Annotated in this window: 191 protein-coding genes (1 of these 191 cut by a window edge); 87 read left to right on the top strand and 104 right to left on the bottom strand. The window is 43.2% G+C overall.

Features of this window, described 5'->3' with window-relative positions; all coding sequences use genetic code 11:
- The 3 genes from Q0993_RS18865 to Q0993_RS18855 form a co-directional block, all read left to right on the top strand.
- Positions 1–168 carry the end of an acetyl-CoA C-acyltransferase gene (locus Q0993_RS18865; protein WP_299536102.1) on the top strand. 1023 nt of this gene lie to the left of the window's left edge, so only the last 168 of its 1191 coding nucleotides appear in the window; the start codon falls outside the window, past its left edge; it ends in the stop codon at positions 166–168.
- Positions 169–307: 139 nt separating this feature from the next.
- Entirely contained in the window at positions 308–2119 is a 1812-nt protein-coding gene (locus Q0993_RS18860; RefSeq protein ID WP_299536100.1) for an acyl-CoA dehydrogenase family protein, read from the top strand.
- Positions 2120–2595: 476 nt separating this feature from the next.
- The gene (locus Q0993_RS18855) at positions 2596–4023 is read left to right on the top strand and encodes an aminotransferase class V-fold PLP-dependent enzyme (RefSeq protein WP_299536098.1); all 1428 of its coding nucleotides are present in this window, start codon (positions 2596–2598) and stop codon (positions 4021–4023) included.
- Positions 4024–4087: 64 nt separating this feature from the next.
- On the opposite strand, the gene Q0993_RS18850 is transcribed toward Q0993_RS18855, so the two are convergent.
- From Q0993_RS18850 to Q0993_RS18830, 5 genes are all read right to left on the bottom strand, one after another.
- Entirely contained in the window at positions 4088–4939 is an 852-nt protein-coding gene (locus Q0993_RS18850; protein WP_299536096.1) for a hypothetical protein, read from the bottom strand.
- Between the two features lie 62 nt (positions 4940–5001).
- On the bottom strand, positions 5002–6126 hold the full coding sequence (locus Q0993_RS18845) for a hypothetical protein (protein WP_299536094.1): 1125 nt from the start codon (positions 6124–6126) through the stop codon (positions 5002–5004).
- Between the two features lie 89 nt (positions 6127–6215).
- The gene (locus Q0993_RS18840) at positions 6216–6899 is read right to left on the bottom strand and encodes a hypothetical protein (protein WP_299536092.1); all 684 of its coding nucleotides are present in this window, start codon (positions 6897–6899) and stop codon (positions 6216–6218) included.
- Entirely contained in the window at positions 6886–7446 is a 561-nt protein-coding gene (locus Q0993_RS18835) for an RNA polymerase sigma factor (RefSeq protein WP_299536089.1), read from the bottom strand. Before Q0993_RS18835 ends, Q0993_RS18840 begins: the two co-directional genes overlap by 14 nt.
- 365 nt (positions 7447–7811) lie before the next feature.
- Entirely contained in the window at positions 7812–9614 is a 1803-nt protein-coding gene (locus Q0993_RS18830) for a glycoside hydrolase family 15 protein (RefSeq protein WP_299536086.1), read from the bottom strand.
- Positions 9615–9717: 103 nt separating this feature from the next.
- Here Q0993_RS18830 and Q0993_RS18825 point away from each other — a divergent pair, with 103 nt between their 5' ends.
- Both Q0993_RS18825 and Q0993_RS18820 read left to right on the top strand, forming a co-directional pair.
- Positions 9718–11931: a bifunctional alpha,alpha-trehalose-phosphate synthase (UDP-forming)/trehalose-phosphatase gene (locus Q0993_RS18825; protein ID WP_299536084.1), complete on the top strand. Its 2214-nt coding sequence runs from the start codon at positions 9718–9720 to the stop codon at positions 11929–11931.
- Positions 11932–12089: 158 nt separating this feature from the next.
- Positions 12090–13712 (top strand): M1 family metallopeptidase, encoded by a 1623-nt coding sequence (locus Q0993_RS18820; protein WP_299536081.1) that lies wholly within the window; start codon positions 12090–12092, stop codon positions 13710–13712.
- A 59-nt stretch (positions 13713–13771) separates the two neighbouring features.
- Here the strand turns inward: Q0993_RS18820 and Q0993_RS18815 are convergent, their stop codons facing one another.
- A complete protein-coding gene (locus Q0993_RS18815; RefSeq protein WP_299536078.1) occupies positions 13772–17182 on the bottom strand; it encodes a ThuA domain-containing protein in 3411 nt (1136 codons plus the stop codon).
- A gap of 121 nt (positions 17183–17303) precedes the next feature.
- Here Q0993_RS18815 and Q0993_RS18810 point away from each other — a divergent pair, with 121 nt between their 5' ends.
- Both Q0993_RS18810 and Q0993_RS18805 read left to right on the top strand, forming a co-directional pair.
- On the top strand, positions 17304–17885 hold the full coding sequence (locus Q0993_RS18810) for a YdeI family protein (RefSeq protein ID WP_299536076.1): 582 nt from the start codon (positions 17304–17306) through the stop codon (positions 17883–17885).
- A gap of 263 nt (positions 17886–18148) precedes the next feature.
- Positions 18149–21340 carry a DUF1553 domain-containing protein gene (locus tag Q0993_RS18805; RefSeq protein ID WP_299536073.1) on the top strand — a complete coding sequence of 1064 codons (3192 nt, stop codon included), beginning with the start codon at positions 18149–18151 and terminating at the stop codon, positions 21338–21340.
- Between the two features lie 62 nt (positions 21341–21402).
- Here the strand turns inward: Q0993_RS18805 and Q0993_RS18800 are convergent, their stop codons facing one another.
- Positions 21403–21834, bottom strand: a complete 432-nt coding sequence (locus Q0993_RS18800; protein ID WP_299536071.1) for a DUF1569 domain-containing protein — start codon at positions 21832–21834, stop codon at positions 21403–21405.
- 347 nt (positions 21835–22181) lie between these two features.
- Between Q0993_RS18800 and Q0993_RS18795 the strand changes: the two genes are divergently transcribed.
- The 8 genes from Q0993_RS18795 (at position 22182) to Q0993_RS18760 (ending at position 32244) form a co-directional block, all read left to right on the top strand.
- Positions 22182–25337, top strand: a complete 3156-nt coding sequence (locus tag Q0993_RS18795) for a hypothetical protein (RefSeq protein ID WP_299537376.1) — start codon at positions 22182–22184, stop codon at positions 25335–25337.
- A complete protein-coding gene (locus Q0993_RS18790) occupies positions 25338–26024 on the top strand; it encodes a DUF2490 domain-containing protein (RefSeq protein WP_299536068.1) in 687 nt (228 codons plus the stop codon).
- A gap of 157 nt (positions 26025–26181) precedes the next feature.
- Positions 26182–26868, top strand: coding sequence for a DUF2490 domain-containing protein (locus Q0993_RS18785; protein ID WP_299536065.1), 687 nt, complete (start codon positions 26182–26184; stop codon positions 26866–26868).
- 91 nt (positions 26869–26959) lie between these two features.
- Positions 26960–28177 carry a bifunctional alpha/beta hydrolase/OsmC family protein gene (locus tag Q0993_RS18780; RefSeq protein WP_299536062.1) on the top strand — a complete coding sequence of 406 codons (1218 nt, stop codon included), beginning with the start codon at positions 26960–26962 and terminating at the stop codon, positions 28175–28177.
- Positions 28177–28662: a YdeI/OmpD-associated family protein gene (locus Q0993_RS18775; RefSeq protein WP_299536060.1), complete on the top strand. Its 486-nt coding sequence runs from the start codon at positions 28177–28179 to the stop codon at positions 28660–28662. Before Q0993_RS18780 ends, Q0993_RS18775 begins: the two co-directional genes overlap by 1 nt.
- A 95-nt stretch (positions 28663–28757) precedes the next feature.
- Positions 28758–29402 (top strand): hypothetical protein, encoded by a 645-nt coding sequence (locus Q0993_RS18770; protein WP_299536058.1) that lies wholly within the window; start codon positions 28758–28760, stop codon positions 29400–29402.
- A gap of 414 nt (positions 29403–29816) precedes the next feature.
- Positions 29817–30605, top strand: coding sequence for a DUF547 domain-containing protein (locus Q0993_RS18765; protein ID WP_299536055.1), 789 nt, complete (start codon positions 29817–29819; stop codon positions 30603–30605).
- Positions 30606–31053: 448 nt separating this feature from the next.
- The gene (locus Q0993_RS18760; protein ID WP_299536052.1) at positions 31054–32244 is read left to right on the top strand and encodes an LETM1-related biofilm-associated protein; all 1191 of its coding nucleotides are present in this window, start codon (positions 31054–31056) and stop codon (positions 32242–32244) included.
- A 78-nt stretch (positions 32245–32322) separates the two neighbouring features.
- Here the strand turns inward: Q0993_RS18760 and Q0993_RS18755 are convergent, their stop codons facing one another.
- From Q0993_RS18755 to Q0993_RS18725, 7 genes are all read right to left on the bottom strand, one after another.
- Positions 32323–33078, bottom strand: coding sequence for a LytTR family DNA-binding domain-containing protein (locus Q0993_RS18755; protein ID WP_299536051.1), 756 nt, complete (start codon positions 33076–33078; stop codon positions 32323–32325).
- Positions 33079–33108: 30 nt separating this feature from the next.
- Entirely contained in the window at positions 33109–33474 is a 366-nt protein-coding gene (locus Q0993_RS18750; RefSeq protein WP_299536049.1) for a 2TM domain-containing protein, read from the bottom strand.
- 17 nt (positions 33475–33491) lie between these two features.
- Positions 33492–33821, bottom strand: coding sequence for a 2TM domain-containing protein (locus tag Q0993_RS18745; protein WP_299536047.1), 330 nt, complete (start codon positions 33819–33821; stop codon positions 33492–33494).
- 48 nt (positions 33822–33869) lie between these two features.
- Complete coding sequence (locus Q0993_RS18740; RefSeq protein WP_299536045.1) at positions 33870–34172, bottom strand: 2TM domain-containing protein; 303 nt, start codon at positions 34170–34172, stop codon at positions 33870–33872.
- A 174-nt stretch (positions 34173–34346) separates the two neighbouring features.
- Entirely contained in the window at positions 34347–35678 is a 1332-nt protein-coding gene (locus tag Q0993_RS18735; RefSeq protein ID WP_299536043.1) for a 2TM domain-containing protein, read from the bottom strand.
- 27 nt (positions 35679–35705) lie between these two features.
- Positions 35706–36329: a hypothetical protein gene (locus Q0993_RS18730; protein ID WP_299536041.1), complete on the bottom strand. Its 624-nt coding sequence runs from the start codon at positions 36327–36329 to the stop codon at positions 35706–35708.
- 240 nt (positions 36330–36569) lie between these two features.
- Positions 36570–36875, bottom strand: a complete 306-nt coding sequence (locus Q0993_RS18725) for a hypothetical protein (RefSeq protein WP_299536039.1) — start codon at positions 36873–36875, stop codon at positions 36570–36572.
- Positions 36876–37016: 141 nt separating this feature from the next.
- On the opposite strand from Q0993_RS18725, the gene Q0993_RS18720 reads away from it, so the two are divergent.
- A complete protein-coding gene (locus Q0993_RS18720; RefSeq protein WP_299536037.1) occupies positions 37017–38018 on the top strand; it encodes a DUF3500 domain-containing protein in 1002 nt (333 codons plus the stop codon).
- Between the two features lie 53 nt (positions 38019–38071).
- Here Q0993_RS18720 and Q0993_RS18715 read toward each other — a convergent pair whose 3' ends face one another.
- Complete coding sequence (locus Q0993_RS18715; protein WP_299536034.1) at positions 38072–38452, bottom strand: glyoxalase superfamily protein; 381 nt, start codon at positions 38450–38452, stop codon at positions 38072–38074.
- 19 nt (positions 38453–38471) lie between these two features.
- On the opposite strand from Q0993_RS18715, the gene Q0993_RS18710 reads away from it, so the two are divergent.
- From Q0993_RS18710 to Q0993_RS18680, 7 genes are all read left to right on the top strand, one after another.
- Positions 38472–41333 (top strand): trehalase family glycosidase, encoded by a 2862-nt coding sequence (locus Q0993_RS18710; protein WP_299536031.1) that lies wholly within the window; start codon positions 38472–38474, stop codon positions 41331–41333.
- A 5-nt stretch (positions 41334–41338) separates the two neighbouring features.
- Positions 41339–42178: an endonuclease/exonuclease/phosphatase family protein gene (locus Q0993_RS18705; RefSeq protein ID WP_299536029.1), complete on the top strand. Its 840-nt coding sequence runs from the start codon at positions 41339–41341 to the stop codon at positions 42176–42178.
- Entirely contained in the window at positions 42178–42783 is a 606-nt protein-coding gene (locus Q0993_RS18700) for an FMN-binding negative transcriptional regulator (protein WP_299536028.1), read from the top strand. The genes Q0993_RS18705 and Q0993_RS18700 overlap by 1 nt, the downstream gene beginning before the upstream one ends.
- A gap of 62 nt (positions 42784–42845) precedes the next feature.
- On the top strand, positions 42846–43799 hold the full coding sequence (locus Q0993_RS18695) for a TIM barrel protein (RefSeq protein ID WP_299536026.1): 954 nt from the start codon (positions 42846–42848) through the stop codon (positions 43797–43799).
- A 209-nt stretch (positions 43800–44008) separates the two neighbouring features.
- Positions 44009–44356 (top strand): YciI family protein, encoded by a 348-nt coding sequence (locus Q0993_RS18690; RefSeq protein ID WP_299536024.1) that lies wholly within the window; start codon positions 44009–44011, stop codon positions 44354–44356.
- Positions 44357–44483: 127 nt separating this feature from the next.
- A complete protein-coding gene (locus tag Q0993_RS18685; protein ID WP_299536021.1) occupies positions 44484–45728 on the top strand; it encodes a sigma-70 family RNA polymerase sigma factor in 1245 nt (414 codons plus the stop codon).
- Between the two features lie 31 nt (positions 45729–45759).
- Positions 45760–46131 carry a TfoX/Sxy family protein gene (locus Q0993_RS18680; protein ID WP_299536019.1) on the top strand — a complete coding sequence of 124 codons (372 nt, stop codon included), beginning with the start codon at positions 45760–45762 and terminating at the stop codon, positions 46129–46131.
- Here Q0993_RS18680 and Q0993_RS18675 read toward each other — a convergent pair.
- Positions 46118–47245 carry a glycosyl hydrolase gene (locus Q0993_RS18675; RefSeq protein WP_299536017.1) on the bottom strand — a complete coding sequence of 376 codons (1128 nt, stop codon included), beginning with the start codon at positions 47243–47245 and terminating at the stop codon, positions 46118–46120. The genes Q0993_RS18680 and Q0993_RS18675 overlap by 14 nt on opposite strands.
- A 148-nt stretch (positions 47246–47393) precedes the next feature.
- Here Q0993_RS18675 and Q0993_RS18670 point away from each other — a divergent pair, with 148 nt between their 5' ends.
- Positions 47394–47816, top strand: a complete 423-nt coding sequence (locus Q0993_RS18670) for a DoxX family protein (RefSeq protein ID WP_299536015.1) — start codon at positions 47394–47396, stop codon at positions 47814–47816.
- A 23-nt stretch (positions 47817–47839) separates the two neighbouring features.
- Here the strand turns inward: Q0993_RS18670 and Q0993_RS18665 are convergent, their stop codons facing one another.
- Positions 47840–49999 carry a TonB-dependent receptor gene (locus Q0993_RS18665; RefSeq protein WP_299536012.1) on the bottom strand — a complete coding sequence of 720 codons (2160 nt, stop codon included), beginning with the start codon at positions 49997–49999 and terminating at the stop codon, positions 47840–47842.
- 267 nt (positions 50000–50266) lie between these two features.
- On the opposite strand from Q0993_RS18665, the gene Q0993_RS18660 reads away from it, so the two are divergent.
- Positions 50267–53611, top strand: a complete 3345-nt coding sequence (locus Q0993_RS18660; RefSeq protein WP_299536010.1) for a tetratricopeptide repeat protein — start codon at positions 50267–50269, stop codon at positions 53609–53611.
- A 7-nt stretch (positions 53612–53618) separates the two neighbouring features.
- Here the strand turns inward: Q0993_RS18660 and Q0993_RS18655 are convergent, their stop codons facing one another.
- The 4 genes from Q0993_RS18655 to Q0993_RS18640 all read right to left on the bottom strand — a co-directional run bounded on the left by Q0993_RS18655 (position 53619) and on the right by Q0993_RS18640 (position 60348).
- A complete protein-coding gene (locus Q0993_RS18655) occupies positions 53619–57080 on the bottom strand; it encodes a 4Fe-4S binding protein (protein ID WP_299536008.1) in 3462 nt (1153 codons plus the stop codon).
- A 79-nt stretch (positions 57081–57159) separates the two neighbouring features.
- Positions 57160–57711, bottom strand: coding sequence for an OsmC family protein (locus Q0993_RS18650; RefSeq protein ID WP_299536006.1), 552 nt, complete (start codon positions 57709–57711; stop codon positions 57160–57162).
- 177 nt (positions 57712–57888) lie between these two features.
- Complete coding sequence (locus tag Q0993_RS18645) at positions 57889–59736, bottom strand: sigma 54-interacting transcriptional regulator (RefSeq protein WP_299536003.1); 1848 nt, start codon at positions 59734–59736, stop codon at positions 57889–57891.
- Positions 59737–59868: 132 nt separating this feature from the next.
- The gene (locus tag Q0993_RS18640; protein ID WP_299536001.1) at positions 59869–60348 is read right to left on the bottom strand and encodes a DNA starvation/stationary phase protection protein; all 480 of its coding nucleotides are present in this window, start codon (positions 60346–60348) and stop codon (positions 59869–59871) included.
- Positions 60349–60453: 105 nt separating this feature from the next.
- Between Q0993_RS18640 and Q0993_RS18635 the strand changes: the two genes are divergently transcribed.
- The gene (locus tag Q0993_RS18635; protein ID WP_299535998.1) at positions 60454–61392 is read left to right on the top strand and encodes a hydrogen peroxide-inducible genes activator; all 939 of its coding nucleotides are present in this window, start codon (positions 60454–60456) and stop codon (positions 61390–61392) included.
- A gap of 1 nt (position 61393) precedes the next feature.
- Here the strand turns inward: Q0993_RS18635 and Q0993_RS18630 are convergent, their stop codons facing one another.
- Entirely contained in the window at positions 61394–61807 is a 414-nt protein-coding gene (locus Q0993_RS18630; protein WP_299535995.1) for a lipocalin family protein, read from the bottom strand.
- 82 nt (positions 61808–61889) lie between these two features.
- The gene (locus Q0993_RS18625; protein WP_299535993.1) at positions 61890–62087 is read right to left on the bottom strand and encodes a hypothetical protein; all 198 of its coding nucleotides are present in this window, start codon (positions 62085–62087) and stop codon (positions 61890–61892) included.
- A gap of 149 nt (positions 62088–62236) precedes the next feature.
- Here Q0993_RS18625 and Q0993_RS18620 point away from each other — a divergent pair, with 149 nt between their 5' ends.
- Positions 62237–63505, top strand: a complete 1269-nt coding sequence (locus Q0993_RS18620; RefSeq protein WP_299535991.1) for a D-alanyl-D-alanine carboxypeptidase/D-alanyl-D-alanine-endopeptidase — start codon at positions 62237–62239, stop codon at positions 63503–63505.
- On the opposite strand, the gene Q0993_RS18615 is transcribed toward Q0993_RS18620, so the two are convergent.
- Complete coding sequence (locus tag Q0993_RS18615; protein WP_299535988.1) at positions 63502–63996, bottom strand: peptide-methionine (S)-S-oxide reductase; 495 nt, start codon at positions 63994–63996, stop codon at positions 63502–63504. The two genes, Q0993_RS18620 and Q0993_RS18615, sit on opposite strands and share 4 nt — an antisense overlap.
- A gap of 30 nt (positions 63997–64026) precedes the next feature.
- Positions 64027–64611, bottom strand: coding sequence for a GDP-mannose pyrophosphatase NudK (nudK, locus tag Q0993_RS18610; RefSeq protein ID WP_299535985.1), 585 nt, complete (start codon positions 64609–64611; stop codon positions 64027–64029).
- A 225-nt stretch (positions 64612–64836) separates the two neighbouring features.
- Here nudK and Q0993_RS18605 point away from each other — a divergent pair, with 225 nt between their 5' ends.
- The 6 genes from Q0993_RS18605 to Q0993_RS18580 are packed head-to-tail and all read left to right on the top strand — an operon-like array spanning position 64837 to position 72399.
- On the top strand, positions 64837–66225 hold the full coding sequence (locus tag Q0993_RS18605) for a glycoside hydrolase family 140 protein (protein ID WP_299535982.1): 1389 nt from the start codon (positions 64837–64839) through the stop codon (positions 66223–66225).
- A gap of 11 nt (positions 66226–66236) precedes the next feature.
- Entirely contained in the window at positions 66237–67205 is a 969-nt protein-coding gene (locus Q0993_RS18600; RefSeq protein WP_299535979.1) for an ABC transporter permease, read from the top strand.
- Between the two features lies 1 nt (position 67206).
- The gene (locus tag Q0993_RS18595; protein WP_299535976.1) at positions 67207–68718 is read left to right on the top strand and encodes a sugar ABC transporter ATP-binding protein; all 1512 of its coding nucleotides are present in this window, start codon (positions 67207–67209) and stop codon (positions 68716–68718) included.
- A 2-nt stretch (positions 68719–68720) separates the two neighbouring features.
- Positions 68721–69701 carry an ABC transporter permease gene (locus tag Q0993_RS18590; protein WP_299535973.1) on the top strand — a complete coding sequence of 327 codons (981 nt, stop codon included), beginning with the start codon at positions 68721–68723 and terminating at the stop codon, positions 69699–69701.
- Positions 69680–70687 (top strand): sugar ABC transporter substrate-binding protein, encoded by a 1008-nt coding sequence (locus tag Q0993_RS18585; protein WP_299535970.1) that lies wholly within the window; start codon positions 69680–69682, stop codon positions 70685–70687. The genes Q0993_RS18590 and Q0993_RS18585 overlap by 22 nt, the downstream gene beginning before the upstream one ends.
- Positions 70684–72399 carry a hypothetical protein gene (locus tag Q0993_RS18580; RefSeq protein WP_299535967.1) on the top strand — a complete coding sequence of 572 codons (1716 nt, stop codon included), beginning with the start codon at positions 70684–70686 and terminating at the stop codon, positions 72397–72399. Before Q0993_RS18585 ends, Q0993_RS18580 begins: the two co-directional genes overlap by 4 nt.
- A 7-nt stretch (positions 72400–72406) precedes the next feature.
- Here Q0993_RS18580 and Q0993_RS18575 read toward each other — a convergent pair whose 3' ends face one another.
- The 3 genes from Q0993_RS18575 to Q0993_RS18565 are packed head-to-tail and all read right to left on the bottom strand — an operon-like array spanning position 72407 to position 75197.
- A complete protein-coding gene (locus tag Q0993_RS18575; protein ID WP_299535964.1) occupies positions 72407–73423 on the bottom strand; it encodes a Gfo/Idh/MocA family oxidoreductase in 1017 nt (338 codons plus the stop codon).
- Between the two features lie 32 nt (positions 73424–73455).
- Positions 73456–74283: a phosphogluconate dehydrogenase C-terminal domain-containing protein gene (locus Q0993_RS18570; protein ID WP_299535962.1), complete on the bottom strand. Its 828-nt coding sequence runs from the start codon at positions 74281–74283 to the stop codon at positions 73456–73458.
- Complete coding sequence (locus tag Q0993_RS18565) at positions 74271–75197, bottom strand: TIM barrel protein (RefSeq protein WP_299535960.1); 927 nt, start codon at positions 75195–75197, stop codon at positions 74271–74273. The genes Q0993_RS18570 and Q0993_RS18565 overlap by 13 nt, the downstream gene beginning before the upstream one ends.
- Before the next feature lie 21 nt (positions 75198–75218).
- Here Q0993_RS18565 and Q0993_RS18560 point away from each other — a divergent pair, with 21 nt between their 5' ends.
- Positions 75219–76094, top strand: coding sequence for an AraC family transcriptional regulator (locus tag Q0993_RS18560; protein ID WP_299535958.1), 876 nt, complete (start codon positions 75219–75221; stop codon positions 76092–76094).
- A 20-nt stretch (positions 76095–76114) separates the two neighbouring features.
- Here the strand turns inward: Q0993_RS18560 and Q0993_RS18555 are convergent, their stop codons facing one another.
- From Q0993_RS18555 to Q0993_RS18530, 6 genes are all read right to left on the bottom strand, one after another.
- Entirely contained in the window at positions 76115–76768 is a 654-nt protein-coding gene (locus Q0993_RS18555) for a DUF2461 domain-containing protein (protein WP_299535954.1), read from the bottom strand.
- A 388-nt stretch (positions 76769–77156) separates the two neighbouring features.
- Positions 77157–77954 carry a TIGR00266 family protein gene (locus Q0993_RS18550; protein ID WP_299535952.1) on the bottom strand — a complete coding sequence of 266 codons (798 nt, stop codon included), beginning with the start codon at positions 77952–77954 and terminating at the stop codon, positions 77157–77159.
- A 463-nt stretch (positions 77955–78417) separates the two neighbouring features.
- Positions 78418–78759, bottom strand: coding sequence for a hypothetical protein (locus tag Q0993_RS18545; RefSeq protein ID WP_299535950.1), 342 nt, complete (start codon positions 78757–78759; stop codon positions 78418–78420).
- A 158-nt stretch (positions 78760–78917) separates the two neighbouring features.
- Complete coding sequence (locus Q0993_RS18540; RefSeq protein ID WP_299535948.1) at positions 78918–79631, bottom strand: LytTR family DNA-binding domain-containing protein; 714 nt, start codon at positions 79629–79631, stop codon at positions 78918–78920.
- Entirely contained in the window at positions 79632–80732 is a 1101-nt protein-coding gene (locus Q0993_RS18535; protein ID WP_299535945.1) for a sensor histidine kinase, read from the bottom strand.
- Between the two features lie 102 nt (positions 80733–80834).
- Complete coding sequence (locus Q0993_RS18530; protein ID WP_299535943.1) at positions 80835–81290, bottom strand: DUF4442 domain-containing protein; 456 nt, start codon at positions 81288–81290, stop codon at positions 80835–80837.
- Between the two features lie 132 nt (positions 81291–81422).
- On the opposite strand from Q0993_RS18530, the gene Q0993_RS18525 reads away from it, so the two are divergent.
- The 8 genes from Q0993_RS18525 (at position 81423) to Q0993_RS18490 (ending at position 88318) form a co-directional block, all read left to right on the top strand.
- On the top strand, positions 81423–81905 hold the full coding sequence (locus tag Q0993_RS18525; protein WP_299535941.1) for a DUF4870 domain-containing protein: 483 nt from the start codon (positions 81423–81425) through the stop codon (positions 81903–81905).
- A complete protein-coding gene (locus Q0993_RS18520) occupies positions 81902–82423 on the top strand; it encodes a nuclear transport factor 2 family protein (RefSeq protein ID WP_299535939.1) in 522 nt (173 codons plus the stop codon). Before Q0993_RS18525 ends, Q0993_RS18520 begins: the two co-directional genes overlap by 4 nt.
- 155 nt (positions 82424–82578) lie before the next feature.
- A complete protein-coding gene (locus Q0993_RS18515) occupies positions 82579–82914 on the top strand; it encodes a PadR family transcriptional regulator (protein ID WP_299537373.1) in 336 nt (111 codons plus the stop codon).
- Positions 82915–82917: 3 nt separating this feature from the next.
- The gene (locus tag Q0993_RS18510; RefSeq protein ID WP_299535936.1) at positions 82918–84744 is read left to right on the top strand and encodes a PspC domain-containing protein; all 1827 of its coding nucleotides are present in this window, start codon (positions 82918–82920) and stop codon (positions 84742–84744) included.
- A gap of 109 nt (positions 84745–84853) precedes the next feature.
- Complete coding sequence (locus Q0993_RS18505) at positions 84854–85588, top strand: head GIN domain-containing protein (RefSeq protein WP_299535934.1); 735 nt, start codon at positions 84854–84856, stop codon at positions 85586–85588.
- A 98-nt stretch (positions 85589–85686) separates the two neighbouring features.
- The gene (locus Q0993_RS18500) at positions 85687–86697 is read left to right on the top strand and encodes a dipeptide epimerase (RefSeq protein ID WP_299535932.1); all 1011 of its coding nucleotides are present in this window, start codon (positions 85687–85689) and stop codon (positions 86695–86697) included.
- Positions 86697–87752 (top strand): aminotransferase class I/II-fold pyridoxal phosphate-dependent enzyme, encoded by a 1056-nt coding sequence (locus Q0993_RS18495; protein ID WP_299535929.1) that lies wholly within the window; start codon positions 86697–86699, stop codon positions 87750–87752. The genes Q0993_RS18500 and Q0993_RS18495 overlap by 1 nt, the downstream gene beginning before the upstream one ends.
- A 119-nt stretch (positions 87753–87871) precedes the next feature.
- Positions 87872–88318, top strand: coding sequence for a hypothetical protein (locus tag Q0993_RS18490; protein WP_299535927.1), 447 nt, complete (start codon positions 87872–87874; stop codon positions 88316–88318).
- Positions 88319–88397: 79 nt separating this feature from the next.
- On the opposite strand, the gene trxB is transcribed toward Q0993_RS18490, so the two are convergent.
- Positions 88398–89363, bottom strand: a complete 966-nt coding sequence (trxB, locus tag Q0993_RS18485) for a thioredoxin-disulfide reductase (protein WP_299535925.1) — start codon at positions 89361–89363, stop codon at positions 88398–88400.
- Between the two features lie 185 nt (positions 89364–89548).
- Here trxB and cls point away from each other — a divergent pair, with 185 nt between their 5' ends.
- Positions 89549–90985, top strand: a complete 1437-nt coding sequence (gene cls / locus Q0993_RS18480) for a cardiolipin synthase (RefSeq protein WP_299535923.1) — start codon at positions 89549–89551, stop codon at positions 90983–90985.
- Positions 90986–91094: 109 nt separating this feature from the next.
- Here the strand turns inward: cls and Q0993_RS18475 are convergent, their stop codons facing one another.
- The 11 genes from Q0993_RS18475 to Q0993_RS18425 all read right to left on the bottom strand — a co-directional run bounded on the left by Q0993_RS18475 (position 91095) and on the right by Q0993_RS18425 (position 100304).
- Positions 91095–91751: a hypothetical protein gene (locus Q0993_RS18475; RefSeq protein WP_299535921.1), complete on the bottom strand. Its 657-nt coding sequence runs from the start codon at positions 91749–91751 to the stop codon at positions 91095–91097.
- A gap of 12 nt (positions 91752–91763) precedes the next feature.
- The gene (locus Q0993_RS18470; RefSeq protein WP_299535919.1) at positions 91764–92213 is read right to left on the bottom strand and encodes a hypothetical protein; all 450 of its coding nucleotides are present in this window, start codon (positions 92211–92213) and stop codon (positions 91764–91766) included.
- Positions 92214–92420: 207 nt separating this feature from the next.
- On the bottom strand, positions 92421–92861 hold the full coding sequence (locus tag Q0993_RS18465) for a hypothetical protein (protein WP_299535917.1): 441 nt from the start codon (positions 92859–92861) through the stop codon (positions 92421–92423).
- A 17-nt stretch (positions 92862–92878) separates the two neighbouring features.
- Positions 92879–93292 (bottom strand): hypothetical protein, encoded by a 414-nt coding sequence (locus Q0993_RS18460; RefSeq protein ID WP_299535915.1) that lies wholly within the window; start codon positions 93290–93292, stop codon positions 92879–92881.
- A 127-nt stretch (positions 93293–93419) separates the two neighbouring features.
- Positions 93420–94268, bottom strand: coding sequence for a universal stress protein (locus Q0993_RS18455; RefSeq protein WP_299535913.1), 849 nt, complete (start codon positions 94266–94268; stop codon positions 93420–93422).
- 62 nt (positions 94269–94330) lie between these two features.
- Positions 94331–95170, bottom strand: a complete 840-nt coding sequence (locus Q0993_RS18450; RefSeq protein ID WP_299535911.1) for a universal stress protein — start codon at positions 95168–95170, stop codon at positions 94331–94333.
- 1 nt (position 95171) lies between these two features.
- Positions 95172–96020: a universal stress protein gene (locus tag Q0993_RS18445; protein ID WP_299535909.1), complete on the bottom strand. Its 849-nt coding sequence runs from the start codon at positions 96018–96020 to the stop codon at positions 95172–95174.
- 79 nt (positions 96021–96099) lie between these two features.
- Positions 96100–96945 (bottom strand): universal stress protein, encoded by an 846-nt coding sequence (locus Q0993_RS18440; RefSeq protein WP_299535907.1) that lies wholly within the window; start codon positions 96943–96945, stop codon positions 96100–96102.
- Between the two features lie 81 nt (positions 96946–97026).
- On the bottom strand, positions 97027–97866 hold the full coding sequence (locus Q0993_RS18435) for a universal stress protein (RefSeq protein ID WP_299535904.1): 840 nt from the start codon (positions 97864–97866) through the stop codon (positions 97027–97029).
- Positions 97867–97957: 91 nt separating this feature from the next.
- Entirely contained in the window at positions 97958–99013 is a 1056-nt protein-coding gene (locus tag Q0993_RS18430) for a response regulator (RefSeq protein ID WP_299535902.1), read from the bottom strand.
- Between the two features lie 64 nt (positions 99014–99077).
- Complete coding sequence (locus tag Q0993_RS18425) at positions 99078–100304, bottom strand: PAS domain-containing sensor histidine kinase (protein ID WP_299535899.1); 1227 nt, start codon at positions 100302–100304, stop codon at positions 99078–99080.
- A gap of 248 nt (positions 100305–100552) precedes the next feature.
- Here Q0993_RS18425 and Q0993_RS18420 point away from each other — a divergent pair, with 248 nt between their 5' ends.
- A complete protein-coding gene (locus Q0993_RS18420) occupies positions 100553–100951 on the top strand; it encodes a hypothetical protein (protein WP_299535898.1) in 399 nt (132 codons plus the stop codon).
- 13 nt (positions 100952–100964) lie between these two features.
- Here the strand turns inward: Q0993_RS18420 and Q0993_RS18415 are convergent, their stop codons facing one another.
- Both Q0993_RS18415 and Q0993_RS18410 read right to left on the bottom strand, forming a co-directional pair.
- Positions 100965–101405: a DoxX family membrane protein gene (locus Q0993_RS18415; protein ID WP_299535895.1), complete on the bottom strand. Its 441-nt coding sequence runs from the start codon at positions 101403–101405 to the stop codon at positions 100965–100967.
- A 111-nt stretch (positions 101406–101516) separates the two neighbouring features.
- Positions 101517–102629, bottom strand: coding sequence for an adenylate/guanylate cyclase domain-containing protein (locus tag Q0993_RS18410; protein ID WP_299535892.1), 1113 nt, complete (start codon positions 102627–102629; stop codon positions 101517–101519).
- 117 nt (positions 102630–102746) lie between these two features.
- Here Q0993_RS18410 and Q0993_RS18405 point away from each other — a divergent pair, with 117 nt between their 5' ends.
- Positions 102747–103196 carry a hypothetical protein gene (locus Q0993_RS18405; RefSeq protein WP_299535889.1) on the top strand — a complete coding sequence of 150 codons (450 nt, stop codon included), beginning with the start codon at positions 102747–102749 and terminating at the stop codon, positions 103194–103196.
- A 13-nt stretch (positions 103197–103209) separates the two neighbouring features.
- Here Q0993_RS18405 and Q0993_RS18400 read toward each other — a convergent pair whose 3' ends face one another.
- A complete protein-coding gene (locus Q0993_RS18400; RefSeq protein ID WP_299535887.1) occupies positions 103210–104166 on the bottom strand; it encodes an ROK family protein in 957 nt (318 codons plus the stop codon).
- 248 nt (positions 104167–104414) lie between these two features.
- Here Q0993_RS18400 and Q0993_RS18395 point away from each other — a divergent pair, with 248 nt between their 5' ends.
- Positions 104415–104822 carry a hypothetical protein gene (locus Q0993_RS18395; protein ID WP_299535885.1) on the top strand — a complete coding sequence of 136 codons (408 nt, stop codon included), beginning with the start codon at positions 104415–104417 and terminating at the stop codon, positions 104820–104822.
- Between the two features lie 17 nt (positions 104823–104839).
- On the opposite strand, the gene Q0993_RS18390 is transcribed toward Q0993_RS18395, so the two are convergent.
- A complete protein-coding gene (locus Q0993_RS18390) occupies positions 104840–105676 on the bottom strand; it encodes a universal stress protein (protein WP_299535883.1) in 837 nt (278 codons plus the stop codon).
- Between the two features lie 34 nt (positions 105677–105710).
- Positions 105711–106010: a ribosome-associated translation inhibitor RaiA gene (gene raiA / locus Q0993_RS18385; protein ID WP_299535881.1), complete on the bottom strand. Its 300-nt coding sequence runs from the start codon at positions 106008–106010 to the stop codon at positions 105711–105713.
- A 663-nt stretch (positions 106011–106673) separates the two neighbouring features.
- Here raiA and Q0993_RS18380 point away from each other — a divergent pair.
- The gene (locus tag Q0993_RS18380) at positions 106674–107183 is read left to right on the top strand and encodes a ClbS/DfsB family four-helix bundle protein (RefSeq protein WP_299535879.1); all 510 of its coding nucleotides are present in this window, start codon (positions 106674–106676) and stop codon (positions 107181–107183) included.
- A 31-nt stretch (positions 107184–107214) separates the two neighbouring features.
- On the opposite strand, the gene galK is transcribed toward Q0993_RS18380, so the two are convergent.
- The 7 genes from galK to Q0993_RS18345 all read right to left on the bottom strand — a co-directional run bounded on the left by galK (position 107215) and on the right by Q0993_RS18345 (position 116022).
- Positions 107215–108345: a galactokinase gene (gene galK / locus Q0993_RS18375; protein WP_299535877.1), complete on the bottom strand. Its 1131-nt coding sequence runs from the start codon at positions 108343–108345 to the stop codon at positions 107215–107217.
- 14 nt (positions 108346–108359) lie between these two features.
- On the bottom strand, positions 108360–109505 hold the full coding sequence (locus tag Q0993_RS18370) for a formylglycine-generating enzyme family protein (protein ID WP_299535876.1): 1146 nt from the start codon (positions 109503–109505) through the stop codon (positions 108360–108362).
- A gap of 33 nt (positions 109506–109538) precedes the next feature.
- The gene (locus tag Q0993_RS18365) at positions 109539–111134 is read right to left on the bottom strand and encodes an arylsulfatase (RefSeq protein WP_299535874.1); all 1596 of its coding nucleotides are present in this window, start codon (positions 111132–111134) and stop codon (positions 109539–109541) included.
- Positions 111135–111138: 4 nt separating this feature from the next.
- Complete coding sequence (locus tag Q0993_RS18360; protein ID WP_299535872.1) at positions 111139–112491, bottom strand: Gfo/Idh/MocA family oxidoreductase; 1353 nt, start codon at positions 112489–112491, stop codon at positions 111139–111141.
- Between the two features lie 132 nt (positions 112492–112623).
- Complete coding sequence (locus Q0993_RS18355) at positions 112624–113409, bottom strand: SDR family NAD(P)-dependent oxidoreductase (protein WP_299535870.1); 786 nt, start codon at positions 113407–113409, stop codon at positions 112624–112626.
- Between the two features lie 12 nt (positions 113410–113421).
- A complete protein-coding gene (locus tag Q0993_RS18350; protein ID WP_299535868.1) occupies positions 113422–114489 on the bottom strand; it encodes a TIM barrel protein in 1068 nt (355 codons plus the stop codon).
- Between the two features lie 201 nt (positions 114490–114690).
- Positions 114691–116022 (bottom strand): Gfo/Idh/MocA family oxidoreductase, encoded by a 1332-nt coding sequence (locus Q0993_RS18345; protein ID WP_299535866.1) that lies wholly within the window; start codon positions 116020–116022, stop codon positions 114691–114693.
- Between the two features lie 562 nt (positions 116023–116584).
- Between Q0993_RS18345 and Q0993_RS18340 the strand changes: the two genes are divergently transcribed.
- The 13 genes from Q0993_RS18340 to Q0993_RS18280 all read left to right on the top strand — a co-directional run bounded on the left by Q0993_RS18340 (position 116585) and on the right by Q0993_RS18280 (position 135964).
- The gene (locus tag Q0993_RS18340; RefSeq protein WP_299535864.1) at positions 116585–118315 is read left to right on the top strand and encodes an IlvD/Edd family dehydratase; all 1731 of its coding nucleotides are present in this window, start codon (positions 116585–116587) and stop codon (positions 118313–118315) included.
- Positions 118316–118326: 11 nt separating this feature from the next.
- Positions 118327–119664, top strand: coding sequence for a GntP family permease (locus tag Q0993_RS18335; RefSeq protein ID WP_299535861.1), 1338 nt, complete (start codon positions 118327–118329; stop codon positions 119662–119664).
- Positions 119665–119716: 52 nt separating this feature from the next.
- Positions 119717–122227, top strand: a complete 2511-nt coding sequence (locus Q0993_RS18330; RefSeq protein ID WP_299535859.1) for a c-type cytochrome — start codon at positions 119717–119719, stop codon at positions 122225–122227.
- Positions 122228–122236: 9 nt separating this feature from the next.
- On the top strand, positions 122237–126145 hold the full coding sequence (locus tag Q0993_RS18325; protein ID WP_299535857.1) for a PVC-type heme-binding CxxCH protein: 3909 nt from the start codon (positions 122237–122239) through the stop codon (positions 126143–126145).
- Positions 126146–126170: 25 nt separating this feature from the next.
- Positions 126171–127283, top strand: a complete 1113-nt coding sequence (locus Q0993_RS18320; protein WP_299535855.1) for a Gfo/Idh/MocA family oxidoreductase — start codon at positions 126171–126173, stop codon at positions 127281–127283.
- Positions 127284–127293: 10 nt separating this feature from the next.
- Entirely contained in the window at positions 127294–129003 is a 1710-nt protein-coding gene (locus Q0993_RS18315; RefSeq protein WP_299535853.1) for an arylsulfatase, read from the top strand.
- 141 nt (positions 129004–129144) lie between these two features.
- The gene (locus Q0993_RS18310; protein ID WP_299535851.1) at positions 129145–130527 is read left to right on the top strand and encodes a hypothetical protein; all 1383 of its coding nucleotides are present in this window, start codon (positions 129145–129147) and stop codon (positions 130525–130527) included.
- Position 130528: 1 nt separating this feature from the next.
- On the top strand, positions 130529–131977 hold the full coding sequence (locus Q0993_RS18305; RefSeq protein ID WP_299535849.1) for a hypothetical protein: 1449 nt from the start codon (positions 130529–130531) through the stop codon (positions 131975–131977).
- Positions 131974–132747: a 3-ketoacyl-ACP reductase gene (locus Q0993_RS18300; RefSeq protein WP_299535847.1), complete on the top strand. Its 774-nt coding sequence runs from the start codon at positions 131974–131976 to the stop codon at positions 132745–132747. The genes Q0993_RS18305 and Q0993_RS18300 overlap by 4 nt, the downstream gene beginning before the upstream one ends.
- Positions 132744–132965: a hypothetical protein gene (locus tag Q0993_RS18295; protein ID WP_299535845.1), complete on the top strand. Its 222-nt coding sequence runs from the start codon at positions 132744–132746 to the stop codon at positions 132963–132965. The genes Q0993_RS18300 and Q0993_RS18295 overlap by 4 nt, the downstream gene beginning before the upstream one ends.
- The gene (locus Q0993_RS18290; protein WP_299535843.1) at positions 132955–134370 is read left to right on the top strand and encodes a hypothetical protein; all 1416 of its coding nucleotides are present in this window, start codon (positions 132955–132957) and stop codon (positions 134368–134370) included. Before Q0993_RS18295 ends, Q0993_RS18290 begins: the two co-directional genes overlap by 11 nt.
- Positions 134371–134478: 108 nt before the next feature.
- The gene (locus Q0993_RS18285) at positions 134479–135567 is read left to right on the top strand and encodes an amidohydrolase family protein (RefSeq protein ID WP_299535841.1); all 1089 of its coding nucleotides are present in this window, start codon (positions 134479–134481) and stop codon (positions 135565–135567) included.
- Positions 135568–135625: 58 nt separating this feature from the next.
- Entirely contained in the window at positions 135626–135964 is a 339-nt protein-coding gene (locus Q0993_RS18280) for an L-rhamnose mutarotase (RefSeq protein ID WP_299535839.1), read from the top strand.
- A gap of 3 nt (positions 135965–135967) precedes the next feature.
- Here the strand turns inward: Q0993_RS18280 and Q0993_RS18275 are convergent, their stop codons facing one another.
- From Q0993_RS18275 to Q0993_RS18250, 6 genes are all read right to left on the bottom strand, one after another.
- Positions 135968–139156: a PVC-type heme-binding CxxCH protein gene (locus Q0993_RS18275; protein WP_299535837.1), complete on the bottom strand. Its 3189-nt coding sequence runs from the start codon at positions 139154–139156 to the stop codon at positions 135968–135970.
- 27 nt (positions 139157–139183) lie between these two features.
- Complete coding sequence (locus Q0993_RS18270) at positions 139184–140155, bottom strand: Gfo/Idh/MocA family oxidoreductase (RefSeq protein WP_299535835.1); 972 nt, start codon at positions 140153–140155, stop codon at positions 139184–139186.
- On the bottom strand, positions 140152–141168 hold the full coding sequence (locus Q0993_RS18265; RefSeq protein ID WP_299535833.1) for an NAD(P)-dependent oxidoreductase: 1017 nt from the start codon (positions 141166–141168) through the stop codon (positions 140152–140154). Before Q0993_RS18265 ends, Q0993_RS18270 begins: the two co-directional genes overlap by 4 nt.
- Positions 141169–141364: 196 nt before the next feature.
- Positions 141365–142477: an alcohol dehydrogenase catalytic domain-containing protein gene (locus tag Q0993_RS18260; protein WP_299535831.1), complete on the bottom strand. Its 1113-nt coding sequence runs from the start codon at positions 142475–142477 to the stop codon at positions 141365–141367.
- 69 nt (positions 142478–142546) lie between these two features.
- A complete protein-coding gene (locus tag Q0993_RS18255; protein WP_299535829.1) occupies positions 142547–143701 on the bottom strand; it encodes a Gfo/Idh/MocA family oxidoreductase in 1155 nt (384 codons plus the stop codon).
- Positions 143702–143768: 67 nt separating this feature from the next.
- Positions 143769–144815 (bottom strand): TIM barrel protein, encoded by a 1047-nt coding sequence (locus Q0993_RS18250; protein WP_299535827.1) that lies wholly within the window; start codon positions 144813–144815, stop codon positions 143769–143771.
- Positions 144816–145055: 240 nt separating this feature from the next.
- Between Q0993_RS18250 and Q0993_RS18245 the strand changes: the two genes are divergently transcribed.
- The 3 genes from Q0993_RS18245 to Q0993_RS18235 all read left to right on the top strand — a co-directional run bounded on the left by Q0993_RS18245 (position 145056) and on the right by Q0993_RS18235 (position 148484).
- Positions 145056–146303, top strand: coding sequence for a sugar MFS transporter (locus Q0993_RS18245; RefSeq protein ID WP_299535825.1), 1248 nt, complete (start codon positions 145056–145058; stop codon positions 146301–146303).
- A gap of 143 nt (positions 146304–146446) precedes the next feature.
- Positions 146447–147286 carry a sugar phosphate isomerase/epimerase gene (locus Q0993_RS18240; protein ID WP_299535823.1) on the top strand — a complete coding sequence of 280 codons (840 nt, stop codon included), beginning with the start codon at positions 146447–146449 and terminating at the stop codon, positions 147284–147286.
- An 88-nt stretch (positions 147287–147374) separates the two neighbouring features.
- Positions 147375–148484 (top strand): ThuA domain-containing protein, encoded by a 1110-nt coding sequence (locus Q0993_RS18235; RefSeq protein WP_299535820.1) that lies wholly within the window; start codon positions 147375–147377, stop codon positions 148482–148484.
- A 22-nt stretch (positions 148485–148506) separates the two neighbouring features.
- Here Q0993_RS18235 and Q0993_RS18230 read toward each other — a convergent pair whose 3' ends face one another.
- The 11 genes from Q0993_RS18230 to Q0993_RS18180 form a co-directional block, all read right to left on the bottom strand.
- The gene (locus tag Q0993_RS18230; protein WP_299535818.1) at positions 148507–148719 is read right to left on the bottom strand and encodes a helix-turn-helix transcriptional regulator; all 213 of its coding nucleotides are present in this window, start codon (positions 148717–148719) and stop codon (positions 148507–148509) included.
- A gap of 9 nt (positions 148720–148728) precedes the next feature.
- Positions 148729–149373 carry a DUF2975 domain-containing protein gene (locus Q0993_RS18225; protein WP_299535816.1) on the bottom strand — a complete coding sequence of 215 codons (645 nt, stop codon included), beginning with the start codon at positions 149371–149373 and terminating at the stop codon, positions 148729–148731.
- Between the two features lie 168 nt (positions 149374–149541).
- Positions 149542–150555, bottom strand: coding sequence for a TIM barrel protein (locus tag Q0993_RS18220; RefSeq protein WP_299535814.1), 1014 nt, complete (start codon positions 150553–150555; stop codon positions 149542–149544).
- Positions 150556–150561: 6 nt separating this feature from the next.
- Positions 150562–153111, bottom strand: a complete 2550-nt coding sequence (locus tag Q0993_RS18215) for a PVC-type heme-binding CxxCH protein (RefSeq protein ID WP_299535811.1) — start codon at positions 153109–153111, stop codon at positions 150562–150564.
- A 162-nt stretch (positions 153112–153273) separates the two neighbouring features.
- Positions 153274–156339 (bottom strand): DUF6797 domain-containing protein, encoded by a 3066-nt coding sequence (locus tag Q0993_RS18210; RefSeq protein WP_299535808.1) that lies wholly within the window; start codon positions 156337–156339, stop codon positions 153274–153276.
- Between the two features lie 109 nt (positions 156340–156448).
- Positions 156449–157828, bottom strand: coding sequence for an alkaline phosphatase family protein (locus tag Q0993_RS18205; protein ID WP_299535805.1), 1380 nt, complete (start codon positions 157826–157828; stop codon positions 156449–156451).
- Between the two features lie 4 nt (positions 157829–157832).
- Entirely contained in the window at positions 157833–159029 is a 1197-nt protein-coding gene (gene eboE, locus Q0993_RS18200; protein WP_299535803.1) for a metabolite traffic protein EboE, read from the bottom strand.
- A gap of 5 nt (positions 159030–159034) precedes the next feature.
- Entirely contained in the window at positions 159035–160201 is a 1167-nt protein-coding gene (locus Q0993_RS18195) for a 3-dehydroquinate synthase (RefSeq protein WP_299535800.1), read from the bottom strand.
- Between the two features lie 9 nt (positions 160202–160210).
- Positions 160211–161101 carry a UbiA-like protein EboC gene (gene eboC / locus Q0993_RS18190; protein WP_299535798.1) on the bottom strand — a complete coding sequence of 297 codons (891 nt, stop codon included), beginning with the start codon at positions 161099–161101 and terminating at the stop codon, positions 160211–160213.
- On the bottom strand, positions 161102–162010 hold the full coding sequence (locus Q0993_RS18185) for a TatD family hydrolase (protein ID WP_299535796.1): 909 nt from the start codon (positions 162008–162010) through the stop codon (positions 161102–161104).
- Between the two features lie 2 nt (positions 162011–162012).
- The gene (locus Q0993_RS18180; RefSeq protein WP_299535794.1) at positions 162013–162867 is read right to left on the bottom strand and encodes an EboA domain-containing protein; all 855 of its coding nucleotides are present in this window, start codon (positions 162865–162867) and stop codon (positions 162013–162015) included.
- A gap of 271 nt (positions 162868–163138) precedes the next feature.
- Here Q0993_RS18180 and ppdK point away from each other — a divergent pair, with 271 nt between their 5' ends.
- The 6 genes from ppdK to Q0993_RS18150 all read left to right on the top strand — a co-directional run bounded on the left by ppdK (position 163139) and on the right by Q0993_RS18150 (position 172678).
- Positions 163139–165868 carry a pyruvate, phosphate dikinase gene (ppdK, locus tag Q0993_RS18175; RefSeq protein WP_299535792.1) on the top strand — a complete coding sequence of 910 codons (2730 nt, stop codon included), beginning with the start codon at positions 163139–163141 and terminating at the stop codon, positions 165866–165868.
- A 352-nt stretch (positions 165869–166220) separates the two neighbouring features.
- Entirely contained in the window at positions 166221–169799 is a 3579-nt protein-coding gene (locus tag Q0993_RS18170) for a T9SS type B sorting domain-containing protein (protein WP_299535790.1), read from the top strand.
- Positions 169800–170177: 378 nt separating this feature from the next.
- Positions 170178–170579, top strand: a complete 402-nt coding sequence (locus Q0993_RS18165) for a hypothetical protein (protein ID WP_299535788.1) — start codon at positions 170178–170180, stop codon at positions 170577–170579.
- Between the two features lie 450 nt (positions 170580–171029).
- Positions 171030–171602 (top strand): RNA polymerase sigma factor, encoded by a 573-nt coding sequence (locus Q0993_RS18160; RefSeq protein ID WP_299535785.1) that lies wholly within the window; start codon positions 171030–171032, stop codon positions 171600–171602.
- Positions 171603–171791, top strand: coding sequence for a hypothetical protein (locus Q0993_RS18155; protein WP_299535782.1), 189 nt, complete (start codon positions 171603–171605; stop codon positions 171789–171791). It abuts the gene before it with no gap.
- A gap of 35 nt (positions 171792–171826) precedes the next feature.
- Entirely contained in the window at positions 171827–172678 is an 852-nt protein-coding gene (locus Q0993_RS18150; RefSeq protein ID WP_299535779.1) for a mechanosensitive ion channel domain-containing protein, read from the top strand.
- Positions 172679–172804: 126 nt separating this feature from the next.
- Here the strand turns inward: Q0993_RS18150 and Q0993_RS18145 are convergent, their stop codons facing one another.
- Entirely contained in the window at positions 172805–172933 is a 129-nt protein-coding gene (locus Q0993_RS18145; RefSeq protein ID WP_299535776.1) for a hypothetical protein, read from the bottom strand.
- Positions 172934–172954: 21 nt separating this feature from the next.
- Between Q0993_RS18145 and Q0993_RS18140 the strand changes: the two genes are divergently transcribed.
- Genes Q0993_RS18140 through Q0993_RS18125 form a run of 4 tightly spaced genes read left to right on the top strand, consistent with a single transcriptional unit; the run spans position 172955 to position 175768 of the window.
- On the top strand, positions 172955–173383 hold the full coding sequence (locus Q0993_RS18140) for a nuclear transport factor 2 family protein (RefSeq protein WP_299535774.1): 429 nt from the start codon (positions 172955–172957) through the stop codon (positions 173381–173383).
- The gene (locus Q0993_RS18135) at positions 173380–173895 is read left to right on the top strand and encodes a DOMON domain-containing protein (protein ID WP_299535771.1); all 516 of its coding nucleotides are present in this window, start codon (positions 173380–173382) and stop codon (positions 173893–173895) included. Before Q0993_RS18140 ends, Q0993_RS18135 begins: the two co-directional genes overlap by 4 nt.
- Before the next feature lie 27 nt (positions 173896–173922).
- A complete protein-coding gene (locus Q0993_RS18130) occupies positions 173923–174990 on the top strand; it encodes a sensor histidine kinase (RefSeq protein WP_299535768.1) in 1068 nt (355 codons plus the stop codon).
- A 1-nt stretch (position 174991) separates the two neighbouring features.
- Entirely contained in the window at positions 174992–175768 is a 777-nt protein-coding gene (locus Q0993_RS18125; RefSeq protein ID WP_299535765.1) for a LytTR family DNA-binding domain-containing protein, read from the top strand.
- A gap of 46 nt (positions 175769–175814) precedes the next feature.
- Here Q0993_RS18125 and Q0993_RS18120 read toward each other — a convergent pair whose 3' ends face one another.
- The 16 genes from Q0993_RS18120 to Q0993_RS18045 all read right to left on the bottom strand — a co-directional run bounded on the left by Q0993_RS18120 (position 175815) and on the right by Q0993_RS18045 (position 200786).
- Entirely contained in the window at positions 175815–176948 is a 1134-nt protein-coding gene (locus tag Q0993_RS18120) for a type II secretion system F family protein (protein ID WP_299535762.1), read from the bottom strand.
- Positions 176949–176950: 2 nt separating this feature from the next.
- The gene (locus tag Q0993_RS18115) at positions 176951–177421 is read right to left on the bottom strand and encodes a hypothetical protein (protein ID WP_299535760.1); all 471 of its coding nucleotides are present in this window, start codon (positions 177419–177421) and stop codon (positions 176951–176953) included.
- A complete protein-coding gene (locus Q0993_RS18110; protein ID WP_299535758.1) occupies positions 177411–177746 on the bottom strand; it encodes a hypothetical protein in 336 nt (111 codons plus the stop codon). The genes Q0993_RS18115 and Q0993_RS18110 overlap by 11 nt, the downstream gene beginning before the upstream one ends.
- A complete protein-coding gene (locus Q0993_RS18105) occupies positions 177734–179002 on the bottom strand; it encodes a hypothetical protein (RefSeq protein WP_299535756.1) in 1269 nt (422 codons plus the stop codon). The genes Q0993_RS18110 and Q0993_RS18105 overlap by 13 nt, the downstream gene beginning before the upstream one ends.
- Positions 178999–179466 carry a hypothetical protein gene (locus Q0993_RS18100; protein ID WP_299535754.1) on the bottom strand — a complete coding sequence of 156 codons (468 nt, stop codon included), beginning with the start codon at positions 179464–179466 and terminating at the stop codon, positions 178999–179001. Before Q0993_RS18100 ends, Q0993_RS18105 begins: the two co-directional genes overlap by 4 nt.
- 1 nt (position 179467) lies before the next feature.
- Positions 179468–180172, bottom strand: a complete 705-nt coding sequence (locus tag Q0993_RS18095) for a hypothetical protein (RefSeq protein ID WP_299535753.1) — start codon at positions 180170–180172, stop codon at positions 179468–179470.
- Positions 180169–180888, bottom strand: a complete 720-nt coding sequence (locus Q0993_RS18090; protein WP_299535751.1) for a hypothetical protein — start codon at positions 180886–180888, stop codon at positions 180169–180171. Before Q0993_RS18090 ends, Q0993_RS18095 begins: the two co-directional genes overlap by 4 nt.
- Positions 180889–180963: 75 nt before the next feature.
- Positions 180964–184437, bottom strand: a complete 3474-nt coding sequence (locus Q0993_RS18085) for a T9SS type B sorting domain-containing protein (protein WP_299535749.1) — start codon at positions 184435–184437, stop codon at positions 180964–180966.
- 1343 nt (positions 184438–185780) lie between these two features.
- Complete coding sequence (locus Q0993_RS18080) at positions 185781–186218, bottom strand: hypothetical protein (protein WP_299535747.1); 438 nt, start codon at positions 186216–186218, stop codon at positions 185781–185783.
- Positions 186219–186228: 10 nt separating this feature from the next.
- Positions 186229–192174: a DUF6443 domain-containing protein gene (locus Q0993_RS18075; protein ID WP_299535745.1), complete on the bottom strand. Its 5946-nt coding sequence runs from the start codon at positions 192172–192174 to the stop codon at positions 186229–186231.
- Positions 192175–192190: 16 nt separating this feature from the next.
- The gene (locus Q0993_RS18070; protein ID WP_299535743.1) at positions 192191–195517 is read right to left on the bottom strand and encodes an RHS repeat domain-containing protein; all 3327 of its coding nucleotides are present in this window, start codon (positions 195515–195517) and stop codon (positions 192191–192193) included.
- 35 nt (positions 195518–195552) lie between these two features.
- The gene (locus Q0993_RS18065; protein WP_299535741.1) at positions 195553–196641 is read right to left on the bottom strand and encodes a hypothetical protein; all 1089 of its coding nucleotides are present in this window, start codon (positions 196639–196641) and stop codon (positions 195553–195555) included.
- Positions 196642–196646: 5 nt separating this feature from the next.
- Positions 196647–197747: a hypothetical protein gene (locus Q0993_RS18060; protein WP_299535739.1), complete on the bottom strand. Its 1101-nt coding sequence runs from the start codon at positions 197745–197747 to the stop codon at positions 196647–196649.
- A gap of 70 nt (positions 197748–197817) precedes the next feature.
- Complete coding sequence (locus Q0993_RS18055; RefSeq protein WP_299535737.1) at positions 197818–198108, bottom strand: hypothetical protein; 291 nt, start codon at positions 198106–198108, stop codon at positions 197818–197820.
- A gap of 173 nt (positions 198109–198281) precedes the next feature.
- Positions 198282–199361 carry a hypothetical protein gene (locus tag Q0993_RS18050; RefSeq protein WP_299535735.1) on the bottom strand — a complete coding sequence of 360 codons (1080 nt, stop codon included), beginning with the start codon at positions 199359–199361 and terminating at the stop codon, positions 198282–198284.
- A gap of 18 nt (positions 199362–199379) precedes the next feature.
- Complete coding sequence (locus Q0993_RS18045; protein ID WP_299535733.1) at positions 199380–200786, bottom strand: fibronectin type III domain-containing protein; 1407 nt, start codon at positions 200784–200786, stop codon at positions 199380–199382.
- A 602-nt stretch (positions 200787–201388) separates the two neighbouring features.
- Between Q0993_RS18045 and Q0993_RS18040 the strand changes: the two genes are divergently transcribed.
- From Q0993_RS18040 to Q0993_RS18015, 6 genes are read left to right on the top strand one after another with little or no spacing between them, the layout of a single operon-like run.
- Positions 201389–201802, top strand: coding sequence for a type IV pilin-like G/H family protein (locus tag Q0993_RS18040; RefSeq protein ID WP_299535730.1), 414 nt, complete (start codon positions 201389–201391; stop codon positions 201800–201802).
- Complete coding sequence (locus Q0993_RS18035; RefSeq protein WP_299535728.1) at positions 201802–202284, top strand: general secretion pathway protein; 483 nt, start codon at positions 201802–201804, stop codon at positions 202282–202284. The genes Q0993_RS18040 and Q0993_RS18035 overlap by 1 nt, the downstream gene beginning before the upstream one ends.
- Positions 202281–203699, top strand: a complete 1419-nt coding sequence (locus tag Q0993_RS18030; protein WP_299535726.1) for a GspE/PulE family protein — start codon at positions 202281–202283, stop codon at positions 203697–203699. The genes Q0993_RS18035 and Q0993_RS18030 overlap by 4 nt, the downstream gene beginning before the upstream one ends.
- Positions 203696–205864 carry a general secretion pathway protein GspD gene (locus tag Q0993_RS18025; protein ID WP_299535724.1) on the top strand — a complete coding sequence of 723 codons (2169 nt, stop codon included), beginning with the start codon at positions 203696–203698 and terminating at the stop codon, positions 205862–205864. The genes Q0993_RS18030 and Q0993_RS18025 overlap by 4 nt, the downstream gene beginning before the upstream one ends.
- Positions 205865–205887: 23 nt before the next feature.
- Positions 205888–207081, top strand: coding sequence for a PilN domain-containing protein (locus Q0993_RS18020; protein ID WP_299535721.1), 1194 nt, complete (start codon positions 205888–205890; stop codon positions 207079–207081).
- A complete protein-coding gene (locus Q0993_RS18015) occupies positions 207059–207571 on the top strand; it encodes a hypothetical protein (protein WP_299535718.1) in 513 nt (170 codons plus the stop codon). The genes Q0993_RS18020 and Q0993_RS18015 overlap by 23 nt, the downstream gene beginning before the upstream one ends.
- Positions 207572–207624: 53 nt before the next feature.
- On the opposite strand, the gene Q0993_RS18010 is transcribed toward Q0993_RS18015, so the two are convergent.
- The 11 genes from Q0993_RS18010 to Q0993_RS17960 all read right to left on the bottom strand — a co-directional run bounded on the left by Q0993_RS18010 (position 207625) and on the right by Q0993_RS17960 (position 219847).
- Positions 207625–209079: an MFS transporter gene (locus tag Q0993_RS18010; protein WP_299535717.1), complete on the bottom strand. Its 1455-nt coding sequence runs from the start codon at positions 209077–209079 to the stop codon at positions 207625–207627.
- Positions 209080–209236: 157 nt separating this feature from the next.
- A complete protein-coding gene (locus Q0993_RS18005) occupies positions 209237–210307 on the bottom strand; it encodes a transporter substrate-binding domain-containing protein (RefSeq protein WP_299535715.1) in 1071 nt (356 codons plus the stop codon).
- A 10-nt stretch (positions 210308–210317) separates the two neighbouring features.
- Positions 210318–213218 (bottom strand): hypothetical protein, encoded by a 2901-nt coding sequence (locus Q0993_RS18000; RefSeq protein ID WP_299535713.1) that lies wholly within the window; start codon positions 213216–213218, stop codon positions 210318–210320.
- A 454-nt stretch (positions 213219–213672) separates the two neighbouring features.
- Positions 213673–214332, bottom strand: a complete 660-nt coding sequence (locus Q0993_RS17995; RefSeq protein WP_299535710.1) for a hypothetical protein — start codon at positions 214330–214332, stop codon at positions 213673–213675.
- Positions 214333–214352: 20 nt separating this feature from the next.
- Positions 214353–214487 carry a hypothetical protein gene (locus Q0993_RS17990; RefSeq protein ID WP_299535707.1) on the bottom strand — a complete coding sequence of 45 codons (135 nt, stop codon included), beginning with the start codon at positions 214485–214487 and terminating at the stop codon, positions 214353–214355.
- 276 nt (positions 214488–214763) lie between these two features.
- Entirely contained in the window at positions 214764–215498 is a 735-nt protein-coding gene (locus tag Q0993_RS17985) for a hypothetical protein (RefSeq protein ID WP_299535704.1), read from the bottom strand.
- 20 nt (positions 215499–215518) lie between these two features.
- Positions 215519–216139 (bottom strand): DUF6515 family protein, encoded by a 621-nt coding sequence (locus Q0993_RS17980; RefSeq protein ID WP_299535702.1) that lies wholly within the window; start codon positions 216137–216139, stop codon positions 215519–215521.
- 139 nt (positions 216140–216278) lie between these two features.
- A complete protein-coding gene (locus Q0993_RS17975; protein ID WP_299535700.1) occupies positions 216279–217304 on the bottom strand; it encodes a trypsin-like peptidase domain-containing protein in 1026 nt (341 codons plus the stop codon).
- Between the two features lie 221 nt (positions 217305–217525).
- Positions 217526–218287: a LytTR family DNA-binding domain-containing protein gene (locus Q0993_RS17970; protein WP_299535697.1), complete on the bottom strand. Its 762-nt coding sequence runs from the start codon at positions 218285–218287 to the stop codon at positions 217526–217528.
- Positions 218268–219320, bottom strand: a complete 1053-nt coding sequence (locus Q0993_RS17965; protein WP_299535695.1) for a sensor histidine kinase — start codon at positions 219318–219320, stop codon at positions 218268–218270. Before Q0993_RS17965 ends, Q0993_RS17970 begins: the two co-directional genes overlap by 20 nt.
- Positions 219321–219454: 134 nt before the next feature.
- Positions 219455–219847, bottom strand: coding sequence for a hypothetical protein (locus tag Q0993_RS17960; protein ID WP_299535693.1), 393 nt, complete (start codon positions 219845–219847; stop codon positions 219455–219457).
- A 296-nt stretch (positions 219848–220143) separates the two neighbouring features.
- Here Q0993_RS17960 and Q0993_RS17955 point away from each other — a divergent pair, with 296 nt between their 5' ends.
- The 7 genes from Q0993_RS17955 to Q0993_RS17925 all read left to right on the top strand — a co-directional run bounded on the left by Q0993_RS17955 (position 220144) and on the right by Q0993_RS17925 (position 228307).
- On the top strand, positions 220144–221133 hold the full coding sequence (locus Q0993_RS17955; RefSeq protein ID WP_299535692.1) for an AraC family transcriptional regulator: 990 nt from the start codon (positions 220144–220146) through the stop codon (positions 221131–221133).
- Between the two features lie 101 nt (positions 221134–221234).
- Positions 221235–221741 (top strand): DUF1772 domain-containing protein, encoded by a 507-nt coding sequence (locus Q0993_RS17950; RefSeq protein ID WP_299535691.1) that lies wholly within the window; start codon positions 221235–221237, stop codon positions 221739–221741.
- A 32-nt stretch (positions 221742–221773) separates the two neighbouring features.
- Positions 221774–222616 (top strand): NmrA family NAD(P)-binding protein, encoded by an 843-nt coding sequence (locus Q0993_RS17945; protein ID WP_299535689.1) that lies wholly within the window; start codon positions 221774–221776, stop codon positions 222614–222616.
- 302 nt (positions 222617–222918) lie between these two features.
- On the top strand, positions 222919–223746 hold the full coding sequence (locus tag Q0993_RS17940; RefSeq protein ID WP_299535686.1) for a LytTR family DNA-binding domain-containing protein: 828 nt from the start codon (positions 222919–222921) through the stop codon (positions 223744–223746).
- 114 nt (positions 223747–223860) lie between these two features.
- Positions 223861–224535, top strand: coding sequence for a CPBP family intramembrane glutamic endopeptidase (locus Q0993_RS17935; RefSeq protein ID WP_299535685.1), 675 nt, complete (start codon positions 223861–223863; stop codon positions 224533–224535).
- Between the two features lie 620 nt (positions 224536–225155).
- On the top strand, positions 225156–227546 hold the full coding sequence (locus Q0993_RS17930; protein ID WP_299535684.1) for a TonB-dependent receptor: 2391 nt from the start codon (positions 225156–225158) through the stop codon (positions 227544–227546).
- Between the two features lie 128 nt (positions 227547–227674).
- Positions 227675–228307: a GTP cyclohydrolase gene (locus Q0993_RS17925; RefSeq protein WP_299535683.1), complete on the top strand. Its 633-nt coding sequence runs from the start codon at positions 227675–227677 to the stop codon at positions 228305–228307.
- Between the two features lie 669 nt (positions 228308–228976).
- Here Q0993_RS17925 and Q0993_RS17920 read toward each other — a convergent pair.
- Positions 228977–229351 (bottom strand): hypothetical protein, encoded by a 375-nt coding sequence (locus tag Q0993_RS17920; protein WP_299535682.1) that lies wholly within the window; start codon positions 229349–229351, stop codon positions 228977–228979.
- 118 nt (positions 229352–229469) lie between these two features.
- Between Q0993_RS17920 and xerA the strand changes: the two genes are divergently transcribed.
- A complete protein-coding gene (xerA, locus tag Q0993_RS17915) occupies positions 229470–230543 on the top strand; it encodes a site-specific tyrosine recombinase/integron integrase (protein WP_299535681.1) in 1074 nt (357 codons plus the stop codon).
- Positions 230544–230686: the final 143 nt, after the last annotated feature.

Raw genomic sequence — 230686 nt, 5'->3', positions numbered from 1 at the left:
GGCGGGGCCATTGCCTTGGGACATCCTTTAGGGTGCACCGGCGCAAAGCTTTCCGTCCAATTGTTTGACGAAATGCGAAAAAGGGAAATGAAAGGAAAATATGGTATGGTAACCATGTGCGTGGGCACCGGGCAGGGAGCCGCCGGAATCTATGAGTTTTTGAATTAGAACCAAGACAATAAGATAAAAGACCAAAAGGCGGGAAGAACTATTTTTAAAAAGCTAGGTACTTGAGATAAAGAAATACAAACCCTTGATGCGGGCAACAAAATGATTACCGCATTTTCCGATTCCTAAATCCAAAATTATGAGTACAGAAACAATGAACAAAGAAATTTTACGGGGGGGGCAATTCCTGGTAAGGGATACCAAATATGATGACATTTTTACGTTGGAAGATTTGAACGAAGAGCAACAGATGATGCGGGAAAGCACCAAGGAATTTGCAGATCGCGAGCTTTGGGCCCATTGGGAGCGTTTTGAAAAAAAGGATTACGCCTATACGGAGGCATGTATGCGAAAAGCCGGGGAACTGGGATTATTGAGTATAGCTGTTCCCGAAAAATATGAAGGTCTAGGAATGGGATTTGTCTCCACTATGTTGGTCTGCGATTATATTTCCGGAGTAACCGGTTCCTTCAGTACAGCCTTTGGTGCACATACCGGTATCGGAACCATGCCTATCACACTATATGGTACCGAGGAGCAAAAACAAAAATATGTACCCAAACTGGCTTCGGGCGAATGGTTTGGGGCGTATTGCCTCACTGAACCGGGCGCCGGATCGGATGCCAATTCCGGAAAGACGAAGGCAGTATTGTCCGATGATGGAAAATACTATACCATTACCGGTCAAAAAATGTGGATTTCCAATGCGGGCTTCTGTAACCTATTTATTGTTTTCGCTCGGATAGAGGATGACAAATACATTACGGGGTTTATCGTGGAAAATAACCCAAAGAATGGTATTACCCTTGGCGATGAGGAAAAGAAACTGGGTATCCACTCCTCCTCCACCCGACAGGTGTTTTTCAATGAAACCAAGGTCCCTGTGGAGAATATGCTTTCCGAAAGGGGAAATGGATTTAAAATCGCAATGAATGCCCTTAACATTGGACGTATTAAATTGGCGGCAGCCTGTCTGGATGCCCAGCGTAGGGTGGTGACCGAAGCCGCAAAATATGCCAATGAGCGTATTCAATTCAAAACCCCCATAATGAGTTTCGGGGCCATAAAGGCCAAAATAGCACAGATGGCGACAAACGCCTACGCCGGGGAATCTGCATGTTATCGCGCGGCAAAAAACATAGAGGATAGGATCGCATTCCGTGAATCAGATGGCAATTCCCATCAAGAAGCGGAGTTAAAAGGTGTTGAGGAATATGCCATAGAATGTTCCATTTTAAAGGTCGCGGTCTCCGAGGACCTACAGGAAACTACGGATGAAGGTCTCCAAATTTTTGGTGGTATGGGCTTTAGTGCGGACACCCCCATGGAATCGGCTTGGCGCGATGCACGTATCTCTAGAATCTATGAGGGCACCAATGAAATAAATCGGATGTTGGTAGTGGGAATGCTGGTGAAAAAGGCCATGAAGGGTCATGTAGACCTACTTGGTCCGGCGACTGCCGTTGGCGAAGAATTAATGGGAATCCCATCTTTTGAAACACCTGACTTTTCGGAACTTTTATCGGAAGAAAAGAACATAATCTCCCGACTAAAAAAGGTGTTTTTAATGGTCGCCGGAAGTGCCGTCCAAAAATTCGGCCCTGAACTGGAAAAACACCAACAACTGATGCTGGCCGCTGCCGATATCTTAATAGAAATCTATATGGCCGAATCCACAGTTTTGCGAACGGAAAAAAATGCCAAGCGTTCTGGAGAAGAGTCCCAGAAGGCCCAAATTGCCATGTCTAAACTGTATTTGTACAATGCAGTGGAGACCGTTGGCAAAAAAGGTAGGGAGGCGATTATTTCCTTGGCGGAAGGAGATGAACAACGCATGATGCTCATGGGGCTTAAGCGTTTTACAAAATATACCAACTATCCCAATGTAGTGGCCTTACGCACACAAATCGCCGATGTGGTGGCCGAGCAAAATGGATATACCTTTGACTAATTCAGATTTAAATTCTGATGAGACAGGAGGAAAGCCGTCCGTTCATACGGACGGCTTCATTTGTATTTAGGCAGCGCTCCTATTATTCTAAGTTTTTACTCAAAAAGCCAAATCTTTCCGCATAATCCAGCATTTGGTCTTCGAAGCTCTCGGGCTACTTAACCCTTTCGGCATGTGTCCTAGGTATTGGTCAAATACGCCTCAGGGCCAGATGGAACAATAGCCGTTATTCCCTCGGTTCGCTACAAGTATTCATACTCATGACCCAGGAAAAGACCCATTGGCCATTTACTCTATGGTCTTTCCCAATATCAATACTAGGTTCAGCGCGCATAAGTTGCTTAATCAAACCATTTCGGGGTTCAAGTGTAAGAAACCAGTCCAAATAGTTAAGAATTTATGAGTGACTTTCCAAATGAGGTATAATGTTTTTTTTCATTGTTTTGTTTACTTAGATCAAGACTCTATTTTTATGCATGGATAAAAACTTATTGAAAGCAGTTTACTCTCCAGAGGATTTTAGGGAAAGGGGGCATAGACTTATTGACGAACTGGCCAATCATTTGGAAGATAAAATCCAAGAAAAGTCTAACAATGCCATAGATTGGAATATACCCAAAAAAGAGCTGGTCTTTTGGGAAAACTTTCTGTACAACGGAGATACATCACATTTTTTTCGCGAAATTCTAGGCCGAACCACCCAAGTACACCATCCTAAATACATTGGACATCAGGTGAGTCCTACTGCTCCTATAACTGCATTATCAGCAATGGTAAGCGCTTTATTGAACAATGGCATGGCCATTTACGAAATGGGAATGGCCCCCTCCGCCATTGAGCGGGTGGTTATCAACAAACTCTGTGACAAAATCGGATACGATTCGAGTTCCGGAGGATTCTTGACTTCCGGAGGAACCTTGGCCAATTTAACGGCATTACTTTCCGCGAGGAAAGCCAAGGTTTCCCATGATATATGGAACAAAGGACATAAGGAGCAACTTGGAATTATGGTTAGTGAGGAAGCCCATTATTGTATAGACCGCGCGGCCAAAATAATGGGATTGGGAGAAAAAGGAATCATCAAAATTCCGGTTACCCAAAACTTCAAAATGGATACCTCCCTGCTTCAAACTTATTTTGACAAGGCCAAAAAAGAGGGTATAACCGTTTTTGCCATCGTTGGAAGCGCTCCCTCAACAGCCACAGGAGTCTACGATAATCTGAAAGCCATTGGTAAATTTGCCAGGTCCAACAATCTATGGTTCCATGTGGATGGAGCCCATGGAGGGGCGGCCATCTTTTCAGAAAAATACGCGCGCACCGTACAAGGTATAGAGCAGGCAGATTCAGTGGTCATAGACGGTCATAAAATGATGATGATGCCCACTATTACTACGGCCCTACTTCTCAAAGACGACATCAATGCCACAGCCACCTTTAGTCAAAAAGCGGATTACCTTTTGACGCCTACAGACCATGAGGACTGGTATAATTCCGGTAAGCGGACTTTTGAATGTACCAAAACCATGATGAGTGTCCATTGGTATATATTGCTAAACACATATGGGGAGGAGATTTTTGATGAATTTCTTACTAGATTATACGATATGGGGCATCAATTTGGGATAATCCTGCAAAATGACCCACAATTTGAATTGGCAACCCCCCCAGAGTCTAACATCGTGTGCTTTCGTTATACGGATTCACATTTGGATACTTTTGCCCTAAACCAACTTAATGGACATATAAGACAATCTCTTTTGGAGGATGGCGAGTTCTATATTGTCCAGACCAAACTAAGGGGTATCCATTACTTACGCACTACCATAATGAATCCATTTACAACCAAGGAGCATTTGCAGCAATTATTGGAGAAAATCAAAAAATATTCAAAACAGATATAGGAGAGCCCCAGTTTCTAGTTGTTTCATTAAGTTCTTAAAACGCGAACCTCACGGTATTTTAGACCTAATCCGTAAAAACATTTGAGGCAAACAATTGCTCCGCTAGGTATCTCAAAGAAGATTTCCACTTGCCACCGGCCAGTAAATTAGGACCATTTGTAGATTTATTCAAGAATACATTTTCGGAAAAATCCATTTCAAAGGATTCCACCTCACTATCCGCTCCATAAAGACGTATATTTATTATGCGCTCCAGTTGTGTGTTTTTACTAGAAACTTCCTGTGCCATAAGGTCCGATTCGGGATTTCCATTCTTTTCATTCTCCTTAATAGATACAAAAAGAATATACTCTGTTTCCAAGGCGTCCCGTAATTGTTCCGGGGAGGACTGTCTTAATTTTCCATAACTAAATCCGGAATCTACAAGTCTTTCTATGGCTTTTCCCATATCCAAAACTTGGACGCCTTGTGTATTGGACTTTCCTGACATTAAACCTATTACGTATTCTGTGGCCTTGTTGGCCAAGGTCTTATCATATTTTCCATTTCGTTTGAAATCCAAAGGTACCACCGACATGATATTTTCCTCATAACTTGGAACCATAGGGGCTTCTTCCATAAAGGTAGAGGCGTTAGCTGGGCTTTCCTTGGCAACGATTACTTCACCTCCAACGCCACCAAAATCCTGGGTTCTGCCACTGGCAAAAACTATTTTTTCCAATTTAGTAGGGTTAATCTCGTTCACTATGGTTTCCCCAGGGTAGACAAAACTGATGGCTCCGTCGGTAACCTTTGTGACCTTTACCTGGAGCAACTGCCCGTTGGTAGTAAAAATAATATCATTTTTTGATGCGCCCTGCTGGGGGAAAAGATACATGCAGAACAACAAACCCGACACAATAATAACATTTCTCATTTCAATATTTTTAATCATTTAACATCCTTTTTTTTAAGGCCCGAATAAAAGCCTACTTTAACTCAGAGGTCCAGTCGAAGACCAACCGAAACAAATTGTTGATTTTGGCTATCATTATTAAAAATGGTATTCAAATCATATTTTCCATATAGTGAAAACGCCCCAAAACCAATGTAGCCACTCAATCCATAAATCTGTTGATTCACATTATAGTCGCCTCTGGTCTCTGCCCTGTAAAATCGTCTCCTTCGAAATAGAAAGGGATACTCCATCCGCTGTTCTTCGTCCAGGCTAATACCCACATATCCTCCTATGCCGATTTTAAATTGATTGCTTGTTGAATAATACCTCCCTTTACGGTTATGCTTCATTTTTGTTGGACCAAACTCCAAATGAATGGGCAAGACCAAATTGTGGACAACAAAACTGGACTTGTGTAAATAAGACGGGAAATCCTGCAATACCGTTTGGCCATCAACCTCCGCAAAAATTCGATTCCCGCTAGGTTCCAATTCGTTTCGCTGATAGGATACTCCATATTTTAGTCGTAATCCATTCTTTTTCCAAAGTGGTGTCTTTAGCGCAAAACCAATTTCCCAGAATCGCGAGCTATAAAACAAGTAATCCCTTTCATCCTCTATGTCCTGCCAAGTAATGCCATCCCTTACCGCATTGTTTAGACCCATGGCAAATACAATATCCAAGGTGGTTGGGCTCCTTAGCTCCTTTTTTTCCAGTACCGTAGGTCCCTCCAAGGGTGTCTCGGCCAAATTTTCAGGTGTCGTTTTCTCTTTGGGAAGATTTAGTTTTAACCCTTCCTTCTCCTTGGTATAAGAATCAACATCCAAAAAAATCTCGACTTCCTTATTCCCCTTTGAGGTTTCCCCATCGTTCTCCAAGAAAAAAATAGTCTTTAAAAGTACTGCTTGCCGCTCATCAATTTTTTTTGTGCGCTCTTCGGCTGCTTTAAGCTTTAATTTATCGGCCTCGGCCTTATTGATCACTCCGTTATCTAAAAGGCTATTGATATTCTCCACTTGCTCTTTCAGAGCCTTTTTTTCCTCTTGCTCAACAATATCCAACTGTTTGCGAAGCACCTCGATAGCCTCCCTATTAGGAGCTTCTTGAGCTTTGATACCCGCTAAAGGAAGTGTTACTATCAGCATCAGAAGTAGTATATTTTTCATAGCATATGCTTTTGATATTTTTAAGTAAGGTGTTCATGTCCTTAAAGGATCCGGACACCATGGTCCAAACTTCTGGAATGGTATTGGCTTCAATTTGCGATGGCGTCCTTTAGTTTCAACAAACCATGTTTAAGGTTTTGGGACACCCTGTTATGATTGTCCTGATGCTTAATTTCTTGCTCTATCTCGGCAAGTATCTCTATCGCCAAAAATTTTCTCATTGCCTGAGAGGCCTTTCGTTTTTCGATGTTTTGGCGTGCCTTTAGCATCAAATCATCGATTTCCGCTTCGGTCACTTTCATCTTTTCCGACTTTACGGAGACTTTTATGGTTTCCAAGGGTTCCGGAACATCTTGATTTTCGTAATCCTTATCTTGGGCCCTGCATATCCTGTTCTTTGTTCCTGCTCCAATGCCATGCCCAATGAATACGGACTTCATCTTTTCGGATACTTCAGGCAGCGATTCGGTTTTTGTGCGTTTCACCTTTTTTTTGGCTACTTGTGACGCATGATGCCCCTTTCCGATTAAATTGATATTATTATCCGTAAAGGATGTATTTGTAAAACCATCTATCTCCTCGGCTATAAATCCAATACCAATCATGAAGGCCATAAGAAAAGTGACCCCTTTTAAGTAGTGCCTCCGACTCCTACCCCTTTGTTCCTCTTTATATAGTTCTTCCAAAAGCCTTGTCCAGGCCGATTTGTTTGGTGTAAGGGAATACCCTTCCAATTTTTCTTTTGCGTAGATTTCAACATCAAAGTGCTTCATTTTTTTTTCTTTGAAGCTCCAATTTTTTCTGAAGGATTTTGCGTGCTTTTGAAAGTTTCGATTTTGAGGTGTTTTCCGAAATCTTGAGCAATTGGGCTATTTCAGTGTGCTTATATCCTTCGATGGCATGAAGCATAAACACAAACCTATGTCCCTTGGGAAGTTCGTCTATAAGTTTTAGTAGATATTCCGCGTCGGCCTTCATAGCGACTCTAGGGCTTCCCGAGCTTTCTTGATACTGAACATCTCCCTTGAATACCAATCTGCGATTTGTCTTGAGGAAATTGATGCATTCGCGCACCATTATCTGTCTTATCCAACCCTCAAAACTACCATCTCCCTTATATGTATTTAAGCGCATGAAGACCTTTAGAAAGCCCTGTATCATTACGTCCTCTGCATACTGCACATCCCGGACGTACCTTTTACAGACCGCCAACATCTTGGAGGAATACTTTTCATATATTCCAAACTGGGCGGCCTTGTTGGCCAGTAACGCTTTTCGTATAAGCGACTTCTCGTCCTTATATAGGGGGATAACCTTCACTTTTTCTTTCTTAGCAATCGTAAAAGACACAGGGCCCTTTACTAGAATAGACAATTTATTTAGTGAAAAAGTTCCCCTTGAAAAATGCTTTTAGTCAAAATTTAACAACTTTAACATATTCAATAACAAGGTCTTGCAAACCACTATCTGTATCCGCCTTATGGAAACTCAAAATCAAAGATGGTTGGGCACCTTTTGCCCACAACAGCATTTACTGTTTTGGCCAGGGTACGGGAGACCCCGGTTAAAGCATCTAGACCATATAAAGGATATTAGTATGTACCGTTTTTGGAAGATTGATACGTACCAAGGGAACTTTTTTTTATTTAAGGTAAGTAACAAAAATGAAAGACAAACCTTTAAAACTACTCCCTCATGGACTCCAAAATACGCTCTTCGGTATTTTTTCTGGAAAAGTTTACCGCACATTCTATCAAAGCCAAATGTGAATAGGCTTGGGGAAAATTTCCCAAAAGTCTTTTGGTCTTAAAATCTATATCCTCGCTGAATAGACCTAAATGGTTTCCATAAGTCAATGTCTTTTCAAAAAGGGCCATGGCCTTTTCCTCCTCCCCTATTTTGAAGAGGCTATTGATAAACCAAAAGGTGCAAATGGTAAAAGAGGATGACGGGAGTCCAAAATCATCCTTATTCTTATAGCGATATAGTAGGCCATCATTGCTCAATTCCTTTTCAATAGCCTTTACGGTACTCACAAATTTGGGCGACTTGGCATGTATGAACCCATAGGACTCCATAAGTAGTACGGAGGCATCCAGATGTGTGGAACCATAGGATTGGGTAAAAGCGTTTACTTCGTCATTCCACGCATTCTCATGAATGTCATTTTTAATTTCCTGTTCCAATTGGGTCCATTGTTCCAATTTCCGTGTTTTTTTCAGTATACGGGCAACTCGTACGGCTCTGTCTATGGCAACCCAACAAAGAACTTTGGAAAATGTAAAATGTCGGTCTTCGGTACGCAATTCCCAGATTCCCTTATCCGGTTCTTTCCAGTGTCTGGAAACGATCCAAACAATTCCTTTGGTTATGCCCCATAACTCTTCGCCATTCTCGATACCTGTACTGAATTTGGCCAATTGTGCATGGATGACATCCATTAAAATGCCATATATATCGTTTTGCTTTTGCTCATAGGCCGCATTACCCACCCGAACAGGTTTGGAGGCGTGGTAACCGCTCAAATGATCCAGGGTATTTTCCGTCAAGGTTTTCTCCTTGTTAATGCCGTACATGATCTGCAATTTTTCATCCTTGTCCGGAATCAGGTCAATAATGAATTGCAGATATCTACGTGCTACGTTCTTATGTCCCAGATCGGCCATTACCTTGATGACCATGGAAGCATCCCTAATCCAGCAAAAACGATAATCCCAGTTCCGTACCTCACCAATGGTTTCCGGTAGGGAAGTTGTTGCCGCCGCCAGTACGGCACCGGTTCTGTCATAACTTAACAACTTCAATGTAATGGCACTGCGCATAATCTGCTTATTGTACTTGTTGTAGGTGGGCGTCCTGTTGGCCCAATTGAGCCAATACACCTTGGTCCTTTCCAAGTCCAAATAAATTTTTCGGGAAGTGGGATGAAGTATCTTTTCATTATACCCCAACAAAAAAAAGCCGTTTTGCTTTATTTCCAATTCCCTGCCCTCCACTACAGCATTCTTATTGAATGAAGTATACAAAAAGACGGTATCGAATTTTTCGTTCTGCGTTAGGCTTACTACAAAGTTCTTCTTTACATACGTTTTAGTCTCACCAAGGGCGTATTCCAATTTGGGGTTGTATTTCACCCTAAATTTAGGCCTCCCCTTTACATGGCGTACATGTCTGGCCAATTCTGGAGGGGCGTGGTAGCCACCGTTCTCGTTATAGTAGCGAGGCATAAAATCATGTATCTCAAAGGTGTTCTCCCCATCCGAAAACCGGGTAATGAGTACTGCCGTACTTTTTTTGTAACGCTGTTTTATCGTATAATTCTTGGCTACAAGAATCTCAAAACTACCGCCGATTTTGTCATCCAACAACTTGGCGAAAACCGATGAAGAATCAAATTCGGGCAAGCAGCACCAATCGACAGAACCTGTTTTTGAAATTAAGGCGGCACTCCTACAATTTCCTACTATTCCGTAGTCTAAATTATCCATTCAATAAAAATGTTGATGTAATCTGGTTTTGAATTGCTATTGCCATGCAATTTGACGAAATTTAGAGAAATTAAAAGTAAAACAGGCCAAAAACATCGATTTCATGGGCAAAACTATCATAATCTCAAATAGACTACCCGTACAATTACAAATTAGCAATGGTAGCATAACTGCCATCCCAAGTGTTGGGGGGCTGGCCACAGGAATGAAATCCGTACATTCAGGTGGAGACAGCCTTTGGATTGGTTGGAGTGGACTCACCGATGAGGAAATTCCAGATGAACTTGCCCCAAAAATTGATGAGGCGCTCGCTCAGCATGGTTCCTCCAAGGTGAGACTTACCAAAAAAGAGGTGGACGGGTTCTATTTCGGTTTTAGCAACCGAACCATCTGGCCCTTGTTCCATTATTTTTTGGAATATTCCGAATTTGAACTGGACTATTGGAATGTATTCAAGGATGTAAACCAAAAATTCGCAGATACCATACTCAAAAACGCAAGCGATGAGGATACTATTTGGATTCATGATTATCAATTAATGTTGGTGCCTCAAATGGTTAGAAACGAACGTCCCGAGATATCCATAGGTTTCTTTTTACACATTCCTTTTCCGTCCTTTGAAATATTTCGGACCCTGCCCTGGCGGGAGGAAGTTTTGGAAGGCCTTTTAGGTTCTGACCTAATCGGATTCCACACCTATGATTACGAACGCCATTTCCTAAGCTCGGTTAGAAGATTGCTTGGCCTGGAAGTTAGTTTCAATGATATTTACCAAGACAATCGCATCATCAAGGTCGATTCCTTTCCTATGGGCATCGATTATAAAAAATTTAGCCAGGCTGCCGAGGAGCACGGTCAAAAAAAACCTGATGAGCAATCGGACCTACAACAACGATTGGACAAGCACAAAAAATCTACTCCCGATGGAAAGTTTCTTCTCTCCATAGACCGTTTGGATTATTCCAAGGGAATTGCCAAACGTTTAAATGCCTTTGAGTATTTTTTGAATAAGTACCCTCAATACAAGGAGAAGGTGCGTCTTATTATTCTGGCCGTCCCTTCCCGATCCAATGTACCACAATATCAGCTACTCAAAAGGGAAGTAGATGAACTGGTGGGGCGTATTAATGGGGAGTTGGCCACGGTCAATTGGACCCCAATCTGGTATTTTTATCGGTCACTTCCCTTTGACAGTTTAATAGACCTGTATACTTCCTGTGATATTGCCTGGCTCACGCCCTTACGGGATGGAATGAATTTAGTGGCCAAGGAATACATTGCCACACGGACCGATAAAACGGGGGTGCTCATCCTCAGTGAAATGGCAGGATCAGCCAACGAAATGAACGAATCCCTATTGATCAATCCCAACAATTTTGAGCAAATAGCGGATACACTGTATACGGCTATCAATATGCCCAAGGAAGAACAGCAAGCAAGGAACGAGGTACTTCAAAAACGTTTGGAACGTTATAATGTGGAAAAATGGGCCAATAGCTTTATGAGCTCGTTACAAGCTCAAAAAAATCGCGAAGCGGGCAACATTTCCAAAAGGATGACCGACCATCTCCTCAATGGGATTTTAAAGGAGTATAAAACCGCCCAAAAGCGACTTCTGTTTCTGGACTATGATGGAACTTTATCAGGATTTCACAACGATCCCCAAAAGGCAAATCCAGATGAGGAATTGTATCAACTACTGGATAACATCCATCAGCAGGAAGATACCGAAATGTATCTGGTCAGCGGCCGCGACAAGGAAACCTTTACCCGTTGGTTCCTTCACAAAAAATACAACATGATCGTGGAACACGGGGTATGGATTTCCGAAGATGGAGAACCGTTCCGGATGTTGGAAAATGTAAAGAACGACTGGATGGAAAAAATTCGTCCCGTATTGGAATCCTTTGTAGACCGCACACCGGGAAGCTTTATAGAAGAAAAGAACTATTCCCTGGCCTGGCACTATCGAAAAACCGATCCGGATTTTGGAAATCTTAGGGCCACTGAATTAAATACCGTACTTACCAGTCTCATTGCCAATGACGACATTAGCGTCCTAAATGGAAATAAAGTAATGGAGGTCAAAAGCAGTAATGTGAACAAAGGAAGGGCCACTGTTCGGGTCTTGGGTGAAGATAATTATGACTTTGTATTTGCCATCGGAGATGATTGGACGGACGAGTTTATGTTCCAAGAATTGCCCAAAAGTACAATTACCGTAAAAGTGGGGCAACAAAAGACACAGGCCCGTTTTTTTGTGGAGAATACAAAAAAGGTAAGGGAACTTTTAAAAAGGTTTGCAAATAAAAAGTGAACAAAAATTCAAATCCCGTATACGCTAAATTAGCATGGCGCATTCTGTGCCTAAAATCATGAAAAAGGATAGGAAAGGAAACCAGGTTTTCAAAAACAGATGATACGACAAATTCCTATACTTTTGAGGTCTCAATTTTATAACGCTCGAGATACATTATGAAAAATAGACTTTTTCTGGCAGTTCCCATAGCATTGATTTCTATAGTGACCTTTGGCCAAAATTTTACCGAACAAGATACGTTACGTGGTAGTATTACCCCGGAACGAGCCTGGTGGGACCTCAATTATTACCACTTGAATGTTGAGGTACAACCGGAGAACAAATATATTTCGGGCAGCAATACTATTCGGTATAAGGTTTTGGAACCCAAGCAAACCCTACAGGTAGATTTGCAACCTCCGCTCAACATTGAAAAGGTGACCCAGGACGGAAAGGAACTGAATGTAGAATCCAATGGAAATGCTCATTTTGTAAAGCTGGAAAAACCCCAAGAAGAAGGAGCGTTCAATGAAATCGTTGTGTATTACTCCGGACATCCCAAAGAAGCGGTCAACGCCCCTTGGGACGGCGGTTTTTCCTGGAAAACGGATAGTAGGGGAAAGCATTTTATCGCCACATCCAATCAAGGCCTGGGCGCTAGTGTCTGGTGGCCCAATAAAGACCATATGTACGATGAAGTGGACAGTATGGCCATTAGTGTCACCGTACCCAAAAATCTTATGGACGTTTCCAATGGAAGACTTCTGAAAATTGAAGAAAATGAAAACACAAAAACCTATCATTGGTTTGTGGCCAGCCCCATTAACAATTATGGGGTGAACATAAACATTGCCGATTATAAACATTTTGGAACTACATATCAAGGAGCGGCCGGACCTTTGACCATGGATTATTACGTACTCCCGCAAAACTTTGATAAGGCACAGAAACAGTTTCAACAAGCGCTTCAAATGATGAAAGCATTCGAACACTGGTTCGGCCCCTACCCTTTTTATAAGGATGGTTTTAAATTGGTAGAAGTTCCCTATTTGGGCATGGAACATCAAAGTTCGGTCACTTACGGCAATAAGTATTTAAACGGATATTTGGGACAGGACCTTTCGGGTACGGGCTGGGGCCTAAAGTTCGATTTTATTATCATTCACGAAGCAGGGCACGAATGGTTTGCGAACAGCATCACCTACAAGGATATAGCGGACATGTGGATCCATGAGGGCTTTACAGCCTATTCCGAAAATTTGTTCCTGGATTACTATTATGGCAAAAAAGCGGCTGCAGATTATGTAATTGGAACCCGGTCCAAAATTAAAAATGACCGTCCCATTATCGGTAAATACGGTGTGAACCATGCAGGTAGCGGAGATATGTACTACAAGGGAGCCAATATGCTGCACACACTCCGGCAACTTGTAGAAGATGATGATAAATGGCGGAAAATACTTCGTGGACTGAATAGGGACTTTTATCATCAGACCGTCACTACACAACAAGTTGAAGATTATCTTAGTGAGAAAACGGAGAAAGACTTAACCGCTTTTTTTAATCAATACCTCCGCACTACAATGATTCCAAAATTGGAATATACCATAACCGGTAGTACATTGAAGTATAGGTATACCGATATCGTAACCGATTTTGATATGCCGGTCCGGGTTTTCATAGAAGACAAGCCGCTCTGGATATTCCCTGGGGAAAATTGGAAATCGGAGGGTTTTGAGGGAGCCTTGTCCACTTTAAAGATCGATCGTAATTTCTACATAAAATCAGAAAGTAAATAAAATGCTTGGATTCGGTTAGACACCGGATCCAAGCATTTTATGTATCCATTTCCTAAATATTATGGTGCCCCACTTGCAAAAGTAACGTTCATAAGTGCAACCGGTGTAGCGCCTCGATCACCATTGGGTTTATAGATAAAATAGATTTCTTCGGTCTTGCCATCAATGGGCGATGTAAGAGGAATGGGAACCATACCCCCAGGCTGTCCTGCCACCGGTGCGGGCATACTGCCCTTGCCAAGAAGCTTTCCATCCGGAGTGTTTAGTCGCACCTCAAAATCAAGTCCGGATTTTGGCGGTTCTTGCCATCCTGCCATAAGATTGGCCGAACGTACTCCCTTCAAATCAATATCTTCAAGAACGAACCACCCCTCCCCTTCAGGCAAGATCAGCATATCCATCCCATTAAAAGCTATTGGCGTAAAACCATCGGCTTTGATCTTATCTGAAAAAGGAACAGTACTTCCTTGCAGGGCCACAGACTTGACTCCGGTCAATGGAATGGTGCCTTCAGCGCCATTATCCGTGTAGCTCGCGGTTAACACCATCACATTGGCCCCTTGGGTCGGCTCCGGATTTAGGGATCCCGATAAAGGGAGCGATTTCTTTTTGGCCTTACTTTCACCGAGGGACATAATATACGCAGCGATTTGTCGAGCTTCGCCTTTGGTTACGTCGGGATGTGCAGGCATGACTACTTCACCCCAAACACCACCCCCTCCGGCAATGATCTTATTCTGTAAATAGGCCATGGCATTGGGGTCATTTTGGTATTTTTTGGCAACATCCGTGTAATTGGGTCCAATAGAGGCCTCAGCCTCCTTGTGGCATGTCTTGCAATCCATGCCTTGGGTCAAGGATTTCCCTAAAACCGCTGCGGAGACCTGTTGGTGCCCTAAGGACATATTCACCTCGTCCAGACTTTCCAAATAATCGACGGAAACATAGATATTGGACTCGTCAATAGTGTCCTCATCAGAATCCTTGACCGATACTTCATAAGGTATGGGTACCCCTGGAAGAAAAAATGAGGAGTTCCCACCTTTGAGATCAATGGCGACCTCAGGTCTGGAATTCCCGGCCACAACCGATACCACCTGACTCTTGGCAGACTCACCTTGATCATCCTTGACCTCAACGGATACTTTATATTCCCCCGGCTCATCATAGGTGTGTGTTATTTTGGGTTCCTGGGTCTCCATCCGGTCCCCATTGCCCAAATCCCATACATAACTTACTGGATTTTTTTCCCTGTCATGGGCCTCAACAGTGGCATTTATACTCAAAGGAAGTTTGCCAGAAGTATGGTCAACTATGAGATGGTCAATAACGGGTGGCCTATTGCCTCCGTTGTATTCAATATAGCCCAGTGAGGAATCCTCGTTCTGACGGAACCATCCACTGCCATACTCCAGCAAATAGACCCTGCCGTCCGGTCCCATTTCCATATCGATTAGATTGTTCACTTCTATATCGGCGGCAAAAGGTTCCATTTTGTTGAAGGTACCATCCTCAAAGAGCGTTACGGCCTTCATCCAACCACGCATCCACTCGTAAATAATCACCTTACCATCGTAATAGGAAGGAAGTCCGCCCCCATCAGGATATAGATCGCTATAAAACACCGGTCCTGCCATGGCGTTTCTACCCCCTGTACCCACCTGCGGAAAATCTCCGGTCGGAGCATAGGGATAGTAAACATAGGCCGGCTGTGCGGGGGGGAGCTCCCTTAGGCCGGTATTGTTTTTGGAGTCGTTAATTGGTTTTTCAGGATCAAAGGCGACTCCACTTTCCCCGGTTGCATAATCGTAATCTACATAGGGTCTATTGTTTCCCACAAAGAGCGGCCATCCAAAATTTCCGGCTTCCCGGGCCTGATTCATTTCATCGTATCCCATGGACCCCCGTGTTTCCAAACTGTCCGCCCTGGCATCAGGGCCTACATCTCCCCAATACACGTATCCGTTCTTTTTATCGACGGATATGCGATAGGGATTTCTATGGCCCATGGTATAAATTTCCGGTCGTGTTTTTTCCATTCCTACCGGAAAAAGATTGCCCTCTGGAATTTCATAACTGCCATCTTCGTTAACCTTGATCCTTAGAATCTTTCCCCTTAAATCGTTGGTATTGCCCGAGGACCGTCGTGCATCGTACTGTTGTTTGCCCGGAAGGTCGTTTAATGGGGCATAACCGCTATTCACATATTTTGCTCCTTTTTCATTGAAAGGAGTAGAATTGTCCCCAGTAGAGAGATATAACAAACCATTCCCATCAAAAGCAATGGATCCTCCGGTATGACAACATATTTCCCGTTGGCTTCCCACATCCAATATCTGCTGTTCCGAGGTGAGGTCAAAAACACCGTCTTTGAATTTGAAACGGGAAAGCCTGTTGACGGATTCATTACCTGTAGGGGCATAAAAAACATAAATCCAATGATTGTTGGCATAATCCGGATCTTTTTGTAGTCCCATAAGACCTTCCTCGGCATTTACCCCTGGAGTATGCAAGGTTTGATGGTAAACATCCAGTTTGGCAACTTCCTTAAGTTCTTTGGTCGCATCGCTGTACAAAACTATTTCTCCCCTGCGTTGTCCGATAAGGACATCACTATTGGGAAGAACCGTCATTTCGGTGGGTTCAAAAAACTCACCAACTGTTAAAGGAACTTTGGCAAAACGATCGATATCCGGTGGAATCTGTGTGGTGGCCTTACTATAATCCAACTGTAAGTTGTCACCAATCGCATATTGAATACCGCCCAATACATGTTGTATGAATTTTTCTTCGGAATAACTTTCATCGGTATGACCGCCTCCGGTGTAGAATGCTCGCCCACCATCAAAATCATGGTACCAGGCAAAAGGGTGATAATCGCCATTAGTGCCCCCTTCATAAGAAGATTCGTCCAAAGAGATAAGGACATTTACGTCGGGGTTTAATTTTTTGAAGTTATACCATTCGTCCGTTCTGTGCCATATGGAATCCGTTAAATGCTGCGTAGCGATAAAATTTCGATTATTAATGATAATATCGGCTTCCGGCGTCCCAGGCGGATGACTTTGGAAATAAGCGCCGACCAATTTGTTGTACCAGCCCCAATCGTACTCCGTATCGCATGCGGAATGTATGCCCACATAGCCACCCCCCGACTGGATATATCGTTCAAAAGCGGCCTCCTGCTTATGATCCAAAACATTACCTGTGGTATTCAAAAAGACTATCGCCGAGTATTGCTTTAAAATTTCATCCGTAAATAAATCGGCATTTTTGGTGCTGTCCACGGCAAAACCGTTTTCCTCCCCCAATTTTTGAATGGCCGCAATCCCAGCGGGAATAGAAGCGTGCTTAAAGCCCATGGTCTTCGAGAATACAAGGACTTTTGGTTCTCCCTTACGCTTGTTTCCACATCCCACAATCATGAGTCCCATTAATGCCGACACGGCCAAAAAAGTTATTTTCTTCATCGTACTATAATTCGTTCGGTTTTTTACAATTTCTAAAAATACGGATTACCCATTCGATTTACCAAATTGATAATGGATTATATCTTAATTTTAGGAAAAAAGGGTTCCATGCCCAGAAAAAATGAAGGATATTCAACAACTTTATTTTAAGAACGACACGGAATGGCGGAATTGGCTGCAGGAAAATCATTCAAAATCGGATGGTATACATCTGATTTTTTACACTGTGGCTCATGAGAAGGATAGTATGCGATGGGAGGAAGCGGTCCGCGTTGCCCTTTGCTACGGTTGGATAGATAGCACTGTAAAGAGCTTGGGTGACGGTAAACGCCGACAATATTTTTGCCCAAGAAAGCCAAAAAGTGTTTGGAGTAAAATCAACAAGGATCATATAAACGAACTGATAAGTAAGGGTTTAATGCATGGGAGCGGTCTAAAAAAAATCGAAATGGCCAAGGAAGATGGTTCATGGACAGCCTTGGACGATGTAGAAAACGGAGTAGTACCCCCAGATTTGCAAAAGGCTTTTAATAGAAACAGCAAAGCTTTTGATAACTATCAAAACTTTACCCGTGGCCAGCGAAAGAGCTATCTGTATTGGCTTAACCAAGCGAAAAGGGAAGAGACCCGAAAAAAAAGGATAAAGGAAATCATAAGACTTTGCAGGGCCAACATAAAATCAAGAGATCAAAATTCAAGGTAGTGAAGCGCATTAACACAACGATTATTTTAAAATCAATTATTTGAAAAAATTTGAATGTCGTACAGCAAATTTTCTAGGTGGATAGCTCGAGGAAATAAAATTTAGTTGAACAATCCCCAATACTTTTAAATAATAATTCAATCATCGTTTTCAAGTTCCAAAGCCAATTCAAATCAATTCAAGGTCAAGACAGTTAATAAAAAATACCATAATTTTATGAGTAAACGCCAGACTACGTAATAATGCGCCTTCTACTTTTACTTATGGGATTTCTTCTTGCAATTTCGGCGTGCTCGCCGGATATCCCAGAAGAAGTGGAAGCGGCATATGCTGAACTTCCCGAGACCGTTGATTTCAATTTTCACGTAAAACCCATACTCTCGGACCGTTGTTTTGCGTGTCATGGACCAGATGCAAATACTCGCAAGGCCCAATTGCGTTTGGACCTGGAAGAGGAGGCTTTTAGCAAATTGGGCAGCGGCAACAGGGCCTTTGTTGCCGGGAAACCTGGCAAAAGCGAATCCATTATCCGTATGCTCAGTGAAGATCCGGAATTCATGATGCCCCCACCAGAATCACATCTCTTATTAACGGCCAAGGAAAAGGCTATCCTGCTCAAATGGGTGGAGCAAGGAGCCAAATGGAAACCGCATTGGGCCTTTGTGAAGCCGGAAAGACCCGATATACCGCAATCCCCATCCTCCGCATGGACGTATCACAATGAAATCGACTTGTTTATTCAACAACGCCTAACACAAAATGGTCTTGGACCATCCCCTGAAGCTGACAAGGAACGCTTGTTAAGACGGGTGTTTATCGATTTGACCGGATTGCCCCCTACGATTGCGCAAATCGATTCTTTCTTGAACGATAAAAGTCCGACGGCATACGAAAAAGTGGTGGACGAGCTGTTGCGGACCGGTGCCTGTGCCGAACGCTTGGCATTGGATTGGATGGATCTAGCCCGATATGCCGATTCCCATGGAAAACATGCCGATGGTTGGCGGATGATGTGGCCTTGGCGCGATTGGGTCATCAAGGCCTTTAGGGAAAATATGCCCTATGATCAGTTTGTTACCTGGCAATTGGCGGGTGACCTTTTGCCCAATGCTACCCAAGATCAGAAATTGGCAACAGCCTTTAACCGCAACCATCCCATTACCAGTGAGGGCGGAGCTATCGATGAGGAAAACCGCCTGGGCCATGTTTGGGATAGGACCGAAACGGTAGGAACCGCATTTATGGGCCTGACCATGGCCTGTGCCCGATGTCATGACCACAAGTTCGACCCGATTTCACAAAAGGACTACTTCCAAATGACTGCTTTTTTTGATAATATTAAAGAACTGGGGGTCTCAGGTAATGACGTAAATTCGGGTCCCATGTTGCCCCTTGTGGATGCCGGGACCGAAGAATCCCTAAAAAAGCTAAAGACCGGTATTAGCGACAAGGAGAAAGCTCTATTAGTCTCCAAAAAAGAACTTCGAAAACAAAGCGGATACGCAAAACCCTTGCCCCATAATTTTATGGCAAAAGATCTAATGGGACATTATAAGTTCGACATGGTTTCCAACAAAACCAACAAAGAAGGGAGGTATAGCATTGACGGTAATCCTAAGGTGACCATTAAGGCAAAACCCGTTCTGGCGGAGGGAAAGAAAGATAAGTCCTTTGAGTTTACCGGGGAATATGATGAAGTCTATATTGATGATGCACGAAATTTCGAATGGACAGACCCGTTTTCCACCAGTCTTTGGATCAATACCTCTAAACGGGAGGTCGGAAAAACACAGACCTTAGTGGGTACTGTAGGTGGTAAAAATAGCCTTTGGCGAGGTTGGGATTTTTTCTTGGACAGTCTTAACCATCTGAACGCTAGATTGGTAAGTTCGTTACCCCATAATTACATACATGTCCGATCAAAGGACTCAATACGAAAACATACATGGCATCATGTAGCCTTCAGTTATGATGGTTCCGGCAAGGCCAAAGGATTGAAACTATTTATCGATGGTAAAGAAGAATTAGTGGATATTCCGTACGATCGTTTGTATAAAAGTATAAAAACAATCAAGGATAAGGAGCATACCCTATATACCCGTTCCATAAAGGTAGCTCGGAATTATAGTTTTTCTACCGGTGAGAATGGAATTTTCCAAGGAAAAATAGATGATATCCGATTGTATGGTAGAACCCTTACCCCTTTGGAGGTGAAGTACATTTACCAGAAGGATATCGGGTCACTGGAGAAGCTAAAAGAACCTGCAACGGACTATTGGCTAAACCAGTCCAAGAAAATAGTTGCCTTGGAACAGGATCTTAAGAAACTTAGGAACAAGTGGCTATCTTTAATGCTACCCGTACCGGAGGTTATGGTTATGGAGGAAATGCCACAAAAAAGATCGACCTTTGCCTATGATCGTGGCGATTACGAACAGCCTACCTACCAAGTAACTGCAGCTGTTCCCGAAGCCTTACCGGATTTCCCAGAAAATTATCCCAAGAACCGGCTGGGACTGGCCCAATGGTTTTTTGCGGAAGAAAATCCGTTAACGGCCAGGGTAACCGTAAACCGGTATTGGCAGATGCTTTTCGGCAAAGGGTTGGTTAACACCCCCGATGATTTTGGAGTACAGGGTGCGTTGCCCTCGCATCCCCAGTTATTGGATTGGCTATCCCTATTTTTTGTTGAAAACGGCTGGGATGTAAAAAAGCTTTTGAAGACCATGGTCATGTCCCACACCTATCGGCAATCTTCCTTTATGACCCCGGAATTATTGGAAAAAGACCCAAAAAATGACTACTTGGCACGAAGCAACAGCTATCGTCTACCGGCGGAAATAATTCGGGACAACGCATTGGCCGCAAGTGGGCTCTTGATACCGCATATCGGCGGGAAAAGTGTACGGCCTTACCAGCCTGGAAATCTATGGATCGAAAAAAGTAATTTTTCCCATAAGCTATTGCGATATAAGGAGTCCATGGGTGATAGTCTATATAGACGGGGCCTTTATACATTTATACGACGTTCCTCCCCACATCCGGCCATGTTGGCATTCGATGCCCCTTCCCGGGATATCTGCACGGTCAAAAGAGAAAGTACCAATACCCCCTTACAGGCCTTGGTACTATTGAACGATGTTCAATTTGTAGAGGCTTCCAAGATTTTGGCACAACGCATGCAAAAAGAGGGTGGAAATTCCTTGGAAGAACAATTGGTTTATGGGTTTAGGTTAGCGATAAGCCGCTTTCCCAAAAAAACGGAAACCCAAGTCTTAACGGCTTTGTTCCAGGCGCAATTGGAACGTTTTGAATTAAATCCTATTGAGGCTCAAGAACTTTTGGACGTAGGAAGAAAAAAGGTGGATGAATTCCTTGACCCCATTTCTACGGCTGCCCTAACGGTAGTGGCCAACACGATTTTGAACCATGATGATACCTACATGAAAAGGTAAACTTTCCACTTGGAGTTTTACTTTTTAAACACTGTGTAAAATACTTTTTTACAATGGTTTACCTAAACTCCAAACTGTCCTAAATGATGGTTTAAATGGTAGATGGCCAGGCCTGTCCAACGTTTATGGTCCAATGTTCCAAAATAGGGATGTATGGCAAAATTATAGTCTTCCGGAAATCTCGAAAATTCCAGGATGAAGTCCTTCAAAACCTCCTTGTCCCTTTTAAATTCCGTGGGTTTTGTTCCATCGCCCTCCACCTGTCCAAAGCCTTTGGGGGCCGGTGTTGGTTTTCCCGATCTGGCCAACGCCTTTATTTCCTCGGCATCCACCTCTCCATATACTTCAGCTTGTTTTGTTCCCTTCACCATTCGGAAAAAATCAGCACAGTGACAGACCATTTGATGCGCGTTCATTTTCCCGAACAAAGGTTTTTTGTCCGAGTCCAGGCTATCGATTCTTCTAAAAAACAGTAAGCGTTGTTCTTCATTCAATTGTACACGAATACGGTTTATAATACTATCAAAAATAGGAGTATTACCGAATTTACTATCATAAAATAAATCCGTTTTTAAAATTTAGGTAAGCCACGATAACTTTATCCATTGCTTTATGTTTTTGGTATCTTTGGCTCAACAGTTTATTCCAAATAAATACAAGGTCCTGGGAATAGGATGATTTTTTGTTTTGGGAGAACTGCTGGGCTAAATGAAGTATTGTTTCTATTTCTTAATAGCTTTTCCCCAATATCAATAACTTAAAAAAGACAGACTTGAAAAAAACTCTATTACCAATACTCCTATCCTTTCTAACATTTTCCCTTTTCTCCCAGAAGTTTTCCATGGATCTGATTCAAGATCTTAAGCCTAGAAATATTGGGCCTGCCGGAATGAGCGGCCGGGTCACGGCTATTGACGTAGTACATTCCGATCCAGATATTATGTATGTGGGCACAGCGTCTGGGGGGCTGTGGAAATCGAATAGTGGTGGTATCCGATGGGAGCCTATTTTTGATAAGGAAGTAACCGCCTCAATCGGTGCTGTAGCCATTCAGCAATCCAATCCTTCCGTTATTTGGGTAGGCACTGGGGAAGGCAATCCCCGGAACAGCCTTAACGGAGGATATGGGGTTTATAAATCCTTGGACGGCGGAAAAAGTTGGCAAGCCATGGGATTGGAAAAAACACGACATATCCATCGCATCAAAATCGACCCTGCGGATCCCAACATCATTTATGTAGGGGCCATCGGTTCGCCTTGGGGAGAGCATCCGGAACGTGGTGTCTTCAAAACCACCGATGGCGGTAGGACCTGGGAAAACATTCTGTTTGTCAACAACAAGACCGGAGTCGCCGATATGGTCATGGATCCCACAAATCCCAATAAGTTGATCGTGGCCATGTGGGAGCACAAGAGAGACCCATGGTTCTTTAAGTCAGGCGGGGCCGGAAGTGGCCTCTACATGACCCATGATGGAGGCAAGAATTGGAAAAAGATTACAGAAAAGGATGGATTGCCCAAAGGAGAGTTGGGCCGTATTGGTATTGCAATAGCGGCCAACAGACCGAACATAGTTTATGCTTTGGTCGAGTCTAAAAAGAATGCGCTTTACAAATCCGAGGATGGCGGATTCAAATGGAAAAAAATAAATGACAAGTCCGATATTGGAAATCGGCCTTTTTACTATTCTGAAATCTACGTGGACCCACAGAATGAGAATAGGGTGTATTCTGTTTTCACCTATGTAAACGTTTCCGAAGATGGTGGAAAAAGTTTTAAACAATTGATGCCCGCCTATGAAGTGAATAATGGGGTACATCCGGACCATCATGCTTGGTGGATACATCCCGAAAATGGCCAATTTATGTTGGATGGCAATGATGGTGGCGTAAACATTACTAAGGATGGGGGAAAGTCTTGGCGTTTCATCGGCAATCTGCCCCTGGCCCAATTTTATCACATCAGTGTGGACAATGAGTACCCTTACAACGTTTACGGCGGTATGCAGGACAACGGCTCTTGGCGTGGACCGGCCTACACTTGGCGAAGACAGGGCATCCGCAATAGTTACTGGCAGGAAATCGCGTTTGGCGATGGATTTGATGTGGTACCGGACAAGGACGATTCCCGATTCGGCTATGCCATGAGCCAACAAGGTTACGTATCGCGATACGATTGGAAAACGGGAAACAACTACACGGTACGCCCTATCCCACCGGATGCAAAGACAAAATTACGTTTTAATTGGAATGCCGGAATTGGGCAGGATCCCTTTGACAACGGTACCGTCTATTTTGGAAGCCAGTTTGTACATAAAAGCAAGGACAAAGGGCTTACATGGGAAATTATTTCCCCGGACTTGACGACCAATGATCCCGAAAAACAGAAGCAGGATGAAAGTGGTGGGCTGACCATGGACGCCACGGGGGCCGAAAATCATTGTACCATTTTGGTCCTGGAACCTTCTCCACTGGAGCAGAATATGCTTTGGGCGAGTACCGATGATGGCCGGGTACATTATACCCAAAATGGTGGTGAAAGCTGGATAGAGGTAACAGCCAATATCAAAGGACTGCCCTTGGGCAGTTGGATTCCCCAAATAAAAGCCTCTCACAAGAACAAGGGGGAGGCCTTGTTGATTGCCAATGATTACAGACGTTTCAACTACACGCCCTATGTGTATCGTACTAAGGACTATGGCAAAACCTGGGAACGGATCGTGAATGCCAATGACGTGGAGAGCTATACCCTGTCCATTGTAGAGGATATTGAGAACCCTAATCTCTTGTTTCTCGGTACGGACGACGGCCTTTACATCTCTTTGGATGCAGGGGACAACTGGCAAAAATGGACAGAAGGTTACCCGACGGTTTCCACCAAAGATCTGGTCATTCACCCACGGGAGCACGATTTAGTGATAGGAACTTTTGGACGTGCCGCCTGGGTCCTGGACGATATTGGCCCCTTACGCGCCTTGGCTTCGGATAAATCCATACTACAAAAGGATGCCAAATTATTCCAGCCTCCTACGACATATCAAGCTGCCTATCAGCAACCTACGGGAAGCCGATTTGGAGGTGATGCCCTTTACAATGCGGAAAACCGGAAAGAGGGTGCCATGATCACCTATTACTTGAAGGAAGGGAATAAGAAGGATGGAACTAATTCTGATAAAGAAGAGAGTAGTTCGACCGATGAAAATCAAACCGGAAACAACATGAAAATGTCCGGGGTCCAAAAGAAAGATTCCATACAGTTCCAATTCTACGAAGGGGAACGATTGATTCGTACCCTTAAATACAAAACCCCGGAAAAAGCCGGTTTTCACCGTATCTATTGGCAGATGGATGAAAAAGGACCAGATCGCCCTTCACGTCAAATGAAAAAAGACAAGAAGGAATCCGGAGGTGTTGCGGTAAAACCCGGGATATATAGAATCCGAATGAATTATGGGGACGTCTCCGAGGAAACGACCATAACGGTCGAATCAGATCCCAGACTGGAAGTTCCCAAGGAATCCATCGTTGAAGTATATGAATCCTCTAAAGAGCTTGATAAAATGACACAGGTTGCATCAGATGCCGTACAACAGCTCGTAGAAAGCAAAAACATAGCCACACGGTTTGAGAAGGATTTGAAGGAAATGGACAAAGAAAAATACAAAGACGAAATCGAAACCGCCAAGACCATCCAAAAACAAATAGATTCCACCATTGCGCTCTATTTGGGCAAGGTGGACAAGCGACAGGGAATAACCCGAAATCCCGAGATTACCGTAGTACAACGGTTGAACACAGCTAGAAACTACGTGGACAGCCGAAAAACAGGTATCACTGCAACTGAAAGAAAACTTATCCGGTTTGCAAAGGAGGACCTAAAAACTGCACTACAGAAGACCAATGCTTTTTTTACTGACAAATGGGAGACCTTTAAGAACGAAATCCAACAATTGGAAATAACCCCTTTTAAAGAGACCAAAAGTTTTAGTTTGGAATAAATGAAGAAAGTTGCACTCTTGTTCGCTTTTGTTTTTTCTTTCTCCCTTACCGCTCAGGAATCAGGTGAGGATAAATGGGGTTCATGGCACATGTATTTTGGCACGAATAGAATTTCCGAAAAATTAAGCATACACTCCGAGGCACAGGCTCGTTATTATGAACAACTGGATAATTTTAATCAGCTATTATTGCGGACTGGCCTCAATTACCATATTAATCCAATTGCCATGGCTACATTTGGCTATGCCTATATCGTGTCGGATGCTACCTTTGATGAACTTCCAGGGGATAGGGACTCTAAGGAACATCGGATTTTTGAGCAATTTATACTACGAAATGAAGTCGGGAAATTTGCATTTGAACATCGTTATCGCTTGGAGCAGCGTTTTTTGGATTTTGGGGAGCGAACGGATATCCAGCATAGGGCGAGATATCGTCTTCAAGTGACCTTACCGCTGACTCAACTATTTTTTCTTAATTTTTATGATGAGGTATTTATAAACTTACAGGATGAAATCTTTGGGCAAAATAGATTATATGGGGCATTCGGATTTCATATAGCCAAAAATCTGAGTGTACAGGCCGGATATCTGAAAAACCATTTTTCCTCGGCCCATTTTGATCGTCTTCAAATAGCCGTGTTCTATAATCCGGATCTAAGAAAAAAGACCCGAACGGTAGATTGACGGTTTAAAGTGAATTCCAATTTTCCTTAAAACCCCATGTTGAAGCAAGACTATTTCGGATTTGGGGAACAAACTTGAAATTTCTGAAAAAACATGACGGATATCAGTCATTAGAGGTGACACACGGCAGTAATTTTGTCCCAACAAATACTACCGGATGGCAACCCGACTACTTTGCCCGACAATTGTCTTATTCATTAGCTTGAACAGTTTTTCACAAAGGGAGCGGGAAGAAATTCTGGGAACTTGGCTGGTAGCGTCGGGAAGTCATCAAGTTTCGGAAAACATTTCCATACCTACAATCGGCATTCTGCGATATTATGAACCTTTCCATCACTATGAGCTATCGTTTTTTAGGACAGGGATTTGCTATGGTTTTAGCCCTAGGCTTTCCGGTACCTTGGGCTATGGTTACTTAAATTCCGAACCCTTTATCCAAAGTAAGGAAGCTAAAGGCGCCTTTTACCAACATTGGCTCTACTCACAGCTTACTTTCAAGGACAAGATGGGAAGCTTCAACATTTCACATCGATACCGGCTTGAAAACCGATGGATCAATACCACCGAGGGGACCGAGCTAAGACATCGGATGCGCTACAGGTTAAAAGCCTCCTATCCCCTAAGCCTTCGATTTTATTTGTGTGCTTCCAATGAAATCTTTATTGCGCTACAGGAACCGCTATTCAATCAAAATAGACTGTATTTTGGAATAGGGTACAAATTCAATTCCAGTCTGCATTTGGAAACGGGGTTTATGAAGAATCATTTTTCTAACGCCAATTACGAATATTTGAGAATCGAATTCATCTTTAAGACGGACTTTCGCAAAAAGCATAAGGCATAATTGCCTCTCTCCCACCAAAACATTCGGGCCAAACCACTATCTTTAGGAAAGCTATACTTACTAAGGACGACTCAGTCTTAAAACGAACCCGATGAATCTTCAAAAAGTTACATTTCAAAATAAAAAAGGTCAGACCTTGGTAGGAAGATTGGAACTTCCCGCAGATCAACATCCTCATAATTTTGCACTTTTTGCTCATTGTTTTACGTGCAACAAAAATCTTTTGGCTGTAAGGAATATTGGAAAAGCATTGACCTCCAACGGATTTGGCGTCCTACGATTTGATTTTACAGGACTGGGGGAAAGCGCTGGCGATTTTGCGGATACCAATTTCTCGGGCAATGTGGCGGACCTTGTAGCTGCCTCAGATTTTCTTGCAAAGCAATATCAGGCCCCTTCCCTACTCATTGGGCATTCCCTTGGAGGTGCGGCAGTCATTTTTGCGGCAGCGGAAATTGTGTCCGTTAAGGCCATAGCCACCATAGGGGCTCCTTCAAATCCCATCCACGTACAACATCTGCTTAAGAGCAATATAGAGGAAATACAAGATAAGGGAGAGGCTGTGGTTAACCTTAGCGGAAGGGACTTTACCATAAAAAAACAGTTTTTGGATGACCTAAGGACGAAATCATTACCCGAAACCGTTAAAAATCTCCGCAAACCCATATTGCTAATGCATTCTCCCCAAGATGATACCGTGGGGATTCAAAATGCAGAGGAAATTTATGTGGCGGCCCATCACCCCAAAAGTTTTGTTTCATTGGACGGGGCCGACCACCTATTGTCCAACAAAAAGGACTCCTTGTATGTGGGGGGAGTTATTTCAGGATGGGCGCAACGCTATTTGGATATGAAAACCGAAGTAGCGCAACCAAGGACCAAACATGATGTTGTTGCCAGTTTGGATTCCGACGACGGTTTTACCACCCAAATGAAGGTAGGGAACCATTATATGATCGCGGACGAGCCCATAGACGTTGGAGGAAGCGATTTTGGTCCCTCGCCCTATGAACTGGTTTCTGCCGGTCTTTCCGCGTGTACCGCAATGACCATACAAATGTATGTTAGGCGAAAAGACTGGAAGCTGGAAAATGTGGAAGTACACACTTCATATAGCAAAGAACATGCGCTAGACTGTGAAAACTGTGAGTCCGATAGTGCCAAAATAGATACGTTTCAAAGGGAAATACGATTAAAAGGAGACTTGGATGAAAAACAGAAGAACCGCATTATGGAAATTGCGGATAAATGCCCGGTACACCGAACTTTGCACAGCGAAACACAAATAATCACAAAACTATTGGATTAATGCAAAGCAACGTATTTGAAATCGCGATTACAGGAAATCATCATTCCTTGTTGCTGCCTGAAGATATCGTTTTTCCGTTTTTGGAAAAAAACCTGAAAAGGGTACGGGCAAAGGCTACTTTCAATGGAAAGGAATTGACATTTCATGGAGCCATTCAAAAAAGGAACGGAAGGCATTATATGATGTTCGGCAAGCGGTATCAAAAGGAATTAGGTGTCTTTCCCAACGACTATTTTCAGTTGCAGTTCTTTGAGGACACCTCTAAATATGGAGTTGAAATGCCGGAAGAATTGGAAGCTGTATTACAAAGTGATTTCGAGGCCCAAGAAATATTTGAATCCTTTACACCCGGGAAAAAACGAGGGATTATCTATATGATTTTGGGGTATAAAAACCCGCAGACACGGATCGATAAATCCATTTTGGTCTGTGAAAATCTTAAAAGAGGTATCAGAAACAATCCAGATCTCCTAAAATCATTTTAAAGAGGGCTTGAAATGCCTTTCTTTATTGCGTAACTTTAGGCCCATCTACGAACTAATTTTTCGCTTTGCGGAAATAAAAACAAAAAAACACATCTATGAAAACAGTAAAATTGGCCATTCTTGGACTTGTACTTTTAGTATCCTACCAGTGTAAAGAGGCCAAAAAGGAAAGTGAGGAAAACGCCAAAGAGGCAATGGCCGATTCCTCGGAGAAATTCAACTTGGTAAAAGATTCCACAAAAGTGGGTTTCACGGCCTATAAGACTACTGAAAAATTGCCTGTAGGCGGCAAGTTCCTGAAAATAGACATTACTGAAAGTGAACCAGGGAGCACAGCAATGGATGCCATGAACGGTACTGCATTTTCCATTCCGATCAGTAGCTTGTTTACAAACGACGGAACGGGAACCCGTGATCCCAAAATAATCGAATTCTTTTTTGGGGCAATGAAGAACACCTCACTTATTTCAGGTGTTTTTAAGGTATCTGAAGACGGGAAACCTTCGATCGACGTGACCTTGAACGGCGCTACCGAAAATATTCCCTTGGAATCCGAAAAAACATCCGAAAATGCCTATACATTTTCGGGAGTAATGAATCTTGAAAATTGGGATGCATTGGATGCCGTTGCATCCATAAATAAAGCCTGTGAAGCTTTGCATACAGGCAAGGACGGTATTAGCAAGACCTGGAGCGAGGTTGCCGTACAGGCCCAGGTGTTACTGGAAAAAATTGAATAGAAATCAATTGTAGATACCCAAAATAAGGAACCTTAAATTTTCCTATGGGGCATTGGAAAGATTTTAAAAATTATCCCATCTCCCATAACTGTATAAAAGTAGCCTCTGGATTACATATTTTTTAATCCAGGGGCTTTCTTTTTAAACCGCCTCCCCACCCTGCTCCAAGCGGACTTCTTTATAACATGAAGAAAAAGTGTGGATGTTTAGAAGCTTTGATGGTAATTCTATAACCAAGTACGCTCCCTTGATATCTGTAACCTTTGAAAAAGTTGCCATGGCTTAGCAACAGAATGAAAGGCAATAACCAGGTTAAATCAAATTTTTAGGTGCATCGATGAAAGCAACTAGTACATTTTTCGACCTAAAAACCGTTCAGCAAGTAACAGTTTGTTGTGTGTTCAAAGTATACTTATGAGGCAAAAGATTTTCTCACTTTTCTTTTTTGTATTGCTTAGTGGCTGTACGATACACAGGGCCAATTTTGAAAACGCCGTAATAAAAACAACTAATCTCAATATGCTTTCCGAAGATTTTCTCCAGAACGTAAAGGATGGCAGGGACACGAAGATAATACGGGACAGAATTGCGAATCTCACTTTGGAAGAATTGACCAATTCATTGATTACCGACGCACATAGGCTGGCTTTTTGGATAAATGTCTATAACGCCTACATTCTAGTAATACTAAAGGAGGATCCAGAAGCGTACAATGATAAAAGCACCTTTTTCAAAAAAGAACAAATACCTATTGCCGGAGAGCGGTTTTCATTTGAAAAAATAGAACATGGTATCATCCGGAAGTCACAATGGGCCTTGGGTCAAGGACGCATCCGAAGATGGTTCCCGAATACATATGAACGAAAACTTCGAATCAACAAGCGGGATTACCGTGTGCATTTTGCATTGAACTGCGGGGCCAAGGATTGTCCCCCGGTGGCCATTTATCATCCAGAAACACTGGAATCTCAATTGAACACAGGTACTGCGTTGTTCCTAAAACAAAATTCAGAGTATTATCCGGAGAAAAATGAAGTTGCCGTAACCTCTCTTTTTAATTGGTTCCGGGGTGATTTTGGCGGTAAAAACGGCATCAAGAAGATATTGAAGGAATTTGAGGTTATTCCTAACACCCAAGATATCGATATTTCCTACAAGAATTACGACTGGACCTTGGATTTGGATAATTGGACACACCTTTAAGGATTTCCTTCATCCCGTTTGAAGTTGCCAGCAACAGGGATCACCTTAAAATGTTAGGCAAAACTTTCGATAGCCCAAATTACTGTCCTATAAAAAAGTTACTCGTTAGGTTTAAGAATCTTGCGCAATGACTTATGCGCAATCACCATTCTATACACCAAAATAAACATAATTGTAATCCAAACAAAGAAGAGGAGGTATTCCATAACAATCGGATTAAATAGGTTAGTTATCTATGTACATTCTGTACGGCTTGGGGCTTCCAGAAATGCATTTTCTAAAATTTGGAGGATAAACATAGTAAATTCAATCTTAAATTCCTACAAAATGGTTAATAAAATCATAATCACTTAGTAGCCCCTCTGATCCGGAAAACTTGAATCCAAAATGCAATGCATGAAAAAGTCTTATATTTTCCTTTAATTTGGGGGTCTAAAAGTGCCTGTCCATGAACCCATCCGCATCCGGCTGGATACAAAAATTCGGTTATCTCATTGAGGATAGGTATTGGTACCCCGAAGATTTCCATGCCCTTTATCTGGAGATGAAAAAAACTGGGTTTATCTATGGCATCAATGTTAGTACCATACCCTTAGGGAAACTTGAACATATTCTTTCCGAGGATGAAAATGCCAAAATAAACCTTTTGGCCGCACTATACTTTACGTATCATTTAAGGAAACCCAACTCGGATTTCAAGGCCTTTACGGATTGTATTTTTGGTTTTTATAAGGTTTTGGATGTCGGTCGAATATCATTTTTCAATAAAATCGTCACAGGGAAGAAGACATCGTCCCAATTGGAAAAGCTTCTAGATTCCAGAATATATCTTGAGGATAACCTAATCAGCAAGACGTTTAATAGTATAATAACCAATTCCCTCTTGTTCATTGATGTCCTGACCTTTAAACAATATCTGGAAAATAAGGAGGAGATACGGGAATATGCCCAGAACCTGGAGTATATCACCATTAATCTTACCTATCATACCCTTAATTCCAAGGAAAGAAACGCAAAGGATGAAAAATTGGCACAGCTTTTTGCATCATCACTAACTTTTATTGATGAAGAACACCAGAAATTTGATGGATCCTATCGGGAGAAGCTAATGCATCATTTTTCCCGATTCGAAAACCAATATTTTTTGGACGTCGCATGCCTGACGGTTTGGGAAGATCAATCCTTGGATTACAAGGAATCCGATTTCATTTTTGGAATTGGAAAGGACATGGGAATAGAAGAGCATCAGATAAACCAATCTTTAGAGGATGTGGCCCAATTTTTTGATGATAACGCAAAAAAAATACCTGTTCTAAAGGATAACAATTTGGCTGTACAGTTTTATGACAGCATGTCCAAAATTGTAGATAGACTTATTTTACGTAATAGCAAACGGCTTCAAAAAGAACTTTCGGAAAGTAAGGAACTTGTATATCTATTGTCCAAATCCACTACCCGCGAGTTAAGCCCGGAAGAGAAGAAAAAAGTACAAAATCAGTTGTTGGATATTTTTAAGAGCATACCTTCGCTGGCTATTTTTATGTTACCCGGTGGGGCCGTTTTATTACCAATTTTTATTAAACTGATTCCAAAATTATTGCCTTCCTCCTTTGACGAGAACAGAGTAGAAAAAAAGTAATGAATTTCATGGATTTGGTCCTATAAGAAAAATCTATATTTTGTTTTAAAATTCTTATTTTCAAAAATTTAAAACATTTTACTCCAACCATAACTTGAAGTCTTTAACCCTTTCTCTACTTACTATGATTTCCTGTCCTTGATATCGGTTCAATTTGATTTTTAGCCGTGAGTTGGTATAGGAAACAATGTCCTGAATAAATTTTATATTAATGTAGAACTTTCGGCTTACCCGAAAAAAAGTCTGGGGTTCCAATTCCGTTTCCAAGTTTTCCAAGGTAGTCTCCAACAAATAATTCCTACCGTCCGAAGTGGCCGCATAGGTTCCTTTGTTTTCACTATAAAAACACTCCACCTCGTCAGCATTAATAATTTTAAGATGTTGTCCCACCTTCGCTGTAAACCTCTTTTTATACTCCCGTTCCAAAGGGTTCGCCAGTAATTTTTTGATGTCCTCAAAATCCAAGGTCAGTTTTTGCGACTTCGGTTTTAGAGCCCTGAATTTTTTTACCGCCTGCTCCAAATCTTCATCATCAATAGGCTTTAACAAGTAGTCTATACTGTTCAATTTAAATGCCTGTAAGGCGTATTCGTCATAGGCAGTAGTAAAAATAATAGCACTTTGCACCTCAACATGCTCAAAAATCTCGAAAGAAAGCCCATCCGCAAGCTGAATGTCCAAAAAAATCAGATCAGGATGCTCATTGTCCTGAAACCACTGGATGGACTCTTCCACAGAATGTAGCATAATGGATACTCCTACACCCAATTCCTTTAGAAGTCTTGAAAGTCTTCTTGCCGCCGGCTTTTCATCCTCAATAATGATTACTTCCATAGTTTTAATGTTCTTTACTACTCTTTGCGCTTACAGTTCTTCTTTAGAATCACCTTCTGCATTCATATATTTTTGAATCTGGCGCTCTTCCCAGTCTTCTATGAATTTTGGTTTTAAATTCTTCAGGGAGAAGGGAACTGTCCTAAAAGCCAAAAATCCGTGGATAATAAGTCCCAATCCCCACAATACTGGGGTTAAAATAATATTCAACGTAAACCAATCCAAGAAGCCTTGATCTTTGATTCCTTGTGAAATAAGGTAACTAAGGGCGTATCCCTTAAAAATGAACAGTAGTATATTGGCTACGATATAAATACTAAGGTGTTTATAAAAACCCTTTATTTTATCTACTCTCTTTTTTGCCTTGGTAAATCTTTCCGAAGGGTATATTGTCATCGTTTTAACTTTAAGATTCATCTATACTTTTCAGCTTCCTTTTTATCTTCCTCCATATACTTTTGTATTTGTCTTTCCTCCCATTCCTTGCCGAAAAACGGATTATATGAAAATACTTTCATAGCATGGAAAGCCAGTCCAATGCCCCAGAAAAACCAAACTGCGAAAGTGCCAAAATTCCAAAAAGCCTCCAAAAAAGTCTCTCCGTCACCCATGTCACCAATAACCTTTACGGTACTAATAAAAAGATTTACTGCTACATAGGAGGCCAAATGCCAATAAAATCCCTTTAAGTCTTCTATCTTCTTTTTAGCCCTTATTTGTCTATCTAAATATTTTGTGTCCATTCTAATTTGTTAACAGGTTTATATTTGTTTTCCTCAATTAATTTGAGGTTACTCCCAACGTTGTTTATTCTCATCTTCCTTCATAAATTCCTTTATTTTCCGTTCTTCCCAATCTCTTCCAAAAAAGGGATTTAAACCAAAAGTTTTGGCCGCCTGAAAGATAAGTCCTATGCCCCAGCCGAACGCAGCCCATAAAAACCACATATAGCGCCACTGGTCCAAGTAGTAGTTTATGGCGGCCAAAAGGCTGATTACTATGACATAGGAGACTAAACTGGTGTAGAACTTCTTAATTTCCTCTACCTTTTCCTTAGCTTTAAGGTACTTATTCTCTTTGTCCATATTTTCCATACTGGTTTGATTTTTTAGTTGAAACAAATTTCCGGTAATCGCTTTACTTTTCCAGATTTTGTTTTCCGAATTGTATTTTTTTCAGGACGAATTGGGTTTTGCGCTTATCTGGACATCTAAAGATTGAAGATATCACTGGCTTAAATTAAACGGGCATATGGCACGGAACCTAAATTAAAAATTCTCATCCTCCATAAATTTGCGCATCTTTTTCTCCTCCCAGCGTTTCCCCCAAATGGGATTATATCCATACGCCTCCATCCCATGACCAATAACTCCCAATCCCCAAAAGACAAAGGGAAAAACTACCCAAGGAAAATCCGAGGTCCGATAATTGAGATACGCTAAAAAGGGAAGTACTATGCAATACGATATAAGATTGCCATAGAAACCTTTGATAGCATCCACTTTTTCCTTTGCCTTTTTGTATCTCTTGTCCTCAATATAGCCTTTTTGGGTATTCATAACGGAGACCTGTCTGGTCAACATGGGTAGGCTTACGCTAAAGTCAGAAGCCGATTTCTGAATAGCCACTTCCCTATCCGTAAGTATACCGTATCTCTGTTGAATATTGCGCAATCCCACACCGCTGCTCTTTTTCACCACCTGTTTCTCTTGCAAGTTATTGCTAACAACCAGTTTATTATCTTTTTCATGCACCTTTATGTGCAATGGCCTCGAAGCTGTAACTACATTGTGCTTTACGGCATTTTCCAACAATAATTGCAACGATAGGGGTACGATTTTTGCCTCGGGATCATGTGCACTATCCGGAATATCAAAAACAATGCTATCCTCAAAGCGCATTTTTAAGAGCCGTACATAGGTCTTGGCAAATTGCAGCTCTTCATCAATGGAAACCAAATCCTTGTTTTTTTGTTCCAACACATAGCGATAGACCTTGGAAAGGGAAGTAGTGAATTTCTGGGCTTGGTCGGGGTCTTCCTCAATTAAACTGGTCAGTACATTTAAGCTATTGAACAAAAAATGGGGGTCCAATTGGTTCTTTAGTGCATCAAATTTGGCCGATGCCGTCCCTGCAATTACCTTTTGTTCCTTGACTTTCTTTTCCTGTAATGCCTTGTAGAAATAAATGGCATGAAAAAAAACCGAGATTACTATGGTTATCAACAGGGATATTGCATAATAAATGGCCTTTTCCTCTGCAATAAAATCAATCCAATCCTTACCTTCAAAAACAGTAAAAATAAGTACTCTCATTCCGAAAATACCCATCATGGTGAGTACTACACCGCCTGTGGCCCCAATGGCCAATCTATATTTTGCGTACTTTTTCCAAACCACGCGGTAATTTAGATAATCAAAAAAAGCACCGTTTATTAAAGTAAGTACAATCGCAAAGAGCAGGTTGTACCCAACTTCCTTAAAAAGTGTTCGGTCAAAAAAAAGCGGTGTTCCGGCAAGTAGGTCAATTCCTATTTGGATACCTGCCAGAACAATTCCGATTAACAATCCTACCCCTATTAATTTGCTCCAATACTTCATTTGAACCTATCCATGTGGCCAAAAATTCTATTTGCCGCAGTTTTCAAGGACAATTCTTGCCCTATCCTCGCCCCAGTTGGGATGAAAGTCACTCTCTGGTTTAAAGTTAGCAAAAAGTTCCAACGAACGTTCCACATCCGCGCAATAGGGGGCAGTATCCTGCCCAAAATACTTGGCCGAGCCCATATCCCATTCCGCTTTGGAAAATACCACTCTCGGGTTCTTAGGATCTAATTGCAGTGCTTTTTCGTATAGGGCCGCGACTTTTCCGGACAACGTCATACCATAAGTAGCCCCGTCAAAAGCAATCCAGGCAGTGTGTACCATAGCCTCCTGCACCAGTATTTCCGGATTATCGGGAGAAATAGTCTTGGCCAAATCAACATACTCCTGGGCCTTTCCTAATAGTTGGCCTACTTTTTCCTTATCCTTTTCTCCAAAGGCGGCTACCGTATTTACCTGCGCCGTGTAATAATGGGGTAACCAATTGTCGATTTCCACGGAGGCAATGCGTTCAAACATATTGGAGGCTTCCATGGTCTTCTGTTCACCCCAGAGTTGAAATGCCTTTTGCATTCCCCTGCTGTACTGATCTTGTGCCAAAGAGTTTAAGGATGCCATTAGTGTTACGATTACAATTACATTTTTCATGATCTACAATTTTAAAGTTTGATGCTTCAAATTTGGGCTGAACAAGCAATTCTATAAAAAGAGAAGAACCGAATTGTCGGAATAACGGGATGGATTGTAAAAGACACTTATATTCCCTTATTGGGAACTTGGCAGCGAACAAAAATCGTTTGACAAAAAAATAATCCAATCATCCAATACCAGGGAAGTTGAAATGGTGGTAATCAACATAGCGAAAAATAAGAACGCGTGTGGATGTTCTTAATTGGTATAATCTATGTAAATGGCTTTTTCAAGAGCTTCCCAATGTGCATCGGTCATTCTGCCAGGGGTAAAAAGACATATGCCCTTTGCTCCGTTTTCCATTGATTCCCTAATTGCATCGCCCAATTCCTCGGGAAGTAGTCCATCTATTCCTCTTTTTTTCTGTCCCGAAAACATTTCAAGAAGCTCGGAATCCGTGGCTTCCCCAGGTCCTCCCATCCAGGCATATACGGGTATTTTTGATTCCTGGGCCAAACAGGAAAAGGGAATAAGTAGCAGAAACAGGATATAAAAATGCTTCATTCAGCTTTGTTCGTTTTGGCAAGCACCCAAGTTACATAATTTTCCAACCGGGACGAAAACAGTCCATTGTTTAGATTAAAACGTAAAAGAAATCGATTTGAAAAAATGTCCGTACATTTAAAACGCAACAAAACCAATGTTATGAGAAAATGTGTATGGATCATATTAGGTATGCTCCTATTGTATTCCACCCAAAGTACGGCACAGGACCATGTGCTCAACTTTTTAAATTCCTTGGACAAAGAACAATTGGCCAAAGCACAATTGGCCTTTGATGACCCCTTACGCGAAAGCTGGCACTTTTTTCCTGCATCCATGTGGCAACGGGAAGGTGTTTCGCTTAAGGAATTGAACGATTCCCAAAAAACATTACTTCATGCCATGTTGAAGCAGCACCTTAGTGAATCCGGTTATACCAAGGCCATGAAAATAATAGCCTTGGAAGATGTTCTTTTAGAAATGGATGGAAACAGTACCATGCGGGATTCCGAGAAATACTATGCTACTATTTATGGAAATCCTAAAAAGGACAGTCTATGGGGCTGGTCTTTTGAAGGACATCATATATCATTGAACTTTGCCATAACCAAGGCTAAGGTTTCCTTTACACCCCGTTTCTTTGGGGCTTCCCCGGCTATTATCAAACAGGGGAAAAGAAAGGGAGAGCGTACACTGGAAAGGGAACAGGACATAGCCTTGGAACTTATTAATGCATTGGATACTTCGCAGAGGGAAAAAGCTATTTTTAGCGAAACAGCACCGAACGAAATCATCACCTTTGTAGAAACTTCCGTGGAACCTTTGGATCCCGCAGGGATTGCTACAAAAGATCTGGCAAAGGATCAAAAGAAACTGCTCTTGAGTCTTATCTATGAATACCTTTCGGCAATGCCCGAGGAATTGGCCAAGGAACGCATGGCCAAGCTAAAAAATGAACAATTGGACGATATCCATTTTGGATGGGCAGGGGCTACCGTTTTAGGACAACCACACTATTATCGTATTCAAGGAAAGACGTTTTTAATCGAATTTGATAATACCCAAAGTAATGCCAATCACATACACACTGTATGGCGAGACTTTGATGGCGACTTTGGAAGAAATTTGATCAAGGAGCACTATGAGAATTCCAATCACCACTAGTCGATTTTGAACACCTCTTTTTGAAAAAATCAAATGAGTTGGAAACGTCCAGCTCAAATATCCCGGTAAAAAGTCAAACCGTTCTTAAACGGATCGTAAAAAGCAAATTCCTTGGTGCCCCAGGCCGTCTCCCTTAAAAGGGTATGGGCATTAAAAACGTCCTTTTCGGAATATTCCGCATAAAGTTGCTCTATATTTTCTGTAACGATGCGCAACATGGGTCGGTCTACGGCCAACTCCCACTCGGCAGCATCATGCCATTGCAAATGTATTTCAACCGCATCCTTTAAAATTCCCGCGTATTTAGGGTTCTTGGAATCGTCGGCGAACGCAATTTTAAAACCCAATCGATTGACATAGAAGTCCAAAGCTTCCACTACATCCTTCACAGGAAGTACAGGATGGATTTGATGTAAATATCCCTTTAATTTCACGAAATAAATTTAAGGTATTATGACTAACTTACCATTCAATTTTTGGAAACATACTTTGAAAAGACTTTTTATCCTTTTTGTGCTTCTCGGTGGATCTTCGGCCCTTGCCCAGTCCCTTAATCCCAAGTTGGTCTGGATACGTGCCGAAGGGGGGGAACGTAACGAATATGTTTATTTCCGGAGGGAATTTACGCTAAATGAAACGCCAAAAAAATCCGATTTGCATCTGTATGCCGACTCGCGATACGCGCTTTATGTCAATGGAAATTACATTGGTTTTGGCCCCATACGCTCATTTCACACCAATCCCGAATACGATACCTACAACCTATTACCTTATCTTAAACCGGGTAAAAATGTTATTGGCGTAAAGGCACTGTCCAATGGGATGCTCACTTACCAGTTATTTGATTATAAAGGTGGATTTACGGCTTGGGGAAACATCGAGTTGAAGGACGGTGAGATAGATCTTTCCGTGGATACAGATTGGTTATGCAAAAAATCCATAGGCTATGACCAAACCGCACCTCGATTTTCCTTTGCCACTGGGGCTATAGAAAATTGGGATAGTCGCCAAGAATGGGATTGGAATCTACCCCAGACCACAATCAAGGGATGGACCGCCCCCGTTCCGTTAAAGGACCAAGAAATATGGGGAGACTTTACACCAAGACCTATCCCAAAATTGACGAATGCCCCAATAGTTCCTTTGCGACTTATGGCGGCCTACCCCCTTGCCGATGACGAAGATATCCATTCCTTTAGAATATCAACCCCCGACAGTGATATGAAAGAGTACAATACGTCAAATCCCGCCATTGCCTATACCTATATCCACTCCCCTATTGCCCAAAACGTTTCCGTAGGACTTTGGTGGGGAGATCACTATCTAAACGGCCAACTAATAAGGAAAGACAGCATTCAGGACAAAGAAAGCTATCGCAGACAGTATACCCTGAATCTAAAAAAGGGGTGGAACGCCTATGTGGTCCGTTATGGTATTATTTGGGGGTCATGGGATTATTATATGGCCGTACCGAAAAGTGCGGGATTGTCACTTTCTTCCTCCCAAGAGAAGGGTTCGAAGGACCTATTCAACACGTATGGCCCCTTTTATGATGAAAAGGTAAAGCGGGAAATTGAGCAGATCGATGCTACGCTTACCGTTCCGAGGTTACTTCAAAATACGGTTGTGGAAAAATGGCAAACACAACAAAGGGAGAATGATGCCAATCAGCCGGCCCGGGATTTGGCATGGAAAGCCTTGGATACGACGCAGCGTTTTACTCCCAAAACGACTATTGAGGGAAATAGCGTTATTCCGGTATCCAAAAACGGAACCGCACTTTTTTATGAGATGTCGGAAACCCAATTGGGCAGGATTTTCGTTGAGGGGGATTTCCCCACCGGAACACAAATAGATATTGGTTTTAGCGAGGAATTGGACCAAAATGGTTTTCCATGGCTTTACAAACGTTTTCAAGTCGGTGCAGGCCTACGTTTTATTACCTCAGAGGGCCAAAAAAGATATGAAAGCTTTAAGCCCTACGGGTTAAAATATATGCATATCAACATTAGTGGACACGACCGTCCCGTTACGCTTACCAAAGCAGGCGTGGTGCGGCAGGTATATCCTTTCGAAAAAATAGGCCATTTTGAATGTAGCGACCCCATATTCAATAACATATGGGATGCCGGATGGCGCACATTGCAACTTTGCGCCGAAGATACCTATACAGATACCCCCTTTCGGGAACGTGGCCTGTACGCTGGTGACATGTTGCCGCAAACGGCTATTACCATGGCCGCCAGTGGTGATTTGAGTTTGGTGGCCTATTCCCTAAAAGTGTTTCAGGATATGTATCGGGATGAAATGATGACGGGAAAGGAAAATCGCCATAATGATTTTCCGCTATTGACCCAGGTGACCCTAGATTACTATTGCACCTATACAAACGATTGGCGCCTGGCTCAAAAGTATTACGCAAACTATACCTCCCTCTTGCGCAACCATATCCGAAAAAAGGACAAAAACGGATTGATTCCTGCATCACGCGTGTTTTTGGAGTGGACGGATATCAATAGGGAGAATGCGGCAATGACCGCATATCAGGCACTTTTGGCACATGCCATGCAAATTACGGCAAAGTGGGCAGAACGATTTGGGTTTACTGAGGATAAGGACTACTTTGAAAAAGAGGCTGATCAGTTAAAAAAAGACATAAACAGGGTACTCTGGGATTCTGGGAAGAGGGTGTATAGAGATGGGCTTAAATCTGATGTGCTCCTTACTGAAAGTCATCTCACTTCCAATATTTGGCCCCTACTTTATGGTATTGCGGATAGTGCACAAGCGCAATCCATACTGGCACTATTGAAACAGGAACTTATGGATATCGGGGACATCAGCAGAAAACGTAAAATAACCCCTTATTCCTCGTTCTATCTGTTCGCCTTACTTTATCGGAACGGGATGGCCGATTTGGCCGAATACTTTATGAAAAAACACTGGGGGCCCATGGCCTTGCATTCAGCAAAACCAACCGTATGGGAAAATTTTGATATTTCAGGAAACCAAGGCACATCCAGCCATGCGTGGAGTGGTCACCCAACTTACTTCCTTTCTACGGAAGTACTTGGCGTAAATCTAGGTTTTCAGGCCCCTTTTGATCCGAATCACATAGAAATTATGCCGCAATCGGCTACGTTGGAATGGGCCGAGGGCACCGTGGCGCACCCGATGGGACCAGTATACGTAAAATGGAAAGTAGAAGGTGATCTTCTTCGGCTCGGCTATAAGGCCCCCAAGGGGGCATTGGTAAAGGTAGTCCCCAGGGGAAGGTTGGGAAAACTAAAATTGATAACTACTAAATTGGATTAAAATTCATGAAAGCAAAAAAAGGGTTTCTCACGGTTTTTTCGTTGTGTTTGTTTTATGCATCCCTTGGTCAGGACCTTAGGCTAATGACCTATAATATTAAGTATGATAACACTACCGACACGATAAATAATTGGAACTATCGTAAGGAAGCTCTCGTTCAATTGCTAAAACATTATGAGGCCTCTTTTATCGGTGCCCAAGAAGTATTGCACCGACAGTTGACCTATATTGATAGTGCCCTAACGGGTTTTACCTATATAGGGGTAGGACGCGATGACGGTAGACAGAAGGGGGAATATTCTCCTATCCTTTATGATTCGATCCGCTACAAGGTATTGAAGAGCAATACATTTTGGCTTTCGGAAAGCCCTGATAAAATTTCCGTAGGTTGGGACGCGGCCTTGGAACGTATCTGTACCTATGGACTATTTGAGGAAAAAGAAACGAGTAAAAGGCTCTATATCTTCAATACGCATTTTGACCATGTGGGGAAAGTGGCTAGGGAAAAATCGGCCCAACTCCTGGTTCAAAAAATAGAGGAGGTAAACGAGGAAAAGCTTCCGGTGGTTGTTATGGGCGATTTAAACCTTACTCCCGATACGGCGCCGATACAGTATCTTCGAAGTAATTTTTTGGATGGACAAGAGGCGACCCAAAAACCCTTTTATGGCCCTTCCGGAACCTCCAACGGATTTGATCAAAACAGGGTCGTGGATAAACGTATCGACTATATTTTTGTAAGGGACCTTAAAGTTAAGACGTATGTCCACATCGACGATCGCATGGAAAACAACAAACACATTTCAGATCACCTGCCTGTATTAATCTCCTTACATTACCCATAATGTATATCCCCGAACACAACAAAAATGAAAATTGGGAAGAAATCAAGGATTTTATCCGTAAAAACAGTTTTGCTATTTTGGTAAATCGCCATGATGGTAAACCATGGGCTACCCATATTCCTTTGGAGCTTGAGGAAAATGAAAGTGGAAGGGATATCCTTGTAGGCCATATCGCTAAGGCCAATCCCCAATGGAAAGCTTTTTCCGAGGATGAAGAGGTGCTCTGTATCTTCAATGGACCACACGCCTATGTTTCCTCCTCATGGTACCAGAAAGAGGAAGTGCCTACTTGGAACTACATTGCCGTACATGTTTACGGAAAACCAAAAATACTGAACGAAGCAATGGTCATGGCTTCTTTGCACAGACTCGTGGACAAACATGAACAGGGGTCAAAAAATCCGATTTCATTACAAAACATGTCACCCAAAACATTGAGGCAGGTTAAGGGTGTTGTAGGTTTTCAAATTGAGATTTCGGACATACAGGCAAAGTACAAGCTATCCCAAACTCGCGAAAATGATCATGAACGGATTGTTAAGGAGCTTGGGGAAAGACAAGATGCGGGAAGTAAGGCCATTTCCGAGCATATGAAAAAACGATAAGCCAATTATTCTTTTTTAAGCCTAAATTATTGACTACTTTGTAGTAATCAATACCAGCTGAAATGAAAACTCGAAGAACTTTTTTAAAGCAGGCGGCCTTGGGCACCACGGCTATTTCCCTTCCCATGGTATCCGTGTTTGGGAATCTATCACCGTCTAAATTTCTTGAAATGAAAGCACCTAAAATCTCCTTGGCACAATGGTCCTTGCACAGGGCCTTGGAAAAAGGAAACCTCTTGGCCATAGACTTTGCCAGTATCTCAAAGGACACCTACGGCATCCATGCGGTGGAATATGTAAATCAATTTTACATGGATCATGCTACAGATGAAGGTTTTTGGAACACTATGAAAGAAAGGGCCGATGATTCCGGGGTTAAAAGCCTGCTTATTATGGTGGACAACGAAGGAGATCTTGGAAATCCAAAGGACAAGGAGCGGAAGAAGGCAGTAGAAAATCATTATAAATGGATCAATGCCGCCAAAATCTTGGGCTGCCATTCCATTCGTGTAAATGCTTTTGGCCAAGGAACAAAAGCGGAATTAAAACAACCCTTAATATCCGGTTTGGGAACATTGGCGGAATACGGAGCCCAGGAAAAAATGAATGTTCTTATCGAAAACCATGGGCTTCATACCTCGGATGGGAAATACATCACAGACATCATCAAGGCCGTTGCCAATCCCTACCTAGGGACACTACCGGATTTTGGTAATTGGTGTCTTAACAAGGAATGGGGAAGTACCCAGAATAATGCATGTGATCAGGTCTACGATCGGCACCAAGGACTTGCGGATTTTTTACCCTACGCCAAAGGTGTCAGTGCCAAATCCTATGATTTTGATACAAAGGGCAACGAGACCGTCATGGACTATGTGAGATTGCTCCAGATGGTAAAGGATTCTGATTTTGATGGTTACATCGGCATCGAATTCGAGGGCGAGAATATGAACGAACCTGAAGGAATAAGGGCCACCAAGGCCTTAATCGAAAGAGTATGGGCAAATTTGAACTAAAGGAATTTCTCGCTGATTTGGAAACATGGCCTATTAACCAAACCATACTTAACTACACGCTGAACCCCATTAGGCAATGATTGCACTGCGTTTCGGTATTCGTAAAATAAGGGAATCGTGCAGAACCCCCATAAAAAATTTGCAACTTTATGTCCCATTCCAAGAAATTGGATCGTCCTTAAACATATAACTACAAAATTATAGAAATTATGAATGAATTTATGATGATCTTCAGAACTGAAAATTCCGACAACTCCGCCCGTACACCAGAGGAAATGCAGGAAGTGATGCAAATTTGGCAAGACTGGATCGGGGGAATTGCGGCCCAAGGAAAATTTGTGGCCACCAATGCCTTGGGGACGCAAGGAAAGACCGTAACCGCGGACGGTGTTATAACAGATGGGCCTTATGCTGAACTCAAGGAAATAGTGGGCGGATATATCATCGTAAAGGCCAATAGTCTGGAAGAGGCCTTTAAATTGTCTGAAGGATGTCCTATTCTTTCCATTCCTACCGGGAGAGTAGAAGTCCGTGATGTAATGGTTTTTGATATGTAATTTTAAGGCGTCATTGCACAAAAAGCGGTCAAAGATTAGGTCGAAAAGAATAACATCCCCGAAAGTGATAATTACTTGCTGGTCTTTGCGCGAGGGATAGTGTGCAATGACGTTCTATATTAAGTCCATGCCAACCAGAGAACTCATACCCCATTTATTTCGTACCGAATTTAGCAAAATCGTTTCGGTGCTGTGCAAGACCTTTGGTCTTTCAAACATTCAACTTGCCGAGGATTTGGTTAGCGAAACCTTTCTGAAGGCCTCTGAAACATGGGGTATGAAAGGAGTACCCGATAATCCGACCGCGTGGTTATATACAGTAGCCAAGAACAAGGCACGCGACACCTTTAAACGGGAAAAAATATTTCGGGAGAAAATAAAGCCCGAGCTATCACATGGATCTCCTGTTTCCGAGGCCATTGAAATAGACCTATCCGACTCCAACATTCAGGATAGCCAACTTAAAATGATGTTTGCCATATGCAATCCGGTTATTTCTTCCGAAGCCCAAATTGCGCTGGCCCTTCGAATATTATGTGGATTCGGGGTAACGGAAATTGCGGGGGCCTTTTTAAGCAATCCGGAAACCATTAATAAAAGATTATATAGGGCCAAGGAAAAGATTCGCCAACATCAGGTAGATTTGGTAATGCCCGGTTCAAGCCACTTAAAAAACCGATTGCAAAATGTACTTCTGGTGCTATATCTCCTTTTTAATGAAGGCTATTATTCCGTAAGTTCGGAGAAACGTCTGCGCAAGGAACTTTGTTTGGAGGCAATGCGGCTAAATTATATGTTGTTGAATTCCAAGTTGACCAACTTGCCGCAGACCAATGCATTAATGGCCTTGTTCTGTTTTCATGCCTCGAGGTTTGAGGCCCGAATGGATGAGAAGGGAGCACAAATTGTCTATGCGGACCAGGATGAATCCATATGGGACAAGAATCTTGTTAAAAAGGGGGTTTTGTTCCTAAGCCGCTCCAGAAATGGGGACGAAATCACCAAATACCATTTAGAAGCCATTATTGCCTATTGGCATACCCGAAGCCAAATGGATCCCAAGGAAAAATGGGAAAACATTTTACGGATTTATAACCGTTTGTTACAAATTGAGTATTCCCCCATGGCGGCCCTAAACCGGACGTATGCCTTAGCCCGCGCCAGAAGTAAGGAAGAGGCTATCAAAGAGGCCCTAAAAATAGATTTGAAACAGAACCATCTATATCATCTATTGCTTGCCGAACTCTATTCAGGTACCGATAGCGATAAACAAAGGGAACATTTGCAAAAAGCTACGGCCTTGAAAACCACGAAAAGCGAACGGGAATGGATTCTAAAAAAGCTGGAAGATATCCCAGAGGAGTATAGCTAAGAAAATGATGTGATCTAAAATAGAAAATACAATGGCGTATGATGAATTTTTGGCCGATCGTGCCAGGCAGATCTTAAAACAGAAATCGGTTCATTTTGAGGAGAAGAAAATGATGGGAGGCTTGTGTTTTATGGTCGATGGGAAAATGTGTTTTGGTCTGGATACGGATAAAAAAACAACCGAGCCCCGATTGATGTGTCGCATTGGGGATTTAAATTATGAAATGGCATTGCAAAGACCCCATTGTCGCCAAATGGACTTTACGGGCCGTGTTATGAAGGGTTATGTGTATGTTTCCGCAGAAGGTGTGGATACGGATAAGGAATTGGAATATTGGGTCCAACTCTGTTTAGAATTCAATCCCTTGGCCAAAAGCAGTAAAAAAAAGGCTAAAAAGAAATAGGCATCAACTCGTCCCTTGTAATAGCAGCTTCACTGTTCATCATTTCAACAATGTTCCTGTTGTCACGTATGGCCATTTTTGTTTTTCGCCCACTATGCCATTGCAAAAAATAGGCTGCCCTTCCCTTTAAGGTATTGACCAAATCCATCATATCCCAATTTCCATTACCTTGATCTACAGGACCGGATTCGCTCATGACAATGGTTTTGCCCAAAGATTTTAAAGCGTTGTAATCCGGAAAGTCGGGGGCAACCCCATAATAATCCATCCCCACCAAATCCACGTAATCCGAACCTGGGTAGTAGGCCGTAACATCCGCATTCCGGTTGTTATGGGGAATTACGGAATACGTCCATATAAGATTATCCAAACCATACTCATAGGTCAAAGTTTGATAAAGATCAATCCACAAGGCCTTGAAGTCTTCCTCGTTAGTCTGTTGATTGTTGTGCGCATTGATACCCCACCAAAAAAAGTCCCCATTCATAGCATGGAAAGGTCGCCAGATAACAGTCACTCCGGCATCCCGAAGCTTCTGTAAAGCTCCGGCCATCTTATCCAATTCGCCTCTATAGCTAAACCAGATTTCCGTTTTCGGCGCATCTCTTAAAAGTGACCTTGCCTTGATGTTATCCTTGTTTTCCACAGTGTCCCAATACGTGTCATAACCCTCGTTAAAAGGATTGTCCGCATGCCAACTTACGGTAACCAACCCACCCTGCTGCCAATGGTCTATCAAGGTTTTTACCGGGTAGGTGTCGCTGGGAAAAAAGCCAAGATCAGCCCCAATAATACCTACATGCCTCCCGGTAAAATCGGCCAAAACATCTATATAGGTGTTGTAGTAGGATCTGATTTCGTCCGGCCCATTACCGCAATGTTGTCCCACAATAATTTGTTTGTTGGCAATCAACGCATCAAAATAAGCCAATATATCCGCTTTGCTACGTGCAACGGACAAATCGGGCATTCGATGATTTTTATTTGACGATTTATATGGAATCGTGGTTTCTTCCATCTCTTTCTGCTCAATACGGGTATTTTGCAGTGCAACCAGAAATAGCATTGTCAGAAGGGGCAGAATCCAGAATGTACGAAGTATGTCGATGGTCATGTACATCAATTACCAAAAATTGTTCCAGATTTATTCTAAGGTTTTCGGAAAGATGTAACTGAGGCCCTTATTTTTATATCTTATTAAAAATGAGTATCTTATAGTTCTACAATCCTACCTTTTCAAAGGTAGACAACAACTTTTAGCCATGGGAAGAATTAAAACTTTAAACAAATGGGCGAATGCCCATACCTATTATCCACTTGATCTTTTACGTGTAGCCCTGGGAGTTTTCCTTTTTATGAAAGGCGTTGATTTTATGTCCAATCTTCAGCAAATGGAAGAAGTCATCAAGCCCTTTGAAAATATGCCCGGAGGTATGTTAATCTTACATTATGTGGCCCCTGCCCATTTTGTTGGTGGATTTCTTATTGTCGTGGGCCTACTTACCCGGTGGGCGGTCATTGCCCAATTACCTATTTTGATCGGAGCCATATTGGTCAACTTCTTAGGGGAAATGAATGGGACAAACTTGATTATGGCATCGGTCGTCTTTTTGATTTGCCTGTTTTTTGTTTTTTACGGTTCTGGTAAACATTCAGCGGATTATTATTTAAAAATGCAGAAGTAAATGAACTTTACTATCAGTGAGGGTTATAAATTGTCCAGCTGATTGCTTTTTCCATCCGTACTAATGGTCCAAAAGAAACCGACAAAAAAGAAAGTATCCGCAGGTGGACGAATGGTACGTCTATCAAAAATACCATCCATATTCGGTGTATCCGCGTATTGGTATCCATTGACATTATTGAAGCCCAATACATTGTTTACGGAAAAGTAAAGGATTTTTTGCTGTGAGATCAAATAAGCCCAGTTGAAACTAAGATTGTTGAACGCCTTGGTTTTTTCGGCCATGAAGTCTGGCGTGTTGGGATTATCATAAGGACGCCCAGAGGCATGGGTATAGGAAAATCCCACTTGCGAACGCCATTTATCTACCCAATATTTGGTCACCACGGAGAAATTGTGCTTGGCTGCAAAATTCGGGGTTACCCGCTCAGGAAAGTTTTGAAAGTCCCTTTCGGTATCCAAATAGGAGTAAGAAATCCAATAGTCTAAATTCCTTATACTTTTGTTATCCCTCCAAAACATATCCAGGCCTGTAGCATATCCCTCTCCTAGGTTGTTGAAATTGGAATTGAATTGGGCTTGCCGCGTATCAAACTTAACCAAGTTGTCATAATCCTTATAAAAGGCCTCGGCCCTAAACGTCTTTCCATCACCCAAATATTGATAGTTCAAGATATAGTGAGAGGTCTTTTCGGTCAAAAGTTCCTGATCAAATCGTAAGTAATCCGTTATTGGATTTTGATAAAAATCCCCATAGGCCAATGAGAATTGCCCCTTTTCACTGCTCTTGTAGGCCAATGAAATCCTTGGGGCGAGGTTGAAGTCGTTCAATACATCGGAATATTCTGCCCGCGCCCCTAGTTTAAGCGCAAAAGAGTTGGTGAAGAAAACATCGGCCTCCGAGAATAGGGCGGCAAGATTATCCCTATAACCATTGGTAAAAGCTAAGTTGTCCTGCCCAATGAATGTGTCTTCATAGTCGGTCAAAAAATACTCCGTCCCAAAATTCAATTGAAATTTTGGGCTAAAGCTCTTCTTCAGTTTTAGCTTTATGTGAGAGGCTGTTTCCTTGGTATCGATAGCATCTTCAATTATACCGATTGCATTGGTATCCCATGAAATACTGGCTCCTGAGGATAAGGTCCAAGCATTGTCAAAAAAATGTTTGTACGTGGCATTAAAATACAGATTGTTGTTGCGGAGGCGAAAGCGAACAAAATCCTCAAAATTGATATCTTCCTGATCTATATCCAAGTTGGCATGGTTAAATCCGGTATAGAGCTTAAAAATACTGTTTTCGCCTTTACTTCTAAAAACGGCCTCCCCGGACAAGGAGGTATAGGGATTGTTCCACCGAACACCTTGATTGTCAGGAATAAGGGCTTGATAAGGCGATAGATTAATATAGGAGGTATTGATACTCAAGGATTCATTGCCCCAAATTTCGGTGTGGCCCAATCCCCCCCCTACCGACATCACCGCAATATCCGTCTTTTCTTGATCAGGTAAATCGGTGGTATTCAGGAGCAGCACACTGGAAAGTGCCTGACCATATTCCGCAGAATAACCTCCTGTGCTAAATGTTATTCCCTTGAACAAAAACGGTGAAAATCGGCCGCGGGTGGGTACATTATTGGCTGTAGCATTAAACGGTTGAAACACCCGAAGTCCATCTATGAAAACCTGCGTTTCGTTGGCAGAACCTCCCCTTACAAACAAACGGCCGTCCTCATTTACAGTGGATGTTCCCGGCAAGGTTTGCAAGGCTCCTACAAAATCCCCGGCAGCACCAGCGGTCGTAACGATATCCAGGGGTTTTAATACGGATACCTTGGAATTGTCCCCTGCCTCAAAGGTACCAGCGGTAAGGGTAACCCCGGTCAATTGGTTAATGGCCTCCTGCAATGTAATTTTCAAATTCTGAAAGTAGGAGACATCGGCCACTTGTATAAAGGTTTCATAGGCAATCATGGAAATAATAAGGGTCTGGGTCCCGGTCTCGGCCGTCTCAAAACTAAATCCTCCATTTTCATGGGTCGAGGCACCATCATAGGTACCTTCCAAATACACATTGGCCCCGTTTATGGGGTTTCCCTTATTATCCATTACAGTGCCGGAAATTATGGTTTGAGCGGGAAGTAGGGTAGAGAAAATAAATACGGTGCTTAAAATGAGTTGTTTCATCGTTTAGGTTTTGAGGAAACAAAGGTGTACCAGCCTGTGGCGATACACTAATTCAATAAACCGAACTGTTCATTTTGAATTCCGAACTGTAACCCTCATAGGTAGTCCCTTTTGTGTTTATGGTGATAAACATTACATTTATAGAAGGAAAAAAAACAACCGTCCCCCATCTGTACGATGAAAAGGTCTATATGCTTACTTCTTTGGGGATTTTTAATTTGCCACATCTCCAGTGCGCAAAACAGCAGGATAGATAGCCTCAAAAAAGTGGCAGAGGCTGCTGAAACCGATTCTATTAAAATACTGGCCTTACAATATATTTCATGGGAATATTTGGATACCCGATCAAACACGGAATTAGCCAAGAAATTTATAGATAGTGTCTATACATTGAGCAACTCCACCGGATTTAAAAGAGGGATTGCCATGGCCAATTATCAATACGCCGTCCTAGAGCGTCAAAAAGATAACTATGGGAAAGCCCTAGAGTTTATCGAAAAATATCTGGAATATGCAAATATTATTAAGGACAGTATGAAACTGGCCAATGGTCTTTATCAAAAGGCCTACATTCTAAATGAAAAAGGGGAGTTTGAAAAATGTACAGAGATTTATTATGATATTCTTGCCATTTATGAGCAAAGGAACGATCCCTATAGTATAGCCACTGTTCTGAGCTCTTTAGGAGAGCAATATAAAAATGGTAATAAATACGATGAGGCCCTTGAGCATTATTCGAGGGCCCTCGATATTTTTAAGGGATTAAATGACGAGGAAAATATGGCCAATAACTATTTTAATATTGGGGATCTTTTCTATAGGACCGACGAATATGGAAAAGCACTTGAATATTTCAATAAAGCCCTTTCTTTGGATGAAAAAGTGGAAAGTATTTGGGGCATGGCCTATGATTACGAGGCTATTGGCGGGGTCTACATGGTTCAGGAAAAATTTGCCAAGGCCCTTCAAATGCATTTAAAGGCTCTTGAAATTCGACAAGGACTTCCACAAAAAAGGGAATTGGCCGAAAGTCATGTCCATGTCGCCTCGGACTATTTGATGCTCAAGGACTATCCCAAGGCAAAAACAAATTTGGAAAAGGCAATCCTATTGGCAGAGGAAATTGGTTCAAAGACCTCCCTCAAGGAAGCTTATGAAAAAATGTCCATGCTTTATGCCGAAACCGGTGACTACAAAAATGCTTTTTTGTACAAGGACAAGTTCATGATTATTAAGGATAGCCTTTTCAATGATACCAAGTCCAGGCAGTTACAGGAGCTACAGGTCAAATATGATTCGGAAAAGAAACAGGATGCCATAGCGACACTACAAAAAGATGCCAAAATAAAGGACCTATTGTTACAGCGACAACAGGCCATACGCAATGTGGTTATTGGTTTGGCGATAATGTTTTTACTTTTCGGCTACCTCTTGTTCCACCGCTATCGAAGAAAGCAAAAGGAAAAAAGGGAAAGCGAAGAAAAACAACGTCAAATTGATGAGGAACGAAAAAAGACCCAAATTGAAAAGCAACGTGTCAACGAGCTTAAGAAAATAGACAAATTAAAGGACGAGTTCCTAGCCAATACCTCTCATGAGCTACGAACGCCATTGAACGGTATTATCGGTCTTTCCGAATCCCTGAAAGATGGAGCTGCTGGCAAACTTACCCCCAAGGCCATCGAAAATCTCGATATGATATCCAACAGTGGAAAACGCCTGTCCCATCTTGTAAACGACATCCTCGACTTTTCAAAATTGAAGAATCAGGATTTGATACTGGCTAGCAAACCAGTGGATTTACATGCCATCTGTGACGTGGTCCTGAAGCTCTCAAAGCCTCTTGCCCAAGGAAAGAATTTAGAGCTCATCAATACTGTTCCTAAAGACATTCCGCTTGTGGAAGCCGACGAAAACCGTCTTCAGCAAATTTTGCATAACCTTGTTGGCAATGCCATCAAGTTCACCCTTAAGGGACAGGTGGAAGTAAAAGCCGAGGTAATGAAAGACAATCTCAACATACTCAACATATTGGTGTCGGATACGGGAATTGGTATCGCCAAAGAAAAATTTGGCAGTATATTCAATTCCTTCGAACAGGCGGACGGTTCTACGCAACGCGAATATGGGGGTACAGGCCTAGGACTTTCCGTTTCCAGGCAATTGGTAGAACTTCATGGGGGAACCATTAGTGTAAGCTCGGAAATTGGAAAGGGATCTACCTTCTCCTTCACACTTCCATTAAGCAAAAAAAAGCGCAGCGATGTTTTGTTGAACAATTCTTCGGCACAAGAGATTATTCCGCAATTGAAAGCCGAACCGGACCAAAATAGTCCCACTCCCCTCTTAAAGGAACCCCTACTTAAAGGCACGGCACGGGTACTCATCGTTGATGACGAACCGGTTAATAGACGTGTTTTGGAAAACCACTTAACGATTAGCGGATATGAAGTCATTGAGGCGACCAATGGCCAAGAGGCCTTGAACTTACTGGAAAAGGGAGAACGATTTGACATTGTTTTGTTGGATGTTATGATGCCCGGATTAACCGGTTATGAAGTCTGTGAAGTTATTCGAAAGAACTTTTTAGCCAGTGAATTGCCAATTATTTTATTGACCGCAAAAAATAGAATAAACGATCTTGTAGCTGGTTTTGACGCCGGAGCGAACGATTATTTGACCAAACCCTTTTCTAAGAAGGAACTTCTGAGCCGCATTAGAACACACCTCAATTTGAATGGCATACATAAGGCGGCAAGCAAATTTGTGCCAACGGAATTTATTAGGTCGGTCGGACGTGAAGCTATTACCGATGTCCTTCTAGGGGACCATGTACAGAAAAATGTCACCGTTTTGTTTACTGATATCCGGGAGTATACCAAGTTGGCGGAAAGTATGACGCCTAGACAAAACTTCAAGTTTGTGAACTCCTATGTCGGAAAAATGGGACCACAAATACAAAATAACAATGGCTTTGTAAATCAGTATCTCGGAGATGGTATTATGGCACTTTTCCCGCATGGGGCAGAGGATGCCCTACAGGCCGGTATCGATATGCAAAAGGTTATACAGGATTACAATGTTAGGCGCAAGGAAGATGGTTACGTGCCCTTATCAGTTGGAATGGGGCTTCATACAGGCCCTTTGGTCATGGGAATTATTGGTGATTTGAATCGCAACGATACGGCCATAATCGCCGATACAGTAAATACGGCCTCCCGTATGGAAGGGGTGACCAAACATTATGGTGCCCAAATCATCATAAGTGAGGATAGTTATAAAACCATAGAAAACAAAGACCGCTATCATTTTAGATATTTGGGAAAAGTACAGGTAAAGGGCAAAGATAACATTACGGGTATTTACGAATGCTTCGATGGTGATACGCCCAAAGTGGCAAAATTGAAAACTGAAACACTCAAGGATTTCAAAAAAGGACTGGATTATTTTTTCAACAATCAATTCCCAAAAGCTTCCGCCACTTTTGACAAGGTATTAAGTAAAAATCCAGAAGATAGCGTGGCCAAATATTTTATTACAAAGTCTGCGGAGTACATGATATCCGGCGTACCCAAGAACTGGGAAATCGTAAATACCATGAGTGAAAAGTAATTCAACCCTAGGGATACGCCCTTTCCATATCGTACTTTTTATATAATGGCGAATGACCTAAGTAAGAATAATACTCGTAACGCTGGTCTATTTGTCTTTGCAATTCATTCATGATCTGATCAAATACTCCATCATTTTTTTCAAAAAGTCTCGCAAAACGTTTTTCCATCCCTAAATAGTCCTTTATGGGAATGCTCGGTTTATCAGAATCCAACTGTATTGGATTTAGGCATTCTTCCACTCTTCTGGGATCGTTCCTATACAATAGCCATTGCCCGGATGCTACGGCCGCCTTATGATATTGGCTGGGATTTTTCATGTCAATTCCGTGGGCCGGACTATGACAGTACGCAATGATTATGGATGGGCCATCATAACTTTCGGCCTCCATAAAGGCTCTAAGCGTCTGTTCTTGATCTGCCCCGATCGCGATGGAGGCCACATAGACATCTTTGTAGGTCATCGCCAAAAGACCTAGGTCCTTTTTTACTTTTTTCTTGCCAAAATGAGCAAATTTTGAGGATGCACCGTAGGGTGTGGCTTTTGACATTTGACCGCCCGTATTGGAGTACACCTCATTGTCCAGTACCAGAATATTTACATTCTTGCCTGATGCCACTACATGATCTAATCCGCCATAACCGATGTCGTAGGCCCAACCATCGCCCCCTACGATCCATACACTGTGCTTCACTAGACTATCTGCCAAGGTTAATAGACGCTTGGAATCCACAGTGGACAGAGAGGACAAGCATGCTTTCAATTTTTCAATTCTCCCGCGTTGACTTTCTATTTCTGTTTCAGTACGTTGCTTGGATTCCAAAATTTCCATGACCAGTACCGGATCTAACAGATGTACCAGTTTTCTCAGTGAATCCTTTGCCTCAAATTCTTGTCGGTCCAAAGACAATCGATATCCCAAGCCGAATTCAGCATTGTCCTCAAATAGGGAATTGGACCAAGCAGGACCCCTGCCCCATCGGTCCGTTGACCAAGGGGTGGAAGGTAGGGCTCCTCCAAAAATGGAGCTTGCCCCAGTAGCATTAGCCACTAACATTCTATTACCAAATAGCTGCGACAATAACTTTAAGTAAGGAGCTTCCCCACATCCATCTACCCCCATTGAATACTTAAACAAGGGTTCCTGTAACTGTTGTTGACTTACCTTTGTAGTATCCAATCTTGTTCTGTCAAACTCCGGTATACGCTCAAAATGTTTCCAATTGGCCTTTTCCGTATCAAAGTGCAACGCCTTACTTTTTAGTAAAAGGGCTTTTTCAGGACATACATCCAGACAATTATTGCAGCTAGTGCATTGTTCAGGATTTACTTGAAGTGTATAGTTCAACAAATCCACTTGCCAATTCTCCTCGATGGCCTTGACCGACTTAAATCCATTGGGAGCCTTCTCTATAGGGTCATCTTCATACACCTTAATTCGTAACGCTCCTTGGGGGCAGGCCATGCTACAAGCACCGCACTGGGTACACAAGTGGGTATCCCATTCAGGAAGGTAATTTCCTGTATTGCGCACATTCATTTTGGAGGTGTCGGTGGCAAAGGTACCATCCACGGGAAGTGCACTCACAGGAAGTTCATCTCCGCTGCCGGCCATCAATTTTCCCAATAAGGATTGGGTAAACTCAATATCTCTTGTAACGGATTCCGAGTCAAGACCGTTCGTTAAGGAAGTATCTACTTCCGTGATATACGCCTTGAAAAATTCGATTTCCCCATCCACAATCAAATCATTTGCCAAAGCTAAGGCACAGGCATGTAGGTAGGAGGCCATCTTAAAATGTAAAACATCCTTTTTTGAAATTGCATTGCCATTCACAGTAAACAATCGCACTTTTTTAAGCTGGATTGTCTTTTGTTGCCCAGAAGATAAACTTTTCCATAAGCTGTTCGTTGATAATGGTGTGTTGATCAACAAGATACCTGTGGTCTTGATACGCTGCAAAACGTTATCATTTTCAATAAACTCTACGGAATCACAAGTGATGATGTCTGCATCGGCTATCAAATAGGGGGCTTTGATCGGCTCGGCTCCTACACGCAGATTTGCCACATAACGGGATTCCGATTTTTTATAATCAATTTCCGCGTAGCCCTGTACGTAATAGTTCTCGCCAAGGTTCTGCAATATAGTATCAAAGCTATCGACCATAGCCTTGCATTTCGTTCCATAGAACAAAAGCTGGAATGGCCTACTTTCAGATGGAATCGCTTTGGGATAGGGTAAACTTAAATTGGTAACATCATCCGTAATACCAATGGTAAAATTGTGTTGTATGGCACCGGATTTGAGATTTTCAAAAATCGACTGGACCATACCCGGATGTAATTCCTTGGAAGATAACCCGTAGCGACCACCCACTATTTTGGGAAAGGGGGCGTAGGTATTCGCCACAGACGTCAATGCGGCTACGATATCCAGGTATAAAGGCTCACCAAGGCTGCCCGGTTCCTTTGCACGATCCAATACGGCGATAGACTTGCAACTGGCAGGAAGTGCGCTTAACAGATGTTTTGTACTGAAAGGCCGGAACAGGCGGACTTTTATCAGTCCTGTCTTCTCACCTTTGTTGTTCAACGAAATTACGGTCTCTTCAATGGTTTCTGTGGCCGAACCCATAGCGACTACAATATGCTCTGCCTGTGGGTGACCCGTATAATCGAATAAGCGATACGATCTACCGGTCAATTCCGCAAACTTGTCCATTTGATTTTGGACAATTTCCGGGCATTCCCCGTAAAAGGAATTTACGGCTTCACGACTTTGAAAAAACACATCGGGGCCTTGTGAGGTCCCCCGCAATACGGGACGATTCGGATTGAGTCGCCTATTTTGATGTTCAGCTATCAAATGCCGGTCCATCATGGCGTTTATAACATTATCCGGGACCCACTGGATTTTAGAGGTTTCGTGTGAGGTTCGAAATCCATCGAAAAAATGTACAAATGGAATACGTGATTCCAGGGTAGCCGCTTGGGCAATCAAGGCAAAATCATGGGCCTCCTGAACCGAAGCCCCGCCCAAAAAGGCATAGCCACTATTTCTAACCGCCATAATATCACTGTGGTCGCAGAAGACCGAAAGGGCATGGGTAGCAAGGGAGCGGGTAGCCACGTGAATTACATTTGGCGTCAGTTCTCCAGCTATTTTGAACATATTCGGCATCATAAGAAGTAACCCTTGGGAAGCCGTGAAGGTAGTGGTTAACGAGCCGGTCTGTAGAGCGCCATGCATCGTTCCCGCCACTCCGGCTTCGCTCTGCATCTCGAAGACCGACGGAATACCTCCATAAATGTTTTTAAGTCCCCGGGCACTCCATTCCTCAACGTATTCGGACATTTCGGAAGATGGTGTAATTGGATATACGGCACATACCTGGTTCGTCTTGTAGGCAATGTGTGCTACGGCACGGTTTCCGGTGGTAATGCTGTATTGCGTATCGATTTCCATTTTTGTTGGTGGCTGTTGATTAAGACGTTTTTAAAAAAAAATGGACCACCTATGGCTATAAGTGGTCCATTTAAAAAGCTTACTTCTCAAATTCTATGGAAACTGGTGTAGGATTGCTTAACATATCAAAAACAGGTGAGAATTGGGCCAAGTTGCGTAATTGTTCTTCACTGGCATCCGATTTAACCTTGAATTTTACCGTTATCCCATCAAATCCTTTTCGAACCTCGGGATCTAGTCCCAAGAAACCGTGCAAGTCCGCACCACCCTTTAAACTGGCCTCAGCACCTTCTATTTCTATTCCGTTGGCCGCGGCGTGGTATACCATAGCTCCGGTTAGGCAAGAGCCCAATGCGTGCAATACAATTTCAGCTGGGGTCGCTGCCTTGTCCTCTCCTAAAAGGACATTGGGATGGTCCGCCTCCATAGTAAAGGTCTCCTTACGGCTAGTATCCTCTTGACATACGCCGTAAAAACTTTTGGCGCTGGATACACAATGACCCCCGGTTATCCAATTGGTTTTTGTGCGAAACTCAAACTTTGCCAATTCTGGTGTTCCTTGTACCGCCTCAATAGTTTCTACCAACTGATCCACGTTTACTCCATTTTTGATGTTTGCTGCTGTAATCATTTTATTTTGTTTTAAAATTATTCGGCACCATTGCCACCCACTACATAACCACAGCTGTGCCAAACAATATAAATATTTGATTTACAGATTTTTAAATCGAAAATGTGAGATAAAAAAAGTAACGATATTTCGTTACTTTATGAAATTTCGTAATCCAGGATACGAGATTTCGTAAAATCAAATGGGTCTTTCAATACCCATTGCCTTGATTTTTGAAGTCAAGGTGGTAGGTTTCATTTTAAGTAGTTCCGCCGCGCCGTTTTTACCAGAGATCTTCCATCTTGCCTCGCGTAGTGCACGAAGGATATTCTCTTTTTCCAAACTGCCCATTTCCATAGCTGTCATAATTCTTTCTTCTTGGGGTTTGAGCGCAATACGTTCCTCCTCAGGGGCATTGGGGATGAGATGATCCCAATCGATTTTCCCTTCTCGGGCAATGATTACCGCCCTTTCAATAATGTTTTGTAGTTCTCGGACGTTACCTGGCCAAGCGTAACCGGACAACAATGCCTTATCCGATTCCGTAAGCGGACGTATTTTTTTGTTGAGCTTTACCGAAAATTGATCTATGATTTCCTGAGCAATGAATTCAATATCCTTTCCACGGTCCCGAAGTGGCGGTACGATTATTGGGAACACGTTCAGACGATAGAACAAATCCTCCCTAAACTTTCCTTCCTTTGCATACTGCAGTAAATCGCGGTGTGTAGCGGCAATTATCCGTACATCCACTTTTTGGGTTTCCGAACTTCCCACGGGATCAAATTCCCCCTCTTGAATGATTCGCAAAAGCTTGGGTTGCAAATCCAAGGGCATTTCCCCTATTTCATCCAAAAAGATGGTTCCCTTATCCGCCAGTAAAAAACGCCCTTTCCTACTTACGGTCGCTCCCGTGAATGCCCCCTTCTCATGACCGAACAATTCACTTTCAATAAGATTGGCGGGAATGGCTCCGCAGTTAATGCGTATCAAGGGTTTATCATTTCTACGGCTGGCCTGATGAATGGCCCGTGCGACCAACTCCTTGCCCGTGCCTGTTTCCCCGTTGATCAAAACCGTAGCGTCGGTCTGGGCAACCTGTTCAATAAGGTCTAGAACATTGACCATGCCTTTATCTTGGGCAATAATACCGTAGCTACTAGTTAATTCTTTTATCTCTTCAGTTAAATATTCGGTTTGATTGGTCAGTAGACTTATGGTATCCTGGGCAGCGATACGTTCTTCAATGTTCCTTAAAATTAAGGTATAAAACGTATTTTCCTTTTCTCCATAACGGCTCAGGGTACCCTCATTTAAGGTTTCTTTCTCTTCAGAACCGATGACCTTTACCACATTGGGCAAATAATTGTTGACGGCCTTTTCGTCTCCTTCAAGTCCTGATTTCACCAAAGACTCGATCAAGTCCGCACCGGCTTCATCGAAGAAAAACAATACATTACGCTGTATAACATCATTGTTTTGAAGCAAGGAATTGGCAGAGGGGTTGGTTAAAAGTATACGGAATTTCGAGTCGAACAGAATAATGGCATCCATGGCACCATTTATAAGTCCGCTCATTTTACCATTGGCCAGTTCCAATTGACTTTTGATATTTGCCAGTTGTTCCTGAATGCTATCCAGCTCCCTGTGACGTCTGATCAGGACTGATAGAATACCCCTAACAAAGCCTTGATCCTCTTTCATCAAATCCAGAAAATGCCCGCGATCAATTTTAGCTACCTTGGTTTCCTGGGTGGCAGTGACGGAAGCTGATCTTGTTTCGTCATCAATGAGGGCATATTCCCCGAAACAATCCCCTTGAGATAGTTTTCCGAAATCGTGATATCCCTCATGAACCTTTACTTCCCCTTGAAGTATGGCATACATGGCATCGCCTACATCGCCCTTGTTTATAATGACATCATTACGATAAAAGGTCCTAACTTCCAAGTGTTTACAAAGATTGGATAATGAAGATTTGGACACCTCTGAAAAAAACTGTACCTGGGCCAAAAATGCCGGAAGATCGGCTTCCATGTCTAACATAGGGAGAATCCGCTGTTTGTTTCTACTAAATATAAAGATTTATAGACAAATGTTTTACAACTTCACAATCAAAAACTACATAAAAAAGCCCGACTAAAGCGGGCTTTTTATCATCTTCTTCAATAAATACAGTTAGATTTCCTCTGCCAACCAAGCCTTCATCATCCAGACCGTCTTTTCCTGTTCAGTGATGAAATCGCTCATCATCGCGTTTGTACCTTCATCATGTGCCTCATCAGAAGCATCCAAGATCCTTCTCTCAATAATAAGAAGTTCCTTAAGGGAATCCACTATCAGGCGAATGGCATCCTCATCCTTCGTAACGTTCTTGCCTACGGGAACCTTGGAGTTGGCAATATAATCCTCAAAGGTATGCTGTGGAATTCCTCCAAGGGTTAAAACCCGTTCTGCTACCATATCTACCTTTGCATTCGCATCCGTATACAGCTCCTCGAATTTTACATGAAGGTCAAAAAAGCCTTTCCCTTTTACGTTCCAATGTATTCCTCTTAGGTTTTGGTAATATCGCTGAAAATTAGCCAGTAAATTGTTGAGGTCATCACTCAATTCTTTCGATTTATCGGCGTTAAGCCCAATACTATTTAGTTTCATATTCTTAGGTTTTAAAATTTTGTATAAATTTAATGTATGAAAGTGGTGTTTTTACATAGATTTTATCAATAGTTTTTATAATTTTATGCTATTAAACTATACTTTATGACCATTACTCAACTGCAGTATGTACTGGCCGTCGCGGAGTATCAGAATTTCACTTTGGCCGCAGAAAAAAGCTTTGTTACCCAGCCTACATTGAGCATGCAGGTGCAGAAATTGGAGGATGAATTGGATGTATTGATATTCGACCGCAAGAAAAAACCCATCTCCATTACAGAGGTTGGCAAAAAAATCGTAACCCAGGCCAAGAACATTGTAAATGAGGCGGAACGAATCAAGGATATCGTAGATCAGGAAAAGGGGTTTATCGGAGGGGATTTCGTCTTGGGCATCATACCGACTATTATGCCCACACTCTTGCCCATGTTTCTGAAGACTTTCATCAAGAAATACTCCAAAGTGAATCTTATTATCAGGGAGCAAAGTACCGAGCAACTTATACAAAATATCCAAGATGGTCATTTGGACGCAGGGATTGCCGCAACACCGCTCAAAATAGAATCCATAAAAGAGCGCCCGTTATATTATGAGCCTTTTGTAGGCTACATACCCCGAAACCATAGACTGGCCAAAACTAAGCACCTGAATCCCGAAAATCTGGATATTTCGGATATTCTTTTGTTAAGGGATGGCCATTGTTTTAGGGACGGGGTCATTAATCTGTGTAATGCCCCTAAAAGTTTTGCGGACGAACATTTTCAACTGCAAAGTGGTAGTTTTGAGACCTTGATAAATCTATCCAATGAAGGCTTGGGAATGACACTTCTCCCCTATTTGAACACTTTGGAACTGGACGATAAAAAAACGCGGAATCTTAAATACTTTGAAAATCCACCTCCGGCAAGAGAGGTCAGTTTGATCTATCATAAAAACGAACTCAAAATTCAAATTACAGAAGCGCTTCGTGATGTCATCTCTGGAATCGTACGGGGTGCTATAGCCTTTCAGGATGTGAAAATTATCAGTCCCCTGAACAACTAAGTTAATTTATTCTTTTATATCTGTACAAACAAGCTTCTATACAAAACCGGGGGCCTGCTGGGGACAAGACCATCGTATCTTCGGACATTTGAACACTAAAATTCTCCTCCATTTCCTCCCCATCATTAGTATAACTCAGTTCTAATAAACCTTCTTCAAAAACATAGTCTCCTGAACTATTAAAGATATTCTCAAAGGTATTTGTACGCCTATATTTGCCATCATCATCAAATTTAAAAATATCCCCATTGTCCACCGTGTTCCAGTCTATACCACCTCCGCCGGGGTCCAAATAAGTTTCAACCAGTTTCCAGCTGCCGATAAGTCCATTTGTTTCGAGTAGGGTCAATTCTTTGTTGGAATCATCTTCGCAGGATAAAAGCAGGCTAAATACCAGGATAAGGTATCTTTTCACAACTATTCGTTTTTGAGAAAAGATGAGGACAATGCCAGAAGGTTGCTTAGAATTAAAAAAACCACCTTAAGGTGGTTTTGGATTATGCTCTTAGATAAAGAAGCCCTTCTTGGAGTTCGGGCTTATCCGTTACAAATTGTTTTAGCCAGAGTTCTAGTTCCTCAATTTCTTCGGGCAGTAATCTGGCAACTGCCTTTTTCAACTCCTTGAGGAAGAGTTTCGCATCAAAACTAACCTTTCTGAGCACAGTTTTTGTGTACTCAAGCATAGCTCTTGCCATATTCCTAAAAGTTTTAGAGATTAGATTGTATTCTCAAATTTAACAAGAAAAGAGTGGTTTTTATTGCGCTGTCCAGTTAAAAATTAGATAATTTCTTGTTAAAGCGGTAGCAGGTACCAATTTTACATAATATCCTTATCTTGGCGACCATGGGAAAAATACTGTCCATAAGCTTTATTTTGATTTTTTTGTTAGGCTGCGTCAGCTCCAAAGGAATAATTCAAAAAAATGTTCGTCCAGTTCTGGAAGCCCAGCTATTTGAAAATCAATTTACCGGATTCTTTGTTGTAGACCCAGAGAAAAGGGATACCCTATATTCTTACAATAGTGAGAAATACTTTACCCCCGCCAGCAATACAAAAATTTATACGCTATTCACCTCCTTGGAATTATTGCCGGATAGTATCCCTGCATTAAAATACAATCTCCAAAACGATACACTGTTTGTGGAAGGCACAGGTGACCCTTCTTTTCTACATCCTTATTTTAAGGATAGTACGGCATTACATTTTTTAAAAAAACACCGTGTTATTTCGCTTTATGTGGACAATTTTCAGGAAGAACATTTTGGACCAGGTTGGGCCTGGGGAGATTACCAATGGTACTATTCAACAGAACGCAGTGCATTTCCTTTATACGGTAATGTGCTTACCGTTTACGAAAAACAAGGTCTTCAGGTATCCCCAGCCCTCTTTGAGGACAAGGTAATTCCAATTGATTACGTTATGCAACGGGAAGAAAATGAAAACCGGTTCTATTTTGATCCTACACGAAAGGACACGGTAGAAATTCCGTTGAAGCTAGATAGTACCTTGATTCGAACTCTTTTGGAGGATGCATTACAACGAAAGGTTTCGATTACGCCCAATCCACTTGGAGAGGAAAAAAGTATTGTGTATAGTGTACCATCAGATTCCATATATGCCAAAATGATGATGGACAGCGATAATTTTTTGGCGGAACAATTGCTTATTCTGGCTTCCTCTACCCTATCCGATACACTGAACACGGGTAAGGTACGTAACCATGTTTTGGATAGCTTGTTGACCGACTTAAGACAACCCCCTAGATGGGTGGACGGATCGGGACTTTCCCGATACAATCTTTTCACACCACAATCCATGGTACATGTTCTTCATCTGATGTACCAGCGTATCCCTAGGCAAAGATTGTTCAGTTTATTCCCTGCTGGAGGGGTTTCCGGCACCTTGGAAAATTGGTATCCTGGAGACCCTACTCCCTATATCTATGCCAAAACGGGAAGTTTGGGAAACAACCATTGCGTTAGTGGATATCTTTTGACCAAATCAGGTAAAACTTTGATTTTCAGCTTCATGAACAATCACTTTAGAATCCCTTCCTCAGAAGTAAAAAAAAGAATGCAATCTATTTTTGAAACAATTAGGGATACCTATTAAACCTTAGTTTTAGAAACCACTTTTTTAGAAAATTTTTTCCGAAGCAATTCCAATTTTGGATCAATATACTTCTTACAAAAAGGCCTCCCGGGATTCGAATAATAATAGTTCCGAAACATCTCTTCCGATGGGCTAAAGGCTTTGAAGGGAAGTATCTTTGTAATCAGTTTCCCTGCGAATTGGCCCTGAAACTCATCCCACTTGCTTTCCAACTCTTCTTGATCTCCGGTACTCATGGTATAAATCGCAGAACGATACTTGTTCCTTAAGGAGTGGTCCGTTGTACTTTCGTGGGTAAACAAGTGGATGAGCACTAAATCCTTTAACGAAATTTCATCAGGAAAATAAGATACGATGACTGCCTCCGAAAAAGTTTCGTTTCCGGCCTCCGAGGCAATGAAACCTTGTTCTACCTTTTCCACACCCTTAAGCGATTGAAACACGGCCTCGGTACACCAATGGCATCCGCCACCAAAAGCAATTCTTTTCATTGACTTCACAATACCATAGTCGGAAATTCCTCAAGAAAATAACGTATTAAGCTGCGCATATTGCAATAGCATAATGGTCTTTGCATCCTTGATTTCCCCGGTTCCTATCATATTTATTGCTTCTTCGAAGGAATATTCCAAGACTTCAATGTTTTCGGTCTCCTCATCTACCCCGCCACCATCACTTACTTTCATTTTATCCTCATATTCGGCAATAAAAAAATAAAGGATCTCGGTTACCGAACCTGGAGACATATAGGACTCAAAAACCTTTTGCACATTATCCACTTTAAATCCAGTTTCCTCCTCCACCTCTTTTTTTATGCGGTCCTCAGGATTTTCCCCATCCAAAAGACCGGCACAGACTTCGATCATCATTCCATCACTGTTTCCATTGACGTAGGTGGGCATACGAAATTGACGCGTTAAGATTACCGTACCTTTCGTTTGATTATACAGCAATATAGCGGCACCATTGCCCCGATCATAAGCTTCGCGATATTGAGTTTCCCAACTGCCATCCGGTTTTTGGTATTCATAAGTGAATTTGTTGAGCGTGTACCAATTGTCCGATAACAGTTGTTTTTTTATATTCTTTATGTTTCCATTTTTCATTGACACTGGTTTAAATCAATACCTGTAAAAGTATGCATTTACCCGATTTTCAGGTATTATTTTTGGTGGAAGTAGCGCAGTAACCTGTAGGCAAAGCTAAAATTCATCTTTACATCCTTATTTTTCAATTAAGATAATTTGCGTCAAACTATAGCTAAACACGATAATCAATTTATCTATACTGTAGTTTACATTTGTGATTGCATCCAACAAAACTGTTTTGTCATGTCCATAAAGACTTTATCCCTTTGTATGGTATTTGTACTTCTCGGCGCAATCGATCTCGGGGCACAAAAACTAAAAGTAAGCGAAAATGACCGCTATTTGGTCACGGAGAGTGGAACACCTTTCTTCTGGTTGGCGGATACGGCCTGGCAGCTATTCCACAGATGTAATCGGGAAGAGGCAAATATGTATTTGGAAAAAAGAGCGGAACAAGGTTTTAATGTAGTCCAAGCTGTGGCCCTGGCCGAAATAGATGGTCTCAATACGCCCAATCCTTATGGTGAAACGCCCTTATTGGATAACAATCCAAAAACTCCAAATGATCGGTATTTTCAACATGTGGACTATGTGATACGGAAAGCGGATTCCTTGGGAATTTACATAGCACTGTTACCCACTTGGGGAGATAAGCTCTTTAAGGAAAGTTGGGGCGTAGGGCCGGAAGTCTTAACCCCTGATAACGCCGAGGTATTTGGTAAATGGATCGGGAACCGATACAAAGATTTTGATAATATTGTTTGGATCGTTGGCGGTGATCGAAATCCTAGAAAGGGCTCCAATGATGTGATGGTCTGGCAACAAATGGCCAACGGAATAGTGGCAACTGCAGGAGGCAACGAAAATGTGCTGATGAGTTTTCATCCACAGCCCAAAGAGCTTGGGGGATCTTCAACCTGGTTCCACCAAGATGCATGGCTCGATTTTAATATGCACCAAACCGGGCATTGTGCCAACAAGGGCACCTATAAGCACATAGCACATGACTACAATCTGAGTCCTATCAAACCCGTCCTGGATGGGGAACCGCTCTACGAGGACCATCCCAATTGTTTTAACGCCAAGGAGTTGGGCTATAGCACTGCCCGAGATATACGCCGAATCATGTATTGGAACGTTTTTGCCGGAGCGTTTGGGCAAACCTATGGTTGCCATGATGTTTGGCAAATGTATAAGCTGGATAAACAGGGTATAAACGGCCCATTGCGGCCTTGGCCCGAAGCATTGGATCTGCCTATGGCCACCCAGGTAAAGCATTTAAAAAACCTTATGCTGTCCCGACCTTTTCTTAGCCGTATACCCGATTCTAACATGATAATAGATGAACAGGCAGAAACGGACGACTACGTCATTGCCACCCGCGATAGCAAAGGAACCTATGCCATGATATATTTCCCTACGGGAAAACAGGTTACTATTGATTTTAGCCAGCTTAATACAGCCCGTTTAAAAACATGGTGGTACGATCCGCGCACGGGGAATTCCTTTGAAGGGGAAATATTGCAAAAATCCGCCACGATAAGGATAACCCCACCTACTTCGGGAAAAGGGAATGATTGGGTTTTGGTAGTGGATGCCACGGATTCCAAATTCGAGAGACCGGGACAATAAATTTTTTCAGATTGAAGGCATCATTTTTCAAAACATCGGGAGCGGCATCCATAATTTACCTTTGCTTGGGCTATTATATAGTAATGGCCTTTGTTGCACCCGGTTTTTTTACCGTCAATAATACTTGGAACCTCTTATACAATTTGTTGCCACTACTGGTTATAGCCATTGGTCAGACCTTTGTAATGATTACTGCAGGTATTGATCTTTCCATCACTTCAATAATTGCCGTTACCAGTATAACAGGAGGTTATCTTATGAGCAGCGATACCGCTATATTCGATTCACCCGAATCCCTGATCTTTGGTGTATTAGGCATGTTGCTTGTAGGAATTTCCATTGGAACGCTAAATGGGATTGCCGTGGCAAGATTTGGCATGCCTGCGTTTATGGTAACATTGACTACAATGATGCTTTTTAGTGGCCTTGCCATTTGGCTTACCCAATCGCAGAACATTTATAATTTGCCCGAAGCCTTTGTAAATATGCCATACAGTTCCTTTTTGGGTATCCCGACACCCGTATATCTGGGGGTAATCGTTCTGGGACTCTCCTACTTTTTGCTGAACAAGACCCTTTTGGGGGAATGGATTTACGCTATAGGTCTCAATGTGGAAACGTCCCGGATATCAGGGGTTAAAGTGGCAAGGATCATAATTTTTGTTTATGCTTTCAGCGGGTTTTGTGCCGCAATTGGAGCTATTTTTTATACGGCACGGCTGGAGACGGGCTCTCCGGTCATGGGACAGAATATACTATTAGACGTCATCGGAGCCGTAGTTATAGGTGGTACCAGTCTCTTTGGGGGAAAGGGAAAGATCATATGGACATTTTTTGGTGCTTTTTTCATGGTTTTACTAGACAACAGTTTAAATCTTATGAGCCTTTCTTTTTTTCTTATTATGATCGTCAAAGGCTCCGTAATACTCATAGCGGCCCTACTGAACGCCAACCGGGAAAAATCATTGAGAACTACATAATATGCTGCTGGAATTTAAGGATATACATAAAAGCTTTGGGGAGGTAGCGGTACTAAAGGGGATACGGCTTGCGTTGGAAACCGGTAGCGTATTGGGTCTTGTGGGTGAAAATGGAGCGGGTAAATCTACGCTAATGAACATCCTTGGAGGAATTGTCCCTTTAAGTTCTGGCAAAATGGAACTTAGCGGAAAGGTCTATTCCCCCGATTCCCCAAATGATGCCCAAACGAATGGAATAGCATTTATCCATCAGGAACTGAACCTTTTTCCCAATTTAAGCATAGCGGAAAACCTCTTCATCGTTAACTTCCCCAAAAAAAAGGTGATGGGATGTCACTTCCTGGACAGAAAAACGGCACGGGAAAAGACGGAAAAAATTCTCTCACAGGTCGGATTGGACGTTTCCCCCAATATGCCCGTAGCGAATTTAACCGCGGCCCAAAGGCAAATGGTAGAAATTGCCAAGGCCCTGAGTACAAATCCCAAAATCGTAATATTCGACGAACCCACCACTTCCCTTACGCGTCATGAGGCCCAAAAATTGTTCAATCTTATCCGTTCATTAAAAAATGAGGGATTGGCTATTGTCTTCATAAGCCATAACCTAGATGATGTTATGCAACTGACCGACCACATAGCCGTTCTCCGGGACGGGGAATTGATTGCTCATGACGAGACCACATCCTATACGATACCAACTTTGGTAAACCTCATGATAGGCCGGGATATGGGAGATTTTATTCCGCGCCGTGATACGGTTACTTCAGGAGAAACTTGTCTTGAGGTCAGTGGTCTCAAGGCGGGATATATAGGCCCCCTTGATTTTTCAATTGAAAAAGGGGAGGTCTTGGGCTTCTATGGACTTGTAGGTGCCGGACGATCCGAAATGATCCGAATGGTCTATGGACTCGATCCAATGGAAATGGGAACACTTAGATGGAACGGACGAAAAATGCATAACCTCAACCCGGTAAAATGGATAAAACAAGGCGTGGCCTTCCTTACGGAAAATCGTCAAGACGAGGGCTTAATGATCGATCAGACGATTGCAAAAAACGTCCAACTTGCTGTTCTTCCAAGATATACAAAGTCCTTGAATCGTGTTGATTACAAGGAGGTTGGTAAAAGAAGTCGGGCACAGGCCGATGCTGTAAATACCAAATACCAAAATTTTACCACGCAAGTGGTCTCCACTTTAAGCGGGGGCAACCAACAAAAGGTAGTCTTGGCCAAATGGCTCTTGACGAAACCGGAACTTCTCATCTTGGATGAACCTACCAAGGGAATAGACATAGGGGCCAAGCATGAAATCTATACGTTGATCAATGCCTTGGTGAAATCAGGTTCCAGTACGGTTTTGATATCATCGGAAATAGAGGAACTCCTAGGGCTTTGCGACCGAATAATAGTAATGAGCGAAGGCCGGATTAGTAGAGAGTTCAAAAAGGAAGAGTTTGAACGTTCGGCCATTTTGGAAGCGGCTTTGCACCATACCGAAGAAGAAGTGTTGTAATCATGAAATGGATAACAAATAAAACCGTCCAAAGTCTACTACATCACTCGACCTTTGTTCTTTTTGCAATAGTCCTAACGGTATTCGGACTACTTTCCCAAAGTTTTTTTTCCTTCCAAAACTTAATCAATGTACTTACACAGGCTTCTTCTTTGGGAATTATAGCCACAGGAATGACATTTGTCCTATTGACTGCCGGTATAGACTTATCTGTAGGCTCTATCATGTTCTTGGCGGGAGTAATTTCAAGCAAAATGGTAGTGGCCGGCTTCCCATTGTGGATGGCTTTTTCCGTTGTATTGGCAGTGGGTATACTTTTTGGGCTGATGAATGGCTTTTTGGTGGTCAGGGCCAAAATTGTCCCTTTCATAGTCACCTTGGCCACGTTTTATATGGGGCGCGGTCTTGGATTGTTCCTTTCCGAAACAAGGGCGATCAATCTACCGGATTCTTTTCTTAAAATTGGTTCCACACAGTTTTTTGGCATACCATTTCCCATAATCGCATTTGTTTGCGTCGTTGTCATTGGGCACTTACTGCTTACAAAGACCGTTTTTGGCAAACAAGTCTATGCTGTGGGCCACAGTACTTTAAAATCCAAGAAAGCAGGTATCAAAGTTAATGGAATCTTGCTTAAAGCATACCTCATCTGCGGTCTCTGTGCTTCGATTGGCGGTTTGGTGGCCATTTCCCAACTTGGAGCCGTTTCACCCACCTTTGGGCTACAAAGCGAGTTTATGGCCATTGCGGCTGCCGTCCTTGGTGGCACTAGCCTTTTTGGGGGTAAAGGAACCGTTTTTCCCGGAACATTGGTTGGGGTGTTATTGGTACAATGTATCCAGAACGGCCTTGTAATGGTAAACGCAGATCCTTATCTATACCCTTTGATTACCGGTGGGGTTATCTTTTTGGTAGTCCTGATCGATAGCCTACGGCATCTACAACAGCAAAAATTGAAAAGATGGGGAATACACCAAAAATAAAAAGAACCATTTTCCATGGAACGGCATTATTGCTATCCTTCATCGGGCTTTTGCTAAGTGCCTGCTCGAAAAAATTGGAAAGGACTACCATTGGCATATCATTTGAAATTCTACAAACCGAATATTGGGTGGCAAGTATAGAAGCTATGAAAGATGCGTCCCAAAAAAACAAAGCCGATTATCTTGAAGCGGTGGCCAATGGTGATGCGAACAGACAATTTGAGCAAATAAACAATTTTATCTCCAGAGGGGTGGATGGCATAGTCATAGCGCCTAAAGATGCCCACACCGTTATCCCGATTATTAAAGCAGCCAATAGGGCCAATATTCCCATTGTTATCTACAACAGGCTACCTGCAGAGAATAAAGGAAGCTATACCACTGTTGTGGCGGATAACTATGATATTACCAAAAAGACGGTGAAATATATGTGCGAAATGGCCCGGAAATCCGGTAATAAACATAAGGCCATGATTCTAATCGGGGACCTTGGGGACATCAATGCAGTCCATCGCCGTAACGGATTCAACGATGCCATCGCCGAATATCCGGACACTATAGAACTAGTGGCCGAAATTCCTACGGAATGGAACCAGGAGAAAGCACTGGCCGGAGTGACCAACGCCTTACAGGCCCATCCGGATATTTCGTTTATTTTTTCCAGTTCGGATTTTTTGTTTCCTTCAATAATCTCTGCATTAAAAAATGTGGACAAGTACCATCCCACGGGGCATCAGAAGCATGTCATATTGGGTGGCTTTGATGGGGATGCCATGGCCTACAAAATGCTTGTGGAAGGGTATTTGGATGCCGATGGGGTGCAGGATGTCTATTATGAATGTGATGCTTCCATACAGGCCATTATAGATCGGTTGGATGGGAGGGCCGTAAAACAAACGATTAGTGATCCGGGCTTTGTCATCCATAAAGATAATCTCAAGGAAATGGCGCCCAAAATGTGGGGTGCAAATTGGGCTAAACAATGATGGTGGACATGAACAACCCTTTGACCTTGAGCACTGGTCATCTTGAGGTCCTCTTTGAAAACGGATTTTTACGTTATATAAGATTCGGCAATGCAGAACTACTGCGGATGATTTATTTTGCTGTACGGGATTCCAATTGGGGCACCGTGCCGCACCATATAACTAACGCCACTCTAACGAAGAACCCCGGCGGATTTCTATTGCACTACGAATGTACCTGTAAACAAAAGGGGATTGACTTTCGATGGGAATGTCGAATAGAGGGTACGGGAAATACCCTTACGTTTGAAATAAATGGAGAGGCCCATTCCCATTTTGATGCCAACCGAATCGGATTTTGTGTATTACATCCTATTGACCAATGTGCCGGAAAGGAAGTGCGGATAACCCATTCCAATGGTTCCAGTACTGTTAAGACCTTTCCCAAGGCTATTGCTCCACATCAGCCGTTCAAGGACATCAAGGGTATGGCCTGGGAAGCGGATACTTCTGAAGTAAAGCTCTTTTTTGAGGGTGACGTTTTTGAGACCGAAGATCAACGCAATTGGTTGGATGCCTCATACAAGACCTATTGCACCCCCTTGGAACTACCATTCCCATTATCTTGGGAAATAGGCAAAACAGTATCCCAAAGAATACGGTTAGAGGTTATTCCAAGGCTGTTGGATACGTCCTTTGACCAAGGCACCGACCTTAAGCTCAATATTCTGGGCAACACCTCCACCCTACCACGTCTTGGGCTTGAGGCCAACGGCCGTATTCCTTCTGATTGGGAGCTACAAAAACTAAAGGATTTACAGCTTTCTTTTCTGCGTGTGGAAATTCGATTGGATGGAAAGGAAGAAAATGTTGAATCCAATTTAGTCCAGGCCAAACGCCTACAATTGCCCATAGAACTTATCCTTTTTACCAATAATAATGCTTCTGCATTGGGAAATCGGCTTAAAAAAATAAATTGGGAGGGGCTTATCATAATGAGTATACTCGCACTGAACACGGAGACCTTGACAACAAAAAGGGGCTTTTTGGAAAAGGTACGTCCGGTACTAAGGGCAACCTTTGGTAAGGCGCCGATAGGTGGGGGGACCGACCATTATTTTACACAAATCAATCGGGAAAGACCACCTTCCAATTCCATTGATTTTTTGTCCTTTTCCGCGAATCCGCAGGTACATGCCTTTGACGATCTGTCTATTTTGGAAACTGCGCAGACCTTCACATCTGTCATCGAGAGTGCCCAGATGATTAGCGGAGGGAAACCTATCCACATCTCTCCTATTACACTTAAACCTCGTTCGAATCCAGATGCAACGGTCGCTATATCTGAAGAAGAACAGGCGAGGGCGCGTTTGGATCATAGGCATAAGACCCCATTAAATGCGCTATGGACATTGGCATCCTTGAAAAACATCATACAAGGGAGTGCGGCTCAGGCCACTTTTTTTCAAACCTTGGGCGACGAAGGACTATTATCAGATTCGGGCCGAAGCTTATTTCCTATATACGAAGTCTTTGCTTTTTTGGGCCAAAGGAAAAATGCCCTTGCAATCCAAACCGAGAGTAGCCATCCGCTAGTATTCGAAGGATTGATACTTGAGGAAAATGGGAAGAGGTCCTATATCTTGGGCAATTTCACCGAAGACCCGATCCTTATACGAATAGAAGAAAGGTCCATTGGGTTAAGGCCCAAAGAATTGAAGTTTATGGATTGATCTTATCTTAGAATTTGATGAGTTCGTTCGTTTCAGCGGACCGATAACTCCCCCAAACCAATTCAACGGTCTTCAAGTTGTCCGTTCCGGTCATTTCGGAGGTTTCACCACGTAATCCGTTTAAGACATCCTGTTGGCAATCCACAATACTGGAATGTACCACCGCATACTCCGGGTCTATCCAATCGTACAGCTTGGGCCTTACAACTTTGTCCTCGGTACCCGTATCCGTGGTGATACGTATAGTATAATCATGGGAAAGCTTAAGAGATCCCCTGGATGCTTCGACCAGTATAAGCACTTGGGGAAAAGCCTCCTTTTCCAAAAGTGAGGCATAGGACATTTCCACGTAACAGGAGACCCCTTTTTCCATGCGCATAAAGACATTGGCCACGTCTTCGCCCTTTATATTTGGATTTATACGATGGGTAGAACAATAAAGTGTACGGGCCTCCCCGAAAAGGAATCGGGAAATATCCAAAACGTGGGAACCAATATCGGTAAGGATAAAATGTTCCAATTCCGCCAAAAAGGGCTGGTTGTCAAAAACCGGGAACGCGCTGCAAAAAGAAATCCTGGCCTTAAATGGAGTTCCTATTTGGCCCGAGTCCAAGATTCTCTTGAATTCCCGAATAGGGGCCTGCCATCTAAAGTTTTCATTGATAAAAAGCTTTACCCCACTGCTTGTACAGGTGTCTACCAATTCTTGTGCCTGCTTTAAGGAAGGCGCCATAGGTTTTTGACAGACCACATGGATACCTCTTCCTGCGGCCAACCTAGTTACGGGCAGATGCGTGTTCACATCCGTACAGATATCCACAAAATCAAGTTCCTCTTTTTCCAATAATTCCTCAGCATCATCATATACCCTAGGAATCCCGAATTTCCGAGCCATGGTGTCCGCCTTGGATCGGGTCCTATTGTAAGCGGCCACGCAGGTTACCCCATCTAGTTCCTGCCATCCCGGAATCTGGAAGTTAGCCCAAAAACCTGTGCCAAAAATGGCAAACTTAAGCTTATCCATAAATAAAAAATCTATCTTGGTAACAGCACCTACTATTCCGTAATGGCCTTGATCTGCTCATGGATGTTGTCCATTTCAAAAATATCCTCCCAACCCTCCTTAAAAAGAATGTTTTCGGCACGTTCCAATGCCTTTATCGCGGCATCGGAGAATTTTATGGGAAGCTCCCCAAACAACACGGCCAATTGTATGTTGATGTGTCCTAGGATAAAATCCCGGGCGGCAGCCTCCGGGACTCCCTTTGCGACAACCACATCCAGAGCATCCCTAATTTTTTTAATACATGTGGAACTTAGGGTTTCGCTAAAACCCGGTTCTAATATGGCCATTTGTTCCACGGTAATCCTATGGTTTACCGTCACGGGACTGAAAATGGTCCGTGTTAGGCGGTCGCCCTTTTCAAAATCTTGATCGGTACCATGCATTATAGCCGAGACCACTGTCTGTTTGGCGGCAATGCCCCCATAATAATCAAAATGTGCTTCCTCGGTAGGTTCCCAATTGAATACCGATGGGTGGGCCGGATGAGTAACATAATACGCTAAATCTTCCCGGTGGGGTAAATGCCCCGCCAAGGGAGCGGCAGGATCCAAACAGATTACCATGGACCCCGATTTCATCTTGGGGATAATCTCATTTGAGACCGATCGGATAGCTATGTCCGGTACGGCAAGAATAACCATATCGGCTTGTGCCAAGGCAATATCCCTATTTGCTATTTCCACACCCTTTTCGCGTAACCGGGTAATGGCTTCTCCTGAAACCTCAAGATAATCCACCTCATAGTCCGAATGTAATAAATTATCTGTGCAGCGCATGCCCATTTTGCCGCCTGCCCCTACAAGTGCTACCTTGTCCATACTTCCTTGTCTTTGAATAAGTTCTTTAAAAACGATATACTTTGGATGGCCCATTGCTCTTCCTTTGCAACCGTAGCCTTTATATTTGGTTCGGGTGGTGTCCACAACTCCAAAATGGCACTTTGGCATCGGTTGTGTTTTGCCAATTCTTGGAATATGATATCAATGGGCATCATCCCAAGACCGGCAGGAGCCCCTAGTACATCAAATCCCAGTTTATGGGGCTTTCGCCTGATCTTGTAGTCTTTTACATGAAAATTCACCGTGTATGGTGCGAGTTCCTTTAAAACTTCCCCAATGGACTGATCGGCCCCAAGGGAATTAATGGTATCTAGGCAAATACCTACCCACTTCTTGTCCGTATTTTCAATAATCTCCACAAAAGAGCGTGCCTTAAATCTATCATGATTTTCCATGGCCAATACTAGCCCGGCATTCTTAAATTTTGGTAATGCCTCATTTACAATCCCAATGATTTGATCAATTTCAGGTTCAAAGCCTTCCACATCTATCACCGCCCGGAGAAATGGAGAATTGAAAAAAACGGCCAACTCCAAATACGTTTCCAAATTCCTCGGGGTCATGCCACGCATCCCGACTTCAATACTAAGACCATTTTCCAAGGCAAAATTCTTAATGGCCTTCAATTCACTGGAAGTATGGCCGTGTAATGGAAGATTGTCGGCAATCTGTACCCTATTCACTCCGAGCCGTACCGCTTTTTCCATCAGTTCAAAAGCATTCATCGCCTTATTGGGGATATGACCTGCAATGCCTATGGCCCAAGCGTAGGTATAACTGCTAATGCCCAAATCCATACTTACAAAATTACCTTTTCTCTCTTCCCAATGCGTCATACTGTTTTCACTTACTTGTCCTATTTTGTCTTTTTGTATATTTAGGGAACCTTCCATTGGCAAAAAAGGACGTATTCCATGAAAAAAACTCCGGCTCTACGACTCATAAATCCGCAAAGTCATTGCTCCTTTGTTATCAAGGAAGAACCCTTTGATCTCAATACCAAATGGCATTACCATCCCGAAATTGAGATCATGTACTTTAGAAAGGGAAAGGTTTCTGCCATTATGGGCAACCGATTTATGGAATTCAATGAGGGTGAATTGGTCTTGTTGGGTCAGGATTTTCCCCATGTTATATTCCGGCATGAGAATCATAAGGAGAGTGACAGTACGCCCCAGGGAGTGGTTATTCAGTTTGCCTATGATTTTTTGGGAGCCCATTTTTTCAAAACCCCAGAAATGGTCAAAGTACGTGCCCTGTTATGGAAGGCAAAAAGTGGTATTCTTTTTAAGGCGAAGGAAACGGTTAAGGTTAAAAAGTTCTTAGTGGGAATTTCAAGGAAAAGTGGCCCGTATCAGCTAACCAACCTCTTGGAGACCTTAATATGTTTATCCGAGGAACAATGCGTTAATTTCTTGACCATTGAACAAGAATACAATCGGTCTGAACTGGATGAACGCAGAATGCGATTGATCAAAGAGTACATTTATGCCAATTTTAAAAACAAAATTACGGTTGCGGACATGGCCAATCTTGTGAATATGACCGAAACCTCATTCTGTAGGTATTACAAGCGAAGGACTTTAAAAAGTCTTACCCGCACTTTAAATGAGATAAGGGTTTCCTATGCCTGCGAGATGTTGCGAAAAAAAGATGCAAACGTCACCGAGGCCTGCTATCAATCAGGGTTTACCTCCCCGGCATTTTTTAGTAGAACTTTCAAAAAAATTGTAGGGATGCCTCCCTCGGATTATCGGAAACATAAAATGGAACAAATCGTACGGTGGTAATTGAAAAAGAATTGCTCCAATTAAACCGTTACCGCCTTGTTTAAATATCTTCGGAAAGGCAACATTTCTTGATAGACCTTGATTACTTTTTGATCAAAATCTTTTTGCAATACCTCCGTATTGGAAAAAGAATGCAGTACCGCAAAGGTCTTATTTCGCAATAGATCTATATGGGGATGGTCATTAGAGAATCCCTTCGGGGCACTTTTTAGTTTCTGGTCAAGGACCAAGTCGCCAAATGTTTCCCTGAACGATTTTTTGTTAATGATTTTTTTGAGTTCTTCCCCGTCATAATCAATGGCTTCACGAATACTCCGCAATGTTCTTGGGGCGGGTCGCCAAAACCCACCGGCCAGCATGGATTGTTCGATCCCGATTTCCACATAGAAATCCCCTGTGTTGGGGCGTTTATCGAGTCCAGCCCCAAAATGGTCCTTATAAATGGGTTTGTTGGGATGGAACATTAAATTGTTGTTGATGCGGTTGATACCTTTCCTTCCTGGAGTGGTATAGTAGTAGTCATCCATTGCTGCCAGAGTGAGGTCCATCTTGTCCAACCAGGAAATATAGTCGTCCCGTACCGCCTTATACCATTTGCGGTTGGCATCCATCCATTCTTTGGTATTGTTTTTATTGAGTTCCCTTAAAAAATGGATAAGGTTTTTGAAGTCCATAAAGTTGGTTGTCAGGTGTTTGATGCCCGATGTTAAGTGCTCGGTGTTTTAATCTAAAGCTACAATTTTTTCCCAAAAGCGATTATCATATTCATTAATCTGAGGCGTGTTTAATGCAGACAAGTTATTACTTCGGCAAGTGATCTTGCCGAATATCCCAAAAACTTTCGGAATTCTGGTTTTGATTGAATTATTGATTCTTCGGAAATACTCAATGCTTCCGAATCCATAGCACAAATAATCTATGAGGATAGATTGTAAAGCTCCTTTTTGGGAAAACTATTCGTCAGAGAATTTATTTGTTCCCCTAAATCCATGGCATCTTGCCGAATATGCTACTTTTCGAATTTGAATTTTGCCCTGGCAGCCAACACCAAGCATCCAACACTTAAAACCGATTATCCCCATCCAGCAAGTCCCCAATTCCGCCCAACAGACTGCCTTCACCTTTATCCTTACCGCCACGAGGGACCGAAGCCAAAACCCTTCCGGCCAATCGACTAAAGGGCAAGGATTGTATGTAAACAACTCCTGGACCGCGTAGGGTAGCAAAAAACAAGCCCTCGCCTCCAAATACTGTATTTTTGATTCCACCCACAAATTGAATGTCATAATCCACATTTTGGGTAAAGCCAACGATACAGCCTGTATCTACCTTTAGAACTTCGCCAGCGGCCAGTTCCTTTCGCGCCAAGGTGCCACCGGCATGGACAAAGGCCATTCCATCCCCTTCCAATTTTTGCATAATGAAACCCTCTCCTCCAAAAAGCCCTCTACCCAAGCGTTTGGAGAATTCTATCCCAACGGATACTCCTTTTGCGGCACAGAGAAAGGCATCTTTTTGACAGATGAACTTCCCTCCGTTTTCGGATAGGTCAATAGGCACGATTTTACCCGGATAAGGTGCCGCAAAGCTTACTTGCTTCTTGCCCTGACCTATGTTTAAAAAAGCCGTCATAAAAAGACTTTCGCCAGTAAGTAATCGTTTTCCGGCGGAAAACAATTTTCCCAAGACCCCGCTATCCTGGTTGGAGCCATCACCAAAAATGGTATCCATCTTAATATCGGAATCCATCATCATAAAGCTACCAGCTTCGGCAACCACCGCTTCCTGGGGATCCAATTCAATTTCTACATATTGCATTTCCTCCCCGTAAATGTCATAATCTATTTCGTGTGCGTTCATATTTTGTTGTATTAAAGTTCATAGGCCTCTTTTTAAGGGACCGTACAATTCATAGTGCGCTACGATAGTAGTCTGTACTACTATTCATTTGTTACAATGGAATACCCCTTAAATTTAGCTGGCAGTGTAATTTGGATTTCTATCCACCGTGCTTTTAGCTCGACTATTTTTGGCACTAAAACTAAGAAAGTTGATGGTATTGTAAAAAAGGGATGGCTCTAAATACTTGATGAAGTACATCAATGATCTTGGTAATGGAAGTCGGACTACCAAGGCCTTGTTGAAGTGATTTTTTAGGCATCAATAAGTTTTTGGACCTGAGCGGTACGAAGTGTAACTAAAAAAGCGGGTTCCGCCTTTGTTATGTCCTTAACATATTAAACTTCTTGAAGATTACGCTACTAATTTTTTGAAGTGTTTTTTGGACCCGGTCGGTAAAGAACCCGCTTATTTTTACATGTTGTTAGTAGATTCCAAGTCGCATTCTTTTATTGAACAAGACTTCTTGTGCAGTAGATACCCGTATATGGTACAAATCCTTTTTGGAATAACCAAAATCGAAAATTTTACCCACTACTACGGCATCCCCTAATACCTCCTTACGTATCAATTCGTAATCTGAGGAAAAAATTTCTACGGTATAGACGGCTTCTTCCTCATTGAAAAAGGTCATCCTAACCTTATTATTACGTTGTTGTACCCTCGGATCCGAATTGTCATAAGGAAGATCCGCTATGGCTTCATTGGTAAACATGAAGAGACTAATGGTGGTTATTATTCCGAAAATCTTTTTGATTTTTCCCATGGTCAAAGGATTTTAAGATTATACATTAGATTCATGTCTAAATTAGAATCTTAATCCCTTCGCTGGAATCTAAAATGCCGAACAGCCGCTTTTGCCATACGAACAGATGAAACAACCCTATCAATTGTGGGAGGCAAATCAAAAGATGGGAAGTATGGTTAAATCCTGTTTTTGTCCAATACCTCCAATACGGTATTCTTGTATACATTGCCCAACGGAAAGGATTTCCGATCAATGACCACATAGGTATTGGTGTAATTTTGGATATGACTGAGATTGACCAAAAAAGATCGGTGAATTCGGAGGAAAAGACTTTTGGGCAATTTATGCTGCATTTCACCAATGCTCACCATAGTAATATGGTTTTTCTGGTCGGTGACAATTTTTACATGATTTTTTAGGCTTTCTATATATCGAATATCCCTTAGGTTAATTTTTACGTTTTCCCGGTCGCTCTTCACAAAGATGTAGGGCAAGGGATCAAATCCATGGGAACGATATTCTTGGTCCGTTCGCAGCTGGCGCCGCACCTTGGCAATCGCCTGCATAAGACGATCTAAGGGAATGGGTTTCAATAAATAGTCAACCACATCCAATTCAAACCCGTCCAAGGCAAAGTTGCGATGGGCCGTGGTTATTAAAACCAATGGCGGGTCCTTAAGCGATTTCAAAAAGGAAAGCCCGTCCAATTTGGGCATCTCAATATCCAAGAAAATCAGGTCTACTTTTTCCTTTCGGAGTACTTCAAAAGCTTCTGAGGCACTCCTGCACTTTGCTATAATTTCCAGGTCCTTGAATTCGTTTAGGTGCGACTCAATGACCGTAATGGCAATGGGCTCATCATCCAAAATTAGGCAACGTATTTGCTCCACTTACTGATAGTTTATACTAAATTTTATTAAAAAAGTTTCCTCTTGGACAATCTGGAGTCCATAGTCCTCTCCATAGATAAGGTCTAGACGCTTGCGCACATTGTTCAGCCCAATACCGCTATTGACCTGGGAGCTCTTCTTTTCTTTTCCCGATTCGGACAATGGAAGGCTGTTCTCTACAACAAACAGAAATCGTTGTGCGTGTACTTCCGCCGAGATTTTGATCCAACTGATTTCCAAATTGGAAGAAGGTCCATGTTTAAATGCGTTTTCCACAAAGGAAATCAAAACCAAGGGTGGGATTTTTTTATCCTTCGTTTCCCCTAATACTTCATAATCTATTTGTAGTTCATCACCGTACCGTATCTTTTCAAGGGCTATATAATTCTTTAAATTGGCCAGTTCGTTTTCCACCGGTACCAGAGTCTCATTGGATTCATACAACATATAGCTCATGATTTCCGATAGCTTAACCACCATATCCCCCGCTTTTTCGCTCTTGGTAAGGATTAATCCATACAGGTTGTTCAAAGTGTTAAAGAGAAAATGGGGCTGTAACTGGTGCTTTAAAAATTGCAGCTCGGTCTCCAATTTTTGGGTGAGCAGGTTTTTAGTCTTTCGTTCATAGACAATCTGCTGCTGGATAAACTTAATGATGGCCACCAAGGAAACCACAAACAACAAATCCAAGGCCTTATAGACCATTTTAAAGACAAAAAAGGGTGCCTTTCCCCAAGCACATGACAATTCATGGGACAGCAAAAGCCAAGACTGTAGAGAGCATATTTCCATAGTCCTAAGCACCATAGACCCAAGGAAACAAAGTACAAGGGTTAGGAACAAGAGCAAGAAATACCGCCTTTTTTCAGAGAATCGCGGTAGCAGATAGTAAATGACAAAATACGTAATGGTCAATTTAACGGGAAGCACAAAAAGTTCCACCAAAAGCCAGTCCACATAACTGCCATTCGAATAGGAGTTCGTGTTTACCAGCGCATAAAATCCCCACCAACTACACCAGTACAATATATGCCGGGAGATGCGTTCCCATGTCCATCTTTCATATACCTTGGAGAGCAAAAACATTGTACTAAAATACACAACCTTAACTCATTACCGTTCCCAAAAGCTACCAACACGGAATTAATTGATACGAACGAAGCCTTTTTTAGTACAAACATGTAGACCCCACCTTCTTCCCGCTCATGTCTTAAGCTTTACCGTCCATTCAAAATCGAAGGTAGACACTACCACCCCATCTTCATTGACTCCTATGGATTTCATCCAAAAGGTCTGCCCCTCCCCAGTCTCCATGGTTTTCTGAAGCGCGCCCTCTATCAAATGGCCATCTTTACATGTAAAGGTTATTTTCCCAGTAGCCTTTTTAGAAAAGTTGGCTTTATTGTTGGCCACTAGCATTGAAATTCGTTGTCCGCTTTCGCGAATCTGTGCAATGACCATGGCTCCAGTACTCAGTTCAGCCGCCATACCCTGAACCGCCCAAAACATACTTTTGAAGGGATTTTGGTTGATCCATCTGTGCCTTACCGTGACTACTGCCTTACTCTGGTCCATATATCGCAAACGAACACCACACCACCAGGCAGATGGAAGTTTAAAAAATATGAAAGTGTTGAACTTGCCCGTGGATACTGCCATTGCGTGTTATTTTTCATTAAATGTATTGAAAAAAATCAAATTCAAATTTGTTAATTTTTTGTTAAATGTTAGTACTATGTTTTGCAAAGTACCTTCTTTTAGACATATATTTGTATAAGAAAATAATAGGTGATGGAAAATACTTTGAGCAAACACGAAAAAAATCTGTCCGCAATTATACATGCATCCACTTTTTCCAAGTTCTTCATTCCCTTTGGAAATTTCATATTACCCTTGGTGTTATGGACGGCCAATAAGAAGGAATACGATTTTGTGGACTACAATGGAAAACAGGTCTTAAACTTTCAAATAAGTTTGCTTTTGTATTCCATAGTGGCAGGTTTAATAAGTGTCCCCTTTTTTGTGAGCTTTCTTCCCGACCTTTTCAATTTTTCCCATTTTGGTTTTGACGGTCTCAACAATCTCAACAACCTTAACTTCCATTTTGACAGTGATGATTTTAGGTTTGGGAGGTGGGTATGGCCATTGGGCGCTGTGGGATTGTTACAGGGTGCCCTCTTTATCGTCAATATTGTCTATACCATCTTGGGGACCATACGAACCAATGAAGGTGAGTCTTTTAAATACCCCATAACCATAAATTTTATAAAATGATACATCTCGTTAAATACATCATATTTTTAATCCTATTTCTGGTACACGCTTTAGCAGGTGCCCAAGTAGATCAAAAATCGGAATTGTTCCAATCGTTGAAGGAAAGGGATAGCATCCTTTTTGATGCTGCCTTTAACCGATGCGATACTGGTACCATGGCTGACTTGTTCAGTGAGGATTTTGAATTTTATCATGATAAGGGCGGGATTACTTTGGGTAAAAGCAACTTCTTGACACCTATAGAGGAAAACTGTGCCAAGCGAAATCCAAATGACCCACAACCTGCAAAGCGAATTTTGTTAAGCGATTCCCTAGAGGTTTTTCCCCTATATAAGGAAGGTGAACTATATGGCGCCATTCAACATGGTGTACATCGATTTGAATTTCTTAATGAAAACCAGGAATATCAAAAGGGAGATATCGCAAAGTTTACCCATGTCTGGATTTTGGACGAGGGTACTTGGAAAATTAAGCGGGAATTAAGCTATGATCATCAATCAACACAACAAGAATTATAAAAGGGTATTCATCACACCCTAAAAAAAGGAGTTTAACCGTCAATCAAATCAATTTAGGATGTTTATTCATCGATCAAAAAACGAACAGTTAATCCATGCAGACTACCACTTCAAATACAGGAAAGAAAGCGTCGCATAAAAAGAAAAAAGAAATTATGAACGTAGAGAATACAAAAGCACAGATGCGAAAAGGGGTTTTGGAGTATTGCATACTTTCCATCCTCGATGGAAAGGACAAGTATGCCTCTGAAATTCTGGGGACCTTAAAGGATGCCAAGATGTTGGTAGTGGAAGGCACCATCTATCCTCTGCTCACCCGTTTAAAGAATGCGGGGCTGCTCAACTATCGTTGGGAAGAATCCACTTCCGGGCCACCGCGAAAATACTATACGTTAACAGAAACCGGGAAAATGTTCTTAAAGGAACTGGATACTACATGGGACGAATTGCGAAAGGCCACTAATCTGGTAACCAACAAAAAAAACAATTAAAAAATGAACAAGACAGTAAATATAAATCTCGCCAATATACTCTTTCATATTGATGAAGATGCGTACAACAAAATGCGACGCTATCTGGAGGCCATAAAACGTTCCTTTGCCAACACACCCGGCAGCGATGAAATCCTAGCCGATATTGAGGCAAGAATAGCCGAACTTTTCCAGGAAAAAATGGAAAATGAGCGCCAGGTCATTACACAAAAACAAGTGGACGAGGTCATCACCATAATGGGGCAGCCCGAAGACTACATGGTAGACGAGGATATCTTTGAGGATGAACCAAGGCCTAAAACCGAGCCTAGACGTGTAAAAAAGCTATATAGGGATACCGAACAGAAATATGTGGCCGGTGTATCCTCTGGTTTGGGACATTATTTAGGTATTGATCCTTTATGGATACGTCTTTTATGGATATTCCTAACCCTGGGTTCCGGAGGAGGCTTTATCCTTATCTATGGCCTGTTATGGATTTTGATACCGGAAGCTTCCAGTACCGCCCAAAAATTGGATATGCGGGGCGAGGCCATTAACATCAGTAACATAGAACGAAAGGTAAAGGAAGGGTTTGAAGATGTTGCCGAGAAGGTAAAAAGCGTAGATTATGAAAAGGTCGGCAACAAGGTAAAGAGTAGTGGAAAGACTTTTTTTGACACCCTAGGGGATATTGTTCTCTTCTTTTTTAAGATTATCGCAAAATTCATTGGAATTATCTTGATCATTGTTGGTGCAGCCACCATTATCGGTTTGTTTATAGGCCTCTTGACGGTTGGCATCGCCGATGTGGTAAACATACCGGGTGTAGATTTTTACAATATTGTAAATTCTAGCAGTGCACCTGTATGGTTAATGTCCCTGTTTGTATTTTTCGCTGTAGGCATTCCCTTTTTCTTTGTGCTTTACTTGGGGCTTAAGATTTTGGTCACCAATCTAAAGTCCATTGGCAACGTAGCTAAATTTTCGTTACTGGGACTATGGTTGATTTCCATAATAATACTCATCGTCTTCGGGATTCGACAGGCGGCCGCCCATGCCTACTCCGGTAGCACCACAGTAGAGGATACTTTTTATGTGGACAGTGCCACGGACACTTTGAATATTGCCATTCTGTCCTCCGATCTCATTGATCAAGGAAGGCACATTCGTATTGATAATATGCACCTTATCCAGAATGATCAGGGCGAAGAGGTCTTACTTTCGGAAAATGTGCGACTTACCGTAAAAAAATCCAAGGACTCGGTTATCCGGTTAAAAATGCGCAAGGAAGCCAATGGGTCATCCTTTAACGAGGCGAGGGCGACCGCCGAAAAAATCCAATACGGCTATCGTATGGAAGGTAACAACCTAGTCTTGGACAATTACCTGACTACCGGCCGTGAAAACAAGTTTAAGGATCAGGAAGTAAGGGCGGAGCTTTTTCTTCCCACGGGTATGGTCGTTAACTATGAAAGGGACAACGGTCGTTGTTGGACGCTAAGGGCCGACAATGATCGTGATTTAAATGGATGTGATATGATCAAGTATACCTGGCAAATGGCACAGGACGGGGAATTGATCTGCTTGGATTGTCCGGAAGAGTTGGATGAAGAAACCAGCGAAGATGATGAGAATAAAATCATTATCAATGAAGACGGTATAAATATCAACATCGAAGAAGGTGGTGAATCCTTTAAATTAAAGGTCGATGAAGACGGGGTAAAGATTAAGGCAAGCGACAAGGACACTGATAAACTGGACATCAATATTGGAGATGATGGCAATTCATTTAAAATGAAAATTGAGGAAGATGGGACCACGACCCAAAAAACTATAACTAAAAATTAATACAGTTGGCCATACCGACAGTTTAGGCCTCCAATAATACAGTTCAGCAAAATAAATGCGTAAACAACCATTTCAAGAACGAATTTTACATCAATCTAAAACAACAATCATGACAACACTAGTAAAAGTTACCATTGCATTTTTAATCACACTCTTTTTATCATCCTGTGCTTTTGATATTAACCTCGGGGACTTTGGACCTGGGAAAAAAGGCAATGGCATTGTAGTAGAAGAAAACCGAGCCGTTAAGGAGGATTTTACAGAGGTATCCGCATCTGAAGGTTTACACGTTTATGTGACCCAAGCGGATGATTTTGAGATTATGGTAGAAGCCGATGAAAACATAATAGACCTTATCGGCACCGATATTAAAAATGGGAAACTTCGGGTACATGCCATTGAGAACATCGGTAGGGCCACAAAAAAAATCTATGTTTCCTTACCCGAGGTTACCGCTTTAAAGAGCTCTAGTGGAGCGCATTTAAACGCAAAAAATTCTTTGGAAACGGACAAATTGGAAATAGACTCCAGCAGTGGATCTAATTTAAATGTGGAGTTTGTTGCCGGTGACGTGGATATAGATGCAAGTAGCGGAGCCAACCTAAATCTATTGGGAGAAGCGGAGTCGGCCTACATAGACGTCAGCAGCGGTGGTAATATAAATGCCAAGGGATTGGATACCAAGACCTGTCATGCGGATGCCAGTAGCGGTGGCAATCTAAGTATAAGCGTTTCGGAATCCCTTACTGCAGACGCCAGTAGCGGCGGCAATATTTCATATTCCGGACAGGCTTCCGTACAGAGCAAGAAGAATTTATCCGGGAGTGTAACCAAACGGGACTGATATTATAACAACCTAGCGCAAACGAACCCCGATGATATCATCGGGGTTTTGATTTTATAGAAGGTCCCGTTTGTTTATCTTAGCAACAAAACTTTTGCATGCGATTAGAACTTAAAAAATTCGTTCTGCAATTGAGGCATACCTTCAGTATTTCTAGGGAATCCCATGATTTTCAAGATACTTTGGTCGTTTCCTTGACCCAAGGTGGAAAAGTAGGTTACGGCGAGGCCACCTCCAATCCGTACTACGGGATTACCGTAGAGAGTATGGTAGCGGAAATAGAAGGAATACGGAACGAAATTGAATCCTTTGATTTTTCTGTTCCCTTGGAATTTCATCAATTCCTGACCCAAAAAGGATTGAGCAATTTTGCCATCTGTGCCCTGGATCTTGCCGCTCACGATCTTCATGGAAAGCTTCTTGGAAAGCCACTCTATGAAATTTGGGGAACGACACCAGACCACTACCCCATTACCAATTATACCATTGGTATTGCCGAAATTGATACCATGGTAACTAAAATGAAGGAACGGCCCTGGCCCCTTTATAAAATAAAGTTGGGAACGGACAATGATGTGAACATTGTAAAGGAACTGCGCAAACACACGGATTCCATTTTTAGAATTGACGCCAATTGTGCCTGGACAGCGGAAGAGACCATTTACAATGCGCCCAAGCTTCAGGATTTGGGCGTAGAGTTTTTGGAACAGCCCCTTAGGGCCGACGATTGGGAAGGTATGGAGCGGGTAATGCACCAAAGTGTCCTTCCCGTAATAGCGGATGAGAGCTGCATTGTTGAGACCGATGTCGATAAATGTGCCCTTCACTTCAATGGCATCAATATTAAATTGACCAAATGTGGAGGCCTAACCCCTGCTCTACGGATGTTGAAAAAGGCCCGGGAAATGGGACTGAAAACCATGGTAGGTTGCATGACGGAGTCCACTGTGGGTATTTCCGCAATTGCCCAACTTTTGCCCCAATTGGATTATGTGGATATGGACGGACCACTACTTCTAAAAGAAGATATTGCCGATGGAGTAAAAATTGAAGAAGGAGGAAACCTAGTTTTTCCGGATTTGCCCGGAAGCGGAATAACCCTTAGGTAATGGCACATTATATCGACAACTTCCCTGGACGAAAGATAGCTATAAAAGGTAAGGCTTATCTCTACTTTGGGGGAACGTCCTATTTGGGTTTGCAAACGGATACGGAATTTCAAGATACCTTAATTAAAAACGTACAAAAATACGGCACCAACTACGGTGCGTCCCGCAATTCCAATGTTCGTTTTTCCATTTATAAAAAAGTGGAAGCATATCTGGCCCATCTTGTGGGCAGCAACACCTGTGTTACTTTATCATCGGGCTATCTGGCCGGGCAATTCGTTGCCCAATATTTCAATACCACAAAGTACAAGCTATTCTATGCACCCAACACCCACTCTGCCCTGCACTTGGCCACCAATATTAAGCAAGCGGTGACTTTTGCCTCGCTCAATATTGCCGTTCGCGAGCATTTGGATGGAAACAGCAAAAGTACTCCGGTCGTTTTACTGGATTCCATCGATTTTTCCGGGGCGCACTATCCCGATTTTGAAGGGTTAAAACAGCTTCCTTTGGAAAATGTAATTTTAATAGCGGACGATTCCCACGGGATAGGTGTTATAGGGTCTAACGGAAGTGGGGTCTTTGGAATACTAAAATCCCTAAAGCCTAAAGAACTGATTGTATGCACCTCTTTGGGAAAGGGTTTCGGTATACAGGCAGGGGCTATATTCGGCACCAATGATAGGATGGAACAATTACGGAAAACCCCTTTTTTTGGTGGCGCCAGTCCGGCCGCTCCAGCCTATCTGGCCACCTTACTCGAAAGCAAGGAGCTCTATTTGGAAAAAAGGAGGGTTATGGCAAAAAATATAGCTCATTTTTTGGAGAATGTAAAGGAGAGGAAGCGCTTCAATTTTATGCAAGGACATCCAGCCTTTAGCTATTCCAATGTACAGCTTACCAACCATCTTTTTGAGCACGGTGTTATTTTAACCGACTTCAATTATCCAAACGAACATGCCGGACTTAAGAGTAGAATTGTTCTAAGTGCCCATCACACCAAACAAGATATTTTGGATTTAACGGCACTGATCAACGCCTATAAATCCTATTGATTTTCTATCCTTGGAGCTGTTGACGATTTCTCATTATTAAGGTGCAATAATTATGGATTTAACAAAAAAATTCGTAACTTTTGATACACTGAATAATCACTAATATAAAGAACACGACCATGAAAAAGTTACTCGCCTTAATTTTTTTGATGTTGTTCTTGGTTTCCGCTACCCACATGACAACATCCGAACAACAATCGGAACCCTCTTTGGAAGGAACTTGGGAACTCATCAACCGTTTTAATTACGATGGAATAAATGTATCCGACACCATTCCTAACGTCAATGGATATAGACAGGTTAAGATTTATAGTAAAGGAAAGGTAATGTGGACCCGCTATTCGCCGGACGACCCTAATGAGTGGTTTGGTTTTGGGACGTATAGCAATACCATAGACACTTTGCAGGAACGACTGGAATATGGCTCCAAAGTAATGATGGGCGTTGTGGACACTATAGAGGTGTTCAAGTTCGAACTACAATTACATCCCAACTCCTACAGCCAAATATCCTATGATGAGGACGGAAATCGGACTTTTTCTGAGAATTATCAACGTATTGATTAAGAATACAAGTTCAAAAATGTAAAAGGGCCACTGATGAAAACAGTGGCCCTTTTACATTATGCGTATAAATCACGTACCCTTATATAACTTCTTCCGGAGTTTCGACCGTAGCCAGGTAACGCTCGGCATCCAAAGCTGCCATACAACCTGTGCCCGCAGCGGTTACCGCCTGCCTATATTCTTTGTCTTGTGCATCGCCACTTGCAAAAACCCCAGGTTTATTGGTCTTGGTAGACTTCCCCTTGGTAAGGATATAACCGGTTTCATCCATATCCAATTGCCCTTTAAAAATACCCGTATTTGGCGTATGCCCAATAGCAATAAATAGACCTGTAATGGCAATTTCCTCCTTTTTCCCGGTCTGGTTATTCACCATCCGTAAACCTTCTACCACCTGGTCTCCCAAAACCTCATCGATTTCCGTGTTATAGCGGACATCAATATTCTTCAAATTATTCACCCTATGTTGCATGGCCTTGGAGGCTCGCATATGGTCCTTACGTATCAACATGGTAACCTTGTTACAGATGTTGGCCAAATAGGAGGCCTCTTCCGCTGCGGTGTCACCTCCTCCAACAATGGCCACATTCTGCCCCTTATAGAAGAATCCATCACACACGGCACAGGCCGAAACGCCACCGCCCCGCAAACGTTGCTCACTGGGAAGGTTAAGGTATTTGGCCGAAGCCCCTGTGGAAATGATAACAGTCTCCGCTTCAATTACTTTGTCATCATCTATGGTCAATTTGTGGATACCCCCAATTTCATCATTTAATTCAACCGCCGTCACCATTCCTATACGTACATCTGTACCGAAACGCTCGGCCTGTTGTTGTAATTGAACCATCATAGTAGGCCCGTCTATACCCTCGGGATAACCCGGAAAATTGTCCACTTCCGTAGTTGTGGTCAATTGCCCTCCAGGCTCCATACCCGTATACATGACCGGTTTTAAATCTGCCCTCGCGGCATAGATGGCCGCCGTATAGCCCGCAGGTCCCGAGCCTATTATTACCGTTTTTAATCTTTCTGTTTTCTCCGACATATTCAAAAATCCTTATCTTAAATTTACCCTAGCACAAAAGTAGGTTTTTTGTAAAAAACCTTACACTTAATTTATGAAAAGTTATTCTGACCGATGTCTTGCCATTCGGCATCCCCATAATGACCAAAATCATATACATTAATGCATCGCATTACCTACCTTAATACCATCCAATTAGAGGTTTTATGTTTTTGATCCTACTGCTGGTATTGTATTTTCTTTTGGCCATTGGTCTTGTTATGGGATTATTGGTAAATGGTGCCAGACCTACAAAAACCTTGGCCTGGTTGTTGGCCATTTTTACCATTCCCGTGGGAGGCATACTCTTCTACTTTGTCCTGGGAAGAAATAAAAGAAAGAACAAATTTTTTGAACTAAAAAAGACCCCAGGAATATCCGAATACCTCAATAAGGTAGAGGATTATTATCAAAAACTGGACAAAACAAGAACCCTACCAGTGCAAGCTCGGGAACATATTAAATTGGTAAAACTTTTAACCAAAAGCTCCATGTTCCTCCCTAGTGCGGGCAATTCACTCTTTCCGCTCAAAAACGGACCTTCTACCTATGAGGCCATATTTGAAGCCTTGGAAAGCGCAAAAAAATACATCCACATCCAATACTATATTTTTGAAGAAGGGGAATTAGCGAACCATTTTCTAAAACTTCTCACGCGCAAGGTAAAGGAAGAGGTTAAAGTACGTTTCCTATACGATGGCCTGGGAAGCTGGGAACTGAGTCGGACTTTTATACAATCATTGGAAAGTTCGGGAATAGAGGTGGCCAGCTTTTTACCCATGCGGTTCGGGAAATTTCTGTCTTCCCTCAATTATAGAAATCACAGAAAAATTGTAGTAATAGACGGTAGGATCGGTTTTACGGGCGGAATTAATATTTCAGATAAATATATAAAAGGTGACCCCGATCTCGGCATGTGGCTGGATACCCATTTGATGATCAAAGGCCCTTTGGTCAGAAGTCTACAAGCGGTTTTTGCCATGGACTGGGTTTTCGCCAGTGGTAAGGATGATGTCCTCTCTCCTGAACATTTTCTGGAAGAAGGTCCGGTTGGCCAATCATTTGCACAAGTTGTTGCAAGTGGGCCCGATTCGGATTTTGCCTCGGTACGACAGTTTTATTTTTCCATAGTCAATTCGGCCAAACAATATGTCTACATCATAAACCCGTATATTGTCCCTGGAGAGGCACTATTGGAGGCATTGCAGGTATGTGCCTTGTCCGGTGTAGATGTACGTTTGCTTTTATCCAGCAAATCAGATAGTCGCTTGGTAAAGTGGAGCGTACGCTCCTATTTTGAGGATATGCTTAGGGCAGGAATAAAAATCTATCTATATCCTGAAGGGTTCCTGCATAGCAAGGTCATTATTTCCGATGATGGGTTGACCTCCATAGGAACTGCAAATTTGGATGTTCGAAGTTTTGAGCAAAATTATGAAATCAATGTTTTGACGTATGGGGAGGCCATGGCACGTGAGCTAAAAAAGGATTTCATTAGGGATTGTGAAATAAGTAACCGGATTGATTACCAAACATTTAAAAAAAGGCCTATGAGCGAGCGGCTCAAGGAAGGTGCCGCCAAAATTTTTAGTCCCTTGTTATAAAGTCAAAGTTTCTACACATAAATACTGACATCCTCTCACGGCCCGATTCCTTAACTTCATGGAATTATTTATTTTTTACTTTCCAAAATTCCCGTCCTGATCCTTGGCATTAGAGAGCACTAGCTTCATCATTCAAATCTTTATAAAAAATAAGATCCTGCTCCTCCATGGCCAGAACCACCAACTTTATGTAATCATCAATAGTCTTTTCTATATTGCTGGGATCGGTTATATCTATGGCTCCCCTCCAAATTAGTTCCATTTCCTTGTCAACACAGATGCAAAACAGCGATGTTTCGGCATGGTATACGGTAAATCCATCATAGTAATCCTCATCGTAATAAATATCCTGATGGCCTTTGTAATCATCCGAAAAAGTCTGGAAAAGCTGATTCATACCTTTTATCTTTCTTCTAAAGGTCTCCTTATCTTGGGAACCTACCACTTTGTTGAAAAGTATGGCATCAAAATCCTTATCGAGCAATTGTTGTTCCACCCTCAGAATTTCTTCGTCCGATCGTGCCGATGCTGTAAATTCCACGTCAAATAAATCCAAACTTTGAACGGATTCCACTCCCCTTTTTTCAAACTCTTTCTGCATCTTGCTCTCAAAAGCCACTCTGGCCTCCTCACTGGGGGCCATCCCCACAATAAGTACTTTATTGGCATGAAACAGCGCAGTTTCAGGATTTTTCCAATTATTGACCAATTGTGTTGTAGAACAGCCGGTCAATACCAACAAAAGAAGCAGCAATGTCTTTTTCATCACTTGTTCCATTTATTTCGGTTTAGTTAATAGCCGCTGGCCCCTATCTTTTTTCATCACTTTGGCAATGAGCCGAAATAACCTACTTTTTAGGTTTCTGTATTCGTGCAGATAACCTTCTATTTCGATAAGCAAATCCCAATACGTATCCCTATAGGCCTTTTCCATCTTGGGTTGGTCTATATCATCTACCATTATTTCCAGTTGGTTGTAATGTGCCTGCACTTTCTTAAGTAAAACGACAACTTCTTTTTTAGCTTTGGAAATTGCCCCAATCACTCTCCTACTCTCATCAAATATAGTAAGATCGCTGAATTGTAAGGTATAAGACTTCAACAAGTCACCAAGAAATAGCTGCTCATCCCGTACAAAGCTTAATTCCGAAAACCAGGACAGGGAAACTTTGTGCATTTCCTGTGGACTGATCCACTTCATATAGCGGTATGTTATTTGTGCGTTCACAATTCAAATTTTATGCGGCGGTCGATTTTAACGGTACCGTTCACCTCTGTAAATGAGAGAATATCCAACCTTAACAGTTTTAGGCCCATTATTGATTCCGCCCTTCTAAGTTATTGGTATTATGTCTGGTTTCAAATGATTATAATCAGTTAGACATCCTTAATTCCCATAAAACCCGGTCTTATGGGGAGGTTTTCACCAATACCTTTACTCCTTAGTCTTGGGTCTACGCTTTTTGAGAATGCCACCGGCATAATTAAAGATTTCCGATTTTAGGTCTTGAAATTCGTTTACAAATTTCATCACCTCGGTCTCTAATTCTCGATGTTTCCGGTAATATTCCTCATCACAAACGACATCTTTGCATTCCAATATTCCCCCTAGGTGGTTTTCATGATTCAAAATGTTGCGTTCAATGACGCTCTTCTTCAGTTTTGATTCCTTTAACCTATTCAAATAGTCCTGTAAGCGTTCAAAGAGATTCGGTGTATCCGGTTCAAAAACATAGGAATTCAGCAATCGATTCATAAAAATCATCTCGTCCTTTATGAATTGTAACATGGATTTCCATTCTTGGGAAGACCTATGTAATTCCTCAATTCCTTCACGATTCCGAAGAAGGTCGGATTTGGATTTGGCTTTTTCCATTTTCACAACGATACCATCTAATCCTCATTCTTTTTAAAAAAATCCCGAACCAAAGCCTTTACTTGATTGTTTGTCATGCTATCTACCCTGGTAACCGTCCTGACCTTAAGGGCCAAATGAGGATACTTTTCCCAAAGCTCCTTTTCAAATTTTTCCCCGGTTTCGGCCGGGCCAAAAATGGCCAAGGCATCGGCATCCTTCACCATTTTGACCAAATTTTTAAAAAAGGCCCTAAGTTGTTGTTTTTCCCTTTCCAAATATTTACTATCCTGCACCACGTCTTGAGGGCCCCAACGCGTCTTGGAACGCGAGCCTCCTTTAGGATTATAAAACTCCACATTGGATTGAAGCGTGTTCAATTTTTCTCCCTTTTCCGTGCACACCACAATATGCGCCTTTTCCTTATCTATCCAAATTCCGATATTTTTCATTTGTTACATTTCTTTTTTTTAATCAATAGCACCAGTTCCATTAACTGGCCGAACGTGCCATTGAACCAATACGGCACAACTTTCTCGAAGTAAAAGCTAAGGATGGTTCGGACTTGTCGCACTCGTTTCATGAATAATCGTTCAAAACCAGAACCGGAATACGGGAGTGGTAACCTAACTGTTTTACCAAGGGTTTTGAGAACATATTTCCAAAAAAACTATGTTTTCTGTTGACAAAAGCAATCATATCACTCCCCCTACTTTCCACAAAGGCGGCTATACCCTTGTGTACCTTAATGTTACCAAGCATATGAAAACTGTGGTTTACGTCTTCCAATATGGCTTCCAATAAAGTTTTATTGCTCTCTTGAGTTCTACTGAGCTCTGGGGCTTCCTTAATATGCAGAACTCTGATGAAGGAACCATGTAGCTTAGAAATCTCCTTAAGATAACGTATTTCCTTACGCTTAAACCCAGTGGTATAGTCCGTAGGAAAAATTATTTCTTTCGGTGTGGTAAATACAACATGTTCCGGCACAGCTATTACGGGGCATTCCGTAACTTTCTGCATTGTATCCACCGTATTGGTCCCAAATAAAATAGTGCTGGAGCCTGTAGCCCCTTTTGTTCCCATGACCACAATATCTATGTCTTCTTTGGCGATGGTACTTTTTATGGCATATAGCAGGGAGTTGTAGGTCGATATCGTATGATAGGTGTGCCTTGCACTTTGTCCATGTAGTTTTAGGATTTCCCCTAATCTCTCAAACCCTTCCAAGGACCTTTTCTTTGCAGCTTCATAAAACTTTTCCCCAGGTTCAGGAACCATCATACTGTCGATGGAATATCCATGTATCTGATAGGTATTCAAAAAATAAATATCACAGCGCTGGTCCTTATATAAGTTTAAGGCATACCGAATAGCGTTCAAGGCATTTTTGGAAAAATCCGTTGGGAGTAAAATTCTTTTGTCCATAGCACCATTTTTAGTATTTCCATAAAATTAGGACCAGGACGGGGAACCTCCTATGATTAGGATCAGTCCCCTGGTATAACCAAAAACGGAATGGTAATGTGGAACGTCATTTTTGGAATGACCGGTTCCCGTAATAGAAACTCCAAAAAGCTATGTTCATAATTGACCATGGCCAACATTCCAATGTCCAATTCGCCCAAAAACACCTGTATGGCCTTTGTTTTGCTCGTAAAATTGGGCATCCAATGCACGGTATGCTCCAAAGGTTTTAAATAGGTTATCAGCGTATTCAGATTTGATTCCTGAAACTTGCTTAGGCGTTTCTCCTCGTTTATGTGAACTATTCTCACGGCACCACCGCTAATAGAGGTCATAAAACGTACCGGTGCCATAACTGCGGCATCAAAAGACCTTCTATAATTCGTGGCAAAGGCTATCTCAGAAGGTGTCCTAAATTCCTTCTCATCGGGAACTGCCAAAATGGGACAATTCTTGATTGTAGTCATTACCCTTATAGCTGTACTACCCCAAAAAACAGAAATTAAACTAGAGGTTCCTTTGTTTCCCAAAACCAATAAATCTATTTTGAACTCCTTTATGGCTTTCTTTGCAGCCGCTATGAGATCCATATTTTCGGAGAGCCTTTGGTAAAGATGTTTTGGGTTGGGGTTGTCCAAGTTTATTTTATGAAATGTATTTTCCAAACCTTCCTTGGATTTTCCTTTGGCCATGGTCACTACTTCCTCTCCTCCATTTAAAAGTATGTCCGCTGGAGATGTTTTTTCCTTATACGCATTCAAGAGAAAGAAATTGCATTCCCGTTGGCTAAAAAGCTTGGAGACATAAAACAGTGCATTGTATGCATTATCCGAAAAATCGGTAAGTACGAGGATATTTCTCATTTTATATTTTTTTGTAGGGTGGTATTACCATAAACGGAATGGTAACATGAAAACTAATTTTTTTGATGACGGGTTCAATGAACAAACGCTCCAAAAAAGTGTGCTTATTCTGAATCATCACTAAAAGATTTTTCCTCTTCTTAAGTTGAAAATTATTGATAGCAGTTATTATCTGTTGTTGCGGCAGGTCATGGAACAGATGAGCAACATCGTCTAAAAAGGTATCTAGTTTTTTCTTATTGTTCAGTTGTTCCTCATTCAAATCCAGACCTTGAGATACATGGAGCACTTCAATTTTACTTGCATGGTTTTTGGCTATTTCCAAAAGCTCTTGTAATTGTGCGGACCTATAATCCACTTCATAATCGGTAGGGAACAAAATCTCTTTTGGCTTTTCATATGCAAAGCTGGCAGGTACAAGGATTACGGGGCATGTTGCCTTCTTGATTACATGCACCGAATTGGTGCCAATTAGAATTTCCTTGGCCCCTGTTGCACCTTGTGTCCCCATAATGACCAAATCGGCTTTTTCTTTCTCAATAGTATCTGAAATCTCATCGACCAAGGTATTAAAGGCAGAATGTAGAAAAAAGGTGTGTTTCGGGTTTTTAAACTCCTTCGTGATACGATGCCTTAATTCCTCTAACTGAGCTACGGTATCGGTTTGGTACAAATCACCTAGACCTATCTGGCCCGGGCTATGCAACATATATTCAGAATGATAAATTGCTGGCGTGTAAGTGTGCAATAAATAAAAGGCACATTCCTTTTCCCGAAATAAATTAAGCGCGTATTGTATGGCATTGTATGCATTTTCCGAAAAATCCGTTGGCAATATAATTCGTTTCATAGTAGTATTCTTTAAATATTCAAATTCTAGGGTTCCGCTTTTTAACGAACATGTCTTCATATCCTTATGTGATGAAGGGCTACCTAAATAGATTTTGCATCACCATAAACGGAATCTTTATATGCAACCCTATTCTATCTATAGTGGATTGGTATAGCATATCCTCCAGATAAGAGTGTCTGGAATTGACCAGTACCAGCATATCTATATCCTTACGTACTATGTATTTTGTAATGGCCATGGTCTTGTCCTTTTCGGAAACGGTATCAAACATCAACTTGGCCTTAGAAAGACATCCCTTAAGAAATTGCTGATTGTCCTCTTGGCGAAGCGATAGCTTTTTAACCGGATTTATATATAACAGGTGTATGTTAGACCTGAAGGAACCGGTAATTTCACATAACAACTTAAGCTCCCTTCTTTTATAAGGAACCATGTAGTCCGTGGGAAACAGTACTTCCTTGGGTGCCTGGTACTCATATCCCTCCGGAATGGCAAGAACTGGACAATTGACATATTTGAGTACCTGCAACGTATTTGTACCAAAGTTGACTTTACGATCATTGGTCTCCCCTCGTGTCCCCATAACCACGATATCCATGTTTTCCCTGTTCACAAGGTCATTGACCTCGTCGGTTAAGGAACCGAAGGCGGAGACAGTCGTATAGCTATGCTTAGGGTTTGGAAAATGGGTCTTTATCTTTATGAGGATATTGTTTAAATGTATTTCGGAGTTCTTTAGGGTCGTTTCCTTCAATTTCTGCAAAAAACTTCGCTTTATTGAGGTCTCCTTTTCATATACTTCGTCCGCATAGGCATGTACGATGAAAATTTCGCTTCTTTCGTACTTAAAGACACTACAGGCATATTTAAGTGCATTGAATGCATTTTCCGAAAAATCCGTAGGAACCAAAATCTTTCTCATAATAACCGTTTGTTGACAAAATTAAATTTGCCAACATCCAAAAACCATGATTTTGGTCAGTTTGGAATACCCAAAAGCCCGTTATTCATGCAACACTAAAAACGGTATTTCCGTGTGATAGCTAATTTCCTCTATTCTTGGCTTGAATAAGATGCGTTGAAAAAAATTCAAGTTTTTGGCTACCATGGCTACAACATCGATATCCCTACTCTCCGAGAAGCACTGTACTGCGGTTTCTAACTTTGTGCCCGTAAGCGAGTGAAAGGTGTGTTCCACATCCTTTAAATAATCGTTTAGGAACTCCTTGTTTTTAAGTTGGTCCTCGTTCAATTGCTCCCCTTTCCTGGAGATATGAAGTATTCGCAAGACCGATCCATGCGTATTCACCATTCCGATTAGCGTATCCAATACCTTTAAATCATAGCCCAGATGATAATCTGTGGGAAAAGCAATTTCCTTGGGTATTACATAGGAGGCATTCTCGGGTACGGCAAGCAAGGGACATTTTACCTTGGTAATAACATCCCCTGTATTACTTCCAACGGTCACCTTTTTTAAGCCAGAAGCTCCTTTGGTTCCCATAATTATAAAGTCTATTTTTTTTTGCTCCACTTGTCTTTTAATGCTATCCACAAAAAAATCATACAACCCAATTGTTACAAAGGTGTGTACTTGATTGATAAAACGATTTTGAATGCGGTCCAACAGCATCTGTAGGTTCTTTTGGCTATCCTTTAATAAGGTATCCTCAATGAGTTTCGGGGATACACGAACAGAGCTAGCGGCCCCAGAATAAGGAGGTACGGGATTAATGTGCAAAAGGTAAAAGGTACATTTGGATTTTTTCAGTAATTCAAGGCCGTATACGATGGCATTCCATGAATTCTCGGAAAAATCAGTGGGCATTAAAACCTGTAACATGATTGGTCCGTTTTGTAGTTTACCGTAAAGCTAACTTAGCCAGACCAATCAAAAAATGATATAGATCATGAAGTCCGTTAAGACCGTGTCATTATGAGATGTGATAAAGTCTCTCCTTATCCAATATTCTAATATTTCTATCCTCTATGGCTATAAGACCCTCTTTTTTAAAATCGGAAAGTGTACGAATCAGGGTTTCCGTAGCCATACCGGCCACTCCGGCAAGGTCACTTCGTAAAATATGAATATTTCCCTTGTAATCCTTTTGAAGTTTTTCGTTGAACTTTAAAATAGTGTGAGCTGTCTTCTTTCGGACCGATCCGTAGGCCATTTGCAGCAATTGTTCCTTAATATCCAAAAGGTTTTCTGCCAAGAATCTAACCAGTTCCAAGGCGAGTTTATGGTTTTCCTCCAAGATTCGTTTTAACCGTTGTTTTGGGATGCGGGCTATCTTGGTGTCTTCAATGGCGGTGGCATATTCATGATAGGGAATATTGTCCGTAAAGCAGGTAAATCCAAAAAAGTCGTCTGGCTTGTGGATTCCAGTGATAAGTTCCTTCCCATGCTCATCCAATTTATGGGTCTTCACAATGCCCGAAATGACCAAAAAGACCCAGTTGGAATGGTTTCCTTCACTGTAGATTGCGTCACCGGTGGGGTGAAAAAACTCTTCACCTTCATCATAAATATAATTTTTAAGCCCGTTCAGATCGAGGATGCCTCCCTCGAACAAGTGACTATCAGTTTCATCTTTTCTTCCAGATTCGCTAAGAATGGCGACCTTTGCCAACCTACTTTCGATTGCCCCGATCAATTCGGCCTCTTCATAAGGTTTGGTCAAATAGTCATCGGCCCCCAATTCCATTCCTTGTCTTATATCCTTGCGTTCGGTCTTGGCAGAAAGGAAAATGAAGGGAATGGATTTTGTAGTATCGTCTTTGAACAAGGTCTGCAATACACCATAGCCGTCCAATTCCGGCATCATGATGTCACAAATGACAACATCCGGAAGGTGCTTTTTCGCCATGGTTACGCCCTTTTTCCCATTTGCAGCGGTAATTACCTCATAACTGGATAGTTCTAAAAGCTCTGCGGTATTTTCCCTCAGAATGGTGTCGTCTTCAATGAGGAGTACTTTCTTTGGCATTGTACACTTGTTTTTTTGAATTTCCCCTTGGCAAAAAATGCGTTATAGCGAGAAATCAGGAATCTTATTTTTTTGTTAGGGGAAGCTCAATGCTAAAGACACTTCCATGGTCCTCCTTACTCTTAAAGGAAATGTGGCCCCCAAGATTTTCCACATGAGCTTTTACGATATTGAGACCAATACCCGTACCCTGGGTCAACAACACGTTCTCCGCCCTAAAATATCTATCGAAAATGTGCTTCTGATCGCCTTGGGGAATACCTATGCCTTGATCTATTATATGAAAAGTAATCTTGTTTTTAGTCATGTCCACACGAAAATCAATTTCCGTATCCTCACGTGAATATTTAATGGCATTGTGCAAAAGATTGGTGAGGGCCAGTGCCACTATCCTTTCATCCTGGTTAATAATAATGTCATCTATGTTCTGGGGATAGTTTATTTTTTGACCGTCCTTAAGAATCATATTGGCATCGTAGATGACCTCGTTCACGACCTTGCTTAAGGAAAAATCCGCTAATCGGTATACCTCCTTTCCCTGCTCCAGACGTTCTATGGAGAGAAAATCCGTTAAAATGGCATTAAGCCTGCGGACTTCGGCGATTATGGTCTTCAAATGCTTTTCCCTTTTTTCCTGCTGATTTTCCGTATTGTACTTTCCCACCAAAGTGGCCGCAGTAAGAATACCACTTAGAGGCGTCTTGAATTCGTGGGATACCATGGAAAGAAATTTGGTTTTAAGGTCGTTCAATTCCCTTTCGCGCTGTAGGGCATCCTTTATTTTGTCCTCGGCCTCCTTTCTCCGTTTCACTTCCCTTTTGAGCTTGGCCACCGTATCGCGGAGTTCCTGTGTTCGCAACCTTATCTTTTTTTCCAGTTGCGTATTAAGCTCATAAATTTGGTTATCCTTTTCCTTAATTTTGGAAAGGTCCTCGATCAAGGTAAGCACATATCTATTGCCATATAATGAAAAAGGACTTAATCCTACCTGTAAGGGAATTTGACTTCCGTTTTTGTGCAATCCTGATAAATTCCTCCCCTTCATTTTACGTACCCCAATGTCTTCCGAATAAACACTTTCCGCTAATTTTTTGTGTTTTCCCCTTTGTGCGTTTGGAATAAGGATGGCCAATTTTTGACCCAAAAGCTCGTCTTTTGCATATCCAAAAAGTTCTTCGGAACGCTGGTTGGAAGCAACAATTTCCTGCTGATCGTTAACCACGAGAATACCTTGCAGAATAGATTCCGAAAGCAGTCTAAAAATGTTACTGTTTTTATCAAAGACCCGCATACTACAAAGTTAAATCTTTACCGATCGTTCAACCCTATAAAGTCTTTTAAATCGTATAACTTTTAACACATGTCCCAAAATATGTCTACACCGCAGAAACAGTGTCAAGACCAAATGTTCGTTCCTATTTTTCGAAATGCAAAAGTTCAACATAACTATATTGAAATGATATGACGAAAATCATTTTTGATACCTGAATTCCTGGTTAATTTAGATTTTCATTTTAACATGTTTAAATAGGATAAGACATGAGGATGGATTGGCAAAAACTTTACTGGGAAGCTGATAAATGGGTTTCCCATCTATCATTTTATGAGGATGAACTGCGGTTTCTGGAAAAGCTTTTAGATCGATATTTTGAAGATATGGTCCAACATCAGAACCTGGATGAAATTCGGGAAGAGGTCATTCGCTTGCAGGATTTGAAATATTCCTGCGCCAAACTTCTGGCCAATATGAGAAAACATAGATACCAATTGGCACTCGGCATCGATAAAAAGGATGCAAAACCTAATATGACCCAACAAGCACATGTAAGATTACAAAAAAGCTTTCAAGGTTTTACTTTGGGCTTTACTACTACAAAAAAGGAAATACAAAACATGACCAAGGAGCTAATGGAGAATTCCAAACAAATAGGCCTATAATAAAATCTTTGGGTTATACCTCTTTTTTCTTCCGCTCCTTATCCAACAAAAAAACCAGTAGACCTAAAAAGACTATATTTTTCATAATGTACTGCCCAAGCAGCGTAAGACCAAAAGGGGCTTGGGTAAAGGTTAGCTCCGGAAAAAATAGGAAAGGAGTAAAAGTAAGTATCATATGAACCAACGCCAGTAGTATGGCGAATCTATTCAATAAACCAAAAATCAAAAGAAGACCCAGACCCGTTTCCCATATGGCCAAGAGGATTAGGGATACTTTAGGTCTCAAAAGGCCCAAGGTAAGCTCATGGATAGTATCCATGGCAATGGTTTCGGCCGGACTCACTCCTGGAAAGAATTTTAACATCCCAAACCATAGATACAGAATGCCTATACAAGCCAATAACATACTGTTTTTGGACATCTTATCCTTAAAGGTCATTACCAATTCCCTCATAGCATTTATTTTATGGGCTAATCTATGCTTACACAAAGACGTAAAAGATGATAAATGTCATGTTTATTCGATTTATCTTAGGTTTGACAAGGTCGTTAATGTGGTTACTTCCTATGTATTGGAAGGATACCGGTTGAGATTCATACGGTACAGCTCAATAGCCTCTGTTTTTCCTTTCAAAACCAAATTACCAATTTTAGTAAACAAAAAAGTATCGTTTTGAGGCAATAGCTTTAATAGGTCATTTGAAATCAAAGCTTTGGCATTATACGTATTACATTCTTCCTGAATACGTGCCGTTGTATTCAATACGTCACCGGTGTAGATGATGTCCTTCTTAATAATTCCAATTTCCCCTACAGTAACCTCACCTATATGATAGCCTGCCTTAAAACCAGGGGCCATGCCAAAACGTTTTCTATAATATGCATCTCTTTTTTTGAACATGGAGTCTATTTTGCGAAAACACTCCAAGCAATTGTTATGGTACAGACCATTCTTTAAGGACCAGGACACCACAATTTCATCACCAACATATTGATAAATTTCCCCGAGCGTCTCCAAAATCGGATTTGTCATGTCCGCATAGTACATTTTCAGGAGAGTGAAATAGTCCACATGTCCCAACTTTTCGGCAATGGATGTTGAGGACTTCATATCAAGAAACATAAAAATCCGTGTCTCTGGCCTAGGTTGGTGATATTTGCCCAAGGAATAGTTATAAATGGCCCCATTGCCCAAGTAAGCGTTTACCTCCGAATAGAACAACGCCACGTCCAAAACGGCGACTACATAAACAATTACGCTCCAGAATGCAAAACTCCCAAGGAACTGGGATACATTCTCTAGGACTATGGGGTCATGCATAGGTATCCCAAGACGACGTGCGTTGGTAATCAATGCCAATAGAATCAAGAATAACGTAAGAAATAGCAGGTAGAACGCACTTTTGAAGAATATCTTTACCCAGAATCTATTCTTTGCAAAACGCTTTCTCAACCATGTGATTTCAATCCATCCTTGCACAAGGCCGCCTATAAAGCTTCCTATGCCGGTATAAATCAAGGCAGTTTTAAAATCATATTTTACCCCGGTACTTGGGTATACCGTAAGTTTACCTAAAATACCTTTTTCGAGAAGTACATAAATAAGGCCAAAAGATAACCATATAAGTCCAAAAGCCAGGGTTTGCCTAAGATATCGTTTATACTTTGGATGAAGCATGTGCTAAATGTAAAAAATAAAGATCAAGTACAGGGAAATAGGAATCAGCACCCTGACAAAAGTCATATTAATCGAATACTATCTTTTCTATTTTTAAACAATCCAAAAAACAATATCATGGGAAATTTTCGAAGCAGGCCAAAAGGTGACTATATACGGAATACAGATTGGCAGGAACTTTATGTACTGACAGAGCACTGGCAATCCGATTTACTTTTTTACAGGGACGATTTAAAATTTTTACATAAACTTTTGCAGCGGTACTTCATCTGGATCACCAAAGAGGAAAACCTTGGTGCAGTAAGGGACCTAGGACAAAGTATATTGGGTGATTCCAAAACCTGTAACGACCTTTTGGGTAAAATTAAGGAGCATCTTTCCCACTTGGCCAATATCATGGACGAACCATTTAAAAACGATGCCCAAGAGTTCAGAACCGAGCACGAGGAATTGGAAGACCATATTTCCCAGTTTGTAAAAGGCGTACGGGAAAACAGAAAAAAAGTATTTACATTAACCGAACATGTTCTGGATAGTGAACATTTAGAGCATTTGTTACAACGCTAATCTTTTGGTTACACTATGACAGGGCTAAGGCTGCCGGTCCCAAGACGGAATGGGTGCTGGGGGCATTATAGATCAATACCTTTATTTTGTTCCGGTAGGCATTAAAAAGATTATGTTCCATACTTGCGATCGTAGGATTCAATAGGATATCCCCGGCTTTGCTAAGTCCTCCGGAAAGGATTATGGCCTCAGGGTCCAAGTGGGCGGCTATGTCCGCCATCTTATTGCCCAATGTAAATCCAGTTCTTTCAAAAGCTTCCAAGGCTACGGGATCTCCTTCCAAGGCCGCGTCGGCTATCATAACACCGGTCATTTCATCAAAACTGACCCCTCGCAATGGTGAATCCTCGGTCATATCGGCCAGAAGTTCAAAAACAGTACGCTTTATTCCAGTAACTGAGGCATAGGTCTCCAAGCAGCCCTGTAGCCCACAGTTACAATGTCTGCCATTGGGATCCACATTTACATGACCCAGTTCCGCCGCCATGGCATGTGCTCCTAATAAAAGCTTGCCGTTTACGATAATACCGCTTCCAAGCCCTGTTCCCAAGGTAAGCGCCACAAAATTCTTCATCCCTTTGGCCGGACCAAATTGCAAATGGCCTAGAGCGGCCGCATTGGCGTCATTGGCAATGGTGACCGGTAATTCAAAGACTTTTTCCATTGACTTTGCCAAAGGAATCTTATCCCCCCATTTTAGGTTGGGCGGATATTCTATGTTTCCCGTAAGGGAATTGGCATTGGGGGCCCCTACTCCAATGGCGACAATTTCAGGTAATTCCTTGAATCCCGATTTTAGGTCATTTATTTCCCGTTCCAAGTTTTCCATAAAAACAGAAAAAGGTTCTTTGGCCCCAGTCCTAAACTGTTTGGAAGCCAAAATCTCACCTTCTTCCAAAACAAGGCCTACCTTGGTATAGGTACCACCGATATCTATACCCCAAACCGCCTTACTCTCCCCTTTTCCCATCACAGTATATGTTTACCACAAATCAAGGTAAATAAAAAATGAATCCGGCTGATATTTATCATTTCGGAAGAATTGTTTCTCAAATAATTTGGACGACCTATTCTCAAAAATAGGAAATGAACTCCAAGTACCAAGGCTTGGGCATAAAACTGAAATTGGAAGATTGCAGGCTTTTTTCATTAATTTCGCTGAACGCTAAACCACATAATTGTGACCACAATATTTAGTAATAAACAACATTGGACTCTATGACATATCAGGAAAGTACTCAGAACAAAATGTATCAAAACTTGGGCAAACTTTTCTATGCCGTTGCCATGGCGGACAAAAATGTAAGGCCTAAAGAAGTCGCTACATTAAGAGAAGCGGTACGTGAACAATGGTTGGATGTAGACGAAGCAGAGGATGAGTTTGGAACCGATGCCGCGTATCAAATTGAAATTGTATTTGATTGGTTGCACAACGAGGAGTCAGATGGTGATTCTTACTTCAAGGAGTTCAAATATTTCTTTAAGGAACACCGTTCCTTATTTACAAAAAGAATATCTGAACAGATCTATAAAACAGCTAGGGCCATTGCTGTTTCCTTTGCAGGAACCAATAAGTCCGAACTGGTTCTCCTTACCAAATTGAAAATGTTGTTGGAACAGGAATAAAATCTAAAATTTTAATTTTAGATTTTAAAGGTCATTACCGGCAAATTGGCACGATTCGCCAAATCCTCCCCAATACTTCCCTGAAAAAAATGTGAAAGACCCCTTCTACCATGGGTAGGAATGGCAATCAAATCCGCATCAAGTTCATCCGCATAATTATATAGACCCTCCTCCGTACTATAATCGTTTCTATGGGTAATCTGTATATGGCCAGGAACATCCCCATGATGTGCCACCCGTAAAAAGGCATCTCGTTCTTGCTCTATTTCTTGCGTACTCTTAAAATGGGCATGGGGTAAGTTAATGTATACCAGATATAACTTGGAACTCCAGGGTCTAAACATTTGTTGGGCCCTATGATAGGCCGGTACACTCTCTATCTTAAAATCGCAGGCAAAAACAACCTTGTCCATTTTTAGACTAGAAATTCGTTCCTTGATAACAAGAACAGGAACTTCGGAAGTTCGTACTACCTTTTCCGTGTTGGAACCCACAAAAAACTTCCCCAAACCCCCTGTTCCATGTGATCCCATTACAATTAAATCCACATTTTGTTCAAGGGCTACCTTATTCAATTCTTCAAAAATTCTGTAGTTCTGAACCATCTCGTTCACTTTGATAGCTTTGAGATAATCCTTATCCAAGAATTCGGCAAATCTTTTTTTGGTAAGCATCATATAAAACTTGGCCTCCATAAATTCCTGGGCCTCGTTCTTGGTAAGGATAGCCTCTGATAGCCCAAGCATGTGAAGAACTAGGATACTCGCCCCGGAATCCTTAGCCAAAGTAGCGGCAACCTCCAAGGCATGAGCGGAACATTCCGAAAAATCTATGGGTACCAGAATCTTGTTCATCTACGTCCAGTATCAAAAATGTGGTGCATATTTCCTAATGTTTTTGAAAAGTGGATTTCCTTTTGCTCAATTGTCTTTCCAATTCCTTAATAGTGGAAGCAGCTGCCTTTTCAAAGTCATCTTCATTGGATTTTGCAAAAATCCTCGGGCCTGGGGCACTAAGTTCCATTTCACAAATCTTTCCTTTACCGGTAGGGTCTTTTTCTTGTTTAAATTGGACTTGAGCCCTAATAATCCAGTCATATTTTCGGGCAAGTACATTTAACTTCTTGGAAACAAGCGCCTCCATGGCCTCACTAGTAGGCATTTGGATAAATTGAACATCAATAGTCATTACAAATTAAATTTATGGTTACCCTAAAACTATAGCTATGGCCCGATTTAAATCATGATAAAAATCAGTATTTCAAATCCAGTTCATCCAAACTGGTGGCAACTAGACTATACGATGACCAAAAATGATTATGAACTTCCATTGTATTCTTATTATACACTTTCGGCGCATTTCCCTTGTACAAGAAGAATCTTTTTTGGAACCAATGGACGGATATTAAAAGACCGGGGTACGGTAAGCATCCCGGTCTTTATTGCAGTATCGTAAGTGTTCATGGACGCAGGTAGCAATACCGTACATACTTCCATCGCTGAAACGTACATGCCATTTACAAAACCTTGGAACACTCCCGATTCCTGCTTTTCTCTTAAAACTTGTATAATATTTCAAAACTAATACAGCGGAAGTGCAATTGAAATGACTTTGGTCAGTTCATCAAAAAATATTTTGATTTCCCCAAGTTTTTTCAAAGGGCTAAAAGCTGGTCTAATATGGCCTTATCGCGAATTTTCATCCCTAAGCCGGAAATACTTGTGGACCAAGGTAAGACAATGACAAAAATCATTTATCCCTACTATTTTGGAATCTATTTTTATGTTTCCCATTAGAAAATTCAATTGCATCCTAGTATGCCTCTGATGGTAATATCAAAAAAGAACCGTTATGCCAAGACCCGGAACGAAAAAGGAGCTTTTGGAATTGAGCAAGGCCAACTACAAGAGCCTATTGAATTTTATTAGATACATGCCTAGAGAAGAACTGGAAAACGAATTTCCCCCGGAATATTTAAACAGAAATATTCGGGATGTACTGGCTCACCTTCATCATTGGCATTTGATGATGCTGGAATGGTATAAAGTGGGGATGTCCGGTAAAGTGCCCGATATGCCCAGCAAGGGCTATAGTTGGAAGACTGTGCCAGAACTCAACCGGAAAATACAGCATACCTATAGCAACGTAGATCTACGAGTAATACAAGATTGCTTGGAGGAATCCTTCGAAAATTTGCAGGAAATCATGGCGACACATACGGAAGAGGAGCTTTTTGAAAAGAAATACTATCCTTGGACAGGCTCTACATCTTTGGGTTCTTACCTTATTTCAGCTACTTCCAGTCACTACGATTGGGCTTTGAAGCTTATCAAAAAATGCAGAAGGCAGTTGGTTAAGTAATAAAAAACGATCAAAGTAGTTCTGGAATCTTTCAACCAACTATCCGGGTTCCTCCACTAGGCCTTACCTCAAAAACCTCCAAATCTATGGCAAAGGCATCTTTGTAGGCTTTGGCGGCGGCAGTCGTAAAATCATCAATAGCCGTTTCATGGACTAGGTTAAGGGTACACCCCCCAAATCCACCGCCGGTTTGCCGGGCTCCAAGAACGGCATCATAGTCTTTGGAGAAATTGACCAAAAAATCGGATTCGGGACAACTTACCTCGTACAACTTGCTTATTCCATCATGGGCTTCATAAAGCAAATCCCCTACTTCCTCTAATTTGCTGGACTTCAAGGCTTGGGTCATGGCAAGAACCCTTCTGTTTTCTTCTACAATAAAGGAGCATCGATTAAAAATTGTCTGGCCCATTTCATTTTTGTGAGGTCTCAACATGTCCAAGGTCACATCGCGTAAGGAGTTTACCTGGGGGTGCTTTTTCCTTATAACGTCCACTCCTTTTTGACATTCCTGCTTTCGTGTATTGTATTCGCTCGAAGCTAGATTATGGGAAACCTTGGTATTGAGCAGTATGATTTTATACGGTCGGATGTCCATGGGAACATAATCATACTCCAAAGACTTGCAATCCAAAAGGATTACGTGCCCTTCCTTGCTCATAACCGACGCAAATTGATCCATAATTCCGCATTGGGTGCCCACATAAGTGTGCTCCGCAATTTGGGATAGTTTTACCATACTCATTTTGGAAAGCCCCAAACCAAACAATTCGTTTAACCCATAGGCCAGTCCACACTCCAAGGCGGCAGAGGAACTTAGGCCGGATCCTGTGGGAAGATTACTTTCTACAGTACAATCAAAACCTTTGACCCTATCGGTCAGCTTCGAAATTTCATTGAGAACTCCTAGAATATAGTTCTCCCACTCCACTTCGCTTTTGGAAATCATGTTCAGGTCAAGGGTAAAACCGGTATCATAGGTAAGACTATAAAGGTTGCATGTACTGACCGAATTGTTCCTTTGGAACCTAAATGTAATTTGATTCTCTATCGCTGTCGGTAATACATAGCCCAGATTGTAATCCGTATGTTCCCCGATAAGATTGATTCTTCCCGGCGACTTCACAGTCAATTCTGGGGTAAAATCCTCAATAAACTCCATAGCTCTCGGCTTGATCAATTGTCGTTTCCCCGTAACATATCCACCGTGGCGACCGTTCTAAAACCCAAATGCTCCAGTGAAGAGTCCAAACTGGTAGCCATTCGGGAAGATATCCGATAGCTGGCACAGTACGATTCATTGCACAAGAAAGAACCGCCTTTCATTACTTTTTCCCTGGCATAGGGATCTCTCGCATTATGGGCAGTCTCTGCTCCCCTTGGATTCCTCAGGATCGTACTCTTGGAACTGACCTTATCATAATAATCGGTGTTATACCAATCGCTGGTCCACTCCCAAACGTTGCCTGCAATATCATAGAGATTAAAATCATTTGGGGGATAGGATTTCACCACGGCCCGTAGCTCAAAACCGTCCTTTAGAGTGTTGTTCACCGGAAATTCTCCCTCCCATGTATTTGCCATTTGGGAAAGTACAGCGAGATCATCGCCCCAAAAATAAATTGTGCTTTCCTTGTTGCCCCTCGCCGCCCGCTCCCATTCGGCCTCGGTGGGCAATCGCCTTCCAGCCCACTCACAGTAGGCCACGGCATCCTCATAGGCCACTTGTACCACCGGATAGTTATCTTTGCCCTTAATGGAGCTTCCCGGCCCGTTGGGGTGCTTCCAATTAGCGCCTATGGTCCATTGCCACCACTGGGAAAAATCATATAGATTGGGTACCGAACTTTTGGCTTTTTTAAAAGTTAGGGATCCCGGTTGCATTATGCTATCATGAGGTTTCGGCGTACCTTCGGGTAACTGTTTTTTCATTTCCTCCCAATCAATTTCGCGTTCGGCTACCGTTACATACCCCGTCTCCATTACAAATTCGCGAAATTCCCTATTCGTCACCTCCGTAATATCCATAAAGAATCCATCCACTGCTACCCTATGAGCTGGTTTTTCATGGCCCATGGCCATTTTATCCTGCGGAACGGCCCCCTGGGAAAAAATGCCTCCGGGAATCCAAACCATTCCTTCCGGGGTTTTAAGGTCATCAGGTTTCTTGACCAGAATGTTTGCGGTATCCGCAACAAGCTCAGATTTTTCCGCAATGTTTGGAGATGAAGTTGTTTCGGGCATTTTCTTGTTCTCCTCCTTGCATTGGGTTAAGCAGAAAATCAGCGATAGTAAAAAAAGTGATTTTGGAACGAATTTCATTACAGTAAAAATTAAGGAGCAATAAAGGTAAAGCTATTTTTGGGTCAGTAATCCATTCTTAACTATAGGTATCCTAAAATGTTCCAATTCTGGGGATTCCCGTTCCCGTGCAAATATTTCCGCGGCTTTCCTCAACACTTCTGGATGTATATCCGCCACATTTTTGGTTTCAGTCGGATCTTTATTTAAATCATACAATTCCAAGGTAGCATCATCGCCATTAAGCAGATTGCGGCGTACTATTTTCCAATGGTCCATCCGAATAGCGATCTGTCCCCCATAACTAGGAAATTCCCAATATAGGAATTCGTGTGGTTCTTGTTCCCCTTGGCCCAACAAAGTAGGTAACATACTTATTCCATCCGTGTCTTGTGGTTTTTCATAACCTGACACTTCGGCAAGGGTGGCCACCATGTCATAGTGTGCGGAGATATGGTCGCTTCTACTACCTGCTTTTATTTTTTCGGGCCAAACGGCAATCATAGGTATTCTAATTCCTCCTTCATATAAAAAGCCCTTTCCCCTACCATAAGTTCCCTCAAAAGGTTTGGCACTATCAAAATGTTCCGGGTCCGCACCTCCTGCATAACTAGGACCATTGTCGGAAGTGAATACTATAAGTGTATTGTCATAAATACCCGCGTCCTTAAGTTGTTGCACCAATTTTCCGATGTTTTCATCCAAGTAAGAAACCATGGCCGCATAGGCCGCATGCGGATTTTTGTGTGAAAAGTAACGGTTTTCCCCTCCGGAAAGATAGGGTTCCTCATCCCCGAATTTTTTAATGTAGTAATCCACCCAACGTTGCGGGGCCTGTAACGCCACATGTGGTATTGGGGATGCCCAATATAAAAAGAAAGGTTTGTCTTTATTGTGGTCAACAAATTGGGTAAGCTCCTTAAACATAAGATCCGGCGCATAGTCCGTTAAGGTAAAATCCGCATAACTGGCTATGTCCTGGGGATCGGCACCTTCCGGAAAAGGGGTGTTCGGAGCAATGGTATCGTTGGCCAAATGTACCCGTGCAGTGTTCTTGTATAAATGTAAGGGATAATAGGTATGTGCCTGACGTTGACAATTATAACCGTAAAAAAAATCGAATCCCATTTTGTTGGGAATGGATGCGGTATGGGGAGCACCAAGACCCCATTTGCCAACCATACCCGTGGCATATCCGGCTTGTTTTAGGCGATGAGCCAGGGTGATGGTATTTTCCGGCATGGGTCCCTGACCTTCTAAAGTAGAATCCTTTGCCATGGCCACATAATTCCAAACATCTCCTCTTTCCCCCCATTCGGAATTGCTCCGAATATAGGCATGCCCGGCATGTTTTCCCGTCATTAACATATATCGCGCCGGGGCGCACACCGGAGCACTTGTATAATGCTGGGTAAACAACATACCTTCTTGAGCGAGGGCATCGATATTGGGAGTTTCTATTTTCTCCTGTCCATAGGCGCCGATTTCCGCATAACCCAAATCGTCCGCCAAAATGTAAATGATGTTGGGCTGCCGGGTATTGGAAACTTCTTCTCTACCAATTGGCCTTTCCTTACAGGCCAAAAAGAGTGTCCCTGCCAAAAGCAGGGACATAAAACTATATGTTTTCACTATTCTCCTTCGCTTCATACCGCTACATTACTACAGTCTTTCCAGGAGTTGGTATTTCATACCATCCGTCTGCGTTGGGTTTTACAGGTGCCGGAGAATCCCACGATAGGTTCTCAGGAACCAAAACCAAGTTGGAGGCCATGGCCTCGTCCCATTTTACCACTTTTCCGGAGTAGGTTGCCATTCTTCCCAAGATAGCGGTCATAGTACTTTTTGCTCCATTTTCGCCATCCGCTATTACATCACCGTTTCGTATGGACTCAAAGAGTTTTACGTGCTCTACTTCGTACGGATTAGGGTCATCCTTGCCCCTATGTTCAAAGATGGTACTTCCATCCCATCCTTTGATGCTTGTATTGTCCCCTTCCGTAGAGACTGTTCCTTTGGTCCCTTGGAAAAATTCGGAAACCCTACTCATCGTCTCGGGTTGATGGCGACACTGGCTGGCAATAACCGCTCCACTGGGATACGTAAATTCCACAAAGTGGTGGTCATAAATCTCACCGTGATCTTTTCCTGTACGTACCTGTCTTCCTCCCATACCTTGTGCAGAAATCGGGTACTCCCCAATAAACCAATTCGCTACATCTATGTTGTGTATATGCTGTTCTAATATATGATCACCACATAACCAGTTGAAATAGTACCAATTTCGCATTTGGTATTCCAATTCAGTTTGTTCCGGTTTTCTCTCCCTAACCCAAACACCGCCGCTGTTCCAATACACTTGACCGGACACGATCTTGCCAATGGCATCCTTTTTCAACTGATCTATTGCGGCCAGATAGTTGTCCTGATAATGACGTTGTAATCCGACCACCACGTTCAATTTGTTCTCCTTGGCTTTTTTTGCGGACGCCAAGACTTTGCGAACACCGGGAACATCAGTCGCAACCGGCTTTTCCATAAATACGTGCTTTCCATTGTCAATGGCATAGGCAAAATGTTCCGGACGAAAACCAGGAGGTGTCGCCAAAATAACCACATCAGCCAGATCTATTGCCTTTTTGGCCCCATCGAATCCAACAAATTTGTGCTTTTCGTTAACATTGAGCTTTTTCTTGTTCTCACCCAGTGCCTTTGCAATGTTTGTAAAGCTATTTTGTAAACGATCTTCGAATGCATCGGCCATGGCCACCAATTCCACATTGTCATCAGCATTTAAGGCCTGTACGGCAGCACCCGTTCCTCGTCCACCACAACCTACCAAAGCAATTTTGAGCTTCTTGTCATTGAGGACGTTTACCATAGCATTCATTTGAAGATTGGGCAATATCATGGCGCCTCCAGTGAACAGAGCGCTTTTCTTTACAAAGTCTCTACGAGACTTTTTTTCCTGATCGGCAGAATTGTGATTCTTTCCTAAGTTTTTCATTATATCTGAATTTATTTTATGCTATTTTTTGGGATAGGCAGTTAAGATAAAACTTTATTAGGAAATCGGCAATGATCTGCATGCCGCTTAACGCAAAAAATCCTTTTCGTTAAAAAAGAAGTGGAGTACCTTCTACTTAGCTGTCCATCCACCATCTACGGTAAGCATGGATCCTACTACATAACTGCCGGCATCACTGGCCAAGAAAAGTGCCGCTCCCTGAATTTCCCGAAGTTCTCCCCAGCGTGCCAAAGCCGTGGCCCCAACAATAAAGTTTTTAGCTTCGGCCGTTTCCGCAATGGGAATGTTCATTTCCGTCAAAAACGGCCCGGGACAAATGGCGTTTACCGTAATATTGAATGGTGCTAGTTCCAGACCCAAGGCCCGGGTCATTTGCACCACGGCACCCTTACTGGTAGCATAGGGTGTACGGTTGGCCAAACCGACCAAGCCGAGTGTACTGGCCATGTTGATGATACGTCCACTGCCTTGTTTTTTCATCTGTGGGGTAACCGCTCTTGAAGCATTCCATGTACCATCAACATTCACTTTCATTACCTGTTCGAACTCATCCGGGCTAAGCTCATCTATGGCACCACGAATGTTGATTCCGGCACTGTTTATCAAAATATCCAATCGCCCAAAATCGTCGACAATGGAGGCCACTATATTTTCCACAGCGGCCAAATCGGTAACATTGGCAGCAAAAGCCTTGGCTTTGACACCGTAATCCTTGGTCAATTGTTCGGCTGCCGTCTCTCCTTCTTCCAAATTTCGGTTCAACAGGCAAATATCGGCCCCGGCCGAGGCCAGACCGGCGGCCATGGCATAGCCCAATCCTTTGGAGCCACCTGTAACCAAGGCGCATTTTCCAGTGAGATCAAATTGTTTTATTCCAGGTAAAGTTGTTTTGGTCATGTATTTCAATTTTTATTTGAATCCTAAATTTTGTTTGGCATACACAAGGCAGGTACGGTTGTTTTCCACCTCAAGTGAAAGCTGTTCATCCGTAGGCCTGTTTGATATCAGAGGTAACCGTCCCTTTGTCTTCATTGTTCTTATCTTGTGCAAGTAGAGCGCGAGTTCAGGGGCGGATATTTGATCAAAGGTAGCCCAATATTTTTCGGTTAGGCAAGGTATTTTTAAAGGGTCTCTGGTAATCATTTCCAGATTGAAACGGATATCAGGACGGTGTTTTTTGATTGTCTTAATCATGGCATCGATATCCAGGCTGCCGGTTCCAAGATTAACCTCCGATAACAAAAATCCATCCTTATATTCCTCCACGGCCATATCCTTTAGATGAACAGAAAAAGCATAGGGCGCTAGCGCTTCCACTACTTCCATTGGGTCTTCCAAAAGCGATATGTTGTTTCCGGTATCCAGGGTAACCCCTACCCATTCACTACCGATCATCTTTAATATAGCTACCATTTCATTGATACGCCAATCTTTGTGGTTTTCTACTGCAAGCATCACTTTATGCCTGCGCATTATGGGTTCTGCTAATTGTATGGAATTAATGGCAGTTTTCTTAAAGGTCTGAAAGGCTTGCATAGTCTCAAAATTCTCATAACGCCTTCCCGATAAACAAGCCGTTCTAAAAACATCGATACCTGTCTTCTTGGCTGTTTGTACTTCATGGTCAAATCGACCAATATCTTCTACATTTTTGGGCAGCCTAATTTGAGCCTCCAAAAAAATGTCCAGTTCTTCTTTTCGTTTTTTGACTTTCTTTGAAAAATCGGAGTCCCACCCGCCAACACCAACCTGCATTCCCCCAAAACCCAGGGAGCTACAATGTTCTATCATTTCCAGGGCATTGGTAAACGGAGGATAGGAATCGCTTTTCATCTTTCGATACCGTCTCATCATATAGGATGCGTCCGCAACCCCAAATCGTGTCTCCGCCACCACTGTCGAAAAGTTTGGCAGTATGGGCAAACTCATCGCCATGGTACCTGCTACCGAGCTTTTAACAAATTTTCTTCGTTTCATGTTACAATGTTGATTCTACGGATATCATTTTCGATTCCATTAAGCCTTTTTCGAAGAAGAGAGCTTATAGCGAAACCGATGAACGCCAAGCCTAAAGGTAAACGAAAGCAATAAAATGACAATAAAGTTGATAAACAAAAAGCATCAGGTCAAGGTTGGCGGCTTATGACCCATCGTATTGGGGTAAATATTTTAACCGACTTAGACCATATCCCAAGGTTTGCGCGCCTTCCTTCCCATAAGCTTTGTAGCCTCCGGGGCATCAATGATTTCTTCCTTTTCACTGTCCCACTTAAATTTCAGTCCAGTTTTAAATGCAATGTTTCCCAAATGACAGGCATTGGAACCTTTATGTCCAATCTCGATATCGGCCACTGGTCTTTTTCTGGAACGTACACAATCAATAAAATCCTTGGTATGTTCCGGCGTGGAATCGCCCACTGACATTTCCTGTCTTTCAATTTTATCGCCTTCCGGATATATCTCAAATCCAATACGATCGGCTAACAGTGTTCCGTTACTACCGTAAAAGGCAAGCCCATTGGGCCTATCGGTATCGCCTTTGGCATTATAATATTTCCTTCCTGGGATTCGTCCACCCGCTCCATGTGCATTATTTCTCAATGATTCATAGCTTACCACAAATCCAGGATATTCATAGGTAACCTGTAACACATCCGGAATATCACCGCCATCTTCAATAATATCATAGAGATTTCCTGTTGCAGAAATGGTCAAAGGAGCATCTTCTTCCATAACCTGGTGCATACTATCCAGACGATGTGCTGCATAATCTGTAATTATGCCCCCGCAATAGTCTGAAAACCATCTATAGGTCCCTACAAATCTATTCTTGTTGAAAGGCACATAAGGAGCCGGACCTAAATAGAAATCCCAATCGACACCTTCCGGAGGTTTTGAATCAGCTACCTTTCCCAGACCGCTAGGATAAGTGTTTTGGCAATTCCATACACGGACATAGCGTACTACGCCTAACTTACCGCTTTGGACAATTTCCCGAATAACTTCCCAATGCGGGGCAGAGCGATGTTGCGTGCCGGTCTGAACTATGTTATTGGCCGTTTTGGATGCCTTAAGAATAGCCTGACCTTCACGAATATTGTGGCCCAGAGGTTTTTCTAGATAAATGTCAAGTCCGGCCTGACAAGCCATTATTGCAGGAATCGCATGCCAATGATCAGGAGTCGCTATGAGCACCGCGTCCAACCCTTTTTGATCTAATAAATGACGGAAATCCATGTAGGCGTTATCCTTGCTTTCAGTCCATTCTTTGGCACGATCAAGATGTTTGGGGTACAAATCGCATATGGCGGAAAATTGCATATTGTTCATTTCTTTCATGGCCTTGCCTACAAAAGTTCCCCTTCCGCCACAACCTATGAGCCCTACCTGAACGCGATCATTGGCCCCAAGAATTCTTTTATAGGAAGAAGTGGTCGCAGGTAAAATTGAGGGTACGGACATTGCGGCAGATGCCACCGCCGTTTTTTGTATAAAGATTCTGCGTTTCATACTTTTCTTATGTTGGAGTTAGCTATTGGGATTCTATATTTCCTTGGGTTCAAGACAATTGCCAAATAAACAATCTATAAGAAAGCGTGCGAACATTTCCTAAGACATCACAACAAGCTTTAGCCGTACCAAGCTAAGCTATACTGCTAGACTCGAATACCACATATAGCCTAAATCGTTGCGCAAATAACCCATCAGGGTTTAATTGTACCAAACTTCTGTATCTCGCCATTTCAAAATCTACCAACCCTAAAATTCCGCAGTTGTTCAACTCAGTAAGGAGCAACAAATTGATGGGACACTTTGTTTATCCTTGAAACATATACCTAGGCAGCACATCATTAACCCTTGCGATGTCAATTACCTACCCATTGTGAGATACAACGCTATAAAGCTAAAAATAACAAAAGATTATCATATTATTAAAAAAGCCATTAAAAGAACAACAAGATGACAAATAAATAACCATTCCATTTTGTTAACTGTAGTAAAGATGATACCTTATTCCGAAATTTTTAAAAATCCAAAGGGCCTTTAAAATAAATAAAGTCAAACTTGAAACATGGGGAATACAAACAACAAAAAATTACGAAGTGAGGGTTGGTTCAATCCAGATGATGAGAAATCGGCTTTTATACATCGGTCCTGGCTCCGCAATCAGGGGTATCCGAACGATTATTTTGAAGGGCGTCCCGTTATCGGTATTTGTAATACATGGTCTGAACTTACACCGTGCAATGGACATCTTCGCGAGTTTGCCGAGTTCGTGAAACGTGGAGTACTGGAAGCCGGGGGTGTGCCATTTGAATTCCCTGTGACCAGCCTAGGCGAAATACTGATGCGACCTACGGCGATGCTTTTTAGAAATCTGGCCAGTATGGATACTGAGGAAAGTATTCGGGCCAATCCGCTCGATGGTGTTGTGCTATTGACCGGATGCGACAAGACCACTCCCTCTACCGTTATGGGCGCCTGTAGTGTAGATCTCCCAACCATAGTGGTACCAGGCGGGCCAATGCTCAATGGCAAGTACAAGGGGGAACGTATAGGTTCCGGCACCTTTGTCTGGCAACTAAAGGATAAAATCAAAAACGAGGGCTTTACAAAAGAAGATCAAATTGAAGCCGAAATATGTTCAGCGCGAAGTGCTGGGCATTGTATGACCATGGGAACAGCCTCCACCATGGCCTGTATGGTAGAATCTCTTGGACTTACCCTTCCCGGTGCCGCAGCTATCCCCGCGGTGGATTCCAGAAAAAAGGTAATGGCCCAACTTTCGGGAAGACGTATTGTTGAAATGGTAAGGGAAGACCTTAAACTATCAAAAATACTCACCAAGGAAGCTTTTGAAAATGCCATAAAAATTAATGCGGCCATAGGCGGGTCGACTAATTTCATTATCCACTTATCAGCCATTGCCGGGCGAATCGGTATAAAACTTAATTTAAAGGAATTCGACACCTTGGGAAGTAAAATTCCGTTATTGGTCAATCTGATGCCTTCCGGTAAATACCTCATGGAAGATTTCTTTGACGCCGGTGGCCTTCCTGTGGTCATAAAGGAAATGAAGAATCAGCTGCATAAAAATGTGATTACCGCAAATGGAAAGTCCCTAATAGATAATAATGTCACGGCAGAATGCTACAATCGCGAGGTCATTGCCACCTTGGACAAACCCTTTATGGAAGAGGCCGGCATTGCCGTTTTATACGGAAATCTGTGTGAAGACGGTGCCGTTATCAAGCCGTCCGCGGCAACTCCGGAACTAATGACCCATAGGGGCAAGGCGGTGGTCTTTGAGACAATAGAAGACTTCCATGCTTCGGTGGATGATCCGGAATTGGATATTGATGAAAACAGCGTAATGGTCTTAAAAGGCGTAGGACCGGTAGGATATCCGGGAATGCCCGAGGTCGGGAATATGGATATCCCGGAAAAACTGCTAAAGAAGGGAATTAAGGATATGGTGCGTATCTCTGATGGTAGAATGAGTGGTACCGCTTTCGGTACGGTGGTGCTCCACGTATCACCAGAGTCTTCTGTCGGGGGACTTTTAGCTCTTGTAAAAACCGGGGACCCCATTGTTTTGGACGTGCCCAACCGTAAACTTCATTTGGAGGTGGACGAAGCCGAAATCCAAAGACGAAAGGCAGCTTGGACCCCACCTGAACCGCCAATGAATAGAGGCTATGCCAATCTGTATACCAGAACCGTTCAACAGGCGCACCTTGGGGCCGATCTTGATTTTTTGGTAGGAAAATCAGGGGGACAGGTTAGTAGGGACGCACATTAAAAAAACCAACCATGATCAATATTATTCTTTTAGTATTCAGTGTTCTCATCATAATTCTACTTACCGTAAAGTGGAAAGTACATCCATTCCTTTCCCTGCTTGCAGCGGCCCTCTTTTTTGCCCTCTTTTCGGGCATGACATTGGACGATATCGTTAAACTGGTGAATGACGGTTTTGGAATTACATTGGGAAAAATCGGTATAGTCATTATTCTCGGTGTCATTATCGGAGCTTTTTTGGAGCATTCTGGAGGTGCCTATAAATTGGCCGAAGTGGTTCTGCGCATTATCGGAAAAAAACGGGTTCACGAGGCCATGGGTATTGTGGGTTTTATTGTATCCATTCCGGTATTTGCCGATAGTGGGTTCATAATCCTTAACCCCTTGAACAAAAGCTTGACCAAAAGGGCGGGGCTCTCCATTGTCGGTACGGCTACGGCCCTGATTTTGGGTTTGATGATTACACACGTATTGGTTCCGCCTACTCCCGGCCCTATAGCGGCAGCAGGGATTATAGGTGCCGATGTGGGATTGGTAATGTTGATAGGATTGGTCATTGGGTTATTGTCCTTGATTATCGCCGTGATTTACTGCAAGAAAATGGGCGCTAAAACATATATAGACCCCAATCCGGATGTTACGGAAGGGGTTATTCAAGAGCGGATGAAACAGGCTCCGGGAGCTTTCAAGTCTTTCTTGCCCATATTGATTCCTATATTACTTATTGTAGGGAAATCAATATTGGAGTTCAACATGGTCGAAGGAGAGGAAGTATCCGGTCTGTTCAAGTTTATTTCATTTATTGGTTCTCCGATAATAGCACTGATGATCGGAATGCTATTCGCCTTCCTCTTACCAAAAAAATGGGACAATGAAATGTTGGCCACAACGGGGTGGGTAGGTAAGGCGCTTTCAGACGCCTCAAATATTATTCTAATTACCGGGGCCGGTGGCATTTTTGGAACAATATTGCAGAATAGTGGCATTGCCGATACTTTGGCGGATTCATTGTCCGGGGCAAATTTGGGTATTTGGTTGCCATTTTTGTTGTGTGCGGCCATTAAGAGCGCACAAGGTTCGTCCACCGTTGCGCTGATTACCACGGCTTCCATTGTGGCTCCTTTACTGGCCACCATGGGTTTTACTACGGAAATCGACAAGGCATTGGTAGTTTCGGCCATAGGTGCCGGTGCCATGGTGGTTTCGCATGCCAATGATAGTGGATTTTGGATCCTCACCCAGTTTTCGGGTATCGATGTTAAAACCGGATATCGTGTATATACCTTGGGGACATTGGTTGTAGGAACCAGTGCAGCATTTATGGTCTTTCTGGCCAGTTTTCTTTTCTAAATCATGGCCAGAGCTAGTATAAAAAAGGGTTGATGGATGTACGTCAAATTGAATGGGGATTTGTATTATAAATAAAGTACGGTTTACGCTTAGCATTCTATGTGCTGTATTAAGTGCATCGGGCTGTAAAAAAGACCCCTCTCCACCCCTATCCCCAGAAGAAGCATTGAATTCCTTTGTTCTGGCGGACGAAGATTTACAAATTCAACTAGTCGCTGCCGAGCCTTTGGTCCAGGACCCCGTAGCCATCTCCTTCGATGAGGGTGGAAGACTTTGGGTAGTGGAAATGCTTGGGTTTATGTCCGATATCGATGGTACGGGTGAAGAAGATCGTATAGGTCGCATCTCGGTCTTGTTCGATGATGATAACGATGGTCAAATGGACCGCGGTCAAATCTTTTTGGATAGCCTTATATTACCCAGGGCCCTTGCGGTCATTCAAGGAGGTGCGCTGGTTGCCGAAAATATACCTTTATGGCATGTTGAGGATACCGATGGAGACTTTAAGGCCGATACCAAAACCTTGATCGATTCCACCTATGGAGGTAGTGGCATGCCCGAACATTCCGCCAATGGACTTTGGCGTGGAATGGATAACTGGTATTATAATGCAAAATCCAAATACCGGTATAGAAATATGAATGGGGAATGGGTTAGGGATGAAACCGAATTCCGCGGGCAATGGGGCATTGCCCATGACGATGCGGGCCGACTCTTTTACAACTACAACTGGTCACAACTACACGCCGATTTGGTACCACCCAACGCTTTGATGCGCAATGAAAACCATACACCCTCAAGTGGAATTGACCATGGATTGACATTGGAACGCCGCATATTTCCCATTCGAAGCAATACGGCGGTAAATCGGGGATATGTACCTGGCACCTTGGATGAAAAAGGGCGTCTTTTGGAATTTGCTTCGGCTTGTGGTCCCCTAATTTACCGGGGAGATGTGCTTCCCAATACATATAAGGGCAATGCCTTTATCTGCGAACCCACCGCCAATCTCATCAAACGCAACAAAATTACGGAAGAGGGCTTTATGCTAAGTGCCCAAGGAGTGTACAACAATCGGGAATTCCTAGCTTCGACCGATGAGCGCTTCCGCCCCATTTCCTTGGCCTCGGGTCCGGACGGCGCACTGTATGTGGTTGATATGTACAAAGGTATCATTCAACATGGCCCGTATATGACGCCATATCTTCGTGAAGTGACCTTGGAACGTAAATTGGACAAACCCATTCATATGGGACGCATCTGGAGAATCACTTCAAAAAAGAAAAACAAGGAAAAACCTATTGATCTTTCCGAGACCGATTCCAAGACTTTAGCGAACCTTTTGGGGCACCCCAACGGATGGACGCGCGACATGGCCCAACGGCTATTGGTGGAAAAAGGGGAACCCGTTGCCAACCAGCTGAAAGAAGTTATCGAAAAGGGAAATCCATTGGCTCAATTGCACGCCTTATGGACTTTGGAAGGTTTAGGTCTGGCACAACCTAAAGTCTTATTGTCCGCTTTAAAGTCGAAAGACCCGAAGGTAGCGCAAGCTGCTTTACGAATGATCATCGCTAAGGATTCCGACCTTGTGGACGTAGAAAAAGAGGTTACCGAATTCATACAGGAGACCTATGATCAGGCTGCTCCTTTGCTACAGATGCAAATGGTATTGGAAAGTGGCCAAATCGATTCGGAAATTGCTTTCGATATCGCACAAAAATTTCTATCCCGATTTGGGCAATTGCCCGTATCAAGGGATGTTGTGATGAGCAGTTTGGAAAACAGGGAAGCCGCACTGTTGAAAATGCTCATGGCCGAATCGGAATGGAAGACCTACAGCCAAGCCAAGGAAATATTCATAGAAATGTTGGCCACGGCTATTGCGAATAAAGGCTCGGATGAAGAAGTGCAACATATGTTGGCCCTTGTTCAGGATAAAGTGCCTGAGAATCAATCGTGGATCAAAACTGCAGTGATAAATGGTATGCTTAATTCCAAAGGTGCCAACGACGAAGGGGAGATTGCGCTTTTAAAAAAACCGGTTCTTCTAAAAAGTGAAACCTTGCCCGAGGCACTGCTTCAAAAATTGACTTGGCCCGGGAAACCAAAAAGACAACTTGCCATAAAAAAATCGGAACACGAAGTAGACCCCCAATTGTTTGCGTTGGGGAGACAAAAATATTTAAACCTATGTGCCAACTGTCATGGCACCCAAGGGGAAGGCATTTCCCGTTTTGCACCTCCCCTTAAAAACTCGGAGTGGGTCACAGGGGCGGATTACCGATTGGCGATGATATTATTGCATGGTATGGAGGGCCCAGTAACCGTAAATGGCAAGGAGTATGGCATCCCCGACATTTTGCCTAGCATGCCTTCCTTCTCCACCCTGCAAAATGAGGATATAGCTGCCATCTCTACCTACATTAGAAATACTTGGGGGCATTCCCAAAAACCTCTGTCCGCCGGAGCTGTAGGCCATATCCGCTTCCGCACCCAGGGGCAGGTTACCCCATGGAAAGCAACGGAACTGGATACCCTGGTCTTTAATAAGGACTTATAAACAGATTACATGAAAGCAGTACTAAGGTATTTCGTTTTAGTTTTGGGTTTGGCCTCTGTCATCGCTTGCCGGACCAAAAAAAATGACCAAAAAAATGAGGGGAACAACCAAGAAAGCAGCTTTGTCATTAAAAAAGGGGACGATATCATTGAGGTATTTACCATCGACGGCGATTTGGCCTTGGTGACACAAAATATTAAAGCGGATTTTCGTCCTTTTATCCACCCGATTTTGGCACCGGGTTCCAGTGCCGAAATGACACAGTACAGTCCCGGTCATCACCCACACCAAACCGGACTCTATTGGGGTTTCACGCGTGTAAATGGTACTGGAATAGATTCCGCCGGACTAAAAAAATGGTTCTATGACCGGAACAAACCTGAAGACATCAAGAAAAAAATTGGGCGGGATTATTTTCACTTTCCTGGAGGCGACCATTGGAAAAAGGTGTCGGCCCAAGTGCTCATTCCCCAAGGAAAGGAGGTAAAATGGAACACTGTTTACCACATGCTGGATGAGGCCGGTATACCCATCTTAAAAGAATCTCAGACCTGGACTTTTACCAAAAAATCGGATAGCTATCTTATGAGCCTGGAATGGCAAGGGGAGGCACTTACGGATATTACCATCAACGAATTCGATTATGGTGGGTTGTTTCTAAGGATGCCCTGGAAAGAGGGTATTCATGGTGAAGTGGAGAACGCCGCTCGGCAACGAAACGAAAAGGCCGAAGGTCAAAGGGCCATGTGGGTAGATGCAGGTATGGAAATCGATGGTTTGGACGAATGGGGTCATATTGCCATTTTTGACCACCCCGATAATGAAGGCTTCCCCCAAACTTGGCGCGTGGACTCCCAATTAGGCATTGGACCGGTACGTGCAAAAATGGGGGATTGGCATATTAAAAAAGGGGAAGTTGAAACTATTCGGCACCAAATAGTGGCGTATACCGGAAAATTGAACGCCATTAAAATAGATGAGCTTTGGGGAGATTATGTGGGTGATAAAGGGATGTACAATACCGCTTCGCTTTGGGAACTGGCCAAAAAAGAAGGACGGGACGCCAAATTATTGAATCCGGAGGAAGCGGTTGAAGCGATGACCCTAAAAGAGGGCTATAAGGTGAATGCATTTGCATCGGAACCTATGATTACACAACCCATGGCCTTTTGCTGGGATGATAAGGGCCGTATGTGGATTGCTGAGAATCGTGATTATGAGTCCCGTGGGCACGGTTTTTCCAATTTCGGGGACAGTCGCATTCTGATTTTGGAGGATACCGATAAGGACGGAGTCGCGGATAGCAAAAAGGTTTTTTTGGAAGGTATTCCATTTCCTTCTGCAATTGCAGTAGGCCATGGTGGGCTTTTTTTGGGAGCACCGCCCAACTTGTTATTTGTACCCGATGCAAATGGGGATGATAAGGCGGATGAAGAGGACATAAAAGTCTTATTGACCGGGTGGGGAATCCGGGATCGACATGAAACCATTAATAGCTTCCATTGGGGACCGGATGGCTGGCTCTATGGTCTTGAGGGGTTTGCAACACCCTCGGTAATTCGAAAACCTAAAGGAAAAGGGCGTATTTATCGGCATGGCGAAGCCTTCCCCGAGGATTTGTTGAATGCGGAAGGGGTGGACATCAATGGAGGTGTTTGGCGCTATCACCCCGTAAAAGATCGTTTTGAAGTGGTCTCCCATGGTTTTAGCAATCCCTGGGGCATCGATTACGATTCCAAAGGTCAGCTCTTTATCACAGCATGTGTTATCCCACATTTGTTCCATGTTATTCCCGGTGGTATATATCATAGACAGGGTGGGCAACATTTTAATCCTTATGTCTATGACGATATAAAGACTATTGTGGACCATCGTCATCGATCGGCCCATGGTGGTGCTAGAATTTATCAATCCGACGCCTTTCCAAGTGAACAACACGGGCGAATTTTTATGGCCAATATCCACGAACATGCCGTACTATCCGATATTTTAATTCCAAATGGTTCTGGCTTTACGGCGAGTCATGGTGAGGATTTTTTATTGGCGAATAATGCCCAATGGGTAGGATTTAGTGTGGAAGTAGGCCCTGAAGGCGGACTCTATGTCCTGGATTGGCATGATGCGGACATTTGTGGCGGGGAAGTACTCAATAAGGAAACCGGACGTGTTTTTAGAATCATGCCCAAAAAATCGAAGGCCAAAAATTGGCCCGGAAGATTTGAGGATTTAAATGGAAAAAGCGACTTGGAGCTCGCGGAATTACAACACAGCAAAAGCAATTGGCATGCTCAAAGGGCTAGGGTAATCCTTCAATACAGGGCAACCAAAAGGGCATTGGAAGGGGAAGCCATTTCCCGATTGGAAAAAATACTGGAAAAAGAGGGGAACGAAGATCTTAGGTTACGTGCCTTGTGGACCCTTTGGATTACGGGGAACGTTACTTCAGATCAGTTATTGGGACTTCTCGCGGACGGGCAGCAATATGTCCGGGCATGGGCCATTCAATTTCTTACGGAGGATGGGCCAACCTCGAAGACAGTTGTAGCGGCCCTCACCCAATTGGCAAAAAACGAAAGCTCTCCCGTTGTTCGGCGCTATCTGGCCGGTGCTTTACAAAGAATTCCCAGAGCAGACCGTTGGGATATAGCCGCATCCCTTATACAATTTGAAGAAGATGTGGATGATCCCAACATTCCGTTGATGTTGTGGTTTGGAATAGAACCTATGTTGACGGACCAACCCGAAAAGGCATTATCAATGGCCAATACCTGTGCCATTCCATCCCTGGTAGAGAAAATTGCCAGACGTTTGGTAGATGGGGAGCAATTGCAAAAATTAGTTGCCGAGATAGGTAAAAAATCCGATAATCGAAAGTATTTATTAAGGGGTATGTTGGCCGGTCTCGAAGGTAGATCGGATATGAGGGAGCCTTCCAATTGGGCCTCGGCCTACAAATCGCTACAGTCCGATTCTGAATTGGCTACCTTATCCGATCAAATAGCACAACGTTTTGGTAATGCGGAGACGGCCAAAAAAATGATGGCCATCATAAATGATGTTGAATCTGATATTGAGCAAAAACAAAATGCGATAAAAAACCTCGCCCTTCACCAAAGAGAGGAACTGGAAAACAGATTGGCCAAATTACTGGACAACCCCGATCTCCGAATGGAGTCGATACGGGCAATTGCGGCCTATGAAAATGAGGACTTGGGCAAGGCCTTGTTCCAAAAGTATACCAAACTTTCCCCGGAAGAAAAGCAAGAGGCCATCCTAACCCTTGCCTCAAGGGGTACCTACGGTAGGATTTTGGCCAAAGCTATTAAGGAGGAGACCATTCCCAGAAAAGACATTCCAGCCTATGTAGCCATGCAAATGCGCCGGGTGGTAGGAAGTGGTTTTGTAGAAATTTGGGGACCTATCGACGATATTTCGGGAGATATCCAAGGGCAGTTCAGTAAATATCAACGACTCCTTTCCGATGAGGCCATCGCCAAGGCCGATGTTTCTGAAGGAAAAAATATCTATCAGCGTACCTGTGCAGCTTGTCATGTGATGTTTGGGGAAGGGGGAGTTATTGGACCCGATCTTACTGGTTCCAACCGTACCAATACGGCCTACCTTTTAAACAATATACTAAATCCCAGTGGTGAAATTCAAGATGACTACAAACTAGTGGTCATCATAACCCAAGACGGCAGAACGTATAGCGGAAACATCATCGCCGAAAATGACCGAAATATTACCCTTAGGGTAGTGGGCCAAGAGCCTATTTCCATCAACAAATCCAAAATAAGGTCCCGGGATGTTACCGAAAAATCGATGATGCCCGAAGGCTTGTTGAACACTCTAAGCGACGCGGATGTCCTGAATCTGGTAGCGTACCTAAAAATGCTCGATCCTTCAGAAAATTTGTAATCCTTAACTTTTTATATCCCAATTTATGAGCAATAAAAAAATAAAAATAGCGATAGCCGGACTCGGTTTTGGAGCGGAATTTATTCCTATTTACCAAAAACATCCAAACGCCGAAATGTATGCCATCTGTCAACGGACCCAATCCAAGTTGGATGAAATAGGTGATGCCTTCGGAATCGTAAATAGATATACGGACTATGATGAAATGTTGAAAGACCCTGAAATCGATGCGGTACATATCAATACGCCCATTCCCAATCACACGGAACAGTCCATTGCAGCTCTGAAGGCAGGTAAACATGTGGCCTGTACCGTACCCATGGCAACCACAGTTGAGGAATGCCAACAAATCGTTGAACTTGCCAAGGAAACAGGGCTATCCTACATGATGATGGAAACTGTCATATACAGTCGTGAATTTCTTTATGTTAAGGAGATGTATGAAAAAGGTGAGCTAGGAAGGATACAATTCCTAAGGGCCTCGCACCAACAGGAAATGGCGGGATGGCCTGGCTATTGGGAAGGTTTACCACCTATGCATTATGCTACCCATTGTGTTGGACCTATATTGGCCTTGCCCAAAGGGGAAGCTGAATATGTCTCCTGCTTTGGATCCGGGAGAATAGATGAAAATCTAATTCCCATATATGGTTCCCCCTTTGCCATTGAAACTTGTCATATTAAACTAAAGGACTCTGATCTGGCCGCTGAATTGACACGTTCGTTATTCAATACGGCAAGACAATACCGGGAAAGCTTTGATGTTTATGGCAGCAAGAAATCCTTTGAATGGACCTTGATCGAGCACGAGGATTCCGTAATCCATACCGGGGAAACTCCAGAAAGGGTAAAGATTCCGGATTATGCCCACCTCCTGCCGGAGGAAATTGCCCCTTTTACCACCGCAGGTGTGTATGATTCCGATGACAACCAGCACCTTTCCTTTATCCAAGGTGCGGGCCATGGCGGATCTCATCCACATTTGGTGCATGAGTTCTTGACGGCCCTGGTCAATGAACGGGAACCTTATCCCAATGCCGTGCAATCGGCAAACATTACATGCGTAGGTATCTTGGCCCATGATTCGGCTATGAAAGGTGGGGAAATTATCAGATTACCCGACTTTACTTTCAAGTAAAAATGAAGTGATGAAAGAAACAATTGGTTGCCTGTGCATGGGTTTCGCGCTACTTTTCCAATGCTGTACTTCCCCTACTCCATCGAAAAACGGAAATCGCCCTAACATTATTGTTATTATGGGAGACGATATGGGCTATTCCGACATTGGCTGCTACGGTGGGGAGATCAAAACCCCAAGACTGGATGGACTGGCGGCCAACGGGCTGCGGTTTACCCAATTCTACAATACAGCACGTTGCTGCCCTACCCGTGCTGCGCTGCTAACAGGTCTTTATCCTCAACAAGCTGGGATTGGCCATATGGTCAATGACCGTGGAACACCAGCTTTTAAGGGAGATTTAAGTTTCAATGCGGTGACCATCGCAGAAGTCTTAAAGAAAGCGGGGTATTCCACGTATATGTCGGGGAAGTGGCATGTAACCCCCTATGTTATAGATAACCCTGATAAACACAATTGGCCCAGACAACGCGGTTTTGATAGGTTTTTTGGAATGATCTCAGGAGCGGGTAGCCTATATGATCCACGCTCCCTAACGGAAGATAATAAGTATGTTGCGCCACGTGAAGGCTTCTATTGCACCACCGATTTTACGGATTATGCCGTGGAACGTATTGAGGAACATCAAGACGATACCCCTTTCTTTCTGTATTTGTCCTACACAGCGGCACACTGGCCCATGCATGCCCCGGCCGAGGCCGTTGCGAAATATAAGGGAAGCTATGACGAAGGTTGGGACGAGATGCGAAAGAATCGCTTTGAGCGGATGAAAAAAATGCAATTGACCAAAACGGAATGGGAACTCACGCCACGGGATTCCCTCATACAGCCTTGGTCCGAAGATATTCCGGACAAGGAATGGGAACTCGCCAATATGGAGACTTATGCAGCTATGGTCACCCTTATGGACCGAGGCATAGGAAAAGTGGTCGACGCCCTTAAGGCCAAAGGAGAATTGGAGAATACCTTGATTATTTACTTACAGGACAATGGCGCCTGCGCCGAGGAATTGAAATGGGTGTCAAAACGTACCACGGAAGAGGACCGGTTACCCTTGGGCCCAGGAGAGCTTCAAACCGAAATGGTGCCCTTTTTTACAAGGGACGGTAAGCCCATTGGGATTATGAAAAAGGGATGGCCGGGCCCGCCGGAGGGTTATACCGCCTACGGTCGAAATTGGGCCAATGCAAGCAATACACCCTTTCGGGAATACAAGCATTGGGTACATGAGGGTGGTATTTCTTCACCTTTGATTGTGCATTGGCCCGCAAAAATAAACTCCGGGACATCCGGAATTGGTGGATTTAGAACCGAACCTACCCACTTAGTAGACATTATGGCTACCTGTGTAGACGTGAGTAACAGCCCCTACCCTACCATTTTTAATGGCCACAAGATACAAGCTATGGAAGGTAAAAGCCTGCTTCCTGCATTCTCTGGAAATGCCCTGGAAAGGGAAGCCATCTATTGGGAACATGAGGGTAACCGGGCCGTAAGAATGGGGAAATGGAAATTGGTCTCCAAGGCGGACAAAACCCATTCTTTTATATGGGATAAAATCGATGATTTGGAATTGGACAAATGGGAACTGTTCGATATGGAAGAGGACCGAACCGAAATGCACAATTTGGCCGCCGTTCATCCTGATTTGGTTCAAAAGATGGCACAAATGTGGATGACCTGGGGGAAAAGGACGGGAATTGTTCCGAGACCACAGTAAACCTGATAAAAAAATTACAAAGAACAGGTTCCAAGAGCAGTTTGGATAGGTTCTTTATGCCTATATTTAGAAACAGATTATATTGATGGATGAGCTTCTCTTTCAGAAACCTGTTAGACCGCTCTAAAGCAAATTGAACGTATGCAAATAAACCCCCAACTGAAACCCCAAGACCTTAAGGACAAGCTAGACAGATTATGGGCCTTATCCGGACAGAAAATAAAGAGCATGGCTTCTCATCTGGAAGGTGTTTCCGGATCTCCTGTAGTCACCGTAAACGGAACTTATGAGCCAAGAAGTTGGACGGATTGGACACAAGGTTTCCAGTATGGTTCGGAACTCTTGCAATTTGATGCAACCGGGGATACCTACTTTCTTGATCTTGGCATTGATCATATAAAGGACCATATGCCGGCCCATATCAGCCATTTTGGTGTTCATGATCATGGCTTCAATAATCTTAGCACTTACGGTAACCTGTTAAGACTCTTGAATGAGGGGAAAATTCCAAAAGACCAGGGAACAAAGGAACTCTGTGTTTTGGCATTGAAGCTATCGGCCTCGGTCCAGGCACAGCGTTGGACCACCCTTCCTCAGGGAGGCTATATCTATTCCTTCAACGGTCCACACTCCCTATTTGTGGATACCATGAGGACCATTCGAATCCTGGTAGCAGGCCATATGTTGGGACACCACTCATCCGGTGAGAACGATTCCAAGATAAACTTGCTCAAAAGGGCCTACCAACATGCTTTGGCTACGGCCCAGTATTCCATTTATTATGGTGAGGGACGGGATAGCTATGACGTTTGGGGAAGAACGGCCCATGAAGCTATCTTTAATACCAATGACGGAAACTTTCGCTCCCCTTCCACCCAACAGGGATATAGCGGGTTCTCAACCTGGACCCGAGGTCTCAGTTGGGCCATGTTGGGCTTTTCGGAACAGTTGGAATTTCTACAAAGCCAAAAGGAGCTACCAGGGCTGGATGAATTCGGAGGCAAGAAGCAACTGGAGGAAATTTTTCTCAAGGCGGCACGGGCCACTTGCGACTTTTATTTGGAAAACAGCGCAGCCGATGGAATCCCATATTGGGATACCGGAGCACCGGGTTTATTCCATCTTCCGGGTTGGCGGAATAAAAAATCAAATCCCTTAAATGATCATGAACCTGTAGACAGTTCGGCAGCGGCCATCGGAGCGCAAGGCTTATTGAGGTTGGGCAACTACCTGAAGGGCAAGAACGGGGCCGATGCAGATAGGTATTGGTCCGCTGGTTTGACCATTGCCGACAATCTTTTCAGCGAGCCATATCTCAGTATAAAAGAAAATCATCAGGGATTGATCCTACATGCCATCTATCACCGTCCCAATGGTTGGGACCATATTCCAAAAGGCAGTAGTATTCCTAATGCGGAGGCCTGTATGTGGGGAGATTATCATGCCAGGGAACTGGCATTGTATTTGGATGAGATGATAAGAGGTAATTCATATTATACATTTTTTAAAGGTATAACATCATAATATGGCCAAATCCAAACCTAGATTCCCGCGTATAGCACAATTGAAAACGGCTGAAAGCTTTTTACAGCACCTGTCCAAAATCGAGGCCGACTTACCTTTTAGGGATATTTTAAATGAGCCTGGACATTCCATTATGGGTCATGATTTTAGACTACGATCCGGCAAGACCATTGGCAATCGATTTTGCATCCTTCCCATGGAAGGTTGGGATGGAACCCTCCAAGGTCGGCCTTCCAAAATGACCAAGAGGCGTTGGCACAATTTTGCCACCAGCGGGGCTAAATTACTTTGGGGCTGTGAAGCTGTGGCCGTAAACCCGGAAGGGAGGGCCAACCCCAATCAGTTGCTGATCAATGAAGCCAATTTAGAAGCATTCAGGCTTCTGTATGCTGATTTGATTCAAGCCCACGAATCCAAATTCGGAACTTCGTCCGACTTATATGTGGGTCTGCAACTCACCCACTCCGGTAGATTTGCCATTCCTGATGATGATCGTAAGCGGAAGCCCAAAATTGTATATCGCCATTCCGTCCTGGATAAAAAATTCAATATCCCTGAACATTATCCGGTATTGTCCGATGACGAGATTGATGGGTTGGTACAAGATTTTGTAAGGGCAGCGGCTCTTGCAAAGGAGGCAGGGTTCCAATTTGTAGATATTAAGCACTGCCATGGCTATTTGGGTCATGAATTTCTTAGCGCCTTTAATCGCGATGGAAGATATGGGGGTTCTTTGGAGAATCGTACGCGTTTCCTTACCTCCATTGTCAGAGGTATCAAAGCTACCAGTGATATTCCCATTGCCGTTAGACTTAGTGCCTTTGACTGGATTCCATTTACCCAGGGAGAAAACGACATTGGAGTTCCTGAAAAATTGGGTTCTACATACCATGAGGCGTTCGGGGGGAACGATACAGGTACGGGTATTGATCTTTCAGAAGTTTTTGAGATGATCGGTCATTTGGAGAAAATGGGAATCGAAATGGTATGTATTACCGCGGGAAGCCCGTATTATGTTCCCCATATTCAAAGACCGGCACTTTTCCCACCTTCAGATGGTTATCTTCCTCCCGAAGATCCGCTTCTTGGGGTGGCACGTCAGATCCAGGTTACCCATGAAATAAAAAAAAGATTCCCAAACATGGCCATTGTAGGATCGGCTTATTCCTATCTTCAGGAATGGCTGCCCCATGTGGCAGAGGCCGTTGTGGAGAATGGAATGGCAGATTTTGTCGGTTTGGGGAGAATGGTACTGAGTTACCCGGATATGCCCGATGATATTTTAAATGGTAGAACACTGACCCGAGGTAAAATTTGCAGAACCTTTTCCGATTGTACCACGGCACCCCGAATAGGTATGATCTCCGGTTGTTTTCCTTTAGATCCCTATTACAAGGGAAAACCTGAAGCCGCCGAATTGAAAGCGTTCAAAAAAAGTTCCGGCTTATGACAAAAAATGTTTTGATAACCGGGGGATCCCGAGGGATCGGACTGGGAATAGCTAGGGAATTGGCAAAAGCCGGTTGCAATTTGGCCATCAATGGGATAAGGGAAGCTAATAACATTATAAAGGTCTTGGAAGAGTTGAAAGGACTTGGCGCCCAAAAGGTAATCTACTGTCAAGGAAATATCGCAATTGCCCAAGACAGGAGCAAAGTAATTGAGGAGGTATTGGGAACGTTTGAGCAACTTCATGTGCTGGTCAACAATGCAGGTGTCGGACCTCTAAAAAGACTTGACTTATTGGAGACTACGGAAGAAAGCTACGATCGGGTCATGGACATTAATCTTAAGGGACCTTTTTTCCTTACCCAAAAAGTGGCCGATCACATGATACAACACAAGGATAGGGATAAAGAAAATGTTCCTTGCATCATCAATATATCATCCATTAGTGCTACCACGGCTTCCATCAATCGAGGAGAGTATTGTTTGTCCAAGGCCGGGCTAAGTATGATGACCCAATTGTTCGCTACAAAACTAGGGGAATTTGGCATACCGGTATATGAGGTGAGGCCAGGGGTCATTGAAACCGATATGACGGCAAAAGTGCTACGGAAATACCAAGAAATGATTGATATGGGACTCACCCTTCAATCCAGGATAGGATCCCCTGAGGATGTTGGCAAGGCGGTTCTCGCTTTAGTGGAAGGAAGATTTCCCTATTCTACCGGACAAGTGATTATGGTCGATGGAGGATTAACCACACCTAGATTATGAAAAAACGACGTGTTGTTCTTTTAAAAATTTTGGATGGTCTCGCCATTTTTGCCTTTGTTGCATCGTTTAGTCCGTTGGTAACCCCACAACATGTGGCCGGACCTTTTGTTTTGGGATTTCCCTATGCGCTATGGACCGGGCTATTGGTCAGTTTCCTATTCGTAATCCTCGCCTACTTGGTGTCCGTCATAAACAAAGAAGAAAACAATGCTGACTAAGTTTTTAATAGCGGGGGTAATCTATCTAGGTATCTTGGTCTTTCTGGTAAGACGTACCCGTGTTAGGGAAAAGACTACTTCCAGCTATTTATTGGGTGGTGGCAATATCGGATTTGTTATTGGACTTTTTACGACAGCCGCAACCTTGTTCAGTGCCTTTACCGTAATAGGAATGCCTGACTTTTTCCGAACCCACGGTATTGGTGCCTGGATTTTTTTGGCGGTGTCGGATACTATGATGGTCTATGCCTTGATCCGCATAGGGGAAATGCTCAGAAGAAAAGCAAGAAAACTGGATTTTAAGGGAATGTCCGGTTTAATGGTCAATACCTATGGGGCCAAATTAGCAGGTTATGTGGCCTTCGGAGGGGCAGTGATTTTTTTGATTCCCTACATCGCAGTGCAGATCAGTGGTATTTCCATATTTCTAAATGCAGCCTTTCCAGATGCGATTCCGGTATGGGCCTGGAGTTTGATTATTGTAGGTATCATGATTTTATATAGTGAAACAGGGGGGCTCCGGGCGATTATGTACAATGACACCTTGCAGGGTATCCTTCTTTTTATAACTATATGGATTATCGGTTGGAACTGTATAAGTCATTTTGGGAGTATCCCCTCTATGTTTAATAAAGTGGAGTCCATAAGCAATGAATTGCTTTCCGTTCCAGGTCCCAAGGGGCTCTTTACCACCCAATTTTTGATTATTTCCGCGATTGCCATCATTTCCTTGCCTTTTACTCAACCCCAAATTTCTACTCGGGTGGTTATCATGAAAAGTAGTTCGGCCTTGCGAAAAATGGCCATTGGGCTTGGGATTGTGGCCATATTGATCATTCTTCCCACGCTCTTTATGGGAATGTATGGAGCCGTGCTATACCCAGAGGCATCGACCCAGGAATTCATCGGACATGTGCTTTTGTACGATCAAGCCGAAGGTATTGCCGCATTAGGATTAATAGGCTTGATCGCGGCTGCCATTTCAACTTCTGATTCCCAGATATTCGCCTTAGGCTCCGAGTTAAGATCTTTGCTTACCCTAAGGGATCAAAAGGCGGTTTTGATAACCCGGATTTTTATTTTCCTTTTTGGGATTTTGGCCCTTATTTTTTCCATCCTTAGTACAGAACATTTGGTCCTATTGGCCAGGACCAGTTTTACGGGTACGGCCATGATGGGGCCTATGATCCTGGTGGGAATACTAAGCTCTCGAAAACCCTCACTGCTGATGCCCGTGGTCACTGTGATGATCTTGATTATTTTCATCCTTGCCAAAATAGGAATGATTCCATCTAAAATAGGGGTCTTGGAAATTGAATTGTCCCTGTTCGCAATACTGGCTATTGCCAGTGTTTTGGAAGTTTTCCTGCTCGGTAAGGCCAAGGGCACTACCTTAAGCGATTGAATGGCCTAGCAAAGGTATCGGCAAAAAAATAATTACATTTATAGGACAGAGTTCTTGTAGCAATAAGAATAAAGTATCAGTTGCTCGGTACAGCTTAAAACGGCGATTATGAAAAACACCATATTTGTCTTGTTTGTGATAAGTGTTTTTTTTGGCTGCAAGCCAAAAGCGGAAAGTCAATCTTCCCATAGCGAAACGCCAATCGCCATGGATGAAGGAACGTTAAAAAAAATAGACATCCATGTACATTTTAAATATTCCAGGGAATACCTGCCCGCACTCTTTAAAAAATGGAATATGCAAGGTGTTCTGGTGGATGTTTACCGAGAAGACCCTAATGGTATCGTTAGAAGTTGGGATAATTACTTGACCCATGCTCAAACTTATCCCAAAATGTTTAGTTTATGTTCCGCGATTATCGGGGTGGGTATAGATGAACCGGATTATGCCAAAAAAACTATCGAACAACTAAGCCAGGAAATCGATTCTGGGGCCAGAATGGTGAAGGTATGGAAGAATTTTGGTATGGTAACCAAAGATGCCTCTGGGAAATATATTCAAATTGACGATCCCCGTTTACAGCCCATATGGGACTTTTTGAAATCCAAACAAATCCCGGTACTGGCCCATATTGCAGAACCTTTACAGGCTTGGCGGAAATTGGATCCCAAAAGTCCACATTATGGATATTATATGGGACACCCGCAGTACCACGCTTACAACTTTCCCGAGATACCGTCTTACGAGACTATTATTTCTGCGAGGGACAATTGGATTCAAAAAAATCCTAATCTAAAAATTTTAGGCGCCCATATGGGCAGTATGTCCCACAATGTGGATATGGTGGCGGAACGGCTGGACAAATTTCCAAATATGTACGTAGAGACAGCCGCTAGGTTTGGAGATTTGGCGAGTCAGGATAGCGATGAGGTAAAGGCCTTTCTCACAAAATATCAGGATAGGGTATTTTTTGGTACCGATTATGGAAATAGTATACCGCAAAGTTCCATTGAAAATGCCCAACTTAAGGAAGAACAAAGATTGCTTGATACCAATTATAGACTGTTATGGAATTACCTAAGTGGTACGGATTCCTTGGAGATACGGGGACAAAAAACCCGTGGCCTGGGCTTGCCTATCGATATCCTTAAAAAGGTATATTATCAAAATGCAGTAAACTTTTTAAAACTAAAATAGGGAGCGGATAATTAAACCACTGTCAATTTAAGATACAACATATTAAATGTAACAACCCATGAAAAGACATTGCTTGGCATTAGACCTAAAGAACGATGAGACCTTAATCGCAAAATATGAGGAATACCATAGGGAGGTTTGGCCAGAGGTATTGGACAGCCTCCAAGATTCCGGTATTTCACATATGGAAATCTATCGGGTCGGGAATCGACTGTTTATGATCATTGAGGTAGAGGATTCCTTCTCTTTTGATAGAAAGGCCCAAATGGATGCCGATAATGTAAAAGTTCAGGAATGGGAAGTACTCATGTGGGAATACCAACAGGCCTTACCTATGGCCAAACCAGGCGAGAAATGGTTGCCCATGGATAAGATATTCGACTTTAAGGCTTCCTGAATCCTATTCCATGGGATGTTCCTTTAGAAGTTCTTCCGCCAAGTAAAATCCTTCTTTGTCCTTGATGCTTTCCCGCACTTCTTTCACCTTATTTGGGGAGATGGCCGAAGCTTTATTGCCAAAACTGTTTCTGACGTAGGTCAGCACAGCGGCGATTTCCTTATCATCCAGCATTCCCCCAAAAGGAGTCATAGGGACTTGTCCTGGATAGGTCTTGCCCTTTACCTCTATTGGGCCCATAATTCCCTTTAAGGTAAGTTTTATAAGCCGGTCCTCGTTTCCGGTAACCCAGGGTACGCCAGCCAAGGGCGGAAATTGGGAGGCGGTAAGGCCATTACCGTCCGGCTGGTGGCAGGTAACACAAAAACCTTCCCGTTCATAAATTCCCTGCCCCAAAATGTAGAGTTCCTTTTCCTCACCCTCAAGGCTGGTCTTTAAACTGCCATCACCAAATTTTTCCGAATACCGTCCACCTTCTCCTAAATTATAACCGTTTAAATGGGCAACCGCAGCCTCATAAGGCAATTCCATCCAATCGTCCAAAGGCATGTTACCAGCGGATTGTAGAATTGGATTTCCAATTTCCTTGTCCAACCAGGATGCCGCTACAAGAGCTTCCAAACGGACGCGAGGATTATCATCTTGAACAGCCTTCAATAGCAGTTCGTCTTGATTATCGATTTGATGACCCACGTAACGCAATACTTTTACCGCTGCGGCCCTAGCCCGAAAATCGTTGGCATTCAACATTTGCTGTAGCAATTCATCGTCAACGGCATTGAGCCCCCAAGTTACCCATAAAGCCTCCAATGCGTGGTGCTCGTATTTTGGGTCGTTTTTATCCAAACCTTTGACCCAATCCTCCAATTTTGCCAATACCTGAGCCTTGTCTCTGGCCCTAAGTTCCCTCTTGGTGCGATACCTCGTGCGATATTCCGGTAGTTTTAGATTTTCCAAAAGTTCATCAATAGTGGCATCCACTATTTTTGCGGGCTTTACCAGAGGTCGGGATGGATAGGTAATTCGGTAAATCCTACCATGAACATGGTCGCGCAAGGGATCGCGGGCATTGTGTTGCATATGCCCTACCAGAACATTATGCCAGTCTACCAAGTACAACGAACCATCCGGGGCAAACTCCATATCTACAGGACGGAAATTGGTGTCCGTGGAGCTTATCAAATCCAACCTGTGCCGACTATTGTATCCTGAACTATTCGGGTCGTCGACCATGGTATGTTGCTTGGTCCCCAAGAAACCTATGGTATTGTTAATGATGATATCTCCCTGAACCTCATCGGGGAAATGGCGGCTGGAAATAAATTCCAGACCGGAGGTGGGCCGTACCCGATGTTCTTCCTGTATCAAATTTTTAGGTAAAGGGGAAGCCCTTCCGTATCGCGGTTTAATGCTACCTGGCATCATCCAGGTCATATCGGGGCCCGAAGTATGCGCAAAAAAGTTCTGTCCCCATTCATCAAAGGCAATACCCCAAGGGTTGGGAATTGGCAATTGTGCCGTTCGCTCCAGATGATTTCGTTGTGGACTGTACCGATAAAAGCCTCCATTCGTGCCCCTAACAGGACCATAGGCGGTTTCCACATTGGTATGCAAAAACACACCTTCTCCCATATAAATGGCCCCTGAGGGGTCTGCTGTAAAGGCCCCGGCCGTGTGATGTGTATCGTGGTCGTCAAAACCACTTAGGATAACTTCCGTAACATCCGCCTCATCGTCCCCATCGGTGTCCTTCAATAAAACAAGGTTGGTTCCCTGGGAGACATACACGCCTTCCGGAGCAAATTCAAATCCTATGGTCAAATGTAGACCGTCCGCAAAGGTAGTCTGCTTGTCAGCTTTACCGTCCTTATCGGTATCCTCTAAAATAATGAGTTTATCATTAGGTTTACTGTCCCCAGGCTTGTAGTGCGGATACGACGGCATAACCCCGACCCAAAGCCTTCCTTTATTGTCAAAGGATAACTGAACGGGATTGGCCAAATCGGAGAATTCCTGTTCCGAGGCGAACAACTCTATTTTATAGCCATCCGCGATTTCAAACTTATCCAACGCGTCCTGCCCATATAAATATCCGGCTTCCACATCACCCTGACCGGGATCATAGTTCGTTTTTACCGGTGGCAACGATCTGGTTTTGGCATCAGCAACGGCCAAGTCAACTATTTTGCCTTTGGTAGCTTCCCATATGGCACTATCGCGAATCGCTGTCATTTGGCGAATCTTTTCTATTTCAAAGGGATAGTTGGCCGGCCCAAAGGGATCGTAACGTCTTCCATAGGCATGTACCCCGTTGGGAATTTTAAAATCGTTATGCCAAAACCAATTTTTCTCCATCACTGCATCGTGTACCAAGTCGCGATTATCCCCAGCTTTGTTTTTTTGCTTCCCAAATACTTGATCTACCAGAAACTTGGCGAATTTTTGGTAGCCTAGATCATTTAGCTGGAAACCATCTTTTGTAAGGTTCTCTTGCGCATCCTTGAACCACTTCTTACTTGATTCAAATGCATTTACAAAAAGAACACTGTCCTTTGTGGCCACCTCTTCCATGGCTTGGGTATAAAGCGCCAGATTTTGATTTTCCCTTTGACCATTGGGTAAATCCATTTGAGAGGACAGATCTTCAAAGGCAATAGGAGATACCAAGGCCAATTGGGGTGCAGATTTTCCATTGTATTGTTGTTCCTTCGTGTGGTCAATGAAAGCTTTTAACTCATTTTTGTAGTTTTCCAGGCCTTCCGGGCCTTGAAACGATTCGCTATAGCCAAAAAAAGCAATGATTATATCCGACCCCAGCTGTGTAAGCCATTCATCTTCGGACGGGAAATGTCCTATACTACCGGACTTCTGGGCATACTCATCCTGAAATTTTTCCGCCCCGGGAAAGGCCCAAGGAGAATTCCTAGAAGAATGTGGCCTAAAACCAGGTGTATTTCCTGGATCACACATATTTCGAATAAATAAAAGGCTATCTGGATATCGCAACTGCATTTCTGTTTCGAAATGACCAAAATTTAGCATTCTGGAACCTAAGTTATTTCCTATTAAGACAATGTGGGAGTCTTTTTTCAATTCCAATACAGGGCCTTCCTTTTTACTACAGCCCATTATCAACAAGGCGAGGCAAAACAATAGTGCTTTTCCTTTGCTCCGATTTATCTTTCTGTTCATCTAAATGTTACTTTGGTTGATTACTTTTTATTTGAAGGTTACATGTATCCCCTCTTCTACCGATTTTTCACATGCCTCTATTATTCGTTGACACGTAATGGCATCGTCTAGAGTGGAAAGTGGTGCCGCATCTTCCCGTAAAACTTTATTGATAAAATGTGTTGTCGTATTTTTAATGGATTCCGGATAGCAGTAATACGTTTGCGAATGGGCCCCATTTCGATCGTTGATTACCCAATCCCGATAGCTATAACGCGTACTGCCCTTGGTACCGATTACCTTGATAATACAGGTCCATGGGTCACCGGCATGATCATCATTGGCAAAACTGGCACATAAATGACTTAAGGTTCCGTTCTGCATTTGAATGTTGGCCATAGCAACATTTTCTTGTGGCGCCAAGGTACCATCCACCGTATGCTTTAAACAAGATATGGTCTTTGGCTTTCCGGCCAAATAGAGCATGGTATAGCTATGGTGGGTCAAAATCTGACGAATTACACCGGGATACCTGGCCCTAATCTCATCCGCATGATGAATATTATACATCATGTAAAATTGTGTCACCTCCCCCAGTTTCCCATTTTCAATCATATCCTTTGCCCGACGAATCCCCGTTTCATAAATATAGTTATGAACGGGCATACATTTTATCCCTGCCTCGGCAACAGCTTTTTTCATGCGTTCCAATTCTTCAATAGTAGAAGCTGCCGGCTTTTCCACCAAAACATGTTTTCCCGCTTTAGCCGCCCTAATGGTATAGTCGCAATGGGTTTCCATATTGGTCAATATAAATACCGCATCAATATTAGGGTCATTGAGCAAATCATCTGCAGTGGCATAGGTCTTACAACCATATTGTTCAGCCTTTATCTCACCTTTTTCAGGGGTGCGATTCCAAAGTCCAACCAACTCTGAGCCCTCCAGACCATTGATGGCCTCGGCATGCAAATTGGCCACGTCACCAGCACCTAGTAATCCTATTCGTATTGTATTCATGTGCTTATCGAAAAATCTAAAATGTCCTTTTCCGCCATTTTCCTGAATTCTTGTAGCGACCTCCGTACCCCTTCGGCTATGGCGGTACGTGGTAAATCTTTAAATGTTCCATCTATTTTGGTATGATCCAAATCACAAATAAAAAGATTGGGGGGCGCATCATCGATTATGGAAAGCTTGGCAAACTTCCCCATACCCAATGCACTCGCCTGTTCCTCAACAATCTGCAGAAATGTTGGTATGGGTATGGTTTCCCCCTTTATGTTAAAGGCACCGAAACCGGAATACGATTGTAGCGTACAAGCCGCAAAGTGAGCGCCGACGTCCTCAACAAAATGATAATTTTCGCGTCCTTGATAGGGCATCTCAAAGGGTATCAATTTCCCTGAGACCGATCCCATGGCTATTGCCTTCATGGCATTGGTAGGCGCTGATGTCTTTCCCTTGTCCCTTCCTTTCCCATAGGTGGTATTGATCCGTAGGCAAACTGTGGGCACCTGAGTATTATCGAAGAACAAACGGGCCAAATGCTCTCCCGCCAGTTTCCAGATTCCATAATGATTCGGAGGCGCCAAGGGTACATCTTCAGTAATGGTTGCCTGTGGATACATAGACCGCATTCCATATACTGCTCCGGAACTTGCAAATACGAACCTTTTTAAATTTGGAAGCTTCTCCGCTGCATCAAAAAGAGCCATGGTGCCACCGGTATTGATTTCCATGCCACGGATATGATATTTAGAACAATCCGGACTTTGGTAGGCGCCCAAATGAATAATATGGGTAGGTTTTAGGCTTTGCATCACGGCATCTATGGCCTGGTAATCCGAAACGTCAAGGGTAATAAACTCTAAACGGGAATCCAGCTCCTCACCCAGCCATAACTTTAAGGGATCTGTATTATTAGATCGCGTGGCCACGACAATTTTACGGACTTCGGGGGACTGCAATAACTTGTAAATAGTTACTGAACCTATACAACCCGTCCCTCCTGTGATAAATATGGTATGCATGTATGTTGAATTCTGGATATTAAATGCTAGACTTTAGATATTAGATGTTGGACGTTAGATGCTATATTATGGACTGGTTCTCAATTTGAATTTTTAGTTTGATATACTAGGCATTGGCCAGCATAAAATGAAATCATATAACAATCCATAGCATGTTTAAAGTCTTAGGTCTTATATCTTAGGTCTTTGTGAAAAATCAGTTCATTTTTATCACGGCCTTTACATTGTTGGCCCTAATGGAATCCTCAAAAGCCTGTGTAATATTCTCAAAATCATAAAAATTGGTATAATGCTCCGATGGGAAAATACCGGTGACCATGAGTTTTTGGGCTATCATATAATCATCCCTGCAAGACCCCATGGATCCCCGCATATTCAGGGAGGTACGCGTAAGGTGCGTAGCGTTAATCTCTACTTCCTTGGGGTAAGTGGCAATGACGCAGATATCCCCTTCCGGCCGGACAACGTCTATGGCTTCGGTCAATACCTGAGGTACCCCGGAACACTCTATAAGCAAATCTACCTTACCGTAATTTCCAAAGGGAATGCCCTGATCATCTACAACACCCTTGGACAACTGGGCACTCAAAGTATTATCTGGAGAGACTTCAATAGTGATAAAACCCCGTTCCCTAGCCTTTTTTAAGCGAATATCCCGATCATGGGCTATTCCGGTAACGGCAACCCTTGCCCCTGCCGCCCTTGCCAATTCTGCGGACATAAGGCCTATAATCCCGCAACCGGTGACAACCACATCCTGCCCTGGCTTTATGTTGCACTTATTATTAAGGGCATTTACAATAATGGAGAGGGGTTCTACCAAAGCGCCCTGTTCCGGCGTAAGGCCATCGATTAAATGGACGACCCTATCTGACTCCAGTACCACCTGCTGACCAAATCCCCCGTTTCTATGAAATCCGATAATTTGTTTCTTGGGACACAAATTCCATTTGCCTACCATACAGGCCGGACAATTTTCGTCTCGGCAACCCAACATGGCCAAGGGGGTAAAAACATCGCCTACTTTTACATCACCATGTTCCCCGGGCCCCAATTCCAATACTTCGGCACTAAATTCGTGGCCTATTATCCTTGGGCGCTGTACCCAATCAAAATTAGGCTTTCCCAAGCTTGCACTATTATCCGAACCACAGATTCCGGTATAGAGGGTCTTGGCCAAAATTTCGCCTTCCTTCAATTCGGGAAGCTCCATATCCACTACAGAAGTATTGCTTGTAACGGAAACCCCGGAGTTAGGGTATATTCTCTCCTTTCCATGGAGACAAAAACCTTTTATTGCATTGGTCATTATGAACAAATTCTTTATTAATTTTTTGAAATGGAAGTTAATTTGGTTTTGGAAATTGTCGTTTTACCATTACCAATCGACACCTGTTTCCTGCCAGCTTTTTGATTTTGCGGAGTTCAATACCGCCTCGCAGACCTTTTGTGTTTCCTGGGCCTCTTTAAAGGTTGGGGAACAGGGCGTTCCATCCTCGATACTTTTGAAGAAATCGGCCACTTGGTGTACAAAACTGTGCTCATAACCAATGGAAAGACCGGGAACCCACCATTTATCCATATAGGGTTGGTCACCATCGGTTACATGAATGGATCGCCACCCTCGCTCTATGGATTCATTTCGGTGATCAAAATATTCCAAGCGGGTCAGGTCATGGAGGTTCCATTTAATGGAGGCATGCTCCCCATTGATTTCAAAGGTATAGAGGGCTTTATGACCCCTGGCATAACGTGTGGATTCAAAAAGACCCAGAGAGCCATTTTCAAAATGGCAATGGAAAATACAGGCATCGTCTATGCCAACCTTTTGTACCTCACCGGTCTTTGTATGCACTCGTTCCTTGATAAAAGTTTCCGTCATTGCGGAAACATCCTTAATGCCCCCGTTCAACCACATGGCCGTATCTATGCAGTGCGCCAAAAGATCTCCGGTGACCCCGGATCCGGCAGCATCGTTATCCAACCGCCATAAACCTTCCCCCCCTTGGGGAAGCTCTGGGCTAATGGTCCAATCCTGCAAAAAATTGGCCCTGTAGTGAAATATCTTTCCGAGTTTTCCAGCATCGATCAATTGTTTGGCCAAGGTTACCGCCGGAACCCTGCGATAATTATAATACACCGTATTGGGAACTCCAGCCTTTTCTACCGCGTCTACCATAGGTTGTGCTTCGGCCACGGTTCTGGCCAATGGCTTTTCACATAGTATTATTTTCCCGGCCTCTGCGGCAGCTATGGCAATCTCCGCGTGCATATTGTTGGGGGTGCAAATATCAATGGCATCTACGTCATCCCGGGCGACTACGGCCCGCCAGTCGGTTTCTATGGATTCATATCCCCATTGGTCAGCAAAGGCTTGCAACCGTTCCTTGTTTCGGGCACATACAACCTTTAGCACAGGTTTATGTTTCAATTCCGGGAAAAAATCGCCCAAACGTTTATACGCATTGCTATGGGTCCTACCCATAAAACCATATCCTATCAGTCCTATTCTCAATTCTTTTTTGTCTGCCATTTAGAGTAATCGCTATTAAATTATTTAATGTGTTTCATCCTATAAAATACCTGTGTTTCCTGTATTACTACCCCTCGTACCATCCGTGAAGCTCGCGTACCTTAATCATTGCCCCTAGAACATCGTTCCAAGTCTTAGGCTGCATCATAACTTCATTGGGAAACATGCAACCATCCCAGCAAATATGCTTGAACCTTTTAGTTAGGCTACCATCTTCATTTCGTAGCCAATGTCCGGCATCAACTGGAATGTCCAATTTCCCATTGGGGTCTGCGGCCTGGCAATGCCTACCGGTCTTATCATGGGAGCCCGCCCCGAATACGGTGCCATCGTTCTGGGCCACGTGAAAATCTATGGTCCAAGGTCGCAGCGCAGCTGTAAGGGTTTTAAGCCCTTCCGTTAAGGTGGCCCTGTCGTCCCACTGAAAATCTTCGGGAAGAATCCGCTCATCCGGTTTGTTATAGCCCAAAAGATATAATAAGGTATGTGCCATATCCGCTTGAAAACCTATATTTGGACGATCCACGGCTTCCAAGGTGTCAATCATGGATTTCCAACCGTGCATTCCGCCCCAACAGATTTCACCCTCCGCGGCCAGCGATTCCCCATAATCCGCTGCGATATCGCAAGCCTCCCGAAAGGTTTGTGCAATCAATTTTGTATTTCCAACCGGGTCTTGGGCCCAACTTTCGGGATCTATTGAGGAATCTATTCGAATAATCCCGTTTGGCCGAACCCCAATCTCACGAAGTTTTTGTCCTATCTTACAGGATTTGTGTACCTGCGTCACAAACTGTTTTCGTTCTTCTGAAGTGCCCATGGCAGACCCCCCTCCCGTTGGGGTCCAAACGGGGGCTACCAGACTTCCGATCTCCAAGTTTTTGGAAGTGGCCTTATCCGCCATTTTTTTTATGTCATCTTCCGAAGCATCGATGTCCATATGCGGGTCGAAAAGGAATAGATCAAAACCATCGAATTTTACTCCGTCCACCTCGGCATTGGCGGTAAGTTCAATCATGGTATCGATGTCTATAGGAGGCTCGGAATCCGGACCTTTTCCTACTACACCAGGCCAAGAGGCATTGTGCAATTTGGGATAATTGTTCTGTTGCATTTTATCTTCGTGTTTAGGGTATTGAAAATTTCGGTGTGTACGTACACTAAGTGGACTAAATTAGCTAAAATCATGTATTTCATGAAATAAATATTGTGGCTTTTTTAACAGCGGCCTTTATTTTGTGACAAACTAGTAAGACAACCGCAAAATAATTATGATAATATCAAAAAAGTAAGTAAACTTATACCTTGAATTGAAATTTTAGTATCGATTTTAATCAACCTAAACAAAAAACTTATGGAAAATACTGCTTCCGCCCCAATGATCAACGACAAAAGACTATTTTATGGTAGTTGTTTTGCATTGATCACTACGGCTTTATCATTTAGCATCCGTGCGGGGATCCTCCCCCAACTGGGAGAGGAATTGAGCCTATCCGCAACACAATTGGGCTTTATTAACCAAATGTGGTTTTTGGGCTTTCCTATATCCATGGTCATCGGTGGACTCATCTATCATAAGGTAGGTGGAAAGGCTATTATGCAATTTGCTTTCTTTGCGCATGCCATAGGAATCATTATGACCATTTACTCAGGCAGTTACACGGGCCTCCTTATTTCTACCCTTCTCATAGGACTGGGGAACGGATGTACCGAAGCAGCCTGTAACCCTATGATAGCCGATGCCTATGAGGGCAACAAAATGAGTAAGATGATGAATCGCTTTCATATGTGGTTCCCCGGAGGCATCGTTATTGGAAGTATCGTTTCCAAGATAATGACCGATATGGGCATGAGTTGGGAATCCCAAATTTGGGTCATATTGATTCCGACCCTGATTTATGCCTATCTTTTCTTTGGTCAGACCTGGCCCAAGGCAAAAGTCAAGGAGGGTGCTACCCTAACCGGGAACTTGAAAGCAATGATTTCCCCGTTATTTCTTTTTATGATCGCCTGCATGTCCCTCACTGCAATTTCAGAGTTCGGGCCCCAGCAGTGGGTAGGACTGATTTTGTCCAAAAGTGGGGCATCTCCAATGATTATATTGGCTTTAGTTACGGGAATTATGGCTGTGGCACGATATTTTGGTGGTGAAATGGTACATAAATTCGATCAAACCGGCGTACTCTTGGGATCGGCCGTTTTGGCTACTATTGGTATTTATCTGTTTAGTACCCAAACAGGGACTATGGCCTATGTTGCCGCCATCTTTTTTGCCTTAGGCATTGCCTATTTCTGGCCAAATATGGTTGGCTTTGTGGCGGATAAAATCCCTAAAAGTGGTGCCCTGGGACTATCCATCATAGGTGCCGTAGGGATGTTCTCATCATCTATTTTCCAACCCATCATTGGTAGCTGGATCGATGCGGACAAAGCTGAAGCCGCCGCTGCAGGTCTTACAGGAGATGAACTGGAATTGGTTTCCGGCCAAGCAACTTTGGAAACCATGACCCTGTTTCCTGGTATTTTGATCATACTATTTACCATTCTTTATTTTTGGATAAAAAATCGGAAGCCGGAAGCCGCAGCTGCGGCCGCATCATAACTATAAAAAATAGTGGCCATTCGGAATTGCAAGACTGGTCAAAAAAATAGAGATTTAGAATCACCCCCTGCCTATTACAGGTGGGGGTTGTTTCTTTTAGGAAATGGTATTGAAATCTGAAACACTGTACTAAATTGACATAGATGAAAATTGGAATGAATCTTTTGCTCTGGACCAATCATGTGACGGAAGAGCATTATCCCATTATTGACGATTTAAAGGAAACGGGATACGACGGCATTGAGCTTTACATGGGCGATGGCGATGTGGCGCATTATTCCAAGTTGGGAGATCATTTGGCCCAATTAGGCCTAGGTGTAACTACGGTAACCGGGTTGAGTCCGGAAGAAAACATAGCGAGCCCCGATCCGAAAATCAGGCAAACGGGACTCGACCGATTAAAGTGGGCCATTGACAATGGACAAGCGTTAAGATCTGAAAACATATGTGGCCCCTTGCATTCCAGTTTTGCGCATTTTACCCGGCAACCTCCAACGCTGGAGGAACGCCAATGGAGTGCCGAAATGTTAAGCAAAGCGGCAGAGTATGCCGCCGAAGCCGATATTATGTTGGCCCCGGAAGCCTTAAACCGTTTTGAATGTTACCTGTACAATACTATGGCGGACCTTAGGACCTTGGTAGAGGCCGTGGACCATCCAAACCTGGGTGCTATGTACGATACACACCATAGCAATATTGAGGAAAAAAGTCAATCCAAGGCACTAAAGACAATAGCACCCCATTTAAAACATGTACATATTAGCGAAAATGATAGGGGCACCCCTGGGAGTGGGCAGGTACAGTGGGACGATGTTTTTACAACCCTGAAGGAAATAGAATATGATGGATGGTTGACCATTGAGGCCTTTAGTACGATTATTCCGGAATTCGCAAATGCCATCAATGTATGGCGCGATTATTCCCCTATGCAGGAAGTCTACCAAAAGGGATTGGAGTTTATAAAAAAAGGAATGGGGATTTGAAGTGGTAAGTGGTAAGTGGTAAATGAAAAAACAAAATTTAACCGGTAACGAATACCGAAATACATAACTTGAAAGTCAATCGATAAATATGAAGAAACTATCTACCCTTTTGCTCTGTGCGCTGTTAATGGCCTGTGGGCAAAAAACGGAAAAGAAAGAGACAGAAGAGACGGTGAAGGCGCCGAAGCAGCTATTGACCTTTAAAGGGAAGGGTGATACCGGAAAACATGTAGTCCTGGTTTCCGGGGATGAGGAATACCGGTCCGAGGAGGCACTACCCCAATTGGCCAAAATATTATCCGAACATCACGGGTTTACTTGTACCGTGTTATTTGCCCAACGTCCGGATAGCCCCGGTATAGTTGACGCCAATTACTTAAAAAATATCCCCGGACTGAAAGCCTTGGATACCGCTGACGCTATGGTGCTATTTACTCGTTTTAGGGCATTACCGGATGAGCAAATGAAACCCATTGACAATTATCTCAAAGCTGGAAAACCGATAGTTGCCATCAGAACGGCTACCCATGCTTTCAATTTCGCAGAGGATTCCACCTCTAATTACGTACATTATGGAAATTATTATAATGGGGAAAAGAAGGAATGGACCGATGGTTTCGGTCGTTTGGTCTTAGGCGAGAAATGGCATACGCACCATGGCCACCATAAACATCAGAGTACCCGAGGAATTATCCCGGAAGAAACCAAATCACATCCCATTACCAATGGTATCGAAAACGGTGAAATTTGGGGCTCCACGGACGTATACGGTGTTAGACTACCTCTGCCAGGAGATGCGGAGCATGTGGTCTTAGGCCAGGTTGTCAATCGAAAAGGAGAATATGATGAGAACGATGTCTTTTATGGCATGAGGCCTACCGATGATGAAATCGCTACGGTTAATGACAAAGAAATTACGGTTAACGAGACCTTAATGCCAATTGCCTGGACCAAAAGTTATCAAATTCCAAATGGCAAAATGGGGAAAGCTTTTACTTCCACTATCGGCTCCTCCAGTGACCTAATGAACGAAGGTGTCCGGAGACTTTTGATCAATGGGGTATTTTGGGCGTTGGATATGCCAGTACCCGAAAAAGCCAATGTAAATCTAATTGGTGCGTATGATCCCTCCGCCTATGGGTTTCAAACAGATGAGTACTGGTTGGAAAAACAATTGAAAATCGAAGATTTGGAATAAAGACATTAAAACATCATCAAAATCATTCTTGTTCTTGAATGTATTCGAGGATGTCCCCAGGTTGACATTCCAAAACTTCACAAATGGCCTGAAGGGTACTGAAGCGAATAGCCTTTGCCTTTCCCTTCTTTAAAATGGAAAGATTGGATATGGTAATCCCTACTTTTTCCGAAAGCTCGGTAAGAGACATTTTTCGTTTGGCCAACATAACATCAAGATTCACAACAATGGGCATGCTCTTTTCTTAAATAGTTAAATCATTTTCTGCCTTTAATTGTGCTCCGATACGGAATGCCTCCGCAATGACTAAAAGGAAAAGAGATATGAATAAAGAGTTTAGCGTAACCCAAGAAAACAGGTTAAAACTTGTAAATACCATGCCAGAAAATTCCAATCTATCACTGAAATAGGATGCAGAAATTACCGTTCCCAATCGGTCTAGAATAAAAAACACAATCCCTAACAACCCAATATACCTTAATCGAATAGCGTTTTCCACAATGAAAAATTTTCCTATTCGCACTGAATCCAGGATACGAATTGTCAACCGCAAAGAAAGAAGAAAAAGAACTTTGATCAAAAGGGCTATAAAGCTGTATATGGCCAAAAACCCTCTAGGAACTTCATCTGACATAATTGCTCCGGTTGCACCTCGCATATAAAACTTTGCGGCCGAATCATCATTAAGTGTTTTTAGAGAACCCTCATCAGCAAAGGAAAACATCACGGGAAAATCCATATGACGTGTTGGACCACCGGTAATAAAAATGAAAATGCTGTAAATCAGCCAGATAATCACTCCGTGTGCAAAAAGAAAAAAACCAATTCTAAGCACCCATAATAAAAACTGAATAAGAGCACCGCCATAAACTCTATTTTTCACTACCATAACAACGAATTTAATTATAAAAAAACAAAAAATTATTGAAAAACAATAAATAATTACTGTTTTTTAATAAAAAATAGCGATTAGTGGGAAGCTTTGGGATTGATGAAAACTTAAAGGGCAGCAATTGCCTACCTATCCATAATGAAATCCTTTTCTATATTATACGGCTCAAATCAACGGATATAGCTCCGGATGTTCTGAAAATCTTTTTCGAAGTGCTCTTATGGTATCCACGAATTGTTTGCAGGCTACCAAGGGGTCTCCCCCTATACGCCATCCTTGTGTGGAAATGGGACCGGTATAGCCAAATTCATAAATTTTGGCAAGCATCCAGGCCATATCTATCTGACCTTCGTTAAAACGAACTGCCTGAAAATTGGACGGTGAAAAAATCCCATTGGTGAGGACCACATAATTTAAGCGCTTCATATAGTCATTTTTTAGGACTTCATCCAATTCATCCGAAGCCGCATTGGCATACCAATGATGGGAGCAAAAAGAAGGGCCTATGGTGTTCGCTTTGGCGCCTTTCAATATCCTAAAGGCGGACTGGGGCGTGTCGCATATCCAATGGGTATGCGGGTATAGTGCACCAACTATCCCATAGGATTTACAGGCTTTGTCAAAAGCAGCGACTATTTTGTAGGCACGTTCCCAATGCCTATCTTCCGCCCTAGCCGAACCACTTTCGGCAATAGTATCCCCTATTAACTCTCCGCGTCCACTCAAGGACAGAGAGTAGTAAGGCTTTATGGGCAATTGGGACAAGGCTTTTACGTTATTTACAATTTTGTCGATTTCCTCATCGATTTCGGGTGCTTTCCCATCTATCACGGCCTGGGTGGTACCATGAAAGCCCATAACCTTAAAACGTGTCTTAAAAAAAAGGTCGCTAACTTCATTCCAGGTATCCGTTTTGGTATTTAACCCAACAAATTCAAATCCATCAAAACCTGCATGATCGGCCGCCGCTAATTTTGCCTTCCAGGAATAGGATCTTCGATTTCCTATATGAAAATTATCAAAGAGCACCAGTGGATTTTGGGGTAAATCCTTGATTTTTTTATCTCCGGGAAACTCTTGTTCTTTCTTATTGGACGCATTACTTTGTATAGGTACACCTATGGCCATACCTGCCGCAGTTCCGGCCACACGTTTTACAAATGTTCTTCTATCGCTCATAAATCTCTATTTTAAATGGCTTAGAAATGTGATTAAATCGTTGAATTCCAATGGGGTCATGGTCCTTTCCAGCCCTTCGGGCATCAAGGAACTTTCCATGACCCCATAAGACCTAGGATTTTTGAATGTATCGTATTCCCCATTCGTGTTCATCAACTCGGCATAGTTGAGATGTACATCGATCTGTCTTCCCGTATGTCTAGTCCCTTTAACATCTACCAAATACCAGCCCTGCCATTCCGGGGAAATTTCCAATGAGGGTTCCAAAACCGCAGAGACCAATTGCGAAATGGATTTACTACCTCCAATATTGGACAGCTCAGGTCCAAAAGACCCTCCCCAACCGTTTATCTTATGACAAGTTGTACAGAGGCCTACCCTATTTTCAAAAACCAATCGCCCAATTTCAGAATCTCCGTTACCCGTTGCTGTTGCATACGCAGTTTTATTCAACGGGGGTGTACCATCTTTGTCACAATTATTCCAAATGGAAAAAGCAGTTTTCGAAATTTGGTTTTTCGAATTTGCTATCCATTCTTCAATCCCGCTTTGCGTTGCGTCGTCCAGTCCTGTCGCACAGAGATACTTCAGGGCAGCATATTGCAGGATTTCATCATTTTCCTTAAGCATACCCACTACCCTATCAATGTATTTTTGGGTACTATAACTCAGCTCCTGAAGGGCTACTGATCGCGCAATTGGCATGAACTCAGTATTGAAGGCAATGTTCCTGAGGGCATCGCTAAAATCCCCTCCCGGTATTTTTTGAACGGCCTTTATAAGGGCAATCTGAAGTTTCCCATTCCCGGCATTCCCAAGTAGCTCGGCGACAAGTTCCCTATTCGAAGTAAAATCCGACAAATAGGGCAAAGCCATGGCCTTTACTTCCTCGCTTATCATCGGGTTCTTCAAAATATCCTCAATAAATGATTTGGGCAACGCTCTTGGAATTTTGGAACTTCTCCCGGATTTTTTCCTCATGCCATCTATAAAATCGGGTTGCAAATGGCGAACGGTTGCCAGAAAAGTCTCGAAAAGTTCCGGTCGTATTTGGCTTTCCCTCAATGCACTTAACAGATAAGGCTCCATTTCGGTGATGCCTTTTTTAGCGATATACATCAAGGTCATCCTTTGAATATCCTGATTTTCATCCCTCAACAAAGAAAGCAAAACCGTTCTATTCAGATTTTCCTTTACCTTAAATAGGGTTAGCAGACCCTGCAAGCGCAGGTGGGAATCATTACTTTCTACCAAAGGAAGTAACTCTTCCAACCCTGCATTTTTTGCCAAGAAATGCCGGGTCACAGCCAATTCAAAAGGGTCCTTTGGTTTGAGGTCCGTAATAAGTTGTTCTATGCTTCTGGTATCTTTTTTAAATCTATTGATTTTAGGGCCGGAATAAGGTTGTTTTGCGGTAACTGATTTGGAACTTACTTTCCATAAACGCCCATTACCGTGATTGGGATACTCCCGTAAGACCCAATCGGTGATAAACAAATCTCCCCTACTATTTGTAGCCAAGGCAACGGGATGAAAAGAGGAATCTCCCTGAATTAAAACCTCAGGAATACCTTTTACAGAGGAACCATTTTGGTCCAAAGGAATATGAACCATATTGTTCTCCTCCCAAATATTCACCAACATCTGAGAAGCGTATGAGTCTCCAAAATTAGTAAAACTCGCATCGATCATGGCGCAAGGTGCCTCTCCTAAAGGAGCGGAAAAAGGCAATGTTCCCGGTAACTCCCCATTCCATGAAGAAAAAGGATGAATACCGCTTCCGCCATATACCGACTTGTATCCGTAATCCCCGCCAGGTACAATTTCGATCAATCGATTTGGGCCGCGGCTATCAGGGTCGTTATCGGTTACAAAAAGTCGACCTTCTCCATTGAACTTTAAGTCAAACGGATTCCAAAAACCGGTGGCTATCTCCTCCAATTGGCTACCATCAAGCTTACATCGAAAAACATTACCACCATCACCGTATCCCTCGATTTGCGAACCATCGGTTCCCTGGATAGTCCAAGGGTTTCCCCCTACATTTCCCCTTGAGACGTAGAGCCAATCATCTTCACCAATGGCCAGTCCTAAAATCCCCGCATGATCGTAGACATTTTGAGGTTCTACCATGGCAACTAGCTGTTTTTTCGAATCACTTACACCATTTTTATCCTGATCAAGATATTGGAATACACCATTTTTAGTGGTCAAAAACAAACCGTGCTCCAAATCGTAATGCAGATTCATACCATCTTCTATACTATCCGCAAAAACCGTCCATTTCTCTGGGATACCATCACCATTTTCGTCGACCGATTTTTTTATCAGATCAAATTTCGGTCCTTGATAGTCATCTGGAGGAGTATGGGTGTGGGATTCCAAAACGTAGACGGCATCCCTTGCATCAATAGCCATCCCTATCGGCGTCTTAACGCTTGGATGTTCTGCAAGCAATTGTATGGAAAGATTGGGATCATGGAGAATAATACCCTTATTTGATAAGGGCTCTCCTGCACAGGAAACAAAGAATACCACAGTGCAAATTATGCTCAAATTAAAGGCAAGTTGCAGTGAGGATATTACGTGGTAAAAACTCCTACGAATCAATTTTTTGGTTTATTCCGTGGAGGTTTAAAGTACAGATTTTGAAAGTGCCTTCAAAACCCTTTTCTATCATAAGCCAACCATTTTTTTGCAGGGAAATCTATACTTAGGCTAAAGTGGTTCCTTTTCCGGACTCAAGGCATGTATGGTATTCTGAATAGTGCCTTGTATAGGGGCTCCATTTTGAGAGACCAAATTGTAGTCGATAGTCATTACGTCCACAGGCTTTATATCCGGAATATAAAGCTTTACGGTTTTCCCATCATTAAGTAGTTCCACTTTGGAGATGTCCAAGGTGAGTTCGTTATAACGATCAGAGCCATATTTACTACTTCTAATAAGGTTCCAAGTCCTTATCCCATAATTCCCAAGGTCCTTGGCTATGTTTTGGTCCAAAGGTTGGTCAAAGGCCAATTGAACGGATGAAGTTGCTACCTTAAGCCCGATGGGAAGTGTGAACGGTTTTCCGGTATATCGGATCCGGTAAAGTCCTCCGCCCCGTAACATTTGGTTGGTACCCCAGGCCGACATGCCACAAGCATATAATTGCCCATCACCGGGGTTGAACCTTCCGCGCATAACGCCCGTCAAAAATTTGACCCCGGGCAAATCAATAACCCCTCCCTGCATCTGGCCCTTTACTTTTTCGTGAAGCACCAACTGAATCTTGCCATAACCATAAGAGAAACTCAACAGACTTCCATCTAATGGACCCCATTTTTCACTATCCACCCATAAGAGTTCGGATGGGGAACGATCAAATTGCATATCTACCCAGACCATAGGTTGTTCCATGGCTACCCTGGTCGTGTCCTTGGGTGGGCCATATCCCCACATATTACCGTAAAACTTACCTTTTCCATCAACCCAGTTGATACGGTTCATTGGATTCCAAAACCCTTGTTGATCAGTGACCAAAAAACTGCCATCTGGATTAATACATACCCCATTGGCCGCCCTAAAACCAGTGGCAATGATATCCGTTCGGGAACCATCCCTACTCACTTTTAACAGGGTACCGTGTTGGGGTACCAAAGCCTCCCTTGCATGACGGCCACTTTTAGCATAGTAGAGATTGCCTTGTTCATCGGCCTGTAGCCCCATGGCAAACTCATGGAAATGATCGGTTACTTGATGGTCATGATTAAAGCTTTCGTAGAAATCGGTTTCATTATCTCTGTTAAAATCATGCAACAACACCAATTGGTCCCTACAGATTACATAGATATTACCATTAAGGACTTTGATACCCAGCGGTTGAAAAAGACCCGAGCCAATTCGCTGCCATGTTAGTTGTCCCGTATTAGCGGTAAGCCCTTCAATTAACCATACATCACCATCCGTTGCACAGACCACAGCTTTATTCGGATCTTCCAAAAAGTCAATACCACTTAATTTCATCCTACAGGCCCATGGATTGTCGAAAGGTGGAGTCAATTGATCTACCGCAAAAAGCCCATCCTCATTTCCTGTGGTGATCACGGTTTTGATTTCCTCAGGATAATGTGAGGGACCGCCCAAGGTATATGGAGTCAAGGATTCCGGGGGGCTTGAAGCGGCCAAATTATCCAAGTCCATTACTCCCGAATCGGCGATAAAAAGCTTGAGATTCAACGCAATTCCAGGTTGTACCTTGAGTATTATGTACCCTTCTTCCTCTCCCAGTACCCCACCCTTGCCGGCAAGGGCCACCTTATTCGTTACTGGTGCCACTTTCATTTTTAACTCACGGTTGGAACGCCCAATATTCAACGTTCGGGTAAAGATGGTTTCCCCATCCCGTTCCAACATGCCTAATTCTTCCAGAATGTCTGTATTTCCGATGGTATAGGAAATAATGCTATGATTTTCATAGTGATAGAGGCCTTTATAATCTGCCCAAGCTTTGGGTAATGGTCCAAAAGCCCTACCATCCCGTGCCCGAAATCTCGGGTCTTCAAAAGAACCGGTCTCGGGATTGGCCCATCCGGGGCCTACCGGGGTCTCAAAATGAAGTTTCCCGATGGTCCGGGGATAGGTCTCATGTTTGTCATTCAGAAGAATCCCATCCCAGTCTATAAACCCCGCTCCGGTCCATCCCCCGGCAACACGCATTAGGTCATGATCAAATAACATCCAGGCCTTGCCTTTGGATACTCCCCCTTCACCTGGGTCCAAACGTATGGCAATGCCCTTGTAGGCAAAATTATTCTTGCTGTAATCCTCATCGGGATATGGGGTCGGCCCTGGTGAATGATACCGTTCCGGACCGGTTTCCTCATCGACCAATTCATAGGTGTTGATCAAAAAGTCTCCATAATCCATGTCCGACCACGGTTGGTAGGGTTTGGCTTCCGGACCTCTTGAAGTTCCTTTCGGCAAACCTGCCAAATAGCCCGGGGAGCTCGCGACATAGGTCTCCGTTTTGTTTTCCTTGATATATTTATGGCGTATATAGGAAATGACATCGTATTTTTCCTGAGGTGTTAATGTTGGTTGCGGCGGCATGGAACCATAACCCCGGCTTACGGTCTGGTACATGGAGAAAGGGTCGCTACCCGTTTGTAACGATTGTTCCCAAAACTTGGTGGACAATGGGATCGAACCTTCTACCTCTTCCGTTCCATGGCAGTTGATACAATTGGCGGAATAAATCCGTTCACCTCTTTTGTATCCTTCCCGATCCGCGCTCGCTATGATTCCTGCATGGTCTATGTTAATTTCGGATTCCGAAAGATCCGATTCGGAAAGTACATAGGCAATATTGGAGCGATCAATTTTAAAAAACTCATCGGAGAGCTTTGTAGCCTTAAATGGAAAACTCTCATCATCCATTCTGAGTGCTCCAGAAAAACTATTCTCCGTAAAGGTACCTTCCAACTTGGCCTCATTTCCAAAAAGTTCAAAATTCGCCGAAAAATGGTCCGATGTAATGGAAACATTTTCGAGATTGAATGTTCCCCAATCCAAGGAAACTAACGATGCCCGATCGTTACCTTGGGATTTTGCCAAATTTAGGGTGCCTTGAGGATTCTCGTCCCCAAAATCTATTTCATAGCTCCAAGATTCTTCGATAACCTCCGAACCACAACCGAGCATAGTTAGGAAGGCCCAAAAAACGCAAGTCCGAAGGATGTATTGGGCAAAGTTACTTTTTCGTGAATACCATCTTTCCTTGGTCTTGATTAGCAGTCCCATATTTTTATTGTGTTGAAACGGTTCTTGGAAGCGGGAATTTATCTTTATTCGGATAAAGCCCATCCCTTAAAAATAAAAAAATAATGGACTTCCAATGCCTAAGGCAGTATCAATGATCAGCGCAAAGGTGATTTTGCAATTGTTGAAAGACTTCGGTAGGTGGTATTTGTTCATGGAAGTTCGCTGAAGTGTTGTTCGTAATAAAAATGGGATAGTCATCCGTATGTTCAGGAACCCTGCCATGTGAACCTTTTATTAGACTTGCATCCAAAGGAATAATATCCATTACCGTTCGGAAGCCTAATTTCTTTTTAACAAGTTTACCGATTACCTTGGCCATGACCCATTTATCCCTGGGGTCCGTATGCATTTCCACAGGGTCGTATCCCGGTTTTTTGTGAATGTCAACCATACGGGCAAAATCCGGGGCCTTGGCATCATCCAACCAAAAATAATAGGTAAACCAAGAATCCTTGTCCGCTATTACCACCAAATCGCCACAGCGGTCATGATCTAAATGTGCTTCCTGTATTTCTTTTTCGGATAATACGTTTTCTACACCTTCCACTTTTTCCAAAATCCCACGTACTTTGGATTTGATAGAGCTATCATTGAGATATACATGAGCAATCTGATGATCCGCCACGGCAAAGGCCTTGCTCGCACCGGGATCCAAAAGTTCCAATCCTCTTTCCATGCGAATGTTAACGTAACCCGCTTTTCGAAGTATTCGATTCAGGTGTACCGCACGGTTAACGTTTGTAATTCCATACTCGGAAAGCAAGATAATATTCGCTTCTTGCTTCCGATAGTGTTCCACTAATTGCTTGACCACGGCGTCAATCTCCTGTAAATCCTTTGATATAATGTCAAAATTAAGACCATAGCGTTGCAGGTTGTAATCCAGATGGGGAAGGTAGACCAGCGTAAGCGTAGGATTATAAAGTTCATCCGTTCTTAGCGTGGCATCCGCTATCCATTGGCTGGACTTTATAGAAGTCTTAGGGCCCCAAAAATGGAATAACGGAAACGTTCCCAATTCCCCCTGCAGGGTATCGCGTAAGCTCGAAGGGTGCGAATAAATATCGGGTATCTTTCTTCCATCCGCCAAGTAATTGGGACGTGGCGTTACATTGTAATCCGTATTGGCGTACATATTATACCACCAAAATAGATTGGCGCTCGTAAAATTCGGGTCTTGCTTTTTAAGCGTGTCCCAGATTTTTTCGCTTTGGACCAACTTGTTGGATTGCCGCCAAAATTTCACCTCGCATTCGTCCTTAAAATACCATCCGTTACCAACGATACCATGTTCTGAAGGGTATTTCCCAGTGAGATAGGTGGATTGTGCGGAACAGGTAACAGCAGGAAGCACAGGTTGAATACATGTTGATTTTCCTTTTGCCAAAAAGGATGCTATAAAAGGAGTATGTTCTCCAATAAGTCGTTTGGTCAGTCCCACTACATTAACCACCACCGTCTTTTGCATGGGATTACATTCTTTCCTTTAACCAGTTGATTTCCCGAATTATCGATTCCGATAAATCGCGTTTTAACCCCTTAGGGAGCACATCCCAGGTATAGGTCTCAATTTCCAGATGTTCGGAAACGGAATGTTCCTTGAGATAGTCGATCACCTTTACGATATGGTCCTGGGTAGAAAATAAGGTATCAAAACGCTCCAAAAAAATCGGAACATGAAAGTGGGCCCTTAATTCGGTAAAATCGTTTTTCTCCTCCAAAACTATAGGCAAATCGTTATAGGTCTTCACCTTCCCATCCTCCTTTTTTTCCGTAACTTGATGTAAATAGGTCGGTTCATCAAAATGGGAAAGGGATGCCCAAATCGCGTCTTGATCCCTTTCATCGAAAAGAATTTTTAGAGCGGCGCTAACTTGAATCTTTCCCACTTGGATTCCTTCCTTGGCAAACTTTTGAAAAGTATATTCCGGTTCTTCATAGGCCAAGGAAAAATGGCAAATGTCGTAGCATACTGTTATATATTTTTTAATTAATCTCTCCGCCTCAGCTTCGTCAACACGGATTGTATCCTGAAGGACTGGAATAGCTATCGGGAGCAAATAATCTGCAAAGAAACCAAGTACTTCTTCGCTGTTTTCCAGAAGACCATCGGGTTCCGGTTCTAGGTCCAGATGCAAATATTTACCGGTACCGGACTCCAGGTCGTAAAGCTGCAAAACAATTTCGGATAGATGTCTCGCCCCTGTTTCAAAAGCCTTTCTTTTTAAGTCTTTGGTAGCATACCAATATTTGTAACTGATCGGCGAGGTAGAAATTCCCCCGGACATTCCACTGGGAAGTAATTCGGCCAACTGCTCAAAAAGACGTTTAGTATAGGTAACCCTTTCCCGTGTGGTCCAATCCGGAGCATGTACCTCTTCCTTTACCCGTTCACCATGGAAATTGCCATAGGGGAATCCGTTCATCGTAAAAACGTAAAGACTATGGCGTTCCAACCACCCTTTGAATTCCGTCAAATGACTGGCCTCATCAAGTTCCTCACTGGCCTTGTTGGACAAACGCAGGCCTAGTCCAAAAGGTCGATCGGGAGACACCTTTGCCTTGATGCCCGGAACGAATTCCTTTAAACTAGTAAAGGTGCTCTCCCAATTTGATCCAGGATGGATATTGGTACAATAGGTAAGCTGATGAGTTCCGTTTACATCCATTTTGGTTAGTCCATTTTTATTTTGCAACTGTCGTTTAGAACCGTAATGGCATGTTGCATAGATTCTATATCTATCTTGTTGACATCAAGCTTTTTTCCAATTTCAGAGATTAAGGTGATACAAAGCTCCCCTCCCAAATGCTCCCTAAATTCCTCAATTCCTTGCAATAATTCCTGTATTTCCTTTTCAGTTTCCACGGGAATGTGTACATCGAGCCCAATTTTTCGCATAACGGCCAAAATACGTTTTTGGGTATCTTCGGATATAAGGCCCATTAGCCGTGCATAGGTTACATCCAGCGCTATTCCCTTTGCCACCGCCTCACCATGTCTAAGGTTGTAGTTGGACATCTGCTCTAGTTTATGGGCGGCCCAATGGCCAAAGTCCAAGGGTCTGGAAGAACCACTTTCAAAGGGGTCGCCCCCACGGGCAATATGATGCATATGCATTTCGGCGCATTTATAAATCACATCTTGCATGGCGGCCATATCCCTATTCCCCAATTTTTCGGCCTTATCTTCAAGGTAATTGAAAAACTTTTTATCCTTGATCAAGGCTACTTTTATGGCTTCGGCTATTCCTGCTATCCAATCCCTATGTTCCAGGGTTTTTAGAAAATCCGAATCATTGATTATAGCATAGGGTGGCGCAAAAGTGCCCAGAAAGTTTTTCTTGCCAAAGCTGTTGATGCTGTTTTTTACCCCCACCGCGGAATCGTTCTGGGAAAGCACGGTGGTAGGAACGCGGATCAACTTTACCCCGCGGTGTGCAATCGCTGCGGCATAGCCGACCATATCTATCACGGCACCCCCACCTATGACTACCACAAAGGAATGTCGGCATATAGCGTTCGTATTGATTTTCTCCAAAACGGAAGTGACATTCCCATAATCATTTTTAGACTGCTCCCCTCCGGCTATGATCAAACTTCCGGTATATTGTATGGTATCAGGATACTTACTGCAATAGTCTTTAATCTCCTTATGCAGTTCAGGATGATATTCATGAACACCCTTGTCAAGAACAAAAAGTGCTTTTACCGTATCATTCACTTTATATTCATCAAAAATATCCCTGAACAAGGTATTATCGGTACTAAACAGCCTTTGCGTAAAATGTAATTTATACGCATACGGTACGGCAAAGGACTGTTCTATAAATTTTGAATGCATGGGTTTGGTTTAGGTAACGGCAAAAAGCTTGGACAAAAATATAGATAAAGGCAGTAATAATAATAACAAAAGACCATACCACCAAACAGAAAACCCGACGGCCAAGGAAGCATCTAGGACGATTAGGGAAAGTACCCCGGCTATTACCGCTTTTTTTATGTTTTCCGGAGAATTTGTGTGGTATGCACGAACCAAAGGCTTAAGGACCAAAAAAGCAAAGAGCGCCAAAAAAGGAACTGCCTGCAGTATGTTATCGGTTTGGGACATAATTAAGATGATAACAGCTAAGATAACTAGATTATACAATACTCCTGCCCAAATGATGTGGTTCTTATTATTTCCGTGCACCTCGCCCCTACTTATGAGCGTAATCGCAAAGATATATACCAAAGGAATTGCGGCATACCACCACTGGGCAGCCCCTCCCAAAATAGACATTCCCAAAATAAGGTTCAATCCTCTGCATAATCCCATGTTCAAAGGGCCCAGAAGACCATCCTTTTTCGAAAACGAGTCATAAAGGACGATGAAAAAAGCCAAAACGATGGAAATGAAACCGCTGAACGGCCCGCAAAAAAAAGCCAGCAGTATACCCAGTATCAATAAAAATGTTCCATAAACGGCCGCCGATTTCAAAGGAATCAGTCCACTGGGAATTGGTCTTTCCGGACGCTCTACCTTGTCCAGATCCAAATCGAATACATCATTAAGGACCACCCCGCCCGCATATAAAAAGACCGATGCAAAAACCAAAAGCATCGTTTTGGTTTTTGCGTCAAAGTCGATAAAGTCATGGGAGAGCGCCCCTGCAATTGCGACACCTGCCAAAATATCAGCGGCAGCCGTGGGTAAATTCGCCGGACGGGCCAACCGCAGGTATCCCTTTAAAATGTTTCGCATCTACACGATTTTATCCGAATCCACCTTAGGGACCTGACCGCGTAGCACGCTGTTGTCATTGTATAATTTGGTCTGGTCAATACCCTTGGGGGTCAACCAATCCGACTCCTTCATCTTTCCATTTTTCCCGTAAATATCCAAGGCGTTTTGATAACAGGTCTTAATCACATCCTCTTTCGCAATACCACGTTTCAGCATTAGGTTTCCGGTTTTGGGGACCGCCAATGGATCACTAACGCCCCAATCTGCCGAGCTATCCACAATGATATTCGTGCTACCGTATTTTCTGACTACTTCTACCATGCGTTCATTCCCCATTTTTGTCTTGGGGTAGATGGTAAAGGCCGCAATAAAACCCCTATCCAGTACCTCTTGCACCGTTTCCTCATTGTTATGATCAATAACGACCATTGCGGGGTCCAGACCATGTTCCAAACATACCTCCATACTTCGGATGGTACCTGATTTCTTATCGCGATGCGGCGTATGCACCTGAACTACCATTCCCAATTCCTTGGCCATTTCCAATTGAACCCGAAAATATTTATCCTCCGCAGGGGTTTGGTCATCGTACCCTATTTCCCCTATGGCTACTACATTTTCCTTATGGAGATATAAGGGCAATAACTCAATTACTTCTTCCGCCAAGGCTTCATTATTGGCTTCCTTGGAGTTTAGACCAATGGTACAATAATGTTGTATACCAAATTGACTGGCCCTAAAGGGCTCCCAACCTACCAAACTGCTGTAATAATCTTGAAATGAACCTACTTGGGTACGTGCCTGTCCCAACCAAAAAGAAGGTTCTATAACCGCCACAACTCCGGCTTCTGCCATAGCTTCATAATCATCCGTGGTCCTGGACGACATATGAACATGTGAGTCAATAAACATCATTTTTTCTTCCATATTCAATCTTTTAAGGTTTTCCAACTCAGTATTTTATTTGTAATCTGCTCCTGCAAACCGGGATAACCTGCCAACAACTTCTTGGCCTCGGGCTTATCCGAATGATAACAGCATAAGGCTCCCGCCCTGTTCTCCATACAATTGGCACTCTCCAACAAGCGCTCCATGTCCGTTAAAAGCCCATTATTCAGGAATCCGGAAACCGGACGCCAAAAATAGGGGTCGATATCCCTGGAGGCCGCCCATCGTTCGTGGGCATAATCGGAAATAATGCGGGCCAATTCTTTGTTCGCCCTCTTGTCAATATCCAGTATTGCACTCAAATCCCCTTGCATAAAAGCTGTTTTGAGATACATCTGGTTCCATTGTTGCTCATCAAAGAACAATGCAGGATAAGGGTTATTCAGGGAAATGGCGTTAAAAACTGTGGATACATTGGTCCGCAACGCCTCCACCGCTTGGGTTTTGTACGCCTCCGGATTGGGCAACAAAATCAAGAATTTCAAAAAGGTTTCCAACTCCCCGGTATCCGCTACTTGAATGATATTGGCCACCTTAGGCGTAAAAAATTCCATATCGGCGTTCAATACGCTGATCAATAGGTGAATTCTCGAAATTTGCTGGATGTTCGCTTTTTGAACCCGTAAGTAATCCTCCAAATCGTTACCGTAACCCATACTTTGGATATCCTGAAGGTAAACCTTTGAAGGAATAAGGCTATAGGTCATGTACATATCACGGGCAGAACCTTCACGGATAATTTTTCGGATCTTTTCCTCCAACCAATCATGGGCTTCCGCATCAATAGTATTCCCAATAATTCTTGACAGCTTTTCGCCAACGTCATTTAACTGCATAAAACCACCTATTTTAAAGGTAATCGGTAGTCCATGGGGTTGCTACCACTTCTTCTGTCAAGCAAACCATTTTGCCCAAACATCATCAAAAATAAAGCTAATTCCCATATAATGAAAGGGGTTGGTGGCGGTATTCGCCGCAATCCGCGCTTTTGCAACTTCTTTTGCCAAATTTTAAGTGAATAATGTGATAAATGTCATGAAAACGCCACCATGAAGTCCCTACTTTTGAGCCATCCTAATTTCAGTTAAACACTTAAAACACAATAGTATGGAAATCATGGAAGAGGTTAAAAAGAGGGTATTCCGATTTGGGGGCAAATCCGCAGATGGGGACAGTACCATGCGAAACTTACTTGGAGGAAAAGGCGCCAATCTTGCCGAAATGAGCGCTATCGGTATTCCAGTGCCGCCAGGATTTACCATAACTACAGAGGTTTGTACCGAGTACAACGAGTTGGGAGAGGAAGCCACGTTAAGACTCATCAAGGAAGACATGGAACAGGCCATCGCCAATATCGAAAAAATAATGGGCACGGAATTTGGCAATCCGGAGAACCCCCTTTTGATTTCCGTACGTTCCGGGGCCCGTGTTTCCATGCCCGGAATGATGGATACCGTCTTAAATTTAGGTCTTAATGACGAGGTAGTAAGAGGGCTGGCCGCCAAGACTAAAAATGACCGATTTGCGTGGGATTCCTACCGTAGGTTTATCCAAATGTATGGAGGGGTAGTCCTTGGCATGAAACCAGAGTCCAAGGACGATATAGATCCCTTTGAGGAAATTATGGAGCACTTAAAGGAAAAACGTGAAATAGAGCTCGATACCCAGTTTACCGTTCAGGACCTAAAGGATTTGGTCTATGATTTTAAGGACATCGTAAAAAAACGTACCGGTCATGGTTTTCCAACCGATCCTTGGCAACAACTATGGGGAGCCGTTATCGCCGTTTTTAACAGCTGGAACGGAGACCGCGCCCTATACTACCGCAAAATGCACGGTTACCCCGCAGATTGGGGTACTGCGGTAAACGTACAGGCCATGGTCTATGGTAATATGGGCGATAATTCGGGAACCGGTGTATGCTTTACCCGTGATGCCGGAACCGGTGAAAACGTTTTTAATGGCGAATATCTTATCAATGCACAGGGCGAAGATGTGGTCGCCGGGGTCCGTACCCCGAGGCAAATTACTACGCTAGGGTCAAAGCGATGGGCCGAATTGGCCAAAATTAATGAGAATGAGCGATTGGTCACCTATCCTTCCTTGGAAGAACTAATGCCTACCATATATAAGGAACTTCACGGATATCAGGATATTCTGGAAAAACATTATCGGGATATGCAGGATATGGAGTTTACCATCCAGGAAGGAAAACTCTGGATTTTACAGACACGTAATGGGAAGCGTACCGGGGCCGCCATGGTAAAAATCGCTATGGATTTGCTGAAAGAGGGTCTAATTACTGAAAAGGGGGCCTTACTTGGCATAGAGCCCAACAAGTTGGACGAATTATTGCACCCTGTCTTTGACCAAAAAGCCCTGAAACGGGCACATGTCATTGCCCAAGGACTTCCAGCGTCTCCAGGGGCCGCAACCGGACAAATTGTGTTTTTTGCCGACGAGGCCCATAAATTCCGTCATAGCATCTTAACGCGAATAGAAACTTCTCCCGAAGATTTGGAAGGGATGAACATTGCCAAGGGTATCCTTACCGCTAGGGGCGGGATGACTTCCCATGCGGCCGTAGTTGCCAGGGGAATGGGAAAATGCTGTATCTCCGGGGCCGGAGCGCTGAAAATCAATTACAAAAGGCGGACCTTGACCGTGGATGGAAAGGTATATCAAGAAGGAGATTGGATTTCCTTAAATGGTTCTACCGGAAATATCCTGGAAGGTAAAGTAGCTACAAGCGAACCCGAATTGAGCGGAGAGTTCGGTGAAATCATGAAATTGGCCGATACCTACAGGACCATGGAGGTACGCACCAATGCAGATTCTCCAAAAGATGCCAAAATTGCCCGTAATTTCGGTGCACAGGGTATAGGACTGGCCCGTACCGAACATATGTTCTTTGAAGTGGACCGTATTAAGACCATGCGCGAAATGATTTTGGCCGATACGGTAAAGGGCAGAAAACACGCCTTGGAAGATTTGTTGCCCATGCAGCGTAAGGACTTTGAGGGTATTTTTGAGGCCATGGATGGACATCCGGTTACCATTCGCCTCTTGGATCCCCCATTGCACGAATTTGTGCCCCACCAATTGGCTACACAAAAGGAGTTGGCCGAGGATATGCACATTTCGTTATTGGCCGTTAAAAACAAAGTGGCGGAACTGCAGGAATTCAATCCTATGTTGGGGCACAGGGGATGTAGATTGGGAAACACCTATCCAGAAATCACTGAAATGCAGACCAGGGCCATAATTGAAGCGGCACTAAACCTAAAGGAAAGAGGTATTATCTCCAAACCCGAAATTATGGTACCCTTGGTAGGTACATTAAGTGAATTTATGGAACAGGAAAAGGTAATACGGGAAACTGCAGACAAAGTATTTGAAGAGTATGAGGACACCATCGATTATCTGGTAGGTACTATGATAGAGGTTCCCCGCGCGGCATTAATGGCCGATTCCATTGCGGAGCGGGCCGATTTCTTCTCCTTTGGAACAAACGACCTTACCCAAATGGCCTTTGGCTATTCCCGGGATGATGCCGGTAAATTTCTGCCCATCTATTTGGAAAAAGGAATTTTGACCGCCGACCCCTTCGAGGTTTTGGACCAAAAAGGTGTCGGACAATTATTAAAAATGGGAGCGGAACGCGGCCGCACCACCAAACCTGGTCTAAAATTGGGTATTTGTGGAGAACATGGGGGAGATCCCAGTTCGGTGGAATTCTGTTATACCCTAGGAATGAACTATGTGAGTTGTTCTCCATTTCGAGTTCCTATTGCACGGATTGCCGCCGCCCAGGCCGTCCTAAAGGCCGGTAGTTGACATAATTTCCGGTTTCTACCCTTTTGCAGAATAGAGAAGTTCTGCAGTTATAGTGCGAATTGTCACGCTTACTCCGTAGTGGTGACAATTCGCATTTTTTTGCCTACCCATAAACTGCAATCCATATCCTTGCTAGAAATCTAATAGTGTGGTAAAACTGATCTAAGAACACAACTGGCAGCCGGAAATATTTACCGATAAGGGGACCGAAGCTACCGTTAATGGGATTGCAGAGACACCCACTTCTTTTTCCTGCTAGTTTTGACACTGTAACCATTAGGTTTTCCATTTAGATGTCTCTCCCAAAGGGCAAACTTAAATTGAACCTAAGACATGTAAAATTAGTTTGACCATGTTCCCAAAAAAGCTTAACCTACGTTTTATGCCCTTGCTTTTGCTTGTGTTGGGACATACAATAACAGCACAGGTAACCTTGACCCACAATGTTGGGGAAATCGTAGCCAGTGCACCTTTTGCTTGCAGTCCATCCAAGCAGGCCAGGGTTTTTGACCTTCAGGACTTTGGGGTTGCAGAAAATGAGATGTTTGTTATCAATTCCCTAGAAATAGCATACCAGATTAAGCTAGAAGAAGATTTTGAAACTTTTTTACATTTTTATGTGTACGCGATTGATGACAATTTCCCGGCGTCCTACCCTCAAGCAATTCCGATTTCAAGAAACTTTCAAGTTATTCAATTGGAAACATCACCGACCTCAAATGGGCTGACCCCTGTAAAAATGCTGAAGATTGATCTAGATGCTCCAATCCATATACCTCCAAACATCAAAAAAATACTGGTCGAAATAGAAGTGAGTCGAAACCCATTTCATTTAGATATAGGACTTGACATAGAGGAGGATATATACCCCAATCGTTTTTATTTGGCATCTACCCAAGATGAAACGGACGCATCTTGGGTAGATTCAGGTGACTGCCCACCTCATAGCTATCTCACCACAGATGACTACGGATACCCAAATTCCCATTTTTACCTTAAAGTCTTTGGCAATACGGAGACACCTCCTGCAAGCTGTGCCACTCCTCCGATAAGCTATAGAGAACATGGTTGTGATACCGATAATGATGGCTTCTTGGAGTTTGATACTTCTTGGTTTAAGGATGCTGATCGTAGATTTGGATTTGTGGTTTCGTATTTTGATGGTCAAGGAAATCCGATTCCAGCTCCCTTTCCGGATACCTACACCAATAAAACGCGTCATTTAGAAGTGATTACGACAAGGACATTTAACACCTTTGCAGGGACATGTGAAGATGTTAAATTTTGGTTTATAGTCCATGACAGGCCGGATGCCATTAAGCCAACCGACCTATTTGCCTGTGACGAGGGGAATGGCTTTGCCACATTTGACGCCTCGTCAATCGAAAATCAAATAATTGGCGCGCAGACCAATGTAAGGGTTTCATATTATGATTCCAACGGAGATGAATTACCTAATTTTCCAGCTGCTTCCTATAGGAATCAGGAGCCTTACACCCAAACTATTACAGCAAGGGTGGAGAAGACATCTTTTCCCCGTTGTGAGAAAGAAACCACCTTTGATCTTATTGTGCAGCCGCGTCCGAAAGCTGGGCCTGTTCAAGATCTTATTGTCCCGGACGATGATGGCAATGGACTTGGTGAATTCGATACTTCCAACATTACAAGCCTCGTAGTTAACGGGCAGACCGGAATGGACGTTTCCTATTTTGATGCGCTAGGGTCTCCGCTTCCCTCACCGCTTCCTAACCCATTTGCAAATACAACACCTTACCACGAGGTCATTACAGTACGGGTAACCAACTCCTCTACGGGTTGTTTCAATGAGACCGCACTGAACCTTCGGGTTTCCAATACACCAATAGCAATGAATCCATCCGACATATATGGTTGTGATGAAGGAAACGGTTATGCTCATTTCGACGCTTCTTCAATCGAGACGCAAATCATTGGTACACAGACAGGACTCGATGTTGCCTATCTGGATGCCAATGGACAGGTACTGCAAGATTTTCCCTCAGTATCCTATAGGAACCAGAACCCCTATTCCCAGACCGTTACCGTCAGTATAACGGACCCTAACGACCCTACATTTCATTTCGAGACAGCCTTTGACCTTATTGTAAGTCCTATACCTGTGGCACATGCCCTCCCAAATCTTATCGTGCGCGACGATGACGGGTTTGCAGAATTCGATACCTCTGAGGTCGAAGGTGTGGTGGTCGGCAACCAAACCGGAATGGAAGTTTCCTACTTTGATGCCCAGGGATCTCCCCTCCCCTATCCCCTCCCGAATCCATATACCAATACGGTGCGCCAGATGGAGACGATTACCGTACGGGTCACGGACCCGCTCACAAATTGTTACGCCGAAACTATATTGAACCTACAGGTTTTGAACATCCCTTCCGTAGGAAGTCCACCCGACCAATATGCCTGTGACGAAGGAAACGGTTTTGGCCAATTTGATGTTTCCTCGATCCAGACGCAAATCATTGGTTCACAAACGGGACTGAACGTCTCCTATTGGGATGCCGATGGAAGGGAACTGAACAATTTCCCTTCAAACTTTTATAGGAACATTACCCCTTATTCCCAGACCGTTACCGCAACCGTGACGGACGATAGTAACCCAAAATTTCACGCCGAGACCACCTTCAACCTCATCGTAAGCCCCTTACCCGTGGTACATGCCCTCCCAGATCTTATCGTGTGCGACGATGACGGTATTGCAGAATTCGATACCTCCGAGGTAGAAGGTGTGGTGGTCGGCAACCAGACCGGAATGGAAGTTTCCTACTTTGATGCCCAGGGATCTCTCCTTCCCTATCCTCTTCCTAACCCGTACACCAACACGGCACCCTATATGGAAATGGTTATGGTAAGGGTTACCGACCCGCGTACCAGTTGTTATGTCGAAACCCCGTTGACCTTACGGACTTCGGTCTCCCCAAGTATACCACCCCTTCCCAATTTGTTTGCTTGCGATGAGGGAGACGGCCATGGCCTTTTTGACACCTCTGGAATAGAGACCTTTATACGTGGGGAGCGCAGCGAACTGCAAACCGTTTACCTAGATACCGACGGACAAGTATTGCCCAATTTCCCTTCCACTTCATACAAAAACCAGTTTCCGTATTCCCAGACGGTTACCGTTAGGGTGTACGAGGCTGCCAATTCCGATTGTTACTCAGAAGCTTCCTTTGATCTGGTCGTCATCCAACCACCGGCCCTAGATCTTCAGGAAACCTATTATCTCTGCGACCTCGAACCGTCCAGGACCATTACTGCAGCCCCCGATGCGGACTCCTGGACATGGGTCGCCGATGATGGCACTGTACGCTCCACTTCCCCCGAAGTAGAGCTTTCGGAGGAGGGCACTTACACCCTTTTTATAGGCAAAGTCAAAAATGGGATCAATTGCGAAAGCTCGACCTCTTTCAATCTGGTCCGAACAGCCCAGACCCTTATCCAGCAAGTGGTTACCGGGGAGGACTTTTCCAATGATGGCCATATACAGATCCTTGCTTCCGGGGACGGCCATCTCGAATATTCCATTGATGGGGAGCGGTATCAGGATGACAATATATTCTATGGACTTCCAGGAGGAATCTATACCGTATATGTCCGAGACCGCGATGGTTGTGGGCAGGATTCCAGGGAAGTTGTCCTCTTGAGCTACCCTAGGTTCTTTAGTCCCAACAACGACGGCGTAAACGACTATTGGCAAATCGAAGCCTTGAGGGATTTTCCCGATGCCGTGGTTCATATCTATGACCGTTACGGTAAGTTCCTAGGGCAGATTGAGTCGGAGGATATCGGTTGGGACGGTACCTTCAAGGGAAAGCCGTTACCATCATCCGACTACTGGTTCACCTTAGATCTTGGTGATGGGAGAGAGTACAAAAACCACTTTACCCTAAAGCGATAACCAAAAGGCCCCGGACCTTTTTTATTAAAACCAAAAGATCCCATGAAAAATACTCCAAAAAAAAGTAACTCACCTGTTCAAGTCGTCACTACTACAGATACCGACGCAAACAGCTGTATCAAGTTTTGTATCGAGAAGAAAGCTACTAAAGGCTTACAAAGAAGGCATTACCAATCCATACCTGTACTTTACCTTTAAAAAGAGGAAAGCTACCGTTTAATAAATCACGCAAACATCCGGGTATTCTACTTCGTAATTTTATCTCTAATAAACAGTTTACCACTGTGCATTTATAAAAGCCCAAATCCAAATCGTACATCTTGAAACCATCAAAGCACAACAACCACAAACTTTTTGAAAAATCCAGACCTACTACTTATGCGCTTGACCTTTCTGGTATTAGGCAAGATAGTAATAGCAAAAATACCAACAACTCGAAATCTGTGTTCCCCCATCCAATTCATCCGAATAGCAAGCGAACAGATTTCATCGGTGACCGAGAATTCCGGGGATTCTGCCACAGTACTGAAAAATGTAAACACCGCTATTTCCCCAAGGCTGGTGTTTACTTTCAATGCATTATTTGCAGTTTCTCCACAGGTTGCCAAAATACAGGCCGCTAGTGCCATTCATATTACTTCCGTTGAGTTTCCCACCCTTTTAGCGACACCCGTCGTGGACGGCCTTTTGATTTGTGGGGCCGTCCGGGCTCGGGAACAAATTCATTCACTTATGCGGACACTTCATTGGAACCCAAGATTCTCCAATGGGTGCTCCTAAGGAATACTTCATGAAAAGCGTATTCCATAGTATACAAATCCTAACCGACACTTGATATGCAAACTTTCCCCAAACACAAAGCGAAATACAAAAAAGCCACCTTCAGTACATATCCTAGACCCATTTTCTAATAATCCCTTACTGAAATTATGGTATTCGATTAGGTATCCCAAGGAATCAGTCAAAAAAATACCTCAATAGCTTTTATACCACCCATTAACCAATAGGAGCTACCGTTGGGATAATCTGGTCTCCACGGACACCATGTCCCGACTAAATTTGTCGTGGAATACTACACTGTTAAGGACATTGGGACATTGCTCAAGTACCCTAAGGCTAAACGCTTATATCATGTCCATCTTCAAACAAAACGGAAATACAGCAAAATAATGGGTTACCTGTTCCAAAAAACGGGTCTAACCCCAATGACGAGCAACCAAAAGGATACCATTGGAAATTGGCAAAAAACCCCGAACACTTTCCGACGAGGAACTGGTACGCAAGATCGTTCAAGTGAACGATCCGCTGCTTTTCGGTCATCTCTACGATCGCTATGCCCAAAGGGTATACAACAAGTGTTATGGTTTTTCCAAATCAAAGGACGAGGCCGAGGACCTTACGCAGGACGTTTTTTTAAAACTGTACCTAAAGTTGGACACCTTTAAGGGAAACTCCAAGTTTTCCACTTGGCTTTATGCCTTTACTTATAATTTTTGTGTGAATTATGTACGCAGAAAGCACCTAAAAAAAGTAGAGCATCCCTTGGAAAATGTTGGTGATGCTGATTTTATACCCCTGTTCGAGGTATCCGAGGAGCAGTTGATGCAAGTAAAGGCCAAAAGGTTAAAAAAGGCTTTGGAACTTATAGCCGTTGAGGACAAGTCCCTATTGCTGCTAAAGTATCAGGATGATGTTTCCATAAAAGAACTGGGCCTACTTTTAAATATAACCGAAGGCGCCGTAAAAATGCGTTTAAAAAGGGCACGGCAAAAAGTAATACGAGCATACCATAAATTGAAATAAATGACGGAAGAAAATAGAAATCCATTCAAGGAAATGGATCAATACCAAAAACCGGTTCCCCCGGAACTAAGGAAAAAAGTGATGCGAAACATAGCTCTGGCCAAGTTTATTATGGAAGTAGCATCGCTTTTTTCTACTAATTATAGTTCGGCCCTGGAAAATCTGTTCAAGACCAAGGGGCGGTACTGAACCGGTATGGAACTTAAGAACAAAACCAACAAGCCATGGAAGAAATCACCAAATGGAAAACCCTTACCTTGGAATCACTCAAGGAAATGCTGGACGGCGTCGTTGCCGTTCTACCGAATATTATTGGGGCGATTGTTATCCTAGCCCTGGGATGGCTCATTACCAAGGTCATTGAATTTTTGCTGAGAAGAATTCTGAGGTTTGCAAAAGTGGACCGATTGACGGAAAAAATCAATGCCATAAACCTCTTTGAACGAGCCCAAATAAAATTCAAGGTATCCCAGGTCGTCGTAAACTTTGTACGCTGGATCTTGTTCCTGGTATTCCTCATCATCGCAGCGGACATCATGAACTGGACCGTAGTATCCGAGGAAATCGGAAACCTCTTGCGCTATTTACCCAAACTTTTCAGTGCCATTGCCCTATTTATGATCGGGCTTTACATCGCGGATTTTATTAAAAAATCAATCAAAGGTCTTTTTGAATCCTTTGATCTTAGCGGTTCCCGAATCATCAGCGAAGTGGTGTTTTATTTTATCACCGTTTTAATTACCATCGCTGCCCTAAACCAAACGGGGATAGACACCACGATTGTTACCAATAACTTTTCCATTGTCCTTGGAGCCTTCCTTCTGGCCATTTCCATTGGATTTGGCCTGGGTTCCAAGGAAGTTATCGGTAAGCTGTTGCTGACCTACTATGCCCGGAAGAACTATGCCATTGGAGACTTGGTAAAACTAAACGACCTGGAAGGCGTGGTGGTGGCCGTTGACAATATTTCCCTTACCATCCGTACCGGCATTGAAAAAAGAACGATCATTCCCATCAAGGACATTGTAAACGGCACGGTAGAGGTTACCCCCAATTACGACATGGACAACGACTAAACTATAAGACCGGGTATAAGGTGGACCACTTTTACTATTTTGAAAGTCTATTGTACCTTCTTATCCTCCTTTCCGTTGTACTGCTTATCGTCTTCCTTGATGAATATGATGAGTGATTCTTCTTTTTCAAGCCCGGGGATGCAACTTTTTTAAAGTGTACTCCATCACGATGGGTTTATCCCCTTTGGCAATGCGGTTCCCCGGATTGGCAACATCTCCCTTTTCCTTGGTTTTTACAATGTTTAGGTTTGTCATGAAATTTTAAAACTATACATCATGATCATTAAAAAATCATCTATCTGTATTTTATTCCTGACCCTGGTCTTCGGATTCGGAAACGCCCAGGAGTCCAAAGCCGTCATCAAGGAGGTAGCCGCCCAATTTGTACAGGGAGCGGATCTGCAAAAAGGAGAAATGTTGGAACAGGTTCTGGAACCCAAATCCTTGCAATATGTGCTTATAGGCGGAAAGTTCAATACGTTCTCGGCCGAACAGTACATCGCTATGATTAATAAAAAGGAATTGGGCGGGAAACCTAGAAAGATTACCTACCAACATGCCGAGTTTTTGGGAAGGAACCTGGCCATAGTGGTGTTGAATGCCGTAAGTTCGGAATACGATTTTCTCTATCAGCTGTCCATGGCAAGATCTGCCAGCGGCAAATGGGAAATCGTTGGCATTACCACAGAAATCAGTGGGGTATGAGCTTGCGGTCTTTAAAAAAGTATGTGTTCTATACCTGTTTATGTGCGTTTACTGGTCTCTATGGCCAGCAAACCATAACGGTATCCGGTATCTCCTTTACCTATGCCCTGACCCCTACAGATTTGGAATGTACCGTAACGGCCCCAACCCAGGGTTGGGTCGGGGTAGGATTCAACGAAAAAAACACGATTGTCGGAAGTGACCTTTTGCTGTTCCATGTGGTCGACGGAAAAACCACGAGTACCGATATGTATGTAAAAGGACTTGGAAATCCGATAAAGGACAGTCATTTGGGAGGTCAAAATTCCATCCAAGTGCTCCATGGTAAGGAGGAGGGCCATAGTACCACGATCCGCTTTTCCATCCCTTTGAATTCTGGGGACCCCAATGACTTTATCCACGAGATCGGAAAGGAATTTTGGTTGATTCTTGCCTACTCCGTGGAGGACGATTTTGAGCACCATTCCAGGGTACGTAAACATATTCCCTTTAGGCTACTGGATGCCAATTGATGAAAATTCATTTTGTAACTTTCCTATGTGATTTCCAAACGCCACAAAACCAACATTGCCCTATACCTCATTTGGGTGGTAGCGGCCCTGTTTACAAGTACACAGTTGTATCTAAAGACCTTGGAGAGCGGTGGCACCGATAGTTGGTCCAAACTTTTCTTTATCCAATTTCTGGTCTGGAATATCTGGGGTGCACTCAGCCCCTTGATATTTTGGCTGGGCAAGCGATTCCGAATCGATAAACAGACCTATTACCGGGGCATCCTAATCCATATTGCATTTGCCGTACTCATCGTTTTGGTCTATTTGGCCCTATATTCCCTCATATGGAATTTTTTGGGCACCGGCTCTTTTAGTTGGGTGGCATTTATGGCCTATTTTAAACTATTTTTCCTCAACCTTTTTCATTGGCATTTTTTCATTTACATGGCAATTATTGGCTTGGTGCATGCTATGGCGTATCAAGACGAACTAAAACAGCGGGAGTACGAGGCCATTGAACTGGAAAGGCAATTGCTCATCAGCGAACTCAATACCCTGAAAGCGAAGCTTTCGCCCCACTTTTTGTTCAATACCATCAATAATGTCATAAGCACCATCGAACAGGGGAAAAATGAAGTTGCCTCGGGGATGTTGATCCGGCTCGGCGATTTTTTAAGGACTTCCCTAAAGGAATCAAAGCATAAATTTATACCCCTAAAAAAAGAGCTGGATCATATAAAACAATATCTGGAAATAGAGCGCTTTAGGAACAAGGCCTTGGAAGTGGTCATAAGGTCCAGTCAGGAACATGAACCTTTGCCCGTACCCAGCTTTATCTTGCAGCCCATAGTGGAGAATGCCATAAAACATGGTATCGCCAAAAGCGAATATGCCAATAGGATAGAAATAGGAAGTGAATTAAAAGCGGGTTTTCTTCGGCTGTATGTGTACAATGAAGGCCCTGGGCCCGCACAGGACCAAAACGAGCGTAAGGGAATCGGTTTACGGAATACGACGACACGGTTGGAAAAACTATATGCCGGGAAAGCATCGATACATTTGTTTTTGGTCAATGATGGAGTAATGGTAGAAATACAAATTCCGAGAATGTAAAATGAAGTACAAAACAGTAATTGTAGACGACGAGTTGGAAGCCCAAAAACGGCTTCTTCTCCATTTAAAAAAGTTCAGGGAAGTACAACTCCTGGACTCCTGCAAGAATGGAAAAGAGGCGCTCCGTACAATTAAAAAGGAGCGGCCCGATATTGTATTTATGGATATTGAAATGCCGGAAATGAATGGTATCCAGGTCTTGGCCAACTGTCCGGAACCCTACCCCTATTTCATTTTCGTTACAGCCTATGATCAATATGCGGTAGAAGCCTTTGAGCAAAACGCAGTGGACTATATTCTTAAGCCCTATACCCATGAGCGGATTGCACAGGCCTTGGACAGGGCCATAGGAATGATAGAAAAAGATCGCCTAGCTGAAATTACAGGGAATCTTAAGGATCTGGTTTTTTCATTTTCCCAAGGAATCGACGCACATCACAACAAGGAATATTTAAGACGGATAGCTGTAAAATCCATTGGTCATACTATTTTTTTGGATGTGGCCGATATTATCCTAATAGAGGCCGCCGATCAATATGTGGAGGTCAGTACCACAGGGAAAAAGTATACCGTACGGGAATCCATGGACAAACTGGAACGAAAACTAGATCCTAAGGCGTTCTTTAGGACACACCGATCTTACATTGTTCGGCTAGATCAAGTTATCGCCCTGGAAAATGTGGATAAACATATAAGCCTGGTGACCCTTAAGAACAACCAAAAAATAAAGATCTCCAATTCCCGAAAGCCCGACTTTAAACTACGTATGGGCACGTAATTCAAATTTGGGAAACTATATGCAACGTTTACACTTAATGGCACCTCTAGCCTACTACGCTACTCAGCTTAAACATAGGCAAGTACATGGACACCAGGATTACCCCGACAAAGATCCCTACGATAACAATGATCAAGGGTTCCATTAAAGTGGATAACAACTTGGATTTTTGTAGTACCTCAATAGCGTATTGCTGATTAAGACGTTCAAAGATATATTCGGTCTGGTTCGTCTCCTCGGCCACCTTTACAAGGGATACCATTTTATTGTCAAAAATCCGGGTACCGGACATACTTTCGTTGAGGCTTCGGCCTAAAAGTACGTTCCGTTCCACATGGGTCAAGGCTTCGTTCAAGGGATAGAAATCAATCATTTTTTTTACCAACCCTATACTGTTCAAAACGGGTACTTTGGAAGCTGTCAATAAAGCAACGGCCTGAGTAAACTGTGCCAAGTACACTGAGGTGATAAAGTTCCCCACATAGGGCAATTTCAACAACAAAAAGTCCTTTCGCCGCTTGAACCAAACCTTGTTCGAAAATGTTTTGCGCAAAAGGATTAGGGCGGTCAATGCCAGCAATACAAGCCATCCGAAATCCTTTATAAAGTTGGATGCACTTACCACCATTTTGGTCATGGCCGGAAGATCCACATTGTTCTGCCTAAAGATATCCTCGAACATCGGTACTACCATACGCAACATAAAAATTACGACCAGGACCGCGGTAAGCAAGATAATGATCGGATAGGTCAGGGCATTGATCAATCCCCTCCGCTGTTCATTTTTTCGGGCGAAGAACTTACCCAATTCCTCGGCAATTCGAGGCAAAGTGCCGGTTTCTTCACCGATTTTAACGGAATAGTATTCATACTCGGTAAAGGCCTTCTTTTTTCGGAGTATCTCATAAAAACTTGTACCGGAGACCAATGCGTCCACAATTTCGGCATAAAAGGACTGCATTTTTTCCTTTTTCTGATTTTCCTGTATCAAGGCCAGGGCATCCTTTAAGGTAATCCCTGCTTTAAGCAAAACCGCTATTTCGGTATAAAAATCTTCTTTCCGTTTGTTGCCAAAGGAGTTCCCTAAAATGGTAATCTCCTTCTTCAGCATACCGGAGAGCCAGTCGTTATCCGAAGTCTCTTGGGGTACCTGTATGTTTTGTTCCAATTTAAAACCCATACCTAGTGGTTCATGTACGTTGTGGCAGCGTTGTTCTTAAATACAAAAAGTGTTCGGTTACCGAACGCCTTGGTGGTTTGGAAATGTAGGGCATCGATTTCCCCAAGGCGACTTTCATTGTTTTCAAAAAGAAAGCGTTGCGATTCCCATTTTAAGCGGAATGTATCGATATCCTTGGTAATAAAGTCTTCTTCAAAACGATACGTCCGCTGACCTATTGCATTGACAAACTGCAATTCCCGGCTCTTTTCATTGTAGTAAACCCTATCGAATCGATTGAAATCGATCCAAAGGGATTGGCGCAGTAGATTAAACTCCGTGTTTCGTTCATAGTTCCCTGCTATCCCGTTCATTTGGTTCTGCACCAGCCGGAGTACCGAAAAGGCCATCCCCACCACCATGGTCGTAATCAGTAATACTACGATTATCTCACTTAAAGTAAAGGCGTTTATTTTCCGAAATCTAGTTTGCATATATGATTGATTTGCCTATCGTTTTTTGGGATAGCTGATCGGTAACCTCAAACCGAATTGTTTCCGTGCCATTCTGGTTTATGACTGTTACGGAAAACACGCAGTCCCCCATTTCTTCGTAATAGGGCAATCCCAGCTTTCCATGGCCATAGGCATAGATCAATTGGTTTAACCCTTCTTCCATTTGACGATCACTTCCCTTTAATGTATTCGAAAACAGATTGTTCAACAGCATGCTACTGATCATAAAAATGACCACGATCAAGACTGTGGCGACCAAGGTTTCCATTAAGGTCGATGCCTTTACCCGTTTTAATACAGCCATTTCATCGTTTTTTTATTCCCTGAGCTCGCCATAGGAAGACCCACATAGGTCAAGGGTAGTCTGCTACTATCCAAATGACCATCGTACAAATGGTTCTGATAGATACTTCCGTTCGCCAGGGCGATAAAGGCATCCGTGGTTACGCTACCCAACACTGTTCCGGGCAGCTCCAAGTTTTCCGTACAGTAAACCTGTCCGCGAACTAGGGCATTTTTTGAGATTTTTATTTGGGGGGTGTAGGTACGTTCTTCGGATTCGTCCAGATAAAGTACCACCCCATGAACTGAAGTTTGGTCATCGATAAAGAGATTGGCATTTCGATGCCTCCCCTGGGGCGTCCCTTTGCTTCGCTTTTCCTTTACAACTAGCGCGGACGGATAGGCCAGTTCGCAGTGCCTGCCCACATTTATTCTTTTACTGGCAATGGCCTGAAAATACCCTTTGACCCCGTCTCGAATCTCAATTTCAGGAGCGATAAGTAGCACATCCCTAAGCATCGCGGTGGGAAGAACCACAATTTTATGGGAGGCTATAATTCTGATATTGCCAGTTAGCGAAACACCTTCCAATTCCATGATGTCACCATTAATGTCGATTGTTGGGGAAGTAAAGGAGTTCTTTAATGTCATTTTGGGTCGCAACGAAACCGCAGATGCCCCATCCGGATTGGTACGTAACAATCGATTTATTTGCCCTGTAACCTCTTCTGGTATCTTGGGCATAGTGGCCTGGCTAAGTTTCTCCCGACCATACACCAGCCGACTATGACGATAGGAATTTCCGGAAATATTTCCCATTCGGATACCCTGTTGCGGCAAATAGGCGTCCCCCATAATCTTGGAATTTCCAGCAATGATCAAGGGTCTTTGTTTGTCCTTAAGATATAAGGCGGGCAAGCCTTCCGGGTAGTAATTTCCCGAAAGGGCAAGTTTTGAAAACGATTGTTGTCCCTGCTCGGCTAGGGAAACATATTTTTCGAAAATACCCCAATACGCTTTTTGAACCGTAATGGAAATGCCCGAGTTTTCGGTGGCAGGTACTTGGAGGATTTCCCCTGCCCTCATATTCTTTTGATAGGCATATTGCAGCCCATACTCTGTCCCTTGGATGACTTCTACCATCAAATCCGTCTTTTTTCCGAAAAAGCTGTGGGTATAGGAAATCAATACAAAGGCAAAAAGGAGTATAGCTATGATAGCCCCTATAAAGAGTACAAACTGCAAGGCCCCGGCCCTTATCTTTATAGGAGCTTTCATTGGGTCAAGGGTATGGTCTTTGCTTTTCCATCAAAGCGGACCCTGACTTTTTTCGGATCGCCGGAGAGCAACTTTACCTTTCGGAATACTTCATTTTTGGCCATGAGTTGTTGGTGGCCGTCAATCGTCAAAAAGAAAATCTCCTGACCGGAGGAGCTTTCCGCAATAAAACCGGTATACAGAATGTCCCGTTTGGGAAGCGTATCCTTTTTTTGAAACGTTCTTTTTGGTTTTTTGGGTGTAAGTGATTTGGGAAGCGTGCCCAAAAAGGGATCCCGGTAATTGGCCAAAATACTAAACGTATCCCTTTCCTGAAACTGGATAGGCTTGAATTTTTCCGAAGCAATGGGCCGTACAGTTGGGTCTGAATCCGGATTTACGGTCTTTATAACCTTAAATCCCAGGATACCCCAAATGGCCAGCACCACCGTCAACAATACATATGTTTTTTGATTCTTTTTCATCTTAGGGAACGTTAACGGTAAACTCAAACACTTCCGAGGTGTTACTCTCGTTACCTGCCCCATCAAAAGCTTGTACAAACCAGAAATAGGTATCATCACCTAAATTGGTCGTATACGTCTTATTGGCACCTAGTCCTTTTGTCTCCAACACCTGAAGGGCCTCATCCTTAAAAATGAAAATACTGTCCCGCTCAGCGGTTCCGGAAACATCTTGGCGTGTCCAAGCAAAATTCACCTCGGCATCATCCAGGGAAGCCCCGTCAGATGGTGAAGTAGGTATGGGAACATTGGGGGGTGTCAAATCCAAATTTTCATCGCCATTGATCGAGAAAATGGCACTTGTAAAAGGCGTTTCAAAACCACTGTTCAATCCTTGTATCCGCCATTCATAGCCCCCATTAAGTAGTAATAGGCGCTCCAGGCCGGTAGCTATTTGGCCCAAGGTATCCCGAACGATTAGACTATCCAGTACAATTTGTGCTGCGTTTTCAAAATTCGGCAGGGCTACCTGTATGCGATAGGCATCCACATCGGCAAGGCCATTCCAGGTCAGATTTACCGTATTTTGGTTTACTACGGTATTGTTCAGGGGAGCCACCAATTCCACCCGCTGGCCGGAAATATCAGGTACCTCCAAGATGTCCTCACAGGAGGTGAGGCCAACAAGAAAAAGGGCCAACCCCATAATCGTAAATAGTACTCTCATAGTTTTAAATAGGATTTGCTTTCATCCAGTTTATAGGCCTTGCGTTCCGTATTTTTGGGGCAGGAATCCCCATCACCCACCAGGGCCTCTATTTGCTTTCTGCCGTATTGGGTCTCCCCCCAACAGAATCCTAGACTACTATAGTCAAAAATCTCCATTTGGGAAAGGATTATTTCCTTGTCCAAGTTCCTATTTCTGGCTTTCAAGATCAGAATGCCATTTCTGTCGGTTTCCAAAAAAAGTCGGTCTGATTGCATCAAGAGACGATACGCTTCCAAATTAGGGTACAGGGCGATCTTATATACCAGACAATAGGCATCGTCCTTCTCCAAATAACTTAGTACACTATTGTTTTTCTCGCTGTTCAAGGCATCCCGTAACGCAATCTTGTCTGTAATCTCCAGACACAGATAACTGGATTTAGTACCCAGGGAATCAATTAATTGTATTTCCGGAACCATGCCCGAATTCTTCTTGTAAGCTGTGTACTTCTTAAAACTAGACTTCGTAAAGGGAACTTCCTTTACCAAAACAGCAATGGGACGTTCCAAGGATGGATGCCCTATGCGTTGGAAACTGGTGTGCAATAGGGATTGGCTTTGGTTCCCAATGGTTCCAAGCGATGGGGCATGCCGCTCAAAAGAGCTTACGTTCTTGAGCGAGGCACAGGAACATAGCAATACCATGAGGGACAATGATACAGAATATATTCGCATAAGTAGGTTTCTTACAAAGTATAACGATTTTATCCTTGAAGTGTTGTATCATTAGGGGTAAAAATATAGTCCCTGTTATCTTTTTAAGGTAAAATGCCCCGTAAAGGATTTCCCTTGCCCCAGCTCATAGCGAAACCAGTAGTCCGAGGAGGGCATGGCAACCCCACGGAAGGTACCGTCCCAGCCCGGGCCGTCCGGGAGTACCTGGGCGATCAGCTTTCCGTAACGGTCGTAGATATAGAGCTTGGATTCCAGATACCGTTCCGCCCCTATGATGTTCCAATGTTCATGGGAGCCGTCCCCGTTCGGAGTAAAGAATTTTTGGTAACCTAGCGCAATAATCTCCTTCTCTAGAGTACGACAAAGAAACTTGTCCCGGACATAGACGGTATATTCCCCGGGGAAGACCTCCAAGCTGTTGTCTTCCCGGTAGTTTTCCCCGTCCATGGAGTATTCGAACTCCCCCATACCAGTAGCCGTAACTACTATAGTGACACGGTCCCCGAAGCCGACGATCTCCGTACTAAAATCGTCCGGTGCGCCCGAGGAAATCACCTCGAAAGGGACCGTCCTTTCACAAGTGACCCCGTTTAGGGTCTCTGTGACCGTCAAGGAATAATCGTCTAGTTGCGCGATATCAAGGATGCGGCCCGTACCGATCTCTGTCCCGTTCCCGTCGCGCCAGGACCAGCTCTCAAAATCGCCCCCGTCCAAGGTAAGTTCGGGACTGTCCGGACAGATGACATAGGTCTCCTCCAATTGTGTCTGTGGTCTTGGGTTAATGATGAGCTCCAAGCTTGTTACATCATGGCAATCTTCATTATTGTTGTTCTGGATACGGGCATAGAGGGTCTCCCTGGTCGCTGTATTGGTATAAGCCGATTTCGGTAACGCGTTTACGTTGGCGTCCGCATCGGTTTGGGTGGCGAAGTACAGGACCATAAAGTCATTGGGATCCTGGCCGTCCAGCACCTCCGTGTCCTTGGCGGAAAGGTCTAAGGTGAGCATCCCCGTCCCGTCGGTATCACAGACAATAAGGGGCTCCGGTGCATGGGCCATGGGGGTATCGAAGACCTGCAGTTGGAACGTGCCCGTAGCGTAACAATCCGGATGATTCGCGTTCTCCATCCGATAATACAGGGTTTGCGGATTACCTGTATTTTGGTAGGTCCCTCCTAAGGCATTGATCGCGTTGTCCGCGTTCGCCTGGGATTCGTAAAAGGAAACGGAGGTACCGGCCAAGATCTCGTTGGCCTTCTCGGTGAGGTCAAAGGTATACCGCCCATCGTTGTCGTCGTCGCAAACCTGCCAATCCGATACCTCGGGCAGTACCGGCGTATCGAAGATATTCAATTGGAAGGAAGTGGTGTCATAGCAGCTGGCATCGGAGGTATTGGCTACCCGGACGTAAATCGTATTTTGGTAGGCGGTGGACAGATAGTCCATGGCATTTAGGGCATTGTTCCCGGAATCGGCATCCGCCTGGCTTTCGTGGTAGCTAAGGACCAGCCCGGCCGGGTTCTGGCTCCCAATGATCTCCGCCTCCGTCACTGTTAGGTCGAAAACGGCCTCGCCGTCGTTGTCATCGTCACAATGGTCCAGATCCTGGGGCGTATGGGCCACAACCTGGTCGATGACCTCCAGATTGAAACTTCCGGTCTCGTAACATTCGGGATAGGTGGCGTTCCCTATCCTAAAATATATCGTCTCCGGCGTCGCCGTGTTCGTATGGTTGGGGCCGATGGGATTTACTCCACTTTCGGCATCGGTCTGTGTAGTGTGGTAGCTTACCGAGAAATCGGCCGGGTCCTGCCCGTTCAGTGCCTCGCTGTCCTTGATGGAGAGGTCAAAGGTGAAAAGCCCGTCCGTGTCCGTATCGCAGACTGTCCAGTCCGAGACGGGATGCAGCTCGGGGGCCTGTTTTACCACAAGGTCGAAACTTGTGATATCGTAACAGTCTGTATAGTTACCGTTGGAGATCCGGGCGAAGATTGTCTCCACGGGATCCGTGTTCTCATACGTAGTGGGCAGGGGATTCGCCCCGCTTTGAGCGTCCGTCAGGCTCGGGTAGTAGGCTACAATATAATCCGTGGCGGATTGGGTGCCCAGGACTTCAACATCCTTTGTGGACAGGTCGAAGCCGTAGGCCGGATCCAAGCTACACACCTCGAAGTCCGGCGTTGGGTTCGCCGTCGGTGTTTCAGATATGGTAATAATCTCCGTTTCCACTTTGGTTTGCGAGGCTGTACTTGCCGTAACGGTAACCGTATAGGTGCCCGGGGCGGCATAGGTATGGGACGGATCTTCCACAGTAGACGTGTTCCCGTCGCCGAAGTCCCAGCTAATGGAAACTACCGGTTCGCTTAGGTTAAGTTGAAAGGTAGTAGGAGATCCCAAACAAAACTGATCCACTTCAAACCCCAACAGGAAAAAGGATTGGATAAATTGGGGCAATCCAAGGGTGCTAAGCCTGCCATTAAGGTCCACACTCTCCAGTACAAAATTACAGGCCGGGCCCGGTTCCTCAGGATTCTCTATGGAACTTAAAAATGGCCGGTTGGTGTTGGCGGCATAGATTTTTCCGTCAATCCCCAATTGCAGGCCCCTTATGGCCGTGAGACCCTGACCCATGTCATCATAGACTATTGTTCGAGAACCTACGATATCCGCGCTCTGGGTATCATACTGGTATAATATGCTCCTACGAGGTATGACATTTATGGCATCGGTAAGGTATAAAAATCGGCCACTTGGGGAAAATTCGGCCCCATAGTAGCCCTTGAACGAATCTTGATCCAGTTGTAGCGCATTGCTCACCCTACCCGTGGCATTGTCAAAATCAAAAAGCTCAACCACACCCAGTTGGAGAATACACGCCACCAGTTTGTTTCCTGTTGGTGAGACCTTCATGTAGCCTGCATAGCCTGAAGAAAAGAGCGTGGCATGCATACTCCCCACATTGGATTCTACGGGAACGGGATTAATGCCCGTTGGTGTAACCAGATAGGCCAAAAAGGCATCGCTGTCCCATCTGTGGGCCAGGACCCATATGTCCCGCTTGTTGGCATGTTGTACGGCAGTGAGTTTTTCGGCCACTCGCATTTCCAGTGTGATGTTCTTTTGGGCGGTGATATCTCCTAACCCGCCATCCAAATTCATGTCCAGGACGGAGTAATTAAGCCCTGGGCTCTTTGCTTCCTGCAGTACAGTAAGAACATAATAACGGTTGGGAGACTCCGGTATGGGGACTACAATGGCGGACTGGGTACTCGTCTCATTGCCCAAAAGGCCCGTACCGTTGGGCATCACCTGATGGTTTCGGTTCCATACATCGGTACCGTCCGTATAGAATAAAAGGTTACCCCCAGCATCGGAGACTGTGGCACAACCCTCAACCGTATTCAAAGCCCCGTCCGTAAGGGCCACGGGGGTGCCGGAATTGAAATCCACCCCGGCATTCCGTCCAAAATACCAGATGGCTGCCTCCCGCTGAGCATGTACGGCAATAGAAATAAACAAGGAAAAAACTAGGGGGAATACGTTTTTCAAGGTAAGGTTTTGGTTTAAGCACTATAATACGTTAAAAGTACAAAAATAGTGGGTAAAATACTACAAAATGAACCGGTTTTAGATGAAATGCAGGGGATTTCGATATGAGGAACTAAGAGTCGGTCAAAGCTGAATGCATTGATATTTTTCCTTAGAAAAATAGCTACAGATTATATTCTAAAAAATAACCCCATGCCACTATGAAGTTTCTAACAAAAAGAAATGCCTTTATTTGCGTTTTATAGGGTATTCTAATTGTGATATTTAAAAAAATACACTATTGACAATAAAATAAAAAATACTATTAACATCCAAGACCTAAAATTTTGAGCTCTAGTAATTTCTTTGGAAAATCCCTCGGGTTTGCGTTTCTTATTTTCGAGCCATATTCTATTCGACCTAATCAATAAAAGAGCTAATACACCACAAAAAATGGCATAAATCAAATTCTTAAAATCCATCATCTTCACTATCTATATTCAATTCAATCGTTTCTTTTAACTCTTTTCTTGTATGCCCTCCGCTACCGCCAGTTTGCAACTAGTGGTAGACTTAATATGATACACAAATCAACTATTATCCCCAGTTCCTCAGTAGTTGTACTGCTGTGGAAACGCCATTATACTATGGTCTTCAACATTTGGGGCACTACTGTAACCTCTGGCAAAATAGATCCTTCCTCTAAATAATAGAATCCATTTGTCTTTCTTTCATGTTTTACGCCCTGTTGCATACCACAATTTATAAAAAATTGTGCACCGAGCTACCTTCCGTTTTTAAGCAACAGCACCAATGCTTTGCCGCAGCAGTATAACTACTGCGGAGCTGGAAAAGAAATAAAGGGTAATGGTGTTTGCCATGACCCTTAACACTCTATTATTTACGCTGTCTTATTTATTGTGCCGCGGCAGTACAACTACTGCGGAGCGGGGAGTATCCTTCTTAAAACAACGAAGCCACAGCAGAAATGTCGTGGCTCCTTCTTTTCAAATTTAATTGCTTACTCTTTCCGCTACCAGTTACAAACTGGTAGTAGCGATTACTCTGGCGGCAGCTGGGGATTTCCATAGGAGGATTTGAAAATTGGATAAAGCTAAATGTTCCGGTGTTCGATCTTTTTAAAATTGCTGTCCAAAATGGAATATTTAAAGTTTATATTAACCAATAGACTAAGCACTATTTTGAAACACCTAGTAGAGGTAAACTTCGATTAAAAGAATGCTACGCTACGTTCTAATTCCAACGAATATCAAGAGGCCGCTTATCAGCGGCCTCCAATACTTTTATATTCATGATATTTAAAACTTAAAAATCTGCTCTGGTAAAAGTGCCAATTTGGAATATTATCCACCAGCCGGGGCCAACTCTAATACTCTATCTTCAAAAGCTTTGTTGTATTGATTCTCATCAACTGTCTCATTTAGAAAGTCCTCCAGAGTTATGCCATCGGTAATTCTATAAAGCTTAACTTGGTACTTTCCCTCGTTTAGATATAAAGTATCCTGAGCCACCAAAATCTTGGATTTTTTTTCAAAGTCCTTGGACTTATCTGTTTTTGAAAAGAAATAACTTCCCTCTATCTTATAAATGGATGAGGACAAACCAGTTGCGCTATAGTAGAATACGCTATCTTTCGAAAAATACATCTCGATGTAATCGTCAAAGGTATCTTTATCATATACTGTAGCCCAATTGCCTTCAACTTTTAGAGATGATTTTTCTTGAGATGAGCAGCTAGTGAATAAAAATAAACCTATTATCAGAAATGGAATCTTCTTCATATGTTTTGATTTAATCAATTGGTTTTATGTTTATATGTATAGTTGGTTGACCATCTGGCACTTTTTCCTCGAAGGAATCGTTTTTGATTTGCGACATTATTTTGGATCGGACCTTCGGGTCGTGGAACCTAAAAACCAAAATTTGATGTCTATAGCCAGAACCTCTGGTTTGACCAGTAAGACCCATAAATGAAATATGATATAGTCTAGTTCTTGTCCCCGGTATTACTGAGGTATGCTTGTCGGATACATAGTTTACATAACCATCGTCGCCAGGCGAATTGTAATACGCCAATTCTATGAATGCATCCACTATGGTACCATCAATCTTAAATCTCTTTTTGTTTTCGTGGTCGTCCCATCCCAAAAGTTTTTTACCTAGCCTTGTAAGTAGGTCATCATCGTTATTCTCACTTTGTATCAAGATATCCCTTGCATGAATAACTGATTCTGGATGCTTCCTAAAAAATCTTCCCCACATTATTATCCTATGTTTAATAGTTTTAGGATCATTGAAATCTATTTTTTCCGGGCAATTTTTATTTTTACAAGGATCTTCCTTTTTTTTCTGATTTTCTTGAGTACTATCTTGTTCATCACCTTGCCCGTTATTATTTGTTGTACCTGGAGATTTTACTTGATCCGACCAATGTCCTCCATTTCGATTCAAGTAACTACTATGGAAAAATGTTTGCTGGCTGTTGTCCTGTTCACTATCGGCTCCGCTCGGATCCGACCAAAAAACCGGATTATTGTCATAACCTTGGTAAGGTGAATATTGGTGATGCGTTACCGGGTCCATTGTAGAAAAACGACCAATGGCAGGATCGTAATGCCGCATGTCCATCTCCATCATGTTATAACCAAGTGAAGTTTCCATCTCCACGCTATTGTACTCGAACTTATGGTCACGGCCATTTTGAACAGTGTTGTAACCTTTGTGCTTTAGACCAAAGGGATAGTAGTTGTTCTCCTCCTGTATTTCAAGATTGGGAGTGCTTGTAACGCTTATATCCTTGTATGACAACCGAACGTTTCCAACTTGATCTTTATATTGGTAAACATAATGATACCCTCCGGAACCGTTGGGTTCCACATAACCCTCAGGATGGTTAAAGAACTGTAAAGTACTGTTCTCATAGATGTAATTCCCGGCATATTCCGTATTTGTCAAAGAACCATTGTCATTTGCTGTTTTCACTAACTTGTTGCCGTTCGCATCGTAAATATATGTAATCTTTTTCAGATTATTGTTATCGAATTTTACTTCGGTTGGCAGGTTCAAATGATTGTATATTATACCATCTGCCTGTATCCCCTTGTTAAGATCCGAGGTCATGTTCCCATTACCGTCATATGCAAAATCGTCGCCAGTGTTGGTGCCGTCCACAAAACCGTAATCGTTGTTCCCAAGGGAGTCGTCGTCCTCCACAAGGTCCAGCTGGTTACCCGTATAGACATAGGTCAACCGGTCCATAGTGCCAAAACTGGTGGCCCCGGCATTGGTATGGCCCTGCCTGTTCAAGCTAAGGATGTTCCCGTTCTTGTCGTAGGTGACGCCGCTAAGGTTGTAGTTCCCCGTATTGTCCACGGCACTACCGATACGGTTCAGCGCATCATAGGTATATGAATACCGTTCGCTTACAGGGTTATTTGGCGGATTCGGATTAACGCTGCCTGTCTTCCAGAGGGTTTGGGCAATGTTCCCATTGAACAGGGCGTCCGGGTTATGACCACTGCCAAAATCTTTGGGATCGTTGTAGTTGATCCTAAAACCGAAGAGATCGTCCCCGCTCAGGGTAAGGTCATTGTCCGCCGTGTTGCTGTCATTAATCCCCGTAAGCCAGCCCCTAACGTTGTAATCATAATCCACTTCCTGGAGTTCCTGGCTGGTGGCATAAGCGCTGCTCGGAGTACCGCCCACTTTCTTATGGACCAGGAGACCCAGTTCGTCATAGTCGTTGTATGCAATAAGCTCCTCGGACCCGCTCGTTCCCGTAGCATTAGGATCTATATAGAGCCGTGCGCCCGGTACGAGGGTGGCATTGGTCACCGTTATACTTGTAGTCGCCACCTGGCTGTCCGAGATGGTCCCGCTCAAGGGAAGGTTTGCGGTAGCCCCACCCGTACAGGAATCACCCAAGGTTTCGTCCCCGATACACTGGGTCTGGGCCAAGAGGCGTCCGGTAGCATCATAGCTGAAATTGTCTATTGTAACGATGGTAACACTATTCCGTGTATGCGTCGTTTTTGTCCTCAACGGTTTTCCGGTAAAGTCTAGCAGGTTCTCCACGATATCCACCGTACCCAAATAGGCATTGTTGCTATAGCCGTAGATTTGCCGGCCCTTATCATCGTAATAGTTCACCGTGGTTATCCAGACATCCGGACCCGTAACGTCCAGGACCTTTATCTTGCTCCCAGTGGCCAGGCCTTTTACATCGGGGTCACTAGCCACGCCTAAGGCAGTGGCCGTTTCCCCGGTACTGGCACGGTCAAAGTCATAGTTGTCGTAATAATTGATGGTCAATATCTCCGTCAGTGTAGTGATCGGATAGGCCCCATTGTTATAGTATACAGTGGTACCACCGAAATCATTGGTACTGTCCACGGTAGCGGTCGGTACTACCCATAGTGGCACCGTTAAAGCATCCACATCGCCTTGAATGACATCCCTGTTCCTGCCATCGGTAGCCTTGCCCGTATAGGCTACCCTACCAAAGATATCGTACTTGGTAAAGAGCCACTCCCCGGTAACGCGTTGTATACTGTCCTGGGTCATAATGGGCTGGTCCAATTTGTTGTAGATGATATATTCCCTTCCTTTACCGGGCAGTTGCTTTTCTACCAGGCGGTTGCGGTTGTCATATACATATTGATAGCCCAGTTCGGCGAGATCCGTATTGATCTCTGCCAAGGTAGCGGTACCGGCCTCTATCTTGGGGGGCAGTACGTAGGTAAGGTTACCGTAATCGTCATAGATGTAATAGGTATCATGGGGAGCTTGTAGGATCTCGTTGGGGTCCGTATTGTTGCCATTACCGTTTAGATCGATGTCCGCATCGGCATAGGTGCGTTTCAGCACTACCCTGCCTTGTTTATCCATAAACTCCTCAGTAGTGTGCAACTTATCGTCCGCAGTATCGTGGTTCTCGTCCTTGGTGACATTTCTATAGAGTTCCCCTGGGGCATAAAAACCATCATCGGCCCCTGCCAGTGCCGGGCTCTCCAGGCCTGCTGTAAGATCTACCCTGAATAAACGTACCTGCAGGGTGTCATTGGACGTATAATCGAATTCGATACTCCTGTCGTCCGTAGCAACATTCAATTTCCAATCCTCCCCGGGGGCGGCCTGCCTCAATACCCGGTTCATAGGGGAAGGTTCAAAGTGCTTTTGGGAATAGGCATTGACATCGGCCTCGAGCAATCCTGTAAAATCATCATCATACACTGGATGGGTTTTATAGTATTGCTTTGTAGCCCCTTCCATGTCCCAGTAGCGATAGCTTCCTATGGTACTGTCCGGTTCATGGAGGGGCAACCATTCCTTATCCTGGCGGCCGTAGGCATCGTACCCAATGTGGGTAACGATATCCTTTTCATTGTCCGGGGACTGGCGGATACCGACCTGTTGCATCGGTCGGCCCAGACCATCAAAATAGGTGATGTCCTGTACATATTCGTTCTCCACATCGAACAGCCCATTACCGCCCTCATCAAACTTTTGGTCCGGGACCGTGTTTCGCGCTTCCTGGTAGTTACGGGTATAGACGTAGTTCTGATCCAAGGGATTGGCATCCGCGCCGGCCGAACAGTCGTTCTCAATGGAATAGATGTTATCGTTGCAATCATCCACGGGAAGTGGACCTTGTTTCCATCCGCTACCTGGACTTCCACAGGAAGTTGTTTGACTGGAGGCGTGGTTATCATTGTCCATATCCAAATACCAAGTGGGCACCACATTGGTAATACTAAAATTTGAAGGGCACAGGTCCTCCTCGATATTTTGGGTCCAACCCGCTCCACGGGCGTTACAATCCTGTTCCGCTACGGAGCCCGGATCCCGAAAACCGTCGTTGTCCGTATCCGCATACCAGTCGATTCCCGAGGTAATCTGGGCCTCTAAGGCATGGCGCGTCGTTGAGAAACAGCCTGTGGTACTGTTGTAGGTTTCCGCATAATAAGTAGTAGTGGCACTTATACTCGGGGTGGTATACTCCAAGGTATTGGCACTGACTCCAGTTGTAAGGGGAGACCCTCCGGAGGCGGCGGTATACCATCTTATTTCGTCGCCGTTTGTTCCCGGCGAGGCGGTCAAGGTAACGGTACCCGTACCACATCGGGCAACATTGCTCCCCGAAGCTTCCAAAGGAACCGCATTGATCGTATAGTTTATGGTCCTTGCAGGGCCCCAGCAACTGGTTCCGTTGGTCCTTGCCCTTAGGTAATACAAGCTTCCACTGGTCAAAGTAACGCTTGTGGCCGAATTGGCCGCAGCGGTATTCGTGCCCGTTGCCTCGGTCTGCCAGTACCAGGTAACGTTGGCCGTAGGATTGGGATCGCTACGGGTAAGTACGGTATTTCCGCAATTGTTGGTCACCGTGGGGGACAAAGGGGCGCTAGGCGAGTAGTCTATGGTATAGTTTACACTGGCCGAGGCAACGCTCCAACAGTCCGAACTGTTCAGTTTTGCCCTAAGGTATTGGACCGTACCGTTGGTCCGTGTTATCGTGCTCGCCGAATTGGCGGTACTTACACCGGACGCCGTGTCCTGCCAGTACCAGGTAATCCCGCTCGGGGGACTCGTCCTGGCCAATACCGTATTGTCACAGTTGTTGGCGGATACCGTTGGGGCCGTGGGTGTTGGTGGTGGTGAGTCGATGCTATAGTTTATACTGGCCGAACTAGAGCTCCAGCATTGTGTACTGTTGTTCCTTGCCCTAAGATAGTAGACAGTTCCGCTGCTACGGGTAATGGTCTGGTTGGAGTTGGAGGTGCTTGTGCCAGAGGACGAGCTTTGCCAATACCAGGTGATACCACTTGGGGGATTGGACCGCGAAAGAACCGTACTACCACAATCATTGGATGATACAGAAGGGGCCGTAGGGGTGGATGGCAAGGTATTTATCGTGTAATTTACGGTCCTTGCAGGTCCCCAGCAATTGTTGCTATTGGACCGGGCCCTAAGATAGTAGACCGTTCCGCTGGTTCGTGTTACGGAAGTGGCCGTATTTGATGTACTGGTCCCGGTGGCCGAGTTCTGCCAATACCAAGTAACGTTGGCCGTGGGGTTCGGGTTACTACGGGTCAGTACGGTACTGCCACAATTGTTGGTTACCGTGGGGGACAACGGGGCACTTGGCGCATAGTCAATGGTATAGCTGACACTTCTACTATTGCTCCATAGGCCAGAGCTGTTGCCCCGGGCCCTTAAGTAATAGGTGCTCCCGTTTACCCGGTCCACGTAACTGCTGGAATTTGAGGTGCTCGTTCCGCCGGAACTGCTCTGCCAATAGTAGGTGACCCCGCTGGGAGGTGTGGCCCGTGTAAGTCTGGTATAATCGCAGAAATTGGCCACCGTAGGCGTGGGCGGCGTAGATGGGGGTGTTGGGCCACTGGGGGTCACCGTGACAAAAAGGGCCGAATATCCGGACCCTCCCGTAAAGTTGGCGGATACCGTATAGTTGGTACTGCCCGCCGTTACACTGATACTACTACCGGATCCGGACCAGCTGGCCGCACCGGATACATTCCAGGAGATATTGGAGGCCCCGGAAAGTGAATAATTATTGACGGTCCCCTCGTTTACCGAGGTGGGGCCCGTAATCTGCTGTGCCTGGGTACTAGTTCCTATAAGGAGACCTAGGAGTAGAACGGCCAAGGAGCCAAATTTCCGGATTCTATTGTTTTGTTTTGTTTTCATCTTGATGTCTATATTGTGGTGTGTTCGGATCATTGCGGTAAAGTTTTGGTTAGCCCTTATAGTGGTATTCATAGTCCGTCACCAAGTTGTTGTCCTGGTCGCGTACTTCCTTAAGGCGGTTGAAGCTGTCATAGCTATAGTAGATCGTATAGCCTCGGGGATCTGTTATACTGGTGACCCCGATAAGGGGATCGTAGGTGTAGGTGGTGACCATGGCGCCAGGGAGCGAATCCCGCAATGCGTCCAATGCCTGTCTTAATTCTCCCTCCTCACCATTGTAAATCCGGTTTCCCGAACCGTCGAAAGTATCAATGGTACGGTCAACGTCCTCGTTCGATTTTGTCTCCAAATTGGCTACCAAGGCCGACACTTGGGCATAGGTAGCATTTTCGATCTTGGCGATGGGATATTGCTGGTCATAACCCCAGAGGTAGACTATTTGCATACCATCTGCCTTCGATACTTCCCGAATATTTCCGTTATCAAAATAACTATGATAGCGTATCCGATCCTCAAGTGACGCTTCTGTCTCCTTATTGCTTTGCACATATTCCGGTAACACTGGGGTTACCCCGGTCCAGTCCCTAAAGTTGGTCCGTTGTATGGAAGTGGACAATATCGTATTCAAATCATCCCTGACAACGGTAGTGGACTGTAGCGGTGTTGCTATTCTATGCTGTGCCAAAAGGGAATCTATGGCCGTAGATGCCACGGCGGAGAGATTCGTCAACAACAACTTGTCATCCGGGAAAAAAGTATTCGTTGTTATTTCCTCATTTTTGCTATTTGTCCTTTCCGTACTGGTAAGCTGCAAATGTGTTGGATTGTCATAGTGATTTTTGGTAATTTCCACGATAGGGTTTTGCCCGTTGACATCATATTTTCTAGTAATCGTGCTATCCAAATAATGCCAATAGGAGTTGTCCCTGTACTTTATAATATCTATTTGGTCCGTGGGGTAGTCATCGTTGTACCAGACTGTAATATCATGGCGTTTAATGACCTTGTAATTGATTATCTGCCTGTAATTTCTTGTGTCGTTTTTATAAAAATTTTCGGTTTGGTCAAGTACAATGAAGTCATCGACAGGTCCATTTTTAAATACTGTCCTTGATTTTAAAAGTCCATTGCTCCAACCAGTATTGCTAAAGGTACTGTTGTCCGGAATGTAGGCATATCGTGAAAAAACCGTTTCCCCCTTGGCATCTTCATGGACCATATATCTATTCTGTTCCCCCCCATTTTCAAAATTGTCCCCACCATGGCTTATCGTAACATATTCATAGACCGGTTTGTTGTTATTGGTAGTGTAAAGGGGTATTACACTACTTGAGTTAACTTGGAGGTACTCACAATTATGTGGTGAAGGCACAATTGGATTGGGACATAGCAGTTGTATTGTCTTATCATTAACATAATATCCCCTGGTCGCTTCAGAAGCGGAAGAACTATTAAGATTGTTCATATCTCCATAGAAATATCTTAGTATCTCTCCCTGATCCGTTGGGTTGGCTTTATTAATCCTCTTTTTAATACGCAAACCACCTATTTCCTTATCTATCAATTCCTGGGAAATTGAGCTGGTGGTATAGTTGATATTGGCAATCCCATAGATACAGGTATTTCCTTTTTCTAAATCCAATCTGTATTCATGGCCGGCCTGCAAATTGAACGTTCCTTCCAGGGGAACATAAGGTTGGTTGGTCTGAAGCAGGGATGAACCACTATTTAAGAAAGCTACTGGTGAGCCTGCCGTAACATCGAATAAAGTTGCGCTTAGCCAAATGGTATTAAAAGGGGTATCTTCAAAAAAGTCTGTTATTCCCAAACATGGGGTATCACTTTTTTCGAATATCCTCAAATTGATGGTGCCAATGATTTGTGGAGCTGTATTATTGGAAGTGGTAAAATAGAAGGACTCCGTAGCATTTTCCAATTGAAAAGACAGATTTTCGGTATCGTAAACAATAGTATTGGTCTGTTGGGCAATGTTAGGTTCATACTCCAATTCCGTAGTTCCTTTTGTAGGATAGGTCAGTTTTCGTAAAAGACCGTATTGGGCAAAGGTGCTATTTGGTTCCCTTATGGCTCCGTAATTGGCCAAGAGTGGTTCTTCCAAAATTCTGGGATAGAAAACGGTATTATTTCTACCATTGTAGTATCCCCAATAGTCCTGTCCATAATCCAACCGATCCGCAAGAAGGCTCGGACTGAAATATTCAAATTCGTATTTCTTGCTGGGATCTAGGAAAACGACCGAATTTAAAAAGCTCCTCTTTTTCTCAATTTGATAATTCAAGGTATACCTTTCCACAACGGTATTGCCCTTGTCCAACAATTCAATAGTATCCAGGAGGTATTGATCACCAAAGCTAGGACCAGTGGGAATATCCGGATTTCTAATTCCTGAGGTGAAGACCAATTTGCCATTGATCGGATTGTCGCTATTGATCTCAACCAATCTCTTACCCTGGATAGAGGAGTAGTTTATACAGGGAGTAGCTGCCGTCAAATCTGGACATTGAGGTCCTGATTGCTCAAAACATCCATCTCCCAGCAAACTTTTGTTAATGGAAAAGGACTGGGTAATCCCTACTTCATAGGAGTAGTTTTCATTTACATAAACAAAATTGATCTCATCCCCAAAAGGGTGTGTTATTTTAGTAAGGTACCATGCCGTTATGGGATATAATGCATCCGAAGGAACACATCCACCCGTCGCATTTGATTTTTCCTGGTCCGAGAAAAAGTATTTGATGCCATCGGCTGTGGTAATCTCAAAACTGGAGGATGCATCGGCCAGATTTGTATAGGTAACTTCCAATGCCTGGCTCGGGGCCACTACAACTACTTGGTTGTCCAGTATGGTAAATCTACCGCTATATCCATTGAAGTTGAACATAAACATATCCCGTTCCGTATCGATTACAGGACTCTCCGCCACTATGGCAAAATCCTGGATATCGGTATCCAATTGATTACTTTGTGTAAGTTCACGTGGAGGCTCGGTTACGCCGAATCTTTCGTCCGGCAAATCCCTAATGACTCTGGTTATTACCCCACCAGCATTTAAACTCCAACCCAAACCAACCCAGGTTGACATTTGGTCTACCTTTATCCCGTTTGAACTATAGCTCAACGAAATTGGAAGAGACAAATTTTTGGTGTTATATGTATATAAGGGTACGTTTATATTCGGGGTTCCTGTAAACATACCTACATCTATTTGACCATATTTCCCCAACTCATAAGCGGTAGGAGAAGGTGGGGTAATATTGGGTACTTCCGGTGTATCTGCTACTTGTGCCTTGGCAGCCCATGCACAAAACATTAAGGTCGATAAGAAGAAAACTCTTTTTATGCTAAAATTGTTCATGATCAATTTTGATTTGGGATTGTTTTATTGTTTACTTATTGGGATTGGGATTTGTTCTCGCCTTCCAATTTCAAAATCCTTTTTTCCAGTTGGAGGATATATAACATTTGTTCCTCGATCTTCTCCAGAAGAAGTTTGTTCATCTCACCAAGTGCTATCCCGTTGGCCTCAACCTCGGCCGCAGAGGGGATATTGATCAAATGGCCCTTTTCGTTGATGTGTTGTTCAACTTCCTCCAAGGTGGGTAGGTCATAGCCGTCGGCAAAAACATAATCGGCCCAGCCGACAAGGTCTACTTTGACCTCCTTGGTATGTATAGTGCCGTCTACGGCCAGGCGATAATTGGCCTGGGGCGTAGTCCCGATACCTACATTACCGGCTGTGTAGTCGATATCGCTACCCGAGGTGTTCCAGACAGTCTGTCCACTACTACCTCCACCGGGATTGATAATTTCCGCAATGGTGGGCTCCTGGCCGTTGACCTCATAGAGCTCGGGACCATAATGGTATTGCCTGTTGGAAGTATTGCTGTCCCAGGCCAGAAAGGCCCTTGGACTGAGGTCATCGGCGTCCGAGGCAAATTTCAGGTCGATGAAGCCCGTGACCCCCGGAACTTTTTGCCCGGTTGCCGGATCGTATATGCCACCGTCATAGGTAGTGCCTGTATATCCGCTATGGTGTACGAACCCTACCAATAAGTACCAAGTATCCAGGGATGGGAGATCTCCATTCCAAAGAATATAGTTGCCGGTGGTACCGTCCAATCTAAGGAAGGCATCAGCTCCGGAGGAGTTGCCGGCCCAGATACCAAAATCAGTCCGGCCGTCGTTGGAGTTGGTCTTTTTGATCCATACGGAGAACCGATAGGTCTTGGTATGGTCCATATTCATGTGTACTTTAAAGCCCCCGTTCGTATGACTGCTAGTAGCGTCCGGTACGGCCGTCCACAGCACGGACTGGTTGCCATGGGGGTCGGTCCCCAGTTCACGGACATTCTCCGGATCGGTCCCCAATCTGTAAAAACCCGTAGGGGCCCCAGTGCCGACCGTCCATGTGGAGGTATCTATCAAATTGGTCTGCGCAAAGGAAAATGCTCCGATAAGCAGCAAGGAAAATTTGAACATTGATTTCATTTTTTTGTTCTTTTTAGGGTGTTTATTTCATCAATTAAATGTTGTATGGTCTTTTGTTGTTCAATGGTATAAAGCATCAACTCCTCGATCTTTTCCAGCAGCAGTTTGTTCATCTCCCCGAGTGCTATCCCATTGGCCTCCACTTCAGCCGCCGAGGGGATATTGATGAGATGTCCTTTTTCGTTGATGTGTTGTTCTACCTCCTCCAAGGTGGGAAGGTCATAGCCTTCGGTAAACACGTAGTCCGCCCAGCCGGTTTCTACATTTACCTCCTCGGCCCGGATCTTACCGCCCACAGCCAATTTCCAGGTTCCAATAGTTGTGGTACCGATACCTACATTGCCCGCGGTGTAATCGATATCGTTACCGGAAGTGTTCCAAACGGTCTGGCCACTACCCCCGCTGCTAGGATCGATCAGCTCACTGATTGTAGGTTCCTGGCCATTGACCACATACAGCATAGGATTCCAATAGTATTGTCTATCCGTAGCGGTGCTTGACCCAAAAAGTATGGATCGTAACATTATTGTTGTTGCGCCCGAGGCGAACTTATAATCAGCCATTGACATACTGGAAACAATGTTTCCTGTAACCGGATCATAGGCCGCAGCCAAGGTTGGGCCGGAATAGGAATTGGGGTGCACAAATCCGACCAGAAGGTACCATTTGTCCAATTGGGGCAGGTCCCCGGCCCAGAAATAGGGATTGGCATTGATGGTCCCATCGAAGCGCATGGTAGTATCATTACCGGACGCGTCCTCGGAGAAAAGGCCGAAATAAGAGGTACCGGAATTGGAGCCCGTCTTTTTTATCCAAACGCTGAATCTATACGTCTCATTAGGGTCTATGGTCAGGAAATTCCCATATATTCCGCCATCGGGACCCGCGTCACCACTGGGTTTTGACATCCAGAGTACGCTAGAATCCCCTAAAGGATCGGTACCCATTACCCTTTCATTTTCGGTGACAGGCCCATACCCGTTGAACCCACCGCTGGAGCCCGTGCCTACGGTCCATCCAGAGGTGTCCGTAAGGTTCACCTGTGCGGATATTTGATTGGAAAATATAATTGCCAAAAGGATTGCGACTTTTTTCATGCTCTAATTTTCTAGTTTTGTTGACAAATGCTTTCGTTCCGTTTTTAAGTTTTTAAAATTCTTGGTCTTTTTATGCCATTCCAGGATATACAAGTTCCACTACCCCAAATACTTGTGGTACTCCTTTTATCCCACATGCTTGCGCAATCCAACGTCTATGGGGTGTACCCGCCCAAGTGACCGCTGCCGAATTGTCTAAAAGAGAATAATCACCGTACGGGCTTTTCATATAACTATAGTTGTTATCTGTAACAGAAGCCGTATTTTGTGGTTTCGAAGTATGGGTCCAGGAGAAATCCGAGACCGCAAAAGGTGAGATTAAAGGACATACAAGGGTACGTCCAGCGGGGGAAGCTTTCATATCAAGTAGGTTAGGTTGAGGTTTGGGCCTTAATAAATTTATTATTATTTAACTTATATTTTTTGTAAGATTTATTTTTCAAAAATATAGATCTTATTCTATATACTAAAAAGAAACATGAGCTTTTCGATAAAGTGCAGTCTATTTTAACACACTGCATGAATCACAATGCTCTATTGCTCTTTTTCACGTTTTAATTGCTGTATTTCCTTGTCCATTTCCAAAATGTACAAGGTGAGCTCCTCGATCTTCTCCAAGAGCAGTTTGTTCATCTCCCCGAGTTCTATCCCGTTGGCCTCTACCTCGGCCGAGGAAGGGATATTGATCAGGTGGCCCTTTTCGTTGATGTGTTGCTCTACTTCCTCCAGGGTGGGAAGTTCGTAACCCTCGGTAAAGACGTAATCGGCCCAGCCGACAAGGTCTACTTTAACCTCCTTAGTATGTATAGTACCGTCTACGGCCAGGCGGTAATTGGCCTGGGCCGTGGTCCCGATACCTACATTACCGGCTGTGTAGTCGATGTCATTACCCGAGGTGTTCCAGACAGTCTGTCCACTGCTACCTCCACCGGGATTGATAATTTCCGCAATGGTAGGTTCCTGGCCGTTGACCTCATAAATAGTTGGCTCCCAGAAAAATTGGCGGTCCGCTGTATTGGTATCGTAGTACAAATAGGCCCGGTGCCGCATCTGGGTTGAAGTGGATGAAAACTTAAAGTCGGTAAGACTTTGTACTTTAACACCGTTCAAATCATAAATGCCACCTTCACTCACTGTAGAGGAATACCCGCTCTCGCGTAGAAATCCAACCAAAAGGTACCAGGTATCCAATTGAGGGAGGTCTCCTACAAAAAAATAAGGGTTTACATTTAGGGTTCCATCCAGAAGCCTGCTGTTCGCATTATTGTTGGCGTCATAAGCATACGGGCCAAAATATGTGGAACCGTCATTGGAATTCGTTTTCTTTATCCATACCGTAAAGCGATAGGTTTTGGTATGATCAGCAGACATATGGGGTGAATTCCATCCACCGTCCTGATCATTACCCGTATCCGGAACCGCTTTCCACAACACCGAAGTGTTGCCGTGGGGATTGGTCCCCATTTCCCTTACGTTCTCAGGATCGCTGCCTAGTCTCCAAAAGCCATCTACGGAACCGTTACCTACGGTCCACGTAGACGTATCGATCAAATTAGTCTGAGCAAAGGAGAATGCTCCTATAAACAGCAAGGAAAATTTTAATGTTGATCTCATTTTAATTCTGTTTTGATTTTAGCTTTTGTCTTTTGTTCGCATTTGAGATACTTCTTTTTGCAAAGCCTCTAAATTTTTATGTAATCGCTTTTGGTCTTGCTCCTGTTGCAAAATGTATAAGGTGAGCTCCTCGATCTTCTCCAAGAGCAGTTTGTTCATCTCCCCGAGTTCTATCCCGTTAGCCTCCACTTCAGATGCAGAGGGCATATTGATGAGATGGCCTTTTTCGTTGATGTGTTGCTCTACTTCCTCCAAGGTGGGTAGGTCATAGAATTGGGCAAAGACGTAGTCCGGCCAGTCGCCGCTGAGCTGTACCTTCACTTCCTCGGTTATCAGTTTGCCGTCAATAGCCATTTGGTATCCGTTCGGTACAGTGCCTGTGCCCACAGCAACATTGCCCGTATAACTTGCTACCGAATTCGCCTCGTTCCAGATAGTACCTCCGCCACCACCCGAACTGTTTGTGGTCACTGACACGGCATTGCTGACCGGACTTTCGTTACCTGCAGCATCCAGGGCCGTAGCCGTAAAGTTGTAGCTCGTTCCAGCGGTAAGGCCTGTAACCTGGTGGGTGCTGACATTGCCCAATGTGGCTTCCAACACCCCGTCCTTATATATTTTGTAACCGGTGACAGCGGTATTGTCCGTAGCCCCTGTCCAGCTTAGGTCCGCGGTACTATCGGTCTGGCCTATGCTCGATAAGGTAGGGGCCGTAGGAGCTTGCGTATCCGAACCGCCACTAAGGCCCAACAGGTCCTGTACCGTAGGCTCCTGGCCGTTAACTTCGTAGAGGGTAGGGTTCCAAAGATACAACTCACCATTCCCTGTGTCATTACCCCATAACACAGCCTCTTCCCGCATAGTAACTGTGGTGGCGGCAAATTTGTAATCGAGCAACGACCTTGCCACAGTACCATCAGTGGCATATATGGCCCCCAAGTGGGTAGTGGTAGTTTCATTACTTCCATGGGCAAACCCCACCATAAGATACCAGGTATCCAACGCAGGTAAGTCCGCCTCGTTGAACCAGGGAGAACCGTCGGCGCTACCGTCCAAGTTAAGGCTTGTGTCCTGGGCGGAACCGTCATGGGCCTCAAAGCCGAACAGTTCGTATCCGTCATGGGAAATGGTCTTCTTCATCCAAACCGTGAACCGATAGGTCTTGGTATGGTCAATATTGATAAAGGTTCCCCGCCATCCGCCATCCTGACCACCGTTCCCGCTGGGAATAGCCTTCCAGATTATACTGGTGCCGCCAAGGGCGTCGCTTCCTGATATCCTTTCATTTTCGGAGGCATCGTTCTGGTAGGCATTAAAACTGCCGACCGAACCGGTTCCCGCTGTCCACGTAGAGGCATCCAATAAATTGGTCTGGCCAAAGGTCAGCGTAGAAAACGCAGAGAGCATAAATACAATTTTTTTCATTTTATTTATTGGGTTAGGGTTTCTATCATGTCTTTTAACTTGGTCTGTTCTATCCGTATAAAAAGGCCTTTAGAATGTTTCACTTTCCAACAGACCGAGATGTCAACCCAATTTGTTGCCATATGGGAAATACCAGGCCATTATTACGATTTCCGCCGTATCCATTTTTCTCTGGTTTAGATGATTCTCCGGGATAACAATCCGTCAAAGGCTCAATGTTCCTAATACAAAGCACTTGGAAAGGGATCTCATCCTGAAAGTGCTTTCTATGGGTAGTACATACATCCGATGTTTCGATCCGAGGGAATCCCGAGAACGCAAAGAGGAAAATTACAGAACACACCATGATGTGTCCAGCAGGGGAAGCTTTCATATCAAGTAGGTTTAGATTCGGGCTTATCCAAATTTAGTACTATTATTCTTACTTAAATAGCACGTATTACAACTCAAATAAATAAACTTTATTCTATATATTAAAAAGATTTTTGATTAATTCGATGAAATACCAATAATATTAACATTAACATAATTTCTTTTATTTCCTATAATAATCTCACCATTTTTCAGTTATATCCCTACCAGAATCTAAATCCCCTTAACCTATGAAGAACTCTATCCTTAAGAAAAAAATCCCGGCCTTAAACCTTCAGGAAACCCTTATAGTACTGGCTATTATCGGTATTTTGCTGCTGTTGGCCCTTCCCAATTTAATGCCATTGATTTCCAAGGCTAAAAGCGTTGAGGCGCAGACCCAACTCAAGGCCATTTACAATGCCCAGACCACGCATCGTTATATGTACAGTAAATTTACTACGGACTTCAATGAGCTTGATTTTGAAGCTCCTAGAACTGTGAAAGAAAATGGAACAGCTAATTATCAGTATACCATTACAAGTGCAAGTGATGCCACATTCAAGGCCCGGGCGGAAGCCATAACCGACTTTGATGGTGATGGCATTCTTAATGTCTGGGAAATAGACGAGAACGGCAATCCCAAACAAATCGTAAAAGATTAATGGTGCTCCTCAAAATTTTGGCCATTGCGGTATGCGCAATCGTTGCCTATCAAGACATCAAGGATAGAATGGTGATATGGGTGGCTTTTCCCATGATGGCCGTGCTCCTGACCCTGATCCATGCAACAAGCTCCGGATGGGAAGCCGTATTCTGGTTTTCGGTCATCAACCTATTATTGGTGAGCGGGGTTCTCTTGCTCCTTTTTATTTATACCAGACTCGCTAGCCGGCAAAAATTTCTGAATACTAGCTTGGGGCTTGGGGATATCTTGTTTTTTTACGCATTTTCCTTTGGATTTCCCACTCTTACCTTTGTCATTCTGTTTGTGGCATCCTTGTTTTTTTCCCTTTTTCTCTTTCTTGCGCTGAAATCCATTCGGCAGATGGAAACGGTACCCTTGGCAGGATATATATCCCTATTTCTGATAGGAGCGATAGCCGTAAGCTTTTTTACAAAAACCCCCAATCTCTATCAACTATGATACGCAACGATTCGCACATCCCCCCGATACTGCGGCAACGTATTTCACCGGAACAGGCTTTTCATTACCGCATTGTACCCGTTGAGGATACGGCGCAAGGTCTCGTTTGCAAAACCGATAATGCGGTGCTGGAGCAACTTTTGTCCGAACTTGAAATCGTTCTGGACACCCAGATAATACTGGAAAAATGTGAGCAGGAAGAACTACAAAGGCTCCTGACCACCAATTACAGACAGAGCCAATCCTCAAAGACGGCTAACCTCCACTACTCCACTGATTTTTTAGAGCAACTTCTCGCAAGTGCAAAAAATATAGGAAGTAGCGATATTCATTTTGAACCTTACGAAAAACGGTGCAGGGTACGTTTCCGGTTAGACGGGAAGCTCATAGAGCAATATAGCATTGCTTTGGATGAGTATCCGACCCTGGTCAACAAAATAAAAATCAAGGCCGATCTGGACATTGCCGAAAAGCGATTGCCCCAAGATGGGCGTATTACCGTTAAGACAAATGACGATGAATTCGATATCCGGGTATCTACCCTGCCCACACTGCACGGTGAGAAATTGGTACTGCGGATTTTGAGCAAGGATGCTTCCCTCATCGACCTGAACGGGCTTGGGTTTTCGGAAAAAGAACTGTCCGTTTACCGCGAAGGGCTACGCCAGCCCAGTGGCATTATCCTTATTTCAGGGCCCACCGGGTCGGGTAAGACAACCACCCTGTACGCCACATTGAAGGAACTGAATACCGTGGAAGAGAACATATTGACGCTGGAAGACCCCATAGAATACACTTTGGAAGGGATAAACCAAGTACAGCTAAAGGAAAGTATTGGGCTGGATTTTATGCGAACCCTAAAAACATTCCTGAGACAGGATCCCAATATCATTATGATCGGGGAAATCAGGGATGTGGACACAGCCAATATAGCTATACGTGCCGCCCAAACCGGGCATCTGGTGCTGTCTACCATACATACCAATTCCGCTTGGGGTACCATTTCCCGACTTATCGATATGGGTGTTCCTGCGTTTCTAATCGCCAGTACGTTAAACCTTAGTGTGGCGCAACGTCTGGTACGAAAACTGTGCAGTTCCTGTAAAACGGAATCGGTCGTAGAGCCCGGACTCTTTCCCCCAAACTTTGAAGTTCCCAAAGACCTCAAGGTCCATTTTAAGGCTGTAGGATGTAACAGTTGTCACCATACCGGTTATTTGGGAAGAAAAGCGGTCTACGAAATCCTTCCCATTACCAAGGAGCTGATGGTTTCCATCCGGGACAACCATATGCATATTGATGATTACCTAAGGGATAGGCAAATAGGGACCTTAAAAACCAATGCCATTGAAATGATTCAGCAGGGCATAACTTCAGTCGAAGAAGTGTATCCACTATTGACCGACCAATTATGAAGCGATTTCTCTATATAGTATTCTTTTTAGTCATTTTTAGGGCGACCGGCCAGGAACCCGACCGTATACAAAACATCCAAAATCATTTGGAGGTTCTGGCCTTGGAAAATTCCGAACTGAACAAGAGCCTAAAATTGGATATCAATGTTACGAATGTAACCCTACCCAATTTTTTGATAGCCGTATCTAAAGTACACAACCTCAACCTTACAGTTTCACCGGATTTGGAAAACGTTACAATTGTAAACAGTTTTTCAGAGGTAACGGTTGCGGATCTTTTGGTGTTTTTATGTAAGGAATACGGACTCACCATAGATTTTACCGGGAATATCCTGTCCATTAAAAAATATAGTCCGCCCACACCGGAAGTCTTGGAAAAAAAGATTGGGGTGAACTACAGCAGAACAGAAAATTTAATTTCCCTGGATCTTAAGAACGATCCCTTGGGGAAAGCGTTCCGGACCATTATGGATGTTTCCGGGAAAAACCTGTTATATGCCTCCGGGATGGAAACTAGAAACCTGAGCCTATATCTTTCCAATGTGCCCTTTGATACGGCCATGGAAAAATTGGCGGAAACCAACGGGATGGCCTATTCCAAATCCAAAGACGGCTTTTATCTTTTTGACACCTTTGCCGAAACCTCCAATGGGCCGGGGACATCTTCAAGAAGGCTGGGAGGCAATAGGCGTCCGTATCAGGTATTGGATACGGTTAACCGCATATTGAACGTGGACCTTACCAATACATCCATAGCATCCATTGTATATGATTTGGCCCATGACTTAAAATTGGACATCTATATGGCCACCCCATTGGAGCAGGCCGGTCATGTGACCTTTACCGCCAAAAATATTCATTTTGATGCCCTATTACGACATATTTTCGAGAGTCAGGAAACCCACATCCCTGCCCCAGCCGTACAAAATAGGCCAAACAATCAGAATAGACGGCAGAACGGGAACAACCCGCCCCAATCAAGCCCACCGGTAAACTTTACCTTCAAAAAGGAGGGGAATATTTATTTTTTTGGTACCGCCGATCAGTTGAGCTTGCGTGAGGTGGAAATCGTACAAATGATGTACCGTTCGGTGGAGCTATTGGGGGACCCTTCCCAATCCGGTGGGTATCGTTCCTCCGGAAGGACCACCTCTTCCAATATTAGTTTTTTCGGTACCGGTGGCGTCCAAAACAACCAACAAGGATTCAATACGAACAATAATCGAAGGAGTGTAGATACCCGTTCCCGGAATTTTGATACCTATCAGGACGGTGCAGAGGCCATCGTAAGTATTTTACCGGATGAACTTAAGGCAGATCTGGATATTCGGGTAGATTATGAATTGAACAGCTTTTTTGTAAGTGGTCCGTCCAGCAATATTGAACGTTTTAAGGAATTCATCAAGGAAATTGACAAACCGGTTCCCGTAGTACTTATTGAGGTTATGATCATAGAGGTTAAAAAATCAGCCACCGTGGAAACCGGTATCAGCTGGGGAATTGGCGATGCTCCTGTCAACACCCATGGAAAATTGTTTCCCGAATCCGATGTGACCCTAGGGGCCAATACGGTAAATAAAATTATAGGCGGTTTTGACGGGTTCGGTTCGTTCAACATCGGACAGGTAGTACCCGAATTCTTTGCCAACATCAAGGCAATGGAAGAAAACGGAAATTTAAAAATTCGTTCTACCCCAAAGCTTTCTACCCTAAATGGGCATAGAGCCAATCTTTCCATTGGGGAGACTACCTATTACGTGGTTACCAATCAAAACTTTTTTGGATCACAGATCCCCACCACTTCAGAGGTGCGGAATTATCATCCCATTGATGCCGAATTGGCCATAAGCATAAAACCCTTGGTCTCCGGCAACGGGCAAGTTACCTTGGATATCAATGTTATCCAATCCGATTTTAGCGGAGAACGTATTGAAGAGGATGCACCTCCAGGACTCACCTCCCGAGAGTTTAGTTCCATTGTCCGAATGCAAAACCAAGATTTGGCCATTTTAGGTGGATTGGAAGAAAAATTAAAGAACGATACCGGTAACGGGGTTCCTTTTCTGGCCCGTATCCCTGTTATAAAATGGCTGTTTAGCCAACGTAGGCGGGAAGATACCAAACAAAAATTAACCATCCTTATTAAACCTACGGTAATCTACTGATGCTAAAACCCTGGATAACATATTTGACGGAAGGTAGTTCCTATGCCGGACTGGAAATTCATGAAGTGGATGGAAGAGAGCACTACCATTATTTGGAGGTCCTTAAAAAAAAGGGAGAACTGCATTTGGTCAAGACCGAACCGTTTTCGGACCCAAAGGAATTGTGCAAATCCCTTAAAAGGAATACCCCACTATTCCTGTCCCTAAATACCTCCAAGGTATTGGTGAAAATGGCCCCCAGCTCCAAAAACGAGAATCCCCAGGCCTTGGTGCATGGCGCGTTTCCCAATTTGGACCTGGACAATTTTTATTATGGAGTCGCCCAAATATCATCACACCCCATTGTGGCCATTTCCAAAAAGGAATATGTTAATGGCCTTATTGGAGAACTAAAGGAATTGGGGTTGGAAATATTTCATTTTTCATTGGGCCTCGGTTCCATGGCGCATAGTGCCGCTTTTATGGAAAACCAAGTTATCGTGATCTCAAATTTCCAAATGGCTTTGGAAAAGGGGGTTATTCGGGAAGTCAGTCCCATAGAACATCCCGTATCCCATGATTATCTTATAAATGGATTGAAATTATCCAATTCCAGTCTTTTGGCCTTCTCCCAGATTCTAGGGCATTTGAGAGGAAATACCAACATATCAAATTTTACGGAAACCAACGGGCAATTCCAGTCAAACTTCAAAAACCGGAGAATCTTTGACTATGGGCTAAAGGCTTCCCTCTCTTTTTTTATCATTCTTTTGCTAGTCAATTTTCTGATTTTCGACCACTATCGCGCCGAAGTAAATCGGTTAAATTCCGAATTGACCCTGGATAGTTCGCAGAAGGAAAATCTGATTTCGTTGGAAGGTAGGGTTAACACTAAAAAAGAACGGGTAGAGACCCTAAAGACCGTTTCAAATTCCAAATCTACCCTTTATCTGGATAGACTTGCCAAGAGTATCCCCCAACAAATCTTACTGGATAGGATAAGTTATCAGCCCTTGGACAAACCTGTTCGGGATTCCAAACCGGTACGGCTAAAGCAAAATACGATACTGATCTCCGGTATATCCGAAGACGATACGGAATTTTCAAAATGGCTGGAACAGCTGGAAAAATGGGATTGGATTTTGGGCGTGGAAACTTTGGACTATGATTTTGTACATTCCAATGCCTCCAATTTTACGATTAAAGTCACGATGTATGAAACTGGACAAAAGGAATAAACTATTAATCGCCGGGTGCCTAGTGCTGCTCTTTGCCACTTACAAGTTGGCTTTATCCAAAACCATGGCAATCCATAGGGAACACGGGAATCTGAAGTCCAAAAGCATTCAGGCCGGCGATATTCCTGTGCAGCTCGCTATTCTGGCCCAAAAAGAACAGTACTATGACTCCATAATGCAACAGATGGATATAGGGGATACCTCCATCCAAAATAATCTGTTGCGTACCATTAATGAGCAGGCCAAGATTAGGAACGTAAACGTAATGGATTTCAATCCTCCACACATCCAAAACTTTGACAATCATAGGCTCCTTACCCATTCCATTGTCCTAAACGGAGGGTATACCGATATCCTTCAGGTAGTATACGCCTTGGAACGGAAAGGAAGCTTTGGTGATATCGTTCATGTGGATTTTGAGAAGAAAAGGGACTATCGTAAACGGAAATCGTTTTTGGAAGCCACCATTTTTGTGCAACATTTGGAATAAACGGGTACCCTATACTTCTACAGCAAGACTATCCGTTGTTAAGGAAAGGAATTTTAGCTTTTTAATGGGAATGTGGCTTCTTTGCCTTCCTCATTTTTGCGTTTTTCCAATTCCGCACTGATTTCATTGGCCCTTTCTTCAGTGATATCATAATTGCGCATAACGTAAATGGCGATTAAGGTACCGATGATCGGAAATCCGGAATAAAAGGCCCTTAGACCAAAAATGGCTCCCTCTGGCTGTGTAGCGGCATCTGGATTAAAACCTACTACTGACATTATGGTGCCCGTTAGTAAACCTGCTATGGCAAAACCGAATTTTACCATCCACCAATAAATAGCCCCAAAAACACCTTCTCGCCGTTCCCCGGTGTTGAGTTCATCCAAATCAATGACATCGGCGGTCATGGACATCATCAGCGTAAACAGACTTCCGATACCAAAAGAGAAAAAAGGCAGGGCGAACAAAAACATATACGGTTTGCCTGGTATAAAGAGAAACCACAACATTATATATCCAAGGATGGAAATGGCCTGTGAAATAATAAACGCTTTCTTTTTCCCCATTTTCTTGGACATGGCCGTTATTATTGGAATTACGATAAAGGTGGTGGCCAGGGCACCCACGCTACCAAACAATGTGGGCCACATACCGGCCGCACCCGCGTCTCCACCGAATAAATAGTACACCACTATAAAAAACGAAAAGCTTGCAATGGTATAGAACGTATTGTAAATAAAGAAGGTAGCAATACACAATTGCCGGAAAGGTCTTGACTTGAAGGCTTCCTTAAAACCATCGATAATCTTCTTTAAACTACCTCCGATCGTTCTTATGTTCAGGGGTGCGTAATCTGCACCAAGAGTAGATTCACTTTTGATAAAAATAGCCGGCACCATGGCAAAAATCATACATATGATACCCACCCAAATGGCAAGTTCCCTTGTAGCCGCTTCCGCGGAAGCAAACCATCCCTGGTCATACATAAATACCCAAAACCACGGTGCGATGACCCAGGCCCATTGGCCGATCCATTGTGCAATGGCCATAATATCCGTACGCTCATGGAAATCATTACTCATTTCATAGCCCATGGCTACGTAAGGGACACTGAAAATGGTCAACCCCAAATAAAAGACAAACGACCATAGGAGAAAATAGGTAAAATTATAATCCAGCCCATTTTCACGATACAATTGCCACATCGTAACAAATGAAATGCCCATAATCACGGCTCCCAAAAAAACATAGTGCCTACGCCTACCCCATTTGGATTTTGTGTTATCCGATATAAAGCCCATTATAGGGTCCGTTATAGAATCGAAAACTCTTGGAAGGAAAAACAGGATACCCCACATCCAACCAGGAAATCCAAGATCTTGGACCAAGACTACCATAAATATGCCAAGAATAGCAGGAAACATCTGGTTGGCAAGCATACCGATTCCAAAGGCTATTTTTTGGCCAAAAGGCACTTTTGGGGCGTTTGTAGTTATTGATGCTGACATAATTGGTTGGTTTAGTTGGTTATCTTTTTCGTATTTCTCCCGCTCTCTTGATGATAATCGGGTTTGCCCTATAGGCATTTTAAGGTCTATCCGTGCCTGGGGTATACTGCTTATCAAATTCGGATGTTTCAGTATTTCAGAATATAATATAGAAACTTTATTCCTCTAACCCATATTTTTTCAGCGATTCATTCCACGATACCGATTGAATTTGGATAATGAGTTGTTTGTTCACCTCATTAAAAAACGGTTGGGTCTTGGGCATGATGAAACTTCTATACTGTTTCTGAAAAGTCAGTGGAAGTAACCTTACATGATTTCCCATATTGTTCGTTTTAATAAGGTACTCAATGGTCGTTTTATCGGAAACCAAAACCTCAATTTCCTTTCGCGATAAAGCCCTTAGTGCCTGTGATGGGGTTCTATAGACTTGTGATGGCTGCAAATCTTGTTGCTGCGCAAAGAATTCCGCATCGGAAGCACCCACTACACCAATTTTCTTTGCCCCTTGGAGGTCTTCCAGTCCATTGATATCAGCTTCAAGGGTGTTTACCGTTAGTGTTGAGGCTATAGTAGCCGTAAATCCTGATATAATAATGATAGCCGTAAACATCCAAATAATGGCAATGGTCTTTCCCAAATGGGTTTTTGGTGCCTTGTCCCCATAGCCTACCGTGGTCATGGTCACCGCGGCCCACCAAAGACCGTCAAACAAACCCCTGATACCCGGCCTAAACTGGTATTTGTTGGTCCTTCGTTCAGCGAACCACAGAATGGTTCCAAAGGTCAATAAAATGGCGAACAAGAGGAGTATTATATTCAGAAAATCCCGAGAAAAGAAATTATTGATAAAAATCCGAAACTGACTTTGACTACTCACTGTGGTGGCAATGCCCACACTGGAAATATAGAAGGGTTGGCTAACCTGAAATCGCTCAATCCGACTTGGACTGTTACTAAGAGGATTGATTGAAACATCAAGTTCATTATAGTCCAAGGAGCGAATAATGCCTATGGCATCGCTGAACTCAACATATTTGTAAGCCATATCCATTTCAGATGCAATATGCTCCCAAAGATCAATTGAAACTCCAGTATAGCCTCCCGATTCCCTTACTACAAAGGGGGGGTCCTGATAAATGCCTACTAGCAGGGTATCCCTATATGTATTGGCGCTACCCACAATACTTGTAAGAAGAGTTGCAAGCAAAAATGATATCGAAGGCATTCTATGTATTTTAGTTGAGTCCATCACTTGCGTTTATTGACAAAAACCGAACAAGAATTCCCAACAAAGCACTTGCCTGTTGGGAAAACGCATTTTTTTCCTTGGAATAAACACAAAAAATTGCCGTACCTCCCACTTTTTGTTCAAAGGGCATATACATTCTTGAAAGATATCCCATACTATCTTTTTTACTTATGTGTTCTTCAGCTTCCCTATTGAAATCATCAATTAAAAGAAGTTTCCCTGTACACGTGACATAACTGGGTAAGTTGCTTTTTTCATCAAATGCTTCCTCTCTCTTGATCATTTCATGATTTTCCCTTTGGTAACCCTTAAATCGGATAACCTCTCCCTCCTTAAAAGCAAGCTCAAATACATCAATTCCTGTGGGAAGTTCTACCAATTTGTTCAGTATAGGCAGAATTACTTTCCAATCGGAATCCCCTGGAATCTGCCGAATTAGCTTGTGAAGTAGATATATATTGATCCCTGCACTTTTTAGTTGGTTCTTTTTTTGAAGGAGGGCCCCGCTCTGTTCCACCAATTCAGCCTCTTTTTGTTCAAGCTCCTTTTGTTTTTGATGTAGCGAGGCTTGTAATCCCTCTACCCGCTTCAATAACCAACGCCTTGCAAAAAACCAAAAGAAAAAGAACCCTAAAGCCGCCAATAGTAACATCCCCCACCATGTGCTATACCATTTTTGGGATACCTCAATATCCATAGCTACGGCTGCACTCCATCCAAACCCTCCGGCTTTTTGACCCCGAACCAATACCTTATAGTTTCCACTTTCCAACTCATTCAAGGTAAGCTCCGAGGTTTGGGCATTCGACCATGGGACATCTTCAACATCCTCTTGGGCCATTTCACTTTTGAAGACCTTAAATTGGTATCGCACATCCACGCTTGGGAAAGTAAGGGTAGCCATGGTAAGTGCTACTTTTTGGGATTCCCTTAGCTTTATGGTGTTCTGTCTATCAACAACATTACTGTTTACCGAAGCCTTTTTTATAATTGGAGTCTTTGTTTGGTAAGGTTCCGGATTTATCTGAGAGGAGTAGACAATCCCCTCTGGTGTGCCTACCCAAAGCCGTAAATTTTCATAGAGCACCATACAACGATAGGAAGAAATCTTGGATGGTGTTCCACTTGTTTCATCAAAAACTACATGGTTGCCCTTGGCATCCAAATGTATGAGTCCATTGGTATCGGTAGCGAGCCAAAGAGCGCCATTGGGCATATCGGTTATTGATCGTATTTCACTGTCGGTGAATGCGCCAAGGTTTACTTTCCGAATGGTTTCTGTATCATATTTTAAAAGTCCGTCCGTTGTAGCGAGCCAAACAAGGCCCAAACGGTCCACGGCCATATCATGGACCTCAAAATTACTACTGACCTTAAATGGAAATGGCAAACTTTTATTTTGAAAACGGTCGGACAATCGATCATATTTATAGAGATAAGATTCCGGACCAATGCCAGCCGCATACAATTCGTTCTTGCCCCCTTCTCGAAATACCAATATGCGGGTCTCAAAACCTTTGTCCTTGCCGTATGCAATGACATTCCCCTTTGAATCGATTTTTGCCGCCCCTATTATTGGTTGATTCGAGGCCGCCTGGCAAAACCATATGTCTCCGGTATGGTCCGCCAAAATAAAAAATACACCACTTCCGCGATCGCTCAAATCATACGTTCTCTTCAGTTGATGTCCCTGATATTGAAACACCTTGCCCTCCGCCGAGCCATACCAAATCCTATCGTTTAATGAGCCGATACCCACAATATCATTGAGATTATCCTCTTTTTGAAAACTCGTGGCGACGCCTTCACTATTTATCCAAGAAACGGCCCCTTGTGAGATTACAACAGGGCCTTCCCGGGATGGGTTTATGGCCCTGATGTTGTCATGACCTAAGCCTGAAACACTCTGAAAAAAACTGGACCACAATAAGGCAAGACCTTTGTCCGAGCTTACCCAAATTACATCATCAAGTTCAGTCTCATCCTTTGTGAATTGCAATTGATTTATAGTTCCAAAAGATAGTTCCTCCACACGGTGTGGGTCATTCGCACCAAAAACCTTGGATAGCTTGGTTCGATTTCCCTGGCTTTGAAATGTATAGATGGCTGAAGCCGAACTTAGGAATAAAACACCCTTATCATTTACTGCAATATGCTTCAATTTCTCTTCCATGATAAATGCCTCCTTGTGGGTGACATTCCGGTTATGGTCAACCTTAAGTTTTTCCAAATTTTCCCCAGCTATCCAAATAATATCACCTCTTATAAGAAGGTCATTACTGGAGCCATAGTTTTTAAGGGAAATAAATTTTTGGGTGGATTCATTAAAGTAGAAGAGGCCATGACCCGGCATCAATACCCAAATAGTACCAAATTTATCCTCTCCAAAGACCATCCTGGGGGTTTTTTCCCGTGACACCAAATCAAAGGGTTTACCCGTATCCGTATTCCCTGAAAACATCATTATGGAGCCGTTCATTTGGCCTATCCATAATCTGTTTTGACTGTCCCTAAAAAGCTGTGTGGGATAATGAAGGGTGGTGTTTGGTTTAAAAGACTCGATTTTTGGTCGTCCATTGACAAAGAAAACCTTATGTATTCCTGTGTCATTGGTGAAAAGCAAATCGTTTGTATCCCACGAAAAAAAAGACCTAATGGTCTTACTTCTCAAGGTAGTATTGAAATCCTCAAAGGTATTGCCATCAAACCTAAACAACCCCTGGTCTGTTGCCAACCAGACATAACCCTGGTGATCCTGTATGGTCTGGTGTACATTTTTAAAGGGAACCCCCTCTCCATGATAGTAAGCATATTTAAACTTTTGTCCATACGAAAGTCCTGCCAGAAGGAAAAAAAGGCAACAGAGGACGAAGATTTTGAATCGCATGGCAAAAGGTCGGATTCTTAAAGATAAAAAAAGCCGGTGACTTGTTTCTTTGTTGTAAGCAAGACCAACCCCCTTCTAATATCACTTTGTAAGGAAAATAGGCGCTATTCGAATGAAAAATTTCACATGGTTTGGCTGCCATAAGAATCTAGAGGGACCTTCAATTAGATTGAAATGTAAAACCATGCTTCCATTTTTGTGGAATGCCAAAAAAGAGGCTGCGTAAGTTTTTGAAAATTAGTGCCGGTGAACATTTTTTACGCCAAGAGTTCTTTAGTTTCTTCTATTTTCAAATCCCTAGATGGATTGGTCCAGTAAAAAAACATAAAGGGCAAGAAGAAATCTGTTGGACTTCGGGCAGTTGTACGATATTCTGCATACAGGCATTAAAAAATGACAAAAAGGGAAATGGACCGATCCATTCCCCTTTTCTTAACAATTTATGCGCTGCCCTCTATTTGCTCATTGCCTTGACCATTTGCTTGGCAAAATCGTTGGAAGTAGTGCCCAAGCTCGCAGGATTATCAATTTCCGATGTAATAATCGTTATTAATTGTTCATTTTCGGTCATGGTCAAATCATAGACCAAGGTTTCCAAAATATACTTTTTATGTGTCGAGGTCGTGGATTCATACGGGGCTCCGTCAACCTGAATATTTCCAATACCTATATAAAAACTTCTGTGGTATCCCCTCCTAGGATGGTAAACCGGAAAGGTGTTTATTGTATAGGTGGTACCGGAAGTTACTGTCTTGGTATACTCTTCAATGTCCTTCAATAGGGTTAGAACCACTATCTCATAACCATCTTTTACCAAAGAATTCCCTAATTTCTTCATTTCTGCCTTATTACCTTCCTTCATTGGATCAAAATCCGGGTATTTCACCATACTTTCCCGAGCATCATAACCTTTATCCCTAAGTTGGTCCACCATATCCTTCTCAAATCGTTTCCTTACCTCTGTGTTCCCGGACTTGTGGACTACCAAAACGTTCTTATTTTTAATATCGGCCGAATCGATTCCCTCCCATGAATCGGATACTTTTACCGTAGAACAACCGAACAATACAGTGCCAAGTGCCAATATCCCTAAAATTGCTTTCAAATTTTTCATTGCCTTTGGATTTATCGTTATTAAATGAATAAAAATATTTCTTCCCCGTCTTCTGCATACTGCAGGTTGAATTCTTGATGTTGTTTTTGGAGGGTAAACTCCTGACCTGAATTTGCATTCCATCGAATTTCCAAATGTTTTCTAATTGACTTCATCTTGTTTTGATTTTAGTTTCTAGACCAAAAATACTTTGGATACCCTCTGAAAATGGGCAATACATAACCGAAACGACCTAATTCCCTGTTGAAGTGACCTTAACCGATTGCGAGGTACTATCCATCAAAAATTCAAGGTTACCCGCTTCTAACGAATACGAGTATCTTGGGACAAAGTAATTTCAGGGAAACCCCCATATTTTTTTAGAACGCCACCAAGAAAAACGGCCTTGTTGCAGTACAAGGCCGTTTTCTGAATAGTACCCGTTTTATGTATTAACCTCTTCCCCATTTCCTTCTTGAATCGAGTTCGTTGCGTTCATTGCGGTCGTCCCTTCTTTCCCTTCGATCCTCACGACTTTCCCTAACATCTTCGCCCAATTCCCGCTTGGTAGCCGCAATATCATCTAGCAAAATATCCTTAAACTCGGTTACCAGGGCTTTATGGGCCAGGGCCTTTTCCATAGCCAGGGCTTCAAACCCAAAATTATACGTCCGGAGTTTTTCCAGAATGGCGGCTTGCCGTTCGGCCCGATCTATCTGCTTTTGAAAATCACCGATATCATCCCTTCTGTCCCTGCGATCATCCCGGGCATTGGCCTTATCCCTAGCCAAATCCCGCTCATCATCCCTTCTGTCATATCTGCCCCGGTCAGAATCTTCCCTATCCCTCCTTATTTCCCTTCTCTCGGAACGTACCTCGGATGAACTTTGGGCAATTTCCATACGGGCCTTTTTTGCCTTTTCCCCACTTTGCCCTACTTCCCGGACCATATCCTGGATAATGCTTGCTTTTAGTTCATTTGACTTCTCGGTGTTTCGCTCCTCAAACGCCGTATTCAAAGCAGTGGTCTTGACCTTAAAAGCTTCCAGCTCTTGCATATCACGCTGCAGACTCTTTTTTCCTTCAGCAACTTGTTTTGTGTTTTGAATGGCTTCTTTTGCGTTTTGACCTTGTAGTAAAAGACCGAACATTGCTACAAAAATCGATAGTGTAATCTTGGTTCTCATTTCATTTTTATTTAAAAGGATTATGCTTCGGTTTCATTGGAGACATAGACGATTTCATACCCTATCTTCCCTCCCTTTTGCTGAATTTCTTTATATAATGTTCCGTTGTGGTCGTATAGAACTTTTCCATCGATCTCTACTTTTTCAGCCTCCTCGGGAAGCGCTTCAATAATTCCGCCGACCGGTGGTTCGGCCACCTCATAGTTCTCCTGGTCATTGCGGCTCTCAATTTCCGTGTAGTATATCCCGGAATGATAATAATATATACTTGGCCCTACCATTACCCTAACATACCCGACTGGAAGTACGGCAATTCTAAACCCGGGGGGAGGAAGTACGACTACATAGGAATCCCCATACGACGTATAATAAATCCCGGCATGGAAGTAATACTGTAGTCCTCCAAAATAGAATCTCCTATGTCCATAAGGCAGGGTTCTAACATAACGCCGATGTCTAGGATATCTATAATATGGTTTTCTCCCTATGGGTTTAGTTCTGTAGCTGTGGCCCTTATGGCTCATATTCCTTTCAATTTTCCCTTTTTGATTCTTGGATGACCTGCTTTGGGCCTCCACATTTTCAGAAAGGAGTGTAAAAGTGGATAGGGCAAATACTGTTGATAAAATTCTTGTTCTCATGATTTCTAGTTTTATGCATTGCGGAAAATTCCTTTATTTTCCTTGCACAAAAGTAGTTTAGGCTTTGCGGCCTTATCACGAGTTTTAGAGTGAAACGACGATTTTAGGGAATGAAACTTCCCAAGTGGAAAGTGAACTGTTACTGCTTTTGAAATTGGGCCGAACCTATTTGGCCATTCCTCAGAATAACAATGGGTATTAAATCGCCTTTCTTAAATTCCGTAAGTTTTTGTTTGATCAATGACCTGGAGTTTTTGTCTTCAAACTTAATTCCCGCCACCTCTAAAATGATATCACCTCCAAGTAATAACTCGGTGTCATTGATGGTGGCCGGAATGTAACCGCCTTGAAGACCCAATTTACTGGCCGACCCCTTGGAGGATACTACAACCACCAATAAACCGGATTTTTGGGGAACATTCAATACTCCCGCCAATTCCGGGGTCAATAAAAGGGTTTCCATACCCGTCCACGGACTATTGGTATCCTTCAAAAGCTTTTGGGCACTATTGGACGGGGCGACAAAGCCTATTCCATCAAATCCACCAGAAGTAGTGTAGATGCTACTGGCAACCCCTATGACCTCCCCTTTCATGTTAAATAGCGGTCCACCAGAATTTCCGGGGTTTATGGCCGCATCGGTTTGTAAAAACTCAACCTGTTCAAAGTCGTTGCTTAATTTATCGGGTACATAACGACCACTCAAAATTCCACAGGTCAGGGATTGCTTAAACCCATGCGGAGCGCCAATTACAAAAACATCCTCCCCAATCCGTGCCTCATCGGAATTGCCTAGTACCGCTACTTTCTTTTCCTTCAATTGAAATTGATCCGAGACTTTTATAGCAGCAACGTCCGCCAAAGGACTGGATGCTACAACCTCCGCGGGATAACTATCCCCATCCAAAAAATCCACGGTAATCCTTTCTGCCGATTGGATAACATGTGCAGCCGTCCAAATTAGACCATCATCCCTTACCAGGACACCTGATCCTTGTGAGCCGACCATTGAAAGTTGAAAGGAAATCCCTTCTCCTTCCGGTGCCACACTCTCCACATTTATTACCACAACGGAAGAACTTACCCTCTCATAAAGCTGGGCCAAATTTTGCGATTGGGCCTCATAACCTATAAAAAAAATGATCAATACAAAGAACCTTCCCATACCAAAAAATTTATTCCTTTCTTATACCTATTTTGGGCAGTTTTCCATAATCTAAAATACCCCTTATTTCTTTTTTTATCCCGAACTTCCAAGTCTCTTGCCTAAAATCTTCAGGGTTTCCCTTAATACGCTATCCAAACAGCATCAGTCATTGGAACTGCTCGATTTTCATTGCAAAAGAAAGTATTTTTCGGAATCTCACATCATTCGGCAATACGCTGTTAACGGTTTACCCAAGATTTGAATTCCGTAGCCTTGGCCTTACTTATTACGATCCGTTCCTTTGCCGGGGGGTTTGTCTGCAAAATAAGTTTGCCGTTAAAGTAATATTTCAAATTGGCAATGGCTTCTTTTTGCACTACGTATTGCCTGTTGACCCTTTTAAAATAGGCCGGATCTAGTTCGGCTTCAATATCTTCCAATTTTTTTTCAATAGCATATGGTTTATTGGCATAGGTCACAGCTTTCACCACACCCATATCAATATAAAAAAATGCAATATCCTTGGTTTTAATAGGAACCATTTCATCCTTGTGATGAACCAAATAGGTCGTCTTGTAATTAACACTTTGGGACCGCATTAGACTCAAAATGGCATCAACCTGGCCCGTATGGATAGTGGTAGTGCTACTCCGTTGTTTAAATTTGTCCAAAGCTGCCTCCAGTTCTTCCTCCATGATAGGTTTCAACAAGTAATCAATGCTATTGACTTTGAAGGCCTTTAGGGCGTATTGATCATATGCGGTCGTAAAGATGATGGGGACCGTTATGGAGACCCGCTCAAAAATTTCGAAAGAAATCCCATCTGCCAAATGAATGTCCATAAACACCAATTGGGCATCCGTTGTAGTCGAAAAATAAGCCACTGCTGCATCCACAGTGTCCAGGACTTGAAGCAATTCCAGGTTGGGTTCTAATTCTTTCAATAAAAAAATCAGATTTTCACTTGCCGCTATTTCATCTTCAACGATTACTACTTTCATTTACTTTAATAATTGGGAGTTCTACTATGAAGTTGCCTTCCTTTTGTCGAATGGAAATATTTTTTCCCATTAGTAATTTATAACGCCTGTCCAAGTTGGAAAGCCCAATGCCGTTGCTTTGCACAAAAGACTTTCTAGGCCTTATCCTATTTTCGACCACCAAGGCGTTTTTAGTTGAATACACTTTGATTTCCAGAGGATGTTTCTCAGATATTTCATTGTGCTTTATTCCATTTTCCACCAATAATTGTAGGGCCAAAGGTGGGATTTGCCTTGTAAGGGCCAATTCTTCAATTTTTATATCGTGTTTTATTTTAGTTCCGTAACGGACCCCTATAAGGTCCAAATAACTTCGTAGAAATCGCAGTTCCTCTTTGACCGTAACCAAATCAAGGTCTCCACTCTGCAAAATATAGCGGTACAAAAATGAAAGGTTTTTGACAAAAGACGAGGCTTTCTTGTTTTCCCGTACCAAGGCGCTAAGGGAGTTTAGGGAATTGAATAGAAAATGGGGATTGATCTGATTTTTTAGGGCAGAAAGCTCCTTCTGTATATTATGTTCCCGCAATTCGGCATTTTCGAGCATTTTATCCTGTCTTGTCTTCTGTAACCGGAGGATACTCGATATGAGGATGAGAATTAGCGCCAATGCAAAAAAGATGGCTTCCAAAAATTTAGGCGCGTTTTCTTCCAACCCTATTTGGGTAACCTTGGGGTGTACGAACCTGAAAACTTCCGAAGCCGCAAACACCAGGACAACATTAACTACATAAATGCCAAGAATCCTATAGGTCTTCGGGACTTGGGGAAAAAAGCGTTGTCCATTTACGTTAAGTTCCAAAACGATCCAGGAAAACAAAAAAAACACGATTATCCTCAGAACTAAATCCGATAGGGGCGCCCCGGAAAAATACCGGGACCCAAATTCGATTACATTTAAATACCCAACAGCGCGAGGAAGTATCACCAAAAAAGTGACGAGCAAGGAAACTTTAAGTAAATGTAGGGTACCAATTCCAGAATTTGGACGCATGGGAAAGGATCTTTTAATAAATATAGGCATAGTTTATTAAGTTCTTGAATGGACAAAAGCCTTTAATTTGAAGTTAAAGGCTTTAAAAGGTCTTTGTTCCTAGTTCGGAGCTATCCGTTTCTCTACGCTTCTGCTTAAAGCAGGATTTCCTCATCTTCAATTTCGAGGTACTCAATTTCATCCAAGGTCAATATGATTTCGTCTTCCACAGGAAACAATTGATCATAATTGATATGGAACTCCGGTTCGTTCATCTCCGCACTAAAATCCAATTGGATTTCTTCATCCAACTCAAGATATTCTATCTGATCGAGCGATAGTTCCATTTCTGGTTCCGGAGGGAACAACTTATCAAAATCTATATCAAGTTCAGAATCGAAAATGTCCTCTTCCGTGGCGTTCACCTCAGTGAGCTCAAAAGATGGGTCAACCTCAGATAGGCCCCTATTAAAATCCGGTTCGTTTCCCATAATCATAATAGAACCGATAATCGTACCTGTGATAAAAATTGTGCTAAACGTTTTCATGTTTTTAATGGTTTTTAATTTCTTGGACAAAACTAGATAAGAAGCACTGGCAGTTTTCTGTTGTTTAACATGAAGCGACGAAATGGGAAAGTGAAATGACCCAAATTAAGAGTAAAGCATTCTTTGTATCCTATTGAAGTTTGAATTGCCACTACTTATGGCCCACAACCCTAAAAGGCTATGGTAAAAAATAATGTACCGAACAAAGATGATAAGTTAGGGTATGATACGGTCCAAGGGTTCGCCAATTGTTCGTATCTTACCTACACAGGGTTACTTCAACTTTATATCCCTACATGAATTACATTTCGATAAGTCTCTATAAAAAAGTGATTCATCATGCCATTGATGAGGGCATGCATAGGGATGCTTTTAAGAATCTACCCACCCCGATCGACTCCATAGACCAAATAAAGGCCGTACCTGCCGAACAATTCTTTGAATTGCATGAAATCCTTGATGAAAAATTAGGTCCTGGATTCTCGGTCCGGGTCGGGCAAGAAATGAAAATAGAAGACTACGGGGTATTGGGTCTTTCCTGGAGAACCTGTTCCTGGGCAGGGGAAATTTTTGAAAGAAGCGAGCGCTATTTTAAGCTACTTTCCAACACCTATGTTTTCACCGTGGAGAAAAATGCGGATCGATCGCATATCTACCTGCATAGAGAACCCCATCGAAGGGGTCTGGAACTGTCCAATGAAGCTACTTTATCGGCAACGGTAGTTGTTCTTCAGGCCATGACCGAAACCGATATGGTTCCTATACAGGTGACTTTTAAGCATAATGCCCCAAAAGATATGAGCAGCTATCAAAAGGCTTTTCGATGTCCAGTTTTATTCAATCAGCCTTCTTACTCCATTACCTACAGCACATCCGACCTTGAGACACGGACCGCCAAGGCAGACGCGAGCATCAACCAATTTTTGGTAGAACGGGTGGAGGAAGAGACCAACGGACTTCAGGTAAGTATCGGCAAATTGTCTTCGGACGTGGAATCGTTGATTAGGGATGCCCTTCCCAGTGGAATTCCAAGTATCCTACAAATTTGCGATCATATTGGTATGAGCAACCGGACACTCACCCGAAGGCTCTCGGAAAATGGGGTAACCTATCGTGATCTGATCAAAAAAACACAGAAAGAACTGGCCAAAAACCTCCTCAAAAATTCCAATAGAAGTATCGCCGAAATCGCATTTGAAACCGGTTTCTCCGAACAGAGTGCATTTAATCGTGCCTTTAAACGATGGACAGGCCACTCCCCTACCGAATTTCGAAAAATCTCCTAATAATCTCCCCTTGGCCTAAACTGTCAAAACTTTGGCTTAAAGTGTCAAGCATGGCCTCCTAGTCCCCGCTAGTTTTGCTTCATAATTAATAACTACGAATCATGGAGCTATCTATTAAATCTTTTGTCCTAATCGGAGCCGTTGTCCTAACCGGACTTTCAGCCGGTCTGTTTTATGCCTGGTCGGTTTCCGTAATTCCCGGTACCCAAAATTTGGGTCACTCCAATTATCTAACAACAATGCAGTCCATTAACCGGGCCATTCTCAATCCAGCCTTCTACTTTGTTTTTTTTGGGAGCCTAGTTTTTTTAAGTATTGCAAGTATCTATGAATTTAACCTGAATACCACCGCTTTCTGGTTGATCTTGGCTTCTTCCATTTGCTATTTGGTAGGGACCGTTGGGGTTACGGGGCTTGGGAATGTTCCGCTCAACAATCAATTGGATGTCCTTAAGATCACCGAATTGAGTAGTACCAAAATTGCGGAATTCCGTGCGTTCTATGAACAGAACTGGAATAGACTACATAGCATACGCACCCTTTGTGCCGTACTCTCGTTTGTCTTAGCGGTACTGGCCCTGTTCGCCCATGTGAAAACAGTCAGATAATAACAACACGTTTAATCTAAAATCAAAATAAAATGAAGCAAAACATCGTAGTAATCGGAGGTACCGGTAAGACCGGTCGCCGAGTCGTAGAAGGGTTGACCCAACAAGGACATCATGTAAGGGTCGCCTCTAGAAACAATGTCCCTGCATTTAACTGGGACGATCATTCCACCTATGCACCAGTTCTTCAGGGAATGGACAGGGCCTACATCGTATACTATCCTGATCTGGCGGTTGCAGGGGCAAGGGAGGCGATTGGTGCATTGACCGAAGCGGCCCTTAAGGCAGGACTTGAAAAAGTAGTCCTTCTTTCGGGAAAAGGAGAGACAGAGGCAGAGGCCTGTGAACAGATTGTAGCGAATTCCGGTCTCAATTATACCTTGGTCAGAGCTTCTTGGTTCAATCAAAATTTTAGCGAAGGTGCTTTTCTCGATTCCATATTGGCCGGACATTTGGCACTGCCCATGCCAGAGGCTGAGATTCCCTTCGTGGATGCGGATGATATTGCCGAGATAGTGACCCACGTATTACTGGATGATTCCTATAATGCCGAGACCATTACGGTCACCGGCCCTAGAAAAATCACCTTTAAGGAAGTGGTGGAAACTATAGCGAAAGGAATTGGTAAGGAAATCCATTACCAACCTATTTCCCTGGAGGAATTTAAAGCGGGAATGAAAGCCGCCGGTCTGTCCGACTCCTATGTTTGGCTTTTTGGCTACTTGTTTAAAGAGGTATTGGGAAATCCGGAAAATCAAGACGTATCCCATGATATGGAACGGGTATTGGGCCGAAAAGCTACGGACTTTAAGGGGTATGTGGAAAAGACAGTGGAGAGCGGTGTCTGGAACCAGTCACTTCCTCAGACCATTTAGGGTTTACAGGGCTGCCCACCCCAATGGGCAGCCTTAATCTTTGTTTTTTATGGACCTGCTTTCCATTAAGTCAGCGGCCCTTGTCCACGTTTTAATGTGAATCGATCTAATCCCCAATAAACTTGAAGTAGCGAACCTATATAACCTTTTGGCCCCTAAAAGCCCTTTTATGTGTCTTGCCCCCAAATTCTAGATACAGTTTTGTTGGTGAAGCGCAAATATGTTGATAGATTTATGTCATTTTACGGGCGACGCTTTGGCGAGCCCCTTTAAAACTATGTCTGTTTTACCCGTTTCCAAAAATGAAAAACCATTGGCCCAATAAGACTTTTATTGGTCTCCCTAAGATAGGCTCAAGAATAAAAACGGGATTGGTTCTCATTCTAGTCTCCTTGGTGGCCAATCATTTATCGGAGAGTCGCAATTTCCCATTTTCCAGTTCCTATAACTTTCCCTTGTTTACCACTATCGTTTCGATCATTTTAGGAACCCTAGTCTTACTAATAGCGGATTTCAACTTTAACTTCTACAAAAGGACATATTTCAAAGAGAGCGTAACCGCACAGAATCTTATAAACTTTCTTTTATCCACTTTGGTCTATATTGCCATAGGATACATCCCAGTTTATCTGATAGTAATTTGGCTTAAAGGGGCAGCGTTTAGTTTTTATCATTTATTATCCGGTCTGTCCATAACATTACTTCTGAGTAGTATTGGCATTGCTATTTTTTTTGCCAAAGATGTTTATAAGCTACATAAATTAGTAACCTTGACCGGGAAAATTCCGCTCAAGAGAGGTGAGAAAACCATTTTTGTTGGATATAATGAAATAGCCTACGCTTACAGCGAAAACAAAATAACCTATATTACAAGGACCAACGGTACCACTTTGGCCGCCGATCCTACTTTGAACGAACTTGAAGAGAAATTACCAGAGTCCCTATTTTTTAGGGCAAATCGGCAGACTATTGTTCATTTTCAATCCATAAGCAACACCAAGATTATTGAAAATGGAAAGCTACTGGCCGTGCTGGAACCAGGTTCTTCTGGTTTGGATTATTTACAAATTACCATAAGTAGATATAAAAAGAAGGCATTCGAGGAATGGCTACGGAACAAACATTCTTAAATTGTTCTACCATTCAGTACGTATTATACTACCATTCAGTAAAAAGCATTGATATTCAATAGATTCAATTTGAATTGTGTTGTTATTTCGATCCAAACAAAAAAAGATATTGAGATGACAACAACAATTTTACGCACTGACCTATTCAAAATTTTATTACCCGCAATTACTATCGGCCTGTGTTTTGCCATTTGGCTTCTACCCTTGGGCCTGGACTATTTTGGGACTATTCTTGCCGCTTTAATCATCATAATTGCAAGTTTTGTACAATTCAAGAAGAATGGCCTTAAGTCCCTAGGTTTTCGCAGAAATGGACTAAAAAAAAGAAATATTTTAGTCTTGGCCCCTTTGGCGGCAGCAGGCCTGTATCTGCTGTATTATTTTATTCTTATTCCAAGTATTAGTCGACTTACAGGTTCTACTATCAATTTTTCCACTTTTAACGACCTTCAAGGAAACTTGCCTTATGCCCTAGTAGCATTGGTATTCATCTGGATATCGGCAGCATTTGGGGAAGAGATTATTTGGAGAGGTTATTTTATGCGCCAATTTTCAAGGATCTTTGGTGAAGGCAAAATCAGCGTGATTCTAAACATTTTAATTTTTGCCGTCCTTTTCGGTATGATGCATAGCTACCAGGGCGTAACCGGACAATTAATTACGGGGATTATAGGGTTGTTTTTGGCCGTTATTTTTCAGTTTAGAAAATATGACCTGTGGTTTAATATAGCCGTACACGGTTTTTTTGATACGTTAGGATTGCTTACAATCTATAATGGATGGATGTAGATGCAGGGATTTAATCCTAAATATAAAAGAGAAACGGAGGTATTGGCCTTCGTTTCTCTTTTATGATAATTGCAAAGAAAATAGGTATCCAACCCCTCATAAATCAATTTAAGGGTATTGTACAAGACCGTATAAGCTCTTTTCGGTTTATGGCCCAATACGAGCTTGCCATTACTGCGATTGCTGCGCTTTATTGGCGTGCATCATAATTTTAAATTAATCCGGAGCATTGACATTTCCATAATAGAAGTCGCCGTTTTGCCCGATTGAACCAAGGACACCAAAATGAAGTGAAAATATAAATGCAATTGAGTTGCATTTAGAAAAATCCGGTATATATTTGCAGCTTAAATTAGTTGTTTAGAATTAATTTAAATTAAAACATTGTTCATCTGAGCAATTTAACCGCAAATTATATTTAAGTTTTGGCGCCCCGAAATATCTTATTTCGTTCAATACCATTCTTTTTTGTTCAATGTACTGAATGTACCTACGAACGTCCCGTTTCTTGGATTACCCTACTGTATGGACGAGTCCAAAGCGTATCCTTAAAAATAGTAACGGATAAGAATAGTCTTCTTTCTTTAGCAGCTTTAGGCAATCCAAGGAAACTATTTGCGGTGTCCTTATTTTCGCTCGGTTGCTTTTCCATAAATGCACAATCCGAACCGTGCTCATTTTCAATAAAGGGCAAGGTATTGGATGCCAAGACCGACGAACCCATACCCTATGCTGCGGTTAAAGTTAACGGTACGGCAAAATTCACCAGTACGGATGCCGAAGGCAATTTTACAATCGATGGCCTGTGTTCAAAAAGCAATACGTTATTTATATCCTCCATAGGCTACGCAGATTTGACCCAAGACCATGAAAACGATTCCAATGCCACATTTTATCTGATCCAAAAGATTACGGGTTTGGAGGAGGTAACGGTGGAGGCGGAAAGGCTAAAAGAAGTAGGTACGGAAAGTATTTCACAAGTGGTCTTGGACCAAGCCGAAATCAAAAGCATCCCTACACAATCTTTGGGTTCGGCATTATCAAGTGTACAGGGCGTAACTTTTGCCTCCGTAGGTAACAATATACAGTTACCGATAATCCATGGGCTGTCCGGGAATAGAATCATAGTTCTTAACAATGGTCTAAAACATGGTTTTCAAAACTGGGGTGAGGAACATGCTCCGGAGATCGATATTACCAGTGCTAGTAGAATAACGCTTATAAAAGGTGCTACCGGGGTGCGCTACGGCTCTGAAGCTTTAGGAGGTGCCATCCTGGTCGAATCGACCGCCTTAGATCTGAACACCCCTTTTTACACGGATTTAGGGGTAAGTGGAGAAACGAATGGACAAGGATTTAACACGAATTTGGAGTTGGGAAGTGGTTCTGAGAATTGGAGTTATTATCTCAATGGAAGTTTTACACAGATTGGTGATCGAACAGCTCCAGATTATAACCTGACCAATTCCGGAAAGGAGGAGACAGCCCTTGGTGCAGGTTTGTTACACCATCATAAAAATTGGGACGTTAGTGTTCGCTACAGTTTTTTAGATCAAAATTTGGCCATATTACGCACATCGTTTTTGACCAGCCCAGAAGCGTTTATCCGGTCAATCAATGCGGATGAACCCGTAATTATTGATCCCTTATCGCGAGACATAAGGGAGCCTAATCAGGTAACACAGCATCACCTGGCGAAAGCTCAGGTGGACTGGCGATATTCCGATGCCGGGAAACTTACTTTTATCGGTGGCTTTCAATTGAACAAAAGACAGGAATTCGATGTGCGCCGTAATGCCGATTTGCCCATTGTTGATCTTGATTTGGTAACCAATGATTATCAATTGGAATGGACACACCCTTCTTGGAATGGCTTAAAAGGGTTGTTGGGCATACAATACTTCAGTCAAAACAATGACAACAACCCTGGAACACTTAATTCCCCTATTGTTCCCAATTACAATATTGAGCGATTTAGCACTTTTATTGTCGAAAAAATGGAGAAAGACCGAAACACTTTTGAGGCCGGTCTTCGCTTGGATTTTGAATCGAACAATGTTCGGGGACGTGAACCAAACAATGATCTATTTAGAGACGAGTTTAGTTTTACGAATCTAACCGCTTCCGTGGGTTATGTGAGAGAATTTACCGATGGTTCTTTCCGGACTAATTTAGGTACCGCTTGGCGAACCGCCAATCCTTTTGAGTTATTCAGTTTTGGCCAAAATCGCTGGCGATTGATCTATGGACTACTGCGCTATGAGGAAAATAACGGTGAGATTTCTACGGATAATGTGGCCCGCTTTGACGAAAGTGAGGTACAGCCTGAACGTGGTTATAAATTTATCAATGAGTTTAGAATCAACAAAAATGATAATGAGCACGTACTAACGGTGTACTCCAATTACATCGAAAACTACATTTTTGATCGGCCAATAAATGTAACGACCACAGTTCGGGGTCCTTCCTTGGCGTTTATTTTTGATCAGGCCGATGCCTTATTTCTTGGAGCGGATTATAACTGGAGAACCCGTTGGACCACGAGTATCTCCACAGACCTGGGTTTGAGTTATTTGTGGACAAGGAACATTGGCGATGATGAGCCCTTGATCAATCAACCGCCCATTTCCACGAGTTTGTCCATTCAGTGGGACCAAGGTACGTTTTTAGGTTTATCATCATCCATAGTAAAACTTAGGTCAAGTTATACGTTCGAACAATTCCAAGCGCCCCGGACTATACCCATACAGGCTATAGTGGACGGTTCTGAAACGGTTACTCTCGATTCTGAAATCTTTGATGTCCTAGATCCTCCGGAAGGCTATTTTTTATTGGACTTGTCCTGGAGTTTTGGGTTTAAGAACTTGTCCGGAAGTATTGCGGTCCAGAATGTATTGAACACGAGCTATAGAAGTTACCTCAACGATTTGAGATATTTTGCCGATGAGCCCGGTAGAAACCTGATTCTTTCATTGAATTATCAATTTAAGCCAAGGAAAACTAATGATTAAGCAAAACTTCATAGCCAATAAGGCCAAAACTGGCAGATCGCCTTGAATTATCCTATTTGAAGAGTACCTTTATACATATTTTTTACACCAAGAATAATTAGAACGTTTAACCCCTTAAAAAAAGAAGAATGAAAGCGATTGAAACACTTAAAAATTTAAGGTTTTTAACCTTATTATTCGCAGCTATTTTGGTAGTTAGTTGTAGTGATGATGACGACAATCCACCGGAAGAAAACATCCCTGAAGTATTTACGGATGTAACATTGGTATTTACCCCGACGGGTGGTGGTACCACAGTTAGGGCCACTGCTGAAGATCCAGATGGGGAAGGTATTGCAGATTTAATGGTAAACGATGAGATTACCCTTGCTGCCAATACTACCTACACCTTAACTTTGGAGATTTTAAACGATTTACCCGATCCCGACGAAGATATTGGAGACGAAATTGCTGAGGAAGATGACGAACACCAATTTTTCTTTGCATTTACGGATGGAGCGTTTTCAGACCCAACCGGCGACGGCAATATTGGAGCAAGCAATGCTGCTGATCCCATTAATTATATGGACGAGGATTCCGACGCTCAAGATGGTTCCGGTAATCCTGTAGGTCTGGTGACGGAATGGACAACTGGTGATGCCCAAAGTGGTGCTAGTTTTACAATAAACTTGCAGCATCAACCAGATGTTAAAACAGCAACGTCTACTTCCGAGGATGGCGATACTGATTTTGACTTGACGTTTGTCTTGAATATTGAATAAGTGATTTTTGAGATTAATCTCCCACTATGGTCTTCTTCGGACTGGGTGGGAGATTTTTTATTGTGCCAAAAGCGTATTTTAGGATTCTCTCTGCAAAACTTTCGAAGAAACCCATTTCAAACCAAATACCGTTTTTTTTTTTAGGAACCACAGCCTTTAAAACCAGATTTTACTTCCAAAACTACTGTACCCAGAATTCACCGCCTCCATTTTCCAAGAATCTACTACAACCGATTTTCTAAAGCTGCGGGTTACATAATCCGTGCATATTTTAAACTAAAGGAAATCAAAAAACAAATTTTTGAAATTCCGTTAGTTATCATTTTTTTGATAACAAAGGGTGCATTAAGATGTTAGGATTTTCTTGGGACATTGCGTTGCTTGCCCATAAACGCCAAATGCGGTCAACTCTTAGTTGGTTTTTCGCTTGCCGGCATCGCTTAAGCTTTACTTGGCTCTCACCGAAACGAAAAACGCCCGACCTCTACGAAGTCGGGCATCTACTTGTCGGGATGACAGAACTAAATATATCATCACAACATGTTAACTTTCAAGTTTTTAAGAGTCGGTTTTTAAATGATTAACCGAACTCTAAACTCGATTCATAATAGTACAAATTAATGCAAATTTTATGTGTCTTTTGCTTTGTGAATTTATGAAAAAAATAGATTAGTTCATATAGTCCTGCCAAGTGACCAAAACATATTTTTCCTTATCTCCATCTTTCTTACTCAGAAATCCGAACTCATAAACAAATAAGTAGATATCTTCTTTTTTGTTCTTCCAATAATGTGTGAAAAACTTCGGGTTGAAACCTTCCTCCAATAGTTCATTCTTTCTAATAACCGAGTAACCCGATTTATTATATCTTTTTAAAATCTTTCGATTAATTTTCAATTGTCTATCAACTCTGATATAAAACCCCTCGGATTTCTGCCGATTCTCATATTGATCAATGGATTTACACTTTTTACAACAGTATTTCTTATCGGATCTACCCTTTACAGTTGTACCACATACCGGACAGGTTCTGAGATTATTCATTTGTAAACGCATATTATAGACTTAATATACCGCTAAATCTTCAAAACATAGGTAAACTTGTCATATGAATTCACTCAAATCCATAACTCTATATCATCTTATGATAAGGAATCAAAAGATGATAGGAATTAAGTTCTCTCCTGATAAGCTTATTCAAGGACTGATCAAAGGGCTGCCCAATCCAAAGTGGAGCAAAGAGTATAACATGGCCTACATTGTCAATACGAAGGAAAATCTTGGGGTAATTTTCAACACATTCAAAGGTGTTGTTTGGATAAATTACAATCGATTTTTGACCAATAAACCGCTAAACACCAAAAATGAAGCCGTTGATATAGAATGGTATAGAAAGAGAAAAACTACTCCTGAATACAGAGTCTGCCCCGAAGAATATCTATTAAAATTGGAATTAAAAAGATATGCCAATAGCACAGTCAGAACTTATGTTTCATTTTTTGAAATGTTTATAAACTACTATAAGGGAAAAGAGTTGAGTGCAATTAACGAAAGTGATATCAGAAGATTCCTCCAAACACTTGTACAACGGAAGGTTTCTAATTCATACTTAAATCAAGCAATAAACGCCATTAAGTTTTACTACGAGGTTGTTTTAGGTATGCCAAATCGTTTCTATGAAATTGAACGACCAAGAAAAGAATCAAAACTTCCTCAAGTGATATCAAAGGAAGAAGTACTTTCTATAATAGAAAACACGAACAATATAAAACACAAATGTATTGTGCAACTGCTATATAGTGCTGGTCTTCGTCGAAGTGAACTTCTAAACCTAAAAATAGGTGATATAGATAGCAAGAGAATGTTGGTCATGGTTAGAGGTGGCAAAGGAAAAAAGGATAGGCAAACACTATTGTCCAAATCTACTTTGAAAGACTTGCGTATTTATTTTATAAAATGGAAACCGCAAGAATATCTATTTGAAGGAAGGAAGGCATCTAAATATGGGGCAGAAAGTGTATTAAACATAGTTAAACGAGCAGCGGTTAAAGCAGGTATAAGACAAACAGTTACACCACATGTTCTTCGGCATAGTTTTGCCACACACCTACTGGAATCGGGTGTTGACCTAAGGCAAATTCAAGTGCTCCTCGGACATGGTTCAAGTAAGACAACGGAGATATACACCCATGTAGCGACCCACACTTTCAAAGACATTAAAAATCCCTTAGATTAGTATTTCTAAAATAGGAATATAGTAACTTGTTACTATATACAATTGTTGTAAACAATACAAAAAACAAAATGAGAAAAACTATTTTCAGTTATTTAATTCTATTACTTGTCCTGATAAACTGCGATGGACAGACTAAAACAGAC

The organism is Ulvibacterium sp., assembly GCF_028285715.1.
In the GTDB taxonomy this organism is placed as follows: Bacteria; Bacteroidota; Bacteroidia; order Flavobacteriales; family Flavobacteriaceae; genus Ulvibacterium.
Note: the sequence above shows the minus strand (reverse complement) of the source record. Positions and strands in the feature narration are given on the sequence as shown.

What these genes read in the sequence shown, in the direction of transcription:
- Q0993_RS18490 (WP_299535927.1), top strand. Translation starts at nt 87,872, where the DNA reads ATGAAAAAGTTACTCGCCTTAATTTTTTTGATGTTGTTCTTGGTTTCC.
- Q0993_RS18015 (WP_299535718.1), top strand. Translation starts at nt 207,059, where the DNA reads ATGAAACTGGACAAAAGGAATAAACTATTAATCGCCGGGTGCCTAGTG.
- eboC (WP_299535798.1), bottom strand. Translation starts at nt 161,101, where the DNA reads ATGCGAAACATTTTAAAGGGATACCTGCGGTTGGCCCGTCCGGCGAAT.
- Q0993_RS18350 (WP_299535868.1), bottom strand. Translation starts at nt 114,489, where the DNA reads ATGAAACGAAGAAAATTTGTTAAAAGCTCGGTAGCAGGTACCATGGCG.
- Q0993_RS18025 (WP_299535724.1), top strand. Translation starts at nt 203,696, where the DNA reads ATGAAGCGATTTCTCTATATAGTATTCTTTTTAGTCATTTTTAGGGCG.
- Q0993_RS18760 (WP_299536052.1), top strand. Translation starts at nt 31,054, where the DNA reads ATGAACCCATCCGCATCCGGCTGGATACAAAAATTCGGTTATCTCATT.
- Q0993_RS18445 (WP_299535909.1), bottom strand. Translation starts at nt 96,020, where the DNA reads ATGAAACGAATTATATTGCCAACGGATTTTTCGGAAAATGCATACAAT.
- Q0993_RS17985 (WP_299535704.1), bottom strand. Translation starts at nt 215,498, where the DNA reads ATGAGAACCAAGATTACACTATCGATTTTTGTAGCAATGTTCGGTCTT.
- Q0993_RS18080 (WP_299535747.1), bottom strand. Translation starts at nt 186,218, where the DNA reads ATGAAGAAGATTCCATTTCTGATAATAGGTTTATTTTTATTCACTAGC.
- Q0993_RS18435 (WP_299535904.1), bottom strand. Translation starts at nt 97,866, where the DNA reads ATGTTACAGGTTTTAATGCCCACTGATTTTTCCGAGAATTCATGGAAT.
- Q0993_RS18635 (WP_299535998.1), top strand. Translation starts at nt 60,454, where the DNA reads ATGACCATTACTCAACTGCAGTATGTACTGGCCGTCGCGGAGTATCAG.
- Q0993_RS18590 (WP_299535973.1), top strand. Translation starts at nt 68,721, where the DNA reads ATGAAATGGATAACAAATAAAACCGTCCAAAGTCTACTACATCACTCG.
- Q0993_RS18565 (WP_299535960.1), bottom strand. Translation starts at nt 75,197, where the DNA reads ATGGAAGGTTCCCTAAATATACAAAAAGACAAAATAGGACAAGTAAGT.
- galK (WP_299535877.1), bottom strand. Translation starts at nt 108,345, where the DNA reads ATGGAGTTTATTGAGGATTTTACCCCAGAATTGACTGTGAAGTCGCCG.
- Q0993_RS18210 (WP_299535808.1), bottom strand. Translation starts at nt 156,339, where the DNA reads ATGGGACTGCTAATCAAGACCAAGGAAAGATGGTATTCACGAAAAAGT.
- Q0993_RS18290 (WP_299535843.1), top strand. Translation starts at nt 132,955, where the DNA reads ATGCTGACTAAGTTTTTAATAGCGGGGGTAATCTATCTAGGTATCTTG.
- Q0993_RS18515 (WP_299537373.1), top strand. Translation starts at nt 82,579, where the DNA reads ATGAACGTAGAGAATACAAAAGCACAGATGCGAAAAGGGGTTTTGGAG.
- Q0993_RS18785 (WP_299536065.1), top strand. Translation starts at nt 26,182, where the DNA reads ATGGCAACCCGACTACTTTGCCCGACAATTGTCTTATTCATTAGCTTG.
- Q0993_RS18845 (WP_299536094.1), bottom strand. Translation starts at nt 6,126, where the DNA reads ATGAAAAATATACTACTTCTGATGCTGATAGTAACACTTCCTTTAGCG.
- eboE (WP_299535803.1), bottom strand. Translation starts at nt 159,029, where the DNA reads ATGGATGTAAACGGAACTCATCAGCTTACCTATTGTACCAATATCCAT.
- Q0993_RS18340 (WP_299535864.1), top strand. Translation starts at nt 116,585, where the DNA reads ATGGGGAATACAAACAACAAAAAATTACGAAGTGAGGGTTGGTTCAAT.
- Q0993_RS18220 (WP_299535814.1), bottom strand. Translation starts at nt 150,555, where the DNA reads ATGAGCGATAGAAGAACATTTGTAAAACGTGTGGCCGGAACTGCGGCA.
- Q0993_RS18500 (WP_299535932.1), top strand. Translation starts at nt 85,687, where the DNA reads ATGCGATTAGAACTTAAAAAATTCGTTCTGCAATTGAGGCATACCTTC.
- Q0993_RS18580 (WP_299535967.1), top strand. Translation starts at nt 70,684, where the DNA reads ATGATGGTGGACATGAACAACCCTTTGACCTTGAGCACTGGTCATCTT.
- Q0993_RS18145 (WP_299535776.1), bottom strand. Translation starts at nt 172,933, where the DNA reads ATGACAAACCTAAACATTGTAAAAACCAAGGAAAAGGGAGATGTTGCC.
- Q0993_RS18605 (WP_299535982.1), top strand. Translation starts at nt 64,837, where the DNA reads ATGTCCATAAAGACTTTATCCCTTTGTATGGTATTTGTACTTCTCGGC.
- Q0993_RS18065 (WP_299535741.1), bottom strand. Translation starts at nt 196,641, where the DNA reads ATGTTCAAATTTTCCTTGCTGCTTATCGGAGCATTTTCCTTTGCGCAG.
- Q0993_RS18625 (WP_299535993.1), bottom strand. Translation starts at nt 62,087, where the DNA reads ATGGCAAGAGCTATGCTTGAGTACACAAAAACTGTGCTCAGAAAGGTT.
- Q0993_RS17945 (WP_299535689.1), top strand. Translation starts at nt 221,774, where the DNA reads ATGAAGCAAAACATCGTAGTAATCGGAGGTACCGGTAAGACCGGTCGC.
- Q0993_RS18390 (WP_299535883.1), bottom strand. Translation starts at nt 105,676, where the DNA reads ATGAACAAGATTCTGGTACCCATAGATTTTTCGGAATGTTCCGCTCAT.
- Q0993_RS18090 (WP_299535751.1), bottom strand. Translation starts at nt 180,888, where the DNA reads ATGCGAATATATTCTGTATCATTGTCCCTCATGGTATTGCTATGTTCC.
- Q0993_RS18440 (WP_299535907.1), bottom strand. Translation starts at nt 96,945, where the DNA reads ATGAGAAAGATTTTGGTTCCTACGGATTTTTCGGAAAATGCATTCAAT.
- raiA (WP_299535881.1), bottom strand. Translation starts at nt 106,010, where the DNA reads ATGACTATTGATGTTCAATTTATCCAAATGCCTACTAGTGAGGCCATG.
- Q0993_RS18570 (WP_299535962.1), bottom strand. Translation starts at nt 74,283, where the DNA reads ATGGACAAGGTAGCACTTGTAGGGGCAGGCGGCAAAATGGGCATGCGC.
- Q0993_RS18030 (WP_299535726.1), top strand. Translation starts at nt 202,281, where the DNA reads ATGATACGCAACGATTCGCACATCCCCCCGATACTGCGGCAACGTATT.
- Q0993_RS17920 (WP_299535682.1), bottom strand. Translation starts at nt 229,351, where the DNA reads ATGAATAATCTCAGAACCTGTCCGGTATGTGGTACAACTGTAAAGGGT.
- Q0993_RS18295 (WP_299535845.1), top strand. Translation starts at nt 132,744, where the DNA reads ATGAAAAAACGACGTGTTGTTCTTTTAAAAATTTTGGATGGTCTCGCC.
- ppdK (WP_299535792.1), top strand. Translation starts at nt 163,139, where the DNA reads ATGGAAATCATGGAAGAGGTTAAAAAGAGGGTATTCCGATTTGGGGGC.
- Q0993_RS17960 (WP_299535693.1), bottom strand. Translation starts at nt 219,847, where the DNA reads ATGAAAACGTTTAGCACAATTTTTATCACAGGTACGATTATCGGTTCT.
- Q0993_RS18735 (WP_299536043.1), bottom strand. Translation starts at nt 35,678, where the DNA reads ATGAAGTATTGGAGCAAATTAATAGGGGTAGGATTGTTAATCGGAATT.
- Q0993_RS18270 (WP_299535835.1), bottom strand. Translation starts at nt 140,155, where the DNA reads ATGAATACAATACGAATAGGATTACTAGGTGCTGGTGACGTGGCCAAT.
- Q0993_RS18405 (WP_299535889.1), top strand. Translation starts at nt 102,747, where the DNA reads ATGGGAAATTTTCGAAGCAGGCCAAAAGGTGACTATATACGGAATACA.
- Q0993_RS18335 (WP_299535861.1), top strand. Translation starts at nt 118,327, where the DNA reads ATGATCAATATTATTCTTTTAGTATTCAGTGTTCTCATCATAATTCTA.
- Q0993_RS18010 (WP_299535717.1), bottom strand. Translation starts at nt 209,079, where the DNA reads ATGTCAGCATCAATAACTACAAACGCCCCAAAAGTGCCTTTTGGCCAA.
- Q0993_RS18530 (WP_299535943.1), bottom strand. Translation starts at nt 81,290, where the DNA reads ATGGCAGTATCCACGGGCAAGTTCAACACTTTCATATTTTTTAAACTT.
- Q0993_RS18545 (WP_299535950.1), bottom strand. Translation starts at nt 78,759, where the DNA reads ATGGGAAAAATCAAAAAGATTTTCGGAATAATAACCACCATTAGTCTC.
- Q0993_RS18040 (WP_299535730.1), top strand. Translation starts at nt 201,389, where the DNA reads ATGAAGAACTCTATCCTTAAGAAAAAAATCCCGGCCTTAAACCTTCAG.
- Q0993_RS18275 (WP_299535837.1), bottom strand. Translation starts at nt 139,156, where the DNA reads ATGAACAGAAAGATAAATCGGAGCAAAGGAAAAGCACTATTGTTTTGC.
- Q0993_RS18410 (WP_299535892.1), bottom strand. Translation starts at nt 102,629, where the DNA reads ATGCTTCATCCAAAGTATAAACGATATCTTAGGCAAACCCTGGCTTTT.
- Q0993_RS18120 (WP_299535762.1), bottom strand. Translation starts at nt 176,948, where the DNA reads ATGGGTTTTAAATTGGAACAAAACATACAGGTACCCCAAGAGACTTCG.
- Q0993_RS18125 (WP_299535765.1), top strand. Translation starts at nt 174,992, where the DNA reads ATGAAGTACAAAACAGTAATTGTAGACGACGAGTTGGAAGCCCAAAAA.
- Q0993_RS18475 (WP_299535921.1), bottom strand. Translation starts at nt 91,751, where the DNA reads ATGAAAAAGACATTGCTGCTTCTTTTGTTGGTATTGACCGGCTGTTCT.
- Q0993_RS18750 (WP_299536049.1), bottom strand. Translation starts at nt 33,474, where the DNA reads ATGACAATATACCCTTCGGAAAGATTTACCAAGGCAAAAAAGAGAGTA.
- Q0993_RS18360 (WP_299535872.1), bottom strand. Translation starts at nt 112,491, where the DNA reads ATGAAAAACTTAGGAAAGAATCACAATTCTGCCGATCAGGAAAAAAAG.
- Q0993_RS18140 (WP_299535774.1), top strand. Translation starts at nt 172,955, where the DNA reads ATGATCATTAAAAAATCATCTATCTGTATTTTATTCCTGACCCTGGTC.
- Q0993_RS18510 (WP_299535936.1), top strand. Translation starts at nt 82,918, where the DNA reads ATGAACAAGACAGTAAATATAAATCTCGCCAATATACTCTTTCATATT.
- Q0993_RS18115 (WP_299535760.1), bottom strand. Translation starts at nt 177,421, where the DNA reads ATGCAAACTAGATTTCGGAAAATAAACGCCTTTACTTTAAGTGAGATA.
- Q0993_RS18770 (WP_299536058.1), top strand. Translation starts at nt 28,758, where the DNA reads ATGAAAACAGTAAAATTGGCCATTCTTGGACTTGTACTTTTAGTATCC.
- Q0993_RS18655 (WP_299536008.1), bottom strand. Translation starts at nt 57,080, where the DNA reads ATGGAAATCGATACGCAATACAGCATTACCACCGGAAACCGTGCCGTA.
- Q0993_RS18420 (WP_299535898.1), top strand. Translation starts at nt 100,553, where the DNA reads ATGAGGATGGATTGGCAAAAACTTTACTGGGAAGCTGATAAATGGGTT.
- Q0993_RS18765 (WP_299536055.1), top strand. Translation starts at nt 29,817, where the DNA reads ATGAGGCAAAAGATTTTCTCACTTTTCTTTTTTGTATTGCTTAGTGGC.
- cls (WP_299535923.1), top strand. Translation starts at nt 89,549, where the DNA reads ATGTTTTTGATCCTACTGCTGGTATTGTATTTTCTTTTGGCCATTGGT.
- Q0993_RS18620 (WP_299535991.1), top strand. Translation starts at nt 62,237, where the DNA reads ATGGGAAAAATACTGTCCATAAGCTTTATTTTGATTTTTTTGTTAGGC.
- Q0993_RS18000 (WP_299535713.1), bottom strand. Translation starts at nt 213,218, where the DNA reads ATGCGATTCAAAATCTTCGTCCTCTGTTGCCTTTTTTTCCTTCTGGCA.
- Q0993_RS18370 (WP_299535876.1), bottom strand. Translation starts at nt 109,505, where the DNA reads ATGAAATTCGTTCCAAAATCACTTTTTTTACTATCGCTGATTTTCTGC.
- Q0993_RS18745 (WP_299536047.1), bottom strand. Translation starts at nt 33,821, where the DNA reads ATGGACACAAAATATTTAGATAGACAAATAAGGGCTAAAAAGAAGATA.
- Q0993_RS18560 (WP_299535958.1), top strand. Translation starts at nt 75,219, where the DNA reads ATGAAAAAAACTCCGGCTCTACGACTCATAAATCCGCAAAGTCATTGC.
- Q0993_RS18595 (WP_299535976.1), top strand. Translation starts at nt 67,207, where the DNA reads ATGCTGCTGGAATTTAAGGATATACATAAAAGCTTTGGGGAGGTAGCG.
- Q0993_RS18840 (WP_299536092.1), bottom strand. Translation starts at nt 6,899, where the DNA reads ATGAAGCACTTTGATGTTGAAATCTACGCAAAAGAAAAATTGGAAGGG.
- Q0993_RS18180 (WP_299535794.1), bottom strand. Translation starts at nt 162,867, where the DNA reads ATGCAGTTAAATGACGTTGGCGAAAAGCTGTCAAGAATTATTGGGAAT.
- Q0993_RS17955 (WP_299535692.1), top strand. Translation starts at nt 220,144, where the DNA reads ATGAATTACATTTCGATAAGTCTCTATAAAAAAGTGATTCATCATGCC.
- Q0993_RS18365 (WP_299535874.1), bottom strand. Translation starts at nt 111,134, where the DNA reads ATGAAGCGAAGGAGAATAGTGAAAACATATAGTTTTATGTCCCTGCTT.
- Q0993_RS18460 (WP_299535915.1), bottom strand. Translation starts at nt 93,292, where the DNA reads ATGAAAAATATCGGAATTTGGATAGATAAGGAAAAGGCGCATATTGTG.
- Q0993_RS18225 (WP_299535816.1), bottom strand. Translation starts at nt 149,373, where the DNA reads ATGGTAGTGAAAAATAGAGTTTATGGCGGTGCTCTTATTCAGTTTTTA.
- Q0993_RS18700 (WP_299536028.1), top strand. Translation starts at nt 42,178, where the DNA reads ATGTATATCCCCGAACACAACAAAAATGAAAATTGGGAAGAAATCAAG.
- Q0993_RS18790 (WP_299536068.1), top strand. Translation starts at nt 25,338, where the DNA reads ATGAAGAAAGTTGCACTCTTGTTCGCTTTTGTTTTTTCTTTCTCCCTT.
- nudK (WP_299535985.1), bottom strand. Translation starts at nt 64,611, where the DNA reads ATGAAAAATGGAAACATAAAGAATATAAAAAAACAACTGTTATCGGAC.
- Q0993_RS18245 (WP_299535825.1), top strand. Translation starts at nt 145,056, where the DNA reads ATGGAAAATACTGCTTCCGCCCCAATGATCAACGACAAAAGACTATTT.
- Q0993_RS18100 (WP_299535754.1), bottom strand. Translation starts at nt 179,466, where the DNA reads ATGAAAAAGAATCAAAAAACATATGTATTGTTGACGGTGGTGCTGGCC.
- Q0993_RS18430 (WP_299535902.1), bottom strand. Translation starts at nt 99,013, where the DNA reads ATGCCAAAGAAAGTACTCCTCATTGAAGACGACACCATTCTGAGGGAA.
- Q0993_RS18070 (WP_299535743.1), bottom strand. Translation starts at nt 195,517, where the DNA reads ATGAACAATTTTAGCATAAAAAGAGTTTTCTTCTTATCGACCTTAATG.
- Q0993_RS18240 (WP_299535823.1), top strand. Translation starts at nt 146,447, where the DNA reads ATGAAAATTGGAATGAATCTTTTGCTCTGGACCAATCATGTGACGGAA.
- Q0993_RS18170 (WP_299535790.1), top strand. Translation starts at nt 166,221, where the DNA reads ATGTTCCCAAAAAAGCTTAACCTACGTTTTATGCCCTTGCTTTTGCTT.
- Q0993_RS18575 (WP_299535964.1), bottom strand. Translation starts at nt 73,423, where the DNA reads ATGGATAAGCTTAAGTTTGCCATTTTTGGCACAGGTTTTTGGGCTAAC.
- Q0993_RS18775 (WP_299536060.1), top strand. Translation starts at nt 28,177, where the DNA reads ATGCAAAGCAACGTATTTGAAATCGCGATTACAGGAAATCATCATTCC.
- Q0993_RS18675 (WP_299536017.1), bottom strand. Translation starts at nt 47,245, where the DNA reads ATGACCATCGACATACTTCGTACATTCTGGATTCTGCCCCTTCTGACA.
- Q0993_RS18055 (WP_299535737.1), bottom strand. Translation starts at nt 198,108, where the DNA reads ATGAAAGCTTCCCCCGCTGGACGTACCCTTGTATGTCCTTTAATCTCA.
- Q0993_RS18395 (WP_299535885.1), top strand. Translation starts at nt 104,415, where the DNA reads ATGACATATCAGGAAAGTACTCAGAACAAAATGTATCAAAACTTGGGC.
- Q0993_RS17975 (WP_299535700.1), bottom strand. Translation starts at nt 217,304, where the DNA reads ATGGGAAGGTTCTTTGTATTGATCATTTTTTTTATAGGTTATGAGGCC.
- Q0993_RS18695 (WP_299536026.1), top strand. Translation starts at nt 42,846, where the DNA reads ATGAAAACTCGAAGAACTTTTTTAAAGCAGGCGGCCTTGGGCACCACG.
- Q0993_RS18550 (WP_299535952.1), bottom strand. Translation starts at nt 77,954, where the DNA reads ATGAACGCACACGAAATAGATTATGACATTTACGGGGAGGAAATGCAA.
- Q0993_RS18665 (WP_299536012.1), bottom strand. Translation starts at nt 49,999, where the DNA reads ATGAAACAACTCATTTTAAGCACCGTATTTATTTTCTCTACCCTACTT.
- Q0993_RS18810 (WP_299536076.1), top strand. Translation starts at nt 17,304, where the DNA reads ATGAAGGATATTCAACAACTTTATTTTAAGAACGACACGGAATGGCGG.
- Q0993_RS18740 (WP_299536045.1), bottom strand. Translation starts at nt 34,172, where the DNA reads ATGGAAAATATGGACAAAGAGAATAAGTACCTTAAAGCTAAGGAAAAG.
- Q0993_RS17990 (WP_299535707.1), bottom strand. Translation starts at nt 214,487, where the DNA reads ATGAAGTCAATTAGAAAACATTTGGAAATTCGATGGAATGCAAATTCA.
- Q0993_RS17935 (WP_299535685.1), top strand. Translation starts at nt 223,861, where the DNA reads ATGACAACAACAATTTTACGCACTGACCTATTCAAAATTTTATTACCC.
- Q0993_RS18450 (WP_299535911.1), bottom strand. Translation starts at nt 95,170, where the DNA reads ATGAGAAATATCCTCGTACTTACCGATTTTTCGGATAATGCATACAAT.
- Q0993_RS18640 (WP_299536001.1), bottom strand. Translation starts at nt 60,348, where the DNA reads ATGAAACTAAATAGTATTGGGCTTAACGCCGATAAATCGAAAGAATTG.
- Q0993_RS18505 (WP_299535934.1), top strand. Translation starts at nt 84,854, where the DNA reads ATGACAACACTAGTAAAAGTTACCATTGCATTTTTAATCACACTCTTT.
- Q0993_RS18425 (WP_299535899.1), bottom strand. Translation starts at nt 100,304, where the DNA reads ATGCGGGTCTTTGATAAAAACAGTAACATTTTTAGACTGCTTTCGGAA.
- Q0993_RS18155 (WP_299535782.1), top strand. Translation starts at nt 171,603, where the DNA reads ATGACGGAAGAAAATAGAAATCCATTCAAGGAAATGGATCAATACCAA.
- Q0993_RS18730 (WP_299536041.1), bottom strand. Translation starts at nt 36,329, where the DNA reads ATGAAAAATGTAATTGTAATCGTAACACTAATGGCATCCTTAAACTCT.
- Q0993_RS17965 (WP_299535695.1), bottom strand. Translation starts at nt 219,320, where the DNA reads ATGCGTCCAAATTCTGGAATTGGTACCCTACATTTACTTAAAGTTTCC.
- Q0993_RS18260 (WP_299535831.1), bottom strand. Translation starts at nt 142,477, where the DNA reads ATGACCAATGCAATAAAAGGTTTTTGTCTCCATGGAAAGGAGAGAATA.
- Q0993_RS18400 (WP_299535887.1), bottom strand. Translation starts at nt 104,166, where the DNA reads ATGGGAAAAGGGGAGAGTAAGGCGGTTTGGGGTATAGATATCGGTGGT.
- Q0993_RS18825 (WP_299536084.1), top strand. Translation starts at nt 9,718, where the DNA reads ATGGGCAAAACTATCATAATCTCAAATAGACTACCCGTACAATTACAA.
- Q0993_RS18720 (WP_299536037.1), top strand. Translation starts at nt 37,017, where the DNA reads ATGAGAAAATGTGTATGGATCATATTAGGTATGCTCCTATTGTATTCC.
- Q0993_RS18345 (WP_299535866.1), bottom strand. Translation starts at nt 116,022, where the DNA reads ATGAAACGCAGAATCTTTATACAAAAAACGGCGGTGGCATCTGCCGCA.
- Q0993_RS18280 (WP_299535839.1), top strand. Translation starts at nt 135,626, where the DNA reads ATGAAAAGACATTGCTTGGCATTAGACCTAAAGAACGATGAGACCTTA.
- Q0993_RS18815 (WP_299536078.1), bottom strand. Translation starts at nt 17,182, where the DNA reads ATGAAGAAAATAACTTTTTTGGCCGTGTCGGCATTAATGGGACTCATG.
- Q0993_RS18305 (WP_299535849.1), top strand. Translation starts at nt 130,529, where the DNA reads ATGGCCAAATCCAAACCTAGATTCCCGCGTATAGCACAATTGAAAACG.
- Q0993_RS18555 (WP_299535954.1), bottom strand. Translation starts at nt 76,768, where the DNA reads ATGGACTTCAAAAACCTTATCCATTTTTTAAGGGAACTCAATAAAAAC.
- Q0993_RS17925 (WP_299535683.1), top strand. Translation starts at nt 227,675, where the DNA reads ATGAAAGCGATTGAAACACTTAAAAATTTAAGGTTTTTAACCTTATTA.
- Q0993_RS18165 (WP_299535788.1), top strand. Translation starts at nt 170,178, where the DNA reads ATGCGCTTGACCTTTCTGGTATTAGGCAAGATAGTAATAGCAAAAATA.
- Q0993_RS18645 (WP_299536003.1), bottom strand. Translation starts at nt 59,736, where the DNA reads ATGTTAGACATGGAAGCCGATCTTCCGGCATTTTTGGCCCAGGTACAG.
- Q0993_RS18860 (WP_299536100.1), top strand. Translation starts at nt 308, where the DNA reads ATGAGTACAGAAACAATGAACAAAGAAATTTTACGGGGGGGGCAATTC.
- Q0993_RS18585 (WP_299535970.1), top strand. Translation starts at nt 69,680, where the DNA reads ATGGGGAATACACCAAAAATAAAAAGAACCATTTTCCATGGAACGGCA.
- Q0993_RS18060 (WP_299535739.1), bottom strand. Translation starts at nt 197,747, where the DNA reads ATGAAAAAAGTCGCAATCCTTTTGGCAATTATATTTTCCAATCAAATA.
- Q0993_RS18230 (WP_299535818.1), bottom strand. Translation starts at nt 148,719, where the DNA reads ATGCCCATTGTTGTGAATCTTGATGTTATGTTGGCCAAACGAAAAATG.
- Q0993_RS18670 (WP_299536015.1), top strand. Translation starts at nt 47,394, where the DNA reads ATGGGAAGAATTAAAACTTTAAACAAATGGGCGAATGCCCATACCTAT.
- Q0993_RS18495 (WP_299535929.1), top strand. Translation starts at nt 86,697, where the DNA reads ATGGCACATTATATCGACAACTTCCCTGGACGAAAGATAGCTATAAAA.
- Q0993_RS18355 (WP_299535870.1), bottom strand. Translation starts at nt 113,409, where the DNA reads ATGACCAAAACAACTTTACCTGGAATAAAACAATTTGATCTCACTGGA.
- Q0993_RS18195 (WP_299535800.1), bottom strand. Translation starts at nt 160,201, where the DNA reads ATGCATTCAAAATTTATAGAACAGTCCTTTGCCGTACCGTATGCGTAT.
- Q0993_RS18830 (WP_299536086.1), bottom strand. Translation starts at nt 9,614, where the DNA reads ATGGATAATTTAGACTACGGAATAGTAGGAAATTGTAGGAGTGCCGCC.
- Q0993_RS18855 (WP_299536098.1), top strand. Translation starts at nt 2,596, where the DNA reads ATGGATAAAAACTTATTGAAAGCAGTTTACTCTCCAGAGGATTTTAGG.
- Q0993_RS18300 (WP_299535847.1), top strand. Translation starts at nt 131,974, where the DNA reads ATGACAAAAAATGTTTTGATAACCGGGGGATCCCGAGGGATCGGACTG.
- Q0993_RS18615 (WP_299535988.1), bottom strand. Translation starts at nt 63,996, where the DNA reads ATGAAAAGAATTGCTTTTGGTGGCGGATGCCATTGGTGTACCGAGGCC.
- Q0993_RS18035 (WP_299535728.1), top strand. Translation starts at nt 201,802, where the DNA reads ATGGTGCTCCTCAAAATTTTGGCCATTGCGGTATGCGCAATCGTTGCC.
- Q0993_RS18050 (WP_299535735.1), bottom strand. Translation starts at nt 199,361, where the DNA reads ATGAGATCAACATTAAAATTTTCCTTGCTGTTTATAGGAGCATTCTCC.
- Q0993_RS18415 (WP_299535895.1), bottom strand. Translation starts at nt 101,405, where the DNA reads ATGAGGGAATTGGTAATGACCTTTAAGGATAAGATGTCCAAAAACAGT.
- Q0993_RS18805 (WP_299536073.1), top strand. Translation starts at nt 18,149, where the DNA reads ATGGGATTTCTTCTTGCAATTTCGGCGTGCTCGCCGGATATCCCAGAA.
- Q0993_RS18045 (WP_299535733.1), bottom strand. Translation starts at nt 200,786, where the DNA reads ATGAAAAAAATTGTATTTATGCTCTCTGCGTTTTCTACGCTGACCTTT.
- Q0993_RS17950 (WP_299535691.1), top strand. Translation starts at nt 221,235, where the DNA reads ATGGAGCTATCTATTAAATCTTTTGTCCTAATCGGAGCCGTTGTCCTA.
- Q0993_RS18330 (WP_299535859.1), top strand. Translation starts at nt 119,717, where the DNA reads ATGGGGATTTGTATTATAAATAAAGTACGGTTTACGCTTAGCATTCTA.
- Q0993_RS18075 (WP_299535745.1), bottom strand. Translation starts at nt 192,174, where the DNA reads ATGATCCGAACACACCACAATATAGACATCAAGATGAAAACAAAACAA.
- xerA (WP_299535681.1), top strand. Translation starts at nt 229,470, where the DNA reads ATGATAGGAATTAAGTTCTCTCCTGATAAGCTTATTCAAGGACTGATC.
- Q0993_RS18685 (WP_299536021.1), top strand. Translation starts at nt 44,484, where the DNA reads ATGCCAACCAGAGAACTCATACCCCATTTATTTCGTACCGAATTTAGC.
- Q0993_RS18795 (WP_299537376.1), top strand. Translation starts at nt 22,182, where the DNA reads ATGGATCTGATTCAAGATCTTAAGCCTAGAAATATTGGGCCTGCCGGA.
- Q0993_RS18265 (WP_299535833.1), bottom strand. Translation starts at nt 141,168, where the DNA reads ATGCATACCATATTTATCACAGGAGGGACGGGTTGTATAGGTTCAGTA.
- Q0993_RS18680 (WP_299536019.1), top strand. Translation starts at nt 45,760, where the DNA reads ATGGCGTATGATGAATTTTTGGCCGATCGTGCCAGGCAGATCTTAAAA.
- Q0993_RS18150 (WP_299535779.1), top strand. Translation starts at nt 171,827, where the DNA reads ATGGAAGAAATCACCAAATGGAAAACCCTTACCTTGGAATCACTCAAG.
- Q0993_RS18380 (WP_299535879.1), top strand. Translation starts at nt 106,674, where the DNA reads ATGCCAAGACCCGGAACGAAAAAGGAGCTTTTGGAATTGAGCAAGGCC.
- Q0993_RS18520 (WP_299535939.1), top strand. Translation starts at nt 81,902, where the DNA reads ATGATACATCTCGTTAAATACATCATATTTTTAATCCTATTTCTGGTA.
- Q0993_RS18135 (WP_299535771.1), top strand. Translation starts at nt 173,380, where the DNA reads ATGAGCTTGCGGTCTTTAAAAAAGTATGTGTTCTATACCTGTTTATGT.
- Q0993_RS18755 (WP_299536051.1), bottom strand. Translation starts at nt 33,078, where the DNA reads ATGGAAGTAATCATTATTGAGGATGAAAAGCCGGCGGCAAGAAGACTT.
- Q0993_RS17995 (WP_299535710.1), bottom strand. Translation starts at nt 214,332, where the DNA reads ATGAAAAATTTGAAAGCAATTTTAGGGATATTGGCACTTGGCACTGTA.
- Q0993_RS18710 (WP_299536031.1), top strand. Translation starts at nt 38,472, where the DNA reads ATGACTAACTTACCATTCAATTTTTGGAAACATACTTTGAAAAGACTT.
- Q0993_RS18005 (WP_299535715.1), bottom strand. Translation starts at nt 210,307, where the DNA reads ATGCCTTCGATATCATTTTTGCTTGCAACTCTTCTTACAAGTATTGTG.
- Q0993_RS18310 (WP_299535851.1), top strand. Translation starts at nt 129,145, where the DNA reads ATGCAAATAAACCCCCAACTGAAACCCCAAGACCTTAAGGACAAGCTA.
- Q0993_RS18725 (WP_299536039.1), bottom strand. Translation starts at nt 36,875, where the DNA reads ATGAAGCATTTTTATATCCTGTTTCTGCTACTTATTCCCTTTTCCTGT.
- Q0993_RS18525 (WP_299535941.1), top strand. Translation starts at nt 81,423, where the DNA reads ATGGAAAATACTTTGAGCAAACACGAAAAAAATCTGTCCGCAATTATA.
- Q0993_RS17970 (WP_299535697.1), bottom strand. Translation starts at nt 218,287, where the DNA reads ATGAAAGTAGTAATCGTTGAAGATGAAATAGCGGCAAGTGAAAATCTG.
- Q0993_RS18820 (WP_299536081.1), top strand. Translation starts at nt 12,090, where the DNA reads ATGAAAAATAGACTTTTTCTGGCAGTTCCCATAGCATTGATTTCTATA.
- Q0993_RS18105 (WP_299535756.1), bottom strand. Translation starts at nt 179,002, where the DNA reads ATGAAAGCTCCTATAAAGATAAGGGCCGGGGCCTTGCAGTTTGTACTC.
- trxB (WP_299535925.1), bottom strand. Translation starts at nt 89,363, where the DNA reads ATGTCGGAGAAAACAGAAAGATTAAAAACGGTAATAATAGGCTCGGGA.
- Q0993_RS17980 (WP_299535702.1), bottom strand. Translation starts at nt 216,139, where the DNA reads ATGAGAACAAGAATTTTATCAACAGTATTTGCCCTATCCACTTTTACA.
- Q0993_RS18205 (WP_299535805.1), bottom strand. Translation starts at nt 157,828, where the DNA reads ATGCAAAAGACGGTGGTGGTTAATGTAGTGGGACTGACCAAACGACTT.
- Q0993_RS18255 (WP_299535829.1), bottom strand. Translation starts at nt 143,701, where the DNA reads ATGGCAGACAAAAAAGAATTGAGAATAGGACTGATAGGATATGGTTTT.
- Q0993_RS18455 (WP_299535913.1), bottom strand. Translation starts at nt 94,268, where the DNA reads ATGGACAAAAGAATTTTACTCCCAACGGATTTTTCCAAAAATGCCTTG.
- Q0993_RS18110 (WP_299535758.1), bottom strand. Translation starts at nt 177,746, where the DNA reads ATGGCTGTATTAAAACGGGTAAAGGCATCGACCTTAATGGAAACCTTG.
- Q0993_RS18285 (WP_299535841.1), top strand. Translation starts at nt 134,479, where the DNA reads ATGAAAAACACCATATTTGTCTTGTTTGTGATAAGTGTTTTTTTTGGC.
- Q0993_RS18235 (WP_299535820.1), top strand. Translation starts at nt 147,375, where the DNA reads ATGAAGAAACTATCTACCCTTTTGCTCTGTGCGCTGTTAATGGCCTGT.
- Q0993_RS18850 (WP_299536096.1), bottom strand. Translation starts at nt 4,939, where the DNA reads ATGAGAAATGTTATTATTGTGTCGGGTTTGTTGTTCTGCATGTATCTT.
- Q0993_RS18325 (WP_299535857.1), top strand. Translation starts at nt 122,237, where the DNA reads ATGAAAGCAGTACTAAGGTATTTCGTTTTAGTTTTGGGTTTGGCCTCT.
- Q0993_RS18315 (WP_299535853.1), top strand. Translation starts at nt 127,294, where the DNA reads ATGAAAGAAACAATTGGTTGCCTGTGCATGGGTTTCGCGCTACTTTTC.
- Q0993_RS18705 (WP_299536029.1), top strand. Translation starts at nt 41,339, where the DNA reads ATGAAAGCAAAAAAAGGGTTTCTCACGGTTTTTTCGTTGTGTTTGTTT.
- Q0993_RS17940 (WP_299535686.1), top strand. Translation starts at nt 222,919, where the DNA reads ATGAAAAACCATTGGCCCAATAAGACTTTTATTGGTCTCCCTAAGATA.
- Q0993_RS18690 (WP_299536024.1), top strand. Translation starts at nt 44,009, where the DNA reads ATGAATGAATTTATGATGATCTTCAGAACTGAAAATTCCGACAACTCC.
- Q0993_RS18465 (WP_299535917.1), bottom strand. Translation starts at nt 92,861, where the DNA reads ATGGAAAAAGCCAAATCCAAATCCGACCTTCTTCGGAATCGTGAAGGA.
- Q0993_RS18095 (WP_299535753.1), bottom strand. Translation starts at nt 180,172, where the DNA reads ATGAGAGTACTATTTACGATTATGGGGTTGGCCCTTTTTCTTGTTGGC.
- Q0993_RS18650 (WP_299536006.1), bottom strand. Translation starts at nt 57,711, where the DNA reads ATGATTACAGCAGCAAACATCAAAAATGGAGTAAACGTGGATCAGTTG.
- Q0993_RS18250 (WP_299535827.1), bottom strand. Translation starts at nt 144,815, where the DNA reads ATGCAACAGAACAATTATCCCAAATTGCACAATGCCTCTTGGCCTGGT.
- Q0993_RS18185 (WP_299535796.1), bottom strand. Translation starts at nt 162,010, where the DNA reads ATGGAAGAAAAAATGATGTTTATTGACTCACATGTTCATATGTCGTCC.
- Q0993_RS18320 (WP_299535855.1), top strand. Translation starts at nt 126,171, where the DNA reads ATGAGCAATAAAAAAATAAAAATAGCGATAGCCGGACTCGGTTTTGGA.
- Q0993_RS18780 (WP_299536062.1), top strand. Translation starts at nt 26,960, where the DNA reads ATGAATCTTCAAAAAGTTACATTTCAAAATAAAAAAGGTCAGACCTTG.